This window comes from Type-A symbiont of Plautia stali, from assembly GCF_059731155.1.
The window spans coordinates 2,578,535-2,809,220 of the sequence record NZ_AP035891.1 but is presented as its reverse complement, the minus strand read 5'-3'; the positions used below and the strand labels follow the sequence as shown (position 1 = coordinate 2,809,220).

General features: G+C 57.2%; 165 protein-coding genes, 2 tRNA genes, 1 other RNA gene, 70 pseudogenes and 2 other annotated features (2 of these 240 cut by a window edge). Of the genes and pseudogenes, 106 read left to right on the top strand and 132 right to left on the bottom strand.

Annotation, left to right across the window (positions count from 1 at the left end):
• The 6 genes and pseudogenes from deoC to prfC form a co-directional block, all read right to left on the bottom strand.
• Window positions 1-475 carry the 5' portion of a deoxyribose-phosphate aldolase gene (gene deoC, locus AC6I8M_RS14905; RefSeq protein WP_022549438.1) on the bottom strand. The gene continues 305 nt to the left of window position 1, outside the view, so the window shows 475 of its 780 coding nt (coding positions 1-475); its start codon is at window positions 473-475; its stop codon lies off the left edge, out of view.
• 434 nt (window positions 476-909) lie between these two features.
• The gene (locus AC6I8M_RS14900; protein ID WP_498013479.1) at window positions 910-1,677 is read right to left on the bottom strand and encodes a TatD family hydrolase; all 768 of its coding nucleotides are present in this window, start codon (window positions 1,675-1,677) and stop codon (window positions 910-912) included.
• Window positions 1,674-2,726 (bottom strand): annotated as a pseudogene (locus AC6I8M_RS14895) (patatin-like phospholipase family protein). The gene AC6I8M_RS14900 and the pseudogene AC6I8M_RS14895 overlap by 4 nt, the downstream one beginning before the upstream one ends.
• Window positions 2,727-2,904: 178 nt before the next feature.
• On the bottom strand, window positions 2,905-3,066 hold the full coding sequence (locus AC6I8M_RS14890; protein ID WP_022549435.1) for a DUF1328 domain-containing protein: 162 nt from the start codon (window positions 3,064-3,066) through the stop codon (window positions 2,905-2,907).
• Between the two features lie 98 nt (window positions 3,067-3,164).
• Entirely contained in the window at window positions 3,165-3,755 is a 591-nt protein-coding gene (gene osmY, locus AC6I8M_RS14885; protein ID WP_010618836.1) for a molecular chaperone OsmY, read from the bottom strand.
• 259 nt (window positions 3,756-4,014) lie between these two features.
• Window positions 4,015-5,604 carry a peptide chain release factor 3 gene (gene prfC, locus AC6I8M_RS14880; RefSeq protein ID WP_010618837.1) on the bottom strand — a complete coding sequence of 530 codons (1,590 nt, stop codon included), beginning with the start codon at window positions 5,602-5,604 and terminating at the stop codon, window positions 4,015-4,017.
• A gap of 315 nt (window positions 5,605-5,919) precedes the next feature.
• Between prfC and AC6I8M_RS14875 the strand changes: the two genes are divergently transcribed.
• Window positions 5,920-6,156: a hypothetical protein gene (locus AC6I8M_RS14875; protein WP_153005925.1), complete on the top strand. Its 237-nt coding sequence runs from the start codon at window positions 5,920-5,922 to the stop codon at window positions 6,154-6,156.
• Between the two features lie 149 nt (window positions 6,157-6,305).
• Entirely contained in the window at window positions 6,306-6,533 is a 228-nt protein-coding gene (locus AC6I8M_RS14870) for a hypothetical protein (protein ID WP_022549433.1), read from the top strand.
• 6 nt (window positions 6,534-6,539) lie between these two features.
• Here AC6I8M_RS14870 and AC6I8M_RS14865 read toward each other — a convergent pair.
• The 3 pseudogenes from AC6I8M_RS14865 to AC6I8M_RS14855 all read right to left on the bottom strand — a co-directional run bounded on the left by AC6I8M_RS14865 (window position 6,540) and on the right by AC6I8M_RS14855 (window position 8,783).
• A pseudogene (locus tag AC6I8M_RS14865) lies at window positions 6,540-7,642 on the bottom strand (amidohydrolase).
• 10 nt (window positions 7,643-7,652) lie between these two features.
• Window positions 7,653-8,126, bottom strand: a pseudogene (locus AC6I8M_RS14860) (YjiG family protein).
• Window positions 8,116-8,783: pseudogene (locus AC6I8M_RS14855) on the bottom strand (nucleoside recognition domain-containing protein). The pseudogenes AC6I8M_RS14860 and AC6I8M_RS14855 overlap by 11 nt, the downstream one beginning before the upstream one ends.
• Window positions 8,784-9,241: 458 nt before the next feature.
• Here AC6I8M_RS14855 and AC6I8M_RS14850 point away from each other — a divergent pair.
• Window positions 9,242-9,325, top strand: a pseudogene (locus tag AC6I8M_RS14850) (ferritin); the annotation flags it as partial.
• On the opposite strand, the pseudogene AC6I8M_RS14845 reads toward AC6I8M_RS14850, so the two are convergent.
• A pseudogene (locus tag AC6I8M_RS14845) lies at window positions 9,323-10,164 on the bottom strand (IS3 family transposase). The pseudogenes AC6I8M_RS14850 and AC6I8M_RS14845 sit on opposite strands and share 3 nt — an antisense overlap.
• A 119-nt stretch (window positions 10,165-10,283) precedes the next feature.
• Here AC6I8M_RS14845 and AC6I8M_RS14840 point away from each other — a divergent pair.
• Window positions 10,284-10,980: pseudogene (locus AC6I8M_RS14840) on the top strand (IS5 family transposase).
• Here the strand turns inward: AC6I8M_RS14840 and AC6I8M_RS14835 are convergent.
• Both AC6I8M_RS14835 and AC6I8M_RS14830 read right to left on the bottom strand, forming a co-directional pair.
• Window positions 10,981-11,319 (bottom strand): annotated as a pseudogene (locus tag AC6I8M_RS14835) (efflux RND transporter permease subunit); the annotation flags it as partial.
• A gap of 47 nt (window positions 11,320-11,366) precedes the next feature.
• Window positions 11,367-12,596 carry an MdtA/MuxA family multidrug efflux RND transporter periplasmic adaptor subunit gene (locus AC6I8M_RS14830; RefSeq protein ID WP_010615883.1) on the bottom strand — a complete coding sequence of 410 codons (1,230 nt, stop codon included), beginning with the start codon at window positions 12,594-12,596 and terminating at the stop codon, window positions 11,367-11,369.
• Between the two features lie 225 nt (window positions 12,597-12,821).
• Between AC6I8M_RS14830 and AC6I8M_RS14825 the strand changes: the two are divergent.
• Both AC6I8M_RS14825 and AC6I8M_RS14820 read left to right on the top strand, forming a co-directional pair.
• Window positions 12,822-13,782, top strand: a pseudogene (locus AC6I8M_RS14825) (aldo/keto reductase).
• A gap of 221 nt (window positions 13,783-14,003) precedes the next feature.
• Window positions 14,004-15,338: pseudogene (locus tag AC6I8M_RS14820) on the top strand (carbohydrate porin).
• Window positions 15,339-15,405: 67 nt separating this feature from the next.
• Here AC6I8M_RS14820 and yegD read toward each other — a convergent pair.
• The 5 genes and pseudogenes from yegD to AC6I8M_RS14795 all read right to left on the bottom strand — a co-directional run bounded on the left by yegD (window position 15,406) and on the right by AC6I8M_RS14795 (window position 20,335).
• Window positions 15,406-16,742: pseudogene (yegD, locus tag AC6I8M_RS14815) on the bottom strand (molecular chaperone).
• A 178-nt stretch (window positions 16,743-16,920) separates the two neighbouring features.
• Window positions 16,921-18,552: a PAS domain S-box protein gene (locus tag AC6I8M_RS14810; RefSeq protein WP_498013820.1), complete on the bottom strand. Its 1,632-nt coding sequence runs from the start codon at window positions 18,550-18,552 to the stop codon at window positions 16,921-16,923.
• A gap of 290 nt (window positions 18,553-18,842) precedes the next feature.
• On the bottom strand, window positions 18,843-19,019 hold the full coding sequence (locus tag AC6I8M_RS14805; protein WP_022549394.1) for a PAS/PAC sensor-containing diguanylate cyclase: 177 nt from the start codon (window positions 19,017-19,019) through the stop codon (window positions 18,843-18,845).
• A gap of 58 nt (window positions 19,020-19,077) precedes the next feature.
• Window positions 19,078-19,380: pseudogene (locus AC6I8M_RS14800) on the bottom strand (diguanylate cyclase); the annotation flags it as partial.
• Between the two features lie 343 nt (window positions 19,381-19,723).
• The gene (locus tag AC6I8M_RS14795; RefSeq protein ID WP_010615886.1) at window positions 19,724-20,335 is read right to left on the bottom strand and encodes a phosphatase PAP2 family protein; all 612 of its coding nucleotides are present in this window, start codon (window positions 20,333-20,335) and stop codon (window positions 19,724-19,726) included.
• A gap of 229 nt (window positions 20,336-20,564) precedes the next feature.
• On the opposite strand from AC6I8M_RS14795, the gene udk reads away from it, so the two are divergent.
• The 3 genes and pseudogenes from udk to asmA all read left to right on the top strand — a co-directional run bounded on the left by udk (window position 20,565) and on the right by asmA (window position 23,764).
• On the top strand, window positions 20,565-21,203 hold the full coding sequence (gene udk, locus AC6I8M_RS14790) for a uridine kinase (RefSeq protein WP_010615887.1): 639 nt from the start codon (window positions 20,565-20,567) through the stop codon (window positions 21,201-21,203).
• A 120-nt stretch (window positions 21,204-21,323) separates the two neighbouring features.
• Entirely contained in the window at window positions 21,324-21,905 is a 582-nt protein-coding gene (gene dcd / locus AC6I8M_RS14785) for a dCTP deaminase (protein ID WP_021509321.1), read from the top strand.
• A gap of 59 nt (window positions 21,906-21,964) precedes the next feature.
• Window positions 21,965-23,764 (top strand): annotated as a pseudogene (gene asmA / locus AC6I8M_RS14780) (outer membrane assembly protein AsmA).
• A 117-nt stretch (window positions 23,765-23,881) separates the two neighbouring features.
• On the opposite strand, the gene AC6I8M_RS14775 reads toward asmA, so the two are convergent.
• Window positions 23,882-25,366 (bottom strand): TerC family protein, encoded by a 1,485-nt coding sequence (locus tag AC6I8M_RS14775; protein ID WP_010618355.1) that lies wholly within the window; start codon window positions 25,364-25,366, stop codon window positions 23,882-23,884.
• Window positions 25,367-26,156: 790 nt separating this feature from the next.
• On the opposite strand from AC6I8M_RS14775, the pseudogene wbaP reads away from it, so the two are divergent.
• The 15 genes and pseudogenes from wbaP to AC6I8M_RS14700 all read left to right on the top strand — a co-directional run.
• Window positions 26,157-27,591, top strand: a pseudogene (gene wbaP / locus AC6I8M_RS14770) (undecaprenyl-phosphate galactose phosphotransferase WbaP).
• A 299-nt stretch (window positions 27,592-27,890) separates the two neighbouring features.
• Window positions 27,891-29,021, top strand: a complete 1,131-nt coding sequence (locus AC6I8M_RS14765) for a polysaccharide export protein (RefSeq protein ID WP_010618356.1) — start codon at window positions 27,891-27,893, stop codon at window positions 29,019-29,021.
• A gap of 9 nt (window positions 29,022-29,030) precedes the next feature.
• Window positions 29,031-29,464, top strand: a pseudogene (locus AC6I8M_RS14760) (arsenate reductase/protein-tyrosine-phosphatase family protein).
• A 12-nt stretch (window positions 29,465-29,476) separates the two neighbouring features.
• Window positions 29,477-31,637: pseudogene (locus AC6I8M_RS14755) on the top strand (polysaccharide biosynthesis tyrosine autokinase).
• Window positions 31,638-32,033: 396 nt separating this feature from the next.
• The gene (locus AC6I8M_RS14750; RefSeq protein WP_010618359.1) at window positions 32,034-32,951 is read left to right on the top strand and encodes a glycosyltransferase family 2 protein; all 918 of its coding nucleotides are present in this window, start codon (window positions 32,034-32,036) and stop codon (window positions 32,949-32,951) included.
• Between the two features lie 70 nt (window positions 32,952-33,021).
• Window positions 33,022-33,773, top strand: a pseudogene (locus AC6I8M_RS14745) (glycosyltransferase family 2 protein).
• 159 nt (window positions 33,774-33,932) lie between these two features.
• On the top strand, window positions 33,933-34,967 hold the full coding sequence (locus AC6I8M_RS14740; RefSeq protein ID WP_010618361.1) for a glycosyltransferase: 1,035 nt from the start codon (window positions 33,933-33,935) through the stop codon (window positions 34,965-34,967).
• Window positions 34,968-35,036: 69 nt separating this feature from the next.
• Window positions 35,037-37,236 (top strand): annotated as a pseudogene (locus tag AC6I8M_RS14735) (phage tailspike protein).
• Window positions 37,237-37,424: 188 nt separating this feature from the next.
• A pseudogene (gene wcaK / locus AC6I8M_RS14730) lies at window positions 37,425-38,687 on the top strand (colanic acid biosynthesis pyruvyl transferase WcaK).
• Between the two features lie 3 nt (window positions 38,688-38,690).
• Window positions 38,691-39,915, top strand: a pseudogene (locus AC6I8M_RS14725) (glycosyltransferase).
• On the top strand, window positions 39,912-41,246 hold the full coding sequence (locus AC6I8M_RS14720; protein ID WP_010618363.1) for an MOP flippase family protein: 1,335 nt from the start codon (window positions 39,912-39,914) through the stop codon (window positions 41,244-41,246). The pseudogene AC6I8M_RS14725 and the gene AC6I8M_RS14720 overlap by 4 nt, the downstream one beginning before the upstream one ends.
• Before the next feature lie 525 nt (window positions 41,247-41,771).
• Window positions 41,772-42,668: a UTP--glucose-1-phosphate uridylyltransferase GalF gene (gene galF, locus AC6I8M_RS14715; protein ID WP_010618364.1), complete on the top strand. Its 897-nt coding sequence runs from the start codon at window positions 41,772-41,774 to the stop codon at window positions 42,666-42,668.
• Window positions 42,669-42,713: 45 nt separating this feature from the next.
• Complete coding sequence (galE, locus tag AC6I8M_RS14710; protein ID WP_010618365.1) at window positions 42,714-43,727, top strand: UDP-glucose 4-epimerase GalE; 1,014 nt, start codon at window positions 42,714-42,716, stop codon at window positions 43,725-43,727.
• A 519-nt stretch (window positions 43,728-44,246) separates the two neighbouring features.
• Window positions 44,247-45,662, top strand: a pseudogene (locus AC6I8M_RS14705) (mannose-1-phosphate guanylyltransferase/mannose-6-phosphate isomerase).
• A 14-nt stretch (window positions 45,663-45,676) separates the two neighbouring features.
• Window positions 45,677-45,940: pseudogene (locus AC6I8M_RS14700) on the top strand (phosphomannomutase CpsG); the annotation flags it as partial.
• 8 nt (window positions 45,941-45,948) lie between these two features.
• On the opposite strand, the pseudogene AC6I8M_RS14695 reads toward AC6I8M_RS14700, so the two are convergent.
• Window positions 45,949-46,645, bottom strand: a pseudogene (locus AC6I8M_RS14695) (IS5 family transposase).
• Between the two features lie 8 nt (window positions 46,646-46,653).
• Between AC6I8M_RS14695 and AC6I8M_RS14690 the strand changes: the two are divergent.
• Window positions 46,654-47,268: a glycosyltransferase gene (locus tag AC6I8M_RS14690; RefSeq protein ID WP_022549377.1), complete on the top strand. Its 615-nt coding sequence runs from the start codon at window positions 46,654-46,656 to the stop codon at window positions 47,266-47,268.
• Between the two features lie 133 nt (window positions 47,269-47,401).
• Entirely contained in the window at window positions 47,402-48,811 is a 1,410-nt protein-coding gene (gnd, locus tag AC6I8M_RS14685; protein WP_010617678.1) for an NADP-dependent phosphogluconate dehydrogenase, read from the top strand.
• Between the two features lie 34 nt (window positions 48,812-48,845).
• On the opposite strand, the pseudogene AC6I8M_RS14680 reads toward gnd, so the two are convergent.
• The 14 genes and pseudogenes from AC6I8M_RS14680 to hisL form a co-directional block, all read right to left on the bottom strand.
• Window positions 48,846-49,962: pseudogene (locus tag AC6I8M_RS14680) on the bottom strand (succinylglutamate desuccinylase/aspartoacylase family protein).
• 119 nt (window positions 49,963-50,081) lie between these two features.
• Window positions 50,082-50,873 carry an ABC transporter substrate-binding protein gene (locus AC6I8M_RS14675; RefSeq protein WP_058948867.1) on the bottom strand — a complete coding sequence of 264 codons (792 nt, stop codon included), beginning with the start codon at window positions 50,871-50,873 and terminating at the stop codon, window positions 50,082-50,084.
• 66 nt (window positions 50,874-50,939) lie between these two features.
• A complete protein-coding gene (locus AC6I8M_RS14670; protein ID WP_010617676.1) occupies window positions 50,940-51,416 on the bottom strand; it encodes a YbaK/prolyl-tRNA synthetase associated domain-containing protein in 477 nt (158 codons plus the stop codon).
• Complete coding sequence (locus AC6I8M_RS14665; RefSeq protein ID WP_010617675.1) at window positions 51,403-51,729, bottom strand: helix-turn-helix domain-containing protein; 327 nt, start codon at window positions 51,727-51,729, stop codon at window positions 51,403-51,405. The genes AC6I8M_RS14670 and AC6I8M_RS14665 overlap by 14 nt, the downstream gene beginning before the upstream one ends.
• Window positions 51,726-53,043 (bottom strand): annotated as a pseudogene (locus AC6I8M_RS14660) (type II toxin-antitoxin system HipA family toxin). The gene AC6I8M_RS14665 and the pseudogene AC6I8M_RS14660 overlap by 4 nt, the downstream one beginning before the upstream one ends.
• 117 nt (window positions 53,044-53,160) lie before the next feature.
• Window positions 53,161-53,772, bottom strand: coding sequence for a bifunctional phosphoribosyl-AMP cyclohydrolase/phosphoribosyl-ATP diphosphatase HisIE (gene hisIE, locus AC6I8M_RS14655; protein ID WP_010617674.1), 612 nt, complete (start codon window positions 53,770-53,772; stop codon window positions 53,161-53,163).
• On the bottom strand, window positions 53,766-54,542 hold the full coding sequence (gene hisF / locus AC6I8M_RS14650) for an imidazole glycerol phosphate synthase subunit HisF (RefSeq protein WP_010617673.1): 777 nt from the start codon (window positions 54,540-54,542) through the stop codon (window positions 53,766-53,768). The genes hisIE and hisF overlap by 7 nt, the downstream gene beginning before the upstream one ends.
• Complete coding sequence (gene hisA, locus AC6I8M_RS14645; protein WP_010617672.1) at window positions 54,524-55,261, bottom strand: 1-(5-phosphoribosyl)-5-[(5-phosphoribosylamino)methylideneamino]imidazole-4-carboxamide isomerase; 738 nt, start codon at window positions 55,259-55,261, stop codon at window positions 54,524-54,526. Before hisA ends, hisF begins: the two co-directional genes overlap by 19 nt.
• The gene (hisH, locus tag AC6I8M_RS14640) at window positions 55,261-55,851 is read right to left on the bottom strand and encodes an imidazole glycerol phosphate synthase subunit HisH (RefSeq protein ID WP_010617671.1); all 591 of its coding nucleotides are present in this window, start codon (window positions 55,849-55,851) and stop codon (window positions 55,261-55,263) included. Before hisH ends, hisA begins: the two co-directional genes overlap by 1 nt.
• Window positions 55,851-56,918 (bottom strand): bifunctional histidinol-phosphatase/imidazoleglycerol-phosphate dehydratase HisB, encoded by a 1,068-nt coding sequence (hisB, locus tag AC6I8M_RS14635; RefSeq protein ID WP_010617670.1) that lies wholly within the window; start codon window positions 56,916-56,918, stop codon window positions 55,851-55,853. The genes hisH and hisB overlap by 1 nt, the downstream gene beginning before the upstream one ends.
• Entirely contained in the window at window positions 56,915-57,991 is a 1,077-nt protein-coding gene (gene hisC / locus AC6I8M_RS14630) for a histidinol-phosphate transaminase (protein WP_010617669.1), read from the bottom strand. Before hisC ends, hisB begins: the two co-directional genes overlap by 4 nt.
• The gene (gene hisD, locus AC6I8M_RS14625) at window positions 57,988-59,295 is read right to left on the bottom strand and encodes a histidinol dehydrogenase (protein ID WP_022549369.1); all 1,308 of its coding nucleotides are present in this window, start codon (window positions 59,293-59,295) and stop codon (window positions 57,988-57,990) included. The genes hisC and hisD overlap by 4 nt, the downstream gene beginning before the upstream one ends.
• A 3-nt stretch (window positions 59,296-59,298) precedes the next feature.
• Window positions 59,299-60,198, bottom strand: coding sequence for an ATP phosphoribosyltransferase (gene hisG / locus AC6I8M_RS14620; protein ID WP_058948866.1), 900 nt, complete (start codon window positions 60,196-60,198; stop codon window positions 59,299-59,301).
• Between the two features lie 54 nt (window positions 60,199-60,252).
• Window positions 60,253-60,374 (bottom strand) — a sequence feature (His leader region).
• Entirely contained in the window at window positions 60,350-60,397 is a 48-nt protein-coding gene (hisL, locus tag AC6I8M_RS14615; protein WP_100396937.1) for a his operon leader peptide, read from the bottom strand. (Overlaps the previous feature by 25 nt.)
• Window positions 60,398-60,577: 180 nt before the next feature.
• Here hisL and AC6I8M_RS14610 point away from each other — a divergent pair, with 180 nt between their 5' ends.
• The gene (locus AC6I8M_RS14610) at window positions 60,578-61,405 is read left to right on the top strand and encodes an SDR family oxidoreductase (RefSeq protein WP_010618876.1); all 828 of its coding nucleotides are present in this window, start codon (window positions 60,578-60,580) and stop codon (window positions 61,403-61,405) included.
• A gap of 194 nt (window positions 61,406-61,599) precedes the next feature.
• Here the strand turns inward: AC6I8M_RS14610 and AC6I8M_RS14605 are convergent.
• From AC6I8M_RS14605 to puuD, 3 genes and pseudogenes are all read right to left on the bottom strand, one after another.
• Window positions 61,600-62,874 (bottom strand): annotated as a pseudogene (locus tag AC6I8M_RS14605) (NAD(P)/FAD-dependent oxidoreductase).
• 21 nt (window positions 62,875-62,895) lie between these two features.
• Window positions 62,896-63,456 (bottom strand): HTH-type transcriptional regulator PuuR, encoded by a 561-nt coding sequence (gene puuR, locus AC6I8M_RS14600; protein WP_010618877.1) that lies wholly within the window; start codon window positions 63,454-63,456, stop codon window positions 62,896-62,898.
• Window positions 63,453-64,218 (bottom strand): annotated as a pseudogene (gene puuD, locus AC6I8M_RS14595) (gamma-glutamyl-gamma-aminobutyrate hydrolase). Before puuD ends, puuR begins: the two are co-directional and overlap by 4 nt.
• Before the next feature lie 211 nt (window positions 64,219-64,429).
• Here puuD and AC6I8M_RS14590 point away from each other — a divergent pair.
• Complete coding sequence (locus AC6I8M_RS14590) at window positions 64,430-65,851, top strand: glutamine synthetase family protein (RefSeq protein WP_010618879.1); 1,422 nt, start codon at window positions 64,430-64,432, stop codon at window positions 65,849-65,851.
• 367 nt (window positions 65,852-66,218) lie between these two features.
• Window positions 66,219-67,577 carry an APC family permease gene (locus AC6I8M_RS14585; RefSeq protein WP_010618880.1) on the top strand — a complete coding sequence of 453 codons (1,359 nt, stop codon included), beginning with the start codon at window positions 66,219-66,221 and terminating at the stop codon, window positions 67,575-67,577.
• Between the two features lie 154 nt (window positions 67,578-67,731).
• Here AC6I8M_RS14585 and sbcB read toward each other — a convergent pair whose 3' ends face one another.
• Window positions 67,732-69,153 carry an exodeoxyribonuclease I gene (gene sbcB, locus AC6I8M_RS14580; protein ID WP_010618881.1) on the bottom strand — a complete coding sequence of 474 codons (1,422 nt, stop codon included), beginning with the start codon at window positions 69,151-69,153 and terminating at the stop codon, window positions 67,732-67,734.
• A 202-nt stretch (window positions 69,154-69,355) separates the two neighbouring features.
• Here sbcB and dacD point away from each other — a divergent pair.
• The 3 genes and pseudogenes from dacD (at window position 69,356) to tmaR (ending at window position 72,175) form a co-directional block, all read left to right on the top strand.
• Window positions 69,356-70,522 (top strand): annotated as a pseudogene (gene dacD, locus AC6I8M_RS14575) (serine-type D-Ala-D-Ala carboxypeptidase DacD).
• Window positions 70,523-70,684: 162 nt separating this feature from the next.
• A complete protein-coding gene (locus AC6I8M_RS14570; RefSeq protein ID WP_010618882.1) occupies window positions 70,685-71,704 on the top strand; it encodes an FUSC family protein in 1,020 nt (339 codons plus the stop codon).
• A gap of 150 nt (window positions 71,705-71,854) precedes the next feature.
• Window positions 71,855-72,175 carry a PTS system regulator TmaR gene (tmaR, locus tag AC6I8M_RS14565; protein WP_010618883.1) on the top strand — a complete coding sequence of 107 codons (321 nt, stop codon included), beginning with the start codon at window positions 71,855-71,857 and terminating at the stop codon, window positions 72,173-72,175.
• Between the two features lie 73 nt (window positions 72,176-72,248).
• Here tmaR and AC6I8M_RS14560 read toward each other — a convergent pair.
• Window positions 72,249-73,296, bottom strand: a pseudogene (locus AC6I8M_RS14560) (LacI family DNA-binding transcriptional regulator).
• 99 nt (window positions 73,297-73,395) lie between these two features.
• On the opposite strand from AC6I8M_RS14560, the gene AC6I8M_RS14555 reads away from it, so the two are divergent.
• Complete coding sequence (locus AC6I8M_RS14555; protein ID WP_022549358.1) at window positions 73,396-73,710, top strand: hypothetical protein; 315 nt, start codon at window positions 73,396-73,398, stop codon at window positions 73,708-73,710.
• Window positions 73,619-74,059 carry a YdcF family protein gene (locus AC6I8M_RS14550; protein WP_498013478.1) on the top strand — a complete coding sequence of 147 codons (441 nt, stop codon included), beginning with the start codon at window positions 73,619-73,621 and terminating at the stop codon, window positions 74,057-74,059. The genes AC6I8M_RS14555 and AC6I8M_RS14550 overlap by 92 nt, the downstream gene beginning before the upstream one ends.
• A 325-nt stretch (window positions 74,060-74,384) precedes the next feature.
• On the opposite strand, the gene AC6I8M_RS14545 is transcribed toward AC6I8M_RS14550, so the two are convergent.
• A complete protein-coding gene (locus AC6I8M_RS14545; RefSeq protein WP_010618885.1) occupies window positions 74,385-75,296 on the bottom strand; it encodes a ketopantoate reductase family protein in 912 nt (303 codons plus the stop codon).
• A gap of 211 nt (window positions 75,297-75,507) precedes the next feature.
• Between AC6I8M_RS14545 and fusA the strand changes: the two are divergent.
• Window positions 75,508-77,613 (top strand): annotated as a pseudogene (gene fusA / locus AC6I8M_RS14540) (elongation factor G).
• Between the two features lie 39 nt (window positions 77,614-77,652).
• Here the strand turns inward: fusA and AC6I8M_RS14535 are convergent.
• Window positions 77,653-78,441: a substrate-binding domain-containing protein gene (locus AC6I8M_RS14535; RefSeq protein ID WP_498013477.1), complete on the bottom strand. Its 789-nt coding sequence runs from the start codon at window positions 78,439-78,441 to the stop codon at window positions 77,653-77,655.
• The gene (locus AC6I8M_RS14530) at window positions 78,338-79,348 is read right to left on the bottom strand and encodes a fatty acid desaturase (protein WP_051588498.1); all 1,011 of its coding nucleotides are present in this window, start codon (window positions 79,346-79,348) and stop codon (window positions 78,338-78,340) included. Before AC6I8M_RS14530 ends, AC6I8M_RS14535 begins: the two co-directional genes overlap by 104 nt.
• Here AC6I8M_RS14530 and AC6I8M_RS14525 point away from each other — a divergent pair.
• A pseudogene (locus AC6I8M_RS14525) lies at window positions 79,340-80,206 on the top strand (LLM class flavin-dependent oxidoreductase); the annotation flags it as partial. The gene AC6I8M_RS14530 and the pseudogene AC6I8M_RS14525 sit on opposite strands and share 9 nt — an antisense overlap.
• A 65-nt stretch (window positions 80,207-80,271) precedes the next feature.
• On the opposite strand, the gene AC6I8M_RS14520 reads toward AC6I8M_RS14525, so the two are convergent.
• The 3 genes and pseudogenes from AC6I8M_RS14520 to AC6I8M_RS14510 all read right to left on the bottom strand — a co-directional run bounded on the left by AC6I8M_RS14520 (window position 80,272) and on the right by AC6I8M_RS14510 (window position 83,225).
• The gene (locus AC6I8M_RS14520) at window positions 80,272-81,099 is read right to left on the bottom strand and encodes a glycosyltransferase family 8 protein (RefSeq protein ID WP_498013476.1); all 828 of its coding nucleotides are present in this window, start codon (window positions 81,097-81,099) and stop codon (window positions 80,272-80,274) included.
• Between the two features lie 22 nt (window positions 81,100-81,121).
• Window positions 81,122-82,505: pseudogene (locus tag AC6I8M_RS14515) on the bottom strand (D-arabinono-1,4-lactone oxidase).
• Between the two features lie 78 nt (window positions 82,506-82,583).
• Window positions 82,584-83,225, bottom strand: a pseudogene (locus AC6I8M_RS14510) (TetR/AcrR family transcriptional regulator).
• A gap of 212 nt (window positions 83,226-83,437) precedes the next feature.
• On the opposite strand from AC6I8M_RS14510, the pseudogene AC6I8M_RS14505 reads away from it, so the two are divergent.
• Window positions 83,438-84,022 (top strand): annotated as a pseudogene (locus AC6I8M_RS14505) (MetQ/NlpA family ABC transporter substrate-binding protein); the annotation flags it as partial.
• Here AC6I8M_RS14505 and AC6I8M_RS14500 read toward each other — a convergent pair.
• The 4 genes and pseudogenes from AC6I8M_RS14500 to xseB form a co-directional block, all read right to left on the bottom strand.
• A pseudogene (locus tag AC6I8M_RS14500) lies at window positions 84,017-84,262 on the bottom strand (aldo/keto reductase); the annotation flags it as partial. The pseudogenes AC6I8M_RS14505 and AC6I8M_RS14500 sit on opposite strands and share 6 nt — an antisense overlap.
• A gap of 67 nt (window positions 84,263-84,329) precedes the next feature.
• A complete protein-coding gene (gene dxs / locus AC6I8M_RS14495; protein WP_010618788.1) occupies window positions 84,330-86,195 on the bottom strand; it encodes a 1-deoxy-D-xylulose-5-phosphate synthase in 1,866 nt (621 codons plus the stop codon).
• Window positions 86,196-86,214: 19 nt separating this feature from the next.
• A complete protein-coding gene (ispA, locus tag AC6I8M_RS14490; RefSeq protein WP_010618789.1) occupies window positions 86,215-87,114 on the bottom strand; it encodes a (2E,6E)-farnesyl diphosphate synthase in 900 nt (299 codons plus the stop codon).
• Window positions 87,114-87,356, bottom strand: coding sequence for an exodeoxyribonuclease VII small subunit (gene xseB / locus AC6I8M_RS14485; protein ID WP_010618790.1), 243 nt, complete (start codon window positions 87,354-87,356; stop codon window positions 87,114-87,116). Before xseB ends, ispA begins: the two co-directional genes overlap by 1 nt.
• Before the next feature lie 234 nt (window positions 87,357-87,590).
• On the opposite strand from xseB, the gene thiI reads away from it, so the two are divergent.
• The gene (gene thiI / locus AC6I8M_RS14480) at window positions 87,591-89,039 is read left to right on the top strand and encodes a tRNA uracil 4-sulfurtransferase ThiI (protein WP_498013475.1); all 1,449 of its coding nucleotides are present in this window, start codon (window positions 87,591-87,593) and stop codon (window positions 89,037-89,039) included.
• A gap of 141 nt (window positions 89,040-89,180) precedes the next feature.
• Here thiI and yajL read toward each other — a convergent pair whose 3' ends face one another.
• Window positions 89,181-89,792 (bottom strand): protein deglycase YajL, encoded by a 612-nt coding sequence (yajL, locus tag AC6I8M_RS14475; RefSeq protein WP_010618792.1) that lies wholly within the window; start codon window positions 89,790-89,792, stop codon window positions 89,181-89,183.
• Window positions 89,746-90,666 (bottom strand): 2-dehydropantoate 2-reductase, encoded by a 921-nt coding sequence (panE, locus tag AC6I8M_RS14470; RefSeq protein WP_010618793.1) that lies wholly within the window; start codon window positions 90,664-90,666, stop codon window positions 89,746-89,748. The genes yajL and panE overlap by 47 nt, the downstream gene beginning before the upstream one ends.
• A gap of 127 nt (window positions 90,667-90,793) precedes the next feature.
• Here panE and AC6I8M_RS14465 point away from each other — a divergent pair, with 127 nt between their 5' ends.
• Window positions 90,794-91,285, top strand: a complete 492-nt coding sequence (locus tag AC6I8M_RS14465; RefSeq protein ID WP_010618794.1) for a YajQ family cyclic di-GMP-binding protein — start codon at window positions 90,794-90,796, stop codon at window positions 91,283-91,285.
• Here AC6I8M_RS14465 and AC6I8M_RS14460 read toward each other — a convergent pair.
• A complete protein-coding gene (locus tag AC6I8M_RS14460; protein ID WP_498013474.1) occupies window positions 91,282-93,048 on the bottom strand; it encodes a sigma-54-dependent Fis family transcriptional regulator in 1,767 nt (588 codons plus the stop codon). The genes AC6I8M_RS14465 and AC6I8M_RS14460 overlap by 4 nt on opposite strands.
• 262 nt (window positions 93,049-93,310) lie before the next feature.
• Between AC6I8M_RS14460 and exaC the strand changes: the two are divergent.
• Together exaC and adhP are read left to right on the top strand one after the other, a co-directional pair.
• Window positions 93,311-94,831 (top strand): annotated as a pseudogene (exaC, locus tag AC6I8M_RS14455) (acetaldehyde dehydrogenase ExaC).
• Window positions 94,832-94,885: 54 nt separating this feature from the next.
• Window positions 94,886-95,903 (top strand): annotated as a pseudogene (gene adhP, locus AC6I8M_RS14450) (alcohol dehydrogenase AdhP).
• 56 nt (window positions 95,904-95,959) lie between these two features.
• Here the strand turns inward: adhP and AC6I8M_RS14445 are convergent.
• The 8 genes from AC6I8M_RS14445 to AC6I8M_RS14410 form a co-directional block, all read right to left on the bottom strand.
• Entirely contained in the window at window positions 95,960-97,324 is a 1,365-nt protein-coding gene (locus AC6I8M_RS14445) for an MFS transporter (protein WP_010616827.1), read from the bottom strand.
• A 203-nt stretch (window positions 97,325-97,527) separates the two neighbouring features.
• A complete protein-coding gene (gene cyoE / locus AC6I8M_RS14440) occupies window positions 97,528-98,415 on the bottom strand; it encodes a heme o synthase (RefSeq protein ID WP_010616828.1) in 888 nt (295 codons plus the stop codon).
• Window positions 98,416-98,428: 13 nt separating this feature from the next.
• A complete protein-coding gene (locus AC6I8M_RS14435; RefSeq protein WP_022549333.1) occupies window positions 98,429-98,758 on the bottom strand; it encodes a cytochrome o ubiquinol oxidase subunit IV in 330 nt (109 codons plus the stop codon).
• On the bottom strand, window positions 98,758-99,372 hold the full coding sequence (locus tag AC6I8M_RS14430) for a cytochrome o ubiquinol oxidase subunit III (protein ID WP_010616830.1): 615 nt from the start codon (window positions 99,370-99,372) through the stop codon (window positions 98,758-98,760). The genes AC6I8M_RS14435 and AC6I8M_RS14430 overlap by 1 nt, the downstream gene beginning before the upstream one ends.
• Window positions 99,372-101,354, bottom strand: a complete 1,983-nt coding sequence (gene cyoB, locus AC6I8M_RS14425) for a cytochrome o ubiquinol oxidase subunit I (protein WP_010616831.1) — start codon at window positions 101,352-101,354, stop codon at window positions 99,372-99,374. Before cyoB ends, AC6I8M_RS14430 begins: the two co-directional genes overlap by 1 nt.
• Window positions 101,355-101,358: 4 nt before the next feature.
• A complete protein-coding gene (cyoA, locus tag AC6I8M_RS14420; protein ID WP_010616832.1) occupies window positions 101,359-102,282 on the bottom strand; it encodes a cytochrome o ubiquinol oxidase subunit II in 924 nt (307 codons plus the stop codon).
• 438 nt (window positions 102,283-102,720) lie between these two features.
• Window positions 102,721-104,208, bottom strand: a complete 1,488-nt coding sequence (gene ampG / locus AC6I8M_RS14415; RefSeq protein ID WP_010616833.1) for a muropeptide MFS transporter AmpG — start codon at window positions 104,206-104,208, stop codon at window positions 102,721-102,723.
• 55 nt (window positions 104,209-104,263) lie between these two features.
• A complete protein-coding gene (locus tag AC6I8M_RS14410; protein ID WP_010616834.1) occupies window positions 104,264-104,842 on the bottom strand; it encodes a lipoprotein in 579 nt (192 codons plus the stop codon).
• 268 nt (window positions 104,843-105,110) lie between these two features.
• Between AC6I8M_RS14410 and bolA the strand changes: the two genes are divergently transcribed.
• From bolA to AC6I8M_RS14365, 9 genes and pseudogenes are all read left to right on the top strand, one after another.
• The gene (gene bolA / locus AC6I8M_RS14405) at window positions 105,111-105,425 is read left to right on the top strand and encodes a transcriptional regulator BolA (protein WP_010616835.1); all 315 of its coding nucleotides are present in this window, start codon (window positions 105,111-105,113) and stop codon (window positions 105,423-105,425) included.
• A gap of 303 nt (window positions 105,426-105,728) precedes the next feature.
• Window positions 105,729-107,033, top strand: coding sequence for a trigger factor (gene tig / locus AC6I8M_RS14400; protein ID WP_022549331.1), 1,305 nt, complete (start codon window positions 105,729-105,731; stop codon window positions 107,031-107,033).
• Window positions 107,034-107,369: 336 nt separating this feature from the next.
• Window positions 107,370-107,993 (top strand): ATP-dependent Clp endopeptidase proteolytic subunit ClpP, encoded by a 624-nt coding sequence (clpP, locus tag AC6I8M_RS14395; protein WP_010616837.1) that lies wholly within the window; start codon window positions 107,370-107,372, stop codon window positions 107,991-107,993.
• 127 nt (window positions 107,994-108,120) lie between these two features.
• Window positions 108,121-109,392: an ATP-dependent protease ATP-binding subunit ClpX gene (gene clpX / locus AC6I8M_RS14390; protein WP_498013473.1), complete on the top strand. Its 1,272-nt coding sequence runs from the start codon at window positions 108,121-108,123 to the stop codon at window positions 109,390-109,392.
• A 189-nt stretch (window positions 109,393-109,581) separates the two neighbouring features.
• The gene (gene lon, locus AC6I8M_RS14385; RefSeq protein ID WP_010616839.1) at window positions 109,582-111,936 is read left to right on the top strand and encodes an endopeptidase La; all 2,355 of its coding nucleotides are present in this window, start codon (window positions 109,582-109,584) and stop codon (window positions 111,934-111,936) included.
• 212 nt (window positions 111,937-112,148) lie between these two features.
• Window positions 112,149-112,421, top strand: a complete 273-nt coding sequence (hupB, locus tag AC6I8M_RS14380; RefSeq protein WP_010616840.1) for a nucleoid-associated protein HU-beta — start codon at window positions 112,149-112,151, stop codon at window positions 112,419-112,421.
• A gap of 237 nt (window positions 112,422-112,658) precedes the next feature.
• Window positions 112,659-114,428 (top strand): annotated as a pseudogene (gene ppiD, locus AC6I8M_RS14375) (peptidylprolyl isomerase).
• A gap of 139 nt (window positions 114,429-114,567) precedes the next feature.
• The gene (locus AC6I8M_RS14370; RefSeq protein WP_498013472.1) at window positions 114,568-114,891 is read left to right on the top strand and encodes a ComEA family DNA-binding protein; all 324 of its coding nucleotides are present in this window, start codon (window positions 114,568-114,570) and stop codon (window positions 114,889-114,891) included.
• A gap of 101 nt (window positions 114,892-114,992) precedes the next feature.
• The gene (locus tag AC6I8M_RS14365) at window positions 114,993-115,400 is read left to right on the top strand and encodes an acyl-CoA thioesterase (RefSeq protein WP_010616842.1); all 408 of its coding nucleotides are present in this window, start codon (window positions 114,993-114,995) and stop codon (window positions 115,398-115,400) included.
• Window positions 115,401-115,459: 59 nt separating this feature from the next.
• On the opposite strand, the gene queC is transcribed toward AC6I8M_RS14365, so the two are convergent.
• Both queC and AC6I8M_RS14355 read right to left on the bottom strand, forming a co-directional pair.
• On the bottom strand, window positions 115,460-116,155 hold the full coding sequence (gene queC / locus AC6I8M_RS14360; RefSeq protein ID WP_010616843.1) for a 7-cyano-7-deazaguanine synthase QueC: 696 nt from the start codon (window positions 116,153-116,155) through the stop codon (window positions 115,460-115,462).
• A gap of 26 nt (window positions 116,156-116,181) precedes the next feature.
• Window positions 116,182-117,820: pseudogene (locus AC6I8M_RS14355) on the bottom strand (SgrR family transcriptional regulator).
• Window positions 117,821-117,948: 128 nt separating this feature from the next.
• Here AC6I8M_RS14355 and cof point away from each other — a divergent pair.
• Complete coding sequence (cof, locus tag AC6I8M_RS14350; RefSeq protein ID WP_498013471.1) at window positions 117,949-118,770, top strand: HMP-PP phosphatase; 822 nt, start codon at window positions 117,949-117,951, stop codon at window positions 118,768-118,770.
• Window positions 118,771-118,804: 34 nt separating this feature from the next.
• Here the strand turns inward: cof and AC6I8M_RS14345 are convergent.
• Window positions 118,805-119,839 (bottom strand): annotated as a pseudogene (locus tag AC6I8M_RS14345) (PLP-dependent cysteine synthase family protein).
• Window positions 119,840-119,954: 115 nt separating this feature from the next.
• On the opposite strand from AC6I8M_RS14345, the gene AC6I8M_RS14340 reads away from it, so the two are divergent.
• The 5 genes from AC6I8M_RS14340 to amtB all read left to right on the top strand — a co-directional run bounded on the left by AC6I8M_RS14340 (window position 119,955) and on the right by amtB (window position 125,881).
• A complete protein-coding gene (locus AC6I8M_RS14340; protein WP_010616848.1) occupies window positions 119,955-120,416 on the top strand; it encodes an Lrp/AsnC family transcriptional regulator in 462 nt (153 codons plus the stop codon).
• 24 nt (window positions 120,417-120,440) lie between these two features.
• Entirely contained in the window at window positions 120,441-122,210 is a 1,770-nt protein-coding gene (locus tag AC6I8M_RS14335) for a SmdA family multidrug ABC transporter permease/ATP-binding protein (protein ID WP_010616849.1), read from the top strand.
• The gene (locus AC6I8M_RS14330; protein ID WP_010616850.1) at window positions 122,203-123,978 is read left to right on the top strand and encodes a SmdB family multidrug efflux ABC transporter permease/ATP-binding protein; all 1,776 of its coding nucleotides are present in this window, start codon (window positions 122,203-122,205) and stop codon (window positions 123,976-123,978) included. The genes AC6I8M_RS14335 and AC6I8M_RS14330 overlap by 8 nt, the downstream gene beginning before the upstream one ends.
• Before the next feature lie 259 nt (window positions 123,979-124,237).
• Window positions 124,238-124,576: a P-II family nitrogen regulator gene (gene glnK, locus AC6I8M_RS14325; RefSeq protein ID WP_010616851.1), complete on the top strand. Its 339-nt coding sequence runs from the start codon at window positions 124,238-124,240 to the stop codon at window positions 124,574-124,576.
• 33 nt (window positions 124,577-124,609) lie between these two features.
• The gene (amtB, locus tag AC6I8M_RS14320) at window positions 124,610-125,881 is read left to right on the top strand and encodes an ammonium transporter AmtB (RefSeq protein ID WP_498013470.1); all 1,272 of its coding nucleotides are present in this window, start codon (window positions 124,610-124,612) and stop codon (window positions 125,879-125,881) included.
• 72 nt (window positions 125,882-125,953) lie between these two features.
• On the opposite strand, the gene tesB is transcribed toward amtB, so the two are convergent.
• Both tesB and AC6I8M_RS14310 read right to left on the bottom strand, forming a co-directional pair.
• The gene (gene tesB, locus AC6I8M_RS14315) at window positions 125,954-126,817 is read right to left on the bottom strand and encodes an acyl-CoA thioesterase II (protein ID WP_010616852.1); all 864 of its coding nucleotides are present in this window, start codon (window positions 126,815-126,817) and stop codon (window positions 125,954-125,956) included.
• Window positions 126,814-126,996 (bottom strand): hypothetical protein, encoded by a 183-nt coding sequence (locus AC6I8M_RS14310; protein ID WP_153005940.1) that lies wholly within the window; start codon window positions 126,994-126,996, stop codon window positions 126,814-126,816. Before AC6I8M_RS14310 ends, tesB begins: the two co-directional genes overlap by 4 nt.
• 24 nt (window positions 126,997-127,020) lie before the next feature.
• Here AC6I8M_RS14310 and AC6I8M_RS14305 point away from each other — a divergent pair, with 24 nt between their 5' ends.
• Window positions 127,021-127,578 carry a YbaY family lipoprotein gene (locus AC6I8M_RS14305; protein ID WP_010616853.1) on the top strand — a complete coding sequence of 186 codons (558 nt, stop codon included), beginning with the start codon at window positions 127,021-127,023 and terminating at the stop codon, window positions 127,576-127,578.
• A 73-nt stretch (window positions 127,579-127,651) separates the two neighbouring features.
• Here the strand turns inward: AC6I8M_RS14305 and AC6I8M_RS14300 are convergent, their stop codons facing one another.
• Window positions 127,652-127,963 carry an MGMT family protein gene (locus AC6I8M_RS14300; protein ID WP_010616854.1) on the bottom strand — a complete coding sequence of 104 codons (312 nt, stop codon included), beginning with the start codon at window positions 127,961-127,963 and terminating at the stop codon, window positions 127,652-127,654.
• Window positions 127,964-128,139: 176 nt separating this feature from the next.
• Here AC6I8M_RS14300 and ffs point away from each other — a divergent pair.
• An RNA gene (gene ffs, locus AC6I8M_RS14295) (signal recognition particle sRNA small type) lies at window positions 128,140-128,236 on the top strand.
• 128 nt (window positions 128,237-128,364) lie between these two features.
• Here ffs and AC6I8M_RS14290 read toward each other — a convergent pair.
• Window positions 128,365-128,547: an Hha/YmoA family nucleoid-associated regulatory protein gene (locus AC6I8M_RS14290; RefSeq protein ID WP_010616855.1), complete on the bottom strand. Its 183-nt coding sequence runs from the start codon at window positions 128,545-128,547 to the stop codon at window positions 128,365-128,367.
• Window positions 128,519-128,936, bottom strand: a pseudogene (gene tomB, locus AC6I8M_RS14285) (Hha toxicity modulator TomB). The gene AC6I8M_RS14290 and the pseudogene tomB overlap by 29 nt, the downstream one beginning before the upstream one ends.
• A gap of 826 nt (window positions 128,937-129,762) precedes the next feature.
• On the opposite strand from tomB, the pseudogene AC6I8M_RS14280 reads away from it, so the two are divergent.
• The 3 genes and pseudogenes from AC6I8M_RS14280 (at window position 129,763) to AC6I8M_RS14270 (ending at window position 132,068) form a co-directional block, all read left to right on the top strand.
• A pseudogene (locus AC6I8M_RS14280) lies at window positions 129,763-130,332 on the top strand (metal ABC transporter ATP-binding protein).
• Window positions 130,329-131,168 (top strand): metal ABC transporter permease, encoded by an 840-nt coding sequence (locus tag AC6I8M_RS14275; protein ID WP_058948832.1) that lies wholly within the window; start codon window positions 130,329-130,331, stop codon window positions 131,166-131,168. The pseudogene AC6I8M_RS14280 and the gene AC6I8M_RS14275 overlap by 4 nt, the downstream one beginning before the upstream one ends.
• Window positions 131,169-131,189: 21 nt before the next feature.
• The gene (locus tag AC6I8M_RS14270; RefSeq protein ID WP_010616858.1) at window positions 131,190-132,068 is read left to right on the top strand and encodes a metal ABC transporter substrate-binding protein; all 879 of its coding nucleotides are present in this window, start codon (window positions 131,190-131,192) and stop codon (window positions 132,066-132,068) included.
• A gap of 43 nt (window positions 132,069-132,111) precedes the next feature.
• Here AC6I8M_RS14270 and ykgO read toward each other — a convergent pair whose 3' ends face one another.
• From ykgO to AC6I8M_RS14250, 4 genes and pseudogenes are all read right to left on the bottom strand, one after another.
• On the bottom strand, window positions 132,112-132,252 hold the full coding sequence (ykgO, locus tag AC6I8M_RS14265; protein ID WP_010616859.1) for a type B 50S ribosomal protein L36: 141 nt from the start codon (window positions 132,250-132,252) through the stop codon (window positions 132,112-132,114).
• A 15-nt stretch (window positions 132,253-132,267) separates the two neighbouring features.
• Window positions 132,268-132,526, bottom strand: a pseudogene (locus tag AC6I8M_RS14260) (type B 50S ribosomal protein L31).
• A 160-nt stretch (window positions 132,527-132,686) separates the two neighbouring features.
• Complete coding sequence (locus tag AC6I8M_RS14255; protein ID WP_010616861.1) at window positions 132,687-135,836, bottom strand: multidrug efflux RND transporter permease subunit AcrB; 3,150 nt, start codon at window positions 135,834-135,836, stop codon at window positions 132,687-132,689.
• Window positions 135,837-135,853: 17 nt separating this feature from the next.
• Window positions 135,854-137,044, bottom strand: a complete 1,191-nt coding sequence (locus AC6I8M_RS14250; RefSeq protein ID WP_010616862.1) for an efflux RND transporter periplasmic adaptor subunit — start codon at window positions 137,042-137,044, stop codon at window positions 135,854-135,856.
• 142 nt (window positions 137,045-137,186) lie between these two features.
• Here AC6I8M_RS14250 and acrR point away from each other — a divergent pair, with 142 nt between their 5' ends.
• Window positions 137,187-137,825, top strand: coding sequence for a multidrug efflux transporter transcriptional repressor AcrR (acrR, locus tag AC6I8M_RS14245; protein ID WP_010616863.1), 639 nt, complete (start codon window positions 137,187-137,189; stop codon window positions 137,823-137,825).
• On the opposite strand, the gene rsmS is transcribed toward acrR, so the two are convergent.
• From rsmS to priC, 3 genes are read right to left on the bottom strand one after another with little or no spacing between them, the layout of a single operon-like run.
• The gene (gene rsmS, locus AC6I8M_RS14240; RefSeq protein ID WP_010616864.1) at window positions 137,822-137,977 is read right to left on the bottom strand and encodes a pleiotropic regulatory protein RsmS; all 156 of its coding nucleotides are present in this window, start codon (window positions 137,975-137,977) and stop codon (window positions 137,822-137,824) included. The two genes, acrR and rsmS, sit on opposite strands and share 4 nt — an antisense overlap.
• Before the next feature lie 8 nt (window positions 137,978-137,985).
• Window positions 137,986-138,231 carry a GlsB/YeaQ/YmgE family stress response membrane protein gene (locus tag AC6I8M_RS14235; protein ID WP_010616865.1) on the bottom strand — a complete coding sequence of 82 codons (246 nt, stop codon included), beginning with the start codon at window positions 138,229-138,231 and terminating at the stop codon, window positions 137,986-137,988.
• A gap of 49 nt (window positions 138,232-138,280) precedes the next feature.
• Window positions 138,281-138,694 carry a primosomal replication protein PriC gene (priC, locus tag AC6I8M_RS14230; protein ID WP_318285153.1) on the bottom strand — a complete coding sequence of 138 codons (414 nt, stop codon included), beginning with the start codon at window positions 138,692-138,694 and terminating at the stop codon, window positions 138,281-138,283.
• 85 nt (window positions 138,695-138,779) lie between these two features.
• Here priC and AC6I8M_RS14225 point away from each other — a divergent pair, with 85 nt between their 5' ends.
• The 6 genes from AC6I8M_RS14225 (at window position 138,780) to htpG (ending at window position 145,040) form a co-directional block, all read left to right on the top strand.
• Entirely contained in the window at window positions 138,780-139,163 is a 384-nt protein-coding gene (locus AC6I8M_RS14225; RefSeq protein WP_010616867.1) for a DUF454 family protein, read from the top strand.
• A 151-nt stretch (window positions 139,164-139,314) separates the two neighbouring features.
• Window positions 139,315-139,866 carry an adenine phosphoribosyltransferase gene (apt, locus tag AC6I8M_RS14220; RefSeq protein WP_010616868.1) on the top strand — a complete coding sequence of 184 codons (552 nt, stop codon included), beginning with the start codon at window positions 139,315-139,317 and terminating at the stop codon, window positions 139,864-139,866.
• A gap of 247 nt (window positions 139,867-140,113) precedes the next feature.
• A complete protein-coding gene (gene dnaX, locus AC6I8M_RS14215; protein ID WP_058948831.1) occupies window positions 140,114-142,093 on the top strand; it encodes a DNA polymerase III subunit gamma/tau in 1,980 nt (659 codons plus the stop codon).
• Window positions 141,435-141,496: a sequence feature (DnaX frameshifting element), on the top strand. It overlaps the preceding gene by 62 nt.
• Before the next feature lie 49 nt (window positions 142,094-142,142).
• Window positions 142,143-142,472 (top strand): YbaB/EbfC family nucleoid-associated protein, encoded by a 330-nt coding sequence (locus tag AC6I8M_RS14210; protein WP_010616869.1) that lies wholly within the window; start codon window positions 142,143-142,145, stop codon window positions 142,470-142,472.
• Entirely contained in the window at window positions 142,472-143,077 is a 606-nt protein-coding gene (recR, locus tag AC6I8M_RS14205) for a recombination mediator RecR (RefSeq protein WP_010616870.1), read from the top strand. Before AC6I8M_RS14210 ends, recR begins: the two co-directional genes overlap by 1 nt.
• Before the next feature lie 154 nt (window positions 143,078-143,231).
• Entirely contained in the window at window positions 143,232-145,040 is a 1,809-nt protein-coding gene (htpG, locus tag AC6I8M_RS14200) for a molecular chaperone HtpG (protein WP_318285152.1), read from the top strand.
• A 113-nt stretch (window positions 145,041-145,153) separates the two neighbouring features.
• Here htpG and AC6I8M_RS14195 read toward each other — a convergent pair whose 3' ends face one another.
• Window positions 145,154-146,023 (bottom strand): LysR substrate-binding domain-containing protein, encoded by an 870-nt coding sequence (locus AC6I8M_RS14195; RefSeq protein ID WP_010616872.1) that lies wholly within the window; start codon window positions 146,021-146,023, stop codon window positions 145,154-145,156.
• Window positions 146,024-146,155: 132 nt separating this feature from the next.
• Between AC6I8M_RS14195 and AC6I8M_RS14190 the strand changes: the two are divergent.
• From AC6I8M_RS14190 to AC6I8M_RS14175, 4 genes and pseudogenes are all read left to right on the top strand, one after another.
• Window positions 146,156-147,040: pseudogene (locus AC6I8M_RS14190) on the top strand (DUF6024 family protein).
• A gap of 152 nt (window positions 147,041-147,192) precedes the next feature.
• A complete protein-coding gene (gene adk / locus AC6I8M_RS14185; RefSeq protein WP_010616873.1) occupies window positions 147,193-147,837 on the top strand; it encodes an adenylate kinase in 645 nt (214 codons plus the stop codon).
• Between the two features lie 115 nt (window positions 147,838-147,952).
• On the top strand, window positions 147,953-148,912 hold the full coding sequence (hemH, locus tag AC6I8M_RS14180) for a ferrochelatase (RefSeq protein WP_010616874.1): 960 nt from the start codon (window positions 147,953-147,955) through the stop codon (window positions 148,910-148,912).
• Window positions 148,913-148,970: 58 nt separating this feature from the next.
• Window positions 148,971-150,272, top strand: a complete 1,302-nt coding sequence (locus tag AC6I8M_RS14175) for an inosine/guanosine kinase (protein WP_058948830.1) — start codon at window positions 148,971-148,973, stop codon at window positions 150,270-150,272.
• A 30-nt stretch (window positions 150,273-150,302) separates the two neighbouring features.
• Here AC6I8M_RS14175 and ybaL read toward each other — a convergent pair.
• A pseudogene (ybaL, locus tag AC6I8M_RS14170) lies at window positions 150,303-151,992 on the bottom strand (YbaL family putative K(+) efflux transporter).
• 219 nt (window positions 151,993-152,211) lie between these two features.
• Window positions 152,212-153,376, bottom strand: a pseudogene (locus tag AC6I8M_RS14165) (MFS transporter).
• A 163-nt stretch (window positions 153,377-153,539) separates the two neighbouring features.
• On the opposite strand from AC6I8M_RS14165, the gene ushA reads away from it, so the two are divergent.
• The gene (ushA, locus tag AC6I8M_RS14160; protein ID WP_010618330.1) at window positions 153,540-155,291 is read left to right on the top strand and encodes a bifunctional UDP-sugar hydrolase/5'-nucleotidase UshA; all 1,752 of its coding nucleotides are present in this window, start codon (window positions 153,540-153,542) and stop codon (window positions 155,289-155,291) included.
• 34 nt (window positions 155,292-155,325) lie between these two features.
• Here ushA and AC6I8M_RS14155 read toward each other — a convergent pair whose 3' ends face one another.
• The gene (locus AC6I8M_RS14155; RefSeq protein ID WP_010618331.1) at window positions 155,326-155,757 is read right to left on the bottom strand and encodes a multidrug/biocide efflux PACE transporter; all 432 of its coding nucleotides are present in this window, start codon (window positions 155,755-155,757) and stop codon (window positions 155,326-155,328) included.
• A gap of 90 nt (window positions 155,758-155,847) precedes the next feature.
• Between AC6I8M_RS14155 and AC6I8M_RS14150 the strand changes: the two genes are divergently transcribed.
• Window positions 155,848-156,675 carry a LysR family transcriptional regulator gene (locus tag AC6I8M_RS14150; RefSeq protein ID WP_010618332.1) on the top strand — a complete coding sequence of 276 codons (828 nt, stop codon included), beginning with the start codon at window positions 155,848-155,850 and terminating at the stop codon, window positions 156,673-156,675.
• Here the strand turns inward: AC6I8M_RS14150 and ybaK are convergent.
• The 3 genes and pseudogenes from ybaK to copA form a co-directional block, all read right to left on the bottom strand.
• Window positions 156,672-157,151 (bottom strand): annotated as a pseudogene (ybaK, locus tag AC6I8M_RS14145) (Cys-tRNA(Pro)/Cys-tRNA(Cys) deacylase YbaK). The gene AC6I8M_RS14150 and the pseudogene ybaK sit on opposite strands and share 4 nt — an antisense overlap.
• 162 nt (window positions 157,152-157,313) lie before the next feature.
• Complete coding sequence (locus AC6I8M_RS14140) at window positions 157,314-158,114, bottom strand: TraB/GumN family protein (RefSeq protein ID WP_041387346.1); 801 nt, start codon at window positions 158,112-158,114, stop codon at window positions 157,314-157,316.
• A 68-nt stretch (window positions 158,115-158,182) separates the two neighbouring features.
• Window positions 158,183-160,693: pseudogene (gene copA, locus AC6I8M_RS14135) on the bottom strand (copper-exporting P-type ATPase CopA).
• Window positions 160,694-160,788: 95 nt separating this feature from the next.
• Between copA and cueR the strand changes: the two are divergent.
• A complete protein-coding gene (cueR, locus tag AC6I8M_RS14130; protein WP_010618336.1) occupies window positions 160,789-161,205 on the top strand; it encodes a Cu(I)-responsive transcriptional regulator in 417 nt (138 codons plus the stop codon).
• On the opposite strand, the gene AC6I8M_RS14125 is transcribed toward cueR, so the two are convergent.
• From AC6I8M_RS14125 to tesA, 5 genes and pseudogenes are all read right to left on the bottom strand, one after another.
• Window positions 161,181-161,639 (bottom strand): NfeD family protein, encoded by a 459-nt coding sequence (locus AC6I8M_RS14125; protein ID WP_041387345.1) that lies wholly within the window; start codon window positions 161,637-161,639, stop codon window positions 161,181-161,183. The two genes, cueR and AC6I8M_RS14125, sit on opposite strands and share 25 nt — an antisense overlap.
• A pseudogene (locus AC6I8M_RS14120) lies at window positions 161,639-162,505 on the bottom strand (SPFH domain-containing protein). Before AC6I8M_RS14120 ends, AC6I8M_RS14125 begins: the two are co-directional and overlap by 1 nt.
• Before the next feature lie 64 nt (window positions 162,506-162,569).
• A pseudogene (locus AC6I8M_RS14115) lies at window positions 162,570-163,425 on the bottom strand (co-chaperone YbbN).
• Window positions 163,426-163,504: 79 nt separating this feature from the next.
• Window positions 163,505-164,278 (bottom strand): SDR family oxidoreductase, encoded by a 774-nt coding sequence (locus AC6I8M_RS14110; protein ID WP_010618339.1) that lies wholly within the window; start codon window positions 164,276-164,278, stop codon window positions 163,505-163,507.
• A 31-nt stretch (window positions 164,279-164,309) separates the two neighbouring features.
• A complete protein-coding gene (gene tesA, locus AC6I8M_RS14105; protein ID WP_195910871.1) occupies window positions 164,310-164,936 on the bottom strand; it encodes a multifunctional acyl-CoA thioesterase I/protease I/lysophospholipase L1 in 627 nt (208 codons plus the stop codon).
• On the opposite strand from tesA, the pseudogene ybbA reads away from it, so the two are divergent.
• The 4 genes and pseudogenes from ybbA (at window position 164,904) to AC6I8M_RS14085 (ending at window position 169,410) form a co-directional block, all read left to right on the top strand.
• A pseudogene (gene ybbA / locus AC6I8M_RS14100) lies at window positions 164,904-165,577 on the top strand (putative ABC transporter ATP-binding protein YbbA). The gene tesA and the pseudogene ybbA sit on opposite strands and share 33 nt — an antisense overlap.
• Window positions 165,574-167,602: pseudogene (locus AC6I8M_RS14095) on the top strand (ABC transporter permease). Before ybbA ends, AC6I8M_RS14095 begins: the two co-directional pseudogenes overlap by 4 nt.
• 408 nt (window positions 167,603-168,010) lie before the next feature.
• Window positions 168,011-168,571, top strand: coding sequence for a class I SAM-dependent methyltransferase (locus AC6I8M_RS14090; protein WP_022549296.1), 561 nt, complete (start codon window positions 168,011-168,013; stop codon window positions 168,569-168,571).
• 142 nt (window positions 168,572-168,713) lie between these two features.
• Window positions 168,714-169,410 (top strand): annotated as a pseudogene (locus AC6I8M_RS14085) (IS5 family transposase).
• Between the two features lie 14 nt (window positions 169,411-169,424).
• Here AC6I8M_RS14085 and purK read toward each other — a convergent pair.
• From purK to ppiB, 4 genes are all read right to left on the bottom strand, one after another.
• Window positions 169,425-170,489 carry a 5-(carboxyamino)imidazole ribonucleotide synthase gene (gene purK / locus AC6I8M_RS14080; protein WP_010618492.1) on the bottom strand — a complete coding sequence of 355 codons (1,065 nt, stop codon included), beginning with the start codon at window positions 170,487-170,489 and terminating at the stop codon, window positions 169,425-169,427.
• The gene (gene purE, locus AC6I8M_RS14075; protein ID WP_010618493.1) at window positions 170,486-170,995 is read right to left on the bottom strand and encodes a 5-(carboxyamino)imidazole ribonucleotide mutase; all 510 of its coding nucleotides are present in this window, start codon (window positions 170,993-170,995) and stop codon (window positions 170,486-170,488) included. The genes purK and purE overlap by 4 nt, the downstream gene beginning before the upstream one ends.
• Before the next feature lie 133 nt (window positions 170,996-171,128).
• On the bottom strand, window positions 171,129-171,845 hold the full coding sequence (gene lpxH, locus AC6I8M_RS14070) for a UDP-2,3-diacylglucosamine diphosphatase (RefSeq protein ID WP_058948952.1): 717 nt from the start codon (window positions 171,843-171,845) through the stop codon (window positions 171,129-171,131).
• On the bottom strand, window positions 171,845-172,339 hold the full coding sequence (ppiB, locus tag AC6I8M_RS14065) for a peptidylprolyl isomerase B (RefSeq protein WP_010618495.1): 495 nt from the start codon (window positions 172,337-172,339) through the stop codon (window positions 171,845-171,847). The genes lpxH and ppiB overlap by 1 nt, the downstream gene beginning before the upstream one ends.
• A 218-nt stretch (window positions 172,340-172,557) precedes the next feature.
• On the opposite strand from ppiB, the gene cysS reads away from it, so the two are divergent.
• Window positions 172,558-173,943 (top strand): cysteine--tRNA ligase, encoded by a 1,386-nt coding sequence (gene cysS / locus AC6I8M_RS14060; RefSeq protein WP_498013469.1) that lies wholly within the window; start codon window positions 172,558-172,560, stop codon window positions 173,941-173,943.
• A gap of 82 nt (window positions 173,944-174,025) precedes the next feature.
• On the opposite strand, the gene ybcJ is transcribed toward cysS, so the two are convergent.
• Both ybcJ and folD read right to left on the bottom strand, forming a co-directional pair.
• The gene (gene ybcJ, locus AC6I8M_RS14055; protein WP_010618497.1) at window positions 174,026-174,238 is read right to left on the bottom strand and encodes a ribosome-associated protein YbcJ; all 213 of its coding nucleotides are present in this window, start codon (window positions 174,236-174,238) and stop codon (window positions 174,026-174,028) included.
• Window positions 174,238-175,104 (bottom strand): bifunctional methylenetetrahydrofolate dehydrogenase/methenyltetrahydrofolate cyclohydrolase FolD, encoded by an 867-nt coding sequence (folD, locus tag AC6I8M_RS14050; protein WP_010618498.1) that lies wholly within the window; start codon window positions 175,102-175,104, stop codon window positions 174,238-174,240. The genes ybcJ and folD overlap by 1 nt, the downstream gene beginning before the upstream one ends.
• 175 nt (window positions 175,105-175,279) lie before the next feature.
• Here folD and AC6I8M_RS14045 point away from each other — a divergent pair, with 175 nt between their 5' ends.
• From AC6I8M_RS14045 to AC6I8M_RS14035, 3 genes and pseudogenes are all read left to right on the top strand, one after another.
• The gene (locus AC6I8M_RS14045; protein WP_041387738.1) at window positions 175,280-175,783 is read left to right on the top strand and encodes a DUF1198 family protein; all 504 of its coding nucleotides are present in this window, start codon (window positions 175,280-175,282) and stop codon (window positions 175,781-175,783) included.
• A gap of 95 nt (window positions 175,784-175,878) precedes the next feature.
• Window positions 175,879-175,955: transfer RNA gene (locus tag AC6I8M_RS14040), tRNA-Arg, on the top strand.
• Window positions 175,956-176,175: 220 nt separating this feature from the next.
• Window positions 176,176-176,598: pseudogene (locus tag AC6I8M_RS14035) on the top strand (aldehyde dehydrogenase family protein); the annotation flags it as partial.
• A 443-nt stretch (window positions 176,599-177,041) separates the two neighbouring features.
• Here AC6I8M_RS14035 and AC6I8M_RS14030 read toward each other — a convergent pair.
• The 23 genes and pseudogenes from AC6I8M_RS14030 to AC6I8M_RS13920 all read right to left on the bottom strand — a co-directional run bounded on the left by AC6I8M_RS14030 (window position 177,042) and on the right by AC6I8M_RS13920 (window position 192,901).
• On the bottom strand, window positions 177,042-177,503 hold the full coding sequence (locus AC6I8M_RS14030) for a hypothetical protein (RefSeq protein WP_010618019.1): 462 nt from the start codon (window positions 177,501-177,503) through the stop codon (window positions 177,042-177,044).
• A gap of 426 nt (window positions 177,504-177,929) precedes the next feature.
• Window positions 177,930-178,005 (bottom strand) — tRNA-Thr (locus AC6I8M_RS14025).
• A gap of 198 nt (window positions 178,006-178,203) precedes the next feature.
• Window positions 178,204-179,895, bottom strand: a complete 1,692-nt coding sequence (locus AC6I8M_RS14020) for a putative phage tail protein (RefSeq protein ID WP_498013468.1) — start codon at window positions 179,893-179,895, stop codon at window positions 178,204-178,206.
• A gap of 202 nt (window positions 179,896-180,097) precedes the next feature.
• On the bottom strand, window positions 180,098-180,331 hold the full coding sequence (locus AC6I8M_RS14015; RefSeq protein ID WP_010618017.1) for a hypothetical protein: 234 nt from the start codon (window positions 180,329-180,331) through the stop codon (window positions 180,098-180,100).
• A gap of 46 nt (window positions 180,332-180,377) precedes the next feature.
• Window positions 180,378-180,722: pseudogene (locus AC6I8M_RS14010) on the bottom strand (DUF7940 domain-containing protein).
• 2 nt (window positions 180,723-180,724) lie between these two features.
• Window positions 180,725-181,192 (bottom strand): lysozyme family protein, encoded by a 468-nt coding sequence (locus AC6I8M_RS14005; RefSeq protein ID WP_058948951.1) that lies wholly within the window; start codon window positions 181,190-181,192, stop codon window positions 180,725-180,727.
• 178 nt (window positions 181,193-181,370) lie between these two features.
• The gene (locus AC6I8M_RS14000; protein WP_010618015.1) at window positions 181,371-181,649 is read right to left on the bottom strand and encodes a transcriptional antitermination N peptide; all 279 of its coding nucleotides are present in this window, start codon (window positions 181,647-181,649) and stop codon (window positions 181,371-181,373) included.
• Between the two features lie 414 nt (window positions 181,650-182,063).
• On the bottom strand, window positions 182,064-182,795 hold the full coding sequence (locus tag AC6I8M_RS13995; RefSeq protein WP_041387342.1) for a S24 family peptidase: 732 nt from the start codon (window positions 182,793-182,795) through the stop codon (window positions 182,064-182,066).
• Window positions 182,796-183,148: 353 nt separating this feature from the next.
• A pseudogene (proA, locus tag AC6I8M_RS13990) lies at window positions 183,149-184,402 on the bottom strand (glutamate-5-semialdehyde dehydrogenase).
• Between the two features lie 182 nt (window positions 184,403-184,584).
• A complete protein-coding gene (locus AC6I8M_RS13985) occupies window positions 184,585-185,280 on the bottom strand; it encodes a hypothetical protein (RefSeq protein WP_022547375.1) in 696 nt (231 codons plus the stop codon).
• Window positions 185,281-185,523, bottom strand: a complete 243-nt coding sequence (locus tag AC6I8M_RS13980) for a DUF551 domain-containing protein (RefSeq protein WP_022547376.1) — start codon at window positions 185,521-185,523, stop codon at window positions 185,281-185,283. It abuts the gene before it with no gap.
• A 106-nt stretch (window positions 185,524-185,629) separates the two neighbouring features.
• Window positions 185,630-186,004 carry a Mor transcription activator family protein gene (locus AC6I8M_RS13975; RefSeq protein WP_498013374.1) on the bottom strand — a complete coding sequence of 125 codons (375 nt, stop codon included), beginning with the start codon at window positions 186,002-186,004 and terminating at the stop codon, window positions 185,630-185,632.
• Window positions 185,998-186,420, bottom strand: a complete 423-nt coding sequence (locus tag AC6I8M_RS13970; RefSeq protein ID WP_498013375.1) for a gp16 family protein — start codon at window positions 186,418-186,420, stop codon at window positions 185,998-186,000. Before AC6I8M_RS13970 ends, AC6I8M_RS13975 begins: the two co-directional genes overlap by 7 nt.
• Window positions 186,421-186,556: 136 nt before the next feature.
• Window positions 186,557-186,736, bottom strand: coding sequence for a hypothetical protein (locus AC6I8M_RS13965; protein WP_022547326.1), 180 nt, complete (start codon window positions 186,734-186,736; stop codon window positions 186,557-186,559).
• A 246-nt stretch (window positions 186,737-186,982) separates the two neighbouring features.
• Window positions 186,983-187,153 carry a hypothetical protein gene (locus tag AC6I8M_RS13960; protein ID WP_010617120.1) on the bottom strand — a complete coding sequence of 57 codons (171 nt, stop codon included), beginning with the start codon at window positions 187,151-187,153 and terminating at the stop codon, window positions 186,983-186,985.
• Window positions 187,150-187,680, bottom strand: coding sequence for a host-nuclease inhibitor Gam family protein (locus AC6I8M_RS13955; RefSeq protein ID WP_010617119.1), 531 nt, complete (start codon window positions 187,678-187,680; stop codon window positions 187,150-187,152). The genes AC6I8M_RS13960 and AC6I8M_RS13955 overlap by 4 nt, the downstream gene beginning before the upstream one ends.
• A 32-nt stretch (window positions 187,681-187,712) precedes the next feature.
• A complete protein-coding gene (locus AC6I8M_RS13950; RefSeq protein ID WP_010617118.1) occupies window positions 187,713-187,943 on the bottom strand; it encodes a hypothetical protein in 231 nt (76 codons plus the stop codon).
• 2 nt (window positions 187,944-187,945) lie between these two features.
• Window positions 187,946-188,248 carry an HI_1482 family protein gene (locus AC6I8M_RS13945; RefSeq protein ID WP_010617117.1) on the bottom strand — a complete coding sequence of 101 codons (303 nt, stop codon included), beginning with the start codon at window positions 188,246-188,248 and terminating at the stop codon, window positions 187,946-187,948.
• A gap of 11 nt (window positions 188,249-188,259) precedes the next feature.
• Entirely contained in the window at window positions 188,260-189,414 is a 1,155-nt protein-coding gene (locus tag AC6I8M_RS13940) for an AAA family ATPase (protein WP_498013376.1), read from the bottom strand.
• 12 nt (window positions 189,415-189,426) lie between these two features.
• Window positions 189,427-191,215: pseudogene (locus AC6I8M_RS13935) on the bottom strand (integrase catalytic domain-containing protein).
• Window positions 191,215-192,165 carry a DUF3102 domain-containing protein gene (locus AC6I8M_RS13930; RefSeq protein ID WP_498013377.1) on the bottom strand — a complete coding sequence of 317 codons (951 nt, stop codon included), beginning with the start codon at window positions 192,163-192,165 and terminating at the stop codon, window positions 191,215-191,217. The pseudogene AC6I8M_RS13935 and the gene AC6I8M_RS13930 overlap by 1 nt, the downstream one beginning before the upstream one ends.
• A 12-nt stretch (window positions 192,166-192,177) precedes the next feature.
• The gene (locus AC6I8M_RS13925; RefSeq protein WP_022547321.1) at window positions 192,178-192,498 is read right to left on the bottom strand and encodes a helix-turn-helix domain-containing protein; all 321 of its coding nucleotides are present in this window, start codon (window positions 192,496-192,498) and stop codon (window positions 192,178-192,180) included.
• 58 nt (window positions 192,499-192,556) lie between these two features.
• Window positions 192,557-192,901 carry a helix-turn-helix domain-containing protein gene (locus AC6I8M_RS13920; RefSeq protein WP_498013378.1) on the bottom strand — a complete coding sequence of 115 codons (345 nt, stop codon included), beginning with the start codon at window positions 192,899-192,901 and terminating at the stop codon, window positions 192,557-192,559.
• 149 nt (window positions 192,902-193,050) lie between these two features.
• Between AC6I8M_RS13920 and AC6I8M_RS13915 the strand changes: the two genes are divergently transcribed.
• Window positions 193,051-193,962: a helix-turn-helix domain-containing protein gene (locus AC6I8M_RS13915; RefSeq protein WP_498013467.1), complete on the top strand. Its 912-nt coding sequence runs from the start codon at window positions 193,051-193,053 to the stop codon at window positions 193,960-193,962.
• A 29-nt stretch (window positions 193,963-193,991) separates the two neighbouring features.
• On the opposite strand, the gene AC6I8M_RS13910 is transcribed toward AC6I8M_RS13915, so the two are convergent.
• Window positions 193,992-194,132 (bottom strand): hypothetical protein, encoded by a 141-nt coding sequence (locus AC6I8M_RS13910; protein ID WP_498013466.1) that lies wholly within the window; start codon window positions 194,130-194,132, stop codon window positions 193,992-193,994.
• Between the two features lie 38 nt (window positions 194,133-194,170).
• Window positions 194,171-194,500, bottom strand: a pseudogene (locus AC6I8M_RS13905) (DNA adenine methylase); the annotation flags it as partial.
• A gap of 337 nt (window positions 194,501-194,837) precedes the next feature.
• Here AC6I8M_RS13905 and AC6I8M_RS13900 point away from each other — a divergent pair.
• From AC6I8M_RS13900 to AC6I8M_RS13845, 12 genes and pseudogenes are all read left to right on the top strand, one after another.
• A complete protein-coding gene (locus AC6I8M_RS13900) occupies window positions 194,838-195,131 on the top strand; it encodes a putative holin (RefSeq protein WP_022547386.1) in 294 nt (97 codons plus the stop codon).
• 2 nt (window positions 195,132-195,133) lie between these two features.
• Window positions 195,134-195,772 carry a transglycosylase SLT domain-containing protein gene (locus AC6I8M_RS13895; protein ID WP_051588504.1) on the top strand — a complete coding sequence of 213 codons (639 nt, stop codon included), beginning with the start codon at window positions 195,134-195,136 and terminating at the stop codon, window positions 195,770-195,772.
• Complete coding sequence (locus AC6I8M_RS13890; RefSeq protein WP_498013465.1) at window positions 195,765-196,349, top strand: hypothetical protein; 585 nt, start codon at window positions 195,765-195,767, stop codon at window positions 196,347-196,349. Before AC6I8M_RS13895 ends, AC6I8M_RS13890 begins: the two co-directional genes overlap by 8 nt.
• A 34-nt stretch (window positions 196,350-196,383) precedes the next feature.
• The gene (locus AC6I8M_RS13885) at window positions 196,384-196,707 is read left to right on the top strand and encodes a hypothetical protein (protein WP_022547389.1); all 324 of its coding nucleotides are present in this window, start codon (window positions 196,384-196,386) and stop codon (window positions 196,705-196,707) included.
• Window positions 196,708-196,709: 2 nt separating this feature from the next.
• A complete protein-coding gene (locus tag AC6I8M_RS13880) occupies window positions 196,710-197,021 on the top strand; it encodes a hypothetical protein (protein WP_022547390.1) in 312 nt (103 codons plus the stop codon).
• Window positions 197,022-197,023: 2 nt separating this feature from the next.
• A complete protein-coding gene (locus tag AC6I8M_RS13875; RefSeq protein WP_022547924.1) occupies window positions 197,024-197,575 on the top strand; it encodes a DUF3486 family protein in 552 nt (183 codons plus the stop codon).
• Window positions 197,572-198,888, top strand: a complete 1,317-nt coding sequence (locus AC6I8M_RS13870) for a phage terminase large subunit family protein (protein ID WP_498013464.1) — start codon at window positions 197,572-197,574, stop codon at window positions 198,886-198,888. Before AC6I8M_RS13875 ends, AC6I8M_RS13870 begins: the two co-directional genes overlap by 4 nt.
• A 13-nt stretch (window positions 198,889-198,901) precedes the next feature.
• Window positions 198,902-200,348 (top strand): annotated as a pseudogene (locus tag AC6I8M_RS13865) (phage portal protein family protein); the annotation flags it as partial.
• Complete coding sequence (locus tag AC6I8M_RS13860) at window positions 200,332-201,165, top strand: phage head morphogenesis protein (protein WP_498013463.1); 834 nt, start codon at window positions 200,332-200,334, stop codon at window positions 201,163-201,165. The pseudogene AC6I8M_RS13865 and the gene AC6I8M_RS13860, both read left to right, overlap by 17 nt.
• Before the next feature lie 96 nt (window positions 201,166-201,261).
• Window positions 201,262-201,897, top strand: a complete 636-nt coding sequence (locus AC6I8M_RS13855; protein ID WP_022547399.1) for a baseplate assembly protein — start codon at window positions 201,262-201,264, stop codon at window positions 201,895-201,897.
• Window positions 201,887-202,429 (top strand): phage tail protein I, encoded by a 543-nt coding sequence (locus AC6I8M_RS13850; RefSeq protein ID WP_022548472.1) that lies wholly within the window; start codon window positions 201,887-201,889, stop codon window positions 202,427-202,429. Before AC6I8M_RS13855 ends, AC6I8M_RS13850 begins: the two co-directional genes overlap by 11 nt.
• Window positions 202,430-202,476: 47 nt before the next feature.
• Window positions 202,477-203,631 carry a tail fiber protein gene (locus AC6I8M_RS13845; RefSeq protein ID WP_498013807.1) on the top strand — a complete coding sequence of 385 codons (1,155 nt, stop codon included), beginning with the start codon at window positions 202,477-202,479 and terminating at the stop codon, window positions 203,629-203,631.
• On the opposite strand, the gene AC6I8M_RS13840 is transcribed toward AC6I8M_RS13845, so the two are convergent.
• The gene (locus AC6I8M_RS13840; protein WP_022548508.1) at window positions 203,538-204,047 is read right to left on the bottom strand and encodes a tail fiber assembly protein; all 510 of its coding nucleotides are present in this window, start codon (window positions 204,045-204,047) and stop codon (window positions 203,538-203,540) included. The two genes, AC6I8M_RS13845 and AC6I8M_RS13840, sit on opposite strands and share 94 nt — an antisense overlap.
• Window positions 204,048-204,049: 2 nt before the next feature.
• Entirely contained in the window at window positions 204,050-204,643 is a 594-nt protein-coding gene (locus tag AC6I8M_RS13835; RefSeq protein ID WP_022547402.1) for a tail fiber protein, read from the bottom strand.
• 161 nt (window positions 204,644-204,804) lie between these two features.
• Here AC6I8M_RS13835 and AC6I8M_RS13830 point away from each other — a divergent pair, with 161 nt between their 5' ends.
• Together AC6I8M_RS13830 and tsx are read left to right on the top strand one after the other, a co-directional pair.
• Window positions 204,805-205,395 (top strand): recombinase family protein, encoded by a 591-nt coding sequence (locus AC6I8M_RS13830; RefSeq protein WP_022548474.1) that lies wholly within the window; start codon window positions 204,805-204,807, stop codon window positions 205,393-205,395.
• 43 nt (window positions 205,396-205,438) lie between these two features.
• A complete protein-coding gene (tsx, locus tag AC6I8M_RS13825) occupies window positions 205,439-206,014 on the top strand; it encodes a nucleoside-specific channel-forming protein Tsx (protein ID WP_498013819.1) in 576 nt (191 codons plus the stop codon).
• A 45-nt stretch (window positions 206,015-206,059) separates the two neighbouring features.
• Here the strand turns inward: tsx and yjdN are convergent, their stop codons facing one another.
• The gene (yjdN, locus tag AC6I8M_RS13820; RefSeq protein WP_498013462.1) at window positions 206,060-206,497 is read right to left on the bottom strand and encodes a VOC family metalloprotein YjdN; all 438 of its coding nucleotides are present in this window, start codon (window positions 206,495-206,497) and stop codon (window positions 206,060-206,062) included.
• 71 nt (window positions 206,498-206,568) lie between these two features.
• Window positions 206,569-207,468 (bottom strand): LysR family transcriptional regulator, encoded by a 900-nt coding sequence (locus AC6I8M_RS13815; RefSeq protein WP_010616967.1) that lies wholly within the window; start codon window positions 207,466-207,468, stop codon window positions 206,569-206,571.
• Between the two features lie 113 nt (window positions 207,469-207,581).
• Here AC6I8M_RS13815 and AC6I8M_RS13810 point away from each other — a divergent pair.
• From AC6I8M_RS13810 to AC6I8M_RS13795, 4 genes and pseudogenes are all read left to right on the top strand, one after another.
• Window positions 207,582-208,892, top strand: a pseudogene (locus AC6I8M_RS13810) (amidohydrolase); the annotation flags it as partial.
• 17 nt (window positions 208,893-208,909) lie between these two features.
• Window positions 208,910-210,330: pseudogene (locus AC6I8M_RS13805) on the top strand (M20 family metallopeptidase).
• A gap of 241 nt (window positions 210,331-210,571) precedes the next feature.
• A pseudogene (locus AC6I8M_RS13800) lies at window positions 210,572-212,007 on the top strand (AbgT family transporter).
• A 237-nt stretch (window positions 212,008-212,244) separates the two neighbouring features.
• Window positions 212,245-213,654 carry an MFS transporter gene (locus AC6I8M_RS13795; protein WP_058948819.1) on the top strand — a complete coding sequence of 470 codons (1,410 nt, stop codon included), beginning with the start codon at window positions 212,245-212,247 and terminating at the stop codon, window positions 213,652-213,654.
• 142 nt (window positions 213,655-213,796) lie between these two features.
• Here the strand turns inward: AC6I8M_RS13795 and AC6I8M_RS13790 are convergent, their stop codons facing one another.
• Window positions 213,797-214,255: a hypothetical protein gene (locus tag AC6I8M_RS13790; protein ID WP_010616962.1), complete on the bottom strand. Its 459-nt coding sequence runs from the start codon at window positions 214,253-214,255 to the stop codon at window positions 213,797-213,799.
• Window positions 214,256-214,552: 297 nt separating this feature from the next.
• A complete protein-coding gene (locus tag AC6I8M_RS13785) occupies window positions 214,553-216,463 on the bottom strand; it encodes an Ig-like domain-containing protein (RefSeq protein ID WP_498013461.1) in 1,911 nt (636 codons plus the stop codon).
• On the opposite strand from AC6I8M_RS13785, the gene AC6I8M_RS13780 reads away from it, so the two are divergent.
• Window positions 216,434-216,814, top strand: a complete 381-nt coding sequence (locus AC6I8M_RS13780; RefSeq protein ID WP_010616959.1) for a hypothetical protein — start codon at window positions 216,434-216,436, stop codon at window positions 216,812-216,814. The two genes, AC6I8M_RS13785 and AC6I8M_RS13780, sit on opposite strands and share 30 nt — an antisense overlap.
• A 20-nt stretch (window positions 216,815-216,834) precedes the next feature.
• On the opposite strand, the pseudogene AC6I8M_RS13775 reads toward AC6I8M_RS13780, so the two are convergent.
• The 3 genes and pseudogenes from AC6I8M_RS13775 to AC6I8M_RS13765 all read right to left on the bottom strand — a co-directional run bounded on the left by AC6I8M_RS13775 (window position 216,835) and on the right by AC6I8M_RS13765 (window position 220,704).
• Window positions 216,835-218,169 (bottom strand): annotated as a pseudogene (locus AC6I8M_RS13775) (c-type cytochrome).
• An 11-nt stretch (window positions 218,170-218,180) separates the two neighbouring features.
• Window positions 218,181-219,989: pseudogene (locus AC6I8M_RS13770) on the bottom strand (GMC family oxidoreductase).
• Window positions 219,967-220,704, bottom strand: a complete 738-nt coding sequence (locus AC6I8M_RS13765; RefSeq protein WP_058948821.1) for a gluconate 2-dehydrogenase subunit 3 family protein — start codon at window positions 220,702-220,704, stop codon at window positions 219,967-219,969. Before AC6I8M_RS13765 ends, AC6I8M_RS13770 begins: the two are co-directional and overlap by 23 nt.
• Before the next feature lie 294 nt (window positions 220,705-220,998).
• Between AC6I8M_RS13765 and sbmA the strand changes: the two genes are divergently transcribed.
• Entirely contained in the window at window positions 220,999-222,234 is a 1,236-nt protein-coding gene (gene sbmA / locus AC6I8M_RS13760; protein ID WP_010616221.1) for a peptide antibiotic transporter SbmA, read from the top strand.
• Between the two features lie 183 nt (window positions 222,235-222,417).
• Here sbmA and AC6I8M_RS13755 read toward each other — a convergent pair.
• From AC6I8M_RS13755 to AC6I8M_RS13740, 4 genes and pseudogenes are all read right to left on the bottom strand, one after another.
• Window positions 222,418-224,058, bottom strand: a pseudogene (locus AC6I8M_RS13755) (dihydroxyacetone kinase subunit DhaK).
• Between the two features lie 121 nt (window positions 224,059-224,179).
• The gene (gene yncE / locus AC6I8M_RS13750; protein ID WP_010616220.1) at window positions 224,180-225,235 is read right to left on the bottom strand and encodes a 7-bladed beta-propeller protein YncE; all 1,056 of its coding nucleotides are present in this window, start codon (window positions 225,233-225,235) and stop codon (window positions 224,180-224,182) included.
• 211 nt (window positions 225,236-225,446) lie between these two features.
• On the bottom strand, window positions 225,447-225,656 hold the full coding sequence (locus tag AC6I8M_RS13745) for a YdgH/BhsA/McbA family protein (RefSeq protein WP_010616219.1): 210 nt from the start codon (window positions 225,654-225,656) through the stop codon (window positions 225,447-225,449).
• A gap of 159 nt (window positions 225,657-225,815) precedes the next feature.
• Window positions 225,816-227,084 (bottom strand): annotated as a pseudogene (locus AC6I8M_RS13740) (MFS transporter).
• 102 nt (window positions 227,085-227,186) lie between these two features.
• Between AC6I8M_RS13740 and AC6I8M_RS13735 the strand changes: the two are divergent.
• Window positions 227,187-228,091 (top strand): annotated as a pseudogene (locus AC6I8M_RS13735) (AraC family transcriptional regulator).
• A 3-nt stretch (window positions 228,092-228,094) separates the two neighbouring features.
• On the opposite strand, the pseudogene AC6I8M_RS13730 reads toward AC6I8M_RS13735, so the two are convergent.
• Window positions 228,095-229,599, bottom strand: a pseudogene (locus AC6I8M_RS13730) (methyl-accepting chemotaxis protein).
• 433 nt (window positions 229,600-230,032) lie between these two features.
• Here AC6I8M_RS13730 and AC6I8M_RS13725 point away from each other — a divergent pair.
• Window positions 230,033-230,567, top strand: a pseudogene (locus tag AC6I8M_RS13725) (GntT/GntP/DsdX family permease); the annotation flags it as partial.
• Between the two features lie 29 nt (window positions 230,568-230,596).
• Here the strand turns inward: AC6I8M_RS13725 and AC6I8M_RS13720 are convergent.
• Window positions 230,597-230,686, bottom strand: a pseudogene (locus tag AC6I8M_RS13720) (Na/Pi cotransporter family protein) (it continues 1,537 nt past the right edge of the window).

The following is a 230,686-nucleotide window of genomic DNA, read 5'->3' as shown; positions in this document are numbered from 1 at the left end:
TCGCGATTTCGGACGCCGCACGAATCAGCGCTTCCTCTTTCAGCTCGCCGGTTTCGATGATCACTTTCAGCAGCACGTTCGCCGCCGCACAGGCCTCTTTACAGGCTTTTACCAGCGCAAAGCCGACGTCACGATTACCGGCAATCAGCGCACGGTACGGGAACACCACGTCAACTTCATCCGCGCCGTAGGCGATTGCCGCACGGGTTTCCGCTAGCGCGATTTCGATGTCGTCGTTACCCTGCGGGAAGTTAGTGACGGTCGCGATGCGAATTTCCGGCGTGCCCTGCTCGCGCAGCGTTTTACGTGCTATCGGGATAAAGCGCGGATAGATACAGATCGCCGCCGTGTTACCGGCTGGTGATTTCGCCTGATGGCACAGCGCGATCACTTTTTCATCGGTGTCGTCTTCATTCAGGGTGGTCAGGTCCATCAGTTGCAGCGCGCGCTGCGCGGCAGCGTTCAGATCGGTCATGGTGCTCTCCAAAGTCAGGCCGGTGAAATCTGGTCACCGGAAAATGTGATAATCATAACAATCCACGTCGTATTGATTTGCGAGGTTTGTCACAAGGAAAAGGATAACGTGTCTTTTTATACATGCATTTAGCGATTTTAATCACATTAAGTCGCTATTTTACGGAGCAGTGCGGCACAATGCGATTGTGGTTATTATCACAAATGTTGCCGCAAAAAGGTATCGGATATCGTTAAAGCGTAGTTAATTTGCGATAGAGAGGTGGGTGTAAGCAGATCATCAGAAGTTGCAGAGGATTTGTAGCGGCGCGATTCATCGCACAATAAATTGTGCCGCTACCAAAATTGCAACGGCCATTAAGCAGATTTAACACTTAACTGACCGTGATGGCGCTATTACATGAAGTGAGATAGCGGCAGGCGCAGGATCATTACTCAATCCGGCAGCGCGAACAAACGCAGGCTGTTGTGCCACAGCGCATCGGCGATCTCATCGGGCGGTTCCGGGCGCAGCTGGCACAATACTTCGAACACATTACGCGCGCGCTCCGGGCGATTTGGCTGGCCCTGAAAACCGTGCAGCGGCATATCCGGCGCATCGGTTTCCAGCAGCAGCGCCTGCAATGGCAGGCTGGCGATGGTGTGGCGGGTTTTGCTGGCGCGCGCATAGGTGATAGTGCCGCCGACACCAATCGCGTAGCCAAGCGCGATGAAACGCTCCGCCTGCTGCTGGCTGCCGGCAAAGCCGTGCACCACGCCGCGTCGCGGCACGTCGTGACTGCGCAGATGCTGCGCCAGCTGATCGTGCGTACGTCGCGAATGCAGGATCACCGGCAAATCATAACGCCTTGCCAGCTTCAGCTGTGCCTCCAGCAGCCGGGTTTGCCGCGCAAAATCCGGCGCTTCCATATACAGATCCAGCCCGATTTCCCCAATCGCCACGTGTTTTACATCCGGCGTTTGCAGGTGCTGCTCAAGGCGATCGAGATCGTCATCCTGATGTTGCGCAATATTGATCGGGTGCAGCCCGAGCGTGCTATACAGCGCCGGATGCTGCTGCGCCAGCTGGCTCACCACGGTAAAACGGGTGGCATCCACACACGGCACGATGATGCGTTCCACGCCCGCCTGCGCGATACTGTGTTCGGCAGCGGTGACAAATGGCGGAAAATCAAAGTGGCAGTGGGTGTCGATAAATCTCATGCCAGCGATCCTGCATCGTAATCGGCGTCATTATCCGCCAGCGGCGGCGTGCTGACCGGCCGGTTATCCGGCGCGTTGGCGACGGCGGCAGGCGGCGTCACGGCAATCGGTCGCGCCAGCGGTTCAGCATCGCTCAGCCACTGGCCCAGCGTCGCCAGGAAATAGCGCCCGCTGCGGCGGCCCAGATGATAATCCTGATTCAGCGACGCCAGACGACTGCCGAGCGCCATGCTGGCCAGCGGCTTTGGCGAAAAGATTTCAATTATGCGCAGATTATCCGGCGGCTGTTCAATAAACTGCTGAATCTGGCGGTAGCTCTCTTCGTGCTGATGTAGGATATTGATCATCGGCTGCAGGGCGCTGTCGCTCAGCCAGCGCTCCATGCGTTTAAACCACTTCGGCGTATACGCCATCTGTGACGGCACGGTACGGATCACCACAATGGTATCGGCGCCACGCCGCGCCGCCTCGCGCACCGGAATGGCGTCGCTGATGCCGCCGTCGAGATAGCTCACACCATCCATCAACACGCCGCTGCGGTAGAAACCGGGTATCGCGCTGGAAGCCTTAATGATGTCATGCTAGGTCAGGTTGGTGGGATTGAAATACTGAGCACTGTAATCATCGCTGCGGCAGGCACACATGTAAAATTCGCTGCCTTTGGCAAACAGGCTTTCGGCGCTGCTCAGCGCCAGCGGGAACTCCTGTTTAGTGATATCTACCAGCCAGTCGAGATCGATCAGATGGCCACCGCGCACAAAACGCAGCGGATCGAAAAACAGTTTACTGGTGGTGTAACGGGTAATCACGCGCCGTGCATAACCGGGCTGAGCACAGACAAATGCTGAGAGGTTTTGTGCACCGGCCGAGGTGCCGAGCATCAATTGAAAGGGGTTGAAGCCTGCGCGCTGAAATTCATCCAGTACGCCCGCCGTGAAGATGCCGCGTTGCCCGCCGCCTTCGCAGACCAGCGCGATTTTTTTGGATTTGAATGGCGTGAGCGCCAGTGGCTCAAAGGTGTCCAGCGACACCGGGATGCGTATTCCCAATGGATGTCCCTCAGTGTTTGCTGCTCTGAGGGAGGCGCTCAATCAGCATCCCGGAGAACCAGTCATTGTCGTTCCCTGACCAACCGCATCCTGCAATCGTCGTGGCGCACCTTCAATGGTGGCAATGACTGGCCTCCGCTTTATGTGACTAGCGGGTTAACATGGTTAACGCAGTGGGTCAGGGTCGTTTGCGCCCGGTAAACAGGCTTACGAGGAACAGAATAATACCGACAATAAAGACAATTTTAGCTGCCCATGCTGCCGTACCCGCCAGACCGCCAAAACCTAATGCTGCAGCAATCAGAGCGATGACCAGAGAGATAATACCCCAACGAAACATAAGCCTCTCCTTTACCATAGTGAAAATCGAACTGCTTATTCTTCACATCACTGTTTTTAATACGTAACGGCACCGTTGGTGATGCCGTTCCGGTTGCGTTAAGATTTCACCTTGAGGTTATTCTTCACGCTTTTCACGCCTTCAATGGCTTTGGCGATCTTTTCAGCCCGATCGGACTGTGCCTGATTCGCCACTTCCCCGGACAGCTGTACCACACCATCGGTGGTTTCCACCTTCACGTTGCGCGATGGCACAATGTCATCTGCTAAAAGTTTAGCTTTTATTTCACTGGTGGTTGCTGCATCACCTGCATAACCTTTCAATGAACTCTGTTTGCTGTCTCTGACGTGTAGTTTGTCGCTGACCGATTTAACCCCTTCCACCTTCTGCACCAGTGCCACTGCCTTCTCGGCCTGGTCCTGCGAGGTGACAAAACCGCTCAGCGTCACTACGCCTTGCTGCGTTTTTACCGAGATATCCGTACTTTTAATCGCTTCATCGTCCACCAGCGCGGCTTTGGCTTTGGCGGTGATGCCGCTGTCATCCATAAAGCCATCGACTTTTCTCATAGAACTATCGATTTTGGAACCCGCGCTGCTGCTGGTATCAGCCGCCATTGCCGCGCCGCTTAACAGCGCAGTACCGGCCAGTGCAGCAATCAGGGTTTTAGCAATCTTAGTCTTATTCATCGATATTATCCTTCTATCAGTTAACCCACTCGCAACCGCGAATGCGCCAGCAACACACCACGTTGCTGCGTGATGGACGTAATCAGACCCACAGGTCCGTTTTCTCGTCCGACAGAATAATCATAGTAGGGATTACAGCTTTTGCTGGCTTTTGTGGTTGATATCTCGCCAAAAAGCGATAACCGCAGCGCAATTAAGAGGAGTCTGTATCGGAGAACACCGGGCGGCAGAAAGCAGCAGCCCGGTGAAGACGGCGAACTTAGTGTTCGCGCGTTTTACGGAAGGTCACGTCAGGATAGCGCTCCTGCGTGATGTTGAGGTTGACCATGGTCGGGGCGATATAGGTGAGGTTGTCACCGCCATCGAGCGCCAGGTTGATCTCGTTTTTGCGCTGGAAGTCGTCGAACTTCTTCGCGTCGCTGCACTCAACCCAGCGGGCGGTCGACACGTTGATGGCCTCATAAATCACCTCAACGTTGTACTCGCTCTTGAGACGCGCCACTACCACATCAAACTGCAGCACGCCCACCGCACCAACGATCAGATCGTTGTTGTGCACCGGACGGAACACCTGCACGGCGCCCTCTTCCGACAGCTGGACCAGCCCTTTCAGCAGCTGTTTCTGCTTCAGCTGATCGCGCAGGCGAATGCGACGGAACAGTTCCGGGGCGAAGTTCGGAATACCGGTGAACTTCATGGTTTCGCCCTGGGTGAAGGTGTCGCCAATCTGGATGGTGCCGTGGTTATGCAGGCCGATGATATCGCCCGGATAAGCTTCTTCAACGTGCGAACGGTCGCCAGCCATAAAGGTCAGTGCGTCGGAGATCACCACATCTTTACCGGTGCGCACCTGACGCAGCTTCATGCCCTTCTCATATTTGCCGGACACCACGCGCATAAAGGCTACGCGGTCACGGTGTTTCGGGTCCATGTTGGCCTGAATCTTAAACACGAAGCCGCTGAACTTCTCCTCTTTGGCTTCGACTTTGCGGGTATCGGTCTGGCGCGGCATTGGCGCCGGCGCCCAGGCAACCAGACCATTCAGCATGTGATCGACGCCAAAGTTGCCCAGCGCGGTACCGAAGAACACCGGCGTGATTTCGCCGCTCAGGAACAGCTCTTTGTCGAACTCGTGCGATGCGCCCTGCACCAGCTCCAGCTCGTCGCGCAGCTGCTGCGCCAGCTCTTCGCCGACGGCCGCGTCCAGTTCCGGATTAGCCAGGCCTTTTACCACGCGCACTTCCTGAATCGTGTGGCCTTTGCCGCTCTGATAAAGGTAAGTTTCATCGTTGTAGAGGTGATAAACGCCTTTGAACAGCTTGCCGCAGCCAATCGGCCAGGTGATCGGGGCACAGGCGATTTTCAGCTCGCTCTCGACCTCATCCAGCAGCTCCATGGAATCGCGAATGTCGCGGTCCAGTTTGTTCATGAAGGTGATGATCGGCGTGTCGCGCAGACGGGTAACTTCCATCAGCTTGCGGGTACGATCCTCAATACCTTTCGCGGCATCGATCACCATCAGGCAGCAGTCCACCGCCGTCAGCGTACGGTAGGTGTCTTCCGAGAAGTCTTCGTGCCCGGGGGTATCTAGCAGGTTAACCAGACTGTCGCGATACGGGAACTGCATCACCGAGGTGGTGATGGAGATACCGCGCTGCTTCTCCATCTCCATCCAGTCTGATTTGGCATGCTGGCTGGAGCCGCGACCTTTGACGGTACCGGCGGTCTGGATCGCCTGTCCGAACAGCAGGACTTTTTCGGTGATTGTGGTTTTACCGGCGTCCGGGTGCGAGATGATCGCAAAGGTACGGCGGCGCGCCACTTCTTCTAAAAAGGGAGCAATAGACATGAGTGAATTCTTCTTCAGGGCAACGCGCGAGCGGCGCGCTGCGAATAAATCATTCCGGAGCCAGTCCGGCGGATAACGGTGCCAATGGCGACGCATGCGCGTCGGGTCACAGCAGGGTGTGTGCGATCTACATTGGCGGCAGTCCGGTTATCCCATTAGCATTGAGGCGGCATAGCATACAATATTTCAGCAGGCGGGGGAAACTGCGGCAGGATGAGAGGATGCTCGCGCAGTTCAGGACATGTCTTGTAAACACTAAGCGATGTCTGGCTGAGAATGCATGTCCGGAACCGTCACCCCGGCAAGGACAGCAAAATGACCCTACAGCTAAACCCACATACCTACAGCCCGCCACACCGAAACGCCGCCCTATCGTCGCCCGCGCAGATGTACCGTAAACCCGGCGAGATGCTGCTGATGAACGCGCCGGATAACGCCGCCGTGCCTGCCACCGGCTGCGCTGATTTTTCCCGCAGCAGCCTGCCGGCGCACCTGCATTATCTGCTCACGCCGCGCCCCGGTTTTTCTGCCGGTCAGCATTTTGTCCCGTAGTATCCGTACATGCTGGACGCCGCGCTGTCGGTCACCGCCCGCCGGGGCGCGGTGTCGTTAGCACCGTATCACGCCGACAGTGACAAGTGCGCGCTGGTGATTGAGCGGCAGACGCTGGTGAGTTTGATCTGCCGCTGCTGCACGATTTGGTGCTGAGCTACATCGGTCTCAACACCTACTTTAGCGAAGTGCGCTTCTATAACCGTGCCGGACGCATCGTGGCGTTTCGTCGCCTTAACGCCAGCAAAAAGCGCCACGAAGTGTTCTGCTTCGCCGGCATGAAGCCGGTCTCACTGGTGATTGAGACCAGCCAGCACAGTTCAATTTTGCTCGATGAGATGGTGTGGAATCAGACCGCGGAAAGGGGCGCGCGCTGAGGCGCGTTACCCCAGCATTCGCACCACTGCCGCCTTGAAGATCTTCACGCCGATCTCCTGCGAACTCAGCTCAAAGCGCATCTGCGGATGGTGCAGTCCCAGCACCAGATTGGTTCCCAGCCCCCAGAAACCGGCTTTCACCTGCGGATTTTTCACCGGATAGTAGAAGAAATCCTCGCTGCCCGGCGTGGTTTTCGCCGCCAGTAATCCCTGCTCGCCGAGCACATCGACAATCGCGGCACTCAGCAGCGCGGTGGCGTCGGCATCGATTTCCGCCGCCGGCATCTCTTTCAGCACCACCACTTCAGCGGTTGCGCCAGCGCGGCCACGCTGTGCTGAATCGTTTGGCTGACTTTCTCTTTGAGCAGTTCCATCGGCGCGTTCTCCTGCGAACGCAGATCTCACACCACGCGTGCCTCGTCCGGCACCGAGTTGGTCACGCCGGCGTCGCACAGGAAGCGCGTCGCTTTTACGCTCCAGGTGAGGCCCGGTGCCAGATGAATGCTGTTAATTGCCTGCACCGCCTGTACTGCCGCATCGAGCGCGTTGACGCCGAGATGCGGTCGCGCGGCATGGGCCGGAACACCTTTAATGGTGGCCTCCAGCGTGCTGCACGCTGAATAGATCACCGCAGGCGTCGCCTGACCGACCTGACACTCCTCCAGCGGGCGCAAATGGAAGCCAAGAATCATCTCCACGTCATCCAGCGCGCCGCCCTCAATCATCGCCAGCGCGCCGGCACCCAGCTCTTCAGCCGGCTGGAACAGCAACTTCAGCCGCCCTTTTTTAATAGCCCCTTCCTGCAGCAGCTCCTGCGCGGCGGTCAGCACCACCGAAGAGTGGCCGTCATGGCCGCAGGTATGGCGGGCGCAGGCAACGCCGTCGATCACATGCCCGAGCGCATCCATGTCGGCGCGCAATGCCAGCACCGGTCCCGGCACGCCGCTGTCGATCTCCGCCACGATGCCGGTGGTCTGGTTGATGCCGCGCGTGACCTTAATGCCAGCCTGTTCCAGCTGGCCGGCGATGTAGGCCGAGGTTTTAACTTCCTGAAACCCCAGCTCCGGGATTTCATGCAGAAAATGGTAGTGATCGAGAACTCTGGACACCGTTTCGCTCCTAAACAAAAAAACGCATCACGAACATAGCGATAACCGCATTGATAATGCTGGTGAGCATCAGAAGCGGCCAGTATTTTTTCGGCACATCGGCGACGCTCAGCAGGCGGCCCATGTACTGCAACTGCGACCCCATGAGAAAAATCGCCGGCGCGAGGATAGTGATGTCGGTACCGCTCAGCAGGCCTTTCGCCATCAGGCTCACCGCCACCCTGACACTGGCCGAGGATGACAGTCACGCGGTCAGCAGTACGGTGATCGCCTCGCCGGGCAAACTGAAAATCCCCATCAGCGGTGCAAACGCGTGGCCAAGAAACTGCATGATGCCGAGCAGATTCAGCACTTCCGCCAGCACGTAGGCCATCACCACATTGGGCATCAGATTGTGAATAGCAATATGGAAGCCTTTACGCGCGCCGACAATAAAAATATCAAACGGATTATTATTGACCCGCGTCTGTACGTTATTTGACATCAGCAAAATCCTTCTTATAAACACTGTTTAACACAAAACGGACAAATGCCGCACCGACGAATTTCAGGACAAACATTAGCAGCAGCGGAATAATGATCGGCGTACTCATGGACGCAAATAGCGCCGAGCCAATGGCAAAATAGTTATTGATCAGTCCGGCACCGGAATATTGCCAGGCGCTCATCACCACCAGCTCTTTTTTACCAATTTGCTGCTGATCCGCCATCTCTTTGGTGAGCGCCGCGCCGGCATCGGTACTTTGCAGATCGGTAATCAGCGCCAGGCCGCAGCGTCCCGGCAACCCCATCAGCGGTTTCAGCAGTGGTGTCAGCAGCGTGTGGGCGGCGCGAATCGCGCCGTAGTGGGTGAAAATCTCCAGCACGCCCAGCGCCAGCATCACGGTGGGTGCCAGCGACAGCGCGAACAGGAAGCCGGCTTTGGCGCTGATGCCGCCGGCGCCGAGAAAGGTGGAACCTGACTCTTTGATTGTGCCGAAGCTGCCGCCCAGCGTGGTGAAATCAAACGCGCCCAGTCAGCTAAAGCCTTCGACCTTATAAAGCAAACCGGAAAAAATAGTATTGCCAGTATCAGCGCGAGATAATTTCCGGCGCTCGCCGTGACCGTTTGTGGCGCGGCAATGATTTTTTCTTCAGACATCTTTTCTCCTGGTGACCCTATTTTCTGCCAGACGTGGTTGCAATATACGGAACTGATCACCAAGCAGGATTTATGCCAATGCGCACTTTCTTTAATTTCGCTATGGCTAATTTTGTTCAGTAACAAGCAGCAGCAGGAATAAGCGTTTATATCGCAGTGCCAGGTTTATTACTGGTCGCGCCAGTACTTATTTTATCGGCTGGTCGACTGGCGAAGAAGTGATCGGCCCAGTTCTGCGCTGCACCGCCAGCAGGCAACGCAGATGCACTAAAACAGTGCTGCGGACTGTGAATGAAAATTAGTCAAAGTTGAGAATTCTTCGCATTCAACTAGCGGAATAATTCCATTTATAATCAATGAGATAAATTAAACTTTTTTACGAAAAAACCTTCAAAAAAAAGTATAGATTGATGCATAATTCGCCGTACTTCACCTGACAAATTAAAAAGGACTCAGCCATGTTAACCGCTGAAATGACCTCACGCCTGAACGACCAGCTCAACCTCGAATTCTTCTCCGCCAACCTCTATCTGAAGTGTTCAACTAAAACTGGCCACCGCTTTAGAGTTTTTCCAGTATCGGTTTTCCGATTCGTTTGGGGGTAACCCACCGTTATAGTCATGCGGCCTCAGCGAGCTGTAATATCCGACGATATAGTCTGTGATCGCATGTGCAGCTTCGCTAAAGTTTATATAACCTGTCACTGGCACCCACTCGTTTTTCAGACTTCTGAAGAAGCGTTCCATCGGGCTGTTGTCCCAACAGTTTCCACGTCGGATCATACTCTGCCTGATCCGGCAACGCCACAGTAACTGCCTGCTTGTATAGTGGCTACCCTGGTCACTGTGGAACATCGCTCCGGCTGGTTTACCGCGAGTTTCCCACGCCATTTCCTGCGCTTTGATGGTCAGCCTGCTGTCCGGTGAGAATGACATTGCCCAGCCTACCGGTTTCCTTGCCAACAGATCGAGAACAACAGCGAGGTAAGCCCAACGCCTGCCTGTCCAGATGTACGTCACATCGCCGCACCACACCTGATTAGGCTCTGTCACTGCGAACTGTCGCTCAAGGCGATTCGGGATAACGATGTGTTCATGACCACCACGTTTATACCGGTGGGTAGCCTTTTTTAATATGTCGTTTTCATTTCAATACGTTGTAGCTTTTTCTTCAGCTCGCGTATTTCAATCTGTTCCGGGGTTATAGGGGAGGCTTTAGGTATTTTGCCCTGTCGTTCATCCCGCAACTGTTTTCCCCATCGCGTCATGGTAGAAAGACCCACATCCATAGCATTGGCCGCAGCTGCAACGGTGTAGTTCTGATCAAGGACCAGTTGAGCGGCTTCGCGTTTAAACTCTGCGCTGAAATTTCTTTTTTTCATTATGGCACCTGTGTTGTTCTGAGGTGAGCATATCACCTCTGTTCAGGTGGCCAAATTTAGGCTGTGTCCCTTAATCACCTGAGATATAGTAACTACCTGTTTCCACAACACACTGAACTATGGCTCGCTACGACCTTCCCGATGAAGCATGGACTATCATCCAGCCCTTATTACCTGCTGAACCAGCAACACCACGGGCCGGACGTCCATGGGCTGAACATCGTATGATCATCAACGGCATGTTCTGGGTGCTGTGTTCAGGCGCACCATGGCGCTATTTGCCTGAGCGATATGGCCCATGGAAGACCGTTTATAACCGTTTTAATCGATGGTCTAAATCGGGAGTGATTAACATTATTTTCAACAGGTTACTTTCTTCTCTTGATGCTCATGGTCTCGCTGACTGGTCCGCAACTGCGCTGGATGGCAGCAATATCCGGGCACTCAGGTGCGCCGCCGGGGCGCAAAAAAACATTCCGATATCGCCGGAGATAATGGGCTGGGTCGCTCTCGCGGTGGTTTTGGCACCAAAATCCATCTGGCGACAGACGGAAGCGGTCTGCCGTTAAATATCGTACTGAGTCCCGGTCAGGCTCACGAAAGCCAGTTTGCACAACGTCTTCTGGACGGTATTGGTGTTCAGCGCCGGAACGGCAGCATGAAGCGTCGTGGCCATGCAGTGCTGGCTGACAAAGCCTACTCCGGACAAAAGAATACCGCCGCATTGCCACACGTTACCACAAAACGGCGAGGAATTATCTGGCGATGATGAAACTGGGATGCATCCGGCTGTTTTACAAAAGGTTATGTAATTAAGGGACACAGCCTAGTGGCAGAGTTAATCGCGGCCTGCACTTCCTGTTCGGCAACGTCGAGTGCCAGCGTCAGCTGGAACTGCAGCGTAATCACCGAAGCGCCGCCGGAGCTTTGCGACGCCATCTGCTTCAGGCCGGACATCTGCCCGAACTGGCGCTCGAGCGGCGCGGTAATCGACGAGGTCACCACATCCGGGCTGGCGCCGGGATAGAGCGTGACTACCTGAATGGTCGGGTAATCGACTTCCGGCAGCGCGGAAACCGGCAGGAAGCGATAGCCCAGCACGCCGGCCAGCAAAATCGCGATCATCAGCAGCGTGGTGGCCACCGGGCGCAGAATAAACTAGCGTGACGGGCCGCCGCTGGCGTCGGGAGGCATCACCTGCATTATTGACGTTCTCCGCGAGTCGGTTGCGCCGCGCGTGTGCTGTGCGTGGCGGTACTCTGCGCTGCGACAATTTCCACCGTGGCGCCTTCGGTCAGGCGGTCGAGACCGTCGGTGACCACGCGCTGACCGGCCTGTAACCCGGCATCAATCACCACTTTCTGGCTATCCTGCAGCCCGGCGGTGACGCGTTTTTTGCTCACTTTGTTATCGTTGTTCACCACCCAGACAAAATGGCCGTCGTTGCTCATCTGCAGTGCGGCGGTCGGGATCACTACCGCATTTTGCAGCGTATCCACCTTCAGCCGGGCATTAACAAACTGATTGGGAAACAGGGCGTCGTCCTGATTGCTGAAGCGCGCCTTGAGTTTAATGGTGCCGGTGGTGACGTCGATCTGGTTATCAATGCTCAGCAGCGCACCCGTGGTCAGCAGGGTTTTATTGCTGCGATCCCAGGCTTCAACCGGCAGCGGCTGGCCGCTTTTCTGGGCTTTCAGGATCTGGCTGATGTTGTTTTCAGCGACGCTGAACACCACGTCAATCGGGTGCGTCTGGGTGATCACCACCAGACCATTGTTATCGCCGGAGGTAATGTAGTTGCCGACATTCACCTGCTTCAGCCCGACGCGTCCGGCAATCGGCGCGGTGATGCGGCTGTAGGTCAGATTGAGCTGCGCGCTGGCAACATTGCCTTCGTCGGCTTTGATGGTGCCGAGGGTTTCACTTACCAGCGAGCGCTGCGTATCCAGCTCCTGCTGCGACACCAGCGAGGTTTTCGCCAGTTTTTCATAACGGCTGAGGTCGCGGCGCGCGTTAGCCAGCGTCGCCTGATCTTTGGCCAGCTGGCCCTGCGCCTGGGTGAGCGCTACCTGCCATGGGCGAGGATCGATTTCTGCCAGCAGCGCGCCGGCCTCCACCTGCTGACCTTCCGTAAAGTGCAGCGCCATCAGCTGGCCATCAACCCGACTGCGCACCGTAACGGTGTTGGCCGCCGTGACGGTGCCAAGTCCGCTGAGGTAATAGGGCACGCTTTCGGTGGTCGCCGTTGCGGCCTGCACCGGTGCCAGCGGACGGCGTCCGCCGCTGTTGTTGCCACCGCGTCCGTGATGCGGCTGGCCATCAGCCTGAGTAGCCTGTGCAGGCTCGGCCGGATGCTGCCACCAGTAGTAAGCGCCTGCCAGCGCAGCCAGCACCACCACGCTAATCAGGCCTGTTTTTAATCGTTTATTCATTGCTCTGTGTGCTCTCCGGCGGTTTCGTTTTCCCCACATGCGCGCGCAAACGAAATGATTGTAGTCGCCCGGGCCGGGCAAAAATTGAAGGAATTAAGAATATCGCCCCGGGCACGCTAAGTATTCATATTCAGTAAATATTTTGGCAGCAATACACATAAGCGTGACTTTTTCCTTTGCTAAGCTGAATGACAGACCAGTCTCGTTTCACTTAAGGAGGATCACATGCGTCAACATAAAACCCGCCAGCTGGGCGACAGCGGTATCAGCGTGCCGCTGCTGACGTTTGGCGGCAACGTTTTTGGCTGGACCGTCGATGAAAAAACCTCGTTTTCACTGCTCGACGCGCTGGTGGAAAAGGGGCTGTTCTTCATTGATACCGCAGACGTTTACTCACGCTGGGCGCCGGGCAACGCCGGCGGTGAATCGGAAACCATCATCGGTAAGTGGCTGAAAAAAGCGGTAAGCGCGACAGTATCGTGCTCGCCACCAAGGTAGGCATGGAGCTGACGCCGGAGAAAACCGGGCTGAAACCGGCCTATATGCGCCAGGCCGGGAAGATTCGCTGCGCCGCCTGCAGACGGATGTCATCGATCTTTACCAGGCGCACCGTGATGACGACAGCACGCGGCTGGTGGAGACTCTGAAAGCGTTCGACTCGCTGATCAAAGAGGGCAAAGTGCGGGCAATCGGTGCGTCCAACTACAGCGCGCAGCGTCTGCAGGAAGCGCTCGACATCAGTAAACAGGAGGGACTGGCGCGCTATTAAACCCTGCAGCCGGAATACAACCTGTACGATCGCCAAGAGTATGAAAGCGGACTGGAACAGGTGGTGGTGAAAAACGGTCTCGGCGTGATTAACTACTACTCGCTGGCCAGCGGTTTTCTGAGCGGGAAATACAAAAAGCCGGAAGACGCCAGCAAAAGCGCGCGCGGCCAGGGCATTGTAGAAAAATACCTCAACGATCGCGGTAAGCGCATTATTGAAGCGCTGGAAGATGTCGCGGCCTCGCACGACGCCTCTGCTACCCAGGTGGCGCTGGCGTGGCAGATTGCGCGACCGAGCATCACTGCACCGATTGTCAGCGCCACCTCCCTGCAGCAGCTGGATTAGCTGGTGAAAGCCACCGAGCTGGAGCTCAGTAAGCAGGAGATTGAAGAACTGGCCAGCGCCAGTCAGCCGTAACGCGAAGCGGGACGCTGCGGCGTCCCGTCACGTAATATTTTTTTCGCCACGCAAAAAATGCCTTTTTCCTCCAGAACATATCCATTCATCGATCGCTGTCACAATTGCGTTAAGTCACTGTCACCTTTGCACTCATTGCGCACAGATTTGCAAAAATTGACATAACCTCAGCATTATTCTCTGCCCGTTCCTCTCCGGAAATTCACAGAAGAATAATCATCATGAACAGAAAAAAAGCAGTGCAGCATATGCTTCGCCTGGCAGCGGGCACCCTGATGTTTGCCATGTTGAGTGCGTCGGCGGTGGCAGCCGATGCGTTCAGCTACGATTCCCCCTATATGTTTGGCGACTGGGGCGGTAACCGAACGCAGCTGGAAAACGACGGCGTGAAGTTCGACGTTAACTACACCATGGAAAGTGCCTCGAACCTAGGCGGTGGTGCCGATACCAACACCTCGATGAGCTACAGCGATCAGTGGGCGTTTGGCCTGAATCTCGACCTGCAAAAACTGCTCGACTGGCAGGATGCGCAGTTCCAGATGACCATTACCGACCGTAACGGTCGCAATATCTCCGATCAGGTGGCAGACCGCCGTACCGGCATGCTGTCATCGGTGCAGGAAGTGTACGGACGTGGCCAGACCTAGCGTCTGACGCAGTTCTGGCTCAGCAAAGGGCTGTTTGATAACACCGTTAACCTGAAAGCCGGTCGCGTCACCGTCGGTGAAGATTTCGACAACTTCGACAGCAAGTTCCAGAACCTCGCATTCGGCAGCGGCCAGGCGGGTAACTGGCGCGGCGACCGCTGGTTTAACTGGCCGGTTTCCCAGTGGGGCGGCCGCGTGAAGGTTAACTTCACGCCGGAAGTGTTCTTCCAGGTGGGCTTCTACAACCAGAACAGTGCCAACTACGATCGCGGTGACGGTTTCCGTCTGGACACCAGCAACTCTGAAGGTAACCTGGTACCGGTGGAACTGGGCTGGAAGCCGACCTTCGGGCCGGCCAACCTGCCGGGTAACTACCGCATTGGTTACTACTACTCGTCGGCCAACGGCGATAACTACGGCAGCTGGCGAGATGGCGCTTATCAGAGCAAGGATCACGCCTACGGCGGCTACGTGCTGTTACAGCAGCAGCTGACCGCGCAGGGCGGCGATGCCAGCCGGGGTCTTGGCGTGACGGTGCAGGCGGTGATGAACGATCACAAAACCTCGAAAACCGACAACTATCAGTCCATCAGCTTTACTTGGAAAGGGCCGTTTGATGCGCGTCCGCAGGATGAGATTGGCGTCGGCGCGGCGCGTATTCACGTTAACAGCGCGTATACCCGCTCGCTGCGTCAGCAGAATGATGCCAACGGCGAAACCGATTTCGACAGCCCAACCTATCTGCCGATTCAGGATGGTTCCGAGTACAACTACGATGTTTATTACAATGCACAGCTGACCAAGTGGCTGCTGCTGCGTCCAAACCCGCAATACGTGGTGGCACCGGGTGCGGTGAGCGAAGTGAAAGATGCGTTTGTCGGCGGCATCAGCGCCAATATCAATTTCTGATTGTTCGCTTAGTAAAACAATGGCGGCCCGGTGGCCGCCATTTTTGTTGCGCTGTTAAGTGCGCACCTTATCTAAACAGGACTTCCGCCCAGCGCGCCAGGCCGGCGGTGACCGAGCCGAAATCATCGCCGCTGGCGATGGGCGTGTCGGGCAGTGCCTGCTGCAGCGCGGCGCGCAGAATCGGCGAACGGGCGCTGCCGCCGGTGAGGTAAATCACCTCCGGACGGGTGTCACAACTGGCCAGCGCCAGCTGCACTTGCTCCAGAATGCGCGCCAGCGGCTGATTGATCGCCTCTTCCAGCTGAGCGGCGCTGATCTCCGCCTGCAGCGTTTGCGCAATAAACGCCAGCGAGACCGCGGTCTCGCGCTGATCGGAGAGCGCAATCTTGCTCTCTTCCGCCGCGCGCACCAGCCGGTAGCTCAGCTTCTGCTGCCATACTTTCAGCAGATGCGCAACTTTATCGCCCTGTTCGGCATCACGCACCAGATCGCGCAGCAGCTTACCGCTGGCGGCCGAGTAGAAGTCGCTTTGTGCCGGCACATCGTTAATCGCCACCGCGTTCCACCATGGCGGGCGGGCAGGGCAGTGCCCTTCAGCGTGTTACCGCCCAGACCCAGCAGCGGCATCAGCGTTTTGAACGCCAGCATTATATCGAGGTCGTTACCGCCGACGCGGCAGCCGCTGTGCCCAAGCAGGCTGGCACGGCGATCGGACTGATTACGCCACTGCGGACCCATCAGCAGAATGGAGCAGTCGGTGGTTCCGCCGCCGATATCCACGACCAGCACGCGTGTCTCCTGCTGCAGCGTGGCTTCAAACTCCAGACCGGCGGCAACCGGCTCGAACTGAAACTCCACGTCGCGGAACCCGGCACGCTATGCAGCACGCAGCAGAATGCCCTGCGCCTGCTGGTTGGCGTCATCACCGCCCAGCCCCTGAAAGTTGATTGGCCGGCCAATCACTGCCTAGTCAATCGGTTGATCGAGCTGGGTTTCACCCTGCTGGCGAATGTGCAGCATCATGGCGCATACCAGATCTTCAAAGAAGGCGATCTGCTGGGGTTTCAGGCCGCTGGCGCCGAGGAACGACTTCGGCGATTTTACGAACCACACCTCTTCCGGATCGACCATATAGTGCTGCAGCGCGGTCAGACCAAACTGCACGCTGGCGGGCGTCACCTCGATATTCTCTTCGCGGTTATAGCGCAGCGCGCTGCTTTCGCTGTCTGGCGTGGGGATCTGATGGTGGCGGTGCAGCCATTCACTGATGGCTTCGCGCGTGGGCGCGCAAATCATGGAGGGAAGCAGGCGCTGACCGTTTTCCAGTGTCAGTAACCGCGGTGTGCCGCTATCCGTTACCGCGATGGAACAGTTAGCCGTGCCGTAGTCGAATCCGATAAACATTGTATCCCCCATGCCAGAAAAAAGGGGGCGACTTTAGCGCAGCCAACGCGGGCTGGCAATGGGCAGCGCCGCAGTTTATCCCTGAACTTCCTGGTAAACCTGATACTGGCCGCGCCCGGCGTGTTTGGCGCTGTAACAGGCGACATCGGCCTGCGACATCACCACGTTGCTGATGCAGTTATGCTGATCGATTTGCGTGATACCGGCGCTGGCGCCGACGTGATACGGCCGGTCCTGCCAGATATAAGGTAAAGTCTTGCACCGCGCTGACGATGCCCTGCACCACCTCGCGCACCTGGTCAACATTGCTGTAGGGCAGCAGCAGGCCAAATTCGTCACCGCCGAGGCGCGCCAGCACATCGCTATTGCGCAGGTGCTGCTGCATGAGATCGGCCAGTGCGCGCAGCAGGGCATCGCCGGCGGCATGGCCGGCGGTATCGTTGACCGCTTTGAACTTATCCAGATCGATAAACACCAGCACGTGCTCACTGTGATGCGCGGCGGCGTCATTCACCAGTCGCTTCAGCTGCTGTTCAAAGCTGTGACGGTTCGGCAGGCGCGTCAGCATATCGTGAGAGGCGCTGTAGTCCAAGCGTTTCATCATGCGGCGCGACTCGCTGACGTCATGAATCACCATTACGGCACCAATGTCGCTGCCGGTCAGGGTTTTCAGCGGCGTGATGCTGTAGTGAATCTGGACCTGTGCGCCATCCGGCGTATGCAACACCAGCTCTTCTTCTAGGTCCGGCGTGGATTTGCTGGCGGGCAGGCTGCACAGCAACAGATTCTCCACGCGCGGCCCCTGCGCGCCACGCGTAATCGTCAGCAGTTCACTCAGTGGGGCGCCAGCCGCCTGCGTCTGCGGCCAGCCGCTCAGCGTCTCGGCTACCGGATTCATGAAGGTCACCCGCATCTCATCGTCAGTACAAATCACCGCTTCACCGATCGAGTCGAGGGTAATGGCAATGCGTTCCTTCTCCTGGTACAGCGCTTCATTTAGCGTGCGCAGCGAAGTGATGTCCTGGCAAATGCCGAGCATGCGTTCGAGCTGTCCGTCCTTGCTGATGATGCTATTGGCCTCGTAGCGCACGTAGCGCACGCCCTGCGGCAGGTTGATGCGGTACTCCAGCTGGAAGGCGCTGAGGCGTTCAATCGCCTGCTGAATGGTGAGCGCGGCCGCTTCACGTTCCTGAACATCGACCAGATGCAGCCACAGGTCGTAGCTCGGCACCCGGTGCGGCTCCAGCGCAAATAACTCGTACATGCGCTTGTCCCATAACATCTGCACGTTTAGCAGGTTCCACTCCCATACGCCAATGCCGCCCGCTTCGTTGGCCAGCGTGATGCGCTCCATCAGCCGCTGGTTGACCTGCTCGCTCTGCTTCAGCTCGGAGATATCCACAATCTGCGCGATAAAGTAGAGCGGTTGCAGCTGCGCATCACGCACCATCGAGACCGTGAGGCGCGCCCAGACGATCTCGCTATCTTTGCGGAAATAGCGCTTCTCCATGGTATACGTCAGGATCTCACCGGCCATTAGCCGATCCAGCTGCTGCAAGTCGCTATTGAGATCGTCCGGATGGGTTATCTGCTGAAAGGTGAGTTTTTTCAGTTCTTCCGGCGGAAAACCGAGCGTGCGGCACAGTGACTGGTTGACCTGCTGGCAGCCGCCACTGGGCGATACCAGCGCCATGCCGATGGCAGAATACTCCATGGCGTTACGGAAGCGGGTTTCGCTTTCGCTGATGTGGTGCTTTTCACGCTGGAAGGCATCCATCACCAGCGACATCACGTGGCTCGGCAGCAGCACCAGCAAAAACGGCAGCTAGGTGCTGACCTAGCCGAGCAGCAGATCGTTGCGCGCCAGGTTGACCCAGTCGAGCGCCAGCAGCAGCGAGATAAAGCTGGCGTTAAGGAAAAACAGCAGAAAGGCTTCGAACTTGGGCAGGCGCACCGCGCACCAGAACAGAATCACCACGATAAAGGTAAACGGCCACGGCAGGAAGCGCAGCGCCAGATAGCTGGCCAGCAGCGTGGCGGCGTGAGCAGCGTCTCCAGCTGACGTTCTGGCGTGATCAGCTGGCGCAGCGGTTTATCAGGTCACAGCAGCAGCACCGGACCGAAGGCCAGCACGCCAATCACTTCAGAGATTACCCAGGTGGAGAAAAACGGCAGCGAGGCATGGCCGTCGACGTGCAGCATCCATAGCGCCACTACGCCGCCCAGCAGCGGCGCGATCAGGCCCGCAGCCAGCGCAAAGCGTGTCCAGTCGGCCAAGTGAGTTGAGCAGTGCTTTGCGGTCCAGCAGCGCGCGCAGCATGAGCCCGCCGAGGATGGCCTGCACCATATTGAGGATGGCGAATTTGACATTGCTCAGGGCCGGGCCGATCACCAGCAGATTGGCCAGCGTTGTGCCGAGCACGCAGCTGGCCAGCAGCAGCGGTACCTGTCGCGAGGGCGCGCGGAACACCACGACGGTCATTAACGCGGTGGAGTACCAGAGCGGGGAAATGCGGCCGCTGACGACAATCAGTTCCAGACAGAACAGCGTCAGTAAAAATGCCAGCGCGCAAAGCAGCAGGGCGCTGAGCCACTTTTTTTGCGGATTATCCTGCGAGGTTACTATCTCAAGAGTCATGCACGAATCCAGCAGCGCGCATTGATTTCTCGATGAAAAATGCGCCAGTCAATCTCTTAATCCATGCTAGCACATCTGTCAGATATCTTTGTGCGGAAATGTTTTTTTGCGGCCTGCATCCAGGTGCGCATGAATGCGCACCCTACAAAAACCGTGAAATCTCCTGGCAGGATCGCGCCTGCTGGATCAGCAGCGATTCAGGTAAGGACACGACAAATTGCACAATTTTGTAGCGGCGCGATTTATCGCGCAATAAATTGCGCCGCTACCGTATGTGCAATCATTTGTGAAACGTATTCAAAACGTAATTGACAGACATTACACCCTTTACCGCGCAACACACTCAGCGAAACAAATCGGCGCGGGTGAAGGGCTTTTCCAGCCCGGCGAGGTCAGCGGAAAAACGCTCAAGGAACTGCTGGGTGGTGGCGACGCGGCCGTGGCCCATCAGCAACAGCGGAATCAGAAATGCCACTGCCACCTGCACCACGCTAAAACCCTTCAGCGCGGTGCGACGCTGGCTCAGCAGGAACGCGCTGCTCAGGGTAAAGCCCAGCATCAGTCCGGCCAGCACTTCACTCACCGAGTGCGCACGGATCACCAGGCGCGATAATCCGACCATCAGCGGAATCAGATAGCCGATACTGATGGTCAGGGCGCGCCAGAACGTGGGCCAGCGGCCGGAAATCAGCCACATCATCACCGGCCACAGCGTCGCTGACATCGCGCTATGACCGCTGAACCCGGTAAAATTGTAGCGCGCGCTGCCAATGCCGAAGCCGAGAAACATAATCTTCGAGATGCTGACCAGCAGGCCCGCCAAGCCAAACGCCAGCAGCCAGTACCAGACGGTGCGACGATTGTCGCTTTTCCACGGCAGCACCAGTGCGATGATCACCGCAGTGGGGATCAGCAACATACTGTCGCCAAAATAGGTCAGGGTTCTCCAGCTCATACTTTTCCTTGCAACGACTATCGGGCTCCCGCCAGTCACACGGCGGGCAGAGAAATAGTGTATCGATTAAGCCGCTGGCTGCAAAACGGGATAGTCTTAAAAGGCGGCGCGCCGGTTTTCACTGGCATCAACCCGGTGAAATCCCTATAATTGCCGCCAACTAACCCTCTCAATCGGCCTGTTTTTGTGCAGACAGAAACAGGCTCCAGTTATCAGGTCTTAAAAAAGTATGACTGACAAGTCTCATCAGTGCGTGATCGTTGGCATTGCAGGTGCATCCGCATCCGGAAAAAGTCTTATTGCCAGCACGCTCTATCGTGAAATCCGTGACCAGGTCGGTGACGAGCATATCGGTGTGATCCCCGAAGATGCCTACTATAAAGATCAAAGCCACCTCACCATGGAAGAGAGGGTGAAAACCAACTACGACCATCCGAGCGCGATGGACCACGATTTGCTGTTGCAGCATCTGCGCGCGCTGAAGGCCGGCGAAGATATCGACCTGCCGGTTTACAGCTACGTTGAGCACACCCGCACCGACGAGTGTATTCACCTGAAGCCGAAGAAAGTGATTATTCTGGAAGGGATTCTGCTGCTGACCGATGCACGACTGCGCCAGGAGCTTAACTTCTCGATCTTCGTTGATACCCCGCTGGATATCTGCCTGATGCGCCGTATGAAGCGTGACGTCAACGAGCGCGGGCGCTCGATGGACTCGGTGATGAGCCAGTACCAAAAGACCGTACGCCCGATGTTCCTGCAGTTTATTGAGCCTTCCAAGCAGTATGCCGACATCATTGTGCCGCGCGGTGGTAAAAACCGCATCGCCATTGATATCCTCAAGGCCAAAATTAACCAGTACCTTTGACGACGCTCGTTCGGTTCAGCTGGACCGGAGTGGGACACCGTGCGTCCGGATAGACGTGACGCGAACGGTTTGTCACAACCTGACAGCCTTTCGTTACACTTAAATCATGGAGTTTCTGCGATGAGATTATGCGATCGCGATATTGAAAGCTGGCTGGACAGCGGCAAGCTGGCCATCGATCCCCGTCCGCCGGTTGAGCGCATCAACGGTGCTACCGTGGATGTGCGCCTCGGTAACCAGTTCCGTACCTTTAGCGGCCACACCGCACCGTTTATAGATTTGAGTGGTCCAAAGCATGAAGTGAGCGCGGCGCTGGATCGCGTGATGAGCGATGAGATTGTGCTGCCGGAAGGCGAAGCGTTCTTTCTGCATCCAGGTGAACTGGCGCTGGCGGTGACGCTGGAATCCGTCACCATCCCCGACGATCTGGTGGGCTGGCTGGATGGCCGCTCGTCACTGGCGCGCCTCGGACTGATGGTGCACGTTACCGCGCACCGTATCGATCCGGGCTGGCAGGGCCGTATCGTGCTGGAGTTTTACAACTCCGGCAAGCTGCCGCTGGCGCTGCGTCCCGGCATGCTGATTGGCGCACTGAGCTTTGAACCGCTGTCCGGGCCGGCGGCGCGTCCTTACAATCGCCGCGAAGACGCCAAATATCGCGGGCAGCAGGGCGCTGACGCCAGCCGTATTGATAAAGACTAACGTTTCTCCTGGAGTGATTTCGCGGCAGCGGCCTGAAATCTGACGGTGATGAGGATGCAATGAGAAGACTGATAACCACGCTGGTCATCCTGTTAGTGGTGGTCGTAGCGGGCATGACGGCACTGGTGTTGCTGGTCAATCCCAACGACTTTCGTACCTATATGGTACAGCAGGTAAAACAGCGCAGTGGTTATCAGCTTGAAGTGAGCGGCGACCTGCGCTGGCACGTCTGGCCGCAGCTCAGCATTCTGGCGGGCCGCATGAGTCTGACCGCGCCCGGTGCCAGCCAGCCGATGGTGACCGCCGATAATATGCGTCTGGATGTCAATCTGTGGCCGCTGCTGTAGCATTAGCTGAGCGTCAGCCAGGTGATGCTGAAAAACGCTATTATTCGCGCCACGTCGGACAGCGCGGTGCAGAAACCGCAGGGCGCGCCGATTGAGCCGGGCGACAGTGAACCTGGCATCGCCGCCAGCAACGGCTGGACCTTTAACATCAGTAAACTGCGCATCGCCGATAGCCTGCTCATCTGGCAGCAGCCGGGCGGTGACGAGTACAACTTCCGCGATCTCAACCTCAATCTGAATCAGGACGATAACCGGCAGGCCAGCGTTGATCTGTCGACACGCGTGTCGCGCAATCAGCGCAATCTCAGCCTGAACCTGAAAGGGCAGATGAACGTGGCGCACTATCCGCACCGTATCAGCGGCCAGCTGGATGAACTGGAGTACACGCTGGACGGCGCTAACCTGCCGCCGCAGAGCATCAAGGGCACGCTGAGCGAGCAGGCGCAGTGGGATGGCGACCAGCAGCAGTTTGCGCTGAATAAGCTGCAGTTAACCGCGAACGACAGCGCCCTTGAGGGCAGCGCTGAGGGCCGGCTGGCCCTGCCGCAGCAGCTCAACCTCGCGCTGCACGCGACCTCGCTTAATCTGGATAATCTGATGGCCAGCGCGCCCGTCAGTGATAACAGCACCACGCAGCAGGCTAACGTGATGCGTACGCCGGTGATCGCTGAGCCGCGCGCGCACAATAATGCCGACTCGCCGCTCAACAGCATGGATTTGCAGCTGACGCTTGACGCCGACAGCAGCGTGTGGCGCGGTCTGACGCTCAGCAATCTGCAAATTGACGCCCGCAATCAGCAGGGGCTGCTGACACTCAACAAGCTGCAGGGCAAATTTGGTGACGGCCACTTTTCCATTCCCGGCTCGGTGGATATTCGTCAGTCGGTCACTCAGGTGGCGTTTCAGCCGGAGCTGAGCAGCATTGCCATCGCGCCGCTGCTAAAAGCACTGGAACTGCCGGCTTCGCTGCAGGGCACGGTCTCGCTCAAGGGCGAAATCAGCGGTGCCGGGCTAAGCGTGGCGGAGGTGAAACAGAACTGGCAGGGCAATGCAGAACTCGAAGCGACTAATCTGCAGCTGGCGCAGCTGAATTTGCAGCAGATGGTGCGCCGCGCCGTGGCGCGCGTCAGCAATCGCGTCAGTAACGATCAGCCGGATGATCAGGGAATTGAACAGTTAAGCGGTCGCATCAGCCTGAAGCAGGGCAACGTCACGCTGCCGGACCTGCAGGGCGGCAGCAGCCGGCTGGCGCTGCAAACCCACGGCAACGTGGATGTGGTGAAGCAGCAACTGGATGTCACCATTAATATGATTCTGCGCGGCTGGCAGGGCGACGACCGGCTGGCGAAAGTACTCAACGGCCAGCCGATTCCGCTGCGCATGTACGGCAGCTGGGGCAATCTGAAGTATTCGCTGCCGGTGGATGACGTGGTGCGCCAGCAGTTGCAGGGCGAAGCAAAAACGCGCCTTAATCAGTGGCTGGATAGCCAGAAGTCTGCACCGCGGCAATAAAGCCAGATGCCGGTGCGCATCAATGCGCACCCTACAAAAACGGATGCTTTCCGTGTAGGGTCGCCATTCATGGCGACCAGATAAGCATTACGCGATGAATCACCCCCCGGCGCCGGGTTAAATAAACGGTGCGGGCGCGACCGGCACAATCTCTACTTTTTGCACCCGATGGTTCTCCACCTGCAGGGTGCGCAGCAGGTAATCCCCGACGCGCAACTCCTCACCTTCGGCCGGCACGTGCTGCAGGCTATCCATCAGCAATCCCGCCAGCGTATGGTAATTGCGCCTCTCGTCGAGCGGCAGCGCCACGTACAGCGCTAAATCTTCCAGCGGCATATGGCCGTTGGCGATCCAGCCGCCATGCTCCGCGGGCTGAATATCGTAACGGGCATCAATCTCTTCCCCTTCATTTGGCAGGTTGCCGGCGATGGTCTCCATTACATCGCTCAGCGTCACCACACTTTCCACCGAACCAAACTCATCCACCACAAAGGCAAAATGGGTGCGCGCATGGCGAAACTGCTCCAGCGCCTGCAGCAGGGTGACGCGCTCGGGAAACACCAGCGGCTCGCGCCCCTGTTCGGTGATCAGCAGGCGCGTATGCTGGTTGCGGTCGAGTTTATCCATGATGGACTGCGGGTCTTCGCTCAGATCAATGTGCTCGACGTCATGGCGTGACGTCATGATGCTGTTGATTTGGCGCTGACCCAGACCCAGCACGCGCATGATCATGTGCCGCTCCTGACGGTTAAACAGCGCTGCGCCCTGGTTATCACTCAGCAGCGATGCCGTGTCGGCATCCAGATCGGCGCGCTGCGCTTCACCGCGCAGAATGCGCAGCACGGCTTCGGCGGTGCGCTGGCGCAGCGGCCGTCCGGCGGTAAGAAAACGGCGGCGATTAAACAGCGCCAGCTGATTAAAGATCTCAATCACAATCGAGAAGCCAATGGCCGCGTATAGATAGCCTTTCGGGATGACGAAGCTGAAACCCTCTGCCACCAGACTAAAGCCGATCATCAGCAGAAAGCTCAGGCAGAGAATCACAATGGTGGGATGGCCATTAACGAAGCGCGTCAGCGGCTTGCTGGCCAGCAGCATTAACAGGATGGCGATGGTCACGGCGATCATCATCACCGGCAGGTCATTGACCATACCGACGGCGGTAATGACGGCATCGAGTGAAAAGATGGCGTCCAGCACCACGACTTGCGCCACCACCGGCCAGAATTTAGCACCGCTGTTATTTTGACCCGATTCCTCGTCGCTGCCCTCCAGCCAGGCGTTCAGTTCGGTCGTGGCTTTAAACAACAGGAAGATACCGCCGCCCAGCAGCAGCAGGTTACGTGCGCTGAAGCTGTGCTGGAAGAGGGTGAACAGCGGTTGGGTCAGCGTAACCAGCCAAGACAGCGACGCCAGCAGCACCAGCCGTGATACCAGCGCCAGCAGCAGGCCGAGCACCCGCGCGCGGTCGCGCAGCGTCGGTGGCAGCTTCTCCACCAGGATGGCGATGAAAACCAGGTTATCAATACCCAGCACCAGCTCAAGAACGATTAGCGTGACTAATCCTGCCCAGAGCGACGGATCGATGATCCACTCCCACATACTTTCATCACCATAATGTCTAAAAATGAGTTTAGTCTGATGATAGTTAATCGTCAGACAGGGTACAAATACGCCCCGGCCGCGCGGATGTCGCGGGCTGGCGGCTTATTGGGATTAATCTTACCTTGTTCAGCCGGGCGATAAGTGAAAAGTATGGATAAACATCCTGTGTGGATGAAGACCACTATTTATTCTTATCCAGCGGCAAAAGCGTACATTTTTAATGCGACTAATCTGAAGGCGGGTATCGAATTATTCTGAATTTTGGCGTGAAATTGCCTGGCGGGGCTGGCATCAATACTTATGACTGGTAGTCTTTTTCCTAAAATAGTGCAGGGAAGACGGGGCCTACTTGTAAACAAGCCAGTAATAACTAGTATAGCAACGTGTTAGTAAATGTCTGCGCCAATATTGTTAATAGCGCGCTGTTTAGCTTCTTAATGTTGTGAATTGTGATCGTGCACGGGTTAAGGCGGGTATTTCCCGGCGTGGCGACAAAGCGCGGACAAAAAATAGGGTGTTGTAAGCGGTATTGGCAGCGACAGCCAAGGGCGGTAGCGTGCCTGACGTGCTTTTCACAGGTTAAGAATTGTCTGGCCTTGCGGCAAAAGGAAGTCAGACTAATCTTTTGGTATTTATCACAATTTTCTTGCTTAACTGGAAAAAGAATTGGCCTAAATGCCGGGGAGTTCGCCGCAGTTTGTCTCGCTGGTTTAGTTAGTGCATCGCTCATTAATTACTCAGGCTTAAGGCGTTAGGGATTAAGGGAAATAAAATAAAAGAGTCAAATATGCGCGATAATGAATTTACATATAAAAGTCTTCTGACAAAAATTTTACTGGCGTGCTCGGATTTAATTTGTTTCAACGCGGCATTGTTTATTGCACTCGCGCTGATTAATTCGTTCGCCGATTCTCCACTGGCAGATATTTCTGAAAAAGACCTTAACTTAAAAATCGCCACCCATGTCTGTCTGTCCTTAATTTGTACAGGCTGGTTCTGGGTTCGCCTGCGTCATTATACCTATCGCAAACCCTTCTGGTTTGAGCTGAAAGAGATCTTTCGTACCATTCTCATTTTCTCTGTCATCGATTTGTCAATTTCAGCATTGTCACAATGGCAGATGTCCCGTTTTGTCTGGGTATTAACGTGGATTTTAGCGCTGGTGCTGATTCCGCTGGCGCGCGCTATTTCCAAACGCGTACTGAATCATTTCGGTATGTGGAAAAAGCAAACCATCATTATTGGCAGCAACCGTAACGCGCAGGAAGCCTGGCAGGCGCTGCAGAGCGAAGAGGTGATGGGCTTTGATGTGATCGCCTTCTTCGACGTCGATGGCAGCTGCCCGCAGGCCAGCATCTCCGGTGTACCGGTGCTGCATAACGAGCAGGAGCTGTGGCAGCTGACCAACAGCGAAACCCAGTTTATCGTCGCGGTTGAGTTTGAGCAGAGTCAGCACCGCGACCGCTGGCTGAAAATGCTGGCGATGCATAACTGTCGCTCGGTCTCGGTTATCCCGACGTTGCGCGGCGTACCGCTGTACGGCACCGATATGGCTTACATCTTCAGCCATGAAGTGATGATTCTGCGTGTGAATAACAACCTGGCGAAACGCACCTCGCGTGTCCTGAAGCGGGCATTCGATATCGTCGGCGCGCTCAGTATCATCATCGCGCTGTCGCCTGCGCTGCTGGTGCTCGGCTTCATGGTTGGCCGTGATAGCGGACCACCCCATTTACGGTCACGAACGTGTGGGTCTCAATGGCCGCAAGTTTAAGTGCCTGAAGTTCCGCTCGATGGTGATTAACTCGAAGGCGGTGCTGGAAGAGGTGCTGCGCACCGACCCGGTGGCCCGCGCTGAATGGGACAAAGATTTCAAACTGAAAAACGATCCACGTATTACTAAAGTCGGTCATTTCATCCGTAAAACCAGCCTAGATGAGCTGCCGCAGCTGTGGAACGTAGTGCGCGGTGACATGAGCCTCGTTGGCCCGCGCCCGGTGATTGAAGATGAACTCTGCCGTTATGCCGGTGATGTTGATTATTACCTGATGGTAAAGCCAGGCATGACGGGATTGTGGCAGGTCAGCGGTCGTAACGACGTTGACTATGAGACGCGCGTCTATTTCGATTCGTGGTATGTCAAAAACTGGTCGCTGTGGAATGACATCGCGATTCTGTTTAAGACGGTCGGCGTGGTACTCAAACGCGACGGCGCTTATTGATAGACAGCAAGGGCAGGGGACGAATTAACGTTCCCGCCTGATAACTGCCGGTGCTGGGAGTGTCTGTAACTGATAACTGCCATTATCGAGCCCGAACAGAGCGGGTTATTAAGCCGCTTAACGATAACCCACTTTAATTGAAGTCGTCTGCAACCAGGATGACAACATAAACCAGGGAGCTAATGATAATGAACCTCAGTTTCAGTGTTTAATTCCTTGCCTTTATTTTTGTTAGACGCTTACACAGCGGCGTTTTCGCCTCTGTTAATCATTAACTGATAGCGAAGAACCAGATGATAATGAAAACTAAATTGATACCGTTACTGGTATCCGCGACTTTCCTCTCCGGGTGCACCATCGAACCAGGTTCGCACCTTTCCAATAGCGGAAAAGATGTCATTGAGCAACAGGATAGCAATTTTGACATCGACAAATACGTTAACGTCTTCCCTCTGACGCCGCGTCTGGTTGAACAGATGCGTCCGAAGCCGATGGTTGCTCAGGCTAACCCGCTGCTGCAGAACGAGATTCAGAGCTATCAATACCGCGTTGGCATCGGCGACGTACTGAACGTCACCGTATGGGATCACCCTGAGCTGACCACGCCGGCCGGTCAGTACCGTAGCGCCAGCGACACCGGTAACTGGGTGCAGGCAGACGGTACCATCTTCTATCCGTACATAGGTAAAGTGCGCGTTGCAGGCCGCACCGTGACGGAAATCCGCAGTGAAATCGCGCGTCGTCTGGCGCAGTTCATTGAAAGTCCGCAGGTGGATGTCAACGTGGCAGCGTTCCGTTCGCAGAAAGCCTACGTTACCGGTTCGGTCACCACGTCCGGCCAGCAGCCGATCACCAACGTGCCGCTGACCGTGCTGGATGCGGTGAACGCCGCGGGTGGCCTTGCCGCCGACGCCGACTGGCGCAACGTGGTGCTGACGCACAACGGCCGCGAGCAGCGCATTTCGCTGCAGGCACTGATGCAAAACGGCGACCTGAGCCAGAACCATCTGCTCTATCCGGGCGATATCCTTTACGTACCGCGTAACGACGATCTGAAGATCTTCGTAATGGGCGAAGTGAAACAGCAGACCACGCTGAAGATGGACCGCAGCGGCATGACGCTGGCTGAAGCGCTGGGTAACGCACAGGGCATGGATCAAACTACCTCTGACGCCACCGGCGTGTTCGTGATTCGTCCGATTCGCGGTGCTAACCGCACCAAGATCGCCAACATCTATCAGCTGAACACCAAAGATGCGGCGTCGATGGTGATGGGCACCGAATTCCAACTGGAGCCGTACGACATTGTCTACGTCACCGCAACACCAATCACCCGCTGGAACCGCGTGATTTCCGGGCTGCTGCCGACCATCGTTGGTATCGACGATGCAAGCTCCGCAGCGCTGCGTTTCCGCAACTGGTCGGACTAAGGTTTTACCATGATTAAGTCAGTGTTAGTCGTCTGCGTCGGCAACATTTGCCGCTCCCCCACCGGGGAGCGTCTGTTTAAACGCGCAGTTCCACACACCCGTATCGCCTCTGCCGGTCTTGGCGCCTTGAAGGGCCATCCGGCGGATAAGACGGCCAGCGCCGTCGCCGCTGAACATGGCGTCTCGCTGGACGTCATGAGGCTCAGCAGTTAACGGCCAGCATGTGCCGTGACTTTGACCTGATTCTGGTAATGGAGAAGCGCCACGTTGAGCAGGTGAATCGCATCGATCCGGCCGCGCGGGGGAAGACCATGCTGCTGGGCCACTGGCTTAACCAACAGGAAATTGCGGATCCGTACAAAAAAAGCCGTGAGGCCTTTGAAGAGGTTTACGGGTTACTGGAAAACGCTACCCAGAAATGGGTTAACGTACTAAGCCGATAGTTGGGAATATCCATGAATATCAAAAACAAGGTTATGACTGCGCCAAAAGAAGATTCGAATGGATGGGATCTGGCGCATCTTGTGGGACAGCTGATCGATCATCGCTGGATCATCGTGGCGGTCACCGCTTTCTTTATGCTGATGGCAACGCTCTACACACTGTTTGCTACGCCAATCTATAGCGCGGACGCTATGGTGCAGGTGGAGCAGAAAAACACCGCCTCGGTGCTGAACGAATTACAGGATGTGATTCCGACCACGCCAGCATCAGACACCGAGATTCAGATCATCGAATCCCGCATGGTGATTGGTCAAACCGTTAACGACCTCGGTCTGGACACGGTAATTCAGCAAAACTACTTCCCAGTGATCGGTAAAGGCCTGTCGCGCCTGATGCGCAACAAGCCGGCGCAGATCGCCATTTCCCGCCTGGAAATTCCGCGCAGCATCGACAAACGTACCGTTGAGCTGGAAGTCACCGGTCCGCAGACCTATACCGTGAGCAAAGACGGCGACGAGCTATTCAAAGGCCGCGTGGGTCAGCTGGAGCAGCACGGCGACGTCACCATGCTGGTTAGCGGCATTCAGGCTGACGAAGGCACCAGCTTCAGCGTCACCAAGCTGAGCGACCTGCAGGCGATTAAAACCGTGCTGGGCGCGCTGACCGTCGCCGATAAAGGCAAAACCACCGGCGTGCTGGGCCTGGAGTTCCAGGATGAAGATCAGGATCAGGCGAGCCGCGTGCTGAACCAGATCGTCAACAACTATCTGCTGCAGAACGTTGAGCGTAAGCCTGAGCAGGCGGAGAAGAGCCTCGAATTCCTGCGCACCCAGCTGCCTAACGTGCGTGCCAAGCTGGACGATGTGGAAGACAAGCTGAACACCTTCCGTCGTCAGAACGAGTCGGTGGACATGTCGCTGGAAGCCAAATCGGCGCTCGACTCTTCCGTTAGCGTCCAGAGCCAGCTGAACGAGCTGACCTTCCGTGAAGCCGAAGTTTCCCAGCTGTTCACCAAAGACCACCCGACTTACCGCGCGCTGCTGGAAAAACGCAAAACGCTGGAAGCGGAACAGGCGCAGCTGAACAAGAAAATCTCGGCCATGCCGCAGACCCAGCAGGAGATTCTGCGTCTGACGCGTGATGTGCAGGCCGGTCAGGAAATCTACATGCAGCTGCTGAACCGTCAGCAGGAACTGGGCATCAGCAAGGCCAGCACCGTGGGTGATGTGCGCATCATTGACCGTGCCGAAACCAGCACCAGCTCGGTGGCACCGAAGAAACTGCTGATTATTGTAGCGGGCCTGATTGTTGGTCTGGTGCTGCTGAAAGCGCTGTTCCACCACGGTATCGACAACCCGGAGCAGCTGGAAGAGCTGGGCATGAACGTCTATGCCAGCGTACCGCTCTCCGAGTGGCAGCGTAAGAAAGACACCGAAGCGCTGGCGCGACGCGGCAGCAAAGAGAAGTCGGATCCGCACAACACGCTGCTGGCGCTGGGTAACCCGACTGACCTCTCCATCGAAGCGATTCGTAGCCTGCGCACCAGCCTGCACTTCGCTATGATGGAAGCGAAAAACAACATCCTGATGATCACCGGTGCCAGCCCGGGTATTGGTAATACCTTTATCTGTGCCAACCTGGCGACGCTGGTATCCAAAGCAGGTCAGCGCGTGCTGTTCATGGATGGTGATATGCGTCGCGGCTAGACCCACGAGTTGCTGGGTGCGGATAACAAGACTGGCCTGTCTAACGTGCTGTCGGGCAAGAGCGAGTTCTCGCCGGCGATGATTCAGAAGGGCATGTACGGTTTTGACTTCCTGCCGCGCGGTCAGGTGCCACCGAACCCGTCTGAGCTGCTGATGCATCGTCGCATGCAGGAGCTGCTGGACTGGGCAAGCAAGAACTATGACCTGGTGCTGATCGATACGCCGCCGATTCTGGCTGTGACCGACGCTTCCATCATCGGTAAGCTGGCCGGTACCATCGCTGATGGTGGCGCATTTCGAAACCAACACCACTAAAGAGCTGGATGTCAGCTACAAGCGCTTCGCGCAGAACGGTATCGAGATTAAAGGCGTCATCCTCAACGCCGTGGTCCGTAAAGCGTCGAATGCCTATGGTTATGGCTACGACTATTACAACTACGAATACGGCAAAGAGAGCAAAAGCTAAGCAATATCGGGGGCGGATTTTCCGCCCCTTTTTATGGCGCGTCTCTGGCTAAGCGCCATGCCTTGTGCCTCTGCAAAACATGCGGATACACCGCAGAGTATTGTAGCGGCGCGATTTATCGCGCAACAAATTGCGCCGCTACGGAAGGTGCGGTGATTAACCGCAGAAAACTGCGGCGGTGAAATTTATACCGCGAACAAAATAACGATTTTTTTCGGTGCGTTTTGCACCACCAAACATACACACAGCACAATCTTAGGTATTTCCGTGACGGTACGAAAAGTCTTATTGAAAAAGAATGCTAACGGCATGATTTTTCAGAACAAAGCCGATTCCTTTCTACAGGCCGCTCGCGTTACCGTTGAATCTGGAACAGCTGTTTAAGAGGTGCTGGCAATGCAGGACATCCGCTTCTCAATTGTAATTCCCGTTTATCACGCGTCGAAATCGATTGTCACGACGCTGGATTGCGTCAAAGCGCAAACCTATCGCAACTTTGAAGTCATCATCGTGGATGACAAATCCGCCGATGCTGCGGAACTGGCGCAGGTGGTGCGTGGCGAGCGCTATCAGGATCTGGACATCAAACTTGAGCTGTCTGAGGTCAAACTCAACGGTGCCGGCGCGCGCAACAAAGGTATTGAACTGGCGCAGGGCGACTTCATCAGCTTCCTCGACGCCGACGACGAGTGGCACGCGGACAAGCTGCTGGAAGTATGCGATACCATCCGCAAGCTGGAAGCGCAGGGTAAGTCGCGCTATGTCATCTTCAGCCAGGTCAATATTCATCAGGACGGCAGCTTCCTCAAAGTGATGCCGATGCAGCCGCCGGGTAAAAATGAGACCGTGGCGGAGTACCTGTTTGGCTGTTACGGCTTTATCCAGACCAGTACCATCGTGCTGAAGCGCGAAGATGCCGCCAGAATCCAGTTTGATGCGCGCTATATTCGCCATCAGGATTATGACTTCTGCATCTGTGCCGACCGCATGGGCTACGAATTTGTGATGATCGCCAAACCGCTGGCGACCTACCATCTGGTGACCAAATTTGGTTCCAAACACAAAGGCGAGTCGGTGAAGTATTCCTTCTTCTGGCTTGACACCATGAAGCCGCACCTGACGGCGCGCGATATCCATACCTACAAAGCGTTCAAGCTGCCGCTGCGCTACAAAATGGATGGCAATTCGCTGCTGGCGAGCGTCAGTTTTGCGCGCTACTTCTTCCTCACCAACCGTGATAACCGTGCCTACTTCATCAATCGCCTGGTCGATAAGCTGAAGTCGCGCTTCACGGGGCGAAGAGCGGTTTCCTGATCGATTTATGACTTTCACTTGCTCCCGCAGCGGGAGCATTTTTTCGGTTCCTGACACTCCGGGTATACAAATGACAAATCATGTTGGCACCATCGGTATCGTGATGCCGATGTACAACGCGCGCAACACCGTGCTGCGTGCGGTTGAGTCGATCGTGAATCAGACCTACAGCGACTGGCATCTCTACTTGGTCAATGATAAATCCACCGATGATTCACTCGCTTTTGTGCGCGAGCACTGCCAGGACGCGCGCATCACTATCCTCAGCAATGAGGTCAACCTCGGCGCGGCGGAAACGCGCAACGTGGGCTTGCGCGCGGCCAAAGAGGAGATCATTGCGTTTCTCGACAGCGATGACGAATGGCACGCGGAGAAACTGGCCGAGCAGGCCGCGGCGCTCGCCGCCGGTGACGACTTCGTGATCACCCATTATCACTACAAAACCAAAACCGCCGATCACGACATCAACTACAACAAACCTTATCTGCAGCAGGAAAACTTCGTGAAAAAGCAGTATCGCGTCTGCTTCTCCTCGGTGTGTTTCCGTTGTCCGCCACAGGGCATCTTCTTCCAGCGTAAAGGCCATGAAGACTTCCTGTTCCTCCGTTACAAACAAGCCCGGGTGATCCAGAAGACGCTGGTCAACTACTACGAGCTGGGCGATTCGCTGTCGCGTAACAAAAATAAAGCGGCGAAATGGCACCTCGAATTATTAATAATTATCTATAAAAACAATCCTTTAAAAATATATTACTATTACGGCTGGTATATGGTATATGGTATATGGTGAATGGGGTTCTTTTCACCCTTAAGCATCGCTAATAACCGTCTTACTTTGAGCTGCAGCGGCGTTGGCTGCGTGTGCCCACCACAGTCACTTACCTGAGTAAGCTCCTGCCGATGGTCCCGCTTGCCGCCTTGCTGCAACTCAAACTACTCGATTATTGAAATCGCCATTTGTTTGAAGTGGAAAGCATTTTCATGAAAAAGATTGTTTTGGTTATTAAGGATGCCTACTCCTACGCAGGCACGGAGAACATCTGCAACTTTATGTCGGAGTGCCTCGGTGAAGAGCATGCCGTCACCATTTACTCGCTGGAAGGCCACGACAAAACCTTTTACCCGTTTGAGCGGGTGAAAGAGATTGTCAGCTTCGAAGGTCACAGCAACCCGATTAAAAGTGCCGTGGCGCGTATCCATCAGGAGGGCTTCGACAGCGTATTCCTGATCAGTATGGGGCGCTTGAGCGTGATGTTTGCCTTCTGGAACCTGATGGCAATGAAGAAAAAAACCTTCAAAGCCTACGCCTGCGAGCACATAGCTATCAACTCGTTCAGCAAGCCGATCAAACTGCTGAAGTGGCTGCTGCTGCGCTACTACGATCAGGTGATCGTGCTGACTGACAAAGACCATCAGGTCTTCACCCGCTGGCATATCCCCAGCCAGCAAATCCCTAATCCGGTGGTGTACAAATCCTGGCAGCGCGAGACGCGCAGCCGTCAGGCGCTGGCGGTGGGCCGCCTCGATAACCAGAAGGGCTTTGACCTGCTGCTGGATATCTGGGCCGACTTCAGCAAAAAACACCCGGAGTGGAAGCTGGTGATCGCCGGTGACGGCGAACTGCGCCAGCAGCTGCACGATCAGGCTGCGGCGCTGGGCATCACCGGCAGCGTTAACTTTGTCGGCAAAGTCAGCAATATCAATGATTACTATCGCGACAGCGACATGGCGCTGATGACCTCACGTTATGAAGGACTGCCGCTGGTACTGCTGGAAGCCAAATCCTGGTCGCTGCCGGTGGTGGCCTATGACTGTCCGACCGGACCGCAGGAGATCATCAACCACGGCGAAGATGGCTTCCTGGTGCCAATGAACGACAAAGCCACTTTCCTGGCGCGCATGGAGCAGCTGGCCAGCGACGATCGCCTGTTCTTTGCCATGAGCGAAAAGACCAAAGAGACGGCGCTGAAGTTTGACGGTAATCAGATCAAACAGAGCTGGCTGGCGCTGGTGTAACCACTTTTATCGTGCCTCGGGGATACCTTTTCGGCCGCCATGCGGCCCCATGACCACGGGATTGTTAGCATGAAAAGAAGAGAAGTCCTTGCAAACTGCAGCCTCCTCCATTGTTGCCGCGCTGTCGGTGAGCGCGTTTTCCAGTTACGCCGCCAAAAGTGGTCAGCCGGCGCTGAAAGCGGTTGATGCCTCCAGCGTCCTGCCGGGTGATGTGCCGATTCTGACGCCGGAAAACGTCTATACCATGCCACCGCAGTTCTGGCAGAACTTAGAGGGCAAACTATGGATTGGCGCAGCAGGCAAAGATGCCAGCCAGGCCGGCAACCAGATTCCGGTGTATCTGCGCGACGCCAGCGGTAAGGTTTCCCAAGTGAGCCAGCCAATTGCCCTCAATAAGGGCAACTTTGCCCAGTTTATTCACGATAATGCAGCGTTACTCGCCAATCCTGCGCACTCGATGATGGTGGAAGATAACCAGGGCAATACGCTGTTTTCCATCAGCGACGTGTCGCGCCCGAATGCCAGCAACTTCAGCCAGCGCCTGGCGCAGCCGAATGGCTATCAGCTGATCGGCGAAATCCCGTCGGTTGAAGAACTGCGTAAAACCCGACCGCTGTTTGCCGGGGCGAAAATCAAGCTGAAAAGCTGGCACGAAGGGCTGGAAGTGGGCGTCGGCGTGTATGGCGAAGGCGAAGATGATGGCGGCGTGGTTTTCAGCGGCAACGGATTCTACTGGCGCCGCGTGGTGGAAGATTTCAACCGTCTGACGCTGTTTGACTTCGGCGCCATCGCTGACGGCAAAACCGATACGGCACCGGCGATCAAAGCCATGTATCAGTGGTCACTCAAGGCTAACCAGCAGATCTGCGTGCAGTTTCCGGCGGGCACCTTCTTCGTGACCGGCTGTGACTTTGGCGATCAGCAGCAGCGCTTCTTCCGCATTTCCGGCGCGATGGTTAACTTCGGCTATTTCCCGGCGACCACGCTGGTATCTGACGGCCGTTCCGAATTCCTGTTCCAGGTGAATGCGCGCTGGACCGAAATCTCCAACCTGATCTTCAACGGTCAGAACGACAAGCGGCCGAACAAACAGGGGCTGTTCCGCAACACCTGTCCGGGCGGCCAGTTCTTCCGCGGTGCCTGCCTGCGCTTCAACCGCGTCGGCGGCATCTCGATCAGCCTGCTGGATACGCTGGACTGCAAAATCGACCAGTGGTACGCCGACACCTGTACCGGTGACGTGATCAAAGCCAGCTGGTCCGGACAGAAGCAGGGTGCGTGGGACCACAGTACGGCGATTGAGCTGTCGAACTTCAACGCCCAGCGCTGTACCGGCGGCATGGTGCTTAACCTGCCGCGCTGCAGCCAGTCGATCATTCATAACGGCTGGATTGAGCACAGCGAGCACCCCGGCGATATCTCGAACGGCCAGTGGATTATTGATGCGCTGAGCCTGGAAGATTGCAAAAACCCGCTGAACGCGCGCAATTCCTGCCTCAACATGCGCCAGACCAATCTGCAGTCTGGCAACGGGATCGATAACTCGCTGGAAGGCGAGCGCTGGCTCAATATCTGGGAGATGGGCTCAACGCGGGTGGAGTCTTACGGCGTGGCCATCGACGGCAGCCTGAAATACAACTACATCACTTCGCGTTTCCGTCTGACCAACAACACTAATCAGGCCACCTGGTTCGAGCTGGGGAATTTTTACTCGCCAACCGTGGGTGACAGCTGGGAGATCGAGCTGTTTGGTCAGTCGCAGTTCAGCAATGGCAGCGACAAACAGCCGCTGCTCGACGTGATGGGCGGTAAACAGACCGGCGGTCGCGCGTTGATTCATCTGCAGCAGAAAACCAGTAAGGCGGAAGCCAGCTGGTCTGCGGAGGGCAGTTCGCCGGTGCTGGAGGTGCGCGTCGATGCGCGCAGCGATACCGATAGCAAAGTGTTCGTCAAACTAGCGGGCTGGACGCCGACGGCGGTGGTGCTGATTAAGAGCACCGCCAAAGACCGGTTCCTCACCGGCCGCTGTGCGCGCGTTGACGCCACCATGGCGCAGGGCAGTCCGACCAGCGTCAGCCAGCCGGCCCCACAGCGTTTTAGTCTGCACAACGGTAAAGCCGGGATCGGCGGCAACGAGCAGGGCGATTTGCTGCTGGCGTCGCGCGCGCTGAAGCCCGAACAGGTGGATATGCGCCAGCCGAAGGGGGTTGTTTCAGTGGTGATCAACGGCGAGCAGGTGGCGCTGCCGTATTTTGCGCTGAAGTCGTGAGGATTTAACGCAGATAACGGTGCAATTTATCGCGCATGTAACACCTGTCGCAGGTATCAATTACGTCACAACAGGCAGTCGTTAATTTCGGGCCGCTGGCCCATTAGCAGTTTTTTCTTACAGAGTTCACTTAGCCAGTGTGGAACTGGCGGCTTGTAAAAAATTACAAAAATTTATCTGGAGTTTTTATGAAGATTTTATTGGTGGGTAACCATACCTGTGGAAATCGTGGGGATGGCGCGATTTTACGTGGACTGATTGATACATTGCAGGCCGCGCGTGGGGATCTGAATATCGATGTCATCAGCCGCTATCCAACCAGCTCTGGATATTTACTGCAGCAGCACATCCAGCAGGATTCGCTGTTTCTGCACAACAGTAAGGCGCCAAAAGGGCTGGTCAGCAGCCTGAAGCGCAAAGTCGCCAACCGTCTGATGCCGGACATCATGATGGCGCACCTCGGCAAAGGTGGCGTGTATAAATCCTTTTCGGTGCCGCCGCATCTGACGGAATTCACCCGCAGCCTGGCGAAATATGACGCCATCATTCAGGTCAGCGGCTCGTTCTTCGTCGATCTGTACGGCGTCACCTAGTTCGATCACGCGCTGTGCGCACTGATGGCGAAGAAGCCGCTGCACATGATCGGTCACTCGGTGGGCCCGTTCGAAAACCCGCGCGTCAATGCGCTGGCAAACTTTGTTTTTGACCGCGTCGACAGCCTGGTGCTGCGCGAAGAGGTCAGCCTCGATCGCCTGAAGCAGGATGGCGTGACCACCAGCCGGGTGAAGAAGGGCGTTGATACCGCATTCCTGGTGCAGGCGCGCGAGGTGGCGAATCCCAGCCACAACCTGTTGCACTGGCAGAACATCATCCAGTCGCGCAAAACCATCGCCATCACCGTGCGTGAGCTGGCACCGTTCGACAAACGTCTTGGCGTCACGCAGAAAGAGTACGAAGCCGCGTTTGGCCGGGTAATCAATGCCATGATTGCCGAAGGCTATCAGGTGGTGGCGTTCTCCACCTGTACCGGCATCGACAGCTATGCCAAAGATGACCGTATGGTGGCGCTGACGCTGCGCGACCACGTTGAGCAGCCGGAGCACTACCATGTGATCATGGACGAGTTCAACGACCTGGAGCTCGGCATCCTGCTCAGCCACTGCCATCTCACCATCGGCACGCGCCTGCACTCGGCAATCATCTCCATGAACTTCGACACGCCAGCCGTGGCCATCAACTACGAGCACAAATCGCTCGGTGTGATGAACCAGTTGGGTCTGCCGCAGATGGCCACCGACGTGCAGAGCCTGATGGACGGCTCGCTGATCGACAAAGTGCAGACGGTGCTGGCGGATTACGACAACGTGAAGCAAAAAGTGAACACCGCGGTGGCGCAGGAGCGTGAAATCGGCAACCGCATCACCGAAGAAATTCTCAACGTCCTGGGGTAAGTGATGAAGCTAACCTTTTTCACCATGCGTTTTCCGGTTGCCTCTGAGACGTTTGTCCTCAATCAGGTGACGCATTTCATCGATGCCGGCTATGACGTCGAGATCATCTCGGTGTTTCCGGGCGACATGATCAACCGTCATGCCGCGTTCGATGAGTACAATCTGGCGGCGAAAACCCACTATCTGCTGCCGGAAGAGAAGGTATCAAACCTCGACAAACTGACCCAGCGCATCGGGGCTGATGCTGCCGAAAATCGCCAAACCGGCGCTGCTGAAGTCGCTTAACTTTGGCCGCTACGGTGCGCAGGCGAAAAAACTGCTGCTGCCGGCCATTGTCGCAAACGCCCGGCAGACCTTTACCGCTGATGTGTTCCTGGTGCACTTCGGTTATGCCGGTGCGCTGGCGAATAAACTGCGCGAGCTGGGGGTGCTGAAGGGCAAGCAGGCGACGGTTTTCCACGGCGCTGACATCTCGCGTCGCCACATTCTCGAAGAGCACACGCTGGATTACGTCAACCTGTTCAGACAGAGCAAACTGATGCTGCCCATCAGCCATCTGTGGGAGAACAAGCTGATTGAGATGGGCTGTCCGCGCGAGAAAGTGCATGTCACGCGCATGGGCATTGAGCCGGAGAAGTTTAACTTCCAGCCGCGCGACGCGTTCCACAAACCGCTGCGCATCGTTTCGGTGGCGCGTCTGACCGAGAAAAAAGGGCTGGACGTGGCGGTGAAAGCCAGTGAAATCCTGCGCGATAACGGCGGTCAGTTCCAGTTCACCATCATTGGTAACGACGAGCAGGAAGGCATGATGCGCGAGCACATTGCGCGTGCCGGTCTGGAAGACATGGTGACCATGCCGGACTTCAAGCCGCAGGAGGAGATTCGTCAGGCGCTGAGTGAGGCCGACATCTTCCTGCTGTCGTCGAAAACCGCCGCCGATGGCGATATGGAAGGCATTCCGGTGGCGCTGATGGAAGCGATGGCGATCGGCCTGCCGGTGGTGTCCACCTACCACAGCGGCATCCCGGAGCTGATTCAGAATAACGTCAGCGGCTGGCTGGTGTCGGAAAATGATGCCGACGAGCTGGCGGACACGCTGCTGCGCCTGTCGCGCGGCGACGTTGACGTTGCACCGGTGGTGGCCGCGGCGCGCCATAAAGTGGAAACCGAGTTCAATCAGCACATCGCTTACGGTGAGCTGGCGAAAATTCTGGAGCGCATGGTGTGAGTGGATTAAAAAAACAGGCGGTGTGGCTGTTTGGCAGCACCTGCTTTGCCGCGTTGCTGCAGATGCTGCACTTGGCGGTGCTGGCGTGCAAGCTGGAAGCGCACGAGCTGGGTTTGCTAGCGATCATCAACGCCATTCTGGCGGTGGCCACCGTGCTGCAGGACATGGGCATGAGCAGCTACATCGTGCATCGTCAGGAGATTACACGTCGTGAGCAGAGCACCATTTACTGGGTAAACGTCTCGCTGAGTTTCTGCACCGGTTTAATCATGCTGGCCATCGCCTGGCCGGTGGCGTGGTTCTACCATCTGCCGGAGCTGACGGCGCTGATTATGCTCACCAGCCTCAACTTCCTCGTGCTCGGTCACCTGTCGCAGTATCAGGCGCACTATGTGAAAACCAAACGCATGGTGACGCTGGCGAAGATTGAGATGGGCACCAAGCTGTTTGCCTTCCTGTGTACGGTGGCGATGCTCTATTTCACCTCACTGACGGTAGCGGCGGCGATTCTCGGGCTGTTCATCAACGCCTTCACGCGCATTCTCTGCATGATCTACTTTGGCGAGAAGTCGTGGCGGCCAACGTGGGAGTTCGACGGCAAAACCTTTGTCAACGCGGTGCGTTACGGTATCTATCAGCTGGGTTCGCAGACCATCAACCAGCTGCGTACCCAGGCAGATGCGCTGATCGTCGGTAAAGTGATGGGTGCCGAGATGCTGGGGATTTACTCACTGGCGAAAGAGCTGATTCTGCAACCGCTGAAGCTGGTGTCGCCGGTGATTAACCGCCTGGCGCTGCCGCGCTTCGCCGAGAAGCAGCACGATCCCGAGCAGCTGAAAAAACTGTTCCTCAAAGGCACCTTCGTCATCATGCTGTTCAGCAGTGCGATGTACCTGGCGATTGGTATTCTCTCACCGGTGATAGTGCGTGTGCTGTATGGCGCTTCGCACGAGCAGGTGTATCACCTGATTCCGCTGATGCTGCTGTTCGGTATGCTGCGCCCGATGGGCGGCCTGACCGGCGCGATCTCCCAGGCGAACGGACGCACCAACGTCGAGTTCTACTGGAATATCGTCGCCAGCTTGGTCGTGGTGGTGGTGCTGGCCACCACATGGATCTGGCCGAACGTGATTCATGTGGCGCTGACGCTGTCGATTTCACAGGTGCTGATCTCCGCCTTCGCGCATCCTTTTTTCATCAAACCGGTGATTGGCATCCGCTTTATGCCGTATGCGCGCCAGTGGGTGTCGGTGGTGTTTGTCGGCCTGATGCTGCTGGTGAATCATTTCAACCTGTTCGTGATGCCCGAGTGGTTTGAGGGCTGGCTGTAAGCGGATATGACGGGGGCGGTCGTTAGCAGTGACAACACGTTTGTCAGTTAAGCTCTGAAACCGTTCAGCAACCGTTGCATTTTTGGTAGCGGCGCAATTTATTGCGCGATAAATCGCGCCGCTACGAATTTTATGCGATTTGTATTTGCTGTTACTGAACGGCATTACGCTATTTTGCGACCAGACCCTCACGCCAACGGTCAAAATAACGTCCTTAATCGCCGCCAGCCTTTTCTGCTGTGTCCCACATCTGCGCCCTCAATGATGTTCCCGCATTGCCGGCTTAACCGCTCAAAAATCACTGGCCTCACCGGTCATCGCCCTGCACTCTGCCTTCCGCTGTTTTTCAGCCATTTAGTCGCTTTTTTTTACCGCCTCATTGCCGGGTGGCAGATGGACTTTTTGACGATTTTTTATGTGTTGACAGAGAGTTAGTGCCGGTTTTTCAGATAAAGATTATACTTGCTCAACCGGCCGATCCTGCATAATCGACCCCACGTATTCACTTCATGAAATGGAATAAATATGACCAAGCTTAACGCAGTAATCCCGGTTGCGGGTCTCGGTATGCATATGCTCCCTGCGACTAAAGCCATTCCGAAAGAGATGCTGCCTATCGTCGATAAACCAATGATTCAGTACATTGTCGACGAGTGCGTGGCGGCGGGCATCAAGGAGATTGTGCTGGTCACCCATGCTTCCAAAAATGCAGTGGAAAACCACTTCGATACCACCTACGAGCTGGAAGCGCTGCTTGAAGCGCGCGTGAAACGTCAGCTGCTGAGCGAAGTGCAGTCAATCTGTCCGCCGGGCGTGACTATCATGAACGTGCGTCAGGCGAACCCGCTGGGTCTTGGCCACTCGGTACTGTGCGCCCGTCCGATGATTGGCGACAACCCATTTGTGGTGGTACTGCCAGACGTGCTGCTGGATGACTCCACCGCTGACCACCTGCGTTATAACCTTGCCGCGATGGTGGCACGCTTCGAAGAGACCGGCCGCAGCCAGGTTCTGGCGAAACACATGCCGGGCGAAGACCTGTCTGAATATGGCGTGCTGACCACCGAGCAGCCGCTGGATAACCCGGGCGATATCAGCACCATCACCAACTTCGTGGAAAAACCCGAGCATCCGTCCGAGCTGAACTCAGACCTGACCGCCGTGGGCCGTTACGTGCTTTCTGCGGATATCTGGGGTGAACTGGAGCGCACGGAGCCAGGTGCCTGGGGCCGTATCCCGCTGACCGATGCCATCGCCTCCCTGAGCCAGAAAAAACCGATTGATGCCCAGCTGCTGACCGGCACCAGTTTCGACTGCGGCCGTAAACTCGGCTACATGCAGGCCTTCGTCTCTTACGGTCTGCGCAACAACACCCAAGGCCGCGATTTCCGCGAAGCGATCCAAAAAATTCTGGCAAAATAATCTCTTTCCCCGCCGCGCAGGTTGCGCGGTTTTAAAGGAGTACACATGGCTATTTTGGTAACGGGCGGAGCAGGGTACATCGGCTCCCATACGGTGCTGGCGCTGTTAGAGCGCGGCGACGACGTTGTAGTCCTAGATAACCTTTGCAATGCCTCGCGCGAAGCAATCAATCGTGTTGAGAAGCTGGCCGGTAAGAAAGCGGTATTCGTTGAAGGTGACATCCGCGACCGCGCCTGCCTGCGCGATCTGTTTGCCAGCAATGACATCTCGGCCGTCATCCACTTCGCCGCGCTGAAGGCGGTGGGCGAATCCACGCGCATGCCGCTGGAATATTACGAGAACAATGTCGTCGGGACCGTGGTGCTGCTGGAAGAGATGCGCGCCGCTGGCGTGTGGAACTTTATCTTCAGCTCATCCGCCACCGTGTATGGCGCTGACGCACCGGTTCCATACGTCGAAACGACGCCGATTGGTGGCACCACCAGTCCGTACGGCACCTCCAAGCTGATGATTGAGTTCGTGATGCGCGACTTCGCCAAAGCCGAGCCGAACTTCAAAGCCATCGCGCTGCGCTACTTCAACCCGGTCGGCGCGCATGAATCCGGTGAGATTGGCGAAGACCCAACCGGTATTCCGAACAACCTGCTGCCGTACATTGCGCAGGTGGCGATTGGGCGTCTGGACAAGCTGGACGTGTTTGGCGATGACTACGCTACGCCAGATGGCACCTGCCAGCGCGACTACATTCACGTCGTCGACCTGGCGGAAGGGCACCTGAAAGCGCTGGATCACCTGCCAAAAGTTGAAGGCTACAAAGCTTACAACCTCGGCGGCGGCAAAGGCTTCTCAGTGCTGGAGATGATCAAGGCGTTTGAGCAGGCGTCCGGTAAACAGATTCAGTCCGAGTTCAAGCCACGCCGCGACGGCGATCTGCCAGCGTTCTGGGCGGATGCCAGCCTAGCCAACAAAGAGCTCGACTGGCGCGTCACGCGCGGTATCGATGCGATGATGCGCGATACCTGGAACTGGCAGTCGAAGAATCCGAATGGGTTTAAGTGATTAAGCAGGTAATGAGTAAAAACCCGGCATATGCCGGGTTTTTTTATGTGCAAATAATTTACTTTGGTGTTTTTTTGGTCAGGCATTCATTTGCGGGATACAGAAAAATCCTAATCAGCGCCAGACCAATGCATCAACTTCACAACTCATCATATTGATTTAGTGAAACCCCGCTGCAGCCTTTCATTCTGCGAATCGCCAGCTATATTCTTTCCGACTCAGTAGCTTGCAGTTAACCGCAACGATGAAAAGAAATTAAGATTCGCCGCGTCGGCATCAGACAATAACCATGTTAATTCGGCAGCACAAAATGTATTATTTGCGATGGTCTCAGACAAAGCGGTTGATGCTGCAATATTGACCATAATTAGCCGAGACGGAAAGCACAGGATTGACTTGTTACACAGCATATTGATTGCTGAAAGCCAAGGGCGGTAGCGTGGCTATTTTTTGTTTTGCTGAAAAATTGTCCCGCTGGAAATGATAGAGCAGTCTAAAAGACACATTAGAGGTTGTGGAATGTTACTTCCCGTAATCATGGCCGGAGGAACCGGCAGTCGTTTGTGGCCCCTTTCACGTGAATTGTATCCAAAGCAGTTCATCAGCTTGCATGGACAGCACTCGATGCTGCAGGAGACTGTCAACCGCCTGACCGGTGTCGAAGCGCGAGCTCCGCTGGTCATCTGCAACGAAGAGCACCGTTTCCTCGCGGCTGAACAGCTTCGTCAGATCAACAAACTTTCCCATAACATCATCCTTGAGCCGGTTGGTCGCAACACGGCGCCGGCGATTGCTCTGGCAGCGATTAACTCGATTGAGCAAGGCGATGATCCGGTGCTGTTAGTGTTAGCCGCCGACCATGTCATTGAGAACCGTGCGGCATTCCACCAGACCATCACCACCGCAACGAAATATGCCAAGCAGGGACATCTGGTCACCTTCGGCATCGTGCCAACCGGAACTGAAACCGGTTACGGCTATATTCATCGCGGTGAGCAGCTGGCGGGTGATGAACATGCGCCGTTTAGAGTGCAGCGTTTTGTTGAAAAGCCGAATCTGAAAACGGCTCAGGATTATCTGAGCTTCCGGTGAATATTACTGGAACAGCGGGATGTTTATGTTCCGCGCTAAACGTTATCTGCAGGAACTGGAAAAATTCCGTCCTGATATTCTTGATGCCTGCCGCCGTGCGATGGCGAACGTGGCAGAAGGTAACGACTTCATTAGCATTGATAAAGACGATTCATTGCCTGCCCTGATGAGTCAGTTGATTATGCCGTGATGGAGCAAACGGACGCAGCTGTCGTGGTGCCGCTGGATGCGGGCTGGAGCGATGTCGGATCCTGGTCCGCGCTGTGGGAAGTCAATGAAAAAGATGCAGCCGGTAACTCGCTGAAAGGCGATACCTTCCTGCACAACACTAAAAATTGCTACATCAACAGCGAAGATCAGTTAGTGGCAGCTATCGGCGTGGAAAATCTGGTGATTGTTAACACCAAAGATGCTGTGCTGGTGGCGCGAAAAGATCAGGTTCAGGACGTCAAACGTGTAGTGGAGTTCCTTAAGAGCGAATGCCGTACGGAATATCGCCGTCATCGTGAAACTTACTGGCCATGGGGACGCTGCGATCTGGTAGTAAATACCGGCCGTTTCAACGTGAACCGCATTACGGTAAAGCCGGGCGAATCATTTGAATTACAGATGCATTATCATCGAACTGAGCACTGGGTGATTTTATCCGGCACTGCCAAAGTGACTATTCAGGATAAAACCTTATTGCTGACGGAAAACCAATCGACCTTTATTCCTATTGGCCATCAGCATACTTTAGAAAATCTAGGCAAGATTCCGTTAGAGCTGCTGGAAATTCAGTCAGGCTCCTATCTGGGCGGTGACGACTTAATTCTGATTAAAGAACAATTTGCAAGTAAGTAAGGACAGACGAGATCATGGCAGCATTGACCTGTTTTAAAGCTTATGACATTCGCGGTGAGCTTGGCGCGGAATTAAATGAAGAAATTGCATATCGTATTGGCCGCGCTTATGGCGAATTTTTAAAGCCGGAAACGATTGTTGTGGGCGGCGATGTTCGGCTGACCAGCGAAAGCCTGAAAATGGCCCTGGCCAATGGTTTAATGGATGCGGGTACCAATGTACTTGATATCGGCTTAAGCGGCACGGAAGAGATTTATTTAGCCACCTTCCATTTAGGCTGTGTCCCTTAATTACATAACCTTTTGTAAAACAGCCGGATGCATCCCAGTTTCACCATCGCCAGATAATTCCTCGCCGTTTTGTCATAACGTGTGGCAATGCGGCGGTATTCTTTTGTCCGGAGTAGGCTTTGTCAGCCAGCACTGCATGGCCACGACGCTTCATGCTGCCGTTCCGGCGCTGAACACCAATACCGTCCAGAAGACGTTGTGCAAACTGGCTTTCGTGAGCCTGACCGGGACTCAGTACGATATTTAACGGCAGACCGCTTCCGTCTGTCGCCAGATGGATTTTGGTGCCAAAACCACCGCGAGAGCGACCCAGCCCATTATCTCCGGCGATATCGGAATGTTTTTTTGCGCCCCGGCGGCGCACCTGAGTGCCCGGATATTGCTGCCATCCAGCGCAGTTGCGGACCAGTCAGCGAGACCATGAGCATCAAGAGAAGAAAGTAACCTGTTGAAAATAATGTTAATCACTCCCGATTTAGACCATCGATTAAAACGGTTATAAACGGTCTTCCATGGGCCATATCGCTCAGGCAAATAGCGCCATGGTGCGCCTGAACACAGCACCCAGAACATGCCGTTGATGATCATACGATGTTCAGCCCATGGACGTCCGGCCCGTGGTGTTGCTGGTTCAGCAGGTAATAAGGGCTGGATGATAGTCCATGCTTCATCGGGAAGGTCGTAGCGAGTCATAGTTCAGTGTGTTGTGGAAACAGGTAGTTACTATATCTCAGGTGATTAAGGGACACAGCCTAGAAAAGTGGTCCCAGCGATTCCCTAACGGCTTTTTTCTTTTCATTGGGACCTTTCGTTACTATGAAGGACTTCACATACTCATCGATGCTGTCGCTGGTAGTGATTATCCTGTCGTCATTGTTGGTGCGGGACCCATTGAATCTGAACTGAAAGCGCAAGCCCAATCGTTGGGTATCGACAATATTAATTTCCTTGGTGCATTACAGGATGACGATAAATCTGCGTTATTACAGCTTTGCTCTTGCTTAGTCTTTCCTTCACATCTTCGTTCAGAAGCTTTTGGTATTTCTTTGCTTGAAGGGGCTTTGTACTCAAAACCGCTGATTTCAAGCGAAATTGGAACCGGGACTACTTTCATCAACATTGACGGTCTTACCGGTCTGGTTGTCCCGCCTTCAGACCCCAGGGCTTTACGCAAAGCTATGGATGAGATCTGGTTCAACCCAGAGAAGGCTCGTACCTTTGGCCAAGCTGCTCAACAACGATTCAAAAAACTTTTTACAGCGGACAATATGATTGAAAGTTATGCAAGTTTGTATATGTCTCTGTTAAATAAGTAAATTTCATCATTCGCTGCATTTCTCAAAAAGCATCAATAATTACCTCTTATCACCTCTCATGAGTTAAAATATTGGTCACTTACTGAATGGTGTTACTGGTAATACCTAGCGAGACCACAGACAGGAGTATGTAATGTCCAAGCAACAGATCGGCGTTGTAGGTATGGCCGTGATGGGGCGTAACCTTGCTCTTAACATCGAAAGCCGCGGTTACACAGTCTCAATCTTTAACCGTTCACGTGAAAAGACTGATGAAGTTATCGCTGAAAATCAGGGCAAAAAACTTGCTCCTTATTACTCCGTGGAAGAGTTTGTCGAGTCGTTAGAAAAACCCCGCCGCATCCTTCTGATGGTACAGGCAGGCGAAGCGACAGACAAAACCATCGCTTCACTGACGCCACACCTTGATAAGGGCGACATCCTGATTGATGGTGGTAACACCTTCTATAAAGACACTATCCGTCGTAATAAAGAACTGTCTGATCAGGGCTTCAACTTCATCGGTACCGGTGTTTCCGGCGGCGAAGAGGGCGCACTGAAAGGCCCATCGATCATGCCTGGCGGTCAGAAAGAAGCGTATAAACTGGTAGCGCCAATTCTGGATAAAATTGCTGCGCGTGCAGAAGATGGTGAAGCTTGCGTTACTTACATCGGTCCGGACGGTGCAGGCCACTACGTTAAGATGGTGCACAACGGTATCGAGTATGGCGATATGCAGCTGATCGCAGAAGCTTATGCGTTACTGAAAGGTGCGCTAGGTCTGAACAACGAAAAGCTGGCTAAAACCTTCACTGACTGGAACAACGGTGAGCTGAGCAGCTACCTGATCGACATCACCAAAGATATCTTCACCAAGAAAGATGAAGACGGTAAATACCTGGTTGATGTGATTCTGGATGAGGCAGCCAACAAAGGTACCGGTAAATGGACCAGCCAGAGCTCCCTAGATCTTGGCGAGCCACTTTCTCTGATCACTGAGTCTGTGTTCGCACGTTACCTCTCTTCACTCAAGTCACAGCGTGTTGCAGCTTCTAAAGTGCTGAGCGGCCCTCAGGCGCAAGCCTTCACCGGTGACAAAGCTGAGTTCATTGAGAAAGTGCGCCGTGCGCTGTATCTGGGTAAAATCGTTTCTTATGCTCAGGGCTTCTCTCAGCTGCGTGCGGCTTCAGAAGAGAACAACTGGGATCTGCATTACGGTGAAATTGCCAAGATCTTCCGTGCTGGATGCATCATCCGTGCACAGTTCCTGCAGAAAATTACTGATGCATATGCGACCGATGCTAACATCGCTAACCTGCTGCTGGATCCATACTTCAAAAACATCGCTGATGAATATCAGCAGGCGCTCCGTGATGTTGTCTCTTACGCCATTCAGAACGGTATACCAACGCCAACCTTCTCAGCGGCAATTGCATACTACGATAGCTATCGCTCAGAAGTGCTGCCTGCGAATCTGATTCAGGCTCAGCGTGATTATTTCGGTGCGCACACTTATAAGCGCATCGATAAAGATGGTGTGTTCCACACTGAGTGGCTGAACTAATTGTATAAAGGCTTCCTTCGGGAAGCCTTTTTTCTTACACCACCAGCAACTCCCCCTTACGTCCCGCATTTTCCCCTCGCCAGTCTCACCACTAGCATTCCGGCCGTGACAAACTTGGTCAGATTCCGTGCATACAGCACGCCGCCAAACTCAGCGACCAGCGGTGTTACGTAGTCATTGATCGGGTCGACAATCTCCGCCACCACTTCGCCCGCTTTAATCCACTCGCCTAACTTTCTGCGGTTCAGCAGCAGTCCGGAGTGAGGCGCGTGGATGTACTCACAGCCCGCCAGTTGAGTTGGCGCATGGATCAGGGCAGGGGAGTCTCCGGTTTCTCCGGCAATATATCCCCCTTCAATCAGCGCATTGATAATCGCATCCGCATCTTTCTCCGCCTGTTCCGGCGACACATCGGCTACGCCGCGCAGTTCCAGCGTCACCGGCAGCAGGCCGCGCGGCATTGGGTAGTCCTTGCCAAAACGCCCAGCCAGCGTTAGCCAGGGTTCGCAGCAGGCCTCATCAAAGGGCTCTCCGCCGGAGATCTGCGCCAGTAGCTGCACTTCACTGCCGAGCCAGCGTGCCAGCGGCTCAATCTCAGACCAGGCGTGCGGTGTGGTGTAAAGATGCGGCAAGGCATCCCAGTCGCAGTGCAGGTCAATCATCAGATCTGCCTAGCTGGCTATGCGCATCAGGGTAAAGCGCTGGGCCTCCAGTTCGCTTTTGGCGATGCGATCGCGGTAGTGACGGTCGATGGCGTCGCGAATCAGTCGTTTGTTTTCATATTCACTCTGTGTCAGCGAGCCCGCGAGTTCTGCCGCCAGCGTATCGCCCAGCGCCGGGAAGCGACGGTAAAAATCCTGACCAGAAAGAGTATGAAAACGTCCGAGGTGAGTGCCATGCCAGTGCTGACCCAGTGCGAGCGGATTTGCGACCGGCACCAAAGTGATTTTGGCTTTTAGCTTGCCCGCCGACTCCAGCGCCAGCAGCTTCTGCTTGAGATACCACGCCACCGCCATGCCCGGCAGCTCATCGCCGTGCAGCGCCGCCTGAATATACACCCGCTGCTGTGAGTCGGTGCCGAAGTGGAAGCTGACAATTTCCCGCTGGGTGCCCAGCGTCACGCTTAACAAAGGGTGATGTTGTTGTTGCATAACGCAGTCGATGTCCTGTGTCTGGGGCACGCTCGTGGCCGCGCCGGATGAAATTGATGAAGGGAATTATAGTTCTGCTGGAAAAAGGGCGGCAAATGCGCCGCCCAATCGATCACTGCTTAATAAGAGATATCCGTCGCAAAATACCTCTTCTGCAAGGTATCAAAGGTACCGTTCTTTTTGATCTCCGCGAAGGTGTTGTCCAGCGCGGTTTTTAATTCGGTGTCGCCTTTGCGCAGGCCAATGGCGGTGCCGGGGCCGATAATCGGATCCTGCACAATCGGGCCAGCCAGTTCAAAATCTTTGCCCTGCGGATGTTTCAGGAAGCCGTTTGCGGCCTGTGCGGCATCGGTGAACACCACGTCAAGACGTCCGGAAATCAGGTCGCTCTCAACCTGTGCCTGATCGCCATACGGCACCACGTTCACGCCGTGCGGCTGCCATTTCGCCAGCGCGTAGCGCTCCTGCACGGTGCCCTGTTCCACGCCCACTGTTTTGCCTTTCAGCGATTCCGCGGTTGGCAGCAGGCCGGAGCCTTTACGCGCAATCAGCTGGGTGTGGGTATCATACAGCGGCACGGTGAAGTCGATCTGCTTCAGACGCTCTTCGGTGATGCCCATATCCGACAGGATGGCGTCAAACTTACGTGCCTTCAGCGCCGGGATCATGCCGTCGAACTGGCTCTCGACCCAGACGCATTTGGCCTGCATCTGCGCGCACAGCGCATTGCCGAGGTCGATGTCAAACCCGACCAGCTTGCCCTGCGGTGTTTTGGATTCAAAAGGGGGATAGGTAGGATCAACGGCGAAACGCACCTGATCGATTTTTGCCTGAGCGCCGAACGCGCAGCCTGTCAGCACAGCCAGTGCCAGCGTCTGACGCAGACGGGCGATAAAACGGGAACTTGCCATAGTTGCGGTCTTCTTTTGTCGTGATGATAAGTCATCGAGAGTACCGCTCAGCGTGGTGTATGGCAATTAGAGTATTATTTTCATCACGTTACCATTATGCAGTGCGCGGTAATCCTCCACCTGCAGTACCACCGACGTCTCCAGCAGCCCGGCGTTAAAGGCAATTTCGTCGTAGCGCTCGAACAGCAGCGGGTCCACTACCAGCTGTAAATCCGCGTGAAAGCTAAACGGCGGAATCGCGCCAAATACGCAGCCGGTCAGCGCATCCACTCCAGCCGGCGAGGCCAGCGAGGCGCGACGGCCACCCACGGCGGCTGCCACTTTACTCAGGTCGGCCTGCTGGTCGGCTGGCAGCACCGCCAGCACATGCTGTTTGATGCCGTTGCCCTTGACGTGACACACCAGCGCTTTGGCACCTTGTCCCACTTCCGTCCCACGGATAGCGGCCACGGCTTCACATTTACCGGTCGCTTCATGTTCCATGAGCCGATAGCGGGCATTGTGCTGATCAAGCAGGGCGATGAGTTTTTCATGGGTGGTCATGGGATGCTCCCTGTTGAGCCAGCTGCGCTAGCAGCGTTTGCCGCATATGAGACTGTTGTGGCAACAAACCAATTTCCAGCCCCAGCGGCTTAAAAGCGCGATTCAGCGTTACGCTCTCTTTATCCTGCTCGATATCCGACAATGTGCGCCGACTAATACCAGCCAGCGCGGCATAGCGCTCTTGGGAAAACCCCAGCACCTGCTTGCGTAGTTGCATGAGTAACTGGCCTTGAGTGGATTTTTCTTCAATCGACTGACGTAACAACGCCAGCAATAGCGCTTCACGTTCAAACGGCGTCATGGTCTTCGTCATAATCTCCATCCTGCAATCCGCTCATCCAGATAATTGAATCCGATGCCGGGCATTTCAAGGATCGACGTGGGAACGCCGCGGTGCGCCAGGCGCGCCTTAAGGCCGATGAGCTTTTGTGTTAGCGTACGCAGTTCATCCAGTAACCTTTTCTCAGAAACCAGATGGCTCAGATGCTGTGCAATCAGATGCCAGTTGTAATGACCGCCTTCCTCATACGGTGAGCCCCATTGTGTAGTGCGAACCACACCTTTAGGATCGGCTTTCATGGGAGCAAAATCGTATACCGGAGCAAGCACATACCTGTCGGTTTTTTCAGAATGGCGCTGTTACGGCCATGGTTATCAGAGTTGCCAAAGGCAATGTTCAGCATGTCGCGCTTAACCCATTCAATGACCAGCGCTTCGCGTCTCGCCTGAGGCAAATTCAGCTTCTCCGTCAGGCAGTGAATGATGTCAAAATGATTAAGATAGCTTCCCGGCACTTTTTGCATCAGTGAATAAATTGATTCCAGTCCATATAGCACTTTTCTGTTTTCAACAAACGCTATATCAAATCGTGGTAGCCATCGCGATGGGTAACGTGTGCCTTCGCACAACAGCATTTGCCGGGTATCAATGGTGTCAATGCCCAGCGTCTGAAGTTCGTGATAAAAGTGATACTCGGCGCGCAGGATATCGCAATCAATCGGGCTGCGGGCCCCACACGCGGATATTTGACCAGATAAGGCGTATCCTGATTCAGTGGATCGTCCTGCCAAGTATCTATCCACACTTCCTGCTTAGCATTGTGGCGTAACAATAATTTTGGCGCTTCGCCACCCGCACCAGTTGCACCACCGCTGGCCGCGCCCATCTGCTACGCGTATTAAAGAAAATCACTATCGCGTTCAATCGCCCATTCGGCGGAAAAACGCCGGGTCTGTAATGTGCTGTTAGCGGGGAGCAGCGGCAGAGACTCTTTGATACGCAGGTTGCCTACCGGCGCAATGGTACCCGCCTTGAGCCGCGCATAGTCCTGCTCGCCAGGTGATTTACCTTGCAGGGCCAAATTAGTGATCCAATAACGGCGGCTGGCACCAGCCGGGATAATGTCATCCAGAAAACCAAACCAAGGCTAAGCAAAATGACTGTCAATTAGCATGACAGGATAATTCAGGCTACAACTGGCGATATCGTTGCGGTCAAGGTGCTCAATTGCATAGGTAAAGTCGTATCCCAGCAGGGCTTGGCTGTCACGGCCACGCTGCGGCGCTTTTATCTCAAGCTGAGCGGCATCGTGCCAAGTCCCATCAAGATAGAGTTGTAAGGTCAGCATGGCCAAAACCCATTTAGCAGTATGTTGTTCAATTTTAGCTGAATCAGATTTTTTTGAGAAGTATGCTGCTCAAAATTGAGCCAAAAAGTCAGTTTTGAGCAGCATGGCGCACAATCGCTACTTATGGCGTGCGCGCAGGTTGTTGATGATGGTGCTGAGATCCAGCTCCTGATCCTGCAGCAGCACCAGCAGATGGTACAGCAGGTCAGAGGCTTCGTTGGTCAGTTCGTGGCGGTCATTGACGGTAGCGGCCAGCGCGGTCTCAACACCTTCTTCTCCCACCTTCTGTGCGATGCGCTTGGTGCCGCTGGCGTACAGCTTCGCCGTATAGGAGCTGGCGGGATCGGCACTTTTACGCGAGGCCAGCAACTGCTCCAGCTGATACAGGAACGTCCAGTCGGGTGCGGCAGGCGAAAAGCAGCTCGAGGTACCGAGATGGCAGGTGGGGCCAATCGGATTGGCCAGCACCAGCAGCGTGTCGTTATCGCAATCTGGCGTAATGCTAACCACTTTGAGGAAGTGGTCCGAAGTTTCGCCTTTGGTCCATAAACGGTTTTTGGTGCGGGAGAAGAAGGTGACATTGCCGTCGGCCAGCGTCTTGTGCAGCGCGTCCTCGTTCATGTAACCGTGCATCAGCACTTCGCCGGAGACGTTGTGCTGGACGATGACGGGCATCATGCCCGCGGTTTTGGCCCAGTCCAGTCTGGACAGTTGCTCTGCAGTTAACACGCGCGAATCTCCACACCGTTGTCGATCAGAAAGTTTTTCAACTCGCCGATATTGATAATTTGTTTGTGAAACACCGAAGCCGCCAGCGCGCCGTCGACGTTTGCCTGCTCAAAGGCTTCGAGGAAGTGCGCCATGGTCCCTGCGCCACCGGAGGCGATCAGCGGCACCTTACACAGGTCACACACCTTCTTCAGCTGCACCAGGTCGTAGCCGTTACGCACGCCGTCTTGGTTCATCATATTCAGTACGATTTCGCCAGCGCCCAGCTTCTGCACTTCCTCTACCCAGTCGAGTGTTTCCCACTGGGTAACGCGGGTGCGCGCTTCGTCGCCGGTGTACTGATTGACGTGATACTTGCCGCTGGCTTCATCAAACCAGGTATCAATGCCGACCACGATGCACTGCACGCCGAAGCGATCCGCCAGCCGGGTAATCAGCGTCGGATCGGCCAGCGCGGGTGAGTTGATGGAGATCTTATCTGCGCCAAACTGCAGAATGCGCGCCGCATCTTCCGGGGTTTTGATGCCCCCGGCGACGCAGAACGGAATGTCGATCACTTCCGCCACGCGCGATACCCAGCTTTTATCCACCACGCGGCCGTCGGAAGAGGCGGTGATATCGTAAAACACCAGTTCGTCAGCGCCTTCCTGGGCATAGCGCTGCGCCAGCGGTACGATGTCGCCAATAATTTCGTGGTTGCGGAACTGCACGCCTTTCACTACTTGCCCGTCACGCACGTCCAGACAGGGGATTATCCGTTTTGCCAGCATGCAATTGCCTCCGCTACTGTAAATTTATCTTCCAGCAGGGCGCGACCGACAATCACCCCCTGTGCACCGCTGCCGCGCAGGGCAGCGATATTGTCCAGTGAACCGATGCCGCCGGAAGACTGGAACGCGATGTCCGGAAACGCCCGGGACACTTCCTGATACAGCGCTACATTGGAACCGCTCAGCGTGCCGTCGCGCGAAATGTCGGTGCACAGCACATGTTTCAGGCCCACCGGCTGATACCAGCCAATCACCTCTTCCAGCGTCACGCCTGCCGCTTCCTGCCAGCCGCTGATCGCCACTTCTTTGCGATTGCTGGCGTCAATGCGCACATCGAGCGCCAGCACAATGGCGTCGGCACCGAATTCGCTGAACCAGCTTTTCACTTCTTCCGGCTGCTTCACTGCGGTGGAGCCAACCACCACGCGCGTGGCGCCGGCTGCCAGCAGGGCGGCCACATCGTCACGATGACGAATACCGCCGCCAACCTGCACCGGCACGCTGACGCCGCGTAATAAGGTGGTGAGTAGCGGGATCTGGCGCTTTGCCGGATCTTTCGCCCCGGTCAAATCTACCAAATGTAACACTTCCGCGCCCTGGCGTTCATAATCCTGCAGGCGCGGCAGGGGATCGTTGCCGTAATCGCGCTGCTGGCCGTAGTCGCCCTGATGCAGGCGCACCACTTTGCCGTCGATCAAATCTAATGCGGGGATAATCATCACATCTCTAGGAAGTTTTTCAGCAGCTGCGCGCCGGCTTTACCCGAGCGCTCCGGGTGGAACTGCACGCCGAAGAAGTTATCTTTCTGCAGGGCGGCGGTGAACGGCAGGCCATAGTCGCACTGGGCGATGGTGGCGGCATTCACCGGCATGGCGTAGCTGTGCACAAAGTAGAAGTAGCTGCCGTCCGGAATGTTGCGGAACAGGTGATTGCCGGCCTGCGCGGTGATCTGGTTCCAGCCCATGTGTGGCAGCGGTAAACCTTGGGTATCCATCAGGGACACCGGCTCATCGACGATGCCCAGCGTGCTGACGCCGCCGTTCTCATCACTGCCGCGTCCGAGCAGCTGCATGCCGAGACAGATGCCGAGCACCGGCTGAGTGCAGGCTTTCACCAGCTCGATCAGCTCGCGCTCCTGCAGCTGGTCCATCGCCGCCCGCGCGGTACCGACGCCGGGCAGAAACAGTTTGTCGGCGCGCAGCACCACGTCCGGATCGCGGCTCACTGCGGGCGTGTAGCCGAGGCGCTCAATCGCCCACTTAACCGAAGAGAGGTTGGCGCAGCCGGTATCAAGAATCACCACGTTCATTATAGCACTCCTTTCGAGCTCAGCAGGGTGTTGCCCTCAACGCGAATCGCCTGACGCAGCGTGCGACCAAAGGCTTTGAACAGGCTTTCCACGCGGTGATGATCATTGCGGCCTTTGGTTTTCAGGTGCAGCGTGCTCATCATGGCGTACGACAGCGAGCGGAAGAAGTGCTCGACCATTTCGGTGCTCAGGTCGCCAACGCGCTGGTAGCTGAACTCGGCTTTGTATTCGAGGTGCGGACGGCCGGAGATATCCAGCGCGCAGCGCGCGAGGCACTCATCCATCGGCAGCACGAAGCCGAAGCGGCCGATGCCGCGCTTGTCGCCCAGCGCCTTCAGCAGCGCTTCGCCCAGCGCCAGGCCGGTATCTTCTACCGTGTGGTGATCGTCGATATACAGGTCGCCTTTTACCTCAATGTTCATGCGGAAGCCGCCGTGCACGGCGATCTGATCCAGCATGTGATCGAAGAAGCCGACGCCGGTGTTGATTTTGCTGCCGCCTTCGCGATCCAGCCACACTTCAACTTTAATCTGCGTCTCTTTAGTGTTGCGGTTCACCAGCGCGTGACGATCACGTTTGGTCAGGCGCGCCTGAATCGCGTCCCAGTCTTCGCCTTCCGCACCGTAGCGCAGCCCCTGAATGCCCATGTTCTGCGCCAGCTGGATGTCGGTCAGACGGTCGCCAATCACATAGCTGTTGGCGGTATCCAGCGCGCCGTCGGCCAGCCAGGCTTCGACCATTTTGGTCTTTGGCTTGCGGCAGTCGCAGTTCTCTTCCGGCAGGTGCGGGCAGATCAGGATGTCGCTGAAGTTCACGCCCTGTGAGCGCAGGATCTGCATCATCAGGTTGTGCGGGCCGTCAAAATCGTCCTGCGGGAAGCGCTCAGTGCCCAGTCCGTCCTGGTTGGTGATCATCACCAGCTGATGACCCGCCTCCTGCAGCGCCAGCAGGGCCGGGATGGCGTTCTTCTCAAACGCCAGCTTCTCCATACGGTCAACCTGAAAATCAGTCGGCGGCTCAGAGATGAGGGTGCCATCGCGGTCGATAAAAAGGATCTTCTGACTCATGCTTGCTCCACAGATAAGGCTTGCAGCGCGGCGATCAGGCGCTCGCACTCTTCACGGGTGCCGATGGAGATGCGCAGACATCCCGCCAGGCTAGGGTTTTTGTTTTGGTCGCGCAGAATAATGCCCTGATCCCATAGCGTTTTAAACACTTTTGGCGAGTCGGTGAAGCGCGCCAGAATGTAGTTGGTCTCGCTCGGGAAGACCTGCTGCACTACGCTGAGCTGCGACAGCTGTTCGCACAGCCAGGCGCGGTTGTCGTTGAGCTGCTGTGCGTGCTGACGCATCAGCGCGATGCCTTGCTCGCTCAGCGCCTGTGCCGCCACGTCGGCCACCGGCGTCGCCAGCGGGTAAGGTGCAATTACCTTCAGCAGCAGATCGATCACCGGCTTGTTGGCCAGCGTAAAGCCGCAGCGCAGGCCAGCCAGCGCAAAGGCTTTCGACAGCGTGCGCAGAATCACCAGGTGCGGGAACTCGTGCAGCCAGCCGGCCAGCGTTGCTGTCGGGCAGAACTCGATATAGGCTTCGTCGGCGACCACCAGCGCTTTGCCGGCGGTCATCGCCAGCAGCTGGCGGATGTCATCCTGATCAATCAGATTGCCGGTCGGGTTGTTCGGGCTGCACATGTACACCACTTTCACGCCGTCCAGCTGGTCAGCGATGGCGGGCAGATTGAGCTGCCAGTTGTCCGGTGCCGGCACCGTGCGGTACTCAATACCGATGGTTTCGGCGCTGACGCTGTACATGCCGTAGGTCGGCGGGCAGAACAGAATGGCGTCTTTGCCCGGCTCGCAGAAGGCGCGCATCAGCAGCTCAATCCCTTCATCCGCCCCGCGGCTCACCAGCACCTGCTCCGGCTGGACGCCGGCATAGGCGGCATAGCGCGAAATGACTAATTTTGGCTGGCACTCCGGATAGCGGTTCAGCGTCTGCTGCGACAGTTCAAACGGCACCGGCAGCGGAAACTCGTTCGCGTTCAGCCATACGTCACCGTTGCCACCGAGGCGACGAGCAGACTGATAGGGCGTCAGCGCGCGCACGTTGGCGCGGGCTAAATCTTCAACGTTGTTGCTCATGCTTGCTCCTTCAGGGCGGCGACGCGCAGGGTCACGGCATTTTTGTGCGCGTCCAGCTGTTCCGCGGCGGCGAGGGTTTCAATGGTGGCGGCCAGGTTGAGGAAGCCCTGCGGCGTCAGCTCCTGTACCGTCATGCGTTTCTGGAAATCGGCCAGCCCAAGGCTGGAGCAGGTCGCGGTGTAGCCATAGGTCGGCAGCACGTGATTGGTGCCGGAGGCATAATCACCGGCGGATTCCGGCGACCAGTCGCCGAGGAACACCGAACCGGCGCTGGTGATCTCTTCAACCAGCGCGCGCGGCTGGCGCGTCTGGATAATCAGGTGCTCCGGGCCGTACTGATTGGAGATTTCCACGCACTGCGCAAGATCCTGCGCCACAATCAGGCGGCTGCTCTCCAGCGCCTGACGGGCTGTGGCGGCACGCGGCAGCTGCGCCAGCTGTTGTTCAACCGCCAGCGCCACGCCTTCGGCCAGCTGCAGTGAAGGCGTCAGCAGGATCACCTGGGAATCCGGACCGTGTTCGGCCTGTGACAGCAAATCTGAGGCGACAAACGCCGGCGTCGCGCCTTCGTCCGCAATCACCAGCACTTCAGACGGACCGGCAGGCATGTCGATCGCCGCGCCGTCAAGACGCTGGCTGACCTGGCGTTTCGCTTCGGTCACGTAGGCGTTACCCGGGCCAAAAATCTTGTCCACTTTCGGTACGCTTTCTGTGCCGAAGGCGAGGGCGGCAATCGCCTGCGCGCCGCCGACCTGAAACACTTCCTGCACGCCGCACAGCTGCGCCGCGTACAGAATTTCATCGGCAATCGGCGGCGGCGAGCACAGTACCACGCGGCCGCAGCCGGCGATGCGCGCCGGCGTTGCCAGCATCAGCACGGTGGAGAACAGCGGTGCCGAGCCGCTAGGAATATACAGGCCGACCGACTTCACCGGACGGGTGATTTGCTGGCAGCGCACGCCCGGCTGGGTTTCCACGTCCACCGGCGGCAGAATCTGCGAATTGTGGAAGGTTTCGATATTCGCCATGGCGTCTGCCATCGCCTGCTTTAAGCTGTCGCTCAGCCGCTCGCCGGCCGCCTGCATCTCAGCGGCAGACACGCGCAGATTCTCCACCTGGGCTTTGTCGAAGCGCGCGCTAAACGCCCGCAGCGCAGCGTCGCCTTGCTGTTTCACCTGCACCAGCACGTCCTGCACGGTGGCGCTGATGCTGGCCGATGCCGAGATTGCCGGACGCTGCAGCAGTGCCTGCTGCTGTTCGGCACTGCACGCCTGCCAGTCGATAGGTTGCATGATTGCGCTCATCGGTTACTCCAGCATTTTTTCAATTGGCAGCACGAGGATCGAACTGGCGCCCAGCGCCTTCAGTTTTTCCATGGTTTCCCAGAACAGCGTTTCGCTGCTCACCATGTGCATCGCCACGCGGCTCACTTCACCGGCCAGCGGCAGCACGGTAGGGCGCTCGGCACCCGGCAGCAGGGCGATAACTTCTTCCAGCCGTTCGCTCGGCGCGTGCAGCATGATGTATTTGGATTCACGCGCTTTAATCACGCCTTGGATACGCGTCATCAGCGTATCCACCAGCTGCTGTTTCGCCGCCGGCAGTTCGCCGTCGCGCTGGATCAGTACCGCTTTGGAGCGGTAAATCACCTTGACTTCACGCAGGCCGTTGGCTTCCAGCGTGGCGCCGGTGGACACTAGGTCGCAAATGGCATCGGCCAGACCGGCGCGCGGTGCCACTTCAACGGAGCCGTTCAGCAGGCAGGATTTAAACGCGATGCCTTGTTTATCGAGGTATTTCTTCAGCAGATGCGGGTAAGAGGTGGCGATACGGGCATTATTCAGGCATTGCGGACCGGTGTACTCGGCATCGACCGGCATTGCCAGTGACAAGCGGCAGCCGCCGAAATCGAGGCGGCGCAGCGTAAAGTAGCGCGGGTCTTCGCCCTGCGCGCGGCGCGTCAGCAGCTCCTCTTCCAGCACGTTTTCGCCAACGATACCGAGGTCGACCACGCCATCCATCACCAGGCCAGGGATATCGTCATCGCGCACGCGCAGGATGTCGATCGGCATGTTCTCCGCAAACGCAATCAGACGCTGCTGCTGAAGGTTAATTTTAATACCGCAGCGTGCCAGCAGTTCGCGTGATTCATCACTCAAACGGCCAGATTTCTGCATAGCTATGCGTAAACGGGTGTTATCTAACATGGTTCCTGTCCTCTTATTCAATCCTGTCTGAAGCGTATTGGGTTGCGTTCGCCCATAAAAAAACCCCCGGAAGATGATCTTCCGGGGGCTCTCTTTGCGCTCGCACTACTGGAAGATCCTAAAAGTCTTCCAGCACACATCGCCTAAAAGACTAGTCAGGGTGATGGTGATGATGGTGGTTGAACTGAACGCGTGTCATAAAAAATTCCGTTGCTGAATGAGTATTCATTTGCGTGCTGATTAACCTAACGAAGATGGCGTCGCTTGGCAACCCTTTTTTAACGTCAGTTTTCGCAACCTTCGGCAACAGTTTGCGCTGGTCTGGCTGGCGCGCTGGCACTAAGATGGGGTGTCTTAGCGCGGGAGAGCAGGAGTCGATATGAAAAAGGTCGCGATTTTAGGTCTGGGATGGCTGGGAATGCCGCTGGCGATGGTGCTGTCAGCGCGCGACTGGCAGGTGACCGGCAGCAAAACTTCACCGGACGGCGTCGATGCGGCGCGCCGCTGTGGTATTGATGCGTTTCAGCTAGTGCTGTCACCGGAGCTGGAGTGTGAAGCAGACGATTTGGCCGCGCTGATGGCGGTGGATGCGCTGGTGGTGACGCTGCCCGCCAGCCGCACCGTGCAGGGCGGCGAAGATTACATGCAGGCGGTTCAGAACGTGGTCGATACCGCGCTGGCGAATAAAGTGCCGCGCATCATCTTTACCAGCTCTACCTCGGTATACGGCAGCGGCGACGGCGTAAAAAAAGAGAGCAGTGCGCTGCAGCCGGAGACTGCGGCGGGCAAAACGCTGGAGGCGCTGGAAAACTGGCTGCATGACCTGCCGGGCACCAGCGTGGATATCGTACGTCTCGCCGGACTGGTCGGTCCGAACCGCCATCCGGGACGTTTCCTCGCCGGTAAAACCAACCTGGAAAACGGCGCGCACGCGGTGAACTTGGTGCATCTTGATGATGTGGTCGACGCGATTGTGCTGCTGCTGCAAACGCCAAAAGGCGGGCACGTTTACAACCTGTGCGCCCCGAAACACCCGTCACGCGACAGCTTCTACCCCAGCGTGTCGAAGCAGTTAGGCCTAGTGCCACCGACGTTTGTTGCCGAGCCGGTGCGCGCCAGCGGCAAGGTGATTGACGGTTCGAAGATTTGTCACGAGCTGGGGTTTGAGTACAGCTACGATGACCCGATGAAGATGCCGCTGGAGTAGGTGCAGTGCGGGGTTGCCCTCACCCTAACCCTCTCCCGCCCGCGGGAGAGGGAACCGCCCGAGCGCGCATCCTTCGACTGCTCCGGGCTTAAATGAACGCACCGTCATTCTCCCTCTCCATGCAGATGAACGCACCGTCATTCTCCCTCTCCCCGTGGGAGAGGGCCGGGGTGAGGGCAGTAAACCGCACCCACCTAAACCCCCAGCCGATCCCTTAACGCATACCAGGCCGCACCCATCGCCGTCAGTGGCACCTTAAATCGTCTCCCGCCGGGAAACGGCAGGTGCGGCAGCTTCGCAAACGCATCAAACCGTTCCGCATGGCCGCGCAGCACTTCGGCAATCAGCTTGCCGGACAGGTGCGTACAGGTCACGCCATGTCCGCTATCGCCCTGCATAAAGAACACATTCTTCTCCAGCTGACCAAACTGAGGCATGCGCGACAGCGTGAGCAGGAAGTTACCGCTCCAGCGATGGCTGATCTTCACGTCGCGCAACTGCGGAAAGGTGCGCAGCAGCTTGGGCCGGAGCAACGCCTCGATGTCTTCCGGTTCGCGCGCGCCGCACACCACGCCGCCGCCGTACAGCAGGCGGTTGTCGGCGGTCAGGCGGAAGTAATCCAGCAGATAGTTACAATCTTCCACGCAGTGGTTATTTGGCATCAGCCCCAGCGCCTGATCGCGGCTCAGCGGCTCGGTGGTGACGATCTGCGAGCCGCACGGCATGCTTTTGCGCCCCAGCCGCGGTTCCAGCTGCGACGGCAGATAGGCGTTGCCGGCAAAAATCACAAAGGTGGCGCTGACTTCACCCTGCGCGGTTTTGACCCGGTTGGGTGCGCCGTAGGTCACTGCCAGCGACGCCGACTGCTCATATATACGGCCGCCGTGCCGGCGAATCGCCTCGGCTTCACCTAATGCCAGGTTGAGCGGATGCAGATGGCCGCCGCGCCGGTCCAGCAGGCCGCCGTCGATAACGGTCGGTGGCCACTTCACGACGGATACCGCGCTCGTCCAGCAGCTCCAGATCGGTGTTGCCGTAACGCGCCCAGCTGGCCTGCTGGCTGCGCAGATGCCCCATCTGGCGCTGATTGAGCGCTGCGAAAATGCCGCCGGGGCGATAGTCGCAGGCGATGGCGTAGCGATCGATGCGGTCGCGGATAATCTCCGCCCCTTCGAACATCATGCTGCCCAGCATCTGCGCAGTCTGTTTACCGTAGCGCTGCTCAATGACATCGACATCGCGGCTGTAGGAATTCACCACCTGGCCGCCGTTGCGGCCGCTGGCGCCGAAGCCGACGTGGGCCGCTTCCAGCACCACCACATCGTAACCGGCTTCGGTAGAAACAGCGCGGAAGAGAGCCCGGTAAACCCGCCGCCGATGATGCAGACGTCACACTGAATGCTCTCCTGCGGCCACGGCGCGTGCGCATTGGCGGTCGCGGCGTAATAACTTTGCACGTGGTGCATCATAACCTCCTGTAGCGCGTGAACTCAGAAATTGGCGGGCGTATGCGCGCTGACAATGCGACACGGCTGATCTGACGTATTGGTAAAACTGTGCGGCAAACCTGTATCAATCACGTAGCTTTCGCCGCGGTTAAGGTGATAACTCTGACCGTTCACCACCAGGGTGATTTCCCCCTCCAGCACCGTGCCGGTCTCTTCACCCGGATGGCGCAGCTTCTCACCGGTGCTGGCGCCCCCCGGCTCGTAGCGCTCCAGCAGCATGGCCAGCGCACGCTTCGCCGCACCGTTATCAATCAGCTGTAAAGAAACACCGAGGCTGCCGATCTCAACGCAATCATCGGGGCGCACTATGATGCGCGGCGTGGCATTCACTTTCGGCTCCGAGAAAAACTCTGACAGCGACAGCCCATACACTTTGAGTAGCTTTTGTAACGTGCTGACTGCCGGGCTGACTTTATCCTGCTCAATGGTACTGATGGCGCTGTGTGTTAAACCTGACAACTCAGCGACGCGACGCTGAGACAATCCCAACTCCTGCCGAATTTGCGATAAGCGTCGTCCGGGCGCCAGAGTGGCATCATTCATGGCTGCTTTTCCTTGTGATAACGTGCTGCGGCGTGGATAAAGGCCTCGAATAAACGGCGCGAGACCGGATCGCGATCGGATTGCCACTCCGGATGCCATTGCACCGCCAGCGCAAACGGATGCTGGCGCAGGCTGACGGCTTCGATCAGGCCATCCGGCGCGCGGGCTTCAATGCGTAACTGCGGACCCGACTCGCGGATGCCTTGGCCGTGCAGCGAATTGACCGCGAAAGCGGCAGCGCTGCCGAGCAGCTGGCTTAGCAGGCCGTCGGGTTCGGGCTGCAGCAGATGCGCCGGCGCGTACTGCTGCTCCAGCGGCTGGCTGTCATCTTCGCGATGCTCCTGAAACAGATGCGTCTGATGCAGCTGGCGATGCAGCGCGCCGCCGTTGGCGACCACCAGCTCCTGCAAACCGCGGCAGATGCCCAGCATCGGCATCTTTTTCCCGCTGGCGTGGGTGATAAGCGCAAAGGATAAGCGGTCACGCGACGGCTCGGCATGCGCCTCATGACCCTCTTCACCGTAATGCCAGGGTTCAATATTGCTTGGACTGCCGGTGAGCAAAATGCCGTCCAGCAGCGTCATACTGTTTTCTAAGTAGCTGCGGCGCGTGCATCAGCTGATGCGGTAAAGGCAGCGGCACGCCACCGGCCAGCACCACGGCGTCGAGGTATTTGTTATGCACGGTCTGCCCAACGTGGTTGCCGATGGGGTTCTGGCACATCACTACGCCAATCAAAGGCTTGTCAAAAATAATGCCCATTACGTCTCCACGCTGCTGTTCAATATTTTCGCCGGTTTTGCGCGCTAAGTAGAAAAAGTGTGCAATATATTGTCAATCTAGCAACCGTCTGGTTGTTCTTCAAACAGAATTGTTACATTTGCACACCATTTGCGTTAGAGCTATGTTAGAAGTGTGGCTGTTATTTTGAGCATGTGCAAACCATCTTAAACGGTATAGGGCGGGTGGGAAGATGACGAACCTCGTGCTCGTGGAAGTAGAAGACTTCACGCGGCACAGTGAAGAAAAACGAACCAGCGCGTTCCAGCTGGAGGTGAAAACCTGGCTGGAACGCCATCCGGAAACGCAGTATGTCGATATTCTGTTAAACGATCTCAACGGGGGATTTCGCGGTAAACGCATTCCCGTCTCCGCGTTAGCTAAGCTGGAAAAAGGGTGTTATTTTCCAGCCTCGGTTTTCGCCATGGACATTCTCGGCAATACCGTCGAGGAAGCCGGCCTCGGACAGGCGCTCGGCGAACCTGACAACTTCTGCATACCGGTCCCCGGGACCTTAATTCCTTCCGCCTCTGACCCGCAACGCATCGCCCAGCTGCTGCTGACCATGTGCGACCAAGATGGCACTCCCTTTGACGTTGAACCCCGAAACGTGCTGAACCGGCTGTGGCAACAGCTGCGCAATCGCAGTCTGTTTACGGTGGTAGCGGTAGAGCTGGAGTTCTATCTGGTGGACAAAAAGCGCGATGCCGAAGGCTATATTCAGCCGCCGTGTGCGCCGGGCAGCGAAGAGCGCAATATGCAGAGTCAGGTGTATTCGCTGGATAATCTCGACCATTTCGCCGACGTACTGCGCGACATTGACGCTCTGGCGAAACTGCAGAATATCCCAGCCGACGGCGCGCTGGCGGAAGCCTCGCCGGGCCAGTTCGAAATCAACCTGCACCATACGCGCGATATCCTCAAAGCCTGCGACGACGCCATTCTGCTGAAGCGGCTGGTGCGTCAGGTGGCAGAGAACCACGGCATGACCGCCACGTTTATGGCCAAGCCGTATGAGGAGTATGCTGGCAGCGGCATGCACGTACACATCAGCATGCTGGATGCCGCCGACCACAACGCCTTTGCGCTGGATGATGGCAGCGATTCGCCGCTGCTGAAGCGGGCGCTGGCTGGCATGATCGATCTGATGCCGGCATCAATGGCGCTGCTGGCGCCCAACGTCAACGCCTTTCACCGCTTCCTGCCGGAGGCGTTTGTGCCGCTGCAGGCGTCATGGGGACACAATAACCGCACGGTGGCGCTGCGCATTCCCTGCGGCGATGTAGAAAACCATCGCGTCGAGTACCGTGTGGCGGGTGCAGATGCCAATCCGTATCTGGTGGTGTCAGCAATTATTGCCGGTATCTTGCACGGTCTGGATAATCAGCTACCCTTACCGCATCCGGTGAAGGGCAATGGCCACGAGGCGGAAGGACTGGAACTGCCGATTCGCCAGAGCGATGCGCTGTATGAGTTTGAAAACAGCTATCCGCTGCAAAAGCTGCTCGGCGAGCGTTTCAGCGGCGTGTGGCACAGTTGCAAACAGTATGAACTGCGCGAGTTTGAACGGCTGATCACCGCCACGGAAATTGACTGGATGTTAAAAAACGCCTGACCGACAGAAGAATTGATCCAACATGTTGTGTCGATGGCCTAAGTTGGGGCAAAATACGCGCCCTGCAAAAGACAAAACATAACCGACGCTTATTACGTCGGTTATTTTTTTTGCATGGTGCTTTCACTACATGAACGAGGCCGGACACGCATCCGGATAGATAGACACTGAAACACGCTTGTGCGTGAGATTTGAGGAACAAAGATGGGACTGTTTACAATTGCACCAGCGCAGGCTGGTTCTCGCTTCCGTGATGATTATGGCGCGGCGACAATCGCAAACACTAATATCACTTCTCACTGCAGCACATTGCGCAGTATCCCTGTGGTACAACTGAACTCAGTTGTTGCTGTAGGGGGCCTGAACAATGTCGCTTAATACCTCTGCCGCACCACAGCGTGCACATCTGAAAAAATCTCTGACTCTGATCCCGGTCGTCATGATGGGCCTGGCGTATATGCAGCCAATGACCCTGTTTGATACCTTCGGCATCGTGTCAGGCCTCACCGACGGTCACGTCGCCACCGCTTATGCTTTCGCGCTGATCGCGATACTGTTTACTGCCGTGAGCTACGGCAAGCTGGTACGCCGCTTCCCATCTGCGGGCTCCGCTTACACCTATGCTCAGAAGGCTATCAGTCCGCACGTCGGCTTTATGGTGGGCTGGTCATCACTGCTGGACTACCTGTTCATGCCGATGATCAACATCCTGCTGGCGAAAAGCTACTTTGAGTCCCTGGTGCCGGGCATTCCGTCGTGGATTTTCGTGGTGCTGCTGGTGGCGTTCATGACCATCTCCAACCTGCGTGGGATCAAAACCGTGGCCAACTTCAACAGCGTCATTGTGGTGCTGCATGTGGTGGTGATGGCGGTGATCACCGGTATGGTGGTGTACGGTGTGGCACACGGTATTGGCGCCGGTACGCTGACCAGCACCAAGCCATTCTGGTCTGAAAATGCGCAGGTGGTACCGATGATTACCGGTGCGACCATTCTGTGCTTCTCGTTCCTTGGCTTTGACGGTATCAGCTCGCTGTCGGAAGAGACCAAAGATGCCGAGCGCACCATTCCACGCGCGATTTTCCTGACCGCGCTAATTGGTGGGGTGATCTTTATTGGCGTCTCGTACTTCCTGCAGCTGTACTTCCCGGATATTTCGCGTTTCCAGAATCCGGACTCTTCACAGCCGGAAATCATGCTGTTCGTGGCGGGTAAAGCGCTGCAGATCGGCATTCTGATTTTCTCGGTGGTGACGGTGCTGGCCAGCGGCATGGCGGCACACGCCGGCGTTTCGCGTCTGATGTACGTGATGGGCCGTGACGGCGTGTTCCCGCAGCGTTTCTTTGGCTTCGTGCATCCGAAATTCCGCACGCCGTCGCTGAACGTGCTGCTGGTCGGTGCGGTAGCACTGCTGGCGATCAACTTCGACCTGGTCACCGCAACTGCGCTGATTAACTTCGGTGCGCTGGTGGCGTTCACCTTTGTGAACCTGTCGGTGATTGCCCAGTTCTGGATTCGTGAGAAGCGTAATAAGACGCTGAAAGATCACCTCAACTATCTGGTGCTGCCAGTTATGGGTGCGCTGACGGTGGGTGCGCTGTGGATCAATCTGGAAGAGACCTCGATGGTGCTCGGCCTGGTGTGGGCGGCGATTGGTATTGTTTACCTAGCGTTTGTGACCCGCACGTTCCGCAATCCGGTACCGCAGTTTAGCGAAGAGGTGTAAGGCTTTTCCCTCACCCTAACCCTCTCCCGCCCGCGGGAGAGGGAACCGCCCGAGCGTGTGTCAGGTATCAGCCCTGTAGCTGCACCAAAACGCACTATACCGTTCCCTGTGGCTGAGGGCCGGGGTGAGGGGCATCAGCCCGCACGAAACCCCGCTACGACACCAGCTCCTGCGCATACAGATACAGCGCTTTCAGCTGCGCCATCTTCTCGGCATCACCCTCATGCAAACTGGCCAGCGACTCCAGCTCCAGCAAAAACGCCTTTACCCGCTCAGCATTAAGCTGCTCGCGGCAGTGCTGAAGCCAGCGCTGCTGCTCTTTATCATCTAGCGTGCCGGGGAAGTTGCGGGCGCGATAGCGGAACAGCAGCTTCGCGATACGCTTATCCTCAAAGGTCAAATCCAGCGCCGGCAGGTTCTGCGGCGGCGTCTGGCGCAGGATGTTCATACCGGCGCGATCGGCGTCGCTGAAGAAGCCGTCATACAGCTGCGCATCGACATCCTCCGACGGCGTGAACGGCTCCGCTTCGGCAAACAGGGTCACCACGTTCTCCCGCACTTCGGCATGCTGGCGCAGCAGTGCCAGATTCGCCAGACAGTGCTGACGATCGATACCCAGCCGTTCGGCATCTTCCGGGCGCAATGTGTTGGCCGGGGCCAGGACCGGACACTTATTGATGTGCACCAGCTTGATCGGCACCGCCGGCAAATCGCCCAGATCGCTGTGTCGCGTATACAGCCGCTCGCGCAGCTCGTCCGGCGACAGCGTCAGCAGCGGCGTCATGTCGCCGGCCAGATCGGCCACGATCAGCGCGTTTTTGTTATCCGGATGCCACGCCAGCGGCACAATCCAGCTGGTGTTACCGCGCGCCGCGCCGAACATGCCAGAAACGTGCACCAGCGGCTTCATCTGCGGAATATCAATCAGCGTCATCAGTTTCTGCTTGTTGCGATGGGTAAAGAGAAACTCAAACAGCTTCGGCTGCTTCTCCTGCACCAGCTTTGCCATCGCCAGCGTGGCGTACACGTCGGACATCGCATCGTGCGCCTGTTCGTGTGCCACGCCGTTAGCCTGGGTGAGATGCTCCAGCTTAAAGCTCGGGAAACCGTCGTCGTTCTCCGGCCAGACGATGCCTTCCGGGCGCAGCGCATAGCAGGCGCGCATCACGTCGAGCAGATCCCAGCGCGAATTGCCGTTCTGCCAGCTCCAGCCATACGGGTCGATAAAGTTGCGGTAGAAGATATTGCGTGTCACTTCGTCATCGAAGCGCACGTTGTTGTAACCGATCACACAGGTCTGCGGTTCGCTGAACAGCGCGTGAATGCGCTGCGCAAACTCAACTTCCTGCACGCCGCGCGCGTTCGCCACCTGCGGCGTGATACCTGTGATCATTACCGCTTCCGGCTGCGGCAGGTAATCGTCCGCGAGCTGGCAGTAAAACACCTGCGGTTCACCTACGGCGTTAAAGGCTTTGTCGGTCCGCAGGCCTGCAAATTGCGCCGGACGATCCAGCGACGGGCTTTTGCCGAAGGTTTCATAATCGTGGAACAGAAAAGTGAACTCAGAGGCGGGCACGGCGTTATCCTAGCTATGGAAAATCAACGCACAGAATAGTCGTCAGCTCGGTACAGCACAACCTCGATCGCCATCGCTGCGAGCGGGCGCGCAGCATTTGTCCGCGGTTCATACTTTTTTTCAATTTATTCAGATATCAAAGCGCTATTTGCCGTAAAACGTGCGGCGGTAAATTCATTTATTTGATGTTGAGGAAGAAGTGTTGAAAAGGCGTCTGTTGGTAACTTTATCTGGAATGATTGTTTGGGCATCGCTGGTGCACGCGGATGACAGCATGCCGTTTCCCCTGACGCCGCCGGCCATTGATGCCGTGTCCTGGGTACTGATGGACGTCACCACCGGGCAGATCCTCACCGCAGGCAACCCGGACGCGGAGCGCAACCCGGCCAGCCTGACCAAACTGATGACCGGTTATGTGGTTGACCGCGCGGTCGATCAGGAGAAAATCACCCGTGACGATGTGGTGACGGTGGGTAAAGACGCGTGGGCCGCCGGCAATCCGGTGTTTAAAGGCTCGTCGCTGATGTTTCTTAAGCCGGGCGATAAAGTCACCGTGCGCGACCTGATGCGCGGCGTGATCATCGATTCCGGCAACGACGCCTGCGTGGCGCTGGCCGACTATGTGGCCGGCAGCCAGGAGAGCTTCGTCAACATGATGAACAGCTACGTGCAGAAGCTCGGTCTGACGCACACCCACTTCGAAACCGTGCACGGTCTTGATGCGCCGGGGCAGCACACTACCGCGCGCGATCTGGCGGTGCTGTCGCGCGCCATCATTAACGGTTAGCAGGATTTCTACGCCATGTACAGCGAGAAAACCCTCAGCTTCAACGGCATTACCCAGAACAACCGTAACAGCCTGCTGTGGGACCCAAATCTGCACGTCGACGGTATGAAAACCGGCCACACCGAGAGCGCCGGGTTCAACATCGTCGCCTCGAACATTGTCGGTCGCCATCGTCTGATTGCGGTGATCATGGGCGGGAAAAGTTCGAAGGGACGTGAAGAGCAGGCGCGTAAGCTGCTGGTATGGGGACAGAACAACTTCGACACCGTACAGCTGTTCCACGCCGGGAAAAAGATCGGCAGCGAAAACGTCTGGTACGGCAACCCGCACAAAGTGGACGTCGGCACCACCGAAGATATCTTCCTGTCACTGCCGCGCAGCGAAGTGTCGAACGTGATGGCGAAGTACGTGATCGATCGTAAAGACCTCGAAGCGCCACTCAAAGCCGGCGAGCAGGTGGGTGAAATTCAGATGCTGGATAAAGACAAGCAGCTGGCCAGCTATCCGCTGTACGCCCTGCAGTCGGTCGACGAAGCAGGCATCATCACGCGCATCAGCGATTACGTGAAACAGAAACTGTAAGCCGTCGGGCGATAAGCAACCGCTGCGTTACATCCTTGTATGTACTGAGAAAACAAGATGTAGCGCAGTTGTATTATTGCGCAAAAAGTTGCGCCAGCCCCTCAATGTTCGTGCTGCGCCAGGGTAACATAGCGCGCAAATTTTTATCGCACCCGGACCACCATGTTACGCGCTGACAAGCCCATTTCTCCGATTGAGTTCTGGTTTTACCGCCACTATCGCGCCGTGCACAGCGTACGCATCGCTATCGCCTTTGTGCTGTGCTTTCTGTTTGTCCGTCTGACCGATATTCCGGAAGGCACCTGGCCGCTGATTACGCTGGTGGTGGTGATGGGACCGATCTCCACCTGGGGCAACGTTTTGCCGCGCGTGGTGCAGCGCATCAGCGGTACCTTTGCCGGGCTGTTATCAGGGCTGATCGCGCTGAAGCTGGAGCTGCTGTCACTGCCGCTGATGCTGGTGTGGTGCTTTATCGTGATGATTGTCTGCGGCTATCTGCCGCTGGGCAAACACCCGTATATGGCGCTGCTGATCGGCATCACGCTCGGCGTCGTGGTCGGCGATTTCACCGTGGCGCTGTGGCGCGGCGGCGATGTGATTCTCGGCTCGCTGATGGCTTTACTGTTCAGCGCCATCTGGGCGCAGCGCGCCTATACCCACTGGCGCATCCAGCTGTCGGATGCCTTTATCAACATAGCGAAGATTCATCACGCCGGCTTTTCTGCCAATCTGGTGGAGAAGCCGCGCCTCAATCCGTGCTTCCAGAAGCTGCTCACCAGCGTGATCAAAATGCGCGCGCTGCTGGAGCCGGCGAGCAAAGAGACGCGCATCCCTAAATCGGTGTTTGAAGCCATTCAGACCATTAACCGTAATATGGTTAACATCATGCAGATGCAAATTGAAGCCTGGTGGGCGTCGCGCGAAAGCCATCTGATTTTGCTGAACGCGCTGGCGGCGCTGATGGTGAAAGGCGAGACCGAACAGGTGATTGCCAACAGCCACGAGCTGGAGGCCATCACCCAAGAGCTGGAAGCGCTGATCGCCAACGGCAGCGCGCGGCTGGAGACCACCGCAATTTACGGTTACGTCTGGCTGAGTCTGGAGCAGGCGCGTCAGCTGGAGCGCATGACTGACCTGGTGCGTCTGGCGCTGCGCAAACAGTTTTCTCAGGCAATTACTTAGTGCGAATTGCCCTTTCTTTGCGCTAAGATAAGTGCCAGTCCGAATTTAGCGGTGAAAATTGCGAACCCGGCTTATAAGCCGCTAAGCTAAATGTCTTCCCGGTTTATGACTATTTTGCCTGCCGCGGCAGGCCACAAGAAAGATGCCAACATGGAAAATGCCAAGCAATCATTTCAGAACGTACTGGAGTTTGTGCGTATGTTTCGTCGTAAAAACAAACTGCAGCGCGAAATTACGGACAACGAAAAGAAAATCCGTGATAACCAGAAACGTGTGTTGCTGCTGGACAACCTGAGCGAGTACATCAAACCTGGTATGAGCGTGGAAGCGATTCAGGAAATCATCGCCAGCATGCGCGTGGATTATGAAGATCGCGTGGATGAGTACATCATCAAAAACGCCGATCTGTCGAAAGAGCGTCGCGAACTGTCGAAAAAGCTCAAAGCGATGGGCGAACCGAAAGGGCAGTAAGCTTCACGGGCTTGATACCCGCGTTTTGCTCCAGGGTCGCCATTTATGGCGACCTTTTTAATGCACGCGCCAGCTACTGTAACTGCTGCGCAATCTCCGCCACATCCACCTGCTCCACCTGCTGCTGCAACGGCGCCGCCGTGGTGGCGCGCAGGACCAGCTCGGTCTCCAGAGGCTGAGCTGTCCGGCATGTCTCCCTCCAGCTGCGCCAGCAGACGATCGACGCTCACTGTGCCTAACTGCTGTAAATCCTGCCGCACCGTGGTCAGCGGTGGCTGATACCACGCGCTCTCCGCCGTATCGTCGTAACCGATGATCGACATCTCCGCCGGAATTCGTACGCCATGCTGGTGCAGCGCGCGCATCGCGCCCAGCGCTATTTGATCGTTGGCTACCAGCAGCGCCTGCGGCAGCTGGTCGGGCAGCCGGGTCAGCAGCGCCTAGTAGCCGGACGCTGCGCTCCAGTCGCCGCTCAGTACGCAGTCCGGCACCAGCTGATGACGCGCCAGCGCCTGTTGCCAGGCGCTAAATCGCGCCCGCGCTGACGCGGAGCTGGCAGGCCCGTTCAGCACGCCAATCTGCCGGTGGCCGAGCGCCACCAGATGATCCACCGCCTGCTGCGCACCGCTGGCGCTCCGGTACTGACACTGCGCCACGGCAGCGCTGCGCTCCACATCCAGAAACAGCGTCGGTTTGCTGCCGCACTGCTGCTGAATCTGCGCCGCCTGCGCGGCATCCAGCGGCAGGTTGATCAGCAGAGCATCGACGCGCTGCGCCAGCAATTCATGCACCGTGTCCTGCGCGTGGCTGGTGGCATTGGCCATGGCGATCACCAGATGATAGCCCTGCGCCGCCGCACGCTGCTGAATCGCCGAGGCGATCTGCGCCGGCGCCATCAGTGCCAGATCGCTGGTCGCCAGACCGAGCGTGCGCGTGGCCTTGCCGGCCAGCTGCTGCGCGACCCGGTTTGGCACGTACCTGAGCTGCTGCATCGCGGCTTCCACCCGCGCGCGGGTGCGGGGTGACACCTGCGCCGAATGGTTCAGCACCCGGGAAACCGTTTGATAGGAGACGCCTGCCAGCCGGGCGACATCGTCAAGCGTTACGGAACGCGCTGTCATTGATCCCTCCTGATGAGAATGCGGCGAGTGTAGCAAATTTTTCCCTGCCGTCGCGGTATTAAGGCGTTACACTGCCAGTGATAACGCAAGGAGAAAGTGATGCAGCTCAATGACCATCAAATTCAGGATATCAACACCATTGCCGCCTGGCTGGCGCTCGATCAGCTGCCAAAGGACGGCACGCTGGAGGTCGATTTAGCCATACTTGCCGGACATGCGGTGCTGCCGAACGTCGAAGCGGTGATTGCGCTGGCGAAGAAATATCAGCTGCCCTTGCTGATCAGCGGCGGCATCGGTCACTCAACCAGCGCTGCTGGCCGCGATGATTGCCAGCCATCCGCTCTATCGCCAGATCGACACCGCCGGCAAGGGCGAAGCGCAGCTGCTGGGCGAGATGGCGCGCGTGTTCGCTGAGCTGCCTGACGATCAGCTGCTGCTGGAAACCGCCTCACGCAACTGTGGCGAAAACGCCGCCCTGAGCCAGCGCCTGCTGGATGAGCAGCAGTGGCAGCCGCAGGGTGTGCTGCTGGTGCAGGATCCGTTGATGCAGCGCCGCAACTGGGAAACCTGCCGCTGGCAGTGGCGTGATCGCGAGCATGCGCCGGAATTCATCAGCTGGCCGGTGTTTGTGCCGCAGGTGATGATGGATGCGGGCATGCTGCGCATCGTTGGCGCGCCGCCGCAGGGTTTGTGGTCAGTGGAGCGTTTTCTGTCGCTGCTGATGGGCGAGGTGCAGCGCCTGCATGACGACGCCAGCGGCTAGGGCCCGAACGGCAAGGGATTCTTCGGTCACGTTGATGTACCCGACGCGGTCGAAGCAGCCTGGCAGCGCCTGATGCAGCTGCCAGGCGTGCAGTCGCGGTTGGGTTAAGTCGTCACCAAAAGCATATGTGATTGGGTAAAGAGGATATTTTGCACTATTCGTAGCGGCGCAATTTATTGCGCAACCGGCCGCGATGCGATCATGCACATTGCGCGATCGCATCGCGCCGCTACGGTTTCTGCGACTGGCTGGTGCCGCAATGACATGTCGCACAAATCACAGGGTGCGCATTCATGCGCACCTGGCCCTCCACGCACCGGACTTATCAACGCGTCTGCAAATACACCTGCAAATTCACATACACCGCGTTCAGCAGTGGGGTCGCCACCGCATGGCGCGCGCCGCGCACCAGCAAATCGCCGATGATCTGATCGGCTTCGATATCATAGCCCTGGGTTAAATCGCGGTACATGGATGAGGTCATCGCCGCATCAGGATTATTCAGCGTCTCATAAATCTTCGCCGTCACGGCCGGACGCTGTTGGTAGCCATCGGCGGTGATCACCGCCAGCACCTCGGCGAAAATACCCTGTAACAGCGCTTCACCACCGGCTGAACGCAGGATGTGCTGCGTATTGCCGCGCGCCAGACAGCACACGGCACCCAGCGTGCTCAGCAGCAGCCACTTCTCCCACAGCTCACTGATAATGTTATCGGCGAACACACTATCAAACTGCGCATCACGCAGCGCGGCATCCACGCGCGCCAGACGGGCATCGTTGTTGCCGTCCAGCGCGCCGTAGTAAAGCATGTGCAGCGGCGACAGCTGCATCACTTCGCCGTGCTCGCCCAGCGTGGCGTGAATCTTACACAGCCCGCCAATCACCTTGTCACCGAAACGTGCGCGCAGCGTATCAATGTGACGCATGCCATTGAGGATCGGCATGATCAGCGTCTGCGCGCCGACCGCCGGGGCGATGTCCTCAATCGCCTGTTCCAGCGCAAAGCTTTTCACCGTCAGGATAATCAGATCGTAATCACCGGTCAGCGTCGAGGCCAGCGCCAGCTGCGGCTGCAGCACCGTGCTGCCTTCCGGCGTTTGCAGCACCAGACCAGTCTGTTGCAGCTGCTGCTGGCGGCGCTCGCGCACCAGAAAGGTCACATCACGGCCGGCCTGCGCCAGGCGCGCGCCAAAGTACCCGCCGGTGGCACCGGCTCCCACAATCAGAATACGCATGGACTGTTTTCCCGTTAAGCATGAAAGCCTTACCTTAAAGCGCTGCGCGTCACTGCGCCACACTGCAAATGCGGAAAACCGTGACAATCTCAGCGATGAGCAAAAAAAGCTCAAACTGTTCGTATTCATTCGTACAATGGGTTTATGCTGGGGCACAGCGGCGGGCAATGGTGCCTGCCGGTTTTTTTCGTCAACAGACTAAGGACGCATCATGCCCCGACCCCTCCCCATCGAACGTTATCGCAACATCGGCATCTCCGCGCACATCGATGCCGGTAAAACCACCACCACTGAGCGCATCCTGTTTTACACCGGAATGAGCCACAAGCTGGGTGAAGTGCACGATGGCGCGGCAACCACCGACTGGATGGCGCAGGAGCAGGAGCGCGGCATTACCATCACCTCGGCGGCGGTCAGCTGCTACTGGCCGGGCATGGACGGCAGCTTCACGCCGCACCGTATCAACATCATTGATACCCCCCGGACACGTTGACTTCACCATTGAAGTGGAGCGCTCAATGCGCGTGCTGGATGGTGCCGTGATGGTGTACGACGCGGTCGATGGCGTTCAGCCGCAGTCAGAAACCGTCTGGCGGCAGGCGAATAAATACCACGTGCCGCGCATTGCGTTCGTCAACAAGATGGACCGCTAGGGCGCGGACTTTTTCCGCGTGGTGCAGATGATGAAAGATCGCCTGCAGGCGCATCCGGTGCCGATTGTCATTCCCCCCATCGGCGCTGAAGAGCAGTTCAGCGGGGTCATCGATCTCAACAAAATGCGTGCCATTTACTGGGACGACGCCAGCCAGGGCATGAGCTTTAGCTATGCACCGATTCCGGACGCGCTGCAGGCACAGGCGGCGGAGTGGCGGGAAAACATGGTGGCGGCAGCGGCAGAAGCCAGCGAAACGCTGATGGATCGCTATCTGGAGCAGGGCGATCTCAGTGAAGACGAGGTAATTGCCGGGCTGCGGCAGCGCACGCTGGCGGGCGAAATCCAGCCGATGCTGTGCGGCAGCGCCTTTAAAAACAAAGGGGTGCAGCGCATGCTTGATGCGGTCATCGAACTGATGCCTTCGCCGCTCAACGTGCCGCCGGTCGCCGGTATCAACGAGCGCGGCGAACACGACGAACGCCATGCTGACGATGATGAACCTTTCTCGGCGCTGGCGTTCAAGCTGATGAGCGATCCTTACGTCGGTCAGCTGACCTTTGTGCGCGTCTATTCTGGCGTGCTGCGTAAGGGTGACAGCGTGTGGAACGCGGTGAAAGGGCGTAAAGAGCGTATTGGCACGTATCGTGCAGATGCAGGCTAACGATCGCATCGAAATTGATGAGATCCGCGCCGGCGATATTGCCGCCTGCGTCGGGCTGAAAGAGGTCACCACCGGCGAAACGCTGTGCGATCCCAATGCGGTAATCGCGCTGGAGCGCATGGAGTTTCCCGATCCGGTGATTTCGCTGTCGATTGAGCCAAAGACCAAAGGCGATCAGGAAAAAATGGGGCTGGCGCTGCAGCGGCTGGCGGCAGAGGATCCGTCGTTCCGGCTGCACACCGATGAGGAGTCCGGTCAGACCATCATTTCCGGCATGGGCGAACTGCATCTGGAGATCATCGTCAGACCGTCTGAAACGCGAGTTCGGCGTTGAGGCCAATATTGGCCGGCCACAGGTAACCTAACGCGAAACCATCCGCAAAACGGTGCGCGAGGTGGAAGGGAAATTTGTGCGTCAGTCGGGCGGTAAGGGCCAGTATGGTCATGTGGTGCTGACGCTGGAGCCGCAGGCGGCCGGAACCGGTTTCGCCTTTGAAGACGCGACCAAAGGCGGCGTGGTGCCGCGCGAATTCATTCCTTCGGTGGAGAAGGGCATTCGCGAAGCGCTCAACAGCGGCGTGTTGGCCGGTTATCCGGTGGTCGACATCAAAGCCACGCTGACGTTTGGCTCTTATCAAGACGTTGACTCGTCGGAGATGGCGTTCCGCATGGCGGCGATCTTTGGCTTCAAAGCGGCAGCAAAGCAGGCCGATCCGGTCATACTTGAGCCGGTGATGCAGGTGGAAGTGGAGACGCCGGAAGAGTACGCCGGCGGCGTGATGGGCGATTTGTCATCCCGGCGCGGCACGCTGCAGGGCATGGACGAGCGTTTCGGCGCGCGCATTATCCGTGCTGAAGTGCCGCTGGCCGAGATGTTTGGCTACGCCACCACGCTACGCTCGATGTCTCAGGGTCGCGCCACTTACAGCATGGAGTTTGCCCACTACGCCGAAGCACCGCGTAACGTCGCGGAGGCGATTATCGCGGCTCGCGCGCAGTAAGCCCGCTGGTGGCAGGGATGCCGCCGGTTAGTGCTTTATTTACAGCGCCGTCACGCTCAGCGCGGCGGCGTCATCTTCCCAGCGTTTAACCTCGTCAAACCAGTCGCGCTGCGGTACGGAAAAGCCCGCCAGCAGATTGGCCTTCATCACATCCTTGTAATCCTCCACATTGGCCAGCTCAAACAGCGTGCTGCGCAGCTTTTCCAGCAGCAGACTGTCGGTTTTCGCCGAGGTTATCAGCGACAGCGCGGCACACAGCGGGGTTTCACCGATGATGGCTACCCCCCTGCAGCTCCTGCGGCCGGTATTTGCGCAGCAGCGCCCAAGTAATGCAATCAATGGCGGCGAGGTCGGCCTGTCCGGCGCGCAGCGCGGCCAGCGACTGGCGGTGGCTGCCGCTGAACCGGGTAGTGGCGAAGAATTTGCCGTCCTGGACCAGCGGCGCAACCACGTAGCGCAGCGAATTGTATACGGGGAGTGTGAGTCATTGCTGTTGCACACTGCGCGACGGCCGCGGAAATCGGCTAGGCTCAGGTTCTCATCTTCCTGCCGCGCCACCAGCCAGCTGCGATAGCGCAGGTCATGGTAGCCAGGCGCATTGAACTGAAACGTGCCCACCAGTTGCACGTCAGGCAACAGCGCGACCAGCGGATAACCGCAGGTCTGACTCAGCAGCAGATTGTCATCACGCCAGTGTGGCAGCAGGTCGTCGTGCCACTGCACCTCAGCCTGCACGCCGCGCTTCGCCAGCAGCCGCGTCAGCACTGAGGTCATGGCCAGCGTGCTCGGGTGGTCGATGTCGTACATCGGTAAAGAGATGATGTGCATTCTGTGCGTCCTTGTGGTGTCCCGGGTGGGCGTTAACGTTGATCGGCTGACGCCAGAAGCGCTTCATCCATTCGCCGTAACCGGCAACGCGAAAACCCTGATTACGCTGATAGTAGCCGTCGCGGTAGAGCAAATAGACTTTGCGCAGACCATACCAGGGTAAACCGGGCAGATCGTGATGTACAGAATGATAGTTGAGATTCAGTAACAGCAGACGCCACGGCCAGGCGGCTTCGTTATTCACCGAGCGCGCCAGCGGCGCCTCATCGGCACGATGTTCATAAAATGAGCGCACTTTGGTCAGCATCAGCGCCGGATAGCTCACCGCCAGCACCAGCCACAGCGGGGAAAAGCCGCGCAGGCTGAGCCAGTAAAACAGTCCGGCCAGTAGTAGCAGGTGCACCAGCCACATCATCATCGCCGGCACGTCGCGCTGCACCACGCTTTGCGTCAGCGCGCGTAGCGTGGCGAGGATATCCAGCAGCGGTCCCAGCAGCAGACGTCCCGGAAAGGTGTTGCGCAGATGGATAACGCGCTGCTGCCAGGGTTTGAGCCGTGCCCAGTGCGCCGGCGACAGATAATAGGTTTCCGGATCATCATGTGGATCGGTCAGGGTGTGGTTGCGGTGATGCGCCAGGTGCGAATCCCGGTACAGACCATACGGATACCACACCGCCAGCGGCAGCGTGCCAAACAGCTGATTAAGGCGCGGCAGGCGCGTCGGATGGCCATGAATCAGCTCATGCTGCAGCGATAAATACCAGGTGGTGAACAGGATCACCAGCAGCGTGGCGAGGGGCAGGCCCAGCGTCTGCCAGTACAGTACGCTGGCGAACCAGCCGCTATAAACGGTAATGATTAACAGCCAGGTCGGCAATTCGCTGCGCCATAGCCAACTGCGCGCCAGCTGAGTTCACCGTTTCCGCTGCTAGCGGCGGTCGGTGCCAAAACCAGCCGCATCGAGATTGGTACCTGTGTGATCGACATGCGTTACGAAAATCCGCTGTATATGGCGGAAGATGCCGGGGCAGCGGACCTGATCGCCAACGGCCGTTTGCAGCTGGGCCTGAGTTGTGGCTCGCCGGAGCAGGTGATTGAAGGCTACCGCTACTTTGGCTTTAATCCGCGCGAAGGGGAAACCGATGCGGATATGGGACGTCGTCACACCGAAGAGCTGCTGGAAGTGCTGCGCGGCGAAGGGTTTGCCAAACCCAATCCGCAGCCGATGTTTCCGAATCCACCGGGACTGCTGCGCCTGGAGCCCTATTCCGAAGGCCTGCGCGAGCGTATCTGGTGGGGCTCCGGCTCGAACGCCACATCAATCTGGGCGGCCCAGCTGGGAATGAATTTGCAGAGCTCGACGCTGAAGGATGACGAGACCGGCGAACCGTTCCATGTGCAGCAGGCGAAGCAGATTCGCGCCTATAAAGAAGCTTGGCAGGCGGCAGGGCATCAGCGTGCGCCGCGCGTGTCGGTCAGCCGCAGTATTTTTGCCCTGATGAACGACACCGACCGCGCTTACTTCGGTCGCGGCGGACAGGAGCAGGATTCCGTCGGGTTCCTCGATGAGAAAACCCGCGCCATCTTTGGTCGTAGCTATGCCGCAGAGCCGGAGCAGCTAATCAAACAGCTGGCGCAGGATGAAGCGATTGCGAAAGCCGATACCTTGTTACTGACCATCCCTAATCAGCTTGGCGTGGATTATTGTGCGCACGTGATCGACAGCATTCTGACCCACGTCGCGCCAGAGCTCGGCTGGCGTTAAGCGACAGTGCGCATAAATGCGCACCCTACGAAACGCGGCAAAGGCTTTTGCCCCGTTAACAGCCATTAATCCGCGCCCAGCTCCCACCACAGCTTATCCAGCGCGTAATAACGGTCGCGCTGCGCCTCTGGCTGGTTCAGGTCACGCTTCCACGGTTTGGCGAGAATGTAGTGCAGATTCTTCACCTCATCGTCTTGCCATAAGCCGGCATGCTGGAACTGCAGGGTTTTCAGCGCGTTGTAAATGTACGGCAGCGGCAGCCAGCGTCCGGCAAACACTTCATTGAGCAAATCCTGTTCGGAGAACGGATAGCGGCGCAGGTCGTCAATCTCAGCCACTTTCTGCTGCAGCCAGTCGAATACCGCCTGATCCGGCTGCAGCACCAAAAAGCCGCCGTTGAGATAGTTATCAAGATCGGCGGGAGGCGTCTCACCGCGCGCCTGCCAAGTGTAGTGACAATGCTCCGGCTGCCAGCTGTCAGGATAGCTGGCGATTTGATTCGGGTTGCAGCGGCAGGCGTGACAGGCCGCCAGCGCATGCTTGCCGAGATCGAGCGTAAACAGCTCATCCATGTTGCGCAGCACAAGCATATCGGCATCAAGAAACACTACGCGCTCGCAGCCGGTCAGCGCCCAGGCGCGCAGCTTGCTCCACACTTCACCAAACTGTGCCGAGGCATAATGCTGCTCCAGCGCGGCGTCCGGCATCAGCGGCTGGACCGGATGGATCACACAGCCCAGCGCCTGTAATGCTTCGCGTATCGTCAGGTCGATGGCATCGGTGACCATCACAATCAGCGGCCAGCGCGTTTCGCTGCGTTTTAGTGAGCGGTGCAGCGCTTTCACCCCGACATAATATTCCGGCTGCGTTAACAGCGTTAGCCAGGCGTACATAGATTCTCCCCATCAAACTCAATCAATCAAACAAAGCCGTGACATAGTCATTGCTAAAGCGGTGCGTCGGATCCAGCTGTTCACGCACCGCACGAAACGCATCCCACTGCGGATAGATGGCGCGCCACTGATAGCGCTGCGGATCGTAATATTTCCCCCCAGTGCGGACGTCCGCCTTCTGCAGCCAGCAGTTTTTCCACTTCGGTGAGGAAATGCAGTCCGTCCTGCGACAGTGAGCCGTCATCCGCGTAATACACCACGAAGCCAAAAAAGCAGGTCGGCTGCTGATGCGCCGGGCTCATCCACGCCTGTGAAGCGCCGGTGCAGCACAGGATTATGGGATAATGCATGTGCGGACGATTCTGTGCGTACCAAGCTTTGATCTTGCTGATAATTTCCGGCGTTTTGGCCAGCGGCACGCCAATTTCAACGTTGATCTGCGGTACGGCGATGCCACGACAAAACAGCTGGTAGATATCGCCGCTGATGTCGGTGAAATCACGGAAGCGGGTGACGGTACGGAACTGTTTGCCGCCTTTGCCGTGAATCTGCGTGTCGCGATGCATGTGTTCCAGCGTCTGATCAATGGTGTCGTTCAGGCTGCTGTCAGCCTGATCGCCATGCTCAATCACTTCGCGCTGACGGTCGTGCCACGGCTGGCTATCCTCGGCACTGGCGACATCGGCGTTCCAGACATGCATCAGGTTGTCATCGACAAACCACCAGGCTTTGCTGAGTTCGTGCTGCTCATTCCACATCAGCAAATGTTGTTCCAGTGAATCGGCAGACGCCGCGAATTTATGGCAGGTAAACAGGCGAAATGGCTGAGTGCGCAATGTAATGGCGGTGACGATGCCGAGCGCGCCAAGCGAAACCATCGCCGCCGGGAAATCGGCGTCGCCGCGCTGAAACTCGCGCACGCTGCCATCGGCCAGCACCATGCGGATATGCAGCGCTTCGTCCGCCAGCGAACTTTGTGCCAGGCCCTGACCGTGGGTGCCGGTTGCCAGCGCGCCTGCCAGCGTCTGCACCGCAATTACGCCGGGGGAGGAGGCGAGCATGCGATCCCTCTCTGTCAGGCTGTCATACACCTGCTGCAGCGGGGTGCCCGCGGCAAACGTTACGCTCTCTTCATCCTGAGCGAGGATGCCGCACAGCGCACTGAGATCCAGCAGTACGTCCTGCGGCTGTACGCACAGCATGCGACCGGGCGACAGGCGGCTGCCGAGCACGCGCACTTTGCCGTGCGAGTCGCGCAACAGCTGTTGCAGCTTGGCTTCACTGCGCGGCTGATGCAACTGCTGGCGCTGGCCAACTACCGAATTCTGCGCCCAGTTCCAGAGCGCAGGCGTGTCATCGGTATTTTGCGTGTTGCGTAACGGATAGAGGAGAGCATCTTTCTTCACTACAGCGTTCCTTAATCTGAGGTCTGTCACGGTCCCGTTTATTTGATCAAGCGTAGACCATCACAGCGAACCCGCAGATTACGGGGCTTTGCGGATATAGCGTAGCGTGGCCGTCACCGCCAGCTGACGGTTGCGGCGAATACTGTCCTCTTCACTGTCGTGGGGGGTAAACAGCGTGTGGAAGGTGTAGCGGTTGGAGACGTGATGCACACAAATACTGCTGAGCAGGCGGTGTACGTCCACGGTATCCAGGCCGTCGATAAAGATGCCCTGACGCTGGCCACGAGACAGGATGTCATCCAGCAAATCGAGGGTACTTTTGTTCATCGCTTTGATGCGCTCAGACTGCATGATGTAACGCCCGCGCAGCAGGTTTTCTGTACACACCAGGCGCATAAAATCGGGATGCGTGACGTGATAGTCAAAACTGGCTTCCACCAGTTTGATCATCGCCTCTTCCGGCTCCAGCGTAGTAAGATTCAGGCCGGTTTCATGCTAGCGGATCGCCTGATACACCTGCTCCAGCACCTCAATATACAGCTTCTCTTTGTTGATGAAGTGATACACCACGATGCGCTTGGTGGTCTGTGCCAGTTCAGCAATCTGCTCCATTCGCGCGCCCTGCATACCGTATTCGGCGAAGGTTTGCAGCGCACCCGCGAGGATGCGTTTTTTCAACCCTTCCGGGTCATTTTTACGTTTGGGTGTGGTATCCGACATAGCGCTCAATAACGGTCAATCAAACAGGCATGGTAGCACAGCCGCCCGGGGCCTTTTGGCGCGATGAGCGGCGGCATGGATTTATTCATTTCAGGAATAGCATTCCCGGATAAATCATAATGCTGGAATAAGCAACTGCGTATACTGTGCGTATCTGTCGATCACGGCAGCTTATTTTGACTCGCGTAATAATAACACTCAGGAAATAATTTATGCACACACGCTTTGCATCAGCCAAAAATAAATTGTTGTTAACCGTCGGTGCGTTACTGGTTGCCGGCAGCGTGGTCGCGCCGTTTTCTGTGGCGCAGGCGGCGGATAAAACCGCGGTGAAGGTCGGCATCATGAGCGGCGAGGACGAAGACGTCTGGCGTGAAGTGATAAAGCAGGCCGCCGCGAAAGGGCTGACGGTGAAAACCGTGATTTTCAATGATTATAACCAGCCCAACGAAGCGTTACAGAATGGTGAAGTAGATGCCAATGCCTTCCAGCATCAGCCGTTCCTGAATAATCAAATCAAGGTCAACCATTACGATATCGTGCGCGTCGGCGATACCGCCGTCTGGCCGATCGGTCTCTATTCGAAGAAAGTGAAAAGCGCCGCCGGTCTGAAAGAGGGAGCGGTAATCGGCGTGCCTAACGATCCGTCGAACGAGGCGCGCGGTCTGGTGCTGCTGCAGCAACAGGGGCTGATCAAACTCAAACCGGGCGTCGGCATTGCCGCGACCACGGCCGACATCACTGACAATCCCCATCACCTGAAAATCAAAGAGCTGGATTCCGGCATCATTGGTCGCCACTACCACCTGATCGCGCTGCGCGTAATCTTTGAGCGCGCGGCCGAGGATCTCCTCACTGCTGCCGTCGGAGTAGCTGTTAGCGGTGTCGAAAAAGTTGATGCCCGCGTCCAGCGCCTGCTTAATCAGCGGTCGGCTGCTCTCTTCCGGGTTACCGCGCAGCGGATCGCCATAGGTCATACAGCCTAAACAGAGACGTGAAACCTGCAGATCGGTCTGGCCTAAACGAACGGTTTTCATGAAGGGCTCCTGCTCTTATGCGTGGGGTTTTACCCTCAAGCATAGCAGCAGGAGCGGGGAAGGGCGGTTACTGCGCCAGCCAGGCGGCGATTTGCTGCTGGATGCCTGCGGCGTCCAGCTGATAATCCTGACGCACTTCTTCCTGCGTCCCCTGTGGAATGAACTCATCCGGTAGGCCAAGGTTAAGCACCGGCACGCGCAAGCGTTTCGCCATCACGTATTCGTTGACGCCGCTGCCGGCACCGCCTTTGATCGCGCCTTCTTCCAGCGTAATCAGCGCGTCGTGGCTGGCCGCCATCTCGCTAATCAGGGTTTCATCCAGCGGCTTAACAAAGCGCATGTCGACCAGCGTGGCGTTGAGCGCGTCGGCGGCGGCCTGCGCTTCCGGCAGCAGAGTACCAAAGTTGAGGATTGTCAGCTGCTCGCCGCGACGCCTGATGACCCCTTTGCCAAGCGGCAGGCTGGCCAGCGGTTCCAGCGTGGCGCCGGTGCCGGTGCCGCGCGGGTAGCGCACCGCGCTCGGGCCATCCTGATAGTGGTAGCCGGTGTAAAGCATCTGACGACACTCGTTTTCATCGCTTGGCGTCATGATCACCATGCCCGGCACACAGCGCAGATAGGCGATATCAAACGCACCCTGGTGCGTCTGGCCGTCGGCACCCACGATACCGCCGCGATCGATAGCAAACAGTACCGGCAATTCCTGAATTGCCACGTCATGAATCACCTGATCGTAGGCGCGCTGCAGGAAGGTGGAGTAAATCGCCACCACCGGCTTGTAACCGCCGATTGCCATGCCCGCGGCGAACGTCACCGCATGCTGCTCGGCGATCGCCACGTCAAAATACTGCTGCGGATAATCACGCGAGTAGCTCACCATGCCGGAGCCTTCGCGCATGGCCGGCGTCACGGCCATCAGCCGCGCATCGTCGGCGGCCATCTCGCTCAGCCAGTTACCAAAAATTTTCGAGTAGCTCGGCAGGCCCGGCGCGCTTTTCGGCAGCGAGCCGCTGGCCGGATCGAATTTTGGCACCGCGTGCCAAGTAATCGGATCTTCTTCCGCCGGCGCGTAGCCTTTGCCCTTTTTGGTCATGATGTGCAGGAACTGCGGCCCTTTCAGATCGCGCATATTCTTCAGCGTGCTGACCAGCGTCAGCACATCGTGACCGTCGACCGGACCGATATAGTTAAAGCCCAGCTCCTCAAACAGCGTGCCCGGCACCACCATGCCTTTCAGGTGCTCTTCGGTGCGCTTCACCAGCTCTTTGATCGGTGGCAGCCCGCCCAGCACGCGCTTGCCGCCTTCGCGCAGGCGTGAATAGGTTTTCCCCGAGAGAATCTGCGCCAGGCGATTGTTCAGCGCGCCCACGTTCTCAGAGATCGACATTTCGTTGTCATTGAGGATCACCAGCATGTCCGGCTTGATATCACCGGCGTGGTTCATCGCTTCAAACGCCATGCCCGCGGTAATCGCGCCGTCGCCAATAATGCAGGCGGTGCGGCGACCTTTTCCTTCGCGTTCGGCGGCCACGGCTATGCCAAGACCAGCGCTGATGGACGTCGACGAGTGGCCCACGCTCAGCACGTCATATTCGCTTTCGCCGCGCCACGGGAATGGGTGCAGGCCATTTTTCTGGCGGATAGTGCCGATGCGGTCGCGGCGGCCGGTCAGAATCTTGTGCGGATAGGCCTGATGACCGACGTCCCACACCAGATGATCAAACGGGGTGTTGTACACATAATGCAACGCGACGGTCAGCTCGACGACGCCCAGACCCGAAGCAAAGTGACCGGACGAGCGGCTCACGCTGTCCAGCAGATACTGACGCAGCTCGTCGCACAGGTCCGGAAGTTTTTCTTTAGGCAGTAAACGTAATTCCTGAACCGTGCCTGCTAACGCCAGTGTCGGGTATTTTGCAATATCAAAACTCATCAGAGACTCATTATATAAGTTATTTATCGCGTTCAATTATAAAGCTGGCCAGCGCCTGCAGAGCGGACGTGTCGTACGACTGTGCCGCCAGCACCTCCAGCGCGCCCAGTGCTTCGCGATAGAGATCCTGCGCTTTGGCCCGCGCGTTATCCAGTCCCAGCAGCGCCGGGTAAGTGCTTTTCCCCAGCGCCTGATCGGCTCCCTGGGTTTTGCCCAGAACGGCGGTATCGCCGACCACATCGAGGATGTCATCCTGCACCTGAAACGCCAGTCCGATGGCGTTGGCGTAGATATCCAGCTGCGGCAGCGCATCGCGGCCCGCTGCGCCCGCAGTGAGGGCGCCGAGACGCACGGCGGCGCGGATCAGCGCGCCGGTTTTATGGCGATGGATCTGCTCCAGCTGGTTCAGGTCCACGGATTTGCCTTCGGCGGCTAAATCCAGCGCCTGGCCACAGCACATGCCGGCCACGCCGCTGGCCTGCGCCAGTTCGGAAATCATGGCAATTCGATCCTGCGGGCTTACGCCGGGCATCGGCTGGTCCGCAAGAATGGTAAACGCTAGGGTTTGCAGGGCATCGCCGGCCAGAATCGCCGTGTCTTCGCCATATTTGATATGGCAGGTTGGCTGCCCGCGACGTAACGCATCGTCGTCCATCGCCGGCAGGTCATCATGAATCAATGAGTAAGCGTGAATGCACTCCACCGCTGCGGCAGGGGCATCCAGGCTGGCCGCCTCGGCGCGCAGCATCTCGCCAGTGGCATACACCAGAAACGGGCGCAGGCGCTTACCGCCTAATAGTGCCCCATATTGCATGGCGTTCACCAGAGGAGAACTCTGAAAAGGAAGTGGATCTATTAAGCGCGTCAACGCTTGGTTCACACGCTCATGGTAGGCGCGCTGCAGTTGCACGAAATCCATTACTCATTTTCCGGCGTGAAAGGGGCGAGCGGGGCGTCTTTGTCGTCGTTCAGCAGAATCTGCACGCGCTGTTCCGCCGCCTGCAGGGTTTGCTGGCCGCTGCGTGCCAGCTGTACGCCGCGCTCGAATTCATTCAGAGCCTCTTCCAGCGGCAGTTCGCCACTCTCCAGACGGCTGACAATCTGTTCCAGCTGCTGTAGTGCGTTTTCAAAACTCACGGGCGCTTCGGCTTTTTTCGGCATAATGAGTGTCGACTCACAGGTTGGGACATTATGTTGCAATCGGTCATGGTAGCCGACGGGCATTGATTAGCAAAATAATCAATGCGGCGAAGGTTGCTTACAGCAGTCATCCGACAAAGGTGATATACTTGCGCGCCTCGGATGCGGTGGCTGATGCTAACCCGCAATTATATGATTTTACCAGCTAAGTGTTGATGATTTTAGCACTTATTTGCCCAACGAAGCTGTGTCGCCATGAAGTTTATCATCAAGCTCTTCCCTGAAATCACCATCAAAAGTCAGTCGGTGCGCCTGCGCTTTATCAAAATTCTGACCGGTAACATCCGTAACACCCTGCGCACCCTCGACGAAGAGATCGCCGTTGTGCGCCACTGGGATCACATCGAAGTGCGCGCGAAGAAGGAAGCGCTGCGTGCCACCGTCACGGAAGAGCTGACGCGCATTCCCGGTATCCACCATGTGCTGGCGGTCGAAGACCGCGCCTATACCGACATGCACGATATCTTCGAGCAGACGCTGGCGCTCAACCGCGAGCGGCTGGAAGGCAAAAGCTTCTGCGTGCGCGTGAAGCGTCGCGGCAAGCACAGCTTTAGCTCGCAGGATGTGGAGCGCTACGTCGGCGGCGGTCTCAATCAGCACATTGAAAGCGCACGCGTGCAGCTGAATCACCCGGATGTGACGGTGAATCTGGAGATTGAAGACGATCGCCTGCTGTTGATTACCGGCCGCTATGAAGGCTTGGGCGGCTTCCCGATCGGCACCCAGGAAGATGTGCTGTCGCTGATTTCCGGCGGCTTTGACTCCGGCGTCTCCAGCTATATGCTGATGCGCCGCGGCTGTCGTGTTCACTACTGCTTCTTTAACCTCGGCGGCGCGGCGCATGAAATCGGCGTGCGTCAGGTGGCGCACTATCTGTGGCAGCGTTTTGGCCGTTCACATCGCGTGCGTTTTGTCGCCATCAATTTTGAGCCGGTGGTGGGCGAGATTCTGGAAAAAGTTGATGACGGCCAGATGGGCGTGGTGCTGAAGCGCATGATGGTGCGTGCGGCGTCGATGGTGGCTGAGCGATACGGCGTGCAGGCGCTGCTGACCGGTGAGGCGCTGGGCCAGGTCTCCAGCCAGACGCTGACTAACCTGCGTTTGATTGATAACGCGTCCGACACGCTGATTCTGCGCCCGCTGATCTCGCACGATAAAGAGCACATCATCAATATTGCGCGTCAGATCGGCACCGAAGACTTTGCCCGCACCATGCCGGAGTACTGCGGCGTGATTTCGAAAAGCCCCACAGTGAAGGCAGTGAAAGCGAAGATCGAAGCCGAAGAGCAGAACTTCGATTTCGACATTCTGCAGCGCGTGGTGCAGGAAGCCAGCAACGTCGATATCCGTGAAATCGCGGAGCAGACGGAAGAAGAAGTGGTGGAAGTGGAAACCGTGGCGTCATTCAGCGGCAACGATGTGGTGCTGGATATCCGTTCGATTGATGAACAGGACGACAAGCCGCTGGCGCTGACCGGCGTGGAAGTGAAATCGCTGCCGTTCTATAAGCTGAGCACCCAGTTCGGCGATCTCGATCAGAGCAGAACCTGGTTGCTGTACTGCGATCGCGGCGTGATGAGCCGGTTGCAGGCGTTGTATCTGCATGAGCAGGGCTTTAAGAACGTGAAGGTGTACCGTCCGTAACCGCGGCGGGTGTTAAGCCTGGCGCGCATAATTTCGGGTGCACGGGCAAAACCAGGTGCGCATGAATGCGCACCCTACAACCACCGCGACGAATAAAAATGTGCGCTGATCCCGTAGGGTCGCCATTGATGGCGACCTTTTTTACGCGCGCTCTTCAAATTCCTGATAATTATAAATCCCTGCCGCCAGCACCAGCTGTGACGCGACTTCACGCGCTTGCTCTTTATCCACCAGCAGATCAATCAACTTCAGGGCAAAATCGATCGCCGTGCCCGGCCCCTGGCTGGTCAGCAGATTAACGCGCGGATCCCACACCACGCGGCGCTCCATCCATTTCTCCTCCGGAATGGTGTGCTTCAGGCCGGGAAAACCGGTCATGTTCCCCACCGGAAACAGATCATGCGGCACCAGCACCGTGCCCGGCGCGGCACAGATCGCCGCGATAATTTTACCTGCCAGATGACACTGGCGTACCGTCTCCACCAGCAGCGGGCTGTCGCGGAAGGTTTCGGCACCTTTGATGCCGCCCGGCAGGACGATGGCGGCAAAATCGTTATCCGCCACTTCAACCAGCGGTGCGTCAGCCAGCAGGCGTACGCCGCGTGAGCAGACAATCTCGCGCGTGCCGTCGCTCTCCACGCTGGCGGTGGTGACCTTCAGGCCGGCGCGGACCAGCAAGTCAATGGTGGTGACCGCTTCGGTCTCTTCACTGCCATGGGCCAGGCAAACCAGCACTGATGCGTTCGCGCTCATATTGGGACTCCTTGCGTTTAATCAGGTCGTACAGGCGGGTATTTTCCGGCAGCGCAATCCCCTGCGCGCGGGCGCGGCGCAGCAGGTAGCCGGTAATGTAATCAATTTCAGTCTGACGCTGCGCACGCACATCCTGCAGCATTGAGGAGACGTTGGCGGCGGTGCTGTCGATGACGTCGTAAATAATGTCGCGCAGGTTATCCAGCGCAATGTGCTGGCCCTCGCGCTCCATCACCCAAGCCAGCTCTTCGCACAGCCGGTTAATCTGCTCCGGCCAAGCGCGCAGCGCGCCGTTCTGGCAGTCGTGCTCAACCGTCAGCGTGTTGATCACACAGTTAACTGCCAGCTTGCGCCAGCTGGCGGATGCGATGTTATCGTGCCACGCCACGTCCGGCAGCGCCTGATGCAGAATATCGGCGATATCGCTCAGCGCCGCGCTTTCGCGGCTGGCAGGCCCGATGTGGGTTATGCCCTGCGCGACATGTTTGAGCACCGTGCCGTCGCGCATTGCCGCGTGCGTGGTGATGCCGCGCAGCAGCGGCTGCTGCACTTCTTTGAGCTCTTCGATCGTACCCATCCCGTTGTGCAGGAGCAGGATCGGCGCGTGGCGCGGCAGCACGCTTTGCAGGTTTTTCACCGCAGGTGAAACCTGTGGCGCTTTCAAGGTCACCAGTAGCAGCTGGCTTTCTGCCAGAAACAGCGGATCGTTAGCGATGAAGGTGTGATTGCTGACGTGGCCCTGCGGATCGACCACGTTGACCGAACAGTACGGCTGCGGTACGCGCAGCCAGCCCTGAACGTCATGTCCCTGACGTGCAAGGGCCGCGAGCCAGATTTGCCCCAAGGCGCCGCAACCCAACACGGTAATTTTCATTATGCCTCCCGCTGGCGGGTGGGGGAATGGGTGTCACACCCTTAATTATAGCTTTCCGCGTCGCGTGTTTTATTAGCGCGACAAGACGCGTATTATGCATGTCACTTTAGTATCAGGAGAAGAAAAGATGCCATCTTTCGATATCGTTTCCGAAGTCGAACTGCCGGAAGTGCGTAATGCGGTGGAGAATGCCAACTGTGAGATCTCAACCCGTTTCGATTTCCGCAACGTGAGCGCCAGCTTTGAGCTCAACGAAAAGAATGAGACCATCAAAGTCACCAGCGAATCGGATTTTCAGGTGAAGCAGCTGGTGGATATTCTGCGTGAAAAGCTGCTGAAGCGCGGCATTGAAGGCGCAGCGATTGAAGTACCGGAAGAGATTGTGCACAGCGGTAAAAGCTGGAGCGTTGAAGCGAAGCTGAAAAAAGGCATCGAAAGCGATATCGCGAAGAAGATCGTTAAGCTGATCAAAGACAGCAAACTGAAAGTGCAGACGCAGATTCAGGGTGAAGAACTGCACGTCACCCGTAAATCCCGCGACGATCTGCAGGGTGCGATGGCGCTGGTGCGCGGTGGCAACCTGGGTCAGCCGTTCCAGTTTAAAAACTTCCGCGATTAATCCCCCCTGTCGCGTGCTGCACGACGATACAGCGTGCTGCGCGCGACCCCCAGCGCCTGCGCCGCTTTACTGATATTGCCGTCATAGCGCTGCAGCGTTTCACTGATCCGCTGTTCATCGTGGCGTTCGCGCAGCGGCGGTGCCAGTGGGCGGCGATACTCTGCCGGCAAGTTACTTTCCGTCAGCGTTTCGCCCTCATCGGCGAGCGCCAGCAGCACGCGCAGCAGACTGTGTAGCTGGCGCACATTGCCCGGCCATGGCTGCTGTGCCAGCGCCGTCAGCAGCGCCGGAGACAGCTGTACGCCACGCTGCGCGGCCCCCAGCTCCTGCCATAAATCGTGGATAAACCCGGCGACGTTCGGCCAAGCGCGCAGTGGCGGAAGGGGCAGCGCGAACTCCTGCAGACGATAGAGCAAATCTTCACGAAATTCGCCGGCGGCCACACGCTGGGCCAGATCGCGATGCGTGGCGCAAATCACGGCAAAATTCACCGGCCAGCTGCGACTGGAGCCGAGGGGCGCCATCTCTTTTTCCTGCAGCACGCGCAGCAAACGGGTCTGCAGCGTCAGTGGCATATCACCGATTTCATCCAGAAACAGCACGCCACCATCCGCTTCGCGAATTTTGCCGATGTAGCCATTTTTACTGGCGCCGGTAAATGCGCCGGGCTGGTAGCCAAACAGTTCGGATTCAATCAGCGCTTCGGGGATGGCGGCACAGTTGATGGCGACAAACTTGCCAGTGCGCCAGAGGCTTTGCTGGTGCAGCGCGCGACTGACATACTCCTTGCCGCTGCCGGTTTCACCATAAATGCACAGCGAAACGCCAGCATCCAGCAACCGCACCATTTTTGCGCCGTCCCCTCCCAGCACGCGGTGCAGGTCATGCGAGCGACTGTCCGGCACGCTGACGTGGCTGCGCTGCGGCGCGCGCAGGCGGAACCAGTAGCGCTGCGCGCCAATGTCGACCGCGGCGGGAACGCTGTTGGCCTGCTGCTGCAGTTGCGGAAACAGGTGCTGAAACGTCAGGCTGGCAAAGCGGTCAGCGCTAAGAGCCAGTTCGCGCATCGCCAGCCGGTTGGCTGCGGTCAGCACATTGTCAGAGAACACCAGCAGCAGTTCATCACTGGTGTCGATGCCCTGCGGCTGCGGATGCAGACTGAGCAGCCACTGCTGTGGATGCAGGCTCTGCTTCACCCACAGATACTCGATCTGCTTTGCCGCTGCTTTCTCCCGGTTCAGGGTATGCGGATGCGGAAAGTGTGCCGGACCTGAGATATCCAGCACGCCGGCTATCTGTCCGTTGGGCATCTGCAACGGCATCGCGGCGCAGTACAGACCCTGATTGCGCGTCAGGAAATGCTGCTGGCCATCAATTTTACAGCCGTCATCAATCGCCAGCGCGGTGCCAATCGCATTGGTGCCGCGTCCGCATTCACTCCATAGATTACCGGGTGCCAGGGCAAAGCGCTGGGCTTTCTCCAGCGCCTGCATATCGCCAAAGGTGTTCAGCACCAGCCCGCTGGCATCGGACAGGATCACCACCGATTGCGTCTCAGCCATCTGCTGCGCCAGCTGGCGGATTACCGGTTGCGCAAACTGCTGCAGGCCGGCGTTGCTGGCCAGCACATCGGCCAGCTCGCCCTGACGCACGCGCGGGAAATCGTCGGCGCTGCGCTCTAATCCATACAGCTGGCTGCGGAACCAAGAGTCGCTTAACAGCGGGTTAGCGTGCACGGCAGACGCGGCTGAATTTCCCTGCATGAGTGACCTCAGAACGGCTTGTAAGTGTTGCAACATTGTAGCGTTCGGGTTTCTGCACTGTTGCGATACGCAACACAGATACAGCGTTTGTCCCGGAGGACTGGCAGGGTTGCTGGCGGGGCATGATTTTATTTAATTGATAAATAATGAATTTATTGCTTTTCCGCCTGATGAGAAAAAACTGGCACGCGTGCTGCAATAACCGACGCAGGCAGTTGCGCTGCCTGTTCAGACCCTCTGACCTGATAATAAGGAGTTTGCGATGCGTTATGCACATCCCGGCACGCCCGGCGCGCTGGTCTCTTTCCAGGCGACCTACGCCAACTATATCGCCGGCAACTTCACCGAGCCGCTGAGCGGCCAGTACTTTATGAACACCTCGCCGGTAGACGGCAGCGATATTGCCCGGTTCCCGCGCTCCGATGCGCGCGACATTGATCTGGCGCTGGATGCCGCGCATCAGGCCGCCGATGCGTGGGGCAAAACCAGCGTACAGCAGCGCGCCAACCTGCTGTTGCAGGTGGCCGATCGTATGGAAGTCAATCTCGAAAGGCTGGCGGTAGCGGAGAACTGGGATAACGGTAAACCGATTCGCGAGACGCTCAACGCCGATCTGCCGCTGGCGGTCGACCATTTTCGCTACTTTGCCGGCTGCCTGCGTGCGCAGGAGGGCAGCACCGCCGAGATCGACGAAACCACGGTGGCCTATCACTTCCACGAGCCGCTGGGCGTGGTCGGACAGATCATCCCGTAGAATTTCCCGCTGCTCATGGCGGCGTGGAAGCTGGCACCGGCGCTGGCCGCCGGTAACTGCGTGGTGCTGAAACCGGCTGAGCAGACGCCGCTTGGTATTACGCTGCTGATGGAGCTGATTGGCGATCTGTTCCCACCGGGCGTGCTGAATGTGGTGCAGGGCTTTGGCCGCGAAGCCGGCGAAGCGCTGGCCACCAGCAAGCGCATCGCTAAAATTGCCTTCACCGGATCCACGCCGGTCGGGCGGCATATCATGGCCTGTGCGGCGGAGAACATCATTCCCAGCACCGTCGAGCTGGGCGGCAAATCACCCAACATTTACTTCGCGGATGTGATGTCGGGCGAAGAGGAGTTCATAGCGAAAGCGGTCGAGGGGCTGGTACTGGGCTTCTTTAATCAGGGTGAAGTCTGTACCTGTCCATCGCGCGCGTTGATTCATGAATCGATCTACCAGTCCTTTATGGAGCGGGTGCTGGCGAAGGTTGCCACCATTCGCCGTGGCGATCCGCTCGATACCGACACCATGATCGGTGCTCAGGCATCACGCCAGCAATTCGACAAAATCCTGTCCTATATCAACATCGCCCGCGAGGAAGGGGGTCAGATTCTGACAGGGGGCGAGCGTGCGCATATCGCCGCGGAGCTGGATAACGGATTCTACATCCAGCCCACCCTGATCAAGGGCAGCAACCAAATGCGCTGTTTCCAAGAGGAGATTTTTGGGCCAGTGATTGGCGTCACCACGTTCAACGATGAGGCAGAGGCGCTCGCTATCGCCAATGAAACCCAGTTTGGTCTGGGCGCGGGCGTGTGGACGCGCGATACCAATCTGGCGTATCGCATGGGCCGCGGCATTAAAGCCGGTCGCGTCTGGACCAACTGCTATCACATCTATCCCGCCCATGCGGCATTCGGTGGCTATAAGCAATCGGGCGTCGGGCGTGAAACCCACAAAATGGCGCTCAGCGCCTATCAGCAAACCAAAAATCTGCTGGTCAGCTATGGCACAGCGCCACTGGGGCTGTTCTGAGTCCGCATCCGTTCAAATGGAGAGTGAAAGATGAATATGCAAATCAAAACCACCATGAAAGCCGCGATTGTGAAGGCGTTTGGTGAACCGCTGGTGATTGAGCAGGTGCCGGTGCCGTCCGTTGGGCAAGGGCAGATTCTGGTGAAAATCGCCGCCACCGGCGTGTGCCACACCGACCTGCACGCCGCCGAAGGCGACTGGCCGATTAAGCCCAATCCGCCGTTTATTCCCGGCCATGAAGGCGTCGGGCAGGTGGTGGCCATTGGCGAAGGTGTGAAGCATCTCAAACTGGGCGATCGCGTCGGTGTACCGTGGCTCTACTCGGCGTGTGGCCACTGCGAGCACTGCCTCGACAGCTGGGAAACGCTGTGTCTGTCGCAGCAGAATGCCGGCTATTCGGTCAACGGCAGCTTTGCCGAGTACTGCCTAGCGGATGCCAACTACGTCGGCATCATTCCGGATAACGTTGAGTTCAATGAAGTGGCACCGATTCTGTGTGCCGGCGTAACCGTCTATAAAGGCCTGAAGATGACCGATATCAAACCGGGTGACTGGGTGGTGGTTTCCGGCATCGGCGGCTTGGGGCACATGGCTATTCATGTATGCGGTGGCGATGGGGCTTAACGTGGCGGCGGTCGACATCGACGACGATAAGCTGGCGTTTGCCAAACGGCTCGGTGCCAGCGTGGTTGCCAATGCGAAGCAGGTCGATCCGGCGAAGGTGTTTCAGGAGAGCTTTGGCGGTGCGCACGGCGTGCTGGTGACGGCGGTATCGCCAAAAGCGTTTGAACAGGCGATCGGCACGCTGCGTCGCGGCGGCACCATGGTGCTTAACGGCCTGCCGCCGGGGAAATTCGATCTCTCGATCTTCGACATGGTGCTGGATGGCATCACAGTGCGCGGCTCGATTGTCGGCACGCGTAAAGATCTGCAGGAAGCGCTGGATTTTGCCGGTCGCCATAAGGTGAAAGCGAATGTCGCGGTTGAGCCGCTGACTAACATCAACGATATCTTTGCGCGCATGCACGCCGGCAAAATTGAAGGGCGTATTGTGGTGGATATGTCGCTGTAACGTCGCTGAGCGGACCGCGTGGAGCCAGAGCATCGCGGTCCGCTGTTGCTAAGTCATTAACTGCTGGCGAGCAGCGCCTCCAGCTCCACGCGGCTCGTCACTTTGCTGTCAATTTTAATGTAGGCACTTTTCTCTTCCGGCACAATAAACACCGACGCCACGCCGGGCTGCGCGCGCAGCCGCTTCTCCAGATTCGGTACTGCCAGCACCGCATCGCTCAGCACCAGGCGCAGGCTGCTGACGTACAGCGGCTCCTGCATCGACATGGCAACAAACAGCCATGCCGCAGCCACTATCGAGCCGACCAGAAACACCGTTTGCGCATCGAAGTGGCCGAAAATCCAGCCGCCCAGGCTGCCGCCAATCGCGACGCCAATAAACTGGCTGGTGGAATAAATCCCCATGGCCGTGCCTTTGTAGCCCGCCGGCGACTCTTTGCTGATCAGCGAGGGCAGAATCGCTTCCATCAGGTTAAAGGCGAGGAAAAACAGCTGCACGCCAATCACCAGCGTCCAGAAGTGGCCTGCGGCGCCCCACAGCACAATTTCCGCGATGATGATCAGCGCCACGCAGCCGACAAACACCCGCTTCATGCGGCGCTTTACCTCGGCATAGATAATAAACGGCACCACGGCGACAAACGCCACCAGTATGGTCACCAGATACACTTTCCAATGTTCAGCCGCCGGGAAGCCCGCCTGTTCAAACTGGCCCGGTAGCGCGACAAAACTCGACATCAGCAAAATATGCAGACAGAGAATGCCGATATTCAGCTTCAGCAATTTGGGATTGGCCAGCACCGCGCGAATGCTGTCTTTGACCATGCCGGATTCGCGGTTCAATACGTGGCCCGGCGCATTGGGCACTACCAGTAGGGTGATCACGATACCCAAGCTGGCGAGCAGGGCAATCATCCAGAACAGCGCGTGCAGACCCAGCGCGTGCGTGACAATCGGGCCGACCACCATGGCAATCGCAAAGGTGACGCCGAAGCTGATGCCGATAAACGCCATCGCTTTGGTGCGGTTCTGTTCACGGGTCAGGTCTGACAGCAGCGCCATCACTGCCGCGGCAATTGCACCGGAGCCCTGCAGCGCGCGGCCAAGGATAATGCCCCAGATGGAGATGCTCGTGGCGGCAATAAGGCTACCGAGCACAAACAGCAGCAGGCCACCGACAATCAGCGGCTTGCGGCCAATACGGTCGGACAGCAGACCAAAGGGGATCTGAAACACCGCCTGCGCCAGACCATAAATACCAATTGCCAGACCGATCAACGTTTCGCTGGCGCCCTGTAAAGCCATACCGTAAGTGGTCAGTACCGGCAGGACCATAAACATTCCCAGCATGCGCAGGGAAAAAACTGTGCCTAAACCCCATGTTGCCCGAAGCTCAACTGGTGTCATTCTATTATCGTTCATTCCAACCTCTGTAAGTTTATGCCCCTGGGACTTCAGGTTGCAGCGGCACAGGTTGCGCGCCCTTATCTGCGACCCGACTCACCGGGACATGCAGCGCTTATTTTAGGAAGCAGGGCAGGGCGGGTAAAACAATTGTTTTTAAGCAGTGGTAACAAAAAGAAAGGGCGCGAAATTCTCGCCCTTGTCCGGAGTAACGGTCTGACTTACCAGACGTTAGTCAGCAGGTCCTTAGAGGCCGGAGCCATAAAGTCCACCGACATCATCACGCTCAGCGCAGTGATGGCGACAATGGAGAACACAAACAGTTTACGCGCCCAAACCTTGTCGTTTGAGGTTTTGTAACCTGACAGTGCCATACCCAGCCACCACACGCTGACGGCGGCAGCTACCACCAGATATTTGTCGCCAGCATAACCGCCCAGCGACAGCATCAGAGTGGCAATCATGAACGCCAGGATGTACAGCGTAATATGATTTTTAGCCACTGAGATGCCTTTCACCACCGGCAGAACCGGAATATTGGCGGCCTGATAATCTTTGAAGCGGAAGATGGCAATCGCGTAGGAGTGCGGCATCTGCCACAGGCTAAAGATAGCCAGTAAGATTAACGCGCCAGCATCAAACTGGTTGGTCACCGCGCAGTAGCCAATTACTGGCGGCGCGGCGCCAGAGAGGCTGCCAATCAGCGTGCCATAGACCGAATGACGCTTCATGTAGAGGCTGTAAATGCCGACATAGACGACGAAGCCCATCACCGCTAGCCACATGGCCGGCGGGTTAGCGCCAAAATACAGCAACGCAAAGCCAGCAATACCCAATGCGGTTGCATAAACCAAGCTTACTTTCGCCGAGATCAGGCCTTTGACCAGAACACGGTTCCGCGTTCTTTCCATTTTGATGTCGATGTCGCGGTCAATCACATTGTTGAATACACAACCGGATGCGACCACCAGCGAAACGCCCACCAAAGCGACGAGAAACAGAGGGTAATCAATGCTGCCTTTTGAAGCCAGCAGGAATCCACCGATCACAGAAATTAAATTGCCGAAAATAATTCCTGGTTTTGTTACTTGCAGGTATTGCTTAATCATTACGCGTGACTCTTTAGTGGGCCATCATGTTGTAGTTGAGGTTCCACATAATCCACAGTGAGCCAATCACCACAATCAGGATAATGACTGCGGAGAAGACAATGGCCACCATGTTCCAGCCACCCTCGGATTTGCTGTCCAGATGCAGGAAGTAGACTAGGTGCACCAACACCTGAACCACTGCACACACCAGAACCACACCCAGAATGGTGCCGTGAGAAGCACTGCCATCCATCACCATCCAGAACGGGATCGCCGTCAGGATGATCGAGAGGATGAAGCCGATCATGTAAGACTTCACGCTACCGTGAGATGCACCATGTTCGTTTACAGAATGACTCATTACATGGCCCCCATCAGATAGACAACGGTGAATACGCAGATCCACACCACATCCAGGAAGTGCCAGAACAGGCTCAGACACATGATACGGGTGCGGTTGGTGGCGCTCAGACCGCGTTTAGCGATCTGGAACATCAGCACGGCCATCCAGATCAGACCAGAGCTTACGTGCAGACCGTGCGTACCGACCAGAGTAAAGAAGCCAGACAGGAAGCCGCTGCGGTCAGGACCGAAACCTTCCTTGATCAGGTGATGGAATTCATAGATTTCCATCCCGATAAATCCGGCACCGAACAGGAAGGTCAACGCCAGCCAGCTGATGACCGAACCTTTGTTCTGGTTGTTCATCGCGATCACTGCCATACCATACGTGATGGAGCTCAGCAGCAGCAGCGCGGTTTCAACCAGCACAAACGGCAGTTCGAAGATATCTTTACCTGCCGGGCCACCGGCAGTGTTGTTAACCATGACGGCATAGGTCGCAAACAGGGTTGCGAAGATAATGCAGTCACTCATCAGGTAGATCCAGAAGCCAAAGACTTTATTGGCTCCCGCATCGTGATGCCCATGCTCCGCATGGGCGTCGTGGTGGTGTTTAACGGTTTCAGTTGACATTATTTCAGACCTGCTTTGCTGATGTCATCAAAGTGCTTCTTCTCGAGCTGCTCGATTTCAGCAACCGGTACGTAGTAATCCACGTCTTCATCGAAGCTCTTCACAATCCAGGTCACGATGGTGCCAAGGAAAGTGAGACCTGCCAGCCACCAGATGTGCCAGATCAGGGCAAAACCGAAGACTGTCAGGAAGGCAGCGATAACAATGGCCGCGCCGCTGTTTTTCGGCATATGAATTTCTTCATATTTTTCTGGCTGCTTGTACGCTTCGCCTTTCTCTTTCATTTCCCAGAACGCATCACGCTCGTGGATATGTGGGATCACAGCAAAGTTGTAGAACGGCGGAGGTGAAGAGGTTGCCCACTCCAGCGTACGGCCGCCCCACGGGTCACCGGTCAGATCGCGGTTCTGCTCACGGTCACGTACCGATACCCAGAACTGGATAAGCTGGCACAGGATACCGCAGGCGATCAGCGCCGCACCGCCTGCTGCAACCACCAGCAGAGAGTGGAACTGCGGATCGATGTCCTGACTCAGACGACGGGTCATCCCCATGAAGCCCAGCGCGTACAGCGGCATAAAGGCAACGAAGAAGCCGATGATCCAGAACCAGAAAGCACGTTTGCCCCAGGTTTCGTTCAGGGTGAAGCCGAAGGCTTTCGGGAACCAGTAGGTCACGCCAGCCATACAACCGAACACCACACCACCGATGATAACATTGTGGAAGTGTGCGATCAGGAACAGGCTGTTGTGCAGCACGAAGTCTGCGCCTGGCACCGCCAGCAGTACACCGGTCATACCCCCTACGGAGAAGGTGACTAGGAAGCCGATGGTCCACAGCATCGCCGAGTTGAACTCGATACGACCTTGATACATGGTGAACAGCCAGTTAAAGATTTTCACCCCGGTCGGAATCGCGATGATCATCGTCATGATACCGAAGAAGGCATTAACGTTCGCACCGGCACCCATGGTGAAGAAGTGGTGCAGCCAAACGATGAACGACAGAACGGTAATGGCGATGGTTGCCCACACCAGCGAGGTGTAACCAAACAGACGCTTTTTCGAGAAGGTGGCCGTGACTTCAGAGAAGACACCAAACACCGGCAGAACGAGGATGTACACTTCCGGGTGACCCCAGACCCAGATCAGGTTGACGTACATCATCATGTTACCGCCCATATCATTGGTAAAGAAATGGAAGTCGAGGTAACGATCAAGCGTCAACAGTGCCAGCGTCACGGTCAGAACCGGGAACGCAGCGATAATCAGGACGTTAGTACACAATGCTGCCCAAGTGAACACCGGCATTTTGAACAGGTCCATGCCCGGTGCACGCATCTTCAGAATGGTCACGAAGAAGTTGATACCGGTCAGCGTGGTACCAATACCGGAGAGCTGGAGACTCCAGATCCAGTAATCGACCCCGACGCCAGGACTGTATTCAGCCCCCGAGAGCGGTGGATAAGCCAGCCAGCCGGTCTGTGCGAATTCGCCCACACCCAGTGACAGGTTAACTAGGATCACACCGATAGCGGTGAACCAGAAGCTCAGGTTGTTCAGGAACGGGAAGGCAACGTCACGGGCACCGATTTGCAGCGGAACCGCGATGTTCATCAGACCCACAACGAAAGGCATCGCCACGAAGAAGATCATGATCACGCCGTGAGCGGTGAAGATCTGGTCGTAGTGGTGCGGTGGCAGTATGCCTGCTTCCCCGGCGGAAGCCATAACCTGTTGGGTACGCATCATTACCGCATCGGCAAAGCCGCGCAGCAGCATGACGAAGGCCATGATGATGTACATGATACCCAGTTTTTTGTGGTCGATGGAGGTTAACCATTCAGACCACAGATACTGCCATTTACCGAAATAGGTAATAGCAGCGATCAGCGCCAGACCACCAATGATGATACCGGCGACCGTAACCATGATAATGGGTTCATGGTAGGGCACTGCATCCAGTGTTAATTTTCCGAACATCGTATTATTCCTCGGCTCCCGCAGCTGCGGCGTGATTCATGTCCATGCCTTCGTGCGACATGTCCATTTTCCCGTGGCTTATCATGAACTTATCAATAACCTGCTTGATCAGTTCCGGATTCGCAGTTGAGAAATATTCCACCGGGTGATTTTCGCTTGGCGCAGCCAGTTTTTCGAAATCATTCATGGTGGTCAGCGTGTTCGGTGCCGCTTTAACTTTGGCAACCCACAGCTGGAATTCCGCATCGTCTTTGGTGGCAATGGCTTTGAACTTCATGCCAGAGAAACCGCGACCGCTGAAGTTAGCAGAGATACCGTCGAACGTACCTGGCTCGTTGGCGATCAGGTGCAGTTTGGTCTGCATACCCGCCATGGCGTAGATCTGGCTGCCGAGCGTAGGAATAAAGAAGGAGTTCATGACGGAGTTCGAGGTGATCTTGAAGTTCACCGGAGTATTTGCCGGGAAGGCAATCTGGTTGACGGTTGCAACACCCTGTTCCGGGTAGATGAACAGCCATTTCCAGTCCAGTGCCACTACGTCGATCTCCACCGGTTTCACGTCAGAGGCCAGCGGTTTGCTCGGCTCCAGCGCGTGGGTTGATTTCCAGGTCAGCACGCCGAGGAAGAGAATTATCAGGATCGGAATGGTCCAGACCACGGCTTCCACTTTGTTAGAGTGTGACCAGTTAGGGCTATACTTCGCGTTGGTATTGGTTGCCCGATATTTCCAAGCGAACACAACAGCCATTAAGACTGCCGGAATAACGACAATCATCATCAAGCCGAAAGCTGTCAGAATCAGTGAACGTTGCTCCAGTGCAATCTGTCCCTTGGGATTTAACAACGCACTATCGCAGCCGCTGAGTAATACAGCGCCTGCAATTAATGACAAAATCCTCAAACTTTTATTGTATTTCCTGAGTCTCATTTAACGACCTCAATGACAAAGGGCTCTATTGTCGTTTAAGTGTGCGCGCATTTTACGGGAAGGTTTATGCAGTGTAAACCAGCTTAAGGATGTGTCAGAAGGCTGTTGACACCTTTTGCTAAGGGTGTCACAGATGTTGCGCAGGGTGACAAATTATTAACTGCGACAAGCAGTTGGCGGCAATATAACAAAAACCAATGACATTAACCGCAGAGAAAACAGGGAAAGCATAAACCGGAGTTTTAGCACTCAATTTATTTAACAATTCTGCATCATTTTGGCGATGAAATTTCTACAAATTAATTGCGCACCGGATTTAAATATTACGCAAGTTTGTTAATTTAATGTTTCTATTTCGCGTTAAAAAAATGCTATCGCTTAAAATTCGCCGGGGGCTATTTTTAAGCGATTTATCCCCATCTGGCAAATAGCGCAGCGTTAATGTGCACGATTTGACGCTGTTTTTCTTAATGCCAGCCAGTCCAGCATCACGCCGAGCAACACCGCCAGCAGCGCCAGCGCCATTCCTGCCTCAAACAGATGGGTTGGCAGCGTCGCGCTGTGCCAGATATCCGCCGCACGCAGTGCCAGTGTCAGCAGCCAGAGCGCCAGCAGCGTGCAGCCCGCCGCGAACAGGCGTACCGTCCAGCGATAACCCTGTGGCCACAGGCTGTGCTTAATGAATTCACCGCTGTGCTGCATTGCCTGCAGCGTGCCGCGACACGCCCACAGCAGCAGCAGGCCCGGTACTGCAGCCACCACGGTAAAGGCGTAAAATACCGGCCAGCCCCACAGTTCGACCAGCCAGCCAGCCGCCGGACCGACATACACGCGTCCAACCGCTGACAGCGCTGACAGCAACGCGAACTGCGTGGCCGAGAACGATTTGTTGCACAGCGTCATCAGCAACGCCACAAAGGCGGCGGTGCCCATGCCGCCGCACAGGTTTTCGATAAATACCGCGCTGGCCATGCTCCACAGATGCGGTGGCGTTACCGCCAGCAGCCAGTATGCGAAATTAGACACCGCCTGCAGCACGCCGAAGATCATTAGCGCGCGGAACAGGCTCAGGCGCTGCATCAGTACACCGCCGTACAGCGCACCGATAATGGTCGCCAGCAGGCCGAGCGTTTTGTTCACCAGACCGACATCACCGGCGCTGAAGCCCACGCCGCGAATCAGGAAGGTGGTGGTGAGCGAAGCGGCGAACGTGTCGCCCAGCTTGTAGAGAATGATTAAGGTGATCAGCAGCCAGGCATTGTTGCGCTGAAAGAAATCCTTCAGCGGAAACGCGACGGCCTGACGCAGCGAGTGCGGCTCGCGCACCGGCGCCTCAGGTTCACGCGCCAGCAGCGTGGCGATCAGTCCGGGCACCATCAGCAGCGCCATCAGCCAGTAGGTGGCCTGCCAGCCGAGATAGCGATCCGCCAGCCACAACGCCAGGCCGCCGGAAATCAGCATCGCCAGCCGGTAACCGAGCACGGTAATCGCCGCGCCACTGCCGCGCTCTTCCGGCGGCAGCACATCGGTTTTCCACGCATCAAACACGATATCCTGCGAGGCTGAGCAGAAGGTCACCAGCACCGCCAGCGCCGCCAGCAGGGTAAGGTCGCGTGACGGCTGCATAAAGCCCATCGCCACAATGCCAGCAATCAGCGCTAATTGCGTGACCAGCAGCCAGCCGCGCCGCCGGCCAAGAAAGGGCGAGGTATATCGATCCATCATCGGCGACCACAGGAACTTAAACACGTAAGCCTGACCGACGAGGGAGAAGAAACCAATGGTTTTCAGGTCGACATTCTCTACCGTCATCCACGCCTGTAGCGTACCGGCGGTCAGCGCCAGCGGCAGACCGGAAGCGAAACCGAGCAGCAGCAGGACCGCAGCGTTACGTTGGGTAAAAATACGCAGATAGTGAGACGTCATAGCCAGCCTGAAATGAAGCCCGGTCAGCGGGGACCGGGCAGGTTACTGCGGAAAATTAACGCGCGTTTTGCTTGATGAAGTTATTGATGCTGGTGTCCTGCGCCATATCGGCAATCACGTCGCTCAGGGTAGAGTTAACCGCGTTGGTGACCTTATCGTTAGTGGCGCTGAAGGCACCCTCTACGCTGTAAGTCTGACGGTAGTTTTTCACCTGCTTGTTGCCGTTTTTCGCGGTAGCGATAATAGAGATATCCGCTTTGGTGGTGATGCTGTAACGCATGTTGCCCTGCGTGACATCGGCATAGAGACCATTAACCACGATCTGCAGATCCACCGCGCCGTTCGGGCCAATCATGTAGCCGCGCGAGGTCATCTGCTTCTCGAGCACTTCCTGCAGCAGGAAACGCAGGTCGCGTGACGGGGTCAGGGTGATCAGCTGGCCGTCGCGGTTCACTTTGGCCAGCGCCTGATCGCTGCGCTGATCGGCACCGTTAACGCTGACGGTAACGCCCATCAGGCTCGGATCCTGCTGTGGCAGCTGGATTTTTGGCTGGATGTTCAGCGTGGTGTTATTGCTGGCGCAGCCGGCCAAAATAAAGGCAGCCAGCAGAGGGAATAACAGTTTTTTCAACATACTCATTCTCGTTAGCATATGGGTTGGTTTGCAAAACTGCGGCCATCATAGCATTGCGGCACGGCGAAAAAAGCCCCGCACTAGGGGAAATTGATTGTAAAGGATTTTTTCGGACAGCCGGACGGGGTAACCGGTTGACCGCCAGCCTGATCAGGCTAAGATGCGCAGCGAAGCTGGATTTTTTTCCTGCCCGAGTGCGGGAAAGGTAAAAAACCTACTAATATTTAAACAGATGGGGCACAGCGCTCGCCGTAGAGGAGTGTTAACAATGATTCGCGAACAAATAGAAGAAAAGCTGCGTAACGCTTTTGAGCCTGCACATCTCGAAGTGCATGACGAAAGCTATCGTCATAACGTGCCTGCCGGTTCTGAAAGTCACTTCAAAGTGGTGATTGTCAGCGACCTTTTCACTGGACAGCGCTTTCTGCAGCGTCACCGCGCCATTTATGGCGAGCTGGCGACCGAGCTGGCAGGCAGCGTCCATGCGCTGGCGCTGTATACCTACACCCGCAAAGAGTGGGATGGACTGCAGGATACCGTACTCGCCTCACCGAACTGTCGCGGTGCCGGTACGCTGGCCTGAGTTTTCCTCTTCAGCTTCCTCCAAAACGGCCTGCGGGCCGTTTTTTCTTACCTCAATGATGCACAAACGCGATCTGCGGCGCAAAAAAGCAGCAAAACCGTTAAAAAGTGGTGAGTTTGCAGCCTCGACTCATTTCGGGGATGCCGCTATAATACGGCGTCTATTTTTCCGGAATGTCTTCGGGACGCTTCTGGTGACAGGGATTAGGTTCTGCCTGCAGAGGCCGTCCCGGTTGTTGGATACGGCGTATTAATTGTGTGGTGTCTGAAGTTGACCGAGCACGTGATTTTTTGAGGTAACAAGATGACAGTTTCAGTAGAAACCACTCAGGGTCTGGGCCGTCGCATTTCGATTACTGTTCCTAAGGACAGCATCGAAAGCGCAGTGAAGAAAGAACTGGTGGAAGTGGCTAAGAAAGTCCGTATCGACGGTTTCCGTAAAGGCAAAGTGCCGGCTACCATCATTAATCAGCGCTACGGTGCCTCTGTTCGTCAGGACGTCCTGAGCGAGCTGATGACGCGTAACTTCGTTGACGCCATCATCAAAGAGAAGATCAACCCAGCTGGCGCACCGAACTACGTGCCGGGTGAGTATAAAGAAGGTGAAGATTTCACCTATGCGGTTGAGTTCGAAGTGTATCCGGAAGTTGAGCTGAAAGGCCTGGATGCAATCGAAGTCGAAAAACCGGTGGTTGAAGTGACCGACGCTGACGTCGACACCATGCTGGAAACCCTGCAGAAGCAGCAGGCGACCTGGAAAGAGACCGATGCAGCTGCGTCAGCAGAAGATCGCGCTACCATCGATTTCACCGGCTCTGTAGACGGCGAAGAGTTCGAAGGCGGCAAAGCGTCTGACTTCGTGCTGGCGATGGTTCAGGGTCGTATGATCCTAGGCTTCGAAGAAGGCATCACTGGCAAGAAAGCCGGCGACACCTTCAACATCGACGTGAAATTCCCTGATGACTACCACGCGGAAAACCTGAAAGGCAAAGACGCGAAGTTCAACATCGTGCTGAAGAAAGTGGAAACCCGCGAACTGCCAGAGCTGACCGCTGAATTCATTAAGCGTTTCGGTGTGGAAGATGGCTCCATCGAAGGTCTACGCGCTGAAGTGCGTAAGAACATGGAGCGCGAACTGAAAGGCGCTATCCGTAACCGCGTGAAGACTCAGGCGATTGACGGTCTGGTTAACGCGAACGAAATCGACGTGCCAGTTGCACTGATCGACAGCGAAATCGACGTTCTGCGTCGTCAGGCAGCACAGCGTTTCGGCGGCAACGAGAAGCAGGCGCTGGAACTGCCACGTGAACTGTTCGAAGAGCAGGCAAAACGTCGCGTTGTGGTCGGTCTGCTGCTGGGCGAAGTGATTCGCATCAACGAACTGAAAGCCGATGAAGATCGCGTTAAAGCGCTGATCGAAGAGATGGCTTCTGCGTTCGAAGATCCGCAGGAAGTGATCGAGTTCTACAGCAAAAACAGCGAGCTGATGAACAACATGCGCAACGTTGCGCTGGAAGAGCAGGCGGTTGAAGCGGTACTGGCGAAAGCCAAAGTTACTGACAAAGCCACTAACTTCCAAGAGCTGATGAACCAGACCTCTGCGGCCTGATTCGTGAGTTAACCCTGAGTGCTAAAGCCCGCGACCGCTATGTCGCGGGCTTTTTCGTTTCTGGCGGAAATCAACCACATTTGTGCGCTATTTGACTAATTAATCGGCAAATTCTTCGCTAAGCTGTTTTTCCGTGTTAGCGAATGGGGAAAAGGTTGTTATGCTTGAAACAACTGGGCTGCATCCCCAGATACAGGGAGAATGCGTGAAAACAGTAAGACTGGCTGATTAACCGTCCTGTTATGTCGGAACGAGACCGCTGCGTATAGTTTTCGCCGCGCGCCTCGCGTAAAATCGGTACAGAATGTTGCCAATGAAATTTATCAGGAGACGGTAATGTCATACAGTGGCGATCGTGAATTTACTGCACCAACCAATGCGCTGGTGCCAATGGTGGTCGAACAAACCTCGCGCGGCGAGCGTTCTTACGACATCTACTCCCGCCTGCTTAAAGAGCGCGTGATCTTCCTGACCGGTCAGGTTGAGGATCACATGGCGAACCTGATTGTGGCGCAGATGCTGTTTCTGGAAGCTGAGAATCCTGAAAAAGACATTTACCTCTACATTAACTCGCCAGGTGGTGTGATTACCGCCGGTATGTCGATTTATGACACAATGAAGTTCATCAAGCCGGACGTGAGCACCATCTGTATGGGCCAGGCCTGTTCGATGGGCGCATTCCTGCTGACGGCGGGGACTAAAGGCAAGCGCTTCTGTCTGCCAAACTCACGCGTGATGATCCACCAGCCGCTGGGCGGTTATCAGGGCCAGGCGACCGACATTGAGATCCACGCGCGTGAAATCCTAAAAGTGAAGCAGCGTATGAATGAGCTGATGGCGGAACATACCGGCAAATCGCTGGAGCAGATTGAACGCGACACCGAGCGCGATCGTTTCCTCTCTGCCAGCGAAGCGGTAGAGTATGGCCTGGTCGACTCCATCCTGACGCATCGCCAATAAGACACATCTGTCTGCCCCTTACGCTATAGTTAACGGGTGCAGACAGGTGAGTTGCATGCATATCGGCCGTTGCTGTGCGGCCATTGCCGTACACCAATTAGGTCTGAGAACGAAAAGAGGTTAGCTGATGATAGATAAGCGCAAAGACGGTTCAGGTAAGTTGCTGTACTGCTCTTTCTGCGGCAAAAGCCAGCATGAAGTCCGTAAGCTGATTGCCGGGCCGTCAGTGTATATTTGCGACGAGTGTGTCTATCTGTGTAAAGACATCATTCGCGAAGAGATTAAAGAAGTGGCCCCGCACCGCGAGCGCAGCGCGCTCCCGACGCCGCATGAGATCCGCCATCACCTTGACGATTATGTTATCGGTCAGGAGAAGGCGAAAAAAGTGCTGGCGGTGGCGGTCTACAACCACTACAAACGTCTGCGTAACGGCGATACCAGCAACGGGATTGAACTGGGTAAAAGTAACATTTTGCTGATCGGTCCAACCGGTAGCGGTAAGACCCTGCTGGCGGAAACGCTGGCGCGCCTGCTGGATGTGCCTTTCACCATGGCGGATGCCACCACGCTGACCGAAGCCGGTTATGTGGGCGAGGATGTGGAAAACATCATCCAGAAACTGCTGCAGAAGTGCGATTACGACGTACAGAAAGCGCAGCGCGGCATTGTGTACATCGATGAAATCGATAAGATTTCCCGTAAATCAGACAACCCGTCTATCACTCGTGATGTGTCAGGTGAGGGCGTACAGCAGGCGCTGCTGAAACTGATTGAAGGCACGGTGGCTGCCGTGCCGCCGCAGGGTGGACGTAAGCATCCGCAGCAGGAGTTTCTGCAGGTCGACACCTCGAAAATCCTGTTTATCTGTGGCGGTGCGTTTGCCGGCCTCGATAAAGTGATTTCACAGCGTGTTGAAACCGGCTCCGGTATTGGCTTTGGCGCGACCGTCAAAGGTAAATCGCAGAAAGCCAGCGAAGGCGAATTGCTGTCACAGGTTGAGCCGGAAGATCTGATCAAATTTGGTCTGATTCCGGAGTTCATTGGTCGTCTGCCGGTGGTGGCGACGCTCAACGAACTGAGCGAAGAAGCGCTGATCCAGATCCTGCGTGAACCAAAAAACGCGCTGACCAAGCAGTATCAGGCGCTGTTTAACCTTGAAGGCGTGGAACTGGAGTTTCGTGATGAAGCGCTGACGGCGATTGCGAAGAAAGCGAACTCGCGTAAAACCGGGGCACGTGGTCTGCGTTCTATCGTAGAAGCGGCGCTGCTCGAAACCATGTACGACCTGCCATCAATGGAAGGCGTAGAGAAAGTGGTGATCGATGAGTCAGTGATCGAGGGGCAATCTGACCCGATGCTGATTTACGGTAAGCATGAAGCCCAAGCTTCTGGCGAATAAATAATCAATTACACCACGTTGTTATCTTAAAAAAGGGGAAAATGTTTCCCCTTTTATTTTTCTCACCTCTGTGACATTGAATGTCGTGCAAGCATCCCCATATACTCATAATCCTGTGGGTCTAACTGCATACAGCGTGTATCACGCGGTTCCCATCACCTGGCGGACATTAAACTAAGAGAGAGCTCTATGAATCCTGAGCGTTCTGAACGCATTGAAATCCCCGTGTTGCCGTTGCGCGACATGGTGGTTTATCCGCACATGGTAATTCCGTTGTTTGTTGGTCGGGAAAAATCGATCCGTTGTCTCGAAGCGGCGATGGATCATGACAAGAAGATCATGCTGGTTGCCCAGAAAGAGGCTTCAACGGATGAACCTGGTATTAACGATCTCTTCGCGGTAGGGACCGTTGCTTCCGTACTGCAGATGCTGAAACTGCCAGACGGCACCGTTAAGGTGCTGGTGGAAGGTCTTCAGCGCGCACACATCACCACTTTAGCGGACAATGGCGACCACTTTGTTGCCCAGGCCGAATACCTGATCTCGCCGGAAATTGAAGAGCGCGAGCAGGAAGTGCTGGTGCGTACCGCCATCAATCAGTTTGAAGGCTACATCAAGCTGAACAAAAAAATCCCGCCGGAGGTGCTGACCTCACTTAACAGCATCGACGACGCGGCGCGTCTCGCCGACACCGTAGCGGCGCACATGCCGCTTAAGCTGGCTGACAAACAGTCAGTGCTGGAGATGTCCGACATCAATGAGCGTCTGGAATATCTCATGGCTATGATGGAATCGGAAATCGATCTGCTGCAGGTTGAGAAGCGTATTCGCAACCGCGTTAAAAAGCAGATGGAGAAAAGCCAGCGCGAGTACTATCTGAATGAGCAAATGAAAGCGATTCAGAAAGAGCTGGGCGAGATGGATGATGCGCCGGATGAATACGAAGCGCTGAAACGCAAGATCGACGCGGCGAAAATGCCGGCCGAGGCGCGCGAGAAGGCCGAAGCCGAACTGCAGAAGCTGAAGATGATGTCACCGATGTCAGCGGAAGCCACCGTGGTGCGCGGCTACATCGACTGGATGGTGCAGGTGCCGTGGAACGCGCGCAGCAAGGTGAAGAAAAACCTGCGAAAAGCCCAGGAGACGCTGGATACCGACCATTACGGTCTGGAGCGCGTGAAAGACCGCATCCTTGAGTATCTTGCGGTGCAGAGTCGCGTCAGCAAAATTAAAGGGCCGATTCTGTGTCTGGTCGGACCGCCGGGCGTGGGTAAAACCTCGCTGGGACAGTCAATCGCCAAAGCCACCGGCCGTAAATATGTGCGTATGGCGCTGGGCGGTGTGCGTGACGAAGCGGAAATCCGCGGCCACCGTCGTACCTATATCGGGTCGATGCCGGGCAAACTGATCCAGAAAATGGCCAAAGTCGGCGTGAAAAACCCGCTGTTCCTGCTGGATGAGATCGACAAAATGTCATCCGACATGCGCGGCGATCCGGCCTCGGCGCTGCTGGAAGTGCTGGATCCGGAGCAGAACATTGCGTTCAACGATCACTATCTGGAAGTGGATTATGATCTGTCAGATGTGATGTTTGTGGCAACCTCTAACTCCATGAACATTCCGGCTCCGCTGCTGGATCGTATGGAAGTGATTCGTCTCTCCGGCTACACCGAAGATGAGAAGCTCAACATCGCTAAACAGCACCTGCTACCGAAGCAGATCGAGCGTAATGCGCTGAAAGAGAAAGAGATCAGCGTTGACGACAGCGCCATTATCGGCATCATCCGCTATTACACCCGTGAAGCGGGCGTGCGTAGCCTGGAGCGCGAACTCTCCAAGCTGTGCCGTAAAGCGGTGAAAGCACTGCTGATGGACAAAGCGAAAAAGAGCATCAAAATCACCGGTGAAAACCTTAAGGATTTCCTGGGGGTGCAGCGCTTTGACTACGGCCGTGCCGACAGCGAAAACCGTGTTGGTCAGGTCACCGGCCTGGCGTGGACCGAAGTGGGCGGCGATCTGCTCACCATCGAAACCGCCTGCGTTCTGGGTAAAGGCAAGCTGGCCTATACCGGCTCACTCGGTGAGGTGATGCAGGAGTCAATCCAGGCGGCGCTGACGGTAGTACGCGCCCGTGCGGAGAAACTCGGCATCAACGGTGACTTCTACGAGAAGCGTGACATCCACGTGCACGTACCGGAAGGGGCGACGCCGAAAGATGGTCCGAGCGCCGGTATCGCGATGTGTACCGCGCTGGTTTCCTGTCTGACCGGTAACCCGGTGCGTTCGGACGTGGCGATGACCGGCGAGATCACGCTGCGCGGTCAGGTGCTGCCGATTGGCGGTCTGAAAGATAAGCTGCTGGCGGCGCATCGCGGCGGCATCAAAACCGTGCTGATCCCGGACGAAAACAAGCGCGATCTGGAAGAGATTCCACAGAACGTGATTGCGGATCTGTCGATCCATCCGGTGAAGCGTATTGAAGATGTGCTGAGTCTGGCGCTGGAAAATGCCCCGTACGGGATGCAGGTTGCCACGGCAAAATAGTGATTAGCGACAAAAAGCGCTAAAAAACGAAGCTGGCAGGCCAAATCGGGCTTGCCAGCTTTTTTTGTGCCGCTAATTTAGGGGGGCTGCTGGATCGACGATTAAGATGAATACCGTTGTTTCAACTCCACAGGCTTGATATAACTGGCTGCGCGTTCGCACCGGGCGGGAAGCGCGGGTGCGAGTGAATAATAAAAGAGGGGATGAAGAGAGTGAATAAGTCACAGTTGATCGACAAAATTGCTGCAGACGCTGACATTTCTAAAGCGGCAGCTGGACGTGTATTAGATGCATTCATGGGCTCCGTTTCTGACGCGCTGAAAGACGGTGACGAAGTGGCACTGGTCGGTTTCGGTACCTTCTCTGTACGCGAGCGTGCTGCCCGCACCGGCCGTAACCCACAAACCGGTAAAGAAATCACCATCCCGGCTGGTAAAGTACCGGGCTTCCGTTCAGGTAAAGCACTGAAAGACGCCGTCAATTAATGACCGCTGACCTGTCCATCGAAGCATTTTCTTCCATGGATTGAGGACGAAAAAGGCGTTCTCATGTAACATACGGGCACATCATTTTTGATGTGCCTTTTTTTATCTTGATGCGCGACTTTAGCCGCTGGCTTCAGTCTCCGCATGGTTGCCAGCTGCCAGCCTGAACCGCAGCTGCACGATGATGACATCGTGTCAGAGCCTTACATCCACACTACAGCGGAGTGTTGTCATACCATAATGGACAATTTACGCGCGGCGTCGAACCATCTCGTGCTCAAGATTATTCTGGGATTGATCATCCTGTCATTCGTACTGACCGGGGTGGGCAACTACCTGATTGGCGGTAACAGCGATTACACTGCCAAAGTGAACGGCCATGAAATTAGCCGCGGTGAGCTGGAACAGGCGTTTAACAACGAGCGCAACCGTCAGCAGCAGATGCGCCAGCAGGCGCTGTCGCAGCTGATCGATCAGGCGCTGCTCGATCAGTACATCAAAGATCTGCACATTGGCATCAGCGACGATCAGGTGAAGCAGGCTATTTTCAATCAGCAGGCTTTCCAGACCAACGGTAAGTTCGACAACGCGAAATACAACGCTCTGATCGCCAGCATGGGCTTCAGTGCCGATCAGTACGCCGAAGCGCTGCGCAAGCAGCTGGCGACGCAGCAGCTGATTAACGCCATCGCCAATACCGACTTCATGCTGAAGGGTGAAACCAGCAAGCTGGTTGATCTGGTCTCGCAGCAGCGCGAGATTCGTCAGGCGGTGATTGACGTTAATGCGCTGGCCGCGAAACAAACCGCCAGCGACGACGAAATCAATCAGTACTACCAGCAGCATCAGAGCAGCTTTATGGCACCTGAGCAGTTCCGCGTCACCTACATCAAAATGGATGCGGCCAGCCTGCAGGAGAATGCCAGCGAAGCCGATATTCAGAGCTGGTACGATCAGCACAAAGCCGACTATTCACAGCCGCAGCGTAACCGTTACAGCATCATTCAGACCAAAACCGAAGCCGATGCGAACGCGGTGCTGGATGCGCTGAAAAAGGGCGAGGATTTCGCCACGCTGGCGAAGAGCAAATCCATCGACCCAATCTCTGCGAGTAAAAGCGGCGACATGGGCTGGCTGGAGCCGAACACCACGCCGGATGAGCTGAAAAACGCCAACCTGACGCAAAAAGGTCAGCTGTCTGGCGTGATCAAGTCCTCAGTGGGTTTCTTGGTGGTGCGTCTGGACGATATCCAGCCAGAGCAGGTTAAACCGGCTGGCGGAAGTGCACGATGCGGTGGCGGATAAAGTGAAGCAGGAAAAAGCCGTCGACGCCTTCTATAAGATGCAGCAGAAGGTGAGCGAAGCCGCCAGCAACGACAACGAATCCTTGGCGGGCGCCGCACAGGCATCTGGCCTGAAAGTGGTGGATACGGGCTGGATCACCCGCGATAACGTGCCGGCCGATCTCGATTTCGATGCGGTTAAACAGGCGATCTTCAACGGTGGCCTGATCGGTCAGAACGGCGCGCCGGGCAACAACTCTGACATCATCAGCGTCGATGGTGATCGGGCGTTTGTGTTGCGCATCAGCGAGCACAAACCGGAAGCGGTTAAACCGCTGGATCAGGTCAAAGCGCAGATTGCCGACAGCCTGAAGCATGACAAAGCGACGCAGCAGGCCAAAGCGCAGGCAGGCTGACCGAGCTGAAAGAGGGCAAACAGGACGCGCTGCAGGCGGCTGGCCTGACGCTGAGCGCCAGCAAAACCGTTGATCGCAACGCGCAGGATCCGGTGGCTCAGGCCGCATTCAACCTGCCACAGCCAGCGGATAACAAGCCGTCGTGGGGTGTCAGCGAAGATATGCAGGGCAACATGCCGCAGGCGCAGATCGACGAAATGGTGAAAGGCGTGACGCAAAACAACGCGCAGATTGCCTTTGAAGCGCTGCTGGAAAACCTGCGTAAAGAGGCGAAGATTAAGTACGGCGCCGCCGCACAAAACCAGTAAGCCTCACAAAAAAAGGTAAACTGCTGCAATACTAAAAGGCCGCTTCTGCGGCCTTTTCCATTTCTAATCATCGCCTTTTGAGTGGGTTTCTCACTTGTGCCACCCTGCAGTGGCTGTCAAACACAAGGAGAAACACAGCATGGTTAAATCAACATTTCGTGCCTTTTGCATCACGCTGGCGCTGGGCGGCGCGCTCTGGACCAGCGGACTGGCGGCGGCGGAAAGCCCCAGTGAAACGCAGGCGACGCAGGTGTCCATACCGCCGCAGGAGCAGGTCAGCATCAATCAGGCCACGGCCGAGCAGCTGGCCGCCGCCATGAACGGTATTGGACTGAAAAAAGCGCAGGCGATTGTCAGCTATCGTGAGCAGTACGGGCCCTTCAGCGCCATCGAGCAGCTGAAAGAAGTACCGGGTATTGGCAGTGCGCTGGTGGAGCGGAACAGCGCGCGGCTGAAATTGTGAAGCGGCTCGCGACTCTGAAGGATTGCTAAAGCGGTCCATCAGGCTGTGCTATGGACAATAGGTCCAACCAGTTGTCATTCACAGCCTGAACAGGAGCAATCATGCAAACCACCATCAAAGTGCGCGGCTATTATCTTGACGTCTATCAGCATGTGAACAATGCGCGCTACCTGGAGTTTCTGGAAGAGGCGCGCTGGCAGTGGCTGGAAGATGCCGATGCCTTTCACTGGCTGCTGGAGCAGCAGCTGGCGTTTGTGGTGGTGAATATCAACATTAACTATCGTCGTCCGGCGGTGCTGGGCGACGTGCTGCACATTGAGATCGAGGTCTCGCAGCTCAACGGCAAAAGCGGCATTATTTTACAGCGGGTGGTGCTGGCGGGTGATAACACGCTGGTGGCGGATGCGGCGCTGACCTTCGTCTGCATCGATTTGCGCACACAAAAAACCGTGCCGCTGGAAGGGGAGTTACGTGAACGCCTGGCGGCGCTGATGACCGCGCCTTCCTGAGCTGGCATGCCCTGACAGCACGCCAGCCCGCAGCGCGGCCGCAATCAGCGCGGCCGCAATCAACGCAGGCCGCTTTTCTGTTTCATCGCCGCCATCACGCTGGCAGCATTGGCCCGGTAATCGGCCAAGCCGCGCGCGCGCAGGTGGCAGGCCGCGCACTCACCACAGCCGTCGCCTTTAACGCCGTTGTAGCAGGTTAGCGTCTCCGAGCGGACCAGCGGCAGCTGCTGCCAGTAGTCCGCCAGCGCCCAGGTTTCCGCTTTGTTCAGCCACATCAGCGGCGTTTCAAAACGCACTTCGCGCGCCATGCCGAGACTGACGGCGTTGTTCAGCGCTTTGACAAACTCGTCACGGCAATCCGGGTAGCCGGAAAAATCGGTTTCACACACGCCGGTGATCACCGCTTCGGCTTCCACCTGATAAGCATAAATTGAGGCCAGCGTCAGAAACAGGATGTTACGCCCCGGTACGAAGGTGCTGGGCAGCCCGCTGGCCTGCGGATTATAGGCTGGCACCGGAATGCTATCGCGCGTCAGGCTGCTGACCGCCAGTTCATTGAGCAGCGTCACGTCCAGCACTTTGTGCGCCCGCGCGCCCAGCTGATGCGCCAGCTGCGCGGCGACGCTGATCTCTTCGCGATGGCGCTGACCATAATCAAAGGTCACGCAGTGCACTTCATCATACTGCTGCAGCGCCTGAATCAGACAGGTGGTGGAGTCTTGTCCGCCACTGAATACGACAACGGCTCGTTTCATGTTTTCTTCCCCATAAATCAGTGCGCCTATGGTACTGGCTCTGGCGCGGGCTGAACAGCACCGCCTGCGGCAGGCGGCGGGATCCAGGCGCGGGTGAAATCGAACCAGCCCATGCTGTTAAGCTGAATACCTTCGACGCCTGGCGGGGTAAACACCTGGTAGCGATAGTTAAACAGCGGCAGCAGATGGCCGTCGCGCATCAGCTGCTGAAACAGTTGATGAATCGCGGCGCTGCGCAGTGCCGGGCTGGCCTGACGGGCGATAGCGTGCAGCGGTTGCCAGGCCGCATCATTTTCCAGCCAGTTCACTAGGGTAAACTGCGGCGCATCACCAATCAGACGGTCGCCCATGATGATGTCGGCGTCACTCAGATCGATGTCGTCGCGCCAGCTTTTGACGTCGTGAAATACGCAGGTGAGGGTACGGCCCTGTGCCGCCAGCAGCGGAACCAGCGCCTAGGCCATGACGTGCAGTTCGATGGGCAGATGATAATGCAGCGTCAGCGTTGCGGGCAGTGCGCCATCCGGGCGGTGCGGGGCGGGCAGCAGCTCTGCGGTTGGCGTAATTAAGCCTTCATCCAGCGGCAGCTGCTGAATGACGCCGCTGTGCTGAATCAGCGCGAGCAGCGTTTTGGCCTGCGCCTGGCTGAAGCGAGCCGAGAAACGCGGCGCCAGATAACAGAAACCGAGACTGATGCTGCGATCCACCGGCCGCAGCGTGTCCAGCTCGTCGGGATCGCCAATGGAGATCTGCACCGGATGGCGACAGCTGGTGCCCAGCCCGCGATCGAACAGCTGCGGCGTAATCCAGTATTCCACCATCTGAATCAGCGGACGCTGATGGTGCCAGCGCGCATGGCTCTCCAGCCGCACCAGCTCGCGGGTAAAGTGGGTCAGGCGCCACGGTCCGCTGCCGGTATCGGCATGTTCCGGATGCGGCAGCAGGCAAAACTGATGCGCCAGCCGCTGCGGCAGCCAGTAATCGCTGGTGCGCAGCCGGATACGCAGTGCCAGCGGATGTGGCGCATCGATGTGTTCCACCGCCGCCAGCAGGCGGCCGCCCTGCGGCGTCTGCATGATACGCAGCAGCTGCTGGACCAGCTGTGCCGCCTGCACCGGTTCGTCGTTGTGCCAGCTGAGCTGTGGCCGCAGCCAGAAATACCATTCGCGGCCCTGCGCATCGTGCTGCCAGTGATGTGCAAGATCGCCCTCGACATCATCCGCGTTAAAGCGCGTCATGCCGGAAAAAATCTGGCGTACCAGATGCTGCTCGGCGCGTCCGGTGAGCTGCAGCGGATCCAGCGCCTCCATCGCGCGATAATAGGGAATGCGCAGCACCGGCGCCTGATTCTGCCACTGGCCGCCCATCAGTGGGCGCAGCATTTTCACCAGCCGTTCAGGCGCGATATCTAGCACCTGCAGCGCCTGTACCGCTTCACCGGCTGCTCAGCTGCTGGCTGAGCAACTGCTGACGCAGCTGTTCGGGAGAGAGCAGAAAGCGCAGTTCGCCTTGTTTACCGCGTCCCGCCGCACCGTGCCACTGCAGCCAGCCCGCCTGCTGCCACTGCAGCAGCAGGGTACGCACGTGGCGCTCGCTGCAAAAGCAGTGCTGCGCCATGGCCGCAACGCTGATGCGCTGCGCTTTGCCCTGGCTAAGCTGCCACAGGCGCTAAAACTGATTAACCCGATGAAGCTGTCGCATGATTAAACCCGGAACAGTTTTTAGAAAGTATTCACTATTAGTTCCGTAATTACCAGGCGATAGTGAACCCTCATTCAGACTGGAGAGGGCCTATGGCCCGCCTCGCGGCATTTGATATGGACGGTACACTGCTGCTGCCTACCCACCGTTTAGGTGCGGAGACGCTGCAGAGCCTCAACGCCTTACACCAGCGTGGCGTTACACTGGCGTTTGCCACGGGGCGTCACCTGCTGGATATGCAGGCAGTACGCCAGCAGATCACCTTGCCCGCCTGGCTGATCACCGGTAACGGCACGCGCATTCACGATGTCGAGGACAGGCAACTGTACGGCTGTGATTTAGCGCCGTCGGTGGCGGAAGAAGTGTTGCACAGTCACTGGCAAACCCCTGCGTCAATTCACATCTTCAATGACGAAGGCTGGTTTACCGATAAACCGCTCCCGGGATTGCTGGAAGCGCACGCGATGAGCGGGTTCCACTATCAGCTGCGTGATTTGCGCCGCATGCCGGCACATGAAGTCACCAAGATCTGCTTCATCGCGCCGTATGAGATGCTGCTGGCGCTGAAGGTTGAACTGCAACAGGCGCTCGGCGATCGCGCCAGCCTGTGCTTCTCCGCCAGGGAGTGTCTGGAAGTTTTGCCGGTGGATTGCCACAAAGGCGCCGCGCTGGCGCGGCTGTGCCAGCATCTGTCGCTGTCGCTGGCGGATTGCATGGCATTTGGCGATGCGATGAACGACCGCGAAATGCTGGAGCGCGTCGGGCGCGGTTTTATCATGGGCAACGCCATGAATCAGCTGAAAACCTCGCTGCCCCATTTACCGATTATTGGCCATTGCGAGACACAGGCGGCGTCTCACTACTTAAATCACTGGATGACCACACCACACCTCGATTATTCCCCTGAATGCTGAGGCTTACAGTGAACCGGACAGGATGTCCAGTTTTTTATTGCAGCTCGCGCTGCCACGCCTGAATATCGCCGATCTGCTCAGCGACCCACTGCGGATTGTAATAGGTATCCGGATAGCGCTCGCCGCTGTCACACAGCAGCGTCACCAGCGCGGCGGATTGCCCCTGCGCGCGCAGCCGTTTTGCCACCTGCAGCATGCCCCAGAAATTGGTGCCGGTAGAGGCACCCGGACGCCGGCCGAGAATCTGCTCCAGCCTTAACATGGCCGCCACGGTGGCGCCATCCGGCACTTTCATCATTTCGTTAATCACATCCGGTAAAAAAGACGGCTCAACGCGCGGGCGCCCAATCCCCTCAATCAGGCTGCCACGCTCGCTGCGCAGGGTACGATCGCGGCGGTGTCAGTAATCGAAAAACACCGAGTGCTGCGGATCGACCACCAGCAGGCGTGTGTCGTGGCCCTGATAGCGGATGTAGCGCCCCAGCGTGGCCGAGGTGCCGCCGGTGCCGGCGCTCATGATCAGGGTGTGCGGCACCGGGAAGGGTTCATGCGCCATCTGGCGGAAAATGCTTTCGGCAATATTGTTGTTGCCGCGCCAGTCGGTGGCGCGTTCGGCGTAGGTAAACTGATCCATAAAATGGCCGTTGAGTTCGCGCGCCAGATGCTCGGATTCGCTGTACAGCTGGCACGGATCGGCGACGAAGTGGCACTCCCCGCCGTAAAAGCGGATCAGCTCGATTTTGCGCCGCGCAGTGCTGGCTGGCATCACGGCGATAAACGGCAGGCCGAGCAGACGGGCAAAATAGGCTTCCGACACCGCGGTGCTGCCGGAGGAGGCTTCGATGATCGGCGTGTTTTCTCCAATCCAGCCATTGGCCAGACCATAGAGAAACAGCGAACGCGCCAGGCGATGTTTCAGGCTGCCGCTTGGATGGGTGCTTTCATCCTTAAGATAAAAACGAATGCCGGGGAAATCGTCCAGCGTAAAACGGATCAGGTGCGTATCAGCGGAGCGCTGAAAGTCGGCGTTAATTTCATTGATAGCGTGGCGAATCCAGGGCGTTTGCATGGTGCGATTCCGGCAGCGAGATTGCGCTCAGTGTAAGGCACTGGCAGGAAAAAGAGGTTGCTAAAATTTGGTTATAATCGGCAAATAAGAGAAAATTTTTCTCCTCAGGTGGCGAATGCTAGATAAAACTGACCGTACACTGCTGGCGCTGCTGCAAAAAGACTGCACGCTATCACTGCAGGCGCTGGCCGATGCGGTGAATCTAACCACCACGCCGTGCTGGAAACGCCTGAAAAAGCTGGGAGATCATGGCATTATTCGGGCGCGCGTCGCGTTACTGGATGGTGAAAAGCTCGGCCTGTCGCTCACCGCCTTTATGCTGATCAAAACCGAGCAGCACAGCAGCGACTGGTTTCAGCAGTTTGTCGCGGTCGTACAACAGATGCCGGAAGTGATGTCCTTTTACCGCATGGCGGGCGAGTACGACTACCTGCTGCGCATTCAGGTGGCCGATATGAAGAGCTACGACGCGTTTTACAAGCGTCTGGTTAACGGCGTGCTAGGGCTGATTGACGTCACCTCCAGCTTTGCTATGGAAGAGATTAAATACACCACCGCCTTGCCGGTAGCGCCCTGAACGGGCATCACAAGAGATTGTTTTGTGCGATTATTCAGCCAGTTAAGTTGGTATTTTTTGCGCGAGTGGCGGCGCTATCTGGGCGCCATCAGCTTGCTGATTATCATTGCGCTGCTGCAGCTGCTGCCTCCGCATCTGGTCGGCGTGATTGTCGACGGCGTTACCCATCACAGCCTGACGCGCGGCGAAATTTTTCTGTGGATCGGCGTGATGCTGGTGACCGCAGTGATTGTCTATTTGCTGCGCTACGTCTGGCGCGTGCTGCTGTTTGGCGCCTCTTACCAGCTGGCGGTGGAGCTGCGCGAAGATTTTTACCGGCAACTTAGCCGCCAGCATCCGGCATTTTACCTGCGCCACCGTACCGGCGATCTGATCGCGCGCGCGACCAATGATGTCGATCGCGTGGTGTTTGCCGCGGGTGAAGGGGTGCTGACGCTGGTGGATTCGCTGGTGATGGGGCTGGTCGTGCTGGCGGTAATGAGCGTGCAGATCAGCTGGGAGCTGACGCTGCTGGCGCTGATTCCCATGCCGATTATGGCGCTGGTGATCCAGAAAGACGGCGCGCGCCTGCATCAGCGCTTCAAAGTGGCGCAGGCGGCGTTCTCCAGCCTGAACGATCAAACGCAGGAGAGCCTGACCAGCATCCGCATGATCAAAGCCTTTGGCCTGGAAGATCATCAGTCGAGCCAGTTTGCGAATATCGCCAGCGACACCGGCCGCAAAAATCTGCACGTGGCGCGCGTCGATGCGCGCTTCGATCCCATCATTTATATCGCCGTGGGCTTTTCGAATTTGCTGGCGATTGGCGGTGGCGGCTGGATGGTGTGGCACGGTTCACTGACTCTCGGGCAGCTCACCAGCTTCGTCATGTACTTAGGGCTGATGATTTGGCCGATGCTGGCGCTGGCGTGGATGATTAACATCGTCGAGCGCGGCAGCGCGGCGTGGAGCCGTATTGGTGCGCTGCTGGCGGAAGCGCCTGCGGTTGAGGATGGTCAGCAGCAACTGCCGGCGGAAGCGGGCGTGCTGCAGGTGGCGATCCGCGCCTTTCACTATCCGGCGAGCAGCGCGCCGGTGCTGAGCGACGTGCATTTTCAGTTGCAACCCGGGCAGATGCTTGGACTGTGCGGGCCTACCGGCTGCGGCAAAAGTACGCTGCTGAGCCTGATTCAGCGCCATTTTGATATCGATCAGGGCGAGATTTGCTATCACGCCATTCCGCTACCGCAGCTGCGGCTGGACAGCTGGCGCAGCCGGCTGGCGGTGGTCAGTCAGACGCCGTTCCTGTTTTCCGATACCGTTGCGAATAACTTGGCACTGGGCCGCCCGGAGGCAACGCAGGAAAAGATTGAGCGCGTGGCGCAGATGGCCTGCGTGCACGATGACATACTGCGTCTGCCACAGGGGTACGCTACCGAAGTGGGCGAGCGCGGCGTCATGCTCTCTGGCGGGCAGAAACAGCGCATCGCCATTGCGCGTGCGCTGTTGCTCAACGCGGAGATTTTGATCCTCGACGATGCGCTGTCGGCGGTTGATGGCCGTACCGAACATGAAATCCTGCATAACCTGCGCCTGTGGGGGAAAGGGCGCACGCTGATCATCAGCGCGCATCGGCTGTCGGCGCTGACCGAAGCCAGCGAGATTCTGGTATTGCAGCAGGGCGCTGTGGCACAGCGCGGCGATCACGATACGCTGGCGGCGCAGCCGGGCTGGTATCGCGATATGTATCGCTATCAGCAGCTGGAAGCCGCGCTAGATGAGGACGAGTCAGAACAGGGAGCCGACCATGGCTAAATCACAACGCTTATGGCCAACGCTGAAACGCCTGCTGGCCTACGGTAAACCGTGGCGCAAACCGCTGTGGCTGGCCGTCGGCATGCTGTGGATCGCTGCCGCTGCCGAAGTCACCGGTCCGGTGCTGGTCAGCTATTTTATCGATAACCTGGTGGCAAAACACCAGATGCCGTGGGGCATCGTGGCCGGGCTGCTGGTGGGCTTTGTGCTGCTACAGCTGCTGGCAGCGGGTCTGCACTATTTCCAGGCGCTGCTGTTTAACCGCGCGGCGATTGGTGTTGTGCAGCAGCTGCGTGTCGACGTGATGAATGCGGCGCTGCGTCAGCCGCTCAGTGCCTTCGACACCCAGCCGGTGGGGCAGATTATTTCGCGCGTCACCAACGATACTGAAGTGATCAAAGATCTTTACGTCACGGTGGTGGCAACTGTGCTGCGCAGCGCTGCGCTGATTGGCGTGATGCTGGTGGCGATGTTTGCGCTTGACTGGCGTATGGCGCTGGTGGCGCTGGTGATTTTTCCGCTGGTGTTAACGGTAATGCTGATCTATCAGCGCTACAGCACGCCGATTGCGCGCCGCGTACGTAGCTATCTGGCCGAGATCAACAATGGCTTTAACGAAGTGATTAACGGCATGAGTGTGATCCAGCAGTTTCGCCAGCAGGCGCGCTTTGGCGAACGCATGGGCGAAGCCAGCCGTTCACACTATCTGGCGCGGATGGAGACGCTGCGACTGGACGGCTTTCTGCTGCGTCCGCTGCTCAGCCTGTTTTCTGCACTGATTTTGTGCGGTCTGCTGATGCTGTTCAGCTTTGCCACGCCGGGCGTGTTTGAGGTTGGCGCGCTCTACGCCTTTATCACTTATCTTGGCCGCCTTAACGAGCCACTAATCGAGCTCACCACGCAGCAGTCAATGCTGCAGCAGGCGGTGGTGTCGGGCGAGCGTATTTTTGAACTGATGGATGCGGCGCAGCAGGGCTACGGCAGTGACCCTCAGCCGCTGGCTTCCGGACGTATCACCCTGCGCGATGTTAGCTTTGCCTACCGCGACAATCGCGACGTGCTCAGCCATATCGATCTCGAAGTGCCGGCGCGCGGCTTCGTGGCACTGGTCGGCCACACCGGCAGCGGTAAAAGCACTTTAGCCAATCTGCTGATGGGCTACTATCCGGTGACGCGCGGCAGCATTGAGCTGGATGGCCGCCCGCTGCGCCAGCTGACGCATAATGCGCTGCGCGGCAGCGTGGCGATGGTGCAACAGGATCCGGTGGTACTGGCCGATACGCTGCTGGCCAACGTGCGCCTTGGGCGCGATATCAGCGAAGAGGACGTGTGGCGCGCGCTGGAGAAGGTGCAGCTGGCACCGCTGGCCCGCACGATGCGCGACGGCATTCATACCCGGCTCGGTGAGCAGGGGAACACGCTGTCGGTCGGGCAGAAGCAGCTACTGGCGCTGGCACGCGTGCTGGTGTCGCTGCCGCAGATTCTGATCCTCGATGAGGCCACTGCCAATATCGACTCAGGCACCGAGCAGGCGATTCAGCAGGCGCTGCGCACGCTGCGCCAGCACAATACGCTGGTGGTGATTGCTCACCGTCTTTCCACCATCACCGAAGCGGATCAGATCTTGGTGCTGCACCGTGGTCAGGTGGTCGAACGCGGTACACACACCGAACTGCTGGCACAGCAGGGCCGTTACTGGCAGATGTACCAGCTGCAGCAGGCTGGCGATGAACTCGCGGCGGGCATACCCGCAACGGCAGAGGGGTGATTTGCACCTTTTTTGCGCAGATTTATCGGAATGTTCTGTATTGATGCACTCCTTTGAGGCCGTAAGCACCAAATGAGTGCAGTAAAGTCCCACCTTTCTGTTTTTCCGAATGAAAACCTTGCCCGTTACGCCATACCGGAGCGCGATACTCTGCGCCCGGCAGCCTTAGCGCCCACTTTTGCCATTTGTGGCACAGCCTTTGCTTAACTCTATGCGTGTCCGCGAAGACTCACCTATTTTTATATCCGGAGGGGAACGTATGAAGCTGGTTACCGTGGTAATCAAACCATTTAAGCTGGAGGACGTGCGTGAAGCCTTATCCTCCATTGGCATTCAGGGCCTGACCGTGACCGAAGTGAAAGGCTTCGGTCGTCAGAAAGGCCATGCAGAACTGTACCGCGGTGCCGAGTACAGCGTTAACTTCCTGCCAAAAGTAAAAATCGATATTGCGATTGCGGACGATCAGCTGGATGAAATGGTGGATGTGATCAGCAAAGCTGCATACACCGGCAAAATTGGCGACGGCAAAATTTTCGTCGCGGAACTGCAGCGCGTGATTCGTATTCGTACCGGCGAGACCGACGAAGCAGCACTGTAACTGGGGCTCTGAATTGTGATGGGATGGAAAGAAATGAATAAAGTAATGACTAAGTTGGGCCTTACCAGCCTAGCGCTGTTACCGTCTCTTGCGATGGCAGCTGCGCCTGCCGTGGCGGATAAAGCCGATAACGCGTTTATGATGATTTGTACCGCGCTGGTACTGTTCATGACAATTCCCGGCATTGCCCTGTTTTACGGCGGCCTGATTCGCGGCAAAAACGTGCTGTCGATGCTGACTCAGGTCGCGGTAACGTTCGCGTTAGTGTGCGTACTGTGGATCGTCTACGGCTACTCGCTGGCGTTCAGCGAAGGCAACGCCTTCTTCGGTAACTTCCAGTGGGCGATGCTGAAAAATATCGAGCTGAAAGCGGTGATGGGCAGCTTCTATCAGTACATTCACATGGCGTTCCAGGCTTCCTTCGCCTGTATTACCGTGGGGATGATTGTTGGTTCGCTGGCTGAGCGTATTCGGTTCTCTGCGGTACTGATTTTCGTACTGGTGTGGCTGACGCTGGCCTATCTGCCCATCGCACATATGGTGTGGGCTGGCGGCTTCCTGGCACAGGATGGCGCGCTGGACTTCGCTGGCGGTACCGTGGTGCACATCAACGCCGCCGTTGCGGGTCTGGTTGGTGCTTACCTGGTAGGCAAACGTGCTGGCTTCGGTAAAGAAGCGTTCAAACCGCATAACCTGCCCATGGTGTTTACCGGTACCGCGATTCTGTACGTTGGCTGGTTCGGCTTCAACGCCGGCTCTGCGTCTTCCGCTAACGAAATCGCGGCGCTGGCCTTCCTGAATACCGTGGTGGCCACTGCGGGTGCAGTGCTGTGGGCGCTGCGCGGTAAGCCTTCGCTGCTGGGTGCGTCTTCCGGCTTTATCGCCGGTCTGGTTGCCATCACGCCAGCCTGTGGTTATGTCGGCGTCGGCGGCGCACTGATTATCGGTCTGGCCGGTGGCCTGGCAGGTATCTGGGGTGTGACCACGCTGAAGAAATGGCTGCGCGTGGATGACCCGTGCGATGTGTTCGGTGTGCACGGCGTGTGCGGCATCCTCGGTTGTGTCCTGACCGGCGTGTTTGCCTCCTCGTCACTGGGTGGCGTCGGCTACGCAGAAGGCGTGACCATGGGTCATCAGGTTTGGGTACAGCTGTTCAGCTGTGGCCAGACCATCGTCTGGTCTGGCGTGGTCGCCTTCATCGGCTTCAAGCTGGCAGATATGATTGTTGGTCTGCGCGTACCGGAAGAACAGGAACGTGAAGGTCTGGATGTGAACAGCCACGGCGAGAACGCTTACAACCAGTAAGTGCCGGCTGGCAGAAGAGCAGTGCGCTATAACTATAATGATGAGAAAGGGGCGAGATAATCGCCCCTTTTTTTATGCTTCGCGCTGACGCATCACCCCTTCCTGCACCGTCGTCGCCACCAGCGTGCCGTCCTGGCTGAAGAACTCACCGCGCACGAAGCCGCGCGCGCCCGACGCTGAGGTGCTTACCACGCTGTACAGTAGCCACTCGGAGAGATCGAATGGACGGTGGAACCACATGGAGTGATCAATCGTCGCCACCTGCATATCCGACTCAAGGAAGCCTTTGCCATGCGGCTGCAGCGCGACCGGCAGAAAGTTGAGATCGGAAGCGTAGCCCAGCAGGTATTGATGAATGCGGCGGTCGTCCGGCAACTGGCCATTGGCACGCACCCAGACCTGGCGCAGCGGCTCATCAACGTGACCTTTCAGCGGATTGTGGATCTGCACCGGACGGATATCCAGCGGGCGTTCGGCGAGGAATTTTTCTTTCAGCTTGAGCGGCAGGTGCGCAGCCAGCCGGTGGGCGAGATCCTGCTTGGACGGCAGGTTATCGGGTCCCGGCACCTGCGGCATGCTGTTCTGGTGCTCGAAGCCGTCTTCCGGTGCCTGAAAGGAGGCGGTCATGTAGAAGATCGGCTGGCCGTTTTGTACGGCGCTGACGCGGCGGGCACTGAAGCTTTTACCGTCGCGCAGGGTTTCCACATCGTAAATAATGGCTTTCTGGCTGTCGCCCGGGCGCAGAAAGTAGCTGTGGAAGGAGTGAATGATACGGGCTTCCGACACGGTTTGTTTTGCCGCATACAGCGCCTGACCCACCACCTGACACCCAAACACCTGGCGCAGGCCGAGATCTTCGCTCTGGCCGCGAAACAGGCCCTCTTCCAGTTTTTCCAGATTCAGTAAATTAAGCAGGTTGTGCAGTGCCTGGCTCATAACGGATTCCTCAGTGATGCCAATGGCGTCAGTGTGAAAGATCCGACCAGTTTGCGCAACGCTTTTGCCCGGTTTTCAGCAGGATGGCGGGGCTTCAGGCGCAAAGCGGATTTTTGTGCCAGAATTAACAGCAATCGGCGGTTGAAAACCCAGCCAATAAATTTACCGCCGACAATCATAGTGTTCATAAGGAGACGACATCGATGAAACTCTGGCATGTAATTAGCGGTATGACACTGGCGGTGGCAATCACAGGCTGTGCCGATCACAGTAAACCCGTGCCGACGCCAACTTTAGGCGCCAGCGTGGCCGGGCAGCCGTCGGCGATTGCCCAGCCAAACGTAAGCGGTTCCGTCTATATTCGCCAGCGTATTGCGCTGCCGCCGGATGCGGTGCTGACCGTGACGCTGGCCGATGCGTCACTGGCGGACGCGCCATCCAAAGTGCTGTCACAGCGTGTGGTTCGCACCGAGGGCAAGCAGGCACAGTTCCAGTTTGTGCTGCCCTTTAACCCGGCCGATATCCAGCCCAACGCGCGCATTTTGCTGAGCGCAGCGATCACCATCGACGGCAAGCTGGCGTTTATTACCGATACGGTGAAACCGGTGATTAATCAGGGTGGAACGAAAGCGGAACTGCTACTGGTACCGGTGACCAATATGGCGATGCCAACCCAGCCGGGCGCTGCTACCACTGTGCCTTCGACGTCGCCAACTCAGGTTACGCCGTCAGCCTCCGTGCCGGCACCAACCAGTCTGTAAGTTGAAGCGGGAGACAGCGCGTTACGTAAGCTGCGCCATTCCCGCGCCTTAAAGGGAGTGCGGCCTGTCAGCATTAATACTCCCAGCGATACTTCGCCAGTTCAACTTCTCCTGCATCACTCACTTCAATACCTTCGGCTTCCAGCGCATCGCGCTGGCGAAAAAGATCATCGCCCTGTAGCGAAATAAGACCCTGCCGATTAATCACGCGGAACCACGGCAGTTTGCTGCCTGGCGGCAGGCGCCGCAGCACTCCGCCAACCTGACGTGCCGGACGCGGTGAACCGGCCAGCAGCGCGACATCGCCGTAGGTCATCACTTTACCGGCAGGAATAGCGGCAACAATTTGCCAGACGCGCTCGGAAAAATTGCTCGGTTCACTCACTGGCGCACCTTGTCTGCGGGAAAAGTGCCACTTTAGCATGCGATTGCGGCTATCAGCAGGGTTTTGGCGCCGGTCTGTTCAAGAAACCAACGGTTGCCCGGCCTGCGCTTGCAATTGCCAGGGGCTTCCCCGATAATGCCAGCGCTCTCAACATGAGAGCTCGTCAATGGGAGCCCTGTTGGTTCTCCCGTAACGCTAACTTGTGAACTCGGTCAGGTCCGGAAGGAAGCAGCCGCAGCAGGCGACGCGTGTGCCGGGATGTAGCTGGCAGGGCCTCCACCATTTCTGCCCATGTAAAATCCCTGCGCGCAATACGGCACAGCACCGTATCGGCACTCCTTTGCCTGCCTGTCATCCGTGGAAATAAAGGTGAGTAACGAAACGACCTGCGGGGAGAAAACTTAGCGGACGTACTTCCAGACAGATCCGGGCACTTTGTCATAGAGCTTGTTCATGGTCAGCTCGGCCAGACGGTGATCGGCTGCGGAGTAGAATACCGCTAACTCATCATAGGGTAATTCATACTTGTTCTTTTCAATCACCCGTTCAAAGGTGTCAATTGAGCGACAACGACGCAGTCGCATCAAATAGTCTGTTTTGGTTAAGGCTGGGTTGCTGGAGATAAGCGCACTCTTCGGCAAACAGATTAAATAAGCGTTTTGCTGAACGTTGCCACCGTTGAAAATCCTGCGTATTGATTCCATAGCTGCTAAACAGCATAAAGGTATCATCGAGATATTCATCGATTTGCGTAATCAGCGCTTAATCTTCAACATGCTTAATTTTGTAATTCATCGTGGAAAGAGGCGATATGCTCAATCAAATCGTTGAGCTGTAAATTGCCTGCCGAAGTGGGATCATTAACCCAGCCGTGATGGCTGTCGGTTAGCGTCGCCATACTTTCGTCAAACAGGTTCTCACACAGAAATTTAAGCTGGGCAATATCATGCCGTTTCGGTGAGTATTCGTCCATTTTTTCCCTCCATAGCGAGCACAGTTACCGCGACGCGGCGAGATTTGGAAAAGCTACCAAGGAGCGATCACGAATAAAAAGAATTCAGCGACCTTTTAAATATAATCCACAATCATTAGTTTTGCTCACCCAATTACTAAATATTACAATTCGTCGCACGGTGACGGGCGGGTATTGTCTATCACCTCAAACACCAGTGCACCGGGCATTGTCTGGAACAAAACTTCTTCACGTTGGGTAAAGGTTTCATTTAAATCAAAACAGTGATTAAATAAATCCCACGTGAAATCGTAAAGCATTTGAAATCGTTTGTGGCCGACGGGCTGAATGGAAATAATGGTAAAACTGTTTGGAACTAATTGCGCGTATTGAGAATACTACTGTAAATCGCCGGCAAGGTCCTAAGCTATTTTAAGAATATTCCCCTGGATAATCTGGCGTAACTTGCCGCAATCATCCTCATTCACATCAATATCACTATGAATAATAGACTGCATTCTGCATCCCGTAAAAAGCAAGGAGAGTTCTATCATTGGCTTTCAGCCCGGACATTGCAAGCCATTGGTAAACAGAAAGGGCGATTGCTGCGATGGGCGCTGGCTTGATGGCACAAATCGCACAGGCGTTTACGCCGTTGATCAACTTTTGAAACACTTTCGTCCGCGCGTCGCGATGACGCCATCAGGTAACATATTGTTATGTTATAACATTTTGTATTGCGTATCATGAATCACAGTGGATTACTTCTCTCGCTCGGCGGGCGCCTGCTGGTAGCGCTACTGCTGAGTAGCCTGCTGGCTTTAGCCAGCGTCTGGGGCCTGCACCAATGATGCGTTTTCATCGTCTGCAGGGCGGCTGTCAGGGCAGGGCGGTGACGCCGGTGGTTAATGGCGAACTGGCAGCCGGCAGTATGACGGCACTCGTAGGGGCCAACGGTACGGGCAAATCAACCTTGCTCAAGACAATCGCCGGACTGCTGCCGCCAGTGGCCGGCCGTTGTGAACTGCAGCTGCCGCGAAAAGCGCTGGGCTGGTTCGGTGGCATCACGCGTGCGCTGCGCCAGGAGATTGATGCGGCGCTGGAGGCGGTGCAGATGCGCGACTTCGCCACTGCGCAGCCCGCGATGCTCTCCGGCGGGCAGTTGCAGCGCGTGCTGTTTGCGCGCCTGATGCTCCAGCGCAGTCAGCTCTAGCTGCTGGACGAATCCTTCAACGGCATTGATACGCCGACGATAACGTTACTGATGTCGATTCTCGAACAGCAGCAGCGGGCGGGCACCACGCTGCTGGTGGTGCTGCACGACAAGCTGCTGGTGGCGCGCCATTTTCGTGACGTGCTGTCGCTGGATGAGCGTGACAGTGCGCAGCAACCGCGGCTGTGTCGGGTGGCGTCATGACGTTACTCCAGCCATTTATTGAGTTTGGCTTTATGCGCCGGGGGCTGGTGGCCTGCATGGCGCTGGCGATCAGTGAGACGCCGCTCGGCGTCTTTCTCTCGCTGCGCCGTATGAGCCTAGTGGGCGATGCGCTGTCCCATGCGGTACTGCCGGGCGCCGCCATCGGCTATCTGGTGTCCGGCCTGTCGCTGGTGGCGATGGGCATTGGCGGCCTGATTGCCGGGCTGGCGGTGGCGCTGCTGTCTGGTGCGGTCAGCCGTTACACCCACCTGAAGGAGGATGCCAGCTTTTCCGGCTTCTATCTGGGTTCGCTGGCGCTCGGCGTCACGCTGGTATCACTGCGCGGTTCCAGTGTCGATCTGCTGCACGTGTTGTTCGGCTCGCTGCTGGCGGTGGATAACTGCGCGATTGTGCTGGTTGGCAGCATCGCCGCGTTCACCCTGCTGATGCTGGCCGTGATCTTCCGGCCGCTGGTCATTGATGCCTTTGATCCTGATTTTCTGCGTGCGCAGGGGAAATGGAGCGCACCGCTGGTGCACGGCATTTACCTCACGCTGGTGGTGCTGAATCTGGTGGCGGGTTTTCAGGTGCTCGGCACGCTGATGTCCGTTGGGCTGATGATGCTGCCCGCCACCAGCGCGCGCTTCTGGAGCCGTCACCTTACGCGCATGCTGGCGATTGCCATGCTGCTGGCGCTGATCGCCGCCTTTATCGGCCTGTTGTTCTCCTGGCACTATGCACTGCCTGCCGGACCGGCGGTGGTACTGAGTGCGGCCGTACTTTTTTTGCTGTCTGTGTTGACAGGACCATGTGGCGGCCTGCTGCGCCGTCGATAATAAGATGATAAGGGGATAGGTATGAAGAAGTTACCGTTGAGTCTGGCGATTGGCGCGATGCTGATTAGCCCGCTGACGCTGGCAAAAACCGTTGATGCTGTAGCCAGTTTTACCGTGCTGGCTGACATCGTTAAACAGGTCGGCGGCGATCACGTTAAGGTGAAATCGCTGGTGGGGCCGGACGGCGATCCGCACACCTTTGAGCCCACGCCGCAGGATAGCCAGGCGCTGGCGCAGGCCGATGTGGTGTTCGTCAGCGGGCTGGGCATGGAAGGCTGGATGGACCGGCTGATTAGCGCGTCCGGCTACAAGGGCACGGTGGTGGTTGCCTCGAACGGCGTCAATACGCGCAAAATGGAGGAGGATGGCAAAACCATCACCGATCCACACGCGTGGAACAGCATGCACAACGGCGTGATCTACGCCACCAACGTGATGAACGCGCTGATCAAAGCCGATCCGGACGATGCCGCCGACATCCGTCACAGCGGTGAACGCTATATTCAGCAGTTGCAGAAGCTGGATAGCTGGGCCAAAAGTGAATTTGCCGGCGTGGCGCAAAGTAAACGCAAGGTGCTCACCAGCCATGATGCCTTTGGCTACTTCGGCCAGCGCTACGGCGTGACATTCCTCGCGCCGGCGGGCTTCTCAACCGAAGCGGAAGCCAGCGCCAGCGATGTCGCCGCTATCATCAAACAGCTCCGGGCGGAGCACATCACGACCTACTTTATGAAGAATCAGACCGATCCGCGTCTGGTGAAACAGATCGCCAGTGAGACCGGTGCGCAACCCGGTGGCGAGCTTTATCCGGAAGCGCTGTCAGCGGCCAGCGGGCCGGCGCCCACCTATGAGGCGGCGTTTAAGCACAACGTGGAAACTCTGCTGCACAGTATGAAGTAAAAAAAAGCCGGGGAGCATCCCGGCCAATTATCACGACACTTTCCTAACGTTTTTTCTTTCTTCCCTGCACCGCCTTAAAGCGCGGGTTGGTTTTGCAAATCACATAAATACGACCTTTACGCCGCACGACTTTGCAATCTTTGTGACGGGTCTTGGCAGACCGCAATGAACTGACAACTTGCATGTGGCTGAACTCCGGTTATTTGCTGTGCGTCAGGAAGCTGCCAAAACGCTTGTTGAAGCGTGCGGCGCTGCCCTCTTTGGCAAACTCTTTCTGTTTACCGGTGTAGTAAACGTGCGACTTCGACGACACATCGAGCGTGACGTACGGCAGCTCTTCGCCCTCAAACTGGATGGTACAATCGGTCTGAATCCGTTGAGCCGACTTTGAAGTATTCGTCGACGGTGGTGTCGTGGAACACCACAGGACGGTAGTGCGGATGAATGTTCGGTTTCATAATAATGCTCTCATGTAATGTTATAATATAATAATATTATGAACCTCACGCAGCAGGATTGCAACCACGCTTTAGGTGCGGATTTGTCATGGAACGTGCGGGGCAGGGGAGTGCGCAATAAAAAAGGCCGCTTGCGCGGCCTTTTAGCAGAGAGAAAATATCAGTGAGTGTGATCGACCGGATGGTCCTGTTCCAGCTCAGACTTGTTCTTGCTGAAACGGCGGCGCACCACTACGAAGAACACCGGCACGAAGAAGATCGCCAGCGCGGTGGCCGTCACCATCCCGCCCATTACGCCGGTACCGACGGCGTTCTGTGCGCCGGAGCCGGCACCGCTGCTGATCGCAAGCGGTAGTACGCCGAGGATGAACGCCAGCGACGTCATCAGAATCGGACGCAGACGCATACGTGAGGCTTCCAGCGTCGACTCGACCAGCCCTTTGCCTTCCTTCTCCATCAAATCCTTGGCGAATTCAACGATCAGGATGGCGTTCTTCGCCGAGAGACCAATGGTGGTCAACAGACCCACCACAAAGTACACGTCGTTACTCAGACCGCGCAGCGTGGTGAAGAGCAGGGCGCCAATCACACCCAGCGGCACCACCAGCATGACCGCGAACGGAATCGACCAGCTCTCATACAGCGCGGCCAGACACAGGAACACCACAATCAGCGAAATGGCGTACAGTGCAGGCGCCTGGTTGCCGGACAGGCGTTCCTGATAGGACATGCCGGTCCAGTCGTAGCCGATACCCGCAGGCAGCTTCGAGGCGAGGCTCTCCATCAGGTTCATGGCATCACCCGAGCTCTTGCCCGGCGCCGCCTGACCAAGAATCTCCATTGATGGCAGACCGTTGTAGCGCTCCAGACGCGGTGAACCATACTGCCACTTCGCCGAAGAGAAGGCAGAGAACGGCACTATGGTCCCGGCGCTGTTGCGCACGTACCATTTGCTGATGTCATCCGGCAGCATGCGCGAGTCGGCCTGACCCATCACGTACACTTTCTTCACGCGACCGCGGTCGATGAAGTCGTTGACGTAAGAACCGCCCCAGGCCGCACCCAGCGTGGTGTTGATGTCGGACAGCGACACACCGAGCGCCTGCGCTTTTTCCTGATCGATCATCAGTTTGTACTGCGGCGTATCTTCCAGCCCGTTCGGACGCACGCCCACCAGCGTATCCGGATGCTGGGCAATCATGCCAAACAGCTGGTTACGCGCGGCGGTCAGCTTCTCATGGCCGAGGTTACCCTGATCGATCAGCTGGAAGTCGAAACCGGTGGCGTTACCCAGTTCGATAATGGCCGGCAGGTTGAACGGGAACACCATGGCATCTTTGATCTGACCCAGCGCCTGCATCGCACGTCCGGCAATCGCCGGCACTTTCAGGCTGGCATCACCACGCTCATCCCATGGCTTCAGGCTGACGAAGGCGATACCGGTGTTCTGTCCACGACCGGCGAAGCCAAAGCCGTTAACGGTAAACACCGAATTCACGCTGTCTTTCTCTTTGGTCAGGAAGTAATCCGTAACCTGATCCAGCACCTTCTGCGTACGTTCCTGGGTCGCACCGGCAGGCAGCTGCGCCTGCGCCAGTAACAGCCCCTGATCCTCTTCCGGCAGGAACGAGGTAGGCAGTTTCAGGAACAGGTAGGCCATGCCGACCACAATCAGCAGATAAATCAGCAGATAGCGGCCGGTGCTGCGCACAATGTGGCCGACGCTGTCGACGTAATGGTTGGTGCTCTTATCAAACAGGCGGTTAAACCAGCCGAAGAAACCGGTGGTTTTGCCGTGTTCGCCTTTTTTGATGGGCTTCAGCATGGTGGCACACAGCGCTGGCGTCAGAATCAACGCCACCAGCACCGACAGCGCCATCGCCGAAACGATGGTGATCGAGAACTGACGATAAATAACCCCGGTTGAGCCGCCGAAGAACGCCATCGGGATAAATACCGCTGACAGCACCAGCGCGATGCCAACCAGCGCGCCCTGGATCTGTTCCATCGAGCGTTTGGTGGCTTCTTTCGGCGGTAATCCTTCTTCCGCCATGACGCGCTCAACGTTTTCCACCACCACGATGGCGTCATCCACCAGCAGGCCGATGGCGAGCACCATGCCGAACATCGTCAGGGTGTTTATCGAGTAGCCAAAGGCACTGATGATGGCAAAGGTGCCCAGCAGCACCACCGGAACGGCGATGGTAGGAATCAGCGTCGCGCGGAAGTTCTGCAGGAACAGATACATCACCAGGAACACCAGCACGATGGCTTCGAACAGCGTTTTCACCACTTCGAAAATGGAGATCTTAACGAATGGCGTGGTGTCGTACGGGTAAACGGTTTTCATGCCGGCCGGGAAGAACGGTTTTAGCTTGGTCAGTTCCGCTTTCACCGCGTCGGCGGTATCCAGCGCGTTGGCGCCGGTCGCCAGTTTGACACCGATACCGGACGCTGGTTTGCCGTTATAGCGGACAATGCTCTCGTAGTTTTCACCGCCGAGTTCAATCTTCGCGACATCGCGCAGGCGCACCTGTGAGCCGTCCTGATTGACCTTCAGCATGATGTTACCGAACTCTTCAGTCGAGGTCAGACGCGTCTGGGCAATGATCGAGGCGTTAAGCTGCTGACCCGGCACCGGTGGGGTACCGCCCAGTTGACCGGCGGCCACCTGGGTGTTCTGGGTTTGCAGCGCGCTGATCACATCCACTGGCGTCAGCTGGTAGTTGTTAAGCTTGTGCGGATCGAGCCAGATACGCATCGCATACTGCGCACCAAACACCTGAGTATCACCGACGCCAGGCGTACGGCTGATCGGATCTTTGATGTTCGACGCTACGTAGTCTGAGATGTCGTTCTGCGTCATGCTGCCATCTTCGCTGACGAAACCGGCGAGCATCAGGAAGCTGCTGGAGGATTTTTTCACCTGAATCCCCTGCTGCTGTACTTCCTGCGGCAGCAGTGGCATCGCCAGCTGCAGTTTGTTCTGCACCTGCACCTGAGCAATGTCGGCGTCAGTGCCAGACTGGAAGGTCAGCGTCAGCGTCAGCGTACCCGAAGAGTCACTGCTCGAGGACATATACATCAGCCTGTCGATGCCGTTCATATTCTGTTCGATAACCTGCGTTACCGAATCCTGTAGCGTTTTCGCGTCTGCACCCGGATATGATGCCTGGATTTCAACTGCCGGCGGCGCAACGTTGGGATATTGCTCGATCGGCAGTTTGATAATCGATAGCGCCCCCGCCAGCATAATAATGATGGCAAGCACCCAAGCAAAAATGGGGCGATCGATAAAGAACTTAGCCATGTATCAACGGCTCCTGTTTATGACGATGATTTAGCAGACTGAGATTCCGGTGCGGCTTTGGCATCATCTTTGACTTCCTGCGGCGTCACCTGAGCACCCGGTTTAGCACGCTGAATACCGACGGTAATCACGCGATCGCCCTCTTTCAGGCCATCGGTCACCAGCCATTTGCCGCCAAACGCTTGGTTAGCGGTAATCTTACGCACTTCGACTTTATTATCCGCGCCCACCACCATCGCGGTGGCTTCACCGGTTGGCGTGCGGGTTACGCCGGTCTGCGGTACCAGCAGCGCAGTCGGGTTGGTGCCCTCATCCAGACGTGCACGCACGAACATGCCCGGCAGCAAACGATGATCCGGATTCGGGAAAATCGCGCGCAGGGTAATCGAGCCGGTGGTTTCATCCACGGTAACATCAGAGAATTCCAGTGTGCCCGGCTGGCTGTATGCGCTACCGTTCTGCATCAGCAGGGTAACGTTAGCTTTACCGTCGTTTTGTTTCAGCTGACCGGATTCCAGCTCGCCGCGCAGGCGCAGGAAATCATCGCTGGATTGGGTCACATCGACGTACATCGGGTCGAGTTGCTGCACGGTCGCCAGCGCGGTGGTCTGGCCGTTCGACACCAGCGCACCTTCTGTCACGGAGGATTTACCAATGCGGCCGCTGATTGGCGAGGTCATTTTGGTGTACGCCAGGTTAATGCGGGCGGTTTCCACATTGGCCTGCGCCGCCTGTACGGCTGCGGCGGTCTGCGCGGCGGTGCCTGCGGCGTTATCGTAGTCCTGCTGGCTGATATATTTGGTACCCAGCAGCGGCTTGTAACGATTCACCGTCAGCTGGGCAACGCGCGCGTTGGCCTGAGCTTGGGCTAAATCGCCTTTTGCGCTGTCGTACGCGGCCTGATAGGTGGCGGGATCGATCTGGTACAGCGAATTGCCGGCTTTGACATCACTGCCTTCAACAAAATTACGCTTGAGAATGATACCTGACACCTGTGGACGCACTTCAGCCACGCGGAACGCCGAAGTACGGCCTGGCAGTTCGGTGGTGATTTTCAGGGGCTCGTTTTTTAACGTGACAACACCCACTTCCGGGGGCTGCTGCTGGGCGGCTTGCTGGGATTTATTATCATCACATCCTGTTAACAAAAAGCTGCCTGTAAGCATCACGGCGGCCGCCAGAGGCGCGAATCCTCTGTTTTTATTCATAAATAAACCTCTAGTGTCCGATATCAAATGATCAATGGATCACAAACCGTTAAACCCATTGCTGCGTTAAAACACGGATCGTGCTATGGTACATACATTCACAAATGTATGTAAACTTGCCAGTTTGTAAAAACAGTCCTCTATGGCACGAAAAACCAAAGCGCAAGCACTTGAAACGCGACATCAAATTCTGGATGCCGCTTTAGCTCACTTTTCTGAACACGGTGTGGCCGCCACCTCACTGGCGGATATAGCCACGGCCGCTGGCGTCACGCGCGGCGCTATCTACTGGCATTTTAAAAATAAAGCCGATCTGTTACAGGAGATCTGGCTGCGCTGCGACGCCGGGCTCGACGATGTGGAACTTGAGTATCAGACAAAATACCCTGGCGATCCACTTTCTGTAATGCGTTCGATGCTGATCTATATCCTTGAAGCCACAGCAAAGGATCCACAAAGACGCGCATTAATGGAGATTATCTTCCATAAATGTGAGTTCGTTGGCGAAATGTCGACGTTAATGGCGATGCAGCAGGGGATGCTGCAGGCGTGTTATGACCGCCTCGAAGAGGTGCTGCGCAGCTGTATTGAGGCCGGGCAGCTTCCGGCCAGCCTCAACACCCGTCAGGCGGCGCTGCTGATGCGCGGCTACATCAGCGGCATGATGGAGAGCTGGTTATTCAATCCGCAAAGTTTTGATCTGGTGAGTGAAGCACCGCAGCTGGTCGAGGCATTCATAGATATGCTGCGCCTGAGCCCGACGCTCGCCGGCACGCGCTAAGTGGTGCGCTCGGCCGCCAGCTTCTGCTCATAATCGCGCTGGACAATCGCCAGCGCAGCCAGCACTGTGGCCGCGGGCACCTGGTTTTCCTCCAGCAGCTGAATTAAATCGACCGCCAGCTTGATGTCATCCGGCGCGGTATCCAGCGTCATAGTGTCTCCTAAATGCGTAGTTTAGCGGCGACCAGCAGCATCAGCAGGGCACCGGCCAGCGCCACGGCAAAGCCCGTCGGATGCAGCGTACCGAGGTCGCCCGTGGTGAAGTAAGTGGCGATGTAGCCGCCAATCAGCGCGCCGATCACCGCCAGCACCAGCGTCGGCACCAGTCCGCCGGGACGGCCGGGAAACACCCTCCGCTTCAGCCAGCCGGCAGCTAGGCCAATAATAATCCAGATGATAAGGGTCATGCTTCTCCTCCCGTCAGCGCTGTTTCCAGTATAGAGGAAAGCGAACGGCTTACGGCTGCGCCGCGATCTCCAGTTTATGCAGCGCGGCGCGGCAGCGTGTCAGGTGCTGTTCGCGTTGCTGCAGCATGGCCAGCAGTCGCGTTTCGTAGCCGCGGTACTCATCACGCTTCGGCTGCAGCGGATCGCGACGCGGCCGTTCACGCACCACGCGCAGTTGATGGCTACTGCACTCGCGCTGCAGCGCGGCAATCTGGTCCAGCACCTTCTGCGCTAGCCACTGGCGGCGCGACGCATCACTGTCGGACGCCACGAGCTGCGCCGCATTGTGCTGCAGCTCTTGCAGATAGTCAGCCAGCCGCGTGCCTTTGCAGCGAAACAGCTGCGCGTCAAAGCGCGGCTGACGGCAGCTACCGTCCGGCTGCTGCGCAATCTGCTGGCGCAGCGTGTCAATCATTGCGTGCAGACGTTGTTAGGCGGGCAGTTGAGGCATCACTTCGATTCCGTCTGTGTTAACGTAGCGCTGTTGTGACATTTTTCAGGCATCTGGCATGCAGCGCATTTTACTTTTAAGCCTTGGCTGGCTGGCGATTGTGCTGGGCACGCTGGGCATTGTATTACCTTTACTACCGACCACGCCATTCGTGTTGCTGGCCGCTTGGTGTTTTGCCCGCTCGTCGCCGCGCTTTCACCACTGGCTGCTGTGGCGCTCGCCGTTTGGCCGCTATCTGCGCCACTGGCAGCAGCATCGCGCCATGCCGTCCAGTGCCAAAAGCCGCGCCATGTTGCTGATTGTCATCACCTTTGCGGTTTCAATCTGGCTGGTGAAGCTGCTGTGGCTGCGCATCCTGCTCGGCGTGATGCTGGCGCTGCTGCTGCTCATGCTGTGGCGCATACCGGTTGTAGCAGAAAGTGCGAACCCGCACGAACCGTAGCATCAGGGTTGCATTTAGCCGGCTGTTTGCTTAGATTTGGGCATCTTCGTGCGTGGCTTCCCTTTGAGAAACGACTTCGCTTAACCCGGTTTCCGGGTATTGGCGCTGTGGGAGCTGCGCGTTTTAGATATTTTTCCAAGCGTAACCTTATATGACCGCAACTGCGCAGCAGCTTGAACTGATCAAAAACAGCATCAAAAGCATTCCTGACTATCCGAAGCCGGGCATCCTGTTCCGTGACGTCACCAGTCTGATGGAAGATCCGCAGGCGTATGCCGCAGCGATCGCCATTCTGGTGGAGCGTTATCGTAATAAAGGCATCACCAAAGTGGTGGGCACCGAAGCGCGTGGCTTCCTGTTCGGAGCGCCGGTTGCGCTGGGTCTGGGCGTGGGATTTGTGCCGGTGCGCAAACCGGGCAAACTGCCGCGTGAAACTTTCAGCGAAAGCTATGAACTGGAGTACGGTTCAGACGCGCTGGAACTGCACAAAGACGCCATCAAACCCGGCGATGTGGTGCTGGTGGTGGACGATCTGCTGGCTACCGGCGGCACCCTTGAAGCCACGGTGAAACTGATTCGTCGTACGGGCGGTGAGGTCAAAGACGCCGCGTTCGTGATCAACCTGTTTGATTTAAGCGGCGAAGCGCGCCTGAACGCGCTGGGTATCGACTGCTACAGCCTGGTCAACTTCCCCGGCCACTAAGGCCATCGCGCCGCCAGCCCTGGTGCCCGGCGGCGCCTCTCTTCGCACTCCCTGACACGTGTATTCCGCCCTTAAGCGCAGCGCGCAACGTATCTCGGGTATAGGCATATCCGGCTGTGGCTGTTACACTCCTGTCAAAATAAACAGGGTTTGCGTCACCGCATTTTTCCCCTAAGTCCCACGGCAGAATCGGCGCAACTGAGCGTGCTGCTGTGCCAGGTTAAACAACTCCAGTGATTGAATCCACATGAGCTATCAGGTACTTGCGCGAAAATGGCGTCCCCGGGCTTTCGCCGACGTAATCGGTCAGGAACATGTGCTGACGGCGCTGGCCAACGGGTTGTCACTGGGACGCATCCATCATGCCTATCTGTTTTCCGGCACGCGCGGCGTGGGGAAAACCTCGATTGCGCGTCTGCTGGCCAAAGGCCTCAACTGCGAAACTGGTATAACGGCCACGCCCTGTGGACAGTGCGATAACTGTCGCGAGATTGAACAGGGGCGCTTTGTCGATCTGATTGAAATCGATGCCGCCTCGCGCACCAAAGTGGAAGACACGCGCGACCTGCTGGATAACGTGCAGTATGCGCCCGCACGCGGGCGCTTTAAGGTCTATCTGATCGATGAAGTGCACATGCTGTCGCGCCATAGTTTTAATGCGCTGCTGAAAACGCTGGAAGAGCCGCCGTCGCACGTGAAATTCCTGCTGGCGACCACCGATCCGCAGAAGCTGCCGGTAACCATTCTGTCGCGCTGCCTGCAGTTCCACCTGAAAGCCCTCGACGTCGAACAGATTCAGCAGCAGCTGGCGCACGTGCTGCAGCAGGAGCAGATTGACGCCGAGCAGCGCGCGCTGCATCTGCTGGCGCGCGCTGCCGACGGCAGTATGCGCGATGCGCTCAGCCTGACCGATCAGGCGATTGCCATGGGGCAGGGCAGCGTCACGCGCGACAGCGTGGCGCAAATGCTGGGCACGCTGGATGATGAACAGCCGCTGGCGCTGATTGAAGCGCTGGTGGAAGGCAACGGCGAACAGGTGATGGCGCTGCTGAATCAGGCCGCATCGCGCGGCGTGGAGTGGGAGGCGCTGCTGGTGAAGATGCTGCGTCTGCTGCACCGTATCGCGATGGTCCAGCTGCTGCCCAGCTCGCTTGGCGAAGATGATGCCAGCCAGGCGCAGCGCCTGCGCGAACTGGCGCGCGTGCTGCCGCCTGCTGACGTTCAGCTCTATTACCAGACGCTGCTGATGGGGCGCAAAGATTTGCCGCTGGCGCCGGATCGCCGGCTGGGCGTGGAAATGACGCTGCTGCGTGCGCTGGCGTTTCATCCGCAGGCCACCATCGCTGAACCGGTAGCGCGCCCGTCGCTGACGCCGCAGGCCGCACCGGCCGTTGCCGCGCCAGCGCCCCAGACCAAAGCCGCACCCGCTGTGGCCGCGCAGCTGCAGATGGCACCGCCGTTGGATGAGTCGCCGCCGCCGGCCTATGATTATCCCAATATGGCACCGGCCCCCGATAATTTGCCCGACGCCATCAGTCAGCTGTTACAGGCGCGGACGCAACTGCTGCGTCAGGGAGCCGGCAAAGCAAAAAAGAGTGAGCCGGCAGCGCGTTCCGCGCGGCCGGCAAACCCGGCGCTGGAACGTCTGGCAAGCGTCACCGAGCGCGTGCAACAGCGCGCGTCTGAGCCGGCGGTAAAAGCGCCGGCGAAACCGGAAGCGTATCGCTGGAAAGCCCAGCAGCAGGAGGAGAGCAAGCCGGAGCCAGTGGCGACGCCAAAAGCCTTGCGTTCTGCGCTGGAGCATGAGAAAACGCCAGAGCTGGCGCTCAAACTGGCGGAAGAGGCGCTGCAGCGCGACGCCTGGGCGGCGGAAATCGCCACGCTGACGCTGCCGAAGCTGGTCCAGCAGGTCGCGCTGAACGCGTGGAAAGAGGTGAATGAGCAGGGCGTGACGCTGCATTTGCGCAGCAGCCAGCGTCATCTCAACTCTGCCCCGGCGCGCCAGGCGATTCAGGACGCGCTGAGCCAGGCGGCCGGCCAGACGGTTGAACTGACCATCGTGGAAGACGATAATCCGGCGGTATTGACGCCGCTGGAGTGGCGTCAGGCCATTTATGAAGAGAAACTGGCGCAGGCGCGTCAGTCGATCGAAAGCGATACCCACATTCAGACGCTGCGTCGCTTCTTTGATGCGGACCTGGATGAAGAGAGTATCCGACCCGTATGATCACGCTGTCGCGCAGCGTTGCGCGCAGCCCCAGCAGAGAGAGAAAACTATGTTTGGTAAAGGCGGATTGGGCAACCTGATGAAACAGGCCCAGCAGATGCAGGATAAAATGGCCAAGGTTCAGGAAGAGATCGCCGCACTGGAAGTCACCGGAGAATCAGGGGCTGGCCTGGTCAAAGTGACCATCAACGGTGCGCACAACTGCCGCCGCGTGGAAGTCGATCCCAGCCTGCTGGAAGATGACAAAGAGATGCTGGAAGATCTGATCGCTGCGGCGTTCAACGATGCGGCGCGCCGTATTGATGAAACGCAGAAAGAGAAGATGGCGTCCGTCTCTGCCGGTATGCAGCTGCCGCCTGGCTTCAAGATGCCGTTCTGATGCAAACCAGTCCACTGCTTGAAGCTTTGATGGAGTCGCTGCGCTGTTTGCCGGGCGTTGGCCCGAAATCGGCGCAGCGCATGGCGTTTCATCTGTTACAGCGCGATCGCAGCGGTGGCATGTGCCTGGCGCAAGCGCTGACCCGCGCCATGGCAGAGATCGGCCACTGTTCCGACTGCCGCACCTTCACCGAGCAGGAGATCTGCACCATCTGCGCCAATCCCCGCCGTCAGCAAAACGGCCAGATTTGCGTGGTGGAGAGCCCGGCGGATATCCACGCCATCGAGCAGACCGGCCAGTTTGGCGGTCGCTATTTTGTGCTGATGGGCCATCTGTCGCCGCTGGACGGCATCGGCCCGCAGGATATTGGCCTGGATCGGCTGGAGCAGCGCCTTGAACGTGAGACGCTGCAGGAGGTGATCCTCGCCACCAACCCAACGGTGGAAGGCGAAGCCACGGCTAACTATATCGCCGAGCTGTGCGGCCAGTATGGCGTTGACGCCAGCCGCATTGCGCACGGGGTTCCGGTCGGCGGTGAACTGGAAATGGTCGACGGCACAACGCTGTCGCACTCGCTTGCCGGACGGCACAAGATTAAATTCTGACCACTTGCCGGTATCCTGCTGCAATACCGGCTTGAAATTCTCACCGCCATCCCCATTTCACTCTCAACAATTGATCAACCCCGATTCTGTTGAGGTAGCAATGACCATGAAAGGACAAGAGACGCGTGGCTTCCAGTCATAGGTAAAACAACTTCTGCACCTGATGATCCATTCCCTCTATTCAAACAAAGAGATTTTCCTGCATGAACTGATCTCCAACGCCTCCGATGCGGCTGACAAGCTGCGCTTCCGCGCACTGTCGACGCCGGATCTGTACGGAGGCGATGGCGAGCTGCGCGTGCGTATCTCGGTCGACAAGGAAAAACGCACGCTGACGCTGAGCGATAACGGCATCGGTATGCGCCGTGATGAGGTGATTGAAAACCTCGGTACCATCGCGAAATCCGGCACCAAAGCGTTTCTGGAATCGATGGGTTCCGATCAGGCGAAAGACAGCCAGCTGATCGGCCAGTTCGGCGTCGGTTTCTACTCGGCGTTTATCGTGGCTGACAAAGTGACGGTACGCACCTGTGCCGCGGGCGCCAAAGCCGACGAAGGCGTGTTCTGGGAATCCGCCGGCGAAGGCGAGTATACGCTGGCGGAGATTGAGAAAGCCTATCGCGGCACCGAAATTACGCTGCACTTCCGTGAAGGCGAAGATGACTTCCTCGACGCGTGGCGCGTGCGCAACGTAATCAGCAAATATTCCGATCACATCGCGCTGCCGGTGGAGATCGAGACCAAAGACGAAGAGAACGATACCGTCACCTGGGAGAAGATCAACAAAGCCCAGGCGCTGTGGACGCGTAACAAAGGCGAAATCAGCGACGAAGAGTACAACGAGTTCTACAAACACATCGCCCATGATTTCAGCGATCCGGCCATCTGGAGCCACAACCGCGTCGAAGGCAAGCAGGAGTACACCAGCCTGCTGTACATCCCGTCGCGTGCTCCGTTCGACATGTGGAACCGCGACAGCAAGCACGGTCTGAAGCTGTACGTGCAGCGCGTCTTTATCATGGATGACGCGGAACAGTTCATGCCGAACTACCTGCGCTTTGTGCGTGGCCTGATTGATTCCAGCGATCTGCCGCTCAACGTCTCCCGTGAAATCCTGCAGGACAGCCGTGTCACGCAGAGCCTGCGCGCCGTGCTGACCAAACGCAGCCTGCAGATGCTGGAAAAACTGTCCAAAGACGACGCCGAGAAATATCAGCAGTTCTGGAAAGAGTTCGGTCTGGTGCTGAAAGAGGGCCCGGCGGAAGATCATGCCAACCAGGGGGCGATTGCTAAACTGCTGCGTTTCGCCACCACCCAGAGCGAAGGCGCGGCGCAGACCGTTTCGCTGGAAGATTACGTTAGCCGCATGGTTGAAGGGCAGGAGAAGATTTACTACATCACTGCCGACAGCTACGCCGCAGCGAAAAGCAGCCCGCATCTGGAGCTGTTCCGTAAGAAAGGCATCGAGGTCCTGCTGCTGTCCGATCGTATCGACGAGTGGATGATGAGCTACCTGACTGAGTTCGATGGCAAAGCGTTCCAGTCGGTGAGCAAAGCGGATGAGTCGCTGAGCAAGCTGGCGGACGAAGAGACGGAAGCGGAAAAAGCGCTGGAGCCGTTTGTTGATCGCGTGAAAACCCTGCTGGGCGAGCGCGTCAAAGAGGTGCGCCTGACCCATCGCCTCACCGACACGCCGGCGATTGTGACCACCGACGCCAACGAAATGACCACGCAGATGGCTAAGCTGTTCGCCGCGGCCGGTCAGGACGTGCCGGAAGTGAAGTACATCTTTGAGATCAATCCGGAGCATACGCTGGTGAAACGCGTGGCTGATACGCAGGATGAAGCGCGCTTTGCGGAATGGGTTGAACTGCTGCTGGATCAGGCGCTGCTGGCCGAGCGCGGCACGCTGGACGATCCTAACCAGTTTATCCGCCGCATGAATCAGTTGCTGACGGCGTAACGCGGTGCGGTAATCGAAACGGTCGGCATGAATGCCGACCCTACAGGTTACCTGTCACCGGCATCCGTAAGGTCGTCATTGATGACGACCTTTTTTATTTATGCCGCCCTTGCTTACTTCAGCGCTTCATCCCGCAACCAATCCCGGAACAACGTAATCTCCGCATCGTGTTGGCGTGACCGCTTGGTCATCATCCAGGTGGCACGGTCGGCGCGCACAAACCCCAGCGGCGCAATCAGCGTGCCGTCGTTCAGCTGCTGACGCACCAGCAGGCGCGGCGCCACAATCACGCCCAGCCCGTTTCTCGCGGCCTGAATCGCCAGCGTCAAATTATCGAAATGTTTGCCCAGCCAAAAATTACCGCGCACGCCGCTGATCTTCGCCCATTCGGCCCAGGCCTGCAGGCGGGTATCGGCGTGCAAAAGCGGCAGCGACGCCAGATCCTGCTCGCTGTGAAAACGCGCCGCGTACTGTGGGGCGCACAGCGGGCCGACGTAATCATCGCTGATGAGCGAGGCATCAATGTCGTCGTCCGGCGCCTGTTCATAACTGAGGATCAGCACATCGGTGTGTTCGCTGCGCAGCTGAGCAATATCGCCCTGCGGCTGGAATTGCACTTCAATATCGGGATAGCGCTGGTAAAAGCTGCTGATGCGCGGAATCAGCCACTGGGATAAAAAACTCGGGGTACAGGCAACGCTCAGATGATTGCGCATCCCAGTGCGAATACTTACGCAGGTGGTGGAGAGTTCGCTAAAGGCTTTCTGGCAGCTCACCAGCAGACGTTCGCCGTGAGAGGTTAAGCGCACGCGCCCGTTAGTGCGGATGAACAAGGGTTTGCCCATCCAGCTCTCCAGCTGGCGAATCTGATGGCTGATGGCGCTGTGGGTGACATGGAGACATTCGGCCGCGACGCTAAAGCTGCAATGCAGCGCCGCCTGATGAAAATAGTGCAGTGCACGTAACGACGGAAGCGCGGTCATACTCATCCCCTGTGTAAAAACCTAATAGGGATTGTCAGTTTATATCATTTTAATGTCCAGCCGCATTAACCTAACCTTTCCTGCTTAATCTGGCGGGTTGACGGACCGGCTTCGCTGTGTACAGCAGCGGCGATGTCTGCTGCCAGCGCCAGCTTCACACAGCAGAATAACCAAGAGAAATGTCACGTGATGACTTCACAACAGGCTACTGCCAGGGCGGCGGCGCGCGATCGGCTGCGTGGCTTGCTGTCCCGTCACTATCGGCTGGAAAATTACGATCTGTTTTTTGCCCCTTCACTGCACATCGCGCGCGTGCTGCTCTCGCAACTGTTTCTGCGCCAGGAGCAGGCGCGCAATCAGACGCGCTACGCCGCGCAATATCCGGTCAGCGAACTCAGCGTGCTGCCGGCCCTGCCGATGATGGCGGGCAATATCGCGCTGGTCGATCACGTCGATATGCAGCAGGGTCGGGTGCGCAATCTGAGTGCCTGCCAGAGCTAGGGCGTGACGCACGCGTCCGGCTCCTTCGCCAGCGTGTTGCATAAACGACTCATCAGCGAGGCACGACTGTTTGTCACCCAACTGAATCAGCATGCGATGCTGAGCGACGAGCTGGTGCTGATTGCGCTGCGTACTCATGATTTTAGTACGCTGGTCCGCAGCGAACTGCGGCTGTTCGAACAGGGGCTGGCGCTGGGTGATGCGCCGGAACGCGCGCTGGAGCACATGGCGCAGGACGACTGGCAGCCCTTCAACGTTGCCAGTGTCGACAGCCTGACGCTGGATACGCCGTTCACAATGCAGTCGATTCACCAGCCCGGCCTGCCGTTTGCTCTGCTGCCCTTGCCGCCCGGCAGTGCGCTGCCACCGTTGCCCGCGGATATGCAGTTGCTGCCCGCGCCGCATCGCCTGTTTTTGCCGGTCAGCGTGCGCGGCAACGGCAATAAGCCGCAGAACGTCATCGCTGCGCAAAAAAAACGGCTGCGCGAGGTGCTCAGAGACAGCCGAAATTCTTAAAAACGCGCGTGCTACTGGCGCACAGCGCTAAAGCAGGTCAAAGTAGGCCTTTCAGCGCCCGGGGGGCCCGTTGCCTTGTGGTGTGCGGGTCATAATGGTATGTTCTTGGCCTTCTCAGATTGATCAATGCGATTCGCAAGGGGAATTACGCAATGCGTATTATTCTGCTCGGGGCACCGGGCGCAGGTAAGGGCACTCAGGCTCAATTCATCATGGAGAAATACGGTATTCCGCAGATCTCCACGGGCGACATGTTGCGTGCGGCTGTCAAAGCCGGCACCGAATTGGGCCAGCAGGCGAAAGCCATCATGGATGCCGGTAAACTGGTAACGGACAAGCTGGTGATTGCGCTGGTTAAAGAGCGTATCGCGCAGAAAGACTGCAAAAACGGCTTTCTGCTCGATGGTTTCCCACGCACCATTCCGCAGGCTGACGCCATGAAAGAGGCGGGCATCAAGGTAGATTACGTGCTCGAGTTCGCCGTACCGGACGAACTGATTGTCGATCGCATTGTAGGTCGTCGCGTGCATGCGCCGTCAGGCCGCGTTTACCACATCAAATACAATCCGCCAAAAGTGGAAGGTAAAGATGACGTGACCGGCGAAGAGCTGACCACGCGTACAGATGACCAGGAAGAGACCGTGCGTAAGCGTCTGGTTGAATACCATCAGCTGACCGCGCCGCTGATTGCTTACTACAGCAAAGAAGCCGAAGCCGGTAACACCGAATACCACAAAATCGACGGCACCCGCCAGGTGACCGAAGGGAGTGCACAGCTGGCCGATATCCTCGGCTAAGTAGTGACCAGGGCCGGTTGTCCGGCCCTTTTGCAGCAATTGCTTTCCCCCTCCGCTTTTTCCGCTACAATTTCCCCCGATTCAGAACCATTGTCTGCGACATCAAGGAAATACAATGAGGCAAGATAAGCTTGGGGTTTTACTGGTTAACTTAGGTACACCAGACGCACCGACCACCGCGGCGGTGAAACGCTATCTGAAACAGTTCCTCGGCGATCCGCGCGTGGTGGATACGCCGCGCTGGCTGTGGTGGCCGATTCTCAATTTCATCATTCTGCCGTTCCGCTCGCCGCGCATGTCGAAGCTGTACGCATCGGTGTGGATGGACGAAGGCTCACCGCTGATGGTGTTCAGCAAGCGGCAGCGTGCCGCTCTGGCGCAGCGGCTGGATATGCCGGTAGAGCTGGGCATGAGTTACGGCCAGCCGAGCCTTAACGGTGCGGTTGAGCGTCTGCTGGCGCAGGGCGTCACCAAATTCATCGTGCTGCCGCTCTATCCACAGTTCTCCTGCTCCACAGTGGCAGCGGTGTGGGATGGCCTGGCGGCCAGCTTTAAACCGCTGCATTCCCTGCCGGAAGTGGCGTTTATCCGCGATTATGCCGAACATCCGGCCTATATCGCCGCGCTGAAGGCCTCGGTGGAGCGCTCGTTTGCCCAACACGGCGAGCCGGATCTGCTGGTGCTCTCTTACCACGGCATTCCGCAGCGCTTCGCCAATGAAGGCGACGACTATCCGCTGCGCTGCAAAGACACCACCGACGCCCTGGCCGCCGCGCTCGGCATTGCGCCGCATAAAATCATGATGACCTTCCAGTCGCGCTTTGGCCGCGAGCCGTGGCTGATGCCGTACACGGACGAGACTATGAAAAGCCTGCCGGCCAAAGGGATCAAACATGTGCAGGTGATGAGTCCGGGCTTTGCGGCGGACTGCCTCGAGACGCTGGAGGAGATCAGCGGTGAAAACTGCGAAATCTTCCTGCACGCTGGCGGCGAGAAATTTGAATACATTCCGGCGCTTAATGAGGATGATGAGCACATCGAGATGATGGTGCAGCTGGTACAAGCGCGCCGCTAAGGGTGCGGCAGAGAATGTGATATCATTCTCTGCCTGATTTTCCCTGACGGCAGCTTTCATGAAATTTCCCGGCAAACGCAAATCCAAACACTATTTCCCCGTCAACGCGCGCGATCCGCTGCTGCAGGCTTCCCAGCAGGAGCAGGAAGAGGGCAGCTGGGTGGTGGGTATCGACCAGACGCTGGTGGATATCGAAGCCAAAGTCGATGACGACTTCCTGCAGCGCTATGGCCTGAGCGCCGGTCATTCGCTGGTGATCGACGATGCGACCGCCGAAGCGCTGTATAACGAGCTGATGCGCGAGCAGCTGATCAGCCACCAGTTTGCCGGCGGCACCATCGGTAATACGCTGCACAACTACTCGGTGCTGGCCGATGACCGTTCGGTGCTGCTCGGCGTGATGTGTAACAACATCCAGATTGGCGGTTACGCCTATCGCTACCTGTGCAGTACCTCCAGCCTCATGGACCTTAACTTCCTGCAGGGCGTCGATGGCGCGATTGGCCGCTGCTTTACCCTGCTCGGCGAGCAGGGCGAGCGCACTTTTGCCATCAGCCCTGGCCTGATGAACCAGATGCAGGCCGCCAGTATTCCGGAAGAGGTGATTGCCGGTGCGTCGGCGCTGGTGCTGACGTCCTACCTGGTGCGCTGTCAGCTGGGCGAACCGATGCCGGAAGCGACGCTGCGGGCCATTGAGTTCGCCAAAAAGCACAATGTACCGGTGGTGCTCACGCTCGGTACCAAATATGTGATTCAGGATAACCCGCAGTTCTGGCGCGATTTCCTGCGCGAACACGTATCGATTGTGGCGATGAATGAAGAGGAAGCGTTCGCGCTGACCGGCGAAGCGGATCCGCTGCTGGCCTCCAACATGGCGCTGGACTGGGTCGATCTGGTGCTGTGCACCGCCGGACCGACCGGGCTGTATATGGCCGGGTTCACCGAAGAGGCTTTTAAGCGCAAAACCAATCATCCGCTGTTGCCGGGGGCGATCGCGGAGTTCAACCAGTTTGAATTCAGCCGCGCGATGCGTCATCAGGATTGCCAGCAGCCGCTGCGTATCTTCTCTCATATTGCGCCTTACATGGGCGGTCCGGAGAAGATCATGAACACCAACGGTGCCGGTGATGGTGCGCTGGCGGCGCTGCTGCACTATATTACCGCCAACAATTTCCACCGTCAGAAAGTGCCAAACTCCAGCAAACATGCACGCGAATACCTGACCTACTCGTCGCTGGCGCAGGTGTGCAAATATGCCAACCGCGTCAGTTATCAGGTGCTGAACCAGCACTCACCGCGTCTGACGCGCGGGCTGCCGGAGCGGGAAGACAGTTTAGAAGAGTCTTACTGGGACAGGTAATAACGAACCCGTAGCGGCGCAATAACTTCTTTAAATCGGGCACTCGCGCACAATCGGGTTTTGCGCGATCTCTTCCTGCAATACATGCAACATACTGTTGGCAATCTCACGCTCGCCCATCACCACACGATTGGCGCCACGCTCCATGATATAGGCCACTTCGTCGTCATAATGCGCCTAGGCGATAATCTCAATATCTGCCCGCTTTTCGCGCGCGGCGGTAACAATTTCCCCGGCGTCATAGCCGTTGGGGATGGTCAGCAGCAGCCAGCGCGCGCAGTCAAGACGCGCTAAATCCATGGTATCGACACGCGCCGCGTTGCCCAGCACGGCTTTGATGCCTTGTTCGCGCAGCGCTTCGACGCGCGGGCGCGAATTCTCCACCACCACCAGCGGGCACATCAGCTTCCATCAACTGCTGTCCTAGCAGGCTGCCGACGCGGCCGTAACCCACAATCACCGCATGATTGCAGATATCCACCAGAATCTGCTTCTCTTCTTCAATTGCCTCTTCCAGCGTCTGCTCTTCCATGGTCTCGGTTTTGTCGAGATAACGCTCCAGCACGGTAAACTGAATCGGGTTAAGCATGATGGAGAGGATCGCCGCCGCCAGCACTAGGTTGCGGCCTTCGTCGCTCAGCATACCGAGCGAAATCCCTAGTCCGGCGAGGATAAAAGCGAATTCGCAAATCTGCGCTAGGCTAACGGAGATGGTCAGCGCGGTGCGCCGCGAATGGCCGAGTAGCGTGACCAGCAGCCAAGCGGCAATCGATTTACCCAGCACGATAATTGCCAGCGCACCCAGCACCGCCAGCGGCTGCTCCAGCAGGATCATCGGGTCGAACAGCATGCCTACCGAGACAAAAAACAGCACGGCAAACGCATCGCGCAGCGGCAGCGTGTCGTGTGCCGCCCGGTGGCTGAGCTCTGATTCATTCAGCACCATGCCAGCAAAAAAGGCGCCGAGGGCAAAGGAGACATCAAAAAACTCCACCGCGCCAAACGCGATACCCAGCGCCAGCGCCAGTACCGACAGCGTAAACAGCTCACGTGAACCGGTGGCGGCGCTTTTGACCAGAATCCACGGCACCACGCGGCGGCCGACCACCATCATCAGCACCATAAAGGCAGCGACTTTGCCGATGGTCAGCAGCAGGTCCCATGCCAGCAGCGTCGGGCTGGCATTTCCCTGCTCCAGCATGCCGGCGATGGCCGGCAGCAGCATCAGCGTCAGCACCATCACCAGGTCTTCGACGATCAGCCAGCCGATGGCGATTTGCCCGAGCTGGCTATCAATCAGTTGACGCTCTTCCAGCGCGCGCAGCACCACCACGGTACTGGTGGTGGAGAGACACAGGCCAAACACCAGGCCAGTCATCTATGACCAGCCCATAGCCCATGACAGACCCATTCCCAGCAGCGTGGCGACCGCAATCTGCGCGATGGCACCGGGAATGGCAATCGACTTTACCGACATCAAATCCTTAAGCGAGAAGTGCAGACCGACGCCGAACATCAGCAGAATGACGCCGAGTTCAGCCAGTTCGGGGGCCAGATTGGTATCCGCGACGAAGCTCGGGGTAAAAGGACCCGCCAGCACGCCAGCCAGCAGATAGCCGACCAGCGGCGAGATGTGCAGGCGATTCGCCAGCATACCAAGGAGAAATGCGAGGACCAGACCTCCGACAATGGTGGTGAGCAACGGGGTAGTGTGATACATGCCTGTCTCCTTGTGTGCAAATGTATCCACTTGTAACAACCTAGTGTAATGCACAATCGTTCGCCGCGTTTAAACATTTGAGCGGTGAAAGACGAAAAAATTGAAAAAATGAGGCAAAAACGCAGCCGAAGCGCTATTTTCCTCAGTTATCTCAGCATATCGGCAGGATTTATGCAGAATTGAGGGGGGCAGAGAAAAATAGTTGCCCCCCAAAAGGGCTCAACGCTGCTGCTGATCAGGTAAGAAAGCGGTCAACAGGCCAATAAGTGGCAGCCAGGCGCAGATTTGATACACCTATTCGATACTGGTGTGGTCGGCTACTACGCCCAGTACCGCCGCGCCGAGGCCGCCCATGCCAAAAGCAAAACCGAAAAACAGCCCGGAAACCATGCCGATACGCCCCGGCAGCAGCTCCTGGGCATAGACCAGAATGGCGGAAAACGCCGAGGCAAGGATCAGGCCAATAATTACGCTCAGTACGCTGGTCCACATCAGGCTGGCGTGCGGCAACAGCAGGGTAAACGGCGCCACGCCGAGAATCGATCCCCAGATGACATATTTCCGCCCGATTTTATCGCCTATCGGCCCACCGATAATGGGGCCGGCGGTGACCGCGCCGAGAAAAGCAAAAAGATGGAACTGCGAGGCCTGCACGGACAGCCCGAATTTGTGTATCAGATAGAAGGTGTAATAGCTGCTCAGGCTGGTGAGATAAAAGTACTTGGAGAAAATCAGCAGCAGCAGAATGCCGATGGCCAGCGCCACTTTATTGCGCGGCAGGGGGTCGCGGCCTGCTAGCAGCACTGGCCTGCCTGGCGCGCTGCTGGTGGCTGTACCAGCGGCTCACCTGCAGCAGCACAATGATGCCGAGCAGCGCGGCCAGCATGAACCAGCTGAGATGGCCTTTGCCATAGGGCGCGACGATGATGGCAGCCAGCAGCGGCCCGAGCGCGCTGCCAAAGTTACCACCGACCTGAAACAGCGACTGAGCCAGCCCGTGGCGGCCGCCTGAGGCCATACGCGCCACGCGCGACGATTCCGGATGGAACACCGATGAGCCGCAGCCAACCAGCGCCGCGGCCAGCACCACCAGACCGAACAGGGTAAACCCCATCCCGGCCGGCAGTCACCAGGGTTTCGGATATTTGTCGGTGTAATAGCCAATCAGCGGTTGTAATAATGAGGCCGTAACCTGATACGTCAGCGTAATCAAACCAATTTGCACAAAGCTGAGGCTGAAATCTTTCTGCAGCAGCGGATAGATCGCCAGTAACAGCGATTGCAGCATATCGTTCAGCAGATGCGCGAGACTGATGTCACCAAGAATGCCAAAAGCGGTACGCCCGGTGCGCCGCGTCGGGGTTAACGTCTGTTCACTTGCCATAAAGATCCTGAAGGGGTGGGAATTTCGTTATCAGATTGTTAAGTCATGCATGACTGTATTCGCCTTTGGCCTTGAGTTAAAGGGCGAACTGTGCGACACAGAAGGGCGAAAAAGCACATCAGGCGCACCGCCCGGTAAAAAACGCAGAATAAGGAGATCGGCTTTGTTGTTATCACCGCACAGAGGGCGCTGGCTGGCGCTGATTATGCTGCTGTTGCCGCTGCTGGCGCAGGCGTGGCAGCCGGACCGCAGCTACCGTTTCAGCATTTTGCACACCAACGATCATCATGGCCACTTCTGGGCCAACGCGCAGGGCGAATATGGTCTGGCCGCACAAAAAACGCTGATGGATCAGCAGCGGTATGATTTGCAGGCGAAGGGCGGCGGCGCGCTGATTCTGTCGGCGGGCGACGTCAACACCGGCGTACCAGAATCGGATGTGCTGAATGCGGAGCCGGATATCCGCGGCATGAACCTCATCGGCTATGATGCGATGGCGCTCGGCAACCACGAATTCGACAAACCGCTTAGCGTGCTGCAAAAGCAGCAGAAGTGGGCGAAGTTCCCCTTCCTTGCCGCCAACATTGATGCCAAAGGCAGTGATAAACGCCTGTTCAGGCCGTGGGCGATTTTTAATCGCATGGGGCTAAAAATCGCGGTGATCGGCCTGACCACCACTGACACGCTGCGTATCGCCAATCCGCAGAACGTGGCGCAGATAGAGATCCGCGATCCGGTGAAAGAGACCGAAAAAGCGGTGGCGGAACTACGTGCCAGCGAGAAGCCGGATGTGATTATCGCGCTGACGCACATGGGCCACTACGACGACGGGCAGCATGGCAGCAACGCACCGGGCGATGTGGAGCTGGCGCGCAGCCTGCCGCCGGGCACGGTTAATGTGATCGTCGGCGGCCATTCGCACGATGCAGTGTGCATGGCAAAAGAGAATGTCAGCGTGGCGGATTATCAGCCCGGACAGCCGTGCCAGCCGGATCGCCAGAACGGCGTGTGGATTGTGCCGGCGAAAGAGTGGGGGAAATTTGTCGGTCGCGGCGATTTTACCTTCCGCAACGGTGAGCTGACGCTGGATAACTATCAGCTGATTCCGGTCAACCTTAAGCACAAGGTGAAGAACCTCGATGGCAGTGAAACCTGGCTGCCGTATCAGGAAGCGATAGCGCAGAACGGCGCAATGATGAAGCTGCTGACGCCGTATCAGCTGCGCGCCGGCAAACAGCTGGCGGTCAAAACAGGCAGCAGCGACAGCGTGTTTGATGGTGACCGCAGTAAGGTGCGCTTTGAACAAATGCCGCTGGCTCAGCTGATCCTGCGCGCGCAGATGGCTGCCACTCAGGTCGATTTTGCCGTTATCAGCGGCGGCGGTATTCGCACCTCGCTGGCGCAGGGCGATATCAGCTGGCGCGATCTGTTGCAGATCCAGCCGTTTGGCAATCAGGTGGTGTCCGTGACTCTGACGGGCAAAGAGCTGCTGAACTACCTGGCTACGGTGGCGAATATCAAAGCCGATTCCGGCGGTTTCGCGCAGTTCAGCAACATCAGCTTGGTGGCCGATGGCAAAAGCGTCAGCGCAGTGAAAATCAATGGCGAGCCGCTGCAGCTGGATAAAACCTATCGCATGGCCACCAACAGCTTTAACGCCAGCGGCGGCGACGGCTACCCGGTCATTGACGGACATGCCGGTTTCCGCAACAGCGGCCTGCGTGATGCGGAAGTGCTGCGCAGCTATGTCAGCCAGCACTCACCGCTGCGCGTCGCCGATTATGCGCCACCGCAGATTGTGCACCTGACACTGCAGCAGGTTGAAGAGCGCGACAAAGCGCTGGAGAAGCAAAAGAAGCGCAGCTATCCGCAGATGATCCTGGCGTGGATCTGGCCGCGCGCGGCGCACGAGTGACAAGACGGGCGGCACTTCAGCCGCCCGTTGTTGTTCAGGCGCGGCAGGATTTCTGGCTGACCCAGCGCTGGCGCAGCTTACCCCATGCCCAGTTGTAAGCCATGGTGTAGGGCAGAAAGAACAGAAAGAACGCCACTTCCAGCAGGAAAGCGTCCAGCAGCGAAATATGCAACATCCACGCGGCAATCGGCAGGCCTATGAGGATAAAGCCGCCCTCAAAGCCGAGCGCATGCAACGCGCGCAGGCCGAGACCGCGCTGGCGCTGCGGCAGACAGAGGCGGTCAAAGCCGCTGTTATAAATGATGTTCCACAGCATGGAGACGGTCGACAGCATAATCGCCAGCGCGACCATCTGAAACAGCGGTTTATCCATGACCCAGGCGGCCAGCGGCGCAACCGTGACGATCGCTAACCCTTCAAAGCCTGCGGCATGACAAAAACGTTCTTTCAGTGAACGGGTACGCATATAAACCTCCTTTTGAGTAACGCCACGCATTTTCTCACTGCACAATGCTAAGATAAAATGATTACCTATCGATAAAAGCGATGGTTCAGCATGAAGTACTCACCAGAATCCCTTGAGGCATTTGTCCAGACCGTAGCCAGCGGCTCGTTTTCAGCAGCGGCGCGTGCGCTGGCAAAAAGTCAGTCCACTATCAGTAGCGCGGTGGCAAATCTCGAAGATGACTTAGGCTTTGCGCTGTTTGATCGCAGCGGTCGCCAGCCGGTGCTGACCGCTCAGGGCCAGCGGCTGGATGAACTGGCGGTGCGGCTGTCACAGGGCATTGAGCCGCGCCTGAGTCTGGCCATTTCCGACTTCTGGCAGGCCGATCACCATGAAAATCTGCTGACGCGCTTTGAGGCACGCTATCCGGATATAGAGTTTGAATGCATGATTGCGGAAGATGAGGATGTGCTGGATTTACTGCAGGCCGGGCGCGTGCATCTTGGTGTGGTGCGCGCCCAGCCGCGTTTGCCGCCGGATCTGGCGGTGGCGCGACTGCAGGTTGAAGCGCAAATGGCGATTTTCCTGCATCAGGATCACCCGCTGGAAGCCCAATCGCAGGTGAGCGAGGCGCAGCTGGGCGAATTGCGTCAGCTGCGGCTCAATACCTGGGTGGAAACCCGTCAGCCGCTGCCGGCCGGGCGCACCTGGTCGGCACCAACCTATCTGTTATTGCTGGAGATGGCGGAGCAGGGGTTTGGCTGGAGCGTACTGCCGCGCTGGCTGGTGCAGCAGTTTGGTCATCAGGTCTTGCGGGAGCTGCCGGTGCCGGGCTGGCCGCAGCATATCGCGGTGGATGTCATCTGGTCGCGGCGCAATCCGCCGGGCTCGGCCGGGCGCTGGATGATCGACCAGCTGTGCGCGCAGCAGCCTGATTAATCGCGGCGCGCCACGTCAGCCAGCGTGGCATCCAGCAGCCGTGCCAGATCCTGCGCGGCCAGTTCGATATCCAGCCCGCGCTTGCCGCCGGAAATAAAGATGGTCGGGAATTCGCTGGCCTGCTGATCGATCGCCGTCGGCAGCCGCTTTTTCTGGCCCAGCGGGCTGATGCCACCCACCAGATAGCCGGTGACGCGCTGCGCCAGTTGCGGATCGGCCATGTCGGCTTTCTTCGCCCCCAGCGCTTTGGCGACTTTTTTCAAATCCAGCTGTGAGGAGACCGGCGTCACCGCGACTGCCAGCGCTTTGCCATCGCCGTTGAGCGCCACCAGCAGGGGTTTAAACACCTAGCGTGCATCCAGGTTGAGCTTGCGCACCGCCTCGTCACCGAAGTGGGTTTCATGGCTGTCATGCTCGTAGGGATGCAGGGTAAAAGCGACCTGTTGTTTTTCCAGCAGTTTTACGGCGGGTGTCATATTCAATCCTTGCTACGAAAATTCTTATCTCGGTTTGCGTGAAAGTACTGGCGAAAATCTGAACTTTGCGCGAAAATTAGCCGGTGCCAGTCACCTTGACGATAAGCAAAATCATAAACAAATTCCTCTTTGACTGGCCGATAGCAATATTGGCCTTCTTTTTTATGCCTTCAGCAGCTGCGGCAAATTGTCTTCGCCGTACAGATGCAGTGCACCGACCGCCACCACATAGCGCCCGCGCGGCAGCGCCAGCAGCAGCTCGCGCCAGTGCTGATTACGGTTGCGCATCAGGGTATCGTTCAGTTCACTACTGAACGTGGTCGGCAGCGCCACCGGCTGGCTGGCGGGCGGCGCATCCAGCCACCAGCTGATCATGGTTTGCAGCAGTCGCACGTTGGTGTGCCAGTGTTCCAGCGTATCCAGCAGCAGCGCCAGGCCATCCTGCGGTAGTGATTTCAGCAACGCGATCTGCGTTTCCGGCCCTTCCAGCTCAATAATGCGTTTTCCTGCCGCCTGCGCTGCCTGCAGCAGCTGATAGTCGATACCGTACTGCGGTCGCAGCCCCAGCCGCTGCGCCTGCTGCGCCTGCAGCATCAGCGCAATTTGCCAGAACGGCAGGCTATCAAACAGCGCGATGTTCAGTGACAGCTCATCGCACAGCGCCGTCAGCTGCTGCAGCGTCTCTGGCGTCAGCCGCGTTGTCAGCGGCGGATACGCTTCACCCTCACTAAACGGTGAACTGCCGCGGGTAATATCCGCTTCTACCACCAGCGCATCGGCTTTCTGCAGCTGGCGCAGCAAGCCGGCCGGCAGCGGTTGCATATCGCGCGTGCCCATGTGAATACTGCCAGCCAGATGCAGACGGTGGTCTCCGAGTCTGATATCCATGGCGGGCCAGCTGTAGCTGGCGGGGAACAGGCTGCTGGCCAGCTGTTGCAGGCGGTGCCACACACTGCGTCTCATGCCGTGTCCTTTTTAAGTCAAAAATCCATGCTAGCGATTTCGCTCAGCGAAAGACAGGGCAGAGGTTGCTATTGCCGCTGCGCCGGTTTAAAGCGCAGCAAACGGTTAGCATTGCTCACCACGGTGATCGACGACAGCGCCATGGCGGCACCGGCGACGATGGGGCTGAGTAGCACACCGGTAAACGGATAGAGCACGCCGGCAGCAATCGGAATGCCCAGGCTGTTATAGACAAAGGCACCCAGCAGATTCTGCCGCATATTGCGCAGCGTGGCGTTGGCCATCGCCAGCGCGTCGGCCACGCAGTGCAGATTGTTGCGCATCAGCGCCATCGCCGCGGTTTCAGCCGCCACATCGCTGCCGCCGCCCATGGCGATACCCACATCCGCCTGCGCCAGCGCCGGGGCGTCGTTGATGCCGTCGCCCACCATGACCACGCTGCGCCCCTGCTGTTGCAGCTGCGCAATCGCCTGCGCTTTACCGTCCGGCAGCACGCCGGCGATCACCTCATCGATGCCCGCTTCGGCAGCGATGGCTGCGGCAGTGGTCTGATGGTCACCGGTCAGCATGATCAGACGGTAGCCCAACTGATGCAGTCGCTGTAGTGCCGCACGGCTCTCCGGACGCAGCTGGTTGCGCAGGGCGATCAGGTCCAGCAGCTGCTGTTGATCCGCCAGCAGCACCGGCGTGGCGCCCTGCGCAGCGAGTCGCGCGATATCCTGCTGTGCGGCGCGCAGGTCGATGTGCTGCTCTTCCAGGAGCGCCGCATTGCCCAGCAGCAGCGTTCTGTCAGCGACAGTAGCACTCACACCTTTGCCACGTATTGTACGAAATTGCGCAACGCGGGCGTCGCTGACGGCCGGTGCGGCGGCGGCGATGGCCTTCGCCAGCGGATGCCCCGATCCCAGCTCCAGCTGGGCGGCGGCCTGCAGTACCTGCTGACGATCCCAGTCGCCGTACAGCAGCACCTCGCTGACCTGCGGCGTGCCCTGGGTCAGGGTGCCGGTTTTATCAAACACAATGGTGTCAACTTCGCTGGCCCGCTGCAGCGCATCGGCATCGCGCACCAGCACGCTCAGCTCCGCGGCACGGCCGACGCCCGCGATCACCGACATCGGCGTGGCTAAGCTCAGCGCACACGGACAGGCGATAATCAACACCGTGGTGACAATCACCAGCGTATAGGCCAGATGCGGCTGAGGCCCGACAACATACCAGACCGCTCCGCTGAGCAGGGCAATCGCCACCACTACCGGCACAAATACCGCCGAGATGCGATCGGCCAGCCGGCCCATTTCCGGCTTGCTGCTCTGTGCCTGACGCACCAGATTGATAATACGGGCCAGCGTGGTATGGCTGCCGGTGGCGCGGGCGGTGAACTGTAGCGCGCCATCCTGCACCAGCGTCCCGGCATAAATCTTATCGCTAGGAAGGCGCGACTGCGGCAGCGCTTCGCCAGTGAGCATCGCTTCATCAAGCCAGGCTTCGCCGCGGCTGACTTCGCCGTCCACCGGTACGCGATCGCCGGTCACCAGCTTCAGCGTCATGCCCGGTGTGATTTCGCTCAGCGGCAGCTGCTTTTCCCCTTCGGCGGTGATCACGCAGGCCTGCGCCGGGGTTAAATCCAGCAGCCGCTCCAGCGCTTGTGAGGCGCGCTGGCGCGCGCGCTGCTCCAGCGCATGACCGAGGTTAATCAGACCAATGATCATCACGCTGGCTTCGAAATAGAGGTGGCGCGCCTGTTGCGGGAAAAATGCCGGCCACAGCGCGACGCTCATCGAGTAGATCCAGGCTGCACCGGTACCGAGCGCTACCAGCGTGTCCATGGTGGCGGTAGCATGACGCAGGCTGCGCCATGCGCTGCGATAGAAGTGGCCGCCGGCAAGCGCCATTACTGCCAGCGTGACGGCACCGAGAAGGCGCCAGAGCGTCTGATTGGTGTCATTTAGCATCATGTGATCACCGACCATGCCCCAGACCATCATCGGCACGCCGACGATCAGCGCCAGCGCGGCCTGCCAGCTAAAGCGGCGCATCGCCTGCTGTGCGCTGACCTGCTGGCGCTCGCGCCGGGTTTGTTCATCTTCGATCACTTCCGCAGAATAACCCGCCTCGTCTACGGCGCTGACCAGCGCTGAAGGTACGGCATCGCCCAGCACCAGCGCGCTGCGCTCACCAAGATTGACGCGCGCCTAGCTCACGCCGGGCACTTTCTGTAACGCCTGCTCGACGCGGCTGACACAGCTGGCGCAGCTCATCCCGCCAATCAGCAGATGGTGCACCGCAAGATTCTCTTCTGCCGGCTGCGACTCCGTTGTCAGCGCCTCCGGCTGCGGCTCCTGAGCTGGCAACGGATCAGGCTTTGGGCTGAACGCCTCATTTTTCAGCGTCGCGTGATAACCAGCCTGCTCAACGGTGGCAATCAGATCGCTGGCGCTGGCTGCGCCGGTGACGCGCGCTTCCTGCTGCGTTACCTCGGCCTGTTCCACATCGCTGCGCTGCTCCAGCGCCTCTTTAACGCGTTTAACACAGTGGCCACAGGACAAGCCGTCCAGTGCCAGTAATTGTGTGTGTGACATCATCAACTCCTCGTTTATCCGGTTTGACTCGCTGCAAGGTTTGGATTAGTTATAAAGCCTAAACCTTCCATTCAGGGGAAGGTCAAGGGGCAGAGATGAACATCAGCGATGTAGCAAAAAAAACCGGGCTGACCAGTAAAGCGATTCGTTTTTACGAACAGAAAGGGGTGGTCACGTCGCCGTTACGCAGTGACAACGGCTATCGCAGCTATGCCGCGCACCATCTGGATGAGCTCAATTTTCTGCGCCAGGCGCGGCAGGTGGGCTTCACGCTGGAGGAGTGTCGCGAACTGGTCGCGCTGTTTAATAACCCGGCGCGCCACAGTGCCGATGTTAAAGCGCGCACCCTGCAGAAGGCGGATGAGATCGCGGCGCATATTGAAGAGCTGCACGCGATGCGCGCGCGTCTGCTGGAACTGGCTGCAGCCTGCCCGGGCGATGACGGTGCCGAATGTCCCATCATCAATCACCTAGCGGGCTGCGGTCATCAGGATGGCGGCAAACGCGGCTGAATCAGCAGCGTGATGCCTGACACGCCGGTCACGATCACCAGCGTGCCCGCCGGCAAATCTTCCTGCGCCTGCACGCGCCAGCTGCTGTCACCAATGCGCACATGACCTACGCCGTCTTTTAGCGCGCTGTCTAACGTCAGGTGCTGGCCAATCAGCTGGCTGCCGCGCTGATTGAGCGTATTGGGCTGCTGCGCACTTTCGCGAAAGCGCATCCAGCGATACCAGAAAAACACGCACAGCAGCGTCAGGGCGGCGAACAACATGCCCTGGCTGGTCCACGAGAACGGAAACAGCCACTCAATGATCCCGACCAGCACCGCCGCCACGCCGCTCCACAGCAGGTAACCGCTGGTGCCGAGCATCTCCGCTGCCAGCAGTAAACCGCCCAGCGTGAGCCAGAACCAGTGCGGATGCGCAATCAGCTCCATCAGCATCACGGTTTGCGCTCCTGACGACTCTCTTTCAGCAGCTCGCTGATACCGGCCACCGAGCCGAGCAGGCTGCTGGCGTCGAGCGGCATCATCACCACTTTGCTGTTATTCGCTTCGCCAATTTTTTGCAGGGCATCGGTGTATTTCTGCGCCACAAAGTAATTAATCGCCTGGATATCCCCGGCAGAGATGGCTTCTGAGACCATCCGCGTGGCGTTGGCCTCGGCTTCGGCCTGACGCTCGCGCGCTTCCGCCTGCAAAAAAGCGGAGGTACGTTCGCCTTCCGCTTTAAGGATTTGCGACTGCTTATCGCCCTCGGCGCGTTTGGTACGCTCAGCCTTCATCTGCGCGTTCATGGCCGCTATCAGTTCCTGCGGCGGGCGCACGTCGCGGATTTCGATACGGGTGATTTTTACCCCCCACGGATTGGTCGCTTCATCAACAATGTGCAGCAGGCGGGTATTAATGTTATCGCGCTACGACAGCATCTCATCCAGCTCCATGCCGCCGAGCACGGTGCGGATATTGGTCATGGTGAGGTTAATGATGGCCAGCTCAAGATTGCTGACTTCATAAGCGGCGCGCGCCGAATCCACCACCTGAATAAAGCACACTGCATCGATGGTGACGTTGGCGTTATCTTTGGAGATGATCTCCTGCGACGGAATATCGAGGACCTGCTCCATCATATTGATCCGGCGACCAATATGGTCCATGAACGGCACGACTAGATTTAGACCGGGCGGCAACGTTTTGGTGTAGCGGCCAAAGCGTTCCACCGTCCACTGGTAGCCCTGTGGCACAATTTTGACACCGGCCCACACGGTAACCAGCGCGAGCACGATGATGACGGGAATCACTGTTAGCATATAACCTCCTAGCTGTCAGATTGTCGGGCCGAGTCGCTTCGGCCCGTTTACCGCGCGGTACCGGTCAGTACAGCAGCGAGTAGAGCTGGCGACGATAGCGCGAGGCGAGGGCATCGCCGGTGCCGAGGGCCGCCAGAATCTCCTGGAACATTTTGCGCACTTCGCCGTCACCGGCGCTGAGATCGCGCTTCAGAAAACCTAACAACAGCTCGAGCGCTTCTTCATTGCGGCGCACCTGATGCAGCTGTAACGCAAGTTTAGCAGCCAGACCGGCGTTGTCCGGTTCGCTTGCCATCTGCTCCTGCAGCTGCTGGATCTCCGGCGTGTCGGCGACCTGTTTCAGCAGGTCGATTTGCGAAATCAGGCTCTGATAGCGCGTATCCTGATCCTGCAACGGCACCACAGCCAGCACCGCTTCGGCTTCTTCGCTGCGGTTCAAGGTGATCAGAACTTCTGCCAGCAGAAAACCAATTTCACTGTTCTGATTGCTCAGCTGCCAAGCATCTTTCAGCAGCGGTAGCGCATCCAGCGGCTTGCCTTCCTGCATCAGCTGCATCGCCTGCTGCGCCTTTAATTCCTCTTCGCGCGGCAGGACTTTTTCCAGCAGAGCGCGAATCGCCTCTTCCGGCTGCGGGCCCTGGAAGCCGTCGACCGGCTGGCCGTTCTGGAACAGGTAGACGGTCGGCAGAGAGCGCAGACCAAACTGCGATGCCACCAGCTGCTCTTTATCGCAATCCAGCTTCGCCAGAATAAACTGGCCGGCGTACTCCTGTGCCAGACGCTCCAGCACCAGCGTCAGCTGCTGGCAGTGCTGGCTTCGCTCCGACCAGAAGTAGAACAAGTACCGGCAGCTGCATCGATTGCTCCAGCGTCTGCTGCAGGTTGGATTCGTTAATGTCGATAATCAAAGCGTGTGACATGAATACGTCTCTTGGCTGAAAGTGTGTTGAGGATATGGGGGCAAACGCCCCGGCTTCAAGTTCAATTCCGGCTTGCAGTTTAGTTACTGCGTAAAATGCGATCCAGCATCCAGACCGGCAACAGTCGTTTGAGCAGACTCATCGCCCAGGCGACCAGCGTCACCGGATAGCGCAGGCGCGGATTTTTACTCTCCAGCGCATGCCGCAGTTTAGGTAGAATCGCCTCCGGCGGCAGGCTAAAGCGTGCGGCGATACCGGGGTTGCGCACTGGCTTGTCGCGTTCGCCCTGCTGCACATTTTCGGTAAACCGGGTGGTAATCGGGCCCGGCTCAATCAGACTGACGCGCACGCCGCCGTGGCGTACTTCCATGCGCAGCGCATCGCTCCACGCCTCCAGCGCCCATTTACTGGCGGCATAAGCGCCGCGGCCCGGCGTGGAAATCAGGCCGAGCACCGAGCTGGTGTTGATAATCCGCCCGTCACCGCTATTTTGCAGCGCCGGCAGCAGACGCAGCGTCAGCTGGTGGGTGCCAAAAAAGTTGGTGGAGAATTGCTGCTCCAGCTGCTGACGCGACACGCTGGTCAGCGGTCCGTACTGGCCGAAGCCGCCGTTATTGAACAGCCCGTGCAGGCAGTGATCGGTGAGGGCCAGCACGCGATCGGCGGCGGCATCCACGCTGGCCGGATCGTCAAGATCCAGCTGGATGCCGGTGAAGCCGAGCTCATCCATGCGCGTCACATCGTCGGCGCGGCGACAGGCGGCCAGCACGCGATAGCCGCGCGCCAGCAGATCGTTGGCCGCCACCAGACCGATGCCGCTGGAGCAGCCGGTAATTAATACGGACTTTTGCACATCTTTATCTGTCATTGGTCACGTCGCGGCGTTAATCATGCTTAGCTAGCGGAGCCAGTTGCTCAGCCATCAAATTGGCGATGAACGGCTGCGCATCCGGATTGGGGTGAATACCGTCCTGCTGCATCCACTCCGGCTTCAGATAAACCTGCTCCATAAAGAACGGAACCAGCGGAATATGATACTGCTGTGCGAGGCGTGGATAGATCGCGCTGAACGCGTCGGTGTCGCGTCGGCCATAATTAGCCGGCAGACGAATTTGCATCAGCAGCGGCTGGGCGTTGGCGGTTTTAACCTGATCGATAATTTTACTCAGATCCTGCGCGATGTTTTGCGGCGGGAAGCCGCGCAGCCCATCGTTACCGCCGAATTCGATTAACACCCACTGCGGCTGATGCTGTTTTAATAGGCCCGGCAACCGCGCCAGCCCCTGACCGGCGGTATCACCGCTGATGCTGGCGTTAACAACTTTAGGCTGCTGTTGCCAGGTTTTATCGAGCAGGCTCGGCCAGGCGGCGGTGGCGGACATGCGATAGCCGGCACTCAGGCTATCGCCGAGAATCAGCAGGGTATCGGCGGCGGCGATGCGCGACACCAGCAGCAGCAATAACAACAGGAAGGAATAATGCCAGCGAAAAACATTGTTGCAGTTCATCATCTTACTAAGTCCGTCGGTCAGGGAGAGCATCAGCTGACCATCCTTACCGGAGTTGAGCTGGTTGTCAAACCAGCCGAGACGCTGGCGCTGATCGGCGAATCGGGATCCGGGAAATCCACCCTGCTGGGCATTCTCGCCGGACTGGATGATGGCAGCAGCGGCGAAGTGCATCTGCTGGGCCAGCCGCTGCACCAGATGAACGAAGAGCAGCGCGCCGCGTTACGCGCGCGTGAGGTCGGCTTTGTGTTTCAGTCACTTATGCTGGTGCCCACGCTCAACGCGCTGGAGAACGTGCAGCTTCCGGCACTGCTACGCGGAGACAGCGATCACGACAGTCGCGCGCAGGCCACTGAATTACTGACGCAGCTCGGACTGAAAGATCGTCTGCACCATCTGCCGGCCCAGCTCTCCGGCGGCGAACAGCAGCGCGTGGCTTCAGTGGCCGTCCCGGCCTGCTGTTTGCCGATGAGCCGACCGGTAACCTCGATCGCAAAACCGGCGATCGCATCGCCGATCTGCTGTTTTCGCTCAACCGCGATTTCGCCACCACGTTGATTCTGGTGACGCACGATGAGCAGCTGGCGGCACGCTGCGATCGTCGCCTGCGGCTGCGCGACGGCAAGCTGTGGGAGGAAGCATGATCTGGCGCTGGTTCTGGCGCGAGTGGCGTTCGCCCTCGCTGCTGATTGTCTGGCTGGCGCTGGGCTCAATCAGCGATCGCATGGAGAAAGGGCTGAGCCAGCAGAGCCGTGACTTTATGGCTGGCGACCGCACGCTGCGCAGCAGTAAACCGGCACCGGATGCGTGGCTGGACAAAGCGCGCGAAGAGGGGCTGGCGGTCAGCCGGCAGCTCAGCTTCATGACCATGACTTTTGCGCAGGAGACGCCACAGCTGGCCGATATCAAAGCGGTGGATGATGCGTACCCGATGTTCGGCATCCTGCAGACGGATCCGCCCGGTCTGCGTCCGGTGGCCGGAACGGTGCTGGCCGCGCCGCGTCTGCTGGTGCTGCTTAACCTGAAGGTCGGTGACCGCATTGACGTGGGCTATACCACGCTGCGCATTGCCGGCGAAGTGATTCAGGAGCCGGACGGCGGATTTAATCCGTTTCAGACGGCGCCGCGTTTGCTGATGAACCTTGCTGACGTGGAGAAAACCGGCGCGATCCAACCGGGTAGCCGTCTGAGCTGGCGCTATACGTTCTCCGGCGAGGCGGCACCGCTGGCGCGCTATGATCGCTGGATTGAGCCGCAGTTGCAGGCCGGCGAGCGCTGGATCAGCGTGGAAAATTCCGAGGATGCGCTGGGCCGCTCAATGCAGCGTGCGCAGCAGTTTCTGTTGCTCTCGGCGCTGTTAACTCTGCTGCTGGCAATTGCCGCAGTGGCGGTCGCCATGAGTCATTACTGCCGCAGCCGTTACGATCTGGTGGCGCTGCTGATGGGCGGCAGCAAAATGCTGTGGGCGCTGCTGGCTGGCGTGGTGATGCTGGCACTGCTGCTGGCGCTGCTCGGCTGGGGAACGCTCCTGTTGCTGCGCAGACTGGTGGTGCGTAATCTGGCGCTGCGCCTGGCGATCAACCGTCTGCTGCGTCAGCCAGCCATGACGCTCAGCCAGCTGGCGGCGTTTTCACTCTCCTTATATGCTGCTGGCGTTATTGCTGGTGATGCGCGGCGATCTGCTCGATCGCTGGCAGCAGCAATTACCGGCGGATGCGCCCAACTATTTTCTACTCAATCTGACCCAGCAGCACGTGCCGCAGGTAGACGATTTCCTGCGGCAGCATCAGGTTAACGCCGGAACCTTCTATCCGATCGTGCGGGCAAGGCTCACTGAGCTGAACGGCAAGCCGGCCGATCCCAGGCTGGATAACGCGCTGAATCGCGAGCTTAATCTGACGTGGCAGGCGGAACGTCCGGATCACAATCCGCTGGTAGCCGGCAGCTGGCCGCCGAAAGCCGGTGAAGTCTCGATGGAGGTCGAGCTGGCCGATCGTCTGGGCGTCAGGCTCGGCGACAGGCTGACTTTTAGCGGCGATACGCAGCAGTTCAGCGCGACGATCACCAGTCTGCGCAAGGTCGACTGGGAGAGCCTGCGGCCAAACTTCTTCTTTATCTTCCCGCTGGGCGCGCTCGATCAGCAGCCGCAAACCTGGCTGACCAGCTTCCGCATGGCTAACGATCCCGCGCTGCTGGCGCAGCTCAACCGCGCGTTCCCGACGCTGAGCCTGCTGGATGTCGGCAGCATGCTGAAGCAGATTGGTCAGGTGCTGGCCCAGGTGAGCCAGGCGCTGGAGATCATGGTGATCCTGGTGACGGTCTGCGGTGTATTGCTGCTGCTGGCGCAGATCCAGGTCGGCATGCGCCAGCGCCGGCAGGAGCTGGTGGTGTATCGCACGCTCGGTGCCAGTCAGCGCCTGCTGCGCGGCACGCTGTGGTGTGAGTTTGCGCTGCTTGGCGTGGTCGTGGGAATCGCGGCGGCTCTGGGGGCGGAAGCGGCACTGTGGGGATTACAGCGCCGGATTTTTGATTTTCCCTAGCAGCCAGACTGGACGCTGTGGCTGGCGCTGCCGCTGTGTGGCGCGGCGCTGCTGTCGCTGTGCGGCGGCTGGCTGGGTGTCCGCTTACTGAAGGGGAAAGCGCTGTTCAGGCGGTTTGATGCCGCCTGATGCCTTGAGAAAGGGGACGAGCGAGCTGAAGCAACTGCGTTTGAGGGAGTATCATAATCCTCAAACGCAGCCTAAAACCCTTTTATCTGGCAGTTCGACCAGCATGTTGTTCAACAATCTGATTGTATAAGAATCTGGCACAGACTTAAGAATCATAACCCCATGGCCGCATTGTAGATTGTATCAATACCATCATGGGTGAATGACATGGTTAATCTCAACGTACGATCGTTAAAACACATCATTACATGTAAAATATGTGGCTCAGACAGCAATCTCTGGGGAGTCACTGATTTTAATACTTGCGGCATGGGTTCCGATCATCCAAATCGTTATATTTATCCGCTGACTGGGACGGCTATTTATTATCATCAATGTTCATCGTGTAATTTAATATTTACTTAGGCTATGGATGACTGGAGCCATGAAGAGTTTGGTAAATATATTTATAATGAAGGTTATGGGGCTTTTGATCCTAATTTTGAATCATCACGCTCTTTAAGAATACATGATTTCATCATGCAATATCTCGGGAAGTACCATGGATGTAAAATGCTTGACTATGGCGGTGGTACTGGCACGCTCGCTTCATTATTGCGTGGCAGTGGACTTGACTGCCAGGCATGGGATCCTTTTAACGATAATCAGTCTTATCCTGAGAGAAACAGTTTTAGCTTCATGAGTTGTATTGAAGTTTTAGAGCATGTTCCTGATCCTCATTCAACTATTAAAGAAATCTCCGAATTCCTGACGGTGGGCGGGGTGCTATTCTTCTCAACTCACACAGCGAACGGCCCGCACCCGGAACAGAGTTTCTCAGCTCGTGGAATGAATAGCTTTTATGTGTCGCCCAGAACGGGGCATATAACAATTTATTCGGAAAAGGCACTGGAAGTCTTATTCGCTGCCCATGGTTTTCAGGTGAGTCATATTGACCATCGATACCATATTGCGATGAAAATGCAGTGATTGCTGGCGTTAAGAATTAATTATTATTTTTTGTTTTAATGATCGAGCCGCAAGGGCCGGCCCGATCTGGATTGAGTCATTAGGCTGTGTCCCTTAATCACCTGAGATATAGTAACTACCTGTTTCCACAACACATTGAACTATGGCTCGCTACGACCTTCCCGATGAAGCATGGACTATCATCCAGCCCTTATTACCTGCTGAACCAGCAACACCACGGGCCGGACGTCCATGGGCTGAACATCGTATGATCATCAACGGCATGTTCTGGGTGCTGTGTTCAGGCGCACCATGGCGCTATTTGCCTGAGCGATATGGCCCATGGAAGACCGTTTATAACCGTTTTAATCGATGGTCTAAATCGGGAGTGATTAACATTATTTTCAACAGGTTACTTTCTTCTCTTGATGCTCATGGTCTCGCTGACTGGTCCGCAACTGCGCTGGATGGCAGCAATATCCGGGCACTCAGGTGCGCCGCCGGGGCGCAAAAAAACATTCCGATACCGCCGGAGATAATGGGCTGGGTCGCTCTCGCGGTGGTTTTGGCACCAAAATCCATCTGGCGACAGACGGAAGCGGTCTGCCGTTAAATATCGTACTGAGTCCCGGTCAGGCTCACGAAAGCCAGTTTGCACAACGTCTTGTGGACGGTATTGGTGTTCAGCGCCGGAACGGCAGCATGAAGCGTCGTGGCCATGCAGTGCTGGCTGACAAAGCCCACTCCGGACAAAAGAATACCGCCGCATTGCCACACGTTATGACAAAACGGCGAGGAATTATCTGGCGATGATGAAACTGGGATGCATCCGGCTGTTTTACAAAAGGTTATGTAATTAAGGGACACAGCCTAGTTAAAATTTTGCCACTGCCCACGCAATGCCGCTCGCATAGGCGTTAGGCAGCAGCGGTACCAGCGCATTGAGTGCGGTGGTGAGGCGTGCCGGATCGCTGTCGGTCAGGTTCAGGTGCCCGACCTTGCGTCCGGTGCGGACTTCTTTATCGTACCAGTGCAGATGCACCAGCGGCTGCTGCAGCCAGTCGGTATTGAGGTCGGTGCCAATCAGGTTGACCATCACCGACGGCGCAAACACTACCGGCTGCGGCAGCGGCAGACCGAGCACCGCACGCAGGTGCAGTTCAAACTGGCTGATTGAGGCGCCATTCTGCGTCCAGTGGCCGCTGTTGTGCACGCGCGGTGCCAGCTCATTGATCAGCAAGCCCTGCGGCGTGACGAAACACTCCATCGCCATCACGCCCACGTACTTCAGCTCATGCATGATCGCGCTCAGCATCGCTTCCGCCTGCTGCTGTTGCGCGGCATCAGCCTGCGGGAAGGCAACGCTGGTACGCAGAATGCCGTCCTGATGCAGGTTGTGCGTCTGCGGATAAAACACCGTGCGGCCATCGTGCCCGCGCGCGCCCACCAGCGAGACGTCACCGCTGAAGTTAATGCCCTGCTCAACGATGCACTCGGCGTAGCACTCATCCGGCAGCGTTGCGGTTTCGTCGGCGCGCAGGCGCCACTGGCCGCGGCCGTCGTAGCCGCCGGTGCGGCGCTTGACGATCGCCAGCTCGCCCAGCGTGCTAAATACCGCCGGCCACTCGCTTTTGTCGGCCAGCAACTGCCATGGCGCGGTTGCCAGGTTGAGCTGGTCGAGCAGCTGCTTTTGCGTCAGGCGATCGGCGAGGCGCGGAAAAATATCGCGGTTAACGAACGCCGGATGGTTAGCCAGCTCGCGCGTCAGCGCGGTTTCCGGCCAGCGCTCGATTTCCGCGGTGATTACGCTTTGCGCGATCGGCAGTGCCGACGGCTCTGCGTCCAGCCCGACCGGATACACGGCGATGCCCAGTGGCTCGCCGGCCTGGCGCAGCATGCGGCCCAGCTGACCGTTGCCGAGTACGCAAACTGGCTTCATGCGTCCTCCCGCGGATCCGGATTATTCAGCACTTCATCGGTCTGGCTCTGACGCCAGGCGGCCAGGCGGCCAGCCAGCTCGCGATCGTGAATCGCCAGGATCTGCGCCGCCAGCAGTGCGGCGTTGGCGGCACCGGCTTTGCCGATGGCCAGCGTACCGACCGGAATACCGTGCGGCATCTGTACGATGGAGTAGAGGCTGTCCACGCCGCTCAGCGCTGCGCTCTGTACCGGTACGCCCAGCACCGGCAGCAGGGTTTTCGCCGCCAGCATGCCTGGCAGGTGCGCCGCACCGCCGGCACCGGCGATGATCACCTGAAAACCGTTGTCGGCTGCGCGCTCTGCGAAGCTGAACAGCTTATCTGGCGTACGGTGCGCAGAGACCACTTCAACGTGGAACGGGACATCTAGGCTGTTAAGGATTTCCTCGGCGAACTGCATGGTAGCCCAGTCACTTTTGGAACCCATGACGATGGCGATACGGGCCGGGGCGGCGTTGGATGACATGCGGTCAACTCCTGTGAATAATCAAACGAACCTGACCGGGCGGGCAGGTAAAGAAGGGCACAGAGAATAGCACAAGACAGCGGCAAGGAAAACGGTTGCGTGGGCGGAAAACCGGCATTTCCGCCGCAAACAATCAGAAAGGAAATTCGATCAACTGCACGCCCTGTGCGTCCAGCTGAATCATTGATCCGCGCTCATGCCACGCGCCCAGCACCGCGCGTTGCGCTGGCGTGCCGGCGAGGTCGAACTGATGAATTGCCGGGCGATGGGTGTGACCGTGAATCAGGATCGGCACCTGCTGGCGCGTCATTGCCGCGGCTACCGCCTGCGGGTTGACGTCCATGATGCTCAGTGACTTGTGCTGGTTGGCCTGCTTACTGTCGGCCCGCATCCGCGCAGCAATGCGCATACGCAGACGCAACGGCAGCGCGAGAAACAGCCGCTGCAGCCAGCGCTGATGCACTTTGGCGAGAAAACGCTGATAACCGTGATCGTCAGTACACAGCGTGTCGCCGTGCATCATCAGCACGCGCTGACCATAGCGCTCCAGCACCTGCTCTTCGGGCAGCAGCGTCATGCCGCTGGCGCGGGCAAACTGTTGACCTAACAGGAAGTCGCGATTGCCGTGAATGAAGAATTTTGGCACCGGCAGGGCACGCAGGGCGTCGGCGATCTGCTGATGCAGCGGATTAGGATCGTCATCGCCAATCCAGGCTTCAAACAGATCGCCGAGGATGTAAAGCGCATCACACTGCTGCGCTTCCCCCTGCAAAAAATGCAGAAAACCGGCAGTGATTGCCGGTTCTTCCTGACACAGATGTAAATCTGCGATAAACAGCGTGCGCGACATTACTCTCTGACGGTCACTTTCTGGATGATCACGTCATCAACCGGCACGTCCTGGTGCATGCCGCTGCGGCCGGTTTTCACTGCTTTGATTTTTTCGACTACGTCCATGCCTTCAACCACTTCAGCAAACACGCAGTAACCCCAGCCCTGCAGGCTTTCGTCACGGAAGTTCAGGAAGTCGTTATCGGCAACGTTGATGAAGAACTGTGCGGTGGCCGAGTGAGGTGCCTGGGTACGTGCCATCGCCAGCGTGCATTTGGTGTTTTTCAGGCCGTTATTGGCTTCGTTGCGGATGTCTGCTTTGGTGGCTTTCTGCTTCATGCCCGGCTCGAAACCGCCGCCCTGAATCATGAAACCGTTGATCACGCGGTGAAAAATGGTGTTGTCGTAGAAACCTTCACGGCAGTAGTCCAGGAAGTTCTGTACAGTAGCCGGCGCTTTGTCATCGAAGGTTTTGATTACGATATCGCCATGGTTCGTCTGGAAAGTGACCATTATATTCGTCCTGTGGAGGTTGTCGTCAGTATCAACTGCCGCACCGGCAAGGCGGCGGGGCATTTTTGTAGACGCCTCTTATATCACAATTTCCAATAACGCGTCAGTAAGGCAACGGCAGTTGCGAAGCGAGCGATGCACAAGTCGGAAAAATACGGCACAATAACCGGCTACATCAAGAAGGCGTATCCCGCACACGTAAACAACGGAATCGTTCAATGCTAAAGATCTATAACACCCTGAGTCGCCAGAAAGAGGAACTTAAACCCATTCATGCCGGTGAAATCGGTATGTACGTGTGTGGAATCACGGTTTACGACCTCTGTCATATCGGCCATGGGCGTACCTTTGTGGCATTCGACGTGGTCGCGCGTTACCTGCGTTACGTGGGCTATAAGCTGAAATACGTGCGTAATATCACTGACATCGATGACAAGATCATCAAACGTGCCAACGAAAACGGTGAAAGCATCGAAACGCTGACCAACCGGATGATCGCCGAAATGCACAAAGATTTTGCCGCGCTGGGTATTCTGCCGCCGGATCTCGAGCCGCGCGCTACGCGCCACATCGGGGAGATCATCGAACTGATCGGCAAGCTGATCGATCGCGGCCATGCCTACGTAGCGGATAACGGCGACGTGATGTTTGATGTGCTGAGCGATAAAGATTACGGCGTGCTGTCGCGTCAGGATCTCGAACAGCTGCAGGCCGGCGCGCGCGTAGAAGTGGCAGAAGTGAAACGCAACCCGATGGACTTTGTGCTGTGGAAAATGTCTAAAGCCGATGAGCCGGCGTGGAACTCACCGTGGGGTAACGGCCGTCCGGGCTGGCACATTGAGTGTTCGGCGATGAACTGCAAACAGCTTGGCACCCATTTCGACATCCACGGTGGCGGTTCAGACCTGATGTTCCCGCACCATGAGAACGAAGTGGCGCAGTCGACCTGTGCACACGATGGCCCGTACGTGAACTACTGGATGCACTCCGGCATGGTAATGGTCGACCGGGAAAAGATGTCTAAATCGCTCGGCAACTTCTTTACCGTGCGCGATGTGCTGCAGCATTACGATGCGGAAACCGTGCGCTACTTCCTGATGTCCGGCCACTATCGCAGCCAGCTCAACTATGGCGAAGATAACCTGAATCAGGCACGTGCGGCGCTGGAGCGCCTTTACACCGCGCTGCGCCATACCGATGCCAGCGCGACGCCGGCTGGCGGTGAGGCGTTTGAAGCACGCTTCCGTACCGCCATGGACGATGATTTCAACACGCCGGAAGCTTACTCGGTGTTGTTTGATATGGCGCGTGAAGTGAATCGTCTGAAGAGTGAAGATAAAGCCGCCGCCGATGCGCTGGCAGCGAAACTGCGTCAGCTGGCCGATGTGCTGGGCATTCTGCAGCAGGATCCAGAACAGTTCCTGCAGAGTGGCGCACAGGTGAATGCCGATGAAGTGGCGGAGATTGAACACTGGGTGAAAACCCGCGCCAATGCGCGTGCCGCAAAAGACTGGGCGCAGGCGGACATCGCGCGTGACAAGCTGAATGAGCTGGGCGTTATCGTGGAAGATGGCCCGAAGGGGTCAAGCTGGCGCCGTAAATAACAAAAAGGGCGAACTGCGGTTCGCCCTTTTTATCATCAGCGATCGACTGGTGTAGGGTGCGCATTCATGCGCACCTAGCTAGTCAGGCCACAACCGTTACGCGCTGACCGGCAAACTCAACCGTCTGACCGGGAAAAATCTTGCAGCGCTTACGCGTCTCGATGGCACCATCGACGCGCACTTCGCCTTCGTCGATCACCGCTTTGGCCTGCGCGCCGCTCTCGACCCAGCCTTCCAGCTTCAGCAGATCGCACAAATCAACGTGCGCATGTTTACCCAGTGAAAAACTCGCCATTATGCCTGCTCCACGTCGTGATACTGCTCGCACGCCAGCAGCGTGTTCTCAATCAGCGTGGCGACCGTCATCGGGCCAACGCCGCCCGGTACAGGCGTGATGTAAGCTGCGCGCTCAGAGGCTGACGCAAAATCCACATCGCCGACCACTTTGCCGCTTTCCAGTCGGTTAATACCGACATCAATCACAATCGCACCCGGTTTGATCCAGTCGCCCGGGATAAAGCCCGGCTTACCGACCGCCACCACCAGCAGGTCGGCATGCTCAACGTGATGGCGCAGATCTTTGGTAAAACGGTGAGTGACAGTGGTGGTGCAGCCGGCCAGCAGCAGCTCCATGCTCATCGGGCGACCAACGATATTCGATGCGCCAACCACCACGGCGTTCAGGCCGTACGTATCAATGTTGTAGCGCTCCAGCAGCGTCACGATGCCGCGTGGCGTACACGGACGCAGCTTAGGGGCGCGCTGGCACAGACGGCCGACGTTATAAGGATGGAAGCCATCAACGTCTTTATCCGGCGTGATGCGCTCCAGCACTTTGACATTATCGATCCCGGCCGGCAGCGGCAGCTGCACCAGAATGCCATCGATAGCGTCGTCATTGTTCAGCTCATCGATCACATCCAGCAGCTCGGCTTCGCTGGTGCTGGTGGGCAGGTTATAAGCGTGCGACACAAAACCGACCTCTTCGCAGGCGCGGCGTTTGTTAGCGACATAGATCTGCGATGCCGGGTTTTCACCGACCAGCACCACGGCCAGGCCAGGGGCGCGTTTACCGGCAGCGAGACGCTGCTGCACTTTTTCGGCAACCTCAAGGCGCACCTGCTGCGCAATCGTTTTACCGTCAATAATTTTTGCTGCCATCAGAGAGGAAATCCATCTGTAGAGAGTTGAATCGGGGATGGCGCCTATTCTGTCAGAAGCGCGTGCGGCTGTCAGTCACAGATTCGTTTACGCGACCTGTTTCCCGATTTTTCGCCATGGCGCGCGCCAGGCTTAGCGCGTATTATGCCCGCCAGGCAATGATGTGGAACACGTGATGATTTGGTTGATGCTCGCCACGCTGGCGATAGTGTTTGTTGTGGGATTTCAGCTGCTGACCGCCGGTTCGCGCCACGCCGCGCAGGCGCTCAGCAAGCAGCTGCAGCTGCCGCCGGTGCACGTCGAATCGCTGCTTGCGCAGATGGGCAAAGAGGCGGCAAATGAGTTCACCGATTACATTCGCGGCGACAACGAAGCGCACCTCAATAATGGCGCGGCAGTGCTGCTGATTTGGCAGGTGCTGATTGTCGATGGCAGCGATGAGAACGCACAGCGCTGGCATCACCTTCTGACGAAGGCGGGGTTCTCCGCCCTGATTTCACGTCAGCAGCTGTTGCTGGCGCTGGGGTTCCTGCGCCAGCTGGAGCCGGACAGCCAAGAGCTGCATGCGTTACGCGAGCAGTATAATGCGCGCTTCACGCAGCAGGGGATTGAACTGGAAGGGGAATCCGCGGAGGTGAGTAATCTGGTCTCGCTGAGCGAGTGGCGTCAGCGTCATTAAGGCGAATTGTTCATTCCCTCGACACTCTGCCGTCCGTTGGCGGCAAAAACGTTGACGCGCCAGCGTGCCGACGTATAATCCGACGCATCTTCTATGCGTCCTTAGCTCAGCTGGATAGAGCACCGGCCTTCTAAGCCGTAGGTCACAGGTTCGAATCCTGTAGGGCGCGCCATTTAAAATCAATGCGTTATGTGAATTTCCCTCTGTAAATTAAAAGTAACAGGTGTTCTAACGGGTGCTGTTACCTCTTTGAGAGTCAACCCATTCTTCATAATCTTTTTCAGGCCAGCCTAAGAAAGTACCGCTTCTACTTTTCTGTGGAGCTGGGAAGTCTTTCTTTTTTGCCCACATCCGCCACAAGGTGGGATGGCTTTTGCCGGTTAGCTGGCACAATTGTGCTTGGCGAACAACAGGGCGCGCGCCTGCTGAGCGGCGGCAGCGGCCGCCCGGATGGGCTGCACCACGGCTGGTATATCCGCCCGACGCTGTTCAGCGATGTCACCAATGAAATGCCGCTGGCGCGCGAAGAGATTTTTGGCCCGGTGCTGAGCATCCTGACCTACCGCGATGAAGCCGAAGCCATCGCCATGGCCAACGACAGCGATTACGGCCTGTCGGCACTGGTGATCGATGCGGATGAACAGCGTGCACGCAACGTAGGAGAACAGCTGATCGCCGGCCGCGTGATGATCAACACGCTGGCACACGAACCGCGCGCGCCGTTCGGCGGTTTCCGCCACTCCGGCATAGGCCGGGAGATGGGACAAGCGGGTATCAGCGCGTTTCTGGAACCGCGCGCGCTGATTGCTGGTTGAGAACGATCTGAGCGCCGCAGTTGATCGCACTGCGGCGCAGGGTGTAATGCCAGAGCCGTGTTCCTCTCTTTAGATTGTAACTGTCCCGATCTTCTCAAGTGAATATTTTTCTATGGCAGACGCCAGGGCGATCCAAAATTTTATTACCATGAAATATGAAGGTAGTAATCATCCTGCGCCATCTCAGGCTGATCGCATTTCAGCCTGCACCAGTTCATGCATTTGAGAAATCGCGATTTTAATATACTCCTCCTGAGGTTTAAATCTCGACATGTGTCGAACGCAAACAACAGGAACAATTTTATCTTTGAATCGCCCAACGAAACCAAACGTTGTGAAATAACCCTTTGGATGGGAATACATCAATGTATCTTTATCGCCAAAATGCTTCAGTAACAGGCTTGCAGCGGAGAGTGATGACAGTCCGTTGCTGTGGACAATAATCAATTCCGGATACACAATGGTAGTGTTACTTCCTCAAAAAAAGACATTGAGTTTTTTATTAGCCCTTCCATTGTCTGGTGATGTTTGATGGCTTCCTGTTTTAAGGATTCTGCGTTTTCGGACCACATCATCAAAGCATTGGTGTAAACAACATCCTGCCAGTTATAACCCAGACTGGCTGGAATTTGCTGTAAACGTCTGGCCAGATGGGTAATCCCCCACGATCCCTGCGTTCCTTTTTCCACGTTTGAAACATCGGGTTCTTCATAATCTTTAATTATCGAGTTTGCATTTGATATGTGAGCATCCACCGCAGAGCCATTGAATCCCAGCATGATAAGACGCTTTCTGGCTGGAGGAGCCGCTAAAAGCTCAAATGCGTTATCAAAAGGTCTGCCGGGAAGATTGCTGAGATCAAACCTGGCTAATCCATCTAAAATAAACTTTTTTGTTATTTCCATATCACCCTCAATTCCACTGTTATGTCAAAGCTGTCTTCTGTTCTATCGAGGCGGTCTTTTCCTTACCCAAATCGCTTTGAGTTTAACCGCCACATTAGAGTCATTAAAATGGCTTAAAGAAAGGTCATCCTGGACGGTAAGCATTATCCTGATGAGTTTGTAATTAAATCGCTAAAACAGATTATTAATTGTGGCCATTCTGTTTACAGCGTGGCAACACTTACAGGAATGACTTTCCGCAATCTTAGGCCTGAATAAAGGCGTGGTCACTTTACCATACTGTATTGAGCGCGGGTACGCACATCCGACGCATATCACCTTTCTGCGCATGCAAAAAATCGACACGTTTATGGGTGTTTAGGGCATAAATCTGTCACACAGGCTGAATCGGGACGGTAAGAATATTAGATAAGGGATTGATTTAACTGGTGCCGGAAACAGGAGTCGAACCTGCGACCTTCGCATTACGAATGCGCTGCTCTACCAACTGAGCTATACCGGCATTGAGGCGGGAACTACGGGGAGTAAACATAGAAAAATCGGGGGGATGAGTCAAGATGGTGCCGGTTAAGTGCTGCGTTTTTCAGCATCACCCGCGCTAGCCTTACGATTTTGACGTGGAAAAACCGCGGCGAACAGCGCCCTCTCGCGCCAAGCACAAAAAAAGGCGAGGCCGCAGCCTCGCCAAAAGGTGCTGGCCTCAATCGTAATAAGGAAGCTTACGATCGACACCGTTGATATTGACCAGCACAAAGCCCGTCGGCGTAGTTTTATTGGTCGGCGTACCTGCTGCCGTCGCGACGGTAAGCACGCCTTTCTCGTTAGCCCCAATACCCGCGACGCCATTGTGCAGGCCAAAGCGCGCCGCCGGTTTGAGGGTGCCCATTTTGGTGGTATCCGTCACCACCGAGAAATCAGGCTGGAACAGCGAGCAGGAGCCGGCTTCAAAACGCGTCGGACCGGTGGTCTTCAGGTTAATCAGCGTGTCGCCGCTGTTGGCGCGCAGCTTCACCCATACCACGGCATAAGTGGTGCCGACGCGGCTGTAGCGAATATCCAGCACCGCCGGCTGCCCCATATGGCAGGCGTCAGCCCATACCGTTTCCAGCCGCTGCAGGTTAATACACGTTTTACCGGTGCCCGCCAGATTGACCGGCGAGGCGGCCGTTCCGGTTGGCTGGGTGACGTGGGCTTTACCAATCAGCTCCATCACCCACTGCTGATTTGCCGTCGGGAAGAACAGCTGGCCGAGGCGATACCAGTTATCGGTGTCGGTATTGTTGGTGACTTTGTGGCCGCTGTAATAGCCCGCGCGGAATGAGCCGATGATCAGCGTGCCGGCCATATCGTTCGAGATCTTAGCCCCGGACTGCAGGCCAATCTGGCGCATGATGACGCGCGCATTATTGAGATTGAACGGCGTGCCGCAATCCTCAATGTTCAGCGTATCAATGCTCCATGCACCGTCCGACAGATCGCCCGGATTACGCATGTGCTCAATCCACACGTTACGCATGATGCCCTGCGTCACGCGCGGCATGTACAGCGTGGCGTCGCCGTAGCGGGTCAGGAAGTTACAGTTGCAGATTTCGATAGCCGTTGAGTGGTCCCACTTGCCGTTTGGCGAGTTCGACCAGCCAATATCAAACACCCGGCCATAGGTCCACAGCGAGTAGATCTGGTCGAATTTACTGTCGAGCGTATCCAGCGCTTTAATCACCGTACCGCCGCTGTTTTGCGCACGGAAACAGTAAATATTTAACATGGTGCCTTCGATGCAGGTGTTTTCGAAGAACGGCTGCACATTGGTGCACATCTCGGCGGTGATGGTGCCGGTGTTGGTGGTGACGTCGGCCGATGCCTGACCGTGCCAGGTAATGCCTTTGATCGCGGTTCGCCGCGCCTTCACTTTGAACACCGTATTGGCACTTTTGTCGGAGATGATGGTGACGCGCGGCAGCGAACCCAGCTCCACGTCATCCCCCTGCAGACCAAAAAAGGCGATCTCGGTGGCGCTGATGTCGATCGGGTTAATCAGGAATTTACCGCCCGGGAAACGCACCGGCAGGTCACGAATGTTACCGCTGTAGCCCTGCGTCCACGCCAGCATGCGGTTAAAGGCGTCGGTATCGTTGGCGTAACCGTCCCCTTTCGCGCTGAAGCGGTAGACGTTGACGTCGGCCGGATCGTTGATCACGCGTTTCCAGTAAAAGCCATTGCCGACCGCCAGCGTACCGCCATCATCGGCGGCCGTGGTGGTACCGATGAAGCCGGTGAAATCACCGCCGCCACGGAAGGTGGAGTCCGGATTATAGCGGCGCAGGAACGCCAGATCGCCGTTTTTGGCCGGCACAGTGGTACGCAGTTCAGCAAAAGAGTTAACTTCGATCATCTTAGCCTCCTCGGCATTTCAGGTTTGCAATACAAAGCGAGAGAACAGCGTCAGTGCGCCGCTGGGCGGCAGTGCTGGTCCCAGAGATCGTTGTGGTTGTTGATGGCGCGCACGGTGCGAATGTCCATGCGTTCGGCGTCATTGCCGTGGGTGTAAAATCGGGGAAAATAACGAACAGGCGGAGTCGATAACGACGGGCGCCTCAGGGTTGGTGGTATTTCGACTGCTGCAGCTTGTCACGAGCAGCAGCGTCATCAAGATTACCGTTGCGGGTTTCCACACGTCTGGCCTCCTCACGCAGCAGCTGCTGCTGCTGATTAACTTCAACCGCCTGCGCTGCGGTCTTTTCGGCCTGAGCAACATCAGCTTTCGCCTGCTGCTGCACCTTGCCGATTTTTTTGCCGCCGGCGTAGCTGGCAATCAGCGCGGCAATCACGCCGCCAGCCAGTGCCAGCTGCCGGCAAGCGGAGAAAGAAGAAAGCTCATGGTTTGTCCTCCAGCGTTTTTCTCTGCTCCACTAGGTTCTTCTGACGCACGAACTGCGCCAGTACGCCCATCGCCACCATGAAGGCGCCGATCAGGCCGAGATAGTTGTGCGGCAGGATCTCTTTGATATCCGCCGGCAGCGCGTTCCACGCATCCAGCGCTGACGAGGGAAACGACTGCACCTAGGCGCTGAGCATCGAACCCAGCGACGCCAGCCACACCGAACAGGTTTTAAACAGCAGGCGCGCGTGTTTAACAAACTCCAGCGTGGTGAAGCGCTGCAGCAACAGCAGTAGGATGATGGCCGCCAGCACGGCGATAACGAACAACAGCCAGCGCATGTTCATAACAGCCCCCGATAAATGTCATAGGTGCCAGTGCGCATCACTTCGGCATGACGCCGGGCGCGCCCCGCGGTTTGCCGGGCCCACAGGCTATCAAGCATGGCATTCGCCGCCGCGTCGAAATCGCGTTGCGTCACCGCAGTGATCATGCCGCGAAACAGCGCCATACCGTCGACGCCCATCTGGTAGGCCATGCTGATCAGCACATCGCTGCGCGCTTCATTGCATTGACTCAGTGCCTGCTGCACCAGCGCGCGCTGCTGCATCTCCTGCACCTTGCCCTCAACGATGCACTGCTTCCACACGTCGCCAACGCGGCGCGGCACGCGGAAGATATAGTGGCTGAGCGACGCGCCTTTCGGCCCGATGCGAATAACGCCCGCAACGGTGGGAAACCCCTGCGTGTCGAGGTAAGGCGCTTCGCGGTATCCCTCTTCGAAATTCAAAATGGCAATGATTTGGCTCATAACGGTTCCTCTTTGACGGGCGCAACGGCATGAAAAGCTGCGCAAATAACCACAACACATAAACCTCGCTGATCGGTTGCGCCGGGCGGCAGGCAGCCGTTAAGCGCAACGCTCAAGCGCAACTAAACAGTGAGGAAAGGTGAAACGTTCCGTTCAGAACTGGAAAAACAGCAGAGAATTAACGCACGGCGTACAGATGAACGTGGGGCAAACAGCAGTTATCGAAGCTGGGGTTGTCGTTGCAGGGCCGCGTGGGCGCCAGTACTGCGCGGTCTACCCGGGAGCGGATTTCCCGCTGGCAGATGCGCTCGGCGGTGCGCAGGGTGATCTCATCACACTCCAAGCCCAGGGCAGTGTCGATGCTGCGCTTCAGGCGGCTGAGCGGCTGACGCCGCCGGTGGCGACGTGTGCGCGCGTTACCGCTAAAGACTGATTTGCCATATTGAATAATCGCCATAACTCCTCCTGTGAATGAGTCTTTGGCGATGGGGTGGTGAGCACGGCGATTCGGCACAGACCGGGACGTCCGTGGCCCCTCTGCAATCACCCACAACTGGCTTGCCCGGCCGTAAAAAACGGCCAGGCATAAGCAGAGGAGAGTGAAAGCAGAGGACAACTGACGACGCTGCTAAGTGCGTATCCACCCCATCCCAAAATTCACTGACTTTGGGTGGGTTGTCTCGCGCTTGTGCAGCGCCTCAATTGTTTAAGAGCGGGCTCATCCGGGAGCAGAGATGTCGTCCATCTATGGTCAAATTATTAATAGTTTCTAATGCATTGGCAATGCACTGAAAGTTAATTTTTTATTTACCTGCAGTTAAATTTTTGATTTCAGCCGGATTATTTTTTTTGCCAATTAGCGCACTGATGCTCAGCCCAGAATCTGATAGTCACGCGCTTGGCTCATGATGACGCGGGCAATCACCTGCAGCGATGCCGCTTCGTCCAGCGTCAGATACCAAGTCTCGTAGCGTTTGTTGTCGGAGATCACCGCCACCTTCTTGTGCTGTAACTGCAGCCGCTTGAGGTAGAGCTGGTTGTCGAGATTGAACAGGTAGATGCCGTCGCCGTCGAAGCGGTGCACGCTGATATCGACGAACAGCTGATCGCGCGGTGCGAAGGTACCGGCCATCGAGTCACTGTTCAGGGCAATCAGCCGGATATTTTCGGCCGGACGGCCGTTAAACAGCACGCGCGCCTCATCCAGACCGTATTCAATCGCCTGAATGGTCTCGACCAGTTCATCGCGCGCGACAATACCCTGTGCGCTGCGTTGCCCGATATCCAGGCTTTCAACGCGGAACATGTGCTGCGGATCGATCAGGCGCTGACGGGCAAGCGCCACATCCGGTTTTTCCATGCCGAACTGCAGCCACTCCACGCGCACGCCTAACAGCTGGCTGAGCGCCAGCAGATTACTGTCATCCGGAATGGATTGCGCGTTAAACCATTTCCAGACCCCTGGAGTTGAGATCCTGCATCCCCGTTGTTGCAGTGCCTGAGCGACCTGTTTGTTCCGTCCATATCCGACAATTCCCGCGCTCTTGCATGCAGCAATCAGCCTGGCAGTAAAAGCTTGTCTCGTACTCTCTTTTTTAACCATCAGTTAATAGTCTGCCATCAGTAAAAGACTGAATGTTATTTTCATTTTTGCTACCAGTTCATTTTATATTACCGCTAGTTTACTACCCAACCGCTTTTATCAATAAAGCTGGACGATCATTATCCTCTTTGCCTTGGTGGAAACCAGTAATGAATTTCTGACAGCTTGTTCTGACAGGGGTTTTCAGGATTGTTCTGTAACGCTGAGACCAGCACCCACAGCAAAAAATGGGCGAAAAGCCGCAGGCGCGCCACAGATGACAGGAATAAAACGAAAAGCTCTGGAAATAACTGGATCGAAAGCGATCAAAAAGGGCACCGCGTCAGATGCCCATTGTGATGCCGGAGAGAAAACTAACGGCGCAGGGTATCGTCGCCCCAGCCAATCCATTTGTAGGTGGTGAGCGCTTCGAGGCCCATCGGACCGCGCGCATGCAGTTTCTACGTACTGACCGCCACTTCAGCGCCGAGACCAAACTGGCCGCCGTCGGTAAAGCGGGTGCTGGCGTTGACGTACACTGCTGATGAGTCGACCTGATTCACGAAGCTATTGGCGTTGCCAATACTGCGCGTCAGAATGCCGTCGGAGTGCTGGGTACCGTGCGCGCGGATGTGCGCGACCGCTTCATCGAGGTCCGCCACCAGCTTGACGTTCAGATCGTTCGACAGCCACTCATCGTCGTAATGGTGCATCTGCACCGCCACCACGCTGGCCGGGCCCTGCTGCTGCAGCGCCAGCGCGTTTTCGTCGGCGTGTAGCGCAATGTTGTCCTGCGCCATACGCTGCAGAAACGCTGGAATGAAACGCTCAGCCTGATCGCGATGAATCAGCAGGGTTTCCAGGGATTTACAGGCGCTGGGACGCTGCTTCTTGGCGTTGACGATCACCTCCAGCGCGGCGTCCGTCTCCATGGTTTCGTCGAGATAGAGATGGCACACGCCGATGCCGCCGGTGATCACTGGAATGGTGGAATTTTCGCGGCACAGCTTGTGCAGCCCGGCGCCGCCGCGCGGGATCAGCATGTCAACGTAGCGATCCAGCTTCAGCAGCTGATTCACCAGTTCGCGATCCGGGTTCTCAATTACCTGCACCGCTGCTGCCGGTAAACCATGCTCGATGAGCGCGTTCTGGCTCACCCGCACCGTGGCGGCGTTGGTGCGGTATGTCTTTTTCCCGCCGCGCAGAATCGCCGCGTTGCCGGTTTTCAGGCACAGTGACGCCACATCGACCGTGACGTTCGGGCGCGCTTCGTAGATCACTCCGATCACACCGAGCGGCACGCGACGTCGTTCAATGCGCAGGCCGCTATCGAGCAGCCCGCCGTCGATCAGTTGGCCAACCGGATCGGCCAGACGGCACACCTGGCGCACATCATCCGCGATGCCTTTCAGGCGCTGCGGGTTGAGTGTCAGACGATCGAGCAGCGCCGCACCCATGCCACTGGTGCACGCATCGGCCAGATCCTGCTGGTTGGCCGCCAGAATGTCGGCGCTTTCCGCTTCCAGCCGATCGGCGATGGTCAGCAGTACCTGATTTTTTTGTTCGGTGGAGAGCTCCGCCAGTTTGTACGACGCCTCACGCGCCGCTTTACCCATCTGTTCTAACATCATCCGCTCCTTAACTGACGATCATATCGTCGCGGTGCACCGCAACCGGGCCATATTCTGATAGGACGTGAGATATTTAAACGGGAAACGTGCGATAAATGTGGATCTACCTGGGACAAACTGGATCTATCTGGGACAAGTCAGGGTGATTAAGTTACACATAGTGAAACAGGAATCATCACTCAAATTAATCGATTCTTGAAATCATGTTGCTGCTTGAAGTCGTATCCAGTTGAGTCGGTAGAAGAGCATGATGGCTTTGCTTCTCTTCTCCTGATGTCTATTCTGGTAATTTGATCTGCAGGGATGTAAGTGGCAAGAGCGCCGTAGTCCTGATGAATAACATCCCCATACTCTACCCAGTCATCGCTATTTGCCGAACTTCTATGCGTGACATAGAGAATGACATCGCCGTTATTACCCAGTGTAAAAGGCCCATTTGGAAGTCCCTCGAAGCGTCCAGGCAATCGTGACAGCAAGCCCGAACCATCCTTTAGTACCACAAATACTTCGGTCACCCGATAATCCGTCAGGCCAAACATTTGTTGCCAGGCAGAGTGGGTACCATCAGACCACGAGATATTATGCTTCCGGAGAAACGCGTACAACCGTTTACGCCCATATTTACGCCACGATGCACCCAGGGTCAATGCCAATAACACTGGCAATAACGTTGCCGTGTAAGCATTGACGCCACACCATAGTGTCACGTGGTATATTGCTGTCGGCAACAGGCTAAAAATCAGTGTGGAGAAGAGAATATCAATGGGTTTATGGTGTTCTTTCAGACCGACATTGGCAATAAAATAACCGATGTAGCCAGAGGCCAGTGTTACCAGAGTTGCCCAAGGCAGATCCAACAGCGATGCATCTATCATTCAGTCCTCCTTCGCCCCGTGTTGCCAGGGCTCATTAGTGCTTTCTCGCGGAACAGGTGGCAGCGGCATCCAGTGAGTAACTCCATGGACATCATTGTAGAAATCACCGTCATCCCACTCCCTTCTTTGGCTCAGAAAGCAGACCTTCATATCCCCATAGCTAGAGTAAACTAGCACCCATTGTTCAGGAGCTGGAAGTTGATTTTGACAAGAGATCCAACCATCAGCTGATGAATCGAGCATATGAAATATCCTTCTATTGTCTGGTTAGCATTAACCCAATACTCACTATCTGGTGTACAGGTTATGTTTTTCTCTCCGACGTTTCACTGCGTGAAACAAGAAACAGTCATCGAGGCGGCTTATCTTCATCTTCAAACAGATTGCCCTGGATGCGGGCCAGTTCTTCTTTTTTAACCCGTTTGACTACCGAATAAATCCACTGTAACGAGACTTTGTATTTACGCGCCAGCGCGTGGTGGTTATGGCCGTTGAAGTCAGCAAATATCTCCCGGTCACGCTGATTAATTTTCCACATCAACCCCATTGGAAAATAGACATTTTGCCCGCCCCAGACCGCCATCATCTGACTGGCGACGGCATCACCTATCTGGCTGGCGACAGCAGGGTCAACATCGATAATCTGCCTGACAGTCTGGGCGGTGTGTTCGGCCAGCTCAACCAGTAACTCCGGCCCTTTGCTACGAAAGGTATTCTCTAGCATGATGCTGCCCTCGCCACGCGCTTTTGCCACTGCTTGAGTTTCTCGATAACCTGGCTGGCCTGTTGGCTGTCCAGCCAGTAAGGCGAATCACAGCCGGTTTCGCGTTTAACAAAGTGGGCCAGGGCTGTTGCTGACGCATCACGGACAATGCCCTCCTGGGCCATTGCCTGCCACAGGGCCTGCATTTTCTGGAGTTGCGGACGGTCGGTCTGCTTTTTTGTATTGGCTTGATGGGGCTGGATACGGAAGCCTTGTGTCTTCAGGGCGTTTAACACCTGCGCCAGTTGACCGGGATTCAGGGCTTTTGCCGATGTTTTCCCCGTCAGCCTGTGCAGCATCTGGCGGTAAGTCGCGTCATCCAGTTTGAGCTGGTGGGCGGCAATATGGATTAACTGCAGGTACTTTTGTCGGGTCATCGGTGACGTCCTTTATCGTTGTGGTCGGGGTCAGGTTTCCTTATGCGGTGAGCAAAAAATAATCCTTCGGGGTTTGAAGGATTATAAAATGAATGGCGTTATTATACAATTGAATGGTTTACATGCCGCTTTTCCGCTATGACTTCTTCACGCAAATCGCCCTGGCATCAATATCCCTGAAGGTTTCAAATTTTTTCGCAAACAGTCTGGCGGCCTGCTGACAGGCGGTTGCCGTGTCAAAATCCTGTGTATGCAGGGAGGAAAAAACATTATCGCTATAAGGACTGGCGTACATGGCCAAAATTAATATCCACATGGCGATGTCCTCCCCGTTAACCGGCGGGTTTATTGTGAGTGTGTGGCGTTGATGGCGAATTTGTCGTGATACCTTTTAGTGGCACGACATCCCAGTTAAGTATCCAGGCGCTATAAGGCTGTCCGCAGTGTGGGCAGGCCAGCAGCAGGTCAATTCCCCACTCGCCGCTTTCCGGTTGCTGGATAATCCGGGCCTGGGCAGGATTCAGGTGACGGGTTGCCTGATGGCAGCTGATGCAGGTAATGCTCATAACGGGTTTTCCTTATCTGAGTCGACGATGAGTCCGGCCAGTATCCCGAAGGCATGTTGAAATTCACAATACGCGGCGGCAGAATGGTCTGCCCGCAGGTGATGCATGGCGCGGTTTATGTGCCTTTCAATCTGGCGGCGCAGAGGTTTTATTTTCTGATAGCTCATGAGGTCACCTCCTGCCCGAAGGGCGTAATAATGAAATCCTCAAGCTGGTGATGAAAGGTAATGCCGCGAATATTAAGGGGCCTGATGGTATCCTGATTTTTTAGCAGGGCATTTTTATCCACCTGTGCCTTGCGAATAATGCAGTGGTGTTGCCCGTTTTCTTCCAGCGCCTGCAGGATATCGTCCATTCCTTTTAGCGAAACGGATGGCGGGCGGTTACGCCATGACACCTCGCCGGTTATCAGGTTGGCGGTTTTGGTTTTGCCGTTTTGGGTAAGCTCCTCCCGGTTGGCCTCGCACCAGGTCTGGATACCTTTTTGCAACAGGGTGATGCGGGCCTTCATGGCTTCAATATCAGCCGCATGCTGATGCGTTAATCGTGCAATTTCATCATTAATCTGCGTCTCCAGTCGGGTCATTTCCCGCTGGATATCGCCCAGATTTTTAATATCGCTTATCACCTGCTCACGAGTTTGCGGGGTGCAGGCACCCGCCGCGGCTTTAAGCCGCGTTATTTTCTTTGCCATCTTTTTTACCTTTTAATTAACAACGTCGGGAATTAAACGCGCTCGAAAATAATGTCTTCAGGGGCGTCAGTGTGTTGAATATGCTCAAATAAATTCATGTGGTATCGGGCCGCTATTTCACCAAGACGCTGGTCTTGTTCATTAAAATCACGGCAGTTTTCGCAAATCGATAAATAGGTTTCATAGTCCTGTTCGGTAATATCCACGGTTTTTGCCAGATAAACCGATTGTCGTGCGGTAATACGGACAGGGCGTGTTTTCATGATTAACGTACCTCCCAGGTGATTCGGCAGTTATCTTGCAGGAACTGGTATTTTTCCCAGCGGCCCTGACGGTCAGTACCCAGGGCATAGCGAACGGCATGGCCCTTTTGATGTAAGGCATCACACCGTCGGTCATGCCGCAGGATAATGGTCGGACGGCTATAGCCATCAACGGTAAACTGACTGACGGTAAAGCCCTCCTGGCTGAGTTTGTCCATCACCGACAGGCATTGCCTGAACTGCTGCTGGATGGCCTGGTAGGTCATCGCTGACGGGTTTTTAATGGTCACGGCGGGGTTCAGCATAAAAGCCTCCTTTAATGCACACTGTGAATAATATTGGCGTCGATAACCGGGATGGCGTTCTCGGCGGCCAGGTTCATGGCGTCGGTCACCAGATTGCCGACAGCGAGCGGGTAAAGCAGGCTGACCGGCGTGTCTTTTTTCGGGCGCAGCCAGCTCAGGCGTTGACGCAGTGCCGGTATCGCGTCCGGGCCGAGAACGTTGTTCATGTCGCCACCGACGCGTTTAAACCTGAAATCAAGAAAGTCGCTCAGGTGTTCATCCAGCGGCGGCAGGTCAATGACCTCGCAGCGCTGTACCACTTCCCTGACCGCTAACAGGCGCTCGGATAACTTGTCGCCCAGCTCGGGTTGTCCCAGCAGGACGATGGACAGCAGTTTTTTAAAACCGTCTTCCAGCTCAAAGAAGCGTTTGAGGTGCTTTAAGGTCGGGATGGGCAGGCAATGGGCTTCTTCAGTCACCAGCACATGGCTGTACCCGGCACGGCTGCTCTCTTTTAATAGTCGGTGTAACTGACGGAAGCGGGCTTCGGGTGAGCGTTTGAGTTTTTCCAGTGGGGCCAGGGTGTGGACAATAGCCTCGGCGAGACTGGCGGCTTTGAGGGTCTTGCCCTGATGGTCGTTGTCTTCCATCGCCAGCACGTAGGGTTCAATCACCACCACCGGGGCGTTTTCCCGATAAATGCGGTCAGTCAGGTCACGACGCAGGGTACTTTTACCCGAACCGGATTCCCCGATAACCGCGATAAAGCCGCCATAGCGGGCGGTCTGGTACAACGCCTCGCGCACATAACGGCTTTCAGGGGTTAAAAACACATCTTCATGACCCTGTACCGCGTTGTCATCAAACGGGGCGCGAAACAGCCCAAAATGCTTTTTGGTGGCAGGCAGTAATACCTGTTTTTTGAGTAACATGGTGTCCTCCTCGTTGCTGGGTGGTGTGTGCTTTTCCCTGCCGCCGGACGTAACCCCGTCAAAGCAGTCGTCCGTCGCGATACCCTGGTCACGTAACCAGGCCCGGATACGGTGTTTTAGCGCGTCGGTGTCCTGTTTCGGCCACTGGTGGTGATTGACTATCTGCGCCAGTGTCGCCCCGGAAAGGTCAAGCGCCCGGGCCAGTGCTGCCTGTGTCAGATTGTGTTGTTGTAACAGGGTTTTCAGTTTCAGCATGATGGCCTCCCGTTAACCGTGACTGGCCAGGGGGACCACCACCCCGGTGGACTGGGCCATCAGTTCATCACCCAGCGCGTCGACCTGGTCGGCGGGGATGCCGTCCGGGAAGCGCTGGGTCAGCGTGGTGTAAAATTCACTGCGCCAGGTCTTGCCCGCCGCCTGAAAACGCGCACGCAACTGTTGAACCACCACGACCGGGTTTAATCGCTCTTCAAAACGCGGGGCACAAACCGTGGAGACCTGCCCCTGTCTGGGGAGGTAAATCGGTGGGGTATCGCGTTCATTATCAAGATAAGGGTTAAAGCGACCGCCCAGTGGCAGCGCCCTGGCTTTTTGCGCGGCAGCGGTTTCCCCCGGTGTGGTGGTTGCCATACAGGGTCTGCCCGACTTCCGCCAGATGGTGTTGCGCCGTGGTGTGGGGTAATGCCCTGAACGATTCGCCGGGTGTCGGGCTGTTGAGGTCAAAGCCGTAGTCGTCTTTCGCCACTTCCGGCATCCGGCAAAAGACTTCCAGTCCGTTCTCATTCATCATGACCACCTGCGCTTTACTGTCGCGCCAGGGGTTGCGCACTATCTGTACAGTGTCGCCCACGCAAATGCCGGGGACTTGCCGTACATCGTATTCACTCCCCCTGAACGACACGCGAAGGTGAGTGCTGACCTTACGGTTTTCCGGCAGACTCACCGCCAGTTCGCGGCAGACGTCAACAGGCGGTGCCTTGATTAACTGTCCAGGGGTAATACGCAGCCAGCAGTCGGTGCGGGTCATGCCGGTACGTCGGTGGATGGCGGTACGGTTGTATTTTTTACGCCATAACCCGACCAGGCGGTTGAGTTCATCAATATTATCGACTTGCACAAACCGCAGACCGGATTCAAAATGGCACTCGAGAATGTCACGCGCCTTTTCCACTGAGCCGGTGGCGCGGGCATTGCCGGCTTTATGGGCGATAAGCTGAATACCGAGGGTTTGACACAGGTTGCGCAGGGTGGACGAGACCAGCGCGCAACCGGGGTCGGTATAAAGGATGCGCGGCACGCCATGCAGGACGTCGGCCCCACCGCGCTCCTGCATGGCATTAATCAGTACATCGGTAAAGTTTTGTGTCGTTTCGCCGCCGAAGCGGTACTCGGCGTAAATCCAGCCGCTGGTATGGTCAGTCAGCTCAAATGACCAGACGCGGTCGTTAACAATGCGGTCGAGATTTTTTGGCTTGTTCTTGTTAAATTCCGCCTCACTCATCATGTGCAGGCCGGTGTCACGAGTCGTGCTCCGCTTGCCTGGGTTTTTCAGGTAATAAAGCACACACAGCGACGCATCCAGTTGCCAGACATGATTGGGATGGTTGGTTTTTAGCTGGACGCAAGGGGCAGGCGCGCCTAACTGGCTGGGGTGCAGGCGGTAACGGTACAGCGCCCGGCTGATGGCATCCACCGACAGGGGGTACCACTCGCCGGTCTCGTTATCAGTATACCCGGCATGAATCAGGTTGTTCGCCCGCAGGTCATTAACCGCCTGCTCCAGGCTGTAAAGGCGTTTGCCGTTCTTGCGATGCGAGGCCATCATCACGCCGGATATCTGCAGGGCTTCCTCACGGGTCAGGGCACTGGTGCCACAATCCACCCGCTGCCTGCGCGGCGGTTTATAGCTCACCTGTTTAATTTTTCGCAGCAGTGTGGCTCTGGAAATGCCGAGTGCCTGGCAACCTGTCTGATAAACAGCGTCTTTGCCGCCATGCCCGGCTTTTTCGGCAGCCTGGGCAATCGCCAGTATGCGTTCGGTCAGGATGGGGTTCATTACTCCACCTCCTCGCCGCTATCCTGTCCGGTACCGCGTAAATGTTCAGGTAACTGAAAATCCGCGTCTTCTGCCTCTGCATCGGCGTTTACCCAGTCAGGTACGGTCTCTGACGGGGCGTGATGGGGCAGTGTAAAATCACTGCGTAACACATTGATTTCAAACTCAATATCATTAAGCAGGCCCGCTAAATAGTCGGCGTGGGACGTGATATCACCACTGTGACTACTCAGTTTTTCCAGCCCTTCCCGAAAGCGGCCCATTAATATGGCTTTAACATCAAAGCCCACCAGGCCAATCTCTTCACGGAGCTGACGTATTCCCTCTTCCCCTAATGGGCGATGCTGATCGAGCAGGCGTTTTTCGCTCAGTTCATTGAACTTTTGATCTTTCTCATTGGCCAGGCGGCGGCTGGCTTTAAGTGACTCTTCCGTTTCACGCAGTTTTGCCCTAAGTTCCCGCACCGACATGCGGTCAACCTCATCGAGCGTCAGGCCCGCGATGGTGCCGCCTTCGGCCAGTTCGGCGAGGTCTTCGTCGTCTTCGGTCATCAGTTCAAAGAGCTTAGCTTTACCTAAACTCGCTAACGTTAGCGAGTTTTTCTGTAACAATGGTGATGTATATTTCAAAGCTGCTTTCATTATCGAATTTGCAGTTCTATGAGCCATTCCTAGTTTTTCAGTAACTATCTTAGTAAACTCCCCATGCGGCTCATTCTCTTTAAGAATAATCAGTCGCTTCCCCGCCTCCAGCATGGCTTCGGCACTCTGTGCCATATAGAAGCGCGCCTCATGCACAATACGTTCTCTTTCATAGGGCAGGCCTTCGCCGTACCTGTCCATAATCGCCTGCTGATGTTCAGCCAGGGCGTTAAGATTGTTCATTAAATCCGGCGACAGGGGCTGTTCGGGGGTGATTTCAGCCGTTATCGGTAACGCTTTTCTACCCATGATTTTTTCCTCTTACGGTTTTGACGGTGAGGCTACGCAGCGACCCCGTCGTTCTGCCATCCTGATTTGCGCCCGTTCGGTTTCATCAAAAAAAGCCAGGGCAATCTGTATCAGTTCTTCACTCAGGGCGTAATTCCCGTTGAGGCGCCGTTCAACCATGCCCTCTTCCATTAAAAACGGCAGGGTGCGACTGATATTGGCGGGTGAGTCATTGATAAGCGTCGCCAGGGCTTTATTGGACAGACCCTCGCGGTAATGCCCCTTCATGGCTTTCAAAATACGCAGCGCCCGCCGTGTGCGTGAAGAAGCATGGAGCGATAAGGTGTTTTTCATCGGAGAGCCTCTTTTTCATTAATGGAAATTATGTTACCGTCAGTGAAACGGGCGAATGTTATTTTTTATAGCGCTTTTTACCTGATGGCATGGGTTTTCCCATTATCTGTTCAATAGCCTGTTTAATTTTGCGCGCTTCCCCGCGCCAGCCCTGGCAGGAGCCATCAAGCAGCATGTATACCTGATAAGGTTTAAAGCCGGATTGGCGTGCCCATGCCGCCACCGTCGGATAGTCCTGATAGACGCGGTCATAAAAATTTCGCTTAAAGTCGGCGGGGTGTTGTAGTGACATTGTTTTGCCTCCGTCATAAAAAGTTAAAAATAAACATACCAATACATGCGAAATAATGTAAAGTCTTTTTTTGTCTGTTTTTGTATATCTCTTATCACCATTAAAAATCACTGGCTGTTATCGGCCTAGAAGGAGACCTGTATGGCAAAGAAAAAAGCGGCAACCAGCCTGTCTGTAACTACGGCGGACAATATCACGATTGCGGGGGGGCAATTGCATACCCTGAAAAAAAGGCAGAAAACAGCGCCCAACAGGAGGTGATGGCGCGTTTCGGAGATGGCTTACCCTATGAAAGAGAACGTATTGTGCATGAGGCGCGCTTCTATATGGCACAGAGTGCCGAAGCCATGCTGGAGGCGGGGAAGCGACTGATTATTCTTAAAGAGAATGAGCCGCATGGGGAGTTTACTAAGATAGTTACTGAAAAACTAGGAATGGCTCATAGAACTGCAAATTCGATAATGAAAGCAGCTTTGAAATATACATCACCATTGTTACAGAAAAACTCGCTAACGTTAGCGAGTTTAGGTAAAGCTAAGCTCTTTGAACTGATGACCGAAGACGACGAAGACCTCGCCGAACTGGCCGAAGGCGGCACCATCGCGGGCCTGACGCTCGATGAGGTTGACCGCATGTCGGTACGGGAATTGCGGGCAACATTGCGTAAAGATGAAGCGGCGCTCAAGCGCAGCCAGCAACTGGTGGCCGAAAAAGAGAAGCAGTTGCAACAGTTAAGCCAGCAACTGACCGATAAAACCTTTCCGTCTGCCGCGAGCGATAAGCAGGCTCCGCTCGATACCCAGCAGTGGGTGACACTGACACTCGAAGGGGTGGGTGACCGTCTCAAATCCGAGCGCCTGCGGCTGGGGCTCAGTCAGGAAAGCTTCGCTGAACGGTGCGGGGTTAAAAAGCTCACCCAGTACAACTATGAAAAAAGTGAGCGACATCCTGATGCGGGCTACTTAATCGCGGCGAAAGCGTTAGGCGTCGACCTTCTTTATGTGATGACCGGGGAGCGCAGCGATGAAGCCAGTGCGCTCGATGTGGTGCGCGATGAGGAAGAGGCAGAGGTATTAACTGCCTTTCGACATATTCCCGGCGAAACCCGCGAAGTGGCTAAACGCACCCTGACGGCAATGGCAGAGAAAAAAACCGCCCGCCGCCGCGCATGACGCATCCCTCTCCGTTGCAGCGGAGAGGGTTATTTGACGGTAATAATCAGCTCGCGCCGTTGTGTGGGCTGATTGATGTTGAGATTATACCGAATCGGCACGCTCTGCATCTCGAACCCCTGAAACACTGCCCGCATCTCAGGAATATCATTGACGGAAACAATCATCATCCCGGCTAAATCCCGTCCCATACCCGCCAGTTTTTCATATAGAAACGTGCCGCCCGCTGGATATCGGTCAGGGTCTCGGTCGGGGTTATTTTCAACCAGTGGTACATCGCCCGGCTGACCAGCGCCCATTTAAACTGGCGCATAAACTCTTCCAGATGGTGTTTCAGCACCCGGTAGAGATTGACCAGCTCGCCGTTGATATCGTTAATCACTTCCACTTTGCTGGGTGACTTCATAAAGAAGAGCGCCGCTGCGCCACAAAACGGCTCCACGTAGCAGGTGTGCGCCGGGAAGCGCGGTAAAATCTGTTTCGCCAGCCGCCGTTTACCGCCTGCCCAGGGCAGTATCGGTAAAAAATGTTGCTGCATTGTCTGTCAGCCTGTTTCACTCATGGAAATTAAGGTAGACTCTTTCCTGTCCTCGAGGACGAAAAGCGCCACGGTTGACTCACAGGTGATGTCTGTGTGTTGACGGCCTGTCCGGTGTTAGCGCACCGGGTGGGTCGCGCTTTTTCCCTTGCCCCATTCGGGGCAATTGCTGAGGATAATCTAACCACGCCCTGCCATTCCCACTAGTAAACCGCTTTAAAAGCGGTTGGCGCACCGCCCTGTCACACTGTCGGCCTGATTCTCAGGGAGAGTGTGATGAAAATCCGAAAAAAACTGACCTTGACCCCCTTTAAAACCCCCACGCCTCGGCGGCTGGTTGCTCACTGCGGCTGGTCTGTTGCTGGTGATTGGCCTGGTCTCGCCGCAGCAACTGCCGGTGGTGCTCTACAAGCTGGCCTTGATCACCCTGGCGGCGGTGGTCGGTTACTGGCTTGACCGTTCGCTGTTCCCCAGGGCTCGTCCCGGTCAATACCTGCACCATGACCACCCGGAGGTGGCACAGGGTCGACATCCGGTACGCGGCGGCTGCCATCAGGTGTTTGCCGCCGCCCAGTTGCGCCGGGCAGTGATTGTGGCCGCAGTGTGTCTGAGTGTGGCGATGGGGTTATGACCATGAACCGCTATCAACGTCCGCAGGGCGACCCCAGATGGCTGTTATTCCTTTTGCTGATAGTGCTCCTTGGTGGCGCGCTTGATGCCGATGCGGCGCGTCCCCCACAAGCGGCACTGCCATACCGGACTGAGCTGATACGTAACGCCCGTCTGGTGTGGGGGCTTGATGCGCCGGTGGCGGATTTTGCCGCCCAGATTGAGCACGAAAGTGGCTGGCAGCCGGCTATCACCAATCGCATCGGGGCGCAGGGGCTGGGGCAGTTTATGCCTGCGACCACGGACTGGATTGGGGAGGTGATGCCGGAACTGGCCGCCAAAGCGCCGCTTAATCCCGGCTGGAGCCTGCGGGCAGTGGTGAGTTTCGACCGCTGGCTATGGCAACGCCTGTCGGCGGTGAATGCGTGTGAGCGCATGGCGATGACGCTCTCGGCCTACAACGGTGGCCTGGGCTGGGTACAGCGTGACCGCCGCCTGGCAGAACGTCAGGGGGTCGATGGCAGGCGCTGGTTTGACAGCGTTGAGCGGGTCAATGCCGGACGTAGCCTGACCGCCTGGCGTGAGAATCGTCATTATCCGCACCGTATTTTACATGCCCTGGCACCGCGTTACCTGACCTGGGGAGGGGCAAGCTGTGTTTAGTGCAGTCAGCCTGAAAAGCCCCGGCGGAGTGCTGGTAATGGCGCTGTTGTCGGGTATCTGGTGGCACGGCTACACGCAAGGCGCAGGTCGCTCAACCGAACGGTGCGCGGCAACCCTCAGTCAGCTGCGCGAGACGTTTGCCATGCAGGAAAAACAGCGCGCCGGGCAGGCCGCGCAAACCCTAAATGCCCTGCAGCAGCGTTTCATCCATCAGGTGAAGGTGGCGCATCAGGCCGAACAGCGCTACCTGAATCGCATTGCACAGCTTCATGACAAAACCCAACACTTAACCCGGCGGATAGATGACGTTACCCAACACTGGCAGGATGAAAAAGGTCAGGCTCATACTGTGGCCTGCGTATTTACTCGTGGCTTCGTGCAGCACTACAACGCCGCCCTCGGGCTGTCAGACGTTGACGGTTCAGTCCCTGCCACCCTTACCGGCGGTACTGGCAACACGACCCGGTCAGCTGAGACCCCTGGCGAGCGACACACCCCGAGTCCAGTTACCCAGCGCGATATCCTCGCCAATATCACCGACAACGGGCAACAGTGCAGGTCTGGCGGGCACAGGTAAACGGATTGCTGGATTATATTGAAGGATCACAACCATGACATTACAGGTCGATTTCTGGGTACTGGTAAGCTATCTGTTTGGGCTGGCGGGCTTTCTCGCGGGGCTGGCACGCTGGTTTATCCGGGAGACCGAAAAGCGTCAGGCCGAACGGTTTGCTTCGCTGGAGCGGTTGATGCGTGAGGCGTCCGACAAAGGCTCACGCCTTGAGCGCGAGGTGCTGGAATTCAAAGTGGAGGTGCCGGAACGTTATGTCCGGCGCGACGAATTTATTCATTATCAGCAGGTGGTGGAGTCACGGCTTGACGCGATTTACCAGAAGCTGGAAACGATACAACTGCGTCAGGTGGCAGGAGGATAAGGATGACAGAAACCGAACAGGCGCGCCGCGAAGGGCTGCGCTGGGTGTTACTGCAGGTGGTCAACAAGGCACGGCCTTATCCGGCCAATGACCGGCTGCTGTGGGACGTGGGCCACTCGCTCTACCCGGACATGACCATGCTGGAGCTGCAAAAAGAGTTACTGTTCCTTGAGGGCTTAAGTCTGGTTCGCCTGACCCGACCGCCGGCGCGCTCATGGACCGCCACGATGACGCCGGAAGGGGTGAACCAGGTGGAATACGTCACCGACGATATCCCCGGCATTGCCCGCCCCGCCAGATACTGGAGAGAGTGACGATGGCACCGCGCAGTCATATCGATGTATTGCCTCCATCGGTGCGTGAATGGCTCGACCGGGCGCTGACGGAGCGCAATTTCAGTGGCTACCGGGAGCTGGAGACCCTGCTGCGGGATAAAGGGTACAGCATCGGTCGGGCGCAGATTTCCCGCTACGGTCAGAAGGTGCAGCGCCGCTTTGCCGCCATTCGTGAAGCCACCGAGATGGCACGCGTCATTACCGAAGGGGCGGAAGACGACCAGGACAAGCGCTCGGAGGCGATTATCGCCACCATTCAGGCCGATATTCTGACGGCGCTCATCGACGTGCGTGAGGCCAGTGATGAAGAGATGGCGCCCGCAGAGCGTGCGTCGCTCCTGGCCAGGGTGGGCAAAAGCATTGCCACCCTGACCCGCTCGTCGGTCAGTCTCAAACGCTATCAGGCAGAGGTGCGCGATAAAATTGCCGCCCAGCTGGATGTGCTGGAGCTGGAAGTCAAAAACAACGACGGCCACGTCAGCCTGGAAACCGTGCAGCGTGTCCGTCAACAGATTTACGGGATCATCCAGTGAGCGCGGCACTGGAGCTTTACCCTTACCAGCAGCGCTGGCTGCTTGACCGGCCGCGCTTTAAAATCGGCCAGTTTGCGCGCCAGACCGGCAAAACCTTTACCACCACGCTGGAGCTGGTTGATGACTGTTTTGAGACCGAGGCCCGTGGCGGTCGCACCCGCTGGGTCATTCTCTCGCGCGGGGAACGCCAGGCCAAAGAGGCGATGGAAGAAGGGGTCAGAAAGCATTGTCAGGCGTACGGTCTGGCCATCCGTGAAATCGAAGGCAGCGTGAAAGGCTCGGGCAGCGAGCGTTACACCCTGCTGGAGGCAGTGCTGCCCGGCGGCTCACGCATTACCGCACTTCCCGCCAACCCCGATACGGCGCGCGGCTTTGCCGCCAATGTGTTTCTCGATGAATTTGCCTTTCATGCTGACAGCCGCAAAATCTGGGCCGCGCTGTTTCCGGTGATATCGAACGGCTACAGGCTGCGCGTCACCTCCACCCCCAATGGCAAGGGCAACAAGTTTTATGAGCTGATGACCGACCCGTCGCTGGACAGCGTCTGGTCACGCCATCGGGTCGACATTTACCAGGCGGTCAAAGACGGCCTGCCACGGGATGTAGCCGCCCTCAAACAGGCGCTCAATGATGAAGACGCCTGGGCGCAGGAATTTGAACTGCACTGGCTGGATGAAGCCGCCGCCTGGCTTTCCTATGACCTGATTGATGGCGTAGAGCACCCGCAGGCCGGCAAGCCTGAGCACTATAACGGCGGTCCCTGTTTTGTCGGGGTCGATATCGGTCTGCGCCATGACCTGTTTGTGATATGGGTGATTGAACAGGTGGGCGATGTGGTCTGGACACGCGACATCATTACCCGCAAGCGTGCCCCGTTTGCCGAGCAGGATGCGCTGCTCGATGCGGTCTTTGCCCACTACCGGGTACTGCGCTGCTGCATCGACCAGACTGGTCTCGGCGAAAAGCCCGTGGAGGATGCCAGACGCCGTCATGGTACCCATCGCGTCGAGGGGGTGCTGTTTACCGCCAGCAATAAACTCACGCTGGCCACGCGCGGTAAAGAGGTATTTGAAGACCGCCGCTTGCGACTGCCACAGGGCGATGGCGCGTTACGCGCCGATTTGCATAAACTGAAAAAAGTGATGAGTCCGACCGGTGCACCGCGTTTTGTGGCCGAGAGCGATGCCGCCGGGCACGCTGACCGTGCCTGGGCGCTGTTTTTAGCGCTCAGCGCCGCCGACCAGCCCCACGGCCCGGTGCGCGCTTACTCCTGTTGCCCGCGTCAGGCCTCATTGTTGCTGGAGGGATATTGATGATTATCGATAAAAAGCGTTGTTCAGTGACATTGCTACCCGCGCCCGCAGTCCGGCGGGCCTGGGACAACTGTTCGGCCATTTACCCAATCCCGACCCGATATTACGCGCCAGAGGCCAGGCGATTAGCGTCTACCGCCAGTTACGCGCTGAGCCGTTGGTGGGTAGCAGTATCCGGCGGCGTAAATCGGCGGTCAAATGCCTGGAGCGCGGACTGGAGCCGGGGCAGGCACCTGCGCCTGTGGTGCGCTTTATTGAACAGACCCTGGCGCAGTGGGACATAAACCGCCTCATCGGCGAACTGCTGGAGGCGGCCTTTTTGGCTATCAACCCGCCGAACTGAGCTGGGCAAAAGACGGGCGCCATCTGGTGATGACCGATGTGGTGGGCAAGCCGCCTGAGTTGTTTACCTTTGATACGGAGAATCGCCTGCGCTTTCAGGCCCCGCAGTCCGGCCTGGCGGGCGAGTTATTACCGCCGCGCAAATTTGTGGTGGCGACGCAAGACGCCACCTTTGATAACCCCTACGGCTTTCCCGACCTGTCAATGTGCTTCTGGCCGGTGACGTTCAAGAAAGCCGGCTGGTCGTTCTGGATGCGCTTTAGTGAGAAGTACGGCACCCCCTGGGTAGTGGGGTATCATCCGCGTAGCCAGGACCAGGCGCATATCAGCCCGCTGCTGCACTCCCTCGAGCAGATGGTGCAGGATGCGGTGGCGGTTATCCCGGATGACAGCAGCATTGAATTCAAGGAGCCCGCCACCAAAGGCGCGTGGAGCAGTCTGTATAAAGACCTGATTGAGATGGCCCGCAGTGAAATTACCATTGCGCTCCTGGGCCAGAACCAGACCACCGAAGCCGAAACCAATCACGCCTCCGCCCTGGCCGGGCTGGAAGTCGCCGCCGATATCCGCGACGGCGATGCGGTGATGGTGATGAGTGCGGTGAATCAGATACTCCGCTGGCTGGTTGAGCTGAACTTTGGTGATGTGCCGGTGCCAACGTGGCGACTGTGGGAGCAGGAGACCATCGATGAGGTGCAGGCCCCTAGCGTGACCAGAGTCTGGCGCAAACGGCAGGCTTTTTCAGCGCGCAATACTATCAGCGTGAATATGGCCTGCAACCCGGCGATTTGCTGATGGAAAGTGCGCCACACGCAACCTCTTCCGCCGCACCGCCGCTGACCTTTGCCGAGGACGAAACAAAGACCGCATCCGAGGCTCAGGCACAGCTTGACCGTGCCCTGGACAGCCTGATGAAAAACGGTACCCTGGACAACACTCTGCAACCGCTGCTGGCCCCGTTATTTGACGCGGTGCAATCCGGTGTGACTCCCCGCGAGCTGATAGCGCAGCTCAGCACACTGTATCCACAGATGCAGGCGGACGCACTCCAGGAGACCTTAGCCCGGGTGATGTTTGTTGCCAGCGTCTGGGGGAGGTTACATGCCGACACTCAATGATAACGCACTGACGGCGCTGTTTAGCCTGCCGCCCAAACGGGTCATTGCTTACCTGAAAGCCAAAGGTTTTACCTTTTCCTGGGACTGGCAGGATGTCTGGCAAGACGCCCATGCGCAGAGTGCGACGGTGGCCAAAGTGACGCGACTGGATATCCTGCAGGACATGTATCAGGCACTGAACACCTCGCTGGCTGAGGGGCAAACCGGGCAGTGGTTTGCCCAGGAATTAACCCCGGTACTGCAGGCCAGGGGATGGTGGGGGCAACAGGAGACCACTGACCCGGTCAGCGGTGAGCCGGTCACTGTACAACTGGGTAGTCCGCAGCGCCTTGAGACGATTTATCGCACCAATCTCACCACCCTGTACAACGCCGGGCGCTGGGCAGAAATGCGGGCGAATATCGCGGCGCGCCCCTACTGGATGTATGTGGCAGTACGGGATAACCGTACCCGCAGAAGCCATCTGGCGCTGCATGGCCGGGTATTTCATGCCGATGACCCGGTATGGCGCGCGCTCTATCCGCCCAATGGCTGGCGCTGTCGCTGCAGTGTGATAGCCCTGTCAGTGCGGGATGTCAACGCGCGTGGGCTAACAGTGGAAACGTCCGGTGACCGTCTGCGCTGGTCGTTGCAGGTGGTCTCGCGCAAAACCGGCGAAATGCGGCCAGTGGCCCAGCTGACACTCGACAATCATACGGTGTTTTCCCCGGATATCGGCTGGTCGTATAATCCCGGTGAAGGGTATCGACCGGACTTAACCCGCTATCAGGGGCCGTTACACACCCTGGCCGTTAACACCCTGGGGAGAGCGGAATGACCGCTACTATTCTGTCGGTTGAGATAACCGATAACGACCTGCAGCGAGGCGGGAACAAAGGGTAACGGCTGGCAACCGGCGCAAATCAGCACCCTGATGGAGGCCATCGATGACGGGGATATCCAGGTGACCAATACCACGCCAAGCGAAGGCGGCTCAGACGCTGAGGACGATGCGCATTTGCGGAGCCGTATTCGCCTGGCTCCGGCGTCCTTCAGTACCGCCGGTTCACGCGAAGCCTATCGTTTTCATGCCATGAGTGCCCATCCGGGGATTTGTGATGTGGCGGTGACCCGCCCGAAGCCGGGGACGGTTAACCTGTATCCGCTGCTGACCAGTGGGCTGCCGGACAAGACGATACTCAGCCTGGTAACGGCGCTGTGCTCGGAAGAGCGGGTACGCCCGCTGAATGATACGGTGCAGGTGCTGGCCCCTGAGAAAGTCGACTATGCGATTAGCGCGCAACTGACCTGTTATGCCAGCCAGCCGGGCGCGCCGGTACTGAAACAGGCGCGGCAGGCCGCCGAGCAGTATGTCGCCCGCCAGGCTAAACAGCTGGGTCGGGATATTGTGCCCAGCCAGATTATCGCCGCCCTGTCCGTCCCTGGCGTTTACCGGGTGCAGCTCAGTAGTTTCAAGACCCTTGAGCCGACGGTACTGGCCGCGCAGCAATGGGCGCATTGTAGCGACATTCAGTTAACCCTGGGCGCGGAGAGTGCTGATGACCGATAACAGCCTGTTACCGCCGCTGCTGGCGGCAGAGAAACATTTTCAGGCGCTGGCGGCACAGGCCGCTTGGTTACAGCAGATTGACCTGACGCCGCTGCTGGTTTACCTGCTGGATATGACCGAGGCGTCGGCCTTGCCCTGGCTGGCAGAGCAGCTGGCGTTAACCGGGGTCAATGGCTGGTCTCTGGCAGAATCGGATGATGCGCGCCGGGCGATGCTGAAATCAGCCATCACGCTGCATCGCTATAAGGGTACCCCCTGGTCGATTCGTGCCATGATACGGGCGCTGGGGTTTGGGGAGGTGACGATAACCGAAGGGGGAGCGGCCCTTAAACCGGAACAGGCGACAGCGTATCCCGATAGCGAGACGCTGGCGGCCTTTGCGCCGGCGCGTAGCGAACTGGTGGCGCTGGATTATACGGCAGTGCCGCTGCGCTATAACGCTCAGACGACCTACCACGGGCGCTATAATCAGGCAGCAGTTAATAGTATGCAAAAACACTTAATCAATAGACGAAAACAGACTACACTGTGACTAAAAAAACCGCCAAGATGGGATCCAGCCCGATGGAGAACGATGAAATGAGCTATTTAAAAGAAACGGCTGCCTGGGAAGAGGATATCTACCAGATAGAGACCTCCGACCCGGTATTGGGTGGGCCAGATGGCATCACCAACCGACCCGCGCGTGAACTGGCGAATCGCACCGCCTGGTTAAAGCAGCAATTAAAAGAGGCGGAAGCGGCGTTAACCGCACATACGCGCTCGAGAAACCACCCGGATGCGAGCGTAAGTGAAAAGGGTTTCGTCAAGCTCAGCAACGCCAATCAGAGCAGCAGTGAAACGGAAGCGGCGACCCCGAAAGCGGTAAAAATTGTCAATGACAGGCTGAACGCGGTGATCGACAGTGCACCCTCAACATTAGACACACTGAATAAACTGGCAAAAGCCATCGACAATAACCCTAAATTTGCTGAAAAACTCAATCAGCTTCTTGAGCAGAAGTTATCAAAAAATGACAACGGCGCCGACATCCCGGACAAAAATCAATTTATAAAAAACCTTGGTTTAACGGAAACGGTAGATTGTGCAAAAAATGCACTGGATAAACGGACTGGCGGAACGGTCAATGGCGACATTCTTTCACAGGGTGGCCAAATCGGAATGAAGGGGGATAACAGTAAGCCTTTTATTCTCGCGAATGCTGATGGCAACGTGCGCGCCTATATCTGGAAAGATAAGGGCGGTGATGGAATACACATCAATAACGGTATTGACGGCGGCGGCGATTATATTTTTCATAAAGATGGCGGTTTTCGTGCCCCTTCTTCCGTGTATGCCGGAGCTGCAAGGATAGCCGCTGACGGCAATATCTACGGTAGCATGTGGGGCAATCAGTGGCTGGACGCTTACCTGGAAAAGACCTTCCAGCCTAAAGGGGCCTACGGCAAAGCGAATACAGCGAAGCTCGGGGTCAATGGATGGTTTAAATGCGGGGACACGGGATTAATTATTCAGTGGGCAAGATATGGAAAAGATAAAAGGGAAGGAACCTATGATTTCCCGTTGCCCATGAAATTTCCCAGCGCGGGATTGTTCTGTATCGGCTATGTTGCTTCTGCGATAAATTTTCATGCAGATCGTCAATCACAGTCAGCCCATCTGGTCGATAACGGGATCGTCAGGGTGACGGTGGATAACAGCCTTGAAACCGTGGTTCTGGCGATTGGTTTCTGAAGGAGGTCTGGCCAGTCGATATCCGTGGCTGCGCTGAGATCGATACGATTAAGCAGCACGCGGTATTTTTTCCAGGACAGCAGTAACGCTTTTTCGGCATCCGTTGCCATATCGAGGTCTACGGCGTCCTGAAGAGGTGCAATGGCGGCGGTAGCAATCTGCATCAGCGAGGATTTTCGCTTCTCTGCTGCTGATATCAGATCTTCTTTTGTTGGTGGTGGTATATCTCCCCATGCTGGAAAACCATCCGTACCAACTATACGCTGCTTACCTTTGGGAGACAGATTGCCTGCAAATTCCAGCCAGACATCATCACCGACTTCAACGGTATCTTTGGGAAAGCTGCCTGCCCTGATATAGTCCTGTTTTAATTCTTCAGGGAAAAAAGCATTTTCACCCGGACTGTAGTAATACATGATTAATATCCTATTGCTATCCTGGCTGTAGCCAGGTTGTAGTCAGTTGTAACCTTGATATGCGCCTTATCGACTAATCCGGCAGAGTGTGAACATAGATCTTCACCCATCCCTATAGCTTCAGCAACCCAGCCCAGCGCCCACAGACCTTCATTTGGAAACGGAAGGGGCAGCGGAAGGATTTTCCTGTCAAAGTTTTCGCTATCAGTTTTACCCCACTGGATAATCAATCCCGTGTCCCCGCATTTAAACCATCCATTGACCCCGAGCTTCGCTGTATTCGCTTTGCCGTAGGCCCCTTTGGGCTGGAAGGTCTTTTTCAGGTAAGCGTCCAGCCACTGATTGCCCCACATGCTACCGTAGATATTGCCGTCAGAGGCTATCCTTGCGGCTCCGGCATATATGGAAGAAGGGGCACGAAAACCGCCATCTTTATGAAAAATATAATCGCCGCCGCCGTCATTGCCATTGTTTAGCCGAACGCCATCACCGCCCTTGTCTTTGTAGAGCCACATGCGAACGCTATCATCCTGATTATGAATACCCAGATGCTTGCGGCCATCCCCCTTCAGGGTGATCTGGCCCCCCTGTGACATAATGTCACCATTGACCGTTCCGCCAGTCCGTTTATCCAGTGCATTTTTTGCACAATCTACCGTTTCCGTTAAACCAAGGTTTTCTTAAATCGGGAATTTAGCTAATATTTTGCCCAAAACCAGCGATGACAAGGCTTTCGGAGGGAGGATTAGGGGCTAAAATGGCAAAAATTGGCTATATGAGGGTGTCAAAAAATGACCAAAACACCGATTTACAGCAAAAATCCTTGATTTGTGCAAATTGCGAACAGATTTTTGAGGATAAAATCAGTGGAAAAACAGACCAGAGACCCGGATTAAAACGCGCGTTAAACTGCCTGAAATCGGGGGATACTCTGGTGGTCTGGAAGCTCGACAGGCTGGGTCGCAGCATTAAACATTTGATTACTTTAATATCCAATCTGGAAGATGAAGGTATTCATTTTCATAGTTTGACGGATGCCATTGATACCTCTACGTCCGCAGGCCGTTTTTTCTTTCATGTGATGAGCGCGTTAGCACAAATGGAGCGCGAACTGATTGTTGAGCGTACTCAGGCTGGTTTAGCTGCAGCGAGAAGCAGAGGACGTATTGGCGGCAGACCTCAGTCGCTATCTTTTGCACAGCAACAGGAAGCTCAAAAATTATTGGCGAATGGTCATAGCAGAAAACAGCTTGCGTTACTGTATGATGTTTCATTGGCCAGCATCTACAAATATTGTCCAGTTAACCGGAATGCTCGAACAGGCCAAAATGGCTTTGATGAAAAATGACAGTGTAATTTCGTTGCACTGATGGAAACAAAAGTAGCCTGTCATTTATCGCACGTTTTGGCTTCAAATATCGCACGCCGCATCAACCGGCACCAGCCTGGCATTCGGACCGTTCAAAGAGTGGTACTTCGCTAACAACGACATCTACGACATGGGTCGTAACAGCGACAGCCGTCAGAACACCTGGTATATGGGTCTGGGTACTGACATCGATACCCATAGCGATATCGGCCTGTCTCTGAACGTGTACGCGAAATACCAGTGGGAAAACTACGGTGCGGCGAACGAAAACAGCTGGGATGGTTATCGCTTCAAGGTAAAATACTTTGTGCCGATCACTGATCTGTGGGGCGGCAAGCTGAGCTATATCGGCTTAACCAACTTTGACTGGGGCTCCGATCTGCGTGACAAGTCTGACCGCTCACGCACCAGCAACTCGATTGCCTCCAGCCACATCCTGTCGCTGAACTACGATCACTGGCATGTCTCTACCGTGGCGCGTTACTTCCACAACGGCGGCCAGTGGGCTGATGGCCAGGAGCTGAACTTCGGCAACGGTCCGTTTGAAGTGAAATCAACCGGCTGGGGTTACTACCTTGTAGTGGGTTACAACTTCTAAACCGCTTCCGGCGTGGCCGCCCACCATCGCGGCCACGCCAGTCTGTTACGCCTGTGGCTTCACCACGTTGATGCGCCATGGGATGCCGAACTTATCGATAAACATCCCAAAGCTGTTCGACCAGAAGGTTTTCTGCCATTCAGTGGTCACTTTGCCGCCCGCAGAGAGCTTATCAAACCAGGCTTTTCCCTCCGCTTCATCTGGCGTGGCCAGGCTCACCGCATAGCCGGCATGTTCGGACGCCGGTGGCTGGGCGGTATTGCCATCACTCAGCATCAGTTCGCCCTGACCAATGCGCAGATGCGCATGCATAATCTTTTCCGGCGGCAGCGGCGGCGCGGACTGATCGCCCACCTGTTCGCCCTGCTCCGGCATATCGCCAAACGTCATTTTTTGCAGAATTTCACCGCCGGTGGCTTCCAGATAGAAGGCAATCGCTTCTTCACAGCGGCCGTAGAGAAATAAATAAGGACTCACCTGCATCGTAACCTCCGTTGAGAGTTCGTTAACGCGTGTCGTACACCTAAAGTGTAGACGATGCAGTTTTTCGCCCGTCACGGCTGGCAGTAGCGGCGGAACAGCTGCGCCATGTAAGCGCTCATAGGCGTCAGCGCGGTGTCTTTACGCTGAATCAGATAGAAGGTGGCTTTCGGCAGCGGATCGTCGAGATCCAGCGCGATCAGCTGCCCGCCGTGCGTAGGGTCTTCAATCACGTCGCGCGAAATGATGCTGACAAAATCACTCTTCGCCACCAGGCTGGTGCAGGCCATAAAGGTCTCGCAGATCAACGCGATTTTGGGTGCCATGCCGCGCTCACCGAACAGGTCATGCAGCAGTCGGTAATAACTGCCCTGCGGCGTCGGCATGGTCCAGTCGCAGTGCTGCAACTCGGCCAGCGAGCGCGCATGCGCCATCGGATGCCCTTTACGCATCACCACCTGATACTCGCGCTGCATCAGCCGCTCGAAAATCAGCACCTGATCGAAATGATGCCGGTCGTAGGTATTGATGGTGAAATCCAGCGCGCCCTGACGCAGTTCATGCACCATCGACACCAGCTGGCCCTCCACGATACGCACTTTCACCAGTGGATACTCACGATGAAACTGGGTTATCACCTGCGGCATCACGGTACGCGCAATGCTGCCGCCCACCCCAATATTCACTCTGCCACCGGCCAGATCGAGCCGCTGCTGGATATCCTCCTGCGCCACGCGTAGTTCCTCCAGCACCAGACAGGCATGACGAAAAAAGGTTTCACCGACATCGGTCAGTGCCACGCCCTGCTGGCGACGCTCGAACAGGCGCGCGCCCAGCGCCAGCTCCAGTTCCTGAATCGCTTTGGTTAACGCCGGCTGCGACAGGCCCGACAGCCGGCTGGCGGCGCGAATACTGCCCTGGCGCGCCACGTCAACAAAGGCGCGCAGCTGATGAAGTTTGAGATTGGCCGGCATAATCAGATGATAACCATTGTCTATCGGTCACAAGATATTCGCATCTTATGCACCCTAATACCATTGTGTAGATTCAGTTGAATGCATAAAAAACCAACACTAAGGAACAGCCGATGAACACCCTTTCCGACCTCGTCAACGCGCGGATACCGCAGATGCAGACATGGCGCCGCGACCTGCACCAGTATGCTGAATCCGGCTGGCTGGAGTTCCGCACCGCCACGCTGGTTGCGGAAGAGCTGCATCGTCTTGGTTATCAGCTACAGCTGGGCCGTGAGGTGATTGATGCCGATGCGCGCATGGGCCTGCCGTCTGCTGAAGTGCTGGCGCAGCAGGAAGCGCGTGCGCTGCAGCAGGGCGCGCTGCCACAGTGGCTGCCCCACTTCTCCGGCGGTTTCTGCGGCGTCGTGGCAACGCTGGACACCGGGCGTCCCGGTCCGGTGATGGGCTTTCGTGTTGATATGGACGCGCTCGACCAGACGGAAAGCGCCGCCGCCGATCACCTGCCGACGCGGGAAGGCTTCGCCTCGTGCAATCCCGGCATGATGCACGCCTGCGGCCACGACGGCCACACCACTATAGTTCTGGCGCTGGCGGGCGTGCTGATGGCGATGAAGCACCAGCTGAGCGGCAGCATAAAACTCATTTTTCAGCCGGCCGAAGAAGGCGTACGCGGAGCCAAAGCCATGGTGGCCGCGGGCGTGCTCGATGATGTCGATCTGTTCACCGCCATTCACCTTGGCACCGGTGTGCCGCCAGGCGAGATCGTCTGCGGCAGCGACAGCTTTCTCGCCACGACCAAACTGGACGTGCGTTTTACCGGGGTCGGTGCGCATGCCGGTGGCAAACCGGAAGAGGGACGCAACGCGCTGCTGGCGGCGGCGCAGGCCACGCTGGCGCTGCACACACTGCCGCAGCACAGCGGCGGCGTGGCGCGCGTTAACGTTGGCGTATTACAGGCCGGCAGCGGACGCAACGTGGTGCCGGATGTTGCGCTGATGAAGGTGGAAACGCGCGGCGCGAGTAATCAGGTCAATGGCGACATCTATCAGCAGGCGCTGCGCGTGATTGCCGGTGCCGCGGCGATGTACGGTGTTGAGCACGAGATCACGCTGATGGGCGGTGCACGCAGCTGCACGCCGAGCCCGGCGTGGGTCAGTTTTATCCATCAGCAGGCCGAAGCGCTGGGTCTGTTCAGTTCGGTGATAGACAGCAAACAGCAGGCGGCCGGTTCCGAAGATGCCACCTATATGATGGAGCGCGTACAGCAGCGCGGCAGCCTGGCGTCTTAGGTCATCTTCGGCTGCGAGCTGGCGGCGGGTCATCACAATGCGCGGTTCGACTTTGATGAAGCGGTGATGGCCACCGCCGTGCAGATGCTGGCCACGCTGGCGCTTAATCAGACGCAGTTCGGCGGTGCCCGACGAGCGCGCACGACTTCATCGATCGCTACATCGACCAGCATCAGGCGCGCTTCAGTGCCATCAGCGATGCGATCTGGGACGTGCCGGAAACCCGTTTCGAAGAGACGCAATCGTCTGCGCTGCTGGCCGATGCGCTGGCGCAGGAGGGTTTTGAGGTCGAGCGCGGCGTCGGCGGTCTCGATACCGCGTTTATCGCCGCAATCGGCCACGGCCAACCGGTGATCGCCATCCTCGGCGAGTTTGATGCGTTGGCCGGTCTGAGCCAGCAGGCGGGCTGGGCCACGCCCAACCCGCTGGTGGAAAACGGCAACGGTCACGGCTGCGGTCACAACCTGCTCAGTACCGCCGGCCTGGCCGCCGCTTTCGCCATCAAAGCCTGGTGGGCAGAACAGGGCGGACGCGGCACGCTGAGCTTTTACGGCTGCCCTGCCGAGGAGGGCGGCTCGGGTAAAACCTTTATGGTGCGCGAGGGGCTGTTTGATGATGTCGATGCTGCCGTGACCTGGCACCCGGAAGGCTTCAGCGGCATGTTCAACCTCAGCACCCTTGCCAATATTCAGACGGCGTTTCACTTCAAAGGCGTGGCAGCGCATGCCGCTAACTCGCCGCATCTCGGGCGCAGCGCGCTGGACGCGGTGACGCTGATGAACACCAGCGCGAATTTCCTGCGCGAGCATATCGTGCAGGAGGCGCGCCTGCACTATGCGGTCACCCAAACCGGCGGCGTATCGCCCAACGTGGTGCAGGCCGATGCCGAAGTGCTGTACCTGATTCGCGCGCCGCAGCTCGACCAGGCCCAGGATATCTACCAGCGCGTGATCAACATCGCCAAAGGCGCGGCGCTGATGACCGATACGCAGATGACGGTACGTTTTGATAAAGCCTGCTCCAACTATGTGCCCAACCGCGCGCTGGAAGCGTTGATGGAACGCAATTTGCACCATTTTGGTCTGCCGCACTACAGCGCGCAGGAACAGGCGTTTGCGGCAGAGATCCGCGCCACGCTGAGCAAAGACGATCTGCGTAACGCGCGACTGAATGCGGCGCGCACCGGCGGCGAAGCGGGTATCGCCTGGGCCGGGGCGCTGGGGGATAAAGTGCTGATGGATGACGTAGCGCCGTATGCGGTCACGCGCGAGTTGCTGTACGGCTCAACCGACGTTGGGGATGTTAGCTGGGTAACGCCGACGGCGCAGTGTTTTGCCCCCTGTTTTGCCTTCGGCACGCCGCTGCACACTTGGCAGCGCAGGGCAGCACGCCGATTGCCCACAAAGGGATGTGCCTCGCCGCCAAAGTACTGGCCGCCACCGCGCTGACGCTGTTGCACGATGATGCCGCGCTGGCGCGCTGTCGTGAAGAGTTTGACCGCGTGCGCCGCGAACAGCCGTACGTGTGCCCGATTCCGGCCGGCGTGCAGCCATCGACATTAGCATCCTGAGTTCAGCAACGCATTACGCCAGGTGCGCATAAATGCGCTCCCTACGGGACGGATTGTGACCGCTCTGCAACGCAGTAACCTAGTGCGCATACATGCGCTCCCTACGGGGGCGTGACCGGTGGTCACCGCTCCTTACCGTGTAGGGTCGCCATTTATGGCGACCTGGTGCCAACGCATCACCATAAAAAAATATAAGCAGTACGCAACCATAACTGACAAGACGACTCATGAGGATCTACCGATGGAAGTGATGACCGAAAATCGCAGCCCCGGCAAGCTGTTCAGCTGGATTGAGCGGGTCGGCAACAAAGTGCCGAACCCGTTCTTACTGTTTGTCTACCTGATCGTGGTGCTGATGATCGCCACCGCGCTTCTCAGCAGCCTCGATGTGGCCGTTAAAAATCAGGCCAATGGCGAACTGGTGCGGGTCAATAACCTGCTGAGCGTGGCGGGCATTCAGTGGATCCTGCCCAACATCATTAAAAACTTCAGCGGCTTCACCCCTCTGGGCTCCATTCTGGCGCTGGTGATCGGTGCCGGCCTGGCGGAAAAAGTCGGGCTGCTGCAGTCGCTGATGGTGAAGATGGCGTCGCACGTCAGCCGTCGCTACGCCAGCTATATGGTGCTGTTTATCGCTTTCTTCAGCCATATCTCTTCCGATGCCGCACTGGTGGTGATGCCGCCCGCTCGGCGCGCTGATATTCCTCGCCGTCGGGCGTCATCCGGTAGCGGGCCTGCTGGCGGCGATTGCCGGCGTCGCGTCGGGTTTTACCGCGAATCTGCTGATCGTCACCACCGACGTGCTGCTCTCCGGTATCAGTAGCGAGGCGGCGAAAGCGATCAGCGACACGGTCCACGTCAGCGTGATCGATAACTGGTTCTTTATGGCCAGCTCGGTCATCGTACTGACCGTGGCCGGCGCGCTGCTGACCGATAAATTTGTCGAACCGCGCCTGCCCGTCTGGAACCGCGGCCACCACGATCGCCTGCCACCACTGACGGCGCAGGAGAATCGCGACCTGAAGGCGGCCGGTCTCGCCGCACTGGTCTTCATCGGCGTGATGGCGCTGCTGGTGGTGCCGGAGCATGCGCCGCTGCGTAACCCGAAAACCGGCGGCATCATCCCTTCGCCGTTTATTCAGGGCATCGTGCCAATCATCATCCTGTTCTTCTTTGTGGTGGCGATTGCCTATGGTGCGGTGACGCAGCAGATTCGCCGCGCTGACGATATCCCCAGACTGCTGGTGGATCCGATGAAGAGCATGGCCGGCTTTATCGTCATGGTGTTTCCGCTGTCGCAGTTCGTGGCGTTCTTCAACTGGAGCAACATGGGCAAGTTTATGGCCATCGGCCTGACTGATATGCTAGAGAGCGCCGGCATCAGCGGTGCGCCGGCCTTCCTCGGCCTGATGTTCCTCTCGGCGTTTCTGTGCATGTTTATCGCCAGCGGCTCGGCGATCTGGTCGATCCTCGCGCCGGTGTTTGTGCCGATGTTTATGCTGCTCGGCTTTCACCCGGCGTTTGCCCAGATTATTTTCCGCATCGCCGTTTCTGCCGCTGTTCCTCGGTTTCCTGCAGCGCTATCAAAAAGACGCGCAGCTCGGCACCTACTACGTGCTGATCTTCCCGTATCCGCTGGTGTTCTTTGTGACGTGGATCGCGCTGCTGCTGGTGTAGTATCTGCTGGGCCTGCCCATCGGTCCGGGCGTCTATCCGCATCTGTCTTGACCCGGCGCCATGGATGGCGTACCGCTTTCTGTGAACTGCAACGCACGTTGCCAAAATGTCACCGCTGCGCCTCTCGGCAACCTCGGACGAATTTATTATCCTGCTATTCCTTCGCTTGCTAACGGTTAATTCTTTCTGACAAACCACCACCGGGCGGATCCTGCAAACACCGAGGTAACAATCATAATGACAACCACCTATTCGACAGGGGTGGCGACCGATCGCATCGCTACCGAACGCCAAACGCTGGCCGGGCGCATCGACGCCCTGCCCTCTTCCGCCGGACTGTGGCGCTTTATTACGCTGCTGGCGCTCGGCGGCTTCTTCGAGCTGTACGATCTGTTTGAAACCGGCTACATCAGCGCCGGACTGGTGGCGGCAGGCGAGTTCCACACCGGCGCCGCTGGCGTCTTCGGTATCGCCGATCAGGCGGCGTTTGCCTCGGCGACCTTCCTCGGCCTGTTTGTCGGTGCCAGCCTGCTGACGCCCTATGCCGACTGCTTCGGCCGTCGCCTGACCTTTATGTGCGCGCTGGCGTGGTACGGTGCGTTCTCACTGCTGATGGCGTTCCAGCACAGCGCGGAGATGATTATTCTGTGCCGCTTCCTGGTCGGTATCGGTCTGGGCGTCGAGCTGGTGACCATCGATACCTATCTGTCTGAGTGGGTGCCAGCCCATCTGCGCAGCCGCGCATTTGCCTTCTCTTTTTTCATTCAGTTCCTGTCGGTGCCGACGGTAGCGCTGATGTCATGGTGGCTGGTACCGCAAACCCTGCTCGGCCTCGAAGGCTGGCGCTGGGTAGTGATCGCCGGTGCGCTGTGCTCGCTGGTGATCTGGTTTATCCGGAAAAATCTGCCGGAGTCGGCGCGCTGGCTGGCGCAGCAGGGGCGGCATCAGGACGCGCACCGGGTACTGAGCGAGATGGAAAAACGCTGCGGCATTGCGCCGGGGGACGACTTCTCTCAGCGCGATGCGGCGGCACAGCTGCCGAAAAAAGGGCGCTTTAGCGAAATCTGGGCACCCGCTTATCGCAAGCGTACGCTGATGATGGTGGTGATCAACTTCTTCCAGGCGATTGGCTTCTTCGGCTTAGGTAACTGGCTGCCGGCGCTGCTGTCCGGCAAGGGGGCCACCGTCACCCACAGCCTGCTGTACGCCTTTTTCATCACGCTGGCCTATCCGCTCGGCTCGCTGATTTGCAGCCGCTACGCCGACCGGCTTGAAAACAAATGGCAGATCGTTTTTTCATCGCTGATGACGGTGGTGTTCGGCACGCTGTTCGCGCTGACCAGCAACCCGCTGCTGATAGTGGTGTGCGGTTTCCTGATCACCTACAGCAACGCCTGGCTGACCTTCAGCTATCACGCTTATCAGACTGAGATCTTCCCGACGCACATTCGTGCGCGCGCCGTCGGCTTCTGCTATTCGTTCAGCCGGCTATCGACCGCTTTCAGCAGTATTCTGATTGGCCTGATTCTGCAGTATGCCGGCAGTCAGGGGGTGATCGTGTTTATCGTGCTGAGTATGCTGATGGTGATGCTGTCGGTCGGGATTTACGGGCCGAAGACGCGGGGGCTGGATCTGGAGAACATTTAAACCGGATGGGCGCAAGGTGGGCGGCGGCCGGTTCAGCCCGGCAATGTGCACCCCTGGTAGCGGCGCGATTTATCATGTAATAAATCGCGCCGCTACGGCTTAGGGCAAACAGGTAGGGAGGCTATATCGCCTCCCGCCGGGTTTACACCAGCTCGGTTTTCACCCCCTCCTGAATCAGCACGTCGGCATCGACGCCGCTGTGGCTGTAAACCTGATACTTCACGCCAGCCACCGTGGTGCTGCCCTGCTGTTTCACCCAATCGCCCACGTCACCGCCGTCGCCGAGGATGTCATCCAGCTTCACTACGTCCTGCGCATCGCCTTTGATCAGCAACTGGGTTTTGCCGTCGCCGATAAACAGGTCTTTGCTGCCAGCACTGAGAATATCCGCCACGCTAACGCTAAGCGTATTTTTACCGTTGCCGATCATATCGATTACCGCGGCTTCTTCACCGCTGGCCAGGCTCTCTGCCAGCACACTGTCAGCTTCCGCTACGGTGATTGCACCGGTATGCGTCCGCGGCTGGATAAAAAGATTGTCCAGCAGGAAGTCATTACCGTAACCGTCAGCCGTGTCATTCACCACGGCTACTTTTACCACTTCGGTTTCAGTGGCAACATAAGTCCCTGTTTTGTGCTGCTAGGTGGTTGATAACGCCGAGGGCGCAATCACTGTCTTGCCATCCACTTCAATCCCGATGACCGGTGCTACCCAGCCCTGATTGAGGCGCTGACCATCGAAGCCCAGCGTATAACTCTTACCTGCTTCAACCTAGATATACTGGTAAACCACTTCGCCGCTGTAATCGCGCCCCTGAACGTAGTCGGTCATCGTGCCCAGTACATTGGAGCCATCCTTGCCTTTCCAGTAAGTGGTGCGTAGCTGGTTATATTTTTCTTATAGCCCGGCGGCCATCCAGCCCTGCAGCGTGCCGTCGTTGAAATTCCAGTCGAGACGCTGTTTATCCACCGGCGTTACGTTGACCGGCTTTATACCGAGGTTATCCAGCAGGAAATCGTTGCCATAGCCATTGGCGGTGGCATTGGTGACCGCCACTTTGACCACTTTGGTCTCGGTTGCGACATAGATGCCGCTTTTATGCTGCCACGACGATGTCAGCGCGCTGGGTGCAATCACCTTTTTGCCGTCTATCTCAATGCCGATCACCGGCACTGCCCAGCCCTGATTCAGGCTGTAGCCATCAAAACCAAATTCATAGGTTTTACCCGCTTCCACTTCTATGTAGCGATAAACCACGTCGCCACTGTAATCACGCCCCTCTACGTAGTCAGTCATTGTGCCGAGGACATGAGAACCGTCGGCACCTTTCCAGTAGGTGGTGCTCAGCTGGTTATATTTTTTGTACACCCCAGCAGTAAACCACCCCTGCAAGGTGCCATCATCAAAGTTCCACACCAGCCCGTGATCGACCTTCGGCGGATCGACATTGATCTCCAGCAGAAAGGTTGGCGCATTCACATCACGAATGGCGCTATCACTGACCTGAAATTGCGTCAATCCTTTCCACGGCGAGCGATCGTAAGACTGATAGCTCCAGTTACCCGTAGCATCAGCTGTGACCGAGTCCATTAATACCCAGTGGCCATCAATATGCCGCGCATGGATATACACCATGCTGTTGGCTTCGGCTTTGCCCTGCCGCGTCGGCGCCATGTCATCGGTGGTGGCGCCGTTGATTAATTTGCCTTGCTCGGGCCCGACATTATCGTGCGCCGCGTTGATGGTGGGCTTCAGGCGGGTGCCGTTGTCTGACACATACAGGTCGAACAGCGGCGCAGCGGGATCGCGCGTCGGGCTATTACTGGCTTGGAAGTGATACGGGCCGGCACCGCCATCCAGTCGGGCGATTTCCACCTGCCAGTGGCCAAAGGCATCCGCCTGGGTGCTGCCTTTCAGCCACCAGCTGCCGTTTTCGCGCGTGGCATACACATAGACGATACTGTTGGCTTCTGCCGTGCCTTTGAGCGTTGGGGTGAAGTCATCGGTCAGCGCGCCGTTTTCCAGTTTGCCCTGTGCCGGGCCAACGTTATCCAGCGCATACTCAATCTTCACGGGCGCGGTGGGCACCACCGTATAAGTAAACGGCTCGCTCGCATGGCTCAACTCACCACGGTTATTTTGCGCGCGGGTGGTAATGGTGTTTTCACCGTAGCCCAGCAGATCAACGTTGCTCTCCCAGCGCCACTGCCCGTCAATCACAGGTGCCACGCCGACGCGTACCCCGTTGACGTAGATGATGACGTTTTCTGCGTCCAGCGGCGCGTTGCCGCTCAGGCGCGGGCTGCGATCGTCGCTTTCGCTACCGGCTTTAATCACGCCGGTGTTCACCCCGTCATTATCAAATACTTCCAGCAGCTGCGGCTTATCGATGCGCGGCGTGTTGACGAACAGCGTATAGACCGGGGAATCGACACTCATTTGACCAAATTTGTCGGTGGCGGTGACGGACAGGCGCTGTTCACCGTCGCTCAGTGCCGGCGTGATGGTCCACTGACCGTTTTTCGCCGCCTGCACGCTGCCAATCAGCACCCCGTTGCTGTACAGGCGGACAATGCTGTCCGGCTCGGCATAACCGGAAATGGCTGGCGTTTTATCATCGGTGAAGCCTTTGTTGCCAACCGGGCCCTGCACCGGTCCGAAATCATCCAGTACGCGCATAATTGCCGGCATATCGGGCGGGCTGAGATCGACTTCCAGCCGTGTCTGGAACGGACTCCCGGCGTTACCGGCCCGGTCGAAAAAGCGCACGGTGAGATTGTGGCTCCCCTCTTCCAGCCGCAGCGGCAACTGATACTCCCAGATGCCATCTGCCTAAACCTGGGTGGTAAACAGCTGGCCGTTAATGGCAAATTCGATATAGCTGACTCTCTTATCCTCAATCACCCCTTTCCAGTACTGATAAGGTTAATTAACGTAGTTCTCCTGCCCCGGTTTGGTCGGGTCGTAATAGCCTACAGACATATGGTCATCTTTTTCGCCAGAGTTAATATCGTTAAAGTAACGCTTAATAAGCGGCAGGGATTTTTAAACGCAGGGGAAGGAATCTCTTACAAGAAACGTCTGAAAGGAAAATATAAGATAATGAATTTTAGTGGGATTTTTCGCACCCTTCAGGCCATGAACCGCGCCATGACCTGAAGGAAATGCTTAAAACAGGCTTACTGCTTTTCCAGCACCCGGATATCCGCGCTGCCCTGTTTTGGCTGCACGCTGTCATCCTGGCGCAGTTTCGCCACCTGTTTCGCCGTGACGTTGGCCTGCACGCCGTTGCCCCAGCTGCTGCGGATAAAGTTCACCACATCCGCCACCTGGCTGTCGTTCAGACGCCAGCCAAACGCCGGCATGGTGATCGCGGTCGGTGCGCCTTGCACGCCCGGCAGCGTGCCGCCGACCAGTACGATGTGAATCAGCGACGTCGGATCCCTCTGCCATCACCACCGGATTCCCGCGCAGTGCCGGATAGAAGTGCTGATAGCCGCTGCCGTCGGTTTTATGACACGCCGCACAGCTGTCGACATACACGCCGGCACCCGGCTGGCTGTCGTCACCTTTCCACAGCGCCCGGGCCACTGCGTCATCCTCACGGAACAACGCCTGAGACGGATCTTTCGCACCGAGCGATTTCAGGTAACGGGCAATCGCGCTGATATCCGCATTGCTGAGATACTGCAGGCTGTGCTGCACCACCTCGGTCATGCCACCAAACGCCGCCGTGTGATCGTTACGGCCATAGCGCAGGAACTGCTGCAGATCCGCTTCGATCCAGCGCCCCAGACCATCGCGGTTATCACCGCGCAGGTTGCTGGCGGTCCAGCCGTCAATCGGCGCGCTGCTGCCGGCAAGGTAATCGTTGCCCTGGCCGTTATTCAGCGCTTTCTCCTGCATGGTGAAGCTGCGCGGCGTGTGGCAGGCACCACAGTGGCCCAGCCCTTCCACCAGATAGCGACCACGCGCCAGCGTCGGATCTTCCTGCGCTGCCGGCTGGAACGCCTTCACATCTGGCGCAAATAGGCCGCGCCAGATCGCCAGCGGCCAGCGGCCAGCGGCCAGCGCATCGACAGCGGCCATGGAATGTCGCTCTCTTTGTTAGCCTGCGCCACCGGTGCCACGCCGTGCATGAAGTAGGCATACAGCGCCTTCATGTCGTCATCGCTGACCACCGCATAAGACGGATAGGGCATCGCCGGATAGAGCGTGTCGCCATTCTTCGCCACGCCGTGACGCACCGCTTTCTGGAAGTCGTCATAGCTGTAGTCACCAATGCCGGTTGCCTTATCTGGCGTGATATTGGTGGAGTAGATGGTGCCAATCGGCGTCGCCATCGGCAGGCCGCCGGCAAACGGTTTACCGCCTGCGGTGCTGTGGCAGGCGACGCAGTCACTGGCGCGCGCCAGATACTCACCGCGCTGCACCAGCGCATCGGCGGCGGTGTCCTCCGCCAGCGCGGCGAACGACAGGGTGCCCAGCAACAGGGCTGTTAAACTTTTGATCATCGCCATGTTCCTTATGCCTGTACTAGCGGGCCGGGGTTCTTTAGATACTGTTCACGAATCGCTTTGGCGGACCAGTAGCTCAGCGCCGCCACCATGCCGGTGGGGTTGTAGCCCAGTCCCTGCGGGAAGGCAGAAGCGCCGGCGACAAACACGTTCGGCACATCCCTGCTCTGCAGATAGCGGTTCACCGCGCTGGTTTTAGGATCTTCGCCCATGATGGCGCCGCCGCTCATGTGCGTAGTCTGGTACACGGTGGTATCGAAATGGGCAGCCGGCCCTTTCGCGCCGCCAATGATCATCTTCGGATTCATCGCTTCGGTGATTTTGCGCATCTTGCCGATCATGAACTGCGCCATTTTGATGTCGTTGTCCTGCCAGTCAAAGGTCATACGCAGCAGCGGCTGGCCGTAAGCATCTTTGTCGTTGGGATCGAGATCGAGGTAGTTAGCGCGATACGACTGGTGCGCGCCGTGCGCATCCATCGACACGTGATGGTTATAGTTATCCGCCACCGCCGCTTTCCACTGGCTGCCCCAGTTCGGCGTGCCTTTTGGCGTCGGCAGGCCGGAGATCGGCTTGGTGCCCGCCTAGTTGACCCAGAACGGTGAACCGCCGACAAAGCCGTACGGGCCATGGTCAAAGTTATCAGCGTTGTAATCATCCACCGCCACACCTGCGCCACCGGCACCGATGAACGGATTGGTGGTGGTGTTTTTATCAAACAGCGCCTTCAGCGTGGAGATGTTCTGGTAGGCAAAGTTACGGCCGACCACACCCTCGTTGCTGATAGGGTTGTACGGCTTGCCGATGCCGGACAGCAGCATCAGGTGCACGTTGTGGAACTGGAAGGCGGAGAGGATCACCAGATCCGCCGGCTGCTCCACTTCACGCCCCTGGCCGTCCAGATAGGTGACGCCGGTCGCGCGTTTTTTATCGTCGGTCAGGTTGACGCGCAGCACATACGCGTTGTTGCGCAGCTCAAACTTCGGCTCCTGGCGCAGCGCGGGCAGAATGTTAACGTTCGGCGACGCTTTGGAGTACATGTAGCAGGCGTAGCCGCTGCAGTAGCCGCAGAAGTTGCACGGCCCCATCTGCGCGCCGTAAGTATTGGTGTAAGGACCGGAGGTGTTGGCCGACGGCATATCGTAAGGGTGATAGCCCACCAACTCCGCCGCCTGGGCAAACAGCTGTGCCGACCAGGTGCGCTTCTGCGCGGGCAGCGGGAAGTCGCTGGAGCGATCCGGCGCATACGGGTTGCCGCCTTTCTCTTTGCCCACCACTTTGCCCTTGATTGACCAGGCGCTGCTGGAGGTGCCGAACACTTTTTCCGCCTGATCGAAGAACGGTTCAAGCTCGTCATAGCTGACGCCGAAATCCTGAATGGTCATGCCTTCCGGGATAAAGTTTTTGCCGTAACGCTGCTTGTAGTGACTGCGCAGGTTCAGCTCGACCGGGTCGACACGGAAGTGCACGCCCGACCAGTGCAGGCCGGCGCCGCCGGTGCCGGTGCCCGGCAGGAATGCCGCCAGCTGACGATACGGTACGGCGGTTTGTGAGGCATCGTGACGGATAGTTACGGTGCTTTTTGACAGATCCTAGAATAGCTTTTTGCGGATGTTATAAGTCAGTTCATCAATGGACTGTGGATAGGATCCATCCGGATAGGTATCGCGATGCGGCCCGCGCTCCAGCGCCACCACATGCAGACCGGCCTCGGTCAGCTCTTTCGCCATGATCGCTCCGGCCCAGCCGAAACCGACGATTGCCACATCCACTTTTTTAACGCATTTGCCACGGTTACGCCCTCTCGCCGCGAATATCGACTGACGGGAACGGATAACGTTCGCCGCGCTCTACCCAATCCATAAAGTCGGCGCGTGCGCCGGGGAAGCCGATCAGCTTCCAGCCCACCATGCCCTGATTGCCGCTGTGGATCGGATCGCTGAAGTAGCCCTCGCTGGTGTTTTGCAACAGAAAGGCGAAGAAGGTTTTGGCCGGCACCTGCGGGAATTGCGCACTGCCGTTTTCGAAGGCGCTCAGCAGCGCATCCTGCTGCGTGGGCGTCAGCTCGGCAAACACCTTGCCGTGCTGCTGTTTGCTCCAGCCATCGGCATCGGCCAGGCCGAGACGGTAGATCAGCTGCGGCACCAGCGGCAGCTGATAGCCGAGCTCTTTTGGCAGATCCGGATTGAACGGTCCCTGCATATACCAGTTGCTGCCGGTGGCATACGGCGTATTCATCTGGCGATCGATAAACTCCGGTACGCCGGCTTCCAGCGCGCCAGGTCCGCGTTCATCGCTGGGGATCAGGCGCGCCACGGCGGCTTTGATGAAGGCAAACTCTTCGGCGGTAAACCACACCGGCTGATACTCGCGCGCCTGCTGCGGCGCAGCGGCCGACGACGATGCCGCACCGGCGGCCATTGGCGCGACCAGTGCGCCCATCGCCGTACTGCCTACCGCCATTGCCGGCGCCAGGGTGATGGTTCTCAGCAGGAAATACCGGCGAGTGTGACCCTTTTTTTCTTCTGACATGACATAGCCTTATTACCGCATATAATGCGGCATGAAAGTAAAGTAGTTGCGTTGTCATGATTTTTATTGGCGTTTTAAGGGATACAGCAAAAATGTTACCGGTAACAGTTAGCGTAGTGTAATACCAACGCCGTTAATAATTTAGTTTCCCGAAACAAATGAGCACAAAAAACTTAACAACTAACTCTGCCGCTTTACATAAATGCGGCGATGCTGTCATCGCCGGATACAACCGACAACAGACAGATAAATGCCGGAAGCGGTATAAAGAGTACACACAACAGCGGAGTGCCTATGTTTAAGTCCTATTTTCCGCGGCCGGCGCTGTTTTTCAGCTCGGCAGCGATTTGGAGCCTGATTGCCATTTTTGCCTGGTTTGGCTTTTTCAATGATTTTCCGGCGCGCTTTCCCGCTTTGCAAGCGGCGATGCAGCAGCCGCTGCCGACCAACGCCAGCCGCTTTATCCACGCCAGCCAGCTGTGGTTTTATGCCTATTACTGGATCATGGGCGGCATCTTTGCGCTGGTGTGGCGCATCATCGACAACCATCCGTGGCAGCGCTGGTCGGTATGGGGATCGTTACTGATTATCTTTGTCACCTGGTTTGGCGTGCAGGTTGGCGTCGGCGTTAACGCCTGGTATGGTCCGTTTTACGACATGATTCAGCAGGCGCTGACCAAAGCCTGCTCGGTGGCCATCCATCAGTTCTATGTGCAGGTGCTGGCGTTTCTCGGCATTGCGCTGATCGCGGTAGTGATCGGCGTGATGAACTCGTTTTTCGTCAGTCACTGGGTGTTCCGCTGGCGTACCGCGATGAACAATTATTACATGCATAACTGGCAGCGCCTGCGTCTGGTAGAAGGTGCCGCACAGCGTGTGCAGGAAGACACCATGCGCTTCGCCAGTACGCTGCAGGACTGGGGCATCAGCTTTATTCAGGCCATTATGACGCTGGTGGCGTTTCTGCCGGTGCTGGTGACGCTATCGCATCACGTGAAAGAAGTGCCGATCCTCGGCAATATCCCTTATGCGCTGGTGATCGCCGCGCTGCTGTGGTCGCTGTTTGGTACCTCGCTGCTGGCGCTGGTGGGGATCAAGCTGCCGGGGCTGGAGTTTCGCAATCAGCGCGTGGAAGCCGCTTACCGTAAAGAACTGGTGTACGGCGAGGACGATCCGCAGCGCGCCGCGCCGCCTACGGTGCAGGAGCTGTTCATCCGCGTGCGTTACAACTATTTCCGCCTCTATTTCCACTATCTCTATTTCAACATCACGCGCATTCTCTACCTGCAGATGGACAATGTGTTCGGGCTGTTCGTGCTGTTCCCCTCGATTGTTGCGGGCACTATCACGCTGGGGCTGCTTAACCAGATCACCAACGTGTTCGACCAGGTGCGCTCCTCCTTCCAGTATCTGATCACCTCGTGGTCCACGCTGATTACGCTGATGTCGATCTATAAACGTCTGCGCAGCTTCGAGCAGATTCTGCAGGACATTCCACACGACGAAATGCTGCGCGAAGCCTCGGAGTAAGCGGGAAAAGATCGGGGGCAGGACCGCGCTGTACTCCAACAACGCTCAGGACAGTGCCCTCTCCGATAGTAAGGGTCGGCTGAAGGACCGCACTGTACTCCGACATCGCTCAGGACAGTCCCCTCTCCCGCCTGCGGGAGAGGGTTAGGGTGAGGGCGAACCCCGCACAAATCCGTCCTATCTTCAGCCCGCCAGCACCGCAAACACCTTCTCGATGGCGTACGCGCCCGGATCCTTCACGCCATCCAGACTCTGCTGATTCAGATAAGCCGAACGGCCCGCCTTCGCACTCTGCATCTGCGCCGTCGCGTCGGCGCCCTGTTGCGCAGCGGCCGCTGCCGCAGCCAGCGACTCTCCGGCCGCTAACGCCTCCAGTGCCGGCTGCAGCGCATCCACCAAGGTGCGATGTCCCGGCTGCGCGCCGCCGTAGTGCTTCATCCGTTCCAGCCCGTGCATCAGCGCCTGCGGCAGCGTGCTGCCCTACTCCAGCTGCTGTCCGGCCGAAGTAAACAGAATCGACATCAGCACGCCGCTCGATCCGCCCATCACCGTCGCCAGCTGTTCGCCCACCAGCGCCAGCAGCGTGGGCAGCTCGTCCAGCGGTAGCTGCTGTTCACGCAGGCCGCGCTGAATTTTCTTCGCGCCGGCGGCAAAGGTCGAGCCGGTATCGACGTCGCCGACTTTGGCATCCAGCGCATTCAGCTCGCTCTCCAGATCGATCAGCGTCTGCGTCACGCGCTCAACCACCTGCGCCACCTCAGCGTTATCGGAAGGATCGAAATCCAGCACGCTGCCGATGCGTTCAGCGCGCTGCAGGCTGATGGGCGCAAAGTCGTACATCGGCGCCCAGCCCAGCACCTGCACCGGCGCATTCAGTGCCTCAAAAAACGCCTCTTCCAGCGCCAGCAGCGTCAGCGAAAACCCTTTCATATCCAGCGCGCTGACCAGCGTTGCCGGGCCAATTAAATGGGTGATGCGTGCCGCCAGCGGCGACTGCAGTACCTCGCGCGTGAGCAGCGCCAGCTCCAGCTGGGAAAAGCCGCCGAGATTGTTGATCATCAACAGCGCCTGTTTGCCGTCGGGTAGCGCCTGCGCCAGCTAATCGGTCATGATACTGGTAATTTTGCGGCTGTTTTGCGTATCCAGCGTGATCACGCCCGGCTCACCGTGAATGCCCATCCCCAGCTCGCTATGACCGGCTGCCACGCGATCGTCGCGCTTTTCACCTGGAATGTGACAGGTGGCAAACGCCAGGCCGGTAGAGGACGTGGCGTCGATCGTGCGCTGCGCCAGCGCTTTAACTTCGTCGAGCGATTGGCCGTGCTCCGCGGCGAAGCCGGCGATTTTGTGCACCAGCACGGTGCCGGCAATGCCGCGTGGCTGCGGGTTCTCCGGCAGCGCGATATCGTCCTTCACCATCACCAGCTCCACCTTGTAACCAAGATTTTTCGCCTTTTCCGCTGCAAGGCCAAAGTTGAGCCGGTCACCGGTGTAGTTCTTCACAATCAGCAGACAGCCCGCCTCACCGGTGACGTTAACGATGGCATTCAGCACCGCATCAACGCTCGGCGAGGCGAAGATATCGCCGCACACCGCGGCGGTCAGCATCCCTTTACCGACAAAGCCTGCGTGCGCCGGCTCGTGGCCGGAGCCACCGTCGGAAATCAGTGCGACTTTGCTTTTATCCCAGTCCGAACGCACCACCACGCGAATCTCATCGCCCAGATCGAGACGGGTCAGATTGTGCCACGGCGTGCTGAGTAACACGCCTTCGATCGCTTCGTTCACCAGATCGTTTTTTTCATGCATAAAAAACTGGCTCATTGCACTCTCCCCTTAGGTGTTGTCGTCCTAAAGGTAGCGTAAGCCGGGCGGGAAAAGGGGGATCAAGGCCGGAAATGCAAAGGGCGACACACGTCGCCCCTGAGTTTCGGATAATTACGCCTTACAGCGCGATGCGTAACACGCTGTCCGGGTTTTTTGGCGGTTCCTTACGCGAACCCGGCTGCTTGATGCTGACGAACAGCGTTTTGCCATCGGCGGAGAGCGCCAAGCTGTTCGGCAGGCCCGGCGCTTTCACCGTGCGTTTCACTTTATAGCTGCTGGCATCGATGATGCTGATCTCACCGGCTTTACGGTGCGTGACATACAGCTCGTCACGGTCGGCATTGAACAGCACCGCCAGCGATTCAGGAACCTCAATACGCTGAATCACCTGCTGTGTCCGAGTATCCAGCACCAGCACCTGTGGCTGCTTAGCATCGCTGAGGAAAGCGCGGTGGCCTTTGCTATCCAGCGCAATATTCAGGAAAAAGTGCTCTTTATCACCGTCAATTTTCTGACGCTTTTCAATCGCGTTCAGGCGGGTATTGATGGTGACCAGCTCGCCATCGGCATTGGTGACATAAAGCTTCTGCGCGGCGGCATCCAGCGCCAGCCCGGTGCCCATTTTGCCGGTATTCGGGATAGTGCTGATGAGCTGCAGCGTTTTGCCATCCACTACCCACGCCACGCTTTGTGCGCCGAGACCGGTGATGTACACGCGATTGGTTATCGCATCGGCGACCAGTTCACGCGGCTGCAGCGGACGAACCGTGTCACCGCGCTTGCGGCCATCCAGCACCAGCGTGTTAATCACCTTACCGCTGCTGGCATCCACTGCTGTCAGCGCACCGTTGACCGTATTGCCAAAGTACAGCACGTTGGTGTGCTGATTGATGGCGGCACCAAATGTCTTCAGTTCAATGCTGATGGTTTGTTTCACCGCCAGATTCTGCGGATCGAGACGGTACACGGTACCGCCCTGCGGGTTGCCGGCGTTTTGCGCCGTGGCGAGGAACAGCGCGTTGTCGCTGTTGCTGAAGGCCAGTTCGTAGGCGCCTTTGGCGATCGGCTGATTGAGCGGCTGCGTTTCCGCCGCCTGCAGCGCGGTGCAGGACAGCAGCGCCGTGGCCACCAGTAGCGGACGCAGCGCCCACTGCATTGTTTTATTCGCTTTCATAACTTCTCCATAGCAAAACCACCGCCGTGCGGCAGTGAAATGAAAGCCCGACATTGCAACCAATAGGAAATTCAGCCCGAGACGAGCCGATAAGGATGTTTATTTTTGCGAATAAAAATCATTTATGCGGAAAAGGGACAGGATTTTATGGCGTTAGCAACGCCGCCAGGGCGCCCGAAGGCACCCTGTCAGCACAGAGGGTAAGGCAAACTTATTGGGTCAGTTCTGCGGTCATGTGAACGCCGTTGTTGAAGTTGACTTCAGTCACTTTGTAGGAAGCACCAAGTTCCTGCGCTTTAGCAGCGATTTGCGCTTCAGCATTGTCAAGCGTAGAGGCGGTAGCGGTCACGCTTTGCGCGAAGCTGGCAAATGGCAGAACAGAGAGAGCAATAACAGCAGCAAAAGTTTTGATGGTTTTCATGGTCATTTCCTTAATGATGTTTGATTAAATAAGGCGACATCGCCTTGATGAGAGATATAGTAGGTCGGCAACCGATCAAAAAAAGCGTAGAGATTTGCCTATGTCTTTCGAATATTTTGACCATAAAAAGCACGTTTAGCGCAACCTGTGCGCAAAGGGTTAAAAAAAACACGATTTGAATAAAAGGCAGGATTTATTGCTGTGATTGGTGAGACAAGCCTGCGCGGCAAAAGCGGCGCCGCGACACACCCTGAAGCGTGTTGCGGCGCGCCTGATGGCGGCCAGCAGCATCAGCACGCCGCTGGCAAGGAATACGCCGCCCGCGCCCTGCAGATCGAACATCCAGCCACCGGCAGCCGCACCGGCGGTGATCGCCAGCTGAATAGTTGCCACCAGCAGCCCGCCGCCCGATTTAGCGTCGTCCGGCACCGCGCGCGACAGCTAGGTTGACCAGCCAGTAGGCATTGAGCCAAACGCCAGCCCCCACAGCGCGACGCCGCTCGCCACCAACCAGGAGACGTGGCCAAAGCTCACCAGCAGCACCGCCGTCACGCTCATCACCAGCGCCATGCCGGTCAGCGTCAGCGACACGCTCCGCGTCACCAGCCACGCGGCCAGCGAGGTGCCGAAGAAGTTCGCCACGCCGAACGCCAGCAGCACCAGCGACAGCTGATTCACATTCAGCTGCGCGCTGGTTTCCAGGAACGGGCGCAGATAGGTAAAGAAGGCGAAATGGCCGGTGAACATCATGATCACCGCCAGCATGCCCCAACGCATCACGCTCTGACGCAGCAGATCCAGCACACCGCCGCTGCGCGCTTTGTTCTTCGGCGGCATCGACGGCAGGGTGAAGAACTGCCAGAACAGCGCCAGCACGCCCAAAACACCGGTCAGCAGGAAGATGTTACGCCAGCCAATCAACCCGCCAAGATAACTGCCCAGCGGCGCGGCAATGATGGTGGCCAGAGAAATACCGCTGAACACAATCGACAGCGCGCGCGGCACCTGATCGGCGGGCACCAGCCGCATGGTAATGGCGGTCGACAGTGTCTAGAAGCCGCCAATCGCCATGCCGAGCAGCACGCGCGCCAGTAAAATCATCGGCAGATTTTCGGCAAACGCCACCAGCAGCGCCGAGGCGATGAGCAGCAAAGTGAACGCCAGCATCACCAGGCGGCGATCGAGGCGGCGCGTGACGTTACCAATCACCAAGCTGGTCAGCAGCGCCACCAGCGCGGTAACCGTGACCGTCTGGCCCGCCTGCCCTTCGCTGACGCGCAGCGAGTCGGCAATCGGTGTCAGCAAGCTCACCGGCAGAAATTCTGCGGTGATCAGGCCGAAGACGCCAAACGCCATGGCGAACACCGCGCCCCATGCGGGTTTCTCTACCGCAATGCTTGTTTCCACTACTTCAGTATCCAGACTCATCTGCGATCCCCATCACAAAATATCAGGCTGTAAGCATAGAGAGACGACGCAAGACGATCTATGATACAGAAACTTTATTTTTTGATAATTCGTCTGGATTGTATGAGCCGCTATGAAGATTTGACCAGCGAACTGCTGATGGGCATGCGCCGTTTGGCCTGCAATATGATGACGCGCCGGGCAAGGCGCAGCTGCACTTTGTTGGCCGCGGCTCGCTGCTGATTCGCTCCGCTTCCGGCACCGTCTATCCGCTGCAGGCGGGCGATGCGCTGCTGATTCCGCACGGTAAGCCGCACGCGCTGATCTCCAGCGAAGATGCGGTGTGCGTGCCGATCGCCACGTTTAACAGCAAACCCATCTGCGACAGCGTGTGCGCCATCAACGATGCGCCGGACGCGGATGCCTGCCCGGATGACAGCGATGTGATTTTATTCAGCGCCTGCATGGCGTTTGAGCTGTGCGGCATGCAGCCGCTGGTGCACACCATGCCGGACGTGATGCTGGTCAGCACGCTGCTGGCGCAATACCCTGAAATCCAGCCGATTCTGGATGCCATGGAGCGTGAAACGCGTCAGCGCAAAGCGGGCTTTGCCGGCATTTTGTCGCGGCTGGCCGATGTGGTGGCGGCGCAAATTGTGCGGGGCTGGGTGGAGAATGGCTGTGGTCAGGGCAGCGGGCTGGTGCAGGCCCTGCGCGATCCGCGCCTCAGCCTGGCGATGGCGGCCATGCACCGCGCGCCCGGCGAAAACTGGACGGTGGAGCGGCTGGCGCGCGAATCCGGCAGCTCACGCTCGGTGTTTGCCGCGCGCTTTCAAAACGCCACCGGCATGACGCCGCTACGCTACCTCACCGAACTGCGCATGCGTCTGGCGGTTGAGCGTATTGTTAACGATGGCGAAGCGGTGGAGAGCGTGGCGTTCCACCTCGGTTACGGTTCACTGGCCGCCTTCAAACGCATTGTCGGCACGCCGCCCGGCGCGCTGCGCGCCGGACGTGAAGTGTCGTGACACTTAGCGAAACACGCTGATCGCTTCAACCAGCCGGTTGGCCTGATGCGCCATTCGGCCGGAGGCTTCTGCGCCTTCCGCCACGCGCGCCGCGTTCTGATGGGTAATGTCGTCGAGATCCTCCACCGCGCTACTGACTTCGCTCAGCGCGATGGATTGTTCGGCCGTCGCCGCGCTGATTTGCGCTATCAGGGCGGTGACATTCTGCACCTGATCGACAATCGCCTGCATCGTATGGCCGGCCGCATAGGCGTGATCGCTGCCCGACTGCACGCGGCCGGCGCTGGTTTCCACCAGGTTTTTGATCTCGCTGGCGGCTTTGGCGCTGCGCCAGACTGCGCACCTCGCCCGCCACCACCGCAAAGCCTTTACCCTGCTCACCGGCACGTGCCGCTTCCACCGCCGCGTTCAGCGCCAGAATATTGGTCTGGAAAGCGATGCCGTCGATCACGCTGGTGATGTTGGCGATACGCTTCGAGCTGTCGGCAATTTCCGCCATCATGCCGACCATCTCCTGCATAACTTCACCGCCTTTGATCGCCGCTGCGCTGGTGCTGGCCGACAGCGTATTCACTTCGCTGGCGGTTTCCGTGTTGCTTTTGACCGTGGCGGTCATTTCGTTCATGGTCGCCGCCGTTTGCTGCACGTTCGCCGCCGCCTGCTCGGTGCGACGGCTCAGCTCATCATTGCTGCGCGCGATGGCGTCGCTGGCGCTCAGGACGTTGATCGCCTGGCCGCTGACGTCATCCCACCAGCCAGCGGAACATCAGGCCCAGCTGGCCGATGGCGCGCTGCGTCATGCCGATCTCATCCACCCGATCGATGTGCTCGACTTTGTGGCTGGCGCCGGTGGCCACGCTCAGCGCCTGGCGGCACATGCGCTCCATCGGGCGCGAAATCTGCTGCTCCAGCCACAGGCTGGCCAGCAGCAGCAGCGCGGCCATGCCCAGCAGCCAGACGCCCAGAATCGACAACGGCAGCAGTGCGATCAGCGTACTGCGGATGCGCCAGCGCAGCGGCAGCGTTTTCAGCACTGAGGTCAGTCGCCGCCAGCCGCTGCCGACAATCAGCCCTTTATGAAAGCGACGCCCTTTGGCGCGCCCTTCACGAAAATCGCAGTACAGCGCCTCGCACTGACGGATTTCCTCCGCCGACGGTTTGGTGCGTACCGACATATAGCCCTGCAGCTTGCCCTCGCGCACCACCGGAATAGCATTGGCGCGCACCCAGTAGTGATCGCCATTCTTACGCCGGTTCTTGACCAGCGCGGTCCAGGGTTCGCCCTGCTTCAGCGTGCTCCACATATAGGCGAACGCTTCCGGCGGCATATCCGGATGACGCACCATGTTGTGCTGCTGACCGTTGACCTCTTCCGGGCTGAATCCGCTGACCTCAATAAAGGCGTCGTTGGCGTAGGTGATGTGGCTGTTGAGATCGGTGGTCGACATCAGCGTAGCGCGATCGTCGAAGACGAATTCACGCTGGGTGATGGGCTGGTTATTACGCATGTGTGAGTCCTTGCAAAACGCAGGCTGAAGAGAAATCGATAATACTTTTTTACCTTTTCGGCAGCACAATGGCCTGGCTTTAGCGCGGCTATTTAATTTTTGTTCTTAATAAAGCCGGAGTGCGCGGCGGTTCACAGTTCCGGCCGCGGGCGAGATCGATAAAAAACCATTTAGGGTAAATGAGATCGAGCTTTGGCTAAACGGAGTGTCGGCAGCGGTGCGCATGAATGCGCACCCTACAGAAAAACGTGCAATCACCGCATCCCTGCACATCCCGCAATATGCCCCATTCTCGTAGGGTCGCCGTTCACGGCGACCGCGTCATGCGCACGTACTGTCAGAACTGCCAGCGCACGCCAAGATTGTAACGCCAGCCTCTGGCGCCGTTGCCGTCGATCTCCTTGCGGTAATCAGCTTCGGCATACAACGACACATCCTGCTGGCGCTGCTGGTAGCGATTTACGGCCTGGCTTACCGTCAGGGCATGGATAAAGAGAAGGTGATGCAGGTATGCGGCAGCTGCGCTGCAGCCGGCGGGGATTGTTCTGCTAGTGATTGGTGCGGGCGGCGTGTTCAAGCAGGTGCTGGTGGATTCCGGCGTTGGCCCGGTGCTGGGGCACGCGCTGACCGGTGCCGGTATGCCGATTGCACTGGCCTGTTTTATTCTCTCCGGCGCAATTCGGGTGATTCAGGGCTCGGCCACGGTGGCCTGTTTAACCACCGTCGGGCTGGTGATGCCGGTGATTGAACCGTTGCATTACAGCGGTGCGCAGCTGGCGGCGCTGTCGATCTGCATCGGCGGCGGCTCGATTATTATCAGCCACGTCAACGATGCCGGTTTCTGGCTGTTTGGCCGCTTCACCGGTGCCACCGAAGGCGAGACGCTGAAGACCTAGACGCTGATGGAGACGATTCTCGGCACCACCGGCGCCATCGTCGGGATGATCGCGTTTAGTTTGTTGTCGTAATGGCAATTTATCGCGCGTTGTAAAAATTATCAATCCACCTCGCGCTCATCGTCCGGCTGGTCCAGCACGGTGTACGCTACCGCGCAGAACAGCGAATTCAGGCGCTTCATATCTCCCAG

What these genes read in the sequence shown, in the direction of transcription:
- AC6I8M_RS14290 (WP_010616855.1), bottom strand. Translation starts at nt 128,547, where the DNA reads ATGCGACTGCGTCGTTGTCGCTCAATTGACACCTTTGAACGGGTGATT.
- hisA (WP_010617672.1), bottom strand. Translation starts at nt 55,261, where the DNA reads ATGATTATCCCCGCATTAGATTTGATCGACGGCAAAGTGGTGCGCCTG.
- cysS (WP_498013469.1), top strand. Translation starts at nt 172,558, where the DNA reads ATGCTAAAGATCTATAACACCCTGAGTCGCCAGAAAGAGGAACTTAAA.
- AC6I8M_RS13985 (WP_022547375.1), bottom strand. Translation starts at nt 185,280, where the DNA reads ATGATAGATGCATCGCTGTTGGATCTGCCTTGGGCAACTCTGGTAACA.
- udk (WP_010615887.1), top strand. Translation starts at nt 20,565, where the DNA reads ATGACTGACAAGTCTCATCAGTGCGTGATCGTTGGCATTGCAGGTGCA.
- AC6I8M_RS13965 (WP_022547326.1), bottom strand. Translation starts at nt 186,736, where the DNA reads ATGTGGATATTAATTTTGGCCATGTACGCCAGTCCTTATAGCGATAAT.
- gnd (WP_010617678.1), top strand. Translation starts at nt 47,402, where the DNA reads ATGTCCAAGCAACAGATCGGCGTTGTAGGTATGGCCGTGATGGGGCGT.
- rsmS (WP_010616864.1), bottom strand. Translation starts at nt 137,977, where the DNA reads ATGACGCTGGATACCGCGCCGGATGACATCAAGCTGGCGGTCGATTTA.
- ybcJ (WP_010618497.1), bottom strand. Translation starts at nt 174,238, where the DNA reads ATGGCGAGTTTTTCACTGGGTAAACATGCGCACGTTGATTTGTGCGAT.
- AC6I8M_RS13745 (WP_010616219.1), bottom strand. Translation starts at nt 225,656, where the DNA reads ATGAAAACCATCAAAACTTTTGCTGCTGTTATTGCTCTCTCTGTTCTG.
- ispA (WP_010618789.1), bottom strand. Translation starts at nt 87,114, where the DNA reads ATGGATTTCGTGCAACTGCAGCGCGCCTACCATGAGCGTGTGAACCAA.
- tesA (WP_195910871.1), bottom strand. Translation starts at nt 164,936, where the DNA reads ATGATGAACTGCAACAATGTTTTTCGCTGGCATTATTCCTTCCTGTTG.
- AC6I8M_RS14765 (WP_010618356.1), top strand. Translation starts at nt 27,891, where the DNA reads ATGAAAACTAAATTGATACCGTTACTGGTATCCGCGACTTTCCTCTCC.
- AC6I8M_RS13995 (WP_041387342.1), bottom strand. Translation starts at nt 182,795, where the DNA reads ATGGTTAAAAAAGAGAGTACGAGACAAGCTTTTACTGCCAGGCTGATT.
- AC6I8M_RS14020 (WP_498013468.1), bottom strand. Translation starts at nt 179,895, where the DNA reads ATGATCGAAGTTAACTCTTTTGCTGAACTGCGTACCACTGTGCCGGCC.
- AC6I8M_RS13860 (WP_498013463.1), top strand. Translation starts at nt 200,332, where the DNA reads ATGCCGACACTCAATGATAACGCACTGACGGCGCTGTTTAGCCTGCCG.
- cyoA (WP_010616832.1), bottom strand. Translation starts at nt 102,282, where the DNA reads ATGAGACTCAGGAAATACAATAAAAGTTTGAGGATTTTGTCATTAATT.
- yncE (WP_010616220.1), bottom strand. Translation starts at nt 225,235, where the DNA reads ATGAAAGCGAATAAAACAATGCAGTGGGCGCTGCGTCCGCTACTGGTG.
- AC6I8M_RS14305 (WP_010616853.1), top strand. Translation starts at nt 127,021, where the DNA reads ATGAAACTCTGGCATGTAATTAGCGGTATGACACTGGCGGTGGCAATC.
- acrR (WP_010616863.1), top strand. Translation starts at nt 137,187, where the DNA reads ATGGCACGAAAAACCAAAGCGCAAGCACTTGAAACGCGACATCAAATT.
- AC6I8M_RS14665 (WP_010617675.1), bottom strand. Translation starts at nt 51,729, where the DNA reads ATGACGAAGACCATGACGCCGTTTGAACGTGAAGCGCTATTGCTGGCG.
- AC6I8M_RS13850 (WP_022548472.1), top strand. Translation starts at nt 201,887, where the DNA reads ATGACCGATAACAGCCTGTTACCGCCGCTGCTGGCGGCAGAGAAACAT.
- AC6I8M_RS14570 (WP_010618882.1), top strand. Translation starts at nt 70,685, where the DNA reads ATGTTACGCGCTGACAAGCCCATTTCTCCGATTGAGTTCTGGTTTTAC.
- cyoB (WP_010616831.1), bottom strand. Translation starts at nt 101,354, where the DNA reads ATGTTCGGAAAATTAACACTGGATGCAGTGCCCTACCATGAACCCATT.
- AC6I8M_RS14890 (WP_022549435.1), bottom strand. Translation starts at nt 3,066, where the DNA reads ATGTTTCGTTGGGGTATTATCTCTCTGGTCATCGCTCTGATTGCTGCA.
- AC6I8M_RS14830 (WP_010615883.1), bottom strand. Translation starts at nt 12,596, where the DNA reads ATGAATAAACGATTAAAAACAGGCCTGATTAGCGTGGTGGTGCTGGCT.
- tmaR (WP_010618883.1), top strand. Translation starts at nt 71,855, where the DNA reads ATGGAAAATGCCAAGCAATCATTTCAGAACGTACTGGAGTTTGTGCGT.
- recR (WP_010616870.1), top strand. Translation starts at nt 142,472, where the DNA reads ATGCAAACCAGTCCACTGCTTGAAGCTTTGATGGAGTCGCTGCGCTGT.
- AC6I8M_RS13895 (WP_051588504.1), top strand. Translation starts at nt 195,134, where the DNA reads ATGAACCGCTATCAACGTCCGCAGGGCGACCCCAGATGGCTGTTATTC.
- AC6I8M_RS14005 (WP_058948951.1), bottom strand. Translation starts at nt 181,192, where the DNA reads ATGAGCCAAATCATTGCCATTTTGAATTTCGAAGAGGGATACCGCGAA.
- AC6I8M_RS14545 (WP_010618885.1), bottom strand. Translation starts at nt 75,296, where the DNA reads ATGCGTATTCTGATTGTGGGAGCCGGTGCCACCGGCGGGTACTTTGGC.
- AC6I8M_RS14310 (WP_153005940.1), bottom strand. Translation starts at nt 126,996, where the DNA reads ATGATTGTCGGCGGTAAATTTATTGGCTGGGTTTTCAACCGCCGATTG.
- AC6I8M_RS13830 (WP_022548474.1), top strand. Translation starts at nt 204,805, where the DNA reads ATGGCAAAAATTGGCTATATGAGGGTGTCAAAAAATGACCAAAACACC.
- thiI (WP_498013475.1), top strand. Translation starts at nt 87,591, where the DNA reads ATGAAGTTTATCATCAAGCTCTTCCCTGAAATCACCATCAAAAGTCAG.
- hisF (WP_010617673.1), bottom strand. Translation starts at nt 54,542, where the DNA reads ATGCTGGCAAAACGGATAATCCCCTGTCTGGACGTGCGTGACGGGCAA.
- AC6I8M_RS13950 (WP_010617118.1), bottom strand. Translation starts at nt 187,943, where the DNA reads ATGAAAACACGCCCTGTCCGTATTACCGCACGACAATCGGTTTATCTG.
- AC6I8M_RS14460 (WP_498013474.1), bottom strand. Translation starts at nt 93,048, where the DNA reads ATGCAGGGAAATTCAGCCGCGTCTGCCGTGCACGCTAACCCGCTGTTA.
- hisG (WP_058948866.1), bottom strand. Translation starts at nt 60,198, where the DNA reads ATGTTAGATAACACCCGTTTACGCATAGCTATGCAGAAATCTGGCCGT.
- AC6I8M_RS13980 (WP_022547376.1), bottom strand. Translation starts at nt 185,523, where the DNA reads ATGCTCGATTCATCAGCTGATGGTTGGATCTCTTGTCAAAATCAACTT.
- sbmA (WP_010616221.1), top strand. Translation starts at nt 220,999, where the DNA reads ATGTTTAAGTCCTATTTTCCGCGGCCGGCGCTGTTTTTCAGCTCGGCA.
- cyoE (WP_010616828.1), bottom strand. Translation starts at nt 98,415, where the DNA reads ATGATTAAGCAATACCTGCAAGTAACAAAACCAGGAATTATTTTCGGC.
- AC6I8M_RS14250 (WP_010616862.1), bottom strand. Translation starts at nt 137,044, where the DNA reads ATGAATAAAAACAGAGGATTCGCGCCTCTGGCGGCCGCCGTGATGCTT.
- AC6I8M_RS14195 (WP_010616872.1), bottom strand. Translation starts at nt 146,023, where the DNA reads ATGACCGCGCTTCCGTCGTTACGTGCACTGCACTATTTTCATCAGGCG.
- apt (WP_010616868.1), top strand. Translation starts at nt 139,315, where the DNA reads ATGACCGCAACTGCGCAGCAGCTTGAACTGATCAAAAACAGCATCAAA.
- AC6I8M_RS14030 (WP_010618019.1), bottom strand. Translation starts at nt 177,503, where the DNA reads ATGGAAATAACAAAAAAGTTTATTTTAGATGGATTAGCCAGGTTTGAT.
- AC6I8M_RS14225 (WP_010616867.1), top strand. Translation starts at nt 138,780, where the DNA reads ATGCAGCGCATTTTACTTTTAAGCCTTGGCTGGCTGGCGATTGTGCTG.
- tig (WP_022549331.1), top strand. Translation starts at nt 105,729, where the DNA reads ATGACAGTTTCAGTAGAAACCACTCAGGGTCTGGGCCGTCGCATTTCG.
- AC6I8M_RS14275 (WP_058948832.1), top strand. Translation starts at nt 130,329, where the DNA reads ATGACGTTACTCCAGCCATTTATTGAGTTTGGCTTTATGCGCCGGGGG.
- lpxH (WP_058948952.1), bottom strand. Translation starts at nt 171,845, where the DNA reads ATGTCGCGCACGCTGTTTATCGCAGATTTACATCTGTGTCAGGAAGAA.
- purE (WP_010618493.1), bottom strand. Translation starts at nt 170,995, where the DNA reads ATGTCATCCAACGCCGCCCCGGCCCGTATCGCCATCGTCATGGGTTCC.
- purK (WP_010618492.1), bottom strand. Translation starts at nt 170,489, where the DNA reads ATGAAGCCAGTTTGCGTACTCGGCAACGGTCAGCTGGGCCGCATGCTG.
- AC6I8M_RS13845 (WP_498013807.1), top strand. Translation starts at nt 202,477, where the DNA reads ATGAGCTATTTAAAAGAAACGGCTGCCTGGGAAGAGGATATCTACCAG.
- AC6I8M_RS14795 (WP_010615886.1), bottom strand. Translation starts at nt 20,335, where the DNA reads ATGAGCTGGAGAACCCTGACCTATTTTGGCGACAGTATGTTGCTGATC.
- AC6I8M_RS13795 (WP_058948819.1), top strand. Translation starts at nt 212,245, where the DNA reads ATGACAACCACCTATTCGACAGGGGTGGCGACCGATCGCATCGCTACC.
- AC6I8M_RS14235 (WP_010616865.1), bottom strand. Translation starts at nt 138,231, where the DNA reads ATGACCCTTATCATCTGGATTATTATTGGCCTAGCTGCCGGCTGGCTG.
- AC6I8M_RS14340 (WP_010616848.1), top strand. Translation starts at nt 119,955, where the DNA reads ATGCTAGATAAAACTGACCGTACACTGCTGGCGCTGCTGCAAAAAGAC.
- ppiB (WP_010618495.1), bottom strand. Translation starts at nt 172,339, where the DNA reads ATGGTCACTTTCCAGACGAACCATGGCGATATCGTAATCAAAACCTTC.
- AC6I8M_RS13940 (WP_498013376.1), bottom strand. Translation starts at nt 189,414, where the DNA reads ATGCTGAAACTGAAAACCCTGTTACAACAACACAATCTGACACAGGCA.
- dxs (WP_010618788.1), bottom strand. Translation starts at nt 86,195, where the DNA reads ATGAGTTTTGATATTGCAAAATACCCGACACTGGCGTTAGCAGGCACG.
- hisD (WP_022549369.1), bottom strand. Translation starts at nt 59,295, where the DNA reads ATGAGCGCAATCATGCAACCTATCGACTGGCAGGCGTGCAGTGCCGAA.
- adk (WP_010616873.1), top strand. Translation starts at nt 147,193, where the DNA reads ATGCGTATTATTCTGCTCGGGGCACCGGGCGCAGGTAAGGGCACTCAG.
- AC6I8M_RS13880 (WP_022547390.1), top strand. Translation starts at nt 196,710, where the DNA reads ATGACAGAAACCGAACAGGCGCGCCGCGAAGGGCTGCGCTGGGTGTTA.
- AC6I8M_RS13915 (WP_498013467.1), top strand. Translation starts at nt 193,051, where the DNA reads ATGGCGCGTTTCGGAGATGGCTTACCCTATGAAAGAGAACGTATTGTG.
- glnK (WP_010616851.1), top strand. Translation starts at nt 124,238, where the DNA reads ATGAAGCTGGTTACCGTGGTAATCAAACCATTTAAGCTGGAGGACGTG.
- AC6I8M_RS13885 (WP_022547389.1), top strand. Translation starts at nt 196,384, where the DNA reads ATGACATTACAGGTCGATTTCTGGGTACTGGTAAGCTATCTGTTTGGG.
- AC6I8M_RS14775 (WP_010618355.1), bottom strand. Translation starts at nt 25,366, where the DNA reads ATGTGGGAGTGGATCATCGATCCGTCGCTCTGGGCAGGATTAGTCACG.
- bolA (WP_010616835.1), top strand. Translation starts at nt 105,111, where the DNA reads ATGATTCGCGAACAAATAGAAGAAAAGCTGCGTAACGCTTTTGAGCCT.
- AC6I8M_RS13955 (WP_010617119.1), bottom strand. Translation starts at nt 187,680, where the DNA reads ATGGCAAAGAAAATAACGCGGCTTAAAGCCGCGGCGGGTGCCTGCACC.
- AC6I8M_RS14140 (WP_041387346.1), bottom strand. Translation starts at nt 158,114, where the DNA reads ATGAGACGCAGTGTGTGGCACCGCCTGCAACAGCTGGCCAGCAGCCTG.
- dnaX (WP_058948831.1), top strand. Translation starts at nt 140,114, where the DNA reads ATGAGCTATCAGGTACTTGCGCGAAAATGGCGTCCCCGGGCTTTCGCC.
- AC6I8M_RS13840 (WP_022548508.1), bottom strand. Translation starts at nt 204,047, where the DNA reads ATGTATTACTACAGTCCGGGTGAAAATGCTTTTTTCCCTGAAGAATTA.
- prfC (WP_010618837.1), bottom strand. Translation starts at nt 5,604, where the DNA reads ATGTCTATTGCTCCCTTTTTAGAAGAAGTGGCGCGCCGCCGTACCTTT.
- AC6I8M_RS13815 (WP_010616967.1), bottom strand. Translation starts at nt 207,468, where the DNA reads ATGCCGGCCAATCTCAAACTTCATCAGCTGCGCGCCTTTGTTGACGTG.
- ampG (WP_010616833.1), bottom strand. Translation starts at nt 104,208, where the DNA reads ATGACGTCTCACTATCTGCGTATTTTTACCCAACGTAACGCTGCGGTC.
- AC6I8M_RS14125 (WP_041387345.1), bottom strand. Translation starts at nt 161,639, where the DNA reads ATGCTGATGGAGCTGATTGCGCATCCGCACTGGTTCTGGCTCACGCTG.
- queC (WP_010616843.1), bottom strand. Translation starts at nt 116,155, where the DNA reads ATGAAACGAGCCGTTGTCGTATTCAGTGGCGGACAAGACTCCACCACC.
- hisB (WP_010617670.1), bottom strand. Translation starts at nt 56,918, where the DNA reads ATGAGTCAGAAGATCCTTTTTATCGACCGCGATGGCACCCTCATCTCT.
- AC6I8M_RS13970 (WP_498013375.1), bottom strand. Translation starts at nt 186,420, where the DNA reads ATGACCCGACAAAAGTACCTGCAGTTAATCCATATTGCCGCCCACCAG.
- AC6I8M_RS14270 (WP_010616858.1), top strand. Translation starts at nt 131,190, where the DNA reads ATGAAGAAGTTACCGTTGAGTCTGGCGATTGGCGCGATGCTGATTAGC.
- AC6I8M_RS14585 (WP_010618880.1), top strand. Translation starts at nt 66,219, where the DNA reads ATGTCGCTTAATACCTCTGCCGCACCACAGCGTGCACATCTGAAAAAA.
- AC6I8M_RS14090 (WP_022549296.1), top strand. Translation starts at nt 168,011, where the DNA reads ATGGATGACTGGAGCCATGAAGAGTTTGGTAAATATATTTATAATGAA.
- clpP (WP_010616837.1), top strand. Translation starts at nt 107,370, where the DNA reads ATGTCATACAGTGGCGATCGTGAATTTACTGCACCAACCAATGCGCTG.
- AC6I8M_RS14210 (WP_010616869.1), top strand. Translation starts at nt 142,143, where the DNA reads ATGTTTGGTAAAGGCGGATTGGGCAACCTGATGAAACAGGCCCAGCAG.
- AC6I8M_RS14675 (WP_058948867.1), bottom strand. Translation starts at nt 50,873, where the DNA reads ATGGCAAGTTCCCGTTTTATCGCCCGTCTGCGTCAGACGCTGGCACTG.
- AC6I8M_RS14045 (WP_041387738.1), top strand. Translation starts at nt 175,280, where the DNA reads ATGATTTGGTTGATGCTCGCCACGCTGGCGATAGTGTTTGTTGTGGGA.
- AC6I8M_RS14365 (WP_010616842.1), top strand. Translation starts at nt 114,993, where the DNA reads ATGCAAACCACCATCAAAGTGCGCGGCTATTATCTTGACGTCTATCAG.
- galE (WP_010618365.1), top strand. Translation starts at nt 42,714, where the DNA reads ATGGCTATTTTGGTAACGGGCGGAGCAGGGTACATCGGCTCCCATACG.
- AC6I8M_RS14430 (WP_010616830.1), bottom strand. Translation starts at nt 99,372, where the DNA reads ATGTCAACTGAAACCGTTAAACACCACCACGACGCCCATGCGGAGCAT.
- hisC (WP_010617669.1), bottom strand. Translation starts at nt 57,991, where the DNA reads ATGAGCAACAACGTTGAAGATTTAGCCCGCGCCAACGTGCGCGCGCTG.
- AC6I8M_RS14000 (WP_010618015.1), bottom strand. Translation starts at nt 181,649, where the DNA reads ATGGCGATTATTCAATATGGCAAATCAGTCTTTAGCGGTAACGCGCGC.
- AC6I8M_RS13835 (WP_022547402.1), bottom strand. Translation starts at nt 204,643, where the DNA reads ATGTCACAGGGGGGCCAGATCACCCTGAAGGGGGATGGCCGCAAGCAT.
- AC6I8M_RS14435 (WP_022549333.1), bottom strand. Translation starts at nt 98,758, where the DNA reads ATGAGTCATTCTGTAAACGAACATGGTGCATCTCACGGTAGCGTGAAG.
- AC6I8M_RS14535 (WP_498013477.1), bottom strand. Translation starts at nt 78,441, where the DNA reads ATGCACATCATCTCTTTACCGATGTACGACATCGACCACCCGAGCACG.
- AC6I8M_RS13875 (WP_022547924.1), top strand. Translation starts at nt 197,024, where the DNA reads ATGGCACCGCGCAGTCATATCGATGTATTGCCTCCATCGGTGCGTGAA.
- folD (WP_010618498.1), bottom strand. Translation starts at nt 175,104, where the DNA reads ATGGCAGCAAAAATTATTGACGGTAAAACGATTGCGCAGCAGGTGCGC.
- AC6I8M_RS14550 (WP_498013478.1), top strand. Translation starts at nt 73,619, where the DNA reads ATGATTGCCAGCCATCCGCTCTATCGCCAGATCGACACCGCCGGCAAG.
- AC6I8M_RS14750 (WP_010618359.1), top strand. Translation starts at nt 32,034, where the DNA reads ATGCAGGACATCCGCTTCTCAATTGTAATTCCCGTTTATCACGCGTCG.
- hisH (WP_010617671.1), bottom strand. Translation starts at nt 55,851, where the DNA reads ATGAACGTGGTGATTCTTGATACCGGCTGCGCCAACCTCTCTTCGGTT.
- AC6I8M_RS14555 (WP_022549358.1), top strand. Translation starts at nt 73,396, where the DNA reads ATGCAGCTCAATGACCATCAAATTCAGGATATCAACACCATTGCCGCC.
- AC6I8M_RS14175 (WP_058948830.1), top strand. Translation starts at nt 148,971, where the DNA reads ATGAAATTTCCCGGCAAACGCAAATCCAAACACTATTTCCCCGTCAAC.
- AC6I8M_RS14150 (WP_010618332.1), top strand. Translation starts at nt 155,848, where the DNA reads ATGAAGTACTCACCAGAATCCCTTGAGGCATTTGTCCAGACCGTAGCC.
- AC6I8M_RS13855 (WP_022547399.1), top strand. Translation starts at nt 201,262, where the DNA reads ATGGAGGCCATCGATGACGGGGATATCCAGGTGACCAATACCACGCCA.
- AC6I8M_RS14155 (WP_010618331.1), bottom strand. Translation starts at nt 155,757, where the DNA reads ATGCGTACCCGTTCACTGAAAGAACGTTTTTGTCATGCCGCAGGCTTT.
- galF (WP_010618364.1), top strand. Translation starts at nt 41,772, where the DNA reads ATGACCAAGCTTAACGCAGTAATCCCGGTTGCGGGTCTCGGTATGCAT.
- AC6I8M_RS14900 (WP_498013479.1), bottom strand. Translation starts at nt 1,677, where the DNA reads ATGAGATTTATCGACACCCACTGCCACTTTGATTTTCCGCCATTTGTC.
- yjdN (WP_498013462.1), bottom strand. Translation starts at nt 206,497, where the DNA reads ATGCAGGTGAGTCCTTATTTATTTCTCTACGGCCGCTGTGAAGAAGCG.
- osmY (WP_010618836.1), bottom strand. Translation starts at nt 3,755, where the DNA reads ATGAATAAGACTAAGATTGCTAAAACCCTGATTGCTGCACTGGCCGGT.
- AC6I8M_RS14465 (WP_010618794.1), top strand. Translation starts at nt 90,794, where the DNA reads ATGCCATCTTTCGATATCGTTTCCGAAGTCGAACTGCCGGAAGTGCGT.
- AC6I8M_RS13910 (WP_498013466.1), bottom strand. Translation starts at nt 194,132, where the DNA reads ATGATGATTGTTTCCGTCAATGATATTCCTGAGATGCGGGCAGTGTTT.
- cof (WP_498013471.1), top strand. Translation starts at nt 117,949, where the DNA reads ATGGCCCGCCTCGCGGCATTTGATATGGACGGTACACTGCTGCTGCCT.
- AC6I8M_RS13925 (WP_022547321.1), bottom strand. Translation starts at nt 192,498, where the DNA reads ATGAAAAACACCTTATCGCTCCATGCTTCTTCACGCACACGGCGGGCG.
- AC6I8M_RS13930 (WP_498013377.1), bottom strand. Translation starts at nt 192,165, where the DNA reads ATGGGTAGAAAAGCGTTACCGATAACGGCTGAAATCACCCCCGAACAG.
- ykgO (WP_010616859.1), bottom strand. Translation starts at nt 132,252, where the DNA reads ATGCAAGTTGTCAGTTCATTGCGGTCTGCCAAGACCCGTCACAAAGAT.
- AC6I8M_RS14670 (WP_010617676.1), bottom strand. Translation starts at nt 51,416, where the DNA reads ATGACCACCCATGAAAAACTCATCGCCCTGCTTGATCAGCACAATGCC.
- amtB (WP_498013470.1), top strand. Translation starts at nt 124,610, where the DNA reads ATGAATAAAGTAATGACTAAGTTGGGCCTTACCAGCCTAGCGCTGTTA.
- puuR (WP_010618877.1), bottom strand. Translation starts at nt 63,456, where the DNA reads ATGAATGATGCCACTCTGGCGCCCGGACGACGCTTATCGCAAATTCGG.
- AC6I8M_RS14740 (WP_010618361.1), top strand. Translation starts at nt 33,933, where the DNA reads ATGAAAAAGATTGTTTTGGTTATTAAGGATGCCTACTCCTACGCAGGC.
- hemH (WP_010616874.1), top strand. Translation starts at nt 147,953, where the DNA reads ATGAGGCAAGATAAGCTTGGGGTTTTACTGGTTAACTTAGGTACACCA.
- AC6I8M_RS14410 (WP_010616834.1), bottom strand. Translation starts at nt 104,842, where the DNA reads ATGTTGAAAAAACTGTTATTCCCTCTGCTGGCTGCCTTTATTTTGGCC.
- AC6I8M_RS13945 (WP_010617117.1), bottom strand. Translation starts at nt 188,248, where the DNA reads ATGCTGAACCCCGCCGTGACCATTAAAAACCCGTCAGCGATGACCTAC.
- AC6I8M_RS14370 (WP_498013472.1), top strand. Translation starts at nt 114,568, where the DNA reads ATGGTTAAATCAACATTTCGTGCCTTTTGCATCACGCTGGCGCTGGGC.
- AC6I8M_RS14610 (WP_010618876.1), top strand. Translation starts at nt 60,578, where the DNA reads ATGAAAAAGGTCGCGATTTTAGGTCTGGGATGGCTGGGAATGCCGCTG.
- AC6I8M_RS14520 (WP_498013476.1), bottom strand. Translation starts at nt 81,099, where the DNA reads ATGTACGCCTGGCTAACGCTGTTAACGCAGCCGGAATATTATGTCGGG.
- cueR (WP_010618336.1), top strand. Translation starts at nt 160,789, where the DNA reads ATGAACATCAGCGATGTAGCAAAAAAAACCGGGCTGACCAGTAAAGCG.
- AC6I8M_RS13960 (WP_010617120.1), bottom strand. Translation starts at nt 187,153, where the DNA reads ATGAGCTATCAGAAAATAAAACCTCTGCGCCGCCAGATTGAAAGGCAC.
- yajL (WP_010618792.1), bottom strand. Translation starts at nt 89,792, where the DNA reads ATGAGCGCGAACGCATCAGTGCTGGTTTGCCTGGCCCATGGCAGTGAA.
- AC6I8M_RS14875 (WP_153005925.1), top strand. Translation starts at nt 5,920, where the DNA reads ATGACCCTACAGCTAAACCCACATACCTACAGCCCGCCACACCGAAAC.
- dcd (WP_021509321.1), top strand. Translation starts at nt 21,324, where the DNA reads ATGAGATTATGCGATCGCGATATTGAAAGCTGGCTGGACAGCGGCAAG.
- AC6I8M_RS14255 (WP_010616861.1), bottom strand. Translation starts at nt 135,836, where the DNA reads ATGGCTAAGTTCTTTATCGATCGCCCCATTTTTGCTTGGGTGCTTGCC.
- AC6I8M_RS14590 (WP_010618879.1), top strand. Translation starts at nt 64,430, where the DNA reads ATGACGAACCTCGTGCTCGTGGAAGTAGAAGACTTCACGCGGCACAGT.
- clpX (WP_498013473.1), top strand. Translation starts at nt 108,121, where the DNA reads ATGATAGATAAGCGCAAAGACGGTTCAGGTAAGTTGCTGTACTGCTCT.
- AC6I8M_RS14445 (WP_010616827.1), bottom strand. Translation starts at nt 97,324, where the DNA reads ATGAACGATAATAGAATGACACCAGTTGAGCTTCGGGCAACATGGGGT.
- panE (WP_010618793.1), bottom strand. Translation starts at nt 90,666, where the DNA reads ATGAAAATTACCGTGTTGGGTTGCGGCGCCTTGGGGCAAATCTGGCTC.
- tesB (WP_010616852.1), bottom strand. Translation starts at nt 126,817, where the DNA reads ATGAGCCAGGCACTGCACAACCTGCTTAATTTACTGAATCTGGAAAAA.
- AC6I8M_RS13765 (WP_058948821.1), bottom strand. Translation starts at nt 220,704, where the DNA reads ATGTCAGAAGAAAAAAAGGGTCACACTCGCCGGTATTTCCTGCTGAGA.
- AC6I8M_RS14330 (WP_010616850.1), top strand. Translation starts at nt 122,203, where the DNA reads ATGGCTAAATCACAACGCTTATGGCCAACGCTGAAACGCCTGCTGGCC.
- lon (WP_010616839.1), top strand. Translation starts at nt 109,582, where the DNA reads ATGAATCCTGAGCGTTCTGAACGCATTGAAATCCCCGTGTTGCCGTTG.
- AC6I8M_RS13975 (WP_498013374.1), bottom strand. Translation starts at nt 186,004, where the DNA reads ATGCTAGAGAATACCTTTCGTAGCAAAGGGCCGGAGTTACTGGTTGAG.
- xseB (WP_010618790.1), bottom strand. Translation starts at nt 87,356, where the DNA reads ATGCCGAAAAAAGCCGAAGCGCCCGTGAGTTTTGAAAACGCACTACAG.